Origin of the sequence: Flavisolibacter ginsengisoli DSM 18119 (assembly GCF_900129295.1) — a bacterium.
Taxonomy (GTDB): domain Bacteria; phylum Bacteroidota; class Bacteroidia; order Chitinophagales; family Chitinophagaceae; genus Flavisolibacter; species Flavisolibacter ginsengisoli.
Map to the genome: position 1 here is coordinate 10,488 of NZ_FQUU01000002.1, position 230,686 is coordinate 241,173.

Below are 230,686 nucleotides of genomic sequence, written 5' to 3' on the forward strand. Positions count from 1 at the left end.
GGGAGGACACCAACATCGCGATGTACATTTCCTTCAAAATATTAAATCTTAAATATTACTTATTAAATAATAATACAGCTCTCCAAATATTAAATCTTAAATACTAAATATTACATAGTAATCGTTTTCTTTGCTCATCCATGTCTTTATTTATTTCAGCGCTGGCGTCAGGAAGTAATGGCAACTGCTATTATGTGGGCAATCAACACGAAGCTGTTCTCGTTGATGCAGGTATCTCCTGCAAGGAAATTGAAATGCGCATGTCCCGCCTGCAGCTAAGCCTGCAAAAGGTTAAAGCATTATTCATATCACATGAGCATACGGACCACATAAAGGGCGTGGCTAACCTGTCGAAAAAATACAGGATCCCTGTTTACATTACCCCCGACACCTTAAGAAACGGCCGCCTGTTCCTGGAGAAGGAACTGATAAAAGACTTCCGTCCTTCGGGTGTTACTTCCATTGGAAACCTGACCATAACTGCCTTCCCCAAATGGCATGATGCAGCAGACCCCTGTAGCTTCATGGTAAGCACCAATGGAGTGAATGTGGGCGTATTCACTGATATTGGTACCACTTGCCCTCAACTGATCCACCATTTCAGGCAATGCCATGCAGCATTCCTGGAGGCTAATTATGATGATCACATGCTGGACACAGGAGGTTATCCTTATTACCTGAAACACCGTATCAGGGGAGAAAAAGGTCATTTATCGAATAAACAGGCGCTGGAATTGTTTACAACCTATCGACCTGCGTACATGAGCCACCTGGTGCTTTCCCATATTTCTAAAAACAACAATTGTCCAAAACTGGTCAATGAACTGTTTAGCACACATGCTGCCGGGGTAAAGATCATTGTGGCCTCCCGTTATGAAGAAACAAAAGTGTATGCCATTCAGCATGAAGTGCTGAGGGAAAAAACAAGTTTACCAAAAGGGATACAATTTCCTCAACTGGAGTTTGCTTTTGCCTGATGCTAATTTGTGTATTTCTTAGCTGGTTGCGGATCTACCACTAAAAATTCGGGAGGTGTTCCTGATTCGCGAATGAGGTCTGCATGCTTTTCTTTCAGCACCCGTTTAAACCTGCCCAGGTACCCGGGCAATGACAATTGATTCATTTGAACCGGTACTGAATCAATCATGTCGTTTCCTAAAAACATCATTAATTGCATAAGATAGGATATGGAAGAACAAATAAAATGTATTTCCGGCTATTATACAATAGGTAAATCCCTGTATGAAATCCGGGTTAGATCTATATCAATAAACAGTTAAGATCTACACCGGGTCTTCACTTCCGAAGGGATTATCCGTTTATTGTCTACCTATGAGGAAAATACCAGGGAATTTACAGCTAAGAAAATGTCGCCCCGATGGGGCTTTGTGATGCTTCCAGGATGCCTTCTTCTACCATAATACCGCCCCTACAGGGCTCTCGAATTATTCCAGGAATGATAGCAATTGTAAAAATTCTTGCTCTTATCTCTCTGCGATCCTCTGCAAAAATCCTGGCGTCCTCTGCGATACTAATTACGCATAGATGCATAGGTATGTTGCCATTGTTCGCTGAATTCGCAAGCCTCAGAGAGGCGATATTTTGGTAGCAGCAACATTGTATTTTTAAGAAACAAAGCCCTGTAAGGGCGACATTTTTTATAATCATGCGAACACAATTCACAGGTTTCTCTTTCATAGTTATGAGGAAAACACCCGGGAATTTACAGCTAAGAAAATGTCGCCCCGATGGGGCTTTGTGATGCTTCCAGGATGCCTTCTTCTACCATAATACCGCCCCTACAGGGCTCTCGAATTATTCCAGGAATAATGGCAATTGTAAAAATTCTTGCTCTTATCTCTCTGCGAACCTCTGCGAAATTCAATGCCTTTTCGAAACTCATTACGCATAGAATAGATATGTTCCCTTTAATATGGAAGTCGTTTTTATTTATTTAAGGAATTGGTTAGAATTGAGCGTGTTTCTATTTTTTATGATTTGTGCCTTCGGCGAGTCACTTTCTTTTGCTGCCCAAAAGAAAGTAACCCCGAGTTCCGCTGCGCTCGTCGGGGCAGGCGAAAAGGGCACCTTGCCGCTATTGCTCTCCCGCCATGGCGGGACAAGGAGGCCAGCGCACAATGGTCTTTACAATATATAGTTTGATACATTTGGATTACAGTCTTTTCTTGAAAGTGTTTACTTAACCTCATATAATTAGACACAGAAAGTTCGATCACGTGCTATGCGAAGAGATTGAAGGTGCTGAATTGCGGAGGGTGGTCTTCAGCCTAATTAACTTTCAGTAATCGAATTTCCGCAATTAGGCACTGGACGAGGCTGAAATTTTGAAGTGTTTTTGTATTTCGTCAGATTAATGCTAGACACAGTTCTTATAATTGTAAAGAGTCTTGCCCTCATCTCTATGCGAACATCTGCGAAATTCTTCGCATATTCTGCGATACTAATTACAGGATGTATAAGTTAGGCTGCCATTGGCCACTTAACATGCAAGCCTCAGAGAGGCGATATTTTGGTAGCAAAAACATTTTATATTGAAGAAAGAAGCCCTGTAGGGGCGACATTTTAGTTAACCATGTGAACACAATTCATAGGGTTGAATTCTATATATAATGAGATTATCCCTGGAAATTTACAGCTTAGCAAATGTCGCCCCTATGGGGCTTTGTGATCCCTTTATAATGCCTTCTCTACCATAATATCACCCCTACAGGGTTCGCCAAATGTTTTTGAATGATGGCAATTATAAAGATTCTTGACTTTTTCTCTTTGCGCACCTCTGCGAAATTCTTCGCGTGCTCTGCGTTACTAATTACGCAGGGTAATCATAGGCAGGCTGCCATTAATAGTAAAGAAAATGTCTAAGATACTTTTATCTACCAAAATACAGTTCCTACAGGGTTAGCTAATTGTTACAGGAATGATAGCAATTGTAAATACTATTGCTCTCATCTCTCTGCGATCCTCTGCAAAAATCCTGGCGTCCTCTGCGATACTGATTACGCATTGAGATGCATGAGTAGGCTGCCATTAGCCACTGAATTTGCAAGCCTCAGAGAGGCGATATTTTGGTAGCAAAAACATTGTATAATTAAAGAAACAAAGCCCTGTAAGGGCGACATTTTATTAAAGAATTATCGCCAACAAGTATTCGAAAAATCTCTCTTGAAACCATTAGGTTGAAAATTATATTCCCGAGTTTTATGGGTAAGAAAATGTCGCACCGCAGGAGCTTTAGGATTTTCTTCGTGTGAAATAAATTACCTATTTCCTGGCTTAATGGAATGGTTCAATTCATTCAGCAGGCCGATGATCTGCCTGGTGGTTAAAATTTTATCAGCAGCGTTTTTCTCTATAGCCTGTTGCGGCATATAGGACACGGAAGCTTCATCAGGATCCTGCACAATCGTAAGGCCTCCTGCCTGTTTGATTTGAAGCAGTCCCTCTGCACCATCGGCATTGGCGCCAGAGAGTAATACACCTGCCAATAAAGGGCCATAGGCCTCTGCTGCTGTTTCGAAACTGGCATCAATAGCAGGGCGGCTGTAATGGATCTTCTCCGAATAATCCAGTGAGAAGGTTTTATCATTCTCTATTAATAAATGGTAATCAGCGGGGGCAATATAAATTACGCCGGGCCTGATGGCTTCTTTTTCTTCAGCTTCTTTGACGGCAAGTTTTGTTTTATCTGAAAGTAATCCTGTAAGCAGTGAATCCCCTCCTCTTCTATGCATAACCAGTACAACTGCATAATCCAGGTCAGTTCTTAGTTGAGGTAACACTTCCAATAAAACCTCAAGGCCTCCTGCCGAGCCACCAATGATCAGCAATTCATATTTATTCATGAAGATTTCTTTCTCCATATCTTTTCCTTATCCTGTTGAATGTAATGGTTAGAAATAGTAGAAAAACGTAGAGTTTCTTTTGATCCCAAAGCCAGGAAACCCAATGCGTCGAGACTTTGATCAAAAAGCGTTAAAACGCGGTCCTGCAAGTCCTTGTCAAAATAGATAAGCACATTGCGGCATAGGATCAATTGAAATTCGTTAAAGGAACGATCAGAAACAAGGTTATGGGTGGCAAAGATCATTTTACCTGATAATTCCTTATTGAAAATAGCATGATCATATTTGGCAGTATAATAATCTGAAAACTCGTGTGTGCCACCTGATAGGATGTAATTTTCGGAATATTGTTTCATATTGACAAGAGGGAAAATGCCTTTTCGTGCTTTTTCCAACACATCGGGATTCAAATCAGTGGCATACAACAGTGATTTGTGCAAGAGGTTGGCTTCCTGCAGCAGGATGGCCATGGAATAAACTTCCTCACCTGTGGAGCAGCCAGCATGCCAGATACGGATCAGGGGATAAGTTGCCAGCACCTTCAACACCTTTTCCCTTACATAACGGTAAAAGGAAGGGTCCCTGAACATCTCTGTTACATTAACGGTGATCTCCTCCACAAATCGTTTGAGGTAGTCTTCATCCGTTTTGACACGGAAACGAAGTTCTGCAAAAGATGGAAACTTATCCAGCAGCAGCAGCCGGTTGATCCTTCTTTTCAAAGAAGCTTTGGAATAATCGGTAAAGTCATACCCATAGAGATCCATAAGATCGGTTAGCAACAGGTCAACTTCTGCATCTTTAATCATCATGTGCAGTTTAATATTTGGCTAAAAGTGCCAGCAATGCATCTACATCAATGGGCTTGGAAATGTAGTCATCAGCCCCGGCCTCCAAAGACTTCTCCCTATCTCCCACCATTGCCTGGGCGGTAACCGCTATGATAGGAATTTTTGAAATCTGCTCTGATGAACGGATGGCAGCAATAGCCTGGTAGCCATCCATATCTGGCATCATGATATCCAGCAATACAACAGAGATATTCTTATTATTCTTTAACCGCGTAATACCTTCGATTGCAGATAGTGCAGATACCACCTGGTATCCTTTTGCTTTAAGCACAGCCGATAAAGCAAATATGTTCCGGCTATCATCATCTATGATCAGGATCGTTTTAGTGTCACTCATACTTACATACTTTTATCATACAACCAAACCCGCAATAAGGATAATAACTGGTCAACATCCACAGGTTTTGATATATAATCAGAGGCGCCAGCCTTTATACATTTTTCCCGGTCGCCTGTCATTGCCTTGGCTGTTACTGCTATTATGGGCAAATTCCTGAACTTGTTATTCTTACGTATTTCCTGTATAGCGGTATATCCATCCATCTCTGGCATCATGATGTCCATCAGCACCACATCCATGTCAGGATTTTCCTTCAACATTTGCAGGGCTTCCTTTCCATCCACTGCCGAAAACACCTTCATTTGCTGCAACTCAAGGGCTTTCGTTAATGAAAATATATTTCTCACATCATCATCTACCACCAATACTTTCTTATTGGAAAGAACTTCATTAAGTGCACCCAACCTCCTGTATTTTCCAGGCATGTTTGCATTCAGGTTATTCTCCTCTACCAGGTGCAGAAATAAGGACACTTCATCAAGGATACGTTGATAAGAATGCGCTGTTTTCACAACAATAGAATCTGCATATTGCCTGATCTTACCTTCTTCGGATTTTGAAAGATTTTTACCGGTAAAAATTATGACAGGCAAATTGTCCATGCCAGCATTCTTCTTTAGCGTTTCAAGTGTTTCATAGGCTCTTTGGTCTGGTATGCCCATGTCGAGTATGACGCAGTCAACTTCCTTTTTTTGCAGGTCTTCTACTCCCTGGTCTATTGATTCAGATATTTGCGCATTGACATTGAAGGTTTCCAGGAAATAGGCCAGCGCTTTGGCATGCCTGGGGTTTTCTTCCACAATGAGCACCTTTTTATTATCCTTCACCACTACCTGTTCTATCTTCCTGAAAACTTCCTGCATTTGTTCAAAGGCAACCGGTTTATTAATGAAGTCAACTGCTCCTTTCATCAGGCTTTCCTTTTTGGCTTCCAGTGAAGACATTATGTGGACTGGTATGTGCCGGGTCAATGCATTAGATTTCAATTCCTCCATTACTTCCCAGCCATCTTTCACCGGTAGCTGAATATCCAGCAATACACCTGCAGGTCTGAATTGTCTTGCCAACTCAATTCCCTCATCACCTCTTACGGCTATCAGACCCTTGTAACCTTTGCTACGGGCAAAATCGAGGAGAGCTTTTGCAAAGGCTGTATCATCTTCAATGATAAGTATGACCTTGTCGTTTGACTGGACCAGGCTTCTGTCATCGGGAACAGGTTCTGGTATATGCTCTGTTTTGTAAACAGGCGTTGTCTTAACAGGTTTGCTGGTGGCCTCTTCGTAATTACCAGCATGTTCAAACGATGGTTGTTCTTGTGCCGGTAGCTCTTTTGCTGTCAATTTATACTTGGGAATGTAAACTGTAAACTCACTGCCTTTGCCAGGTTCACTTGTAAGTTTGATTTCACCGCCGAGGAGCTTTGCCAGTTCCCTGCTTATAGAAAGGCCAAGGCCTGTTCCTCCATATTTCCTCCTGGTGGAACCGTCTGCCTGTTGAAACGCTTCAAAAATGAGGTGTTGCTTTTCCAACGGGATACCAATACCGGTATCCTTCACAGAAAAAGCCAGGAAAGAAGCATTTTCGGGCAGAGAACGTATACTTAGTGTAACACTTCCTTTTGAAGTAAACTTCAGCGCATTGGATAACAGGTTTTTCAACACCTGCTCCAGCCGCATTTTATCAGTTTCAACCTGTGAAGGTGTGTTTTCTTCAACCTCCATTTTTAACTCCACGCCCCTGTCTTTGGCAACAGGTTCGAACAAGACCTGCATATCATGGACCACCTCCCTGATAGAAACAGGCATATATTCAAGTTCCATCTTCCCGGCTTCAATTTTAGAAAGATCAAGGATCTCGTCTATGAGTGATAAAAGGCCCTGGCCAGAGCTTTGAATAACATGCGCATATTCTACCTGGTCGCCTGACAGGTTCTTTTCGCCATTCTCTGATAAAAGTCTTGAAAGCAACAATATAGAATTCAAAGGCGTCCTTAGCTCATGCGACATGTTGGCCAGGAATTCCGATTTATAGCGTGTGCTTAAAGATAATTCCTCGGCTTTCTTTTGAATTTCAAGGTTACGTTCAACGATTACCTGGTTTCTTTCTTCCAATAACCTTGAACGTTCTTCCAACTCCTGGTTAGCCTGCATCAACTCCTCCTGCTGCACTTTCAGTTCTTCCTCTGAAGCCTGCAACTTTTCAGTTTGTGCTTCCAGTTCAGCATTGATGTTTTCCATTTCAGCATGCTGCGCCTGCAACTCCTCCGATTGGGCCTGGGTTTCTTCAAATAGCTCCTGCAGTCTTTCACGACTTTTGGCTGATTGCAATGCTACGGCTATAGCAGGAGCTACCTGCTCTATAAATGATATTGTAGAGGGATTCCACTCCTGTATGGACCCAATTTCGGCTATACCTTCCAGTTGACCATCATGGATAAAAGGAATAAGCAATAAATGGCGGGGCTTTGTTTCGCCCGAAGCTGAAGTTATTTTGATGAACTCCTCCGGCACATCATTTAATAGCATGATCTTGCCTTTTTCTGCTGCCTGTCCAAGAAGAGTTTCTCCAAATTGGAGTTCTTCGCGAATATTTTCTTTACCTGAAATGGCAAAGCCTCCCGCAAAGCGCAGGAAATGGTCTTTGGATATATAAATAAGGCCCACCTCCCCTTTCACATACGTGGTTAAGGCCTCAAGCGCATCTTCTGCAAGGGTGTTTACCTCTTTGTTTCCTCTCAGGCTATCATTGACCAGTTCAACACCTCCCAACACCCAAAGCTTTTCTTCATTTTCCTTATTGAATTGCTGAAGATCATTCTTCATACGAAGAATGGCATTGCCCAGGATATCTTCATCACTCCGGGGCACTACAGGCACCTCGAAGCGTCCGCTTCCAATAGCATCTGCAGCTATTGCCAGTGCTTTATTGTTGGAATCAATGCGCAACATGGATTGTGCAAGATTGCCTATAACATCATCCGACTCTTTCCGTATGCCTAAACCTGTTGCTCCCATGGAAATTTTCTCTGCAGCCGTATTCAGCGAAGTCAAAGAACGGGTGATCAGGGATATAATATAACTGACAAAAACAATGACAATTATGATACTTAATAATAAGTAAACAACGGTAGCTACTCTTTTTGACCTTTCCTTCTCATAAATAGTATTGATACCTGCCTGTACATCTTTTAGCAAGCCTTCCTGGAGGGCTTTCATTTCATCAACTGCAGTGGCAGACACAGACCACCATTTTTCTGCATTAAAACTACTGTCAATCTTATTATACTTAAATAAGGCATCCACCACCTGCATAACCGGTTTTAAAGAACCATTGCTGGCCATTTGCCGGTATGCTGCAATAGAAGCCGGTGTAGATTTCAGGTAGAATTCGGTCTCATAACTTTTATAGATATCGTAAAAATTTTTAGTGTTCTCCATGAATGATTCTACAACGCTATGGGTATATAACTGGTAATAAATATTGGCCCTGACCCTTCCAATGTCGGTTATCATCTCAGATAATAACTTCTGCCCTGCCAGTTCCTTGCTTATAGGCTGTAAAAAAACTATGTTCCCGGTGGAAATGCCATTTAGTGTATTTAACCTGAATATGGCATTATTGTAAAAGTTTATAGCTTCTGCAGGTGTAAGATATCTGTTGTCCAACTTCTCTCTTATTGCATGCAGGCTATCAAGGAAGGTGTATGATTCTGCATGTACATATTGTGTATCCTTTTCGTTATGAAGCTTTGTTATAGCAGCATCAGTTCGCGGACGCTGTACTACCAATTCGCTACGCCATTGTTGTGTAAGCGCATATCCATAACTGTATCTACGCTCTGATTGTAATTCGCTGATAAGGTTGTTGATATTACTTACCTGCTCAACCCTTGAAAGGTAATTTTCCAGGATAGCGATCTTGTCGGACTTTTCATGATAGATCTGTAAAGCAAAATAAATCAGTAATGCTAAAGGCAACAAGCCTACCAGCATTAATTTGGCATATAAAGGCAGCCTTTTAAAGAATGAATTCATAAAGAATTAAGAATGTTGGGCTATAAGATTTTGATCAATGTTTGAGGTGCTATCCGCGGGTTGCCTGGTGGGCAAAATAATATAAAAACTAGCGCCTTCTCCCTGGCGGCTCCTGGCATCAATGAGTCCATTATGTTTGTCAACGATCTTTTTGGCGATGGCGAGTCCAATACCTGTTCCTTCATACTCTACCTGCGCATTCAATCTTTGAAAGATGGTAAATATTTTATCCCTGTACTGTTCATCAAATCCAATTCCATTGTCAGCTATGGTGATCCTGCAGAACGCACCTGCTGAAGCAGCCTTGCTATCCAGTGTGGGGTCTTTTACCAATTCAGCAGTGATATTTATTACTGGTGGCACATCAGGTCGGGAAAACTTCAGGGCATTACTTAATATATTTTGAAAAAGCTGGTGCATCAATCCGGGAACAACTTCCAGCCTTGGAATGGGTTCAACATTAATGGTGGCCCCTTTTTCCTTTATGGTGAGTTCCAGGTCGTTTAAAATTTCATCAATGATGCGGTTCAGGTCACATATTTCAAAAATATCGGCTGCCGAGAGACGGGTGAAGTTCAGGAGGTCACCAATAAGATTACTCATCCGTTCAGATGACCTTAATATTTTATTGAGGTAGTTGCCAATAGTTTCATCAAATTGGGCCCTGTCTTTTATCAAATTACCAAAAAATAGGATCTTCCTGAGGGGTTCTTTCAGGTCGTGTGAAGCAACGGAAGCAAATTGCTGCAGGTCATGGTTAATGATCTCCAGTTCCCTGTTCATTTCCAAAAGTTCTCTTGTTCTTTCGGCGACCTTATGTTCCAGGACCTCGTTCAATGATTTTTGATGCTGAATGTCAGTCAGCGTGCCCACCCACTTCACCAACTGATCTCCTACTCTTACGGGTGTTACCCTTAGCAGGTGGTAACAATATGCCCCCGTATGGAGGTCTTTCAGGCGTATCTCTGTTTCAATGGGCTTTCCTTCCTGTATCCATTCTTTCCATCGTTGCCCAAGGTTTCCATCCTCCGGATGTACTTCCGGAAATGTATTCATTGTGGAAGCAAATTGAAACCAGTTATTATTTACAAACTCCACTTTTCCCTGTGCATTTGCCGTAAAGGCCACCTGTGGAAGTGATTCAAGGGTAGTATGCAGTTCATTCACTGTAGCTGTCAATGCTTTCTCCGCCTTTTTCAGCGCATCTGTTTTTTCATATAACCTGTGAAGGTTGCGCACCTTTAATATAAGGATGTCGGGATCTACAGGTTTGGTAATATAATCTACAGCGCCTGATTCAAATCCTTTGGTAACAAATCGCTTATGCGTATTCACCGCCGAAAGAAATATGATAGGGATATCCTTTGTTTTATTCAGGCTGGTGATGGATTCAGCAACCTCAAACCCATCCATTCCGGGCATTTGTACGTCAAGAAGGATGAGCGCATAATTATTCTTTAATACTTTTTTCAGAGCTTCTTCACCTGATTGTGCAGTATCTGTTTTGAAGGAATTAACCTCCAGTATCTGTTTAAGTGAATAGAGATTCTCGGGCTTATCATCAACTATCAGAATCATTGATCAGGGTGTTTGTGACTTGTATATAACTGTGGCTGGTCAATTGACCCGAAAGCCGAATTTAGAGCATTTTACCAAACTATACCTGCCTGCTGTAAGAAAACAATAATTTCTAAGATGTGATGGATCAGCAGCCTGCTATTTCCTGTATGCATAAATTATGGAAATACTACAAGTAATTGCTTAGCCGAATCAAAAACCAGGCAAACTGCACTCAGCGCTTTAACAGTTAAAATTTGTTGTAATAAGCCATGGGCAAAGGTTTAAACCCTTGCACCTGATCAAAAACATTTAAAAATTTGACTTTCATCATATAATACCAACTGAAACAAATGTCCCTTTATCAAAGAGTTCTTTATCTCAATTACAAAAATTCTATTGTATGGCAATCAAAATTACCGAAGACTGCATCAACTGCGGTGCATGCGAACCTGAATGTCCGAATAATGCAATTTATGAAGGTGGTATGGGCTGGTCAATTGGAGACCGCACCACTGTAAAAGGAAATTATGTGTTATCCGATGGCACCATTGTAGGAGCGGCACAGCGTTTTGAGCCTTTAAGTGTTGACACCTATTATGTAGCACCTGAAAAATGCACTGAATGCCAGGGATTTCATGAATCACCTCAATGTTCAAGTGTATGCCCTGTAGATTGTTGTGTTCCCGATGAAGCACACGTTGAAACAATTGAAACATTACTGGCCAGGAAAGAGGCATTACATTCCTAAACAGGAAAAACAATGGAAACCATAGAACAAATAAAAGGGAAACAACCGGAGATAAAAGAAGTGGACAAAATCGTTGTCCGCTTCTCCGGCGATTCCGGTGATGGCATGCAACTAACAGGCATGCAGTTTTCTGATACTGCGGCCTTATTTGGCAATGACCTGAGCACTTTCCCGGATTACCCTTCTGAGATCAGGGCCCCGATAGGAACAGTGGCAGGCGTGTCGGGGTTCCAGATCCATTTTGGAAGCACAGAGATCTACACGCCAGGCGACAGCTTTGATGTAATAGTAGCCATGAATGCAGCAGCCCTGAAGGTTGACCTTCCCAGGCTGAAGCAGGGAGGTATTATCATAGCCAACACACAAGGCTTTGACAGGAAGAACCTGGGCCTTGCCAAATACCCGGAAGAAATAAACCCTTTGGAAGATGGTTCCCTTCAGAATTATACTGTTCATAAAGTAGATATAACCAAACATACACGGGAGTGTTTGTCAGGTACAGGCCTGGGGATGAAAGAAATAGAAAGGTCGAAGAATATGTTTGTATTGGGCCTGCTGTTCTGGATGTTTGATAAGCCCCTGGACCATACATTGAAATTCATCAATGAAAAATTTGCTAACAAACCAGATATAGCCGAAGCCAATACAAAGGCTTTGAATGCGGGTTGGAACTTTGGTGAAAACACAGAAGTATTTACTACCCAGTTTAAAGTGGCCCCGGCTAAATTACCACCCGGTGTTTACAGGAATATTACAGGGAATACAGCAACAGCTATTGGCTTGCTGGCAGCGGCACAAAAGGCGTCCCTTCCTTTATTTATCGGATCCTATCCCATTACACCAGCCACTGATATCCTGCAGGAGCTTTCGAAATACAAAACAAATGGTGTAAAGACCTTCCAGGCTGAGGATGAAATTGCTGGTATATGCTCCGCTATCGGTGCTTCCTATACCGGTAACCTCGCGGTAACAACCACCTCAGGTCCAGGTATGGCGTTGAAGACCGAGGCACTGGGATTGGCAACCATGCTGGAACTGCCCCTGGTGGTAGTAAATGTACAGCGTGGTGGTCCTTCTACCGGTCTGCCTACCAAAACCGAACAGGCCGACCTGTTAATGGCCATGTATGGCCGGCACGGTGAAGCACCATTGCCCATACTGGCTGCCAATTCACCATCCGATTGCTTTGCCACTGTGTTTGAAGCTTGTAAAATAGCTATAGAGCATATGACACCAGTGATCTTTTTGAGTGACGGATATATAGCTAACGGTTCAGAGCCCTGGCGATTTCCGACAGAAGAGCAACTGGAAAAGATAACAACCAAATTCCTTACACAAAAAGACCTTGACGCCTCTGGATTATTACCTTATAAAAGAAATGAATTCCTTGTACGTCCATGGATTAAGCCTGGTACTGAAGGAATGGAACATCGTATTGGCGGCCTGGAAAAGCAGGACGAAACAGGTAATGTTTCCTATGATCCAATGAATCATGAAAAGATGGTAAACCTGCGCGCAGCCAAAGTAAAAGCTATTGAAGACTTTATTCCTTTAGCCAGACCTGATTCAGGGAATAACTCGGGCAAATTGCTGGTGTTGGGATGGGGTTCTACCTATGGCTCCATAAAATCTGCAGTAACCGAATTATTGACGGAGGGATACGATGTTTCGCATATACAATTGCGTCATATCAATCCTTTCCCTAAAAACCTGGGCGAGCTGCTGCACAGTTATGACCATGTGTTGATACCGGAAATGAATAGCGGGCAATTGCTTCAATTGATCAGGGCAAAATACCTGGCACCCGCTGCCGGATATTCCAAAGTGCAGGGTATGCCATTTACAACTACAGAGCTGAAAGATAAAATGCTCGAACTGCTTAAAGCCTAATATTATGGAAACGATCACCAAAAACACAGGTAAGTTAACCGCAAAAGATTTTGCATCAGAAATGGATGTGAAATGGTGCCCCGGTTGTGGAGACTACTCCATATTAAAGCAGGTGCAAACTGTATTTCCGGACCTGGGCATTCCCAAAGAGAACTTTGTATTTATATCAGGCATTGGTTGTTCTTCAAGGTTTACCTATTATATGGATACGTTTGGCATGCATAGCATTCACGGACGTGCAGCCGCTATTGCATCAGGCGTAAAAGCTTCTAATCCTGATCTGAGTGTATGGATCATTTCAGGTGACGGAGATTCATTATCCATAGGCGGTAATCATTTCATTCACCTGATGAGGAAGAATTTCGATGTCAACTACCTGTTGTTTAACAACCAGATTTATAGCCTGACCAAAGGTCAGTACTCCCCTACTTCAGAAAAAGGAAAGATTACCAAAACGTCTCCATTTGGCTCTATTGAGGAGCCATTTAATCCATCTGAATTAGCACTGGGAGCCAAAGCTTCTTTTGTAGCCCGTACGCAGGACAGGGATCCTAAGCACATGCAGGAAATATTAAGAAGAGCACACCAGCATAAGGGAACTTCTTTTGTAGAGGTTTACCAGAATTGCCCGGTTTTTAATGACGGTGCTTTCTTTGCCTTTTCTGATAAGGAAACCAAAAAAGAGGAAGCTATTTATCTTGAACATGGCAAGCCCCTGATCTTTGGGCAGAACAACGAAAAAGGCATTCACCTGGATGGTTTAACTCCGGTTATTGTAGACATGACCCAGGAATGCAACAATGACCTATGGGTGCATGATGAAAAAGACAAAACAAAGGCTAACCTGATCTCCAGGTTCTTCGATACAAGGTCCAATGGTGATCATTTTCCGAGACCTTTCGGGGTGATCTTCGCAGAAGAGCGTCCTACTTACGATGATATACTGGAGCAGCAAATGGAAACCTTATACATACGCAAGGGAAAAGTTCCTTTAAACAAGATATTATCGGGCAATAAAACCTGGACCATAGGCTAATACAGAAAGTGGATGTGTATGTCTTTTTTGTGACAGGAATTGAATAACTTACTTGTGGAATCCTAACCATATTAACGAAACCTGCTTAAAAATTTTATATGGGCCCTATCTCTCTCATAGCACTTACATTAGCTGCCCTACTGTTTTCGGCTGGGGGCATTTTAGTCGGTAAATTATTTAATAAAGGAAGTAAGAACCTTCAAAAAGGTGAAGCCTACGAATGTGGCATTCCTACCAAGACCTCACCATGGCATCAATTCAATGTGGGTTATTACCTGTTTGCCTTGCTGTTCCTGATCTTCGACGTGGAGCTGGTATTTCTTTATCCCTGGGCTGTAGTAGTTAAGAAGGTGGGGGTTACAGCACTGGTAGAAATAATGGTATTTATTTTCATTCTATTCATGGGGTTTTTATATGCCCATAAAAAAGGAGCATTGAAATGGATGTAAGAGAAGAAATAAGAGAAAAGAATAAAGACTTTCCCGGGCAGATCATTGAAGCACCTGGTGGAGGGATCATTGCAGGGACTTTCCAGGATATTGTAAACTGGGCACGATCCAATTCTCTCTGGCCGCTTACGTTTGCCACCAGTTGCTGCGGTATAGAGATGATGAGTGTAGCTTCTTCAAAATACGATTTTTCCCGATTTGGCTTTGAGGTTGCAAGGGCTACTCCCAGGCAGGCAGATGTGATCATTATTGCCGGCACTATCGTAAATAAAATGGCACCTGTTTTAAAACGGTTATATGACCAGATGGCCGATCCCAAATACGTGATAGCCATGGGAGCTTGTGCCATTAGCGGCGGACCATTTTTTTACAATACTTATTCCGTAGTGAAAGGAGCTGACCATGTAATACCCGTAGATGTGTATATACCCGGTTGCCCTCCCAGGCCCGAAGCCTTATTACACGCCCTCATCTCATTGCAGGAAAAGATAAAAAGCGGGTTGACAAGGGAACAAGGTATCAATGAAAAATTGCTGTATGACAAAGGATGAATTAAAAGAATCAATAATCATTGCATTGCCAACAGCGGTGTTTGATGAAACAGGCGAATGGCTGAACGTGCAGGTGGAAGCCACGGAATGGAAAGCAATGGCTCAATGGCTTCGCAACTCTATGCTCCAGATGGATTACCTGTTCTGCCTTACCTGCATTGACTGGAAGACACATTTGACGGTGGTGTATCATCTTACCTCCACTTCACATCGCATACCTATAGTTATTAAAATAAAACTTGACAGGCAACAACCGCAGGTAGAAACTGTTTCGGATATATGGAGGACAGCAGAATTTCATGAAAGAGAGGTGTTTGAATTATTTGGTGTTCAATTCCTTCATCATCCTGACCTGAGGAGATTGATATTAACGGATGATTTTGAAGGCTTTCCATTGCGTAAAGATTTTGAAGACCCTGTAAACATGGTAAAACTATAATGATGCAAGTAGAACCCAATGCTTATCATTTTATAACCGAAGCCCTATAATAAGATCTTATGTATACCGAAACGCAAATAATAAAAGATACTACTCAATTTTCTTCCAATGGGCATGAAGGAGAACTGGTGATCAATGTGGGTCCTCAGCATCCTGCCACCCACGGGGTCTTACACCTGGTAATTACACTGAATGGAGAGACCATTAAAAAAGTGGAGCCCCACCTGGGTTATATCCACCGCTCCATTGAAAAAATGTGTGAAAGCCTGACCTACAGGCAATTTATATATGTTACCAGCCGCATGGATTATTTATCAGCTCATATGAATAACCATGCCTGCGCAATGACCGTAGAAAAAGGATTGCAAATTGAAGTTCCCCCAAGAGCTCAATACATCCGCGTGATCATGGACGAGCTGACCAGGATAGCTTCACATGAATTGTGGTGGGGAGCAATGGCTATGGACCTGGGTGCTTTCACTCCTTTCTTTTACGCCTTCCGCGAAAGGGAGACCATCAATGACATCATGGAAGAAACCTGCGGGGCACGACTGACGATGAACTATATGGTTCCCGGCGGTGTGATGGCAGATATACATCCACTCTTTCAGCAAAAGGTAAAAGACTTCATTAAACTATTTAAGTCGAAGATTGACGAATATGATGAACTGGTAACTGGTAACATCATTTTCCAAAACAGGATGAAAGGTGTTGGATTGCTATCTAAAGAAGATGCTATTTCTTATGGCTGCAGTGGACCGGTGGCACGTGGAAGCGGCGTATCCTGCGACATCAGGAAACTCTATCCATATGAAGTTTATGATAAGGTAGCTTTTGATGAGGTATTGGAGAATGAAGGTGATTCTTTTGCCCGCTACATGGTTAGGGTCAGGGAAATGCACCAATCCATACGAATCATCGAACAGCTTATTGATAATATACCTGAAGGAGATTTCCAGGCCAAGACCAAGGCAGTATTAAAATTACCTAAAGGTGAATTCTATACAAGAGTGGAAACTGCCAGGGGTGAATTAGGTGTATATATAGTAAGTGAAGGTGGCACTACCCCTTATCGTATTAAATTCAGGTCACCCGGATTCTCAAATCTTTCCGCCCTTGATCATATGGCAAGGGGAAGCAAGATAGGTGACTTGATGGCTATGATGGGAACACTGGATTTGGTAATCCCGGATATTGACAGGTAGTTGGGAGGTTGAAGATGGTTGAAGATGGTTGAAAATGGTGGAAGATGGTTGAAGGTTGAAAAGTTGAAGGGTTGAATGGTTGAAGGGTTGAAAGGTTGAGAGGTTGAGCAGTTTAAAGAAAATGAAATAACTATTTATGTTTAGTTTGGAAGGCATAACAAAATCATTACAGGATTGGTTGTATTTGAACTTCAATCCTACCTGGGCATTGGTCATTGAATGCCTTATTGTTATAGTATTAGCGATTGCCCTATTTGCATTCCTTGGTCTTGTATTGGTGCTTATGGAAAGAAAGGTGGCTGCTCATATGCAGATCCGCCTTGGCCCTAACCGTGTAGGTCCTAAAGGGATGTTCCAGACTGCCGCCGATACCCTTAAGCTGATCATGAAAGAAGGGCTTACACCAGATGGAGCGGATAAGTTCTTATTCAACCTGGCCCCTTTTGTAGTAATGATCGTAGCCATGCTGATTCTGGCACCTATTGCATTTGCCAAAGGATTCCAGATCTGGGATATTAATATTGGTGTGTTATATGTATCCGCTATTTCCTCTTTGTCAGTAATTGGAATATTAATGGCTGGTTGGGCCAGCAACAACAAATACTCACTTTTAGGAGCCATGAGAAGTGGTGCGCAGATAGTGAGCTATGAATTGTCAGCAGGTATATCCATTCTATGTATCGTTGTTTTATCGGGAAGCCTCTCTATCAATGAGATTATTGCCAGCCAGCAAAATGGCTGGTGGTTGTTCAAAGGTCATATACCCGTGATCATTGCCTTTGTCATTTTCATGATAGCGGTAACTGCAGAAACCAACCGTGCGCCATTTGACCTGGCAGAAGCCGAGTCAGAATTGACTGCTGGCTTCCACACAGAATATTCAGGGATGAAGTTTGCCTTGTTCTTCCTGGCAGAATACATCAACATATTTATAGTGTGCGCTATAGGGGCAACATTGTTCCTGGGAGGGTGGATGCCTTTTCATATTGGAAACTGGCAAGACTTTAACCATATCATGGATTATATCCCTTCCTCAATCTGGTTCTTTGGAAAAACTTTCTTCCTGATCTTTTTGATCATGTGGTTCAGGTGGACATTCCCCAGGTTAAGGGTTGACCAGTTGCTGAACCTGGAGTGGAAATATTTATTACCTATAAGCCTGTTCAATTTATTGCTGGTGACAGTAATAGCAATTTTTGGATGGCATTTTTAAGAATGACAACTGGTGAATACCGGTTAATAAATAATAACGATTGAAACAATAACCATGTTTATTAAAGAATACCTAACGGATATCTATAAAGGCACCAAATCATTGCTTACGGGCATGAAGCGTACCGGTTATTATTTTGTACGTCCCCGCGAGATCATCACCGAGCAATATCCTGATAACAGGGAAACCCTGGTGATGGCAGAACGTTTCAGGGGTGAAGTGGTGATGCCACATGATGCCAATAATGAACATGCCTGCACGGGTTGCACTGCCTGCGAACTGGCCTGCCCCAATGCCACCATTAAGATCATTACCAAATTTGATATCACTCCTGAAGGCAAAAAGAAAAAAGCATTAGACACATTTGTTTATCACCTTGAGTTGTGCACTATGTGTGGCCTATGCGTAGAAGCCTGTCCCACAGCTGCCATTAAAATGGGACAGAACTTTGAACATAGTGTGTATGACAGGAGCCAGTTAACAAAGAAATTAAATAACCCAGGATCTAAAATCAGGGAGGGAGTTGAATAATGAATGCATCCGCCATTATATTTTATGCTATATCGGCATTCCTGTTAGGATCAGGTCTGCTTGCCGTTACTTCACGCAAGATCTTCCGGTCGGCCATCTGGCTACTGTTTACACTTGTAGGTGTAGCAGCACTTTATTTCTGGATGGATGTGAACTTTATCGGAGCCATACAGATCATTGTCTATGTAGGCGGTATAGTGGTATTGATCATATTCTCCATCTTCCTGACACAGCAATCAGGAAAAGAAATGCCCAGGCCAATGATGAAGCGCACTGTATTTTCCATACTGGCTGCTCTTTTCGGTTTAGGGTTCAGCTATAACCTGATCAGCAATTATGGATTTACTGCAAATGCAACTACTCCTTTCAATGTAAGTGTTTCTGAAATAGGCACACAAATGCTGAGTACTACATCTCATGGCTTCGTACTGCCGTTTGAAGTAGTAAGCATGTTGTTGTTGGCTGCCATGGTAGGATGTATAGTTATAGCCATGAAAACACCCGAACAAAAACAATCAGCTATCAGGCCAGTGCCTGTTCAACCTGAAATGCCAGTGAATATTGAAGAGTTGATCATAACTACCATCACCAAAAAAGAAACCCCGGAGGAAGTGTAAAATGGAAACGGTACCACTGACACATATATTATTCGTAAGCACTGCGCTTTTTTGTATTGGGATGTATGGTTTGTTTACGCGACGCAACCTGATCACGATGCTAATGGCCATTGAACTGATATTGAACAGTGTCAATATCAATTTCGTAGCCTTTAATAAATACCTCTACCCCTACAAATTAGATGGTATTTTCTTCGTGATCTTCATCATTACCATTGCTGCCGCCGAAGCTGCTGTAGCCATAGCCATTATCATTAATCAATACAGAACACATCAATCAATAGATGTGGAAGATGCAACCGAACTGAAATTTTAAGACATGTCGAACTATTCTTACATAGCGCTGATCCCATTATTACCACTGGCCAGTTTTATTTTGCTGGGATTATGGGGACGAAAATATTTTAAAACAAGTGCCGGGATAATAGGAACTGCTTCCCTGCTGGCATCCACCCTACTTTCACTTTATGCTGCCTACTCCTATTTCTTTGTAGATGGAAAGATCAATGGAGCTTATGGCAAGGTAGAAGTATTGAAGTACACCTGGTTGCAATTCTCACCAGGTTTATCCATTGATATGGGTTTTCTACTGGATCCTATTTCTATTATGATGATCGTGGTGGTCAGCTTTGTTTCCCTCATGGTACACTTGTTCAGCATTGGATATATGAAGGGAGAAGAACGGTTTGCCACCTATTATTCCTTCCTGGGACTTTTCACATTCTCTATGCTGGGACTGGTGCTTTCAACTAATATTTTCCAGATCTATATTTTCTGGGAGCTTGTAGGTGTGTCCTCCTACCTGTTGATCGGTTTCTATTACGACAGGCCATCTGCAGTTGCTGCCGCTAAAAAAGCGTTTATTGTTACCAGGTTTGCCGATTTTGGCTTTTTGATAGGTATCCTTATACTTGGATTTTATGGAGGCACTCTTGATTTCGGTACATTATTGCAACGATTGACATCTATTCAATCCAGCGAATTTATAAGTATCACAAGGGCTTCATTCCTCGGTGTGTCTATGCTTACATGGGGATTGTTATTAGTATTTATGGGTGGCGCAGGCAAATCTGCCTTATTCCCACTCCATATCTGGTTACCGGATGCGATGGAAGGACCTACTCCTGTTTCTGCTCTCATACATGCTGCTACCATGGTAGTAGCAGGCGTTTACCTTGTAGCGAGGCTCTTTCCTCTTTTTGCCATGGATGATGCAGCCTTACAGGTGGTTGCTTACGCTGGCATTCTCTCTGCGCTGCTGGCAGCCATTATCGCCTGTACTCAAACAGATATCAAAAGAGTACTGGCCTATTCAACCATGTCACAGATTGGATTCATGATGTTTGCACTTGGTGTTTCAGGGTATGGAGAATCAAAAGGATTAGGATATACTGCCTCCATGTTCCATTTATTCACACATGCCTTTTTTAAATCGCTTTTATTTCTTTGTGCCGGTTCTATTATTCACCTGGTGCACAGTAATGACATGAAGAATATGGGCGGCCTGAGAAAGCTTATGCCGGTAACGCATTTTGGCTTTTTGATCGCCTGCCTGGCCATCTCGGGCATACCTCCATTTGCCGGATTTTTCAGCAAAGAAGGCATCCTGATGGCTACCTATGAATCTAATAAGTTCATTTTCTTTATTGCGCTCTTCACATCCGCCCTTACAGCATTTTATATGTTCAGGCTTTACTTCTCAATTTTCTGGAATAAAGAAGCTTCAACTGAAAAGACACATCATGGAGAAGGTTCGCTGTCCATGAAGGTTCCATTGATCATACTAACAGCATGTTCAATACTGGCTGGGTTTGTTCCTTTCTCAAAATTGATCACCACTGATGGTATACCGCTGGAAGAGCATATGAACCTATTATTTTCAATTGCCCCTGTAGGCCTGGCCCTGTTAGCCATATTGTTAGCTGCCAACCTTTACAAAAAAGCAAACACAAGGCCACAAAAGCTGTCACAATCCTTAGGAACATTATATATAGCAGCAAAAAGGAAATTTTACATTGACGAAGTTTACCTGTTCATCACGCAAAAAGTTGTATTCAATTTAATTGGCCGTCCTGCAGCATGGATAGACCGCAATATTATTGATGGATCTGTTAACCTGTTGGCCACCGTTACCGGCAAAACATCTCAGGGGATCAAAGGCCTCCAGTCAGGCAGCGTTCAAAACTATGCACTGTATTTTTTTAGTGGGATAGCTGCTTTGGCAGTCATCTTTATTTACTTATGGAAATAATGTTTGTATGAATTTATCATTGCTCATAATAGTGCCCTTTTTGACAGCCATCGCTATTTTATTTTCAAAGGAGGCGAAAACAACTAGGATCATTTCTTTGTTGGGCGCTGTCGTGCAACTGGCTTTAGCACTATTCTTGCTTACTGCTTATTTACAGGAACGTTCTGCAGGAAATACGGCACCCATGCTGTTTGAATACAATTATGTTTGGTTTGCTCCTTTACATATTAACTATCATGTGGGTGTGGATGGCATTTCCATTGCCATGATCCTATTAACGGCTTTCGTGGTCCTGGCCGGCATCCTGGTATCATGGAAAATTGATAAATGGAACAGGGAATATTTCTTTTTATTGCTCTTTTTAAGCATGGGCGCTTATGGCTTCTTTATATCACTTGACCTGTTTACCTTATTCTTCTTCCTGGAAGTGGCTGTGATACCAAAATTTTTACTGATAGGTATCTGGGGAAGTGGAAAAAAAGAATACAGTGCCATGAAACTCGCATTGATGTTGATGGGAGGATCAGCCCTGGTATTTGTGGGACTAGCTGGCATTTTCTTTAATACTAATACGTTTGATATTTTGCAGATAGCCCAACTGCATATTCCTGTTGCAACGCAAAAGTTTTTCTTTCCTTTTGCCTTTATAGGATTCGGAGTATTTACGGCCCTCTTTCCTTTTCACACATGGGTACCAGATGGCCACTCTTCTGCTCCTACGGCAGCTTCCATGTTCCTGGCGGGCATCTCCATGAAGCTGGGTGGTTATGGATGTCTCAGGGTAGCTACGTATCTTATGCCAGATGCAGCGCATGCTTATTCAGGGGTAATTATTGCCCTTGCAACCATAGCAATTATATACGGTGCTTTCGCTACCATGATGCAGAAAGACCTGAAATACATCAATGCATATTCTTCTGTAAGCCACTGCGGATTTGTATTACTGGGTATTGGCATGCTTACCAAAACATCCATCAATGGTGCTGTACTGCAAATGGTGTCACATGGATTGATGACAGCCCTTTTCTTCGCCGCCATTGGAATGATCTATGGCAGGACACATACCAGGATGGTGGCACAATTAGGCGGACTGTTAAAGGTCACCCCTTTTATATCCACTGTTTTTGTTATTGCTGGTTTATGTTCCTTAGGACTACCCGGACTAAGTGGATTTGTAGCCGAAATGACTGTGTTTATGGGTTCATGGCAAAACCCGGATAACCTTTACAGGCTCGCAACCATACTGGCGTGTGCTTCCATAGTAGTAACAGCAGTATACATCTTAAGAGCAACGGGAAAAACGATCATGGGTCCTATAAACCAAACTTACCTGCGACTGAATGATGCCACGTGGAATGAGAAACTGGCCGCAGGGGTTTTGATAACAGGTATAGTAATCATAGGTATTGCTCCATTTTTGATCAACGGACTGATTGCAGGTGGCACTGAAACCATCATGAAGCAAATAGGAAAAACCATCATTTCTAAATGACCACCGTATGTTGAACGACTTTTTTATATTGATGAAGCAGGAACTGACAATCGCAGTCATCATATTTATACTGTTATTTTTAAAACTGGGTAAAGATCGGAGTAATGAGACCATTATGCACGTGGTAAACGCATTACTCCTCTTCAATGTAATATTTGGTTTTATTGGCAACAGCCAGGGCATACTCTTCAACGAGATGTACAGGACCAATCCCTTAATGGTATTGGAAAAAAATATCTTAAGCCTGGCCATGCTGATCATATCCATGCAATCATGGTCATGGCTGAAAACACATAAGCATGTGATTGAGTTTTACCTGCTTTTGTTATCTACATTACTGGGAATGTTCTTTATGATCTCAGGTGGCACTTTGCTCATGTTCTACCTTGGTCTTGAACTTTCAACAATTCCATTGGCCGCCGCAGCTAACTTCAACCTAACAAAAAGACAATCGTCCGAAGCAGCTATGAAGCTGATCATCTCTTCAGCTTTCTCTTCAGGACTTTTATTGTTTGGCATTTCGATGATCTATGGCACTACCGGTACGCTGGTATTTTCCCAATTGCCACAATTGTTGACTAACACACCTTTGCAAATATTTGCTTTTATACTGTTACTGGCTGGCTTCGCATTTAAAATATCTGTAGCACCTTTTCATCTGTGGACAGCTGATGTGTACGAAGGAGCCCCGGTAGCTGTTACTTCCTATTTGTCAGTAGTATCTAAGGGAGCAGTACTTTTTGTATTTGTATCAGTATTATATACTGTATTTAAACCCCTGGCAACAGCATGGTACAATATGTTATTCATCCTTTCATTATTGACCATTATTACAGGCAATCTTTTCGCCATTAGACAGGACAATTTTAAACGCTTCCTTGCCTTTTCATCCATTGCCCAGGTAGGATTTATATTGATAGGTATAACAGGCAGCTCACAAACAGGTTCAACCTCCGTTATTTATTTTGTACTGATCTATGTATTCTCTAACCTGGCAGCTTTTGGAGTAGTGTCATTGGTGAGTGCCCTGACAGGAAAAGAGAAGATCAGTGATTATAAATCATTTTACAAAACCAATCCTGTACTTTCCTGGATACTTACCATAGCATTATTTTCATTGGCAGGTGTACCGCCTACTGCCGGATTCTTTGGAAAGTTTTTCTTACTGCTGGCCGGGGCTTCCAAAGGAAATTATCTCCTGATCACTATTGCTTCACTTAATATGATCATATCGTTCTACTACTATTTAAGAATAGTGAAAGCAATATTCATGGATCCAAACGAACAGCCTATAGCCAAAATAACCATCCCGGTTTTTCCAAGAATAGCTTTATATGCTTGCGTGATCGGGGTATTATTTATTGGATTGTTCAGTTATGTTTATGAATATATTCATTCACTCAATAGTCCTTTTTAAAACTGTTTTATGGCTATCAATAAAAATCATGAATTTGAGGATTTGAATGGGGTTAAATGTGCCATTGTGGAACGAAATGCATCCCAGGAAAGGGTGGATTTTTTAAAAGATATCCTGGAAGTCAATAACTATACTGTAGTAGTGGTTGCCAGTCCTCCGCCAAAAGCTGCTCCTGCACCACCTCCTGTGGGGACAACAGAAAATCAACCTGTTGTTGTAGAACCAGCGCCTGCTCCCTCCACATTCACGATAGGGGTTACTGATGTAACTTTTAACCCTACTAATGCCATCTTTGGCAGGCTGTTAAAAACGCGTGATAAACATATTGTAACACTGGCTTACTGGAAACAGAAAGAACCCGTTCCCCTGGATGAAGTGCCCTATTTTGAAGACAAGAATTCCTAAGCTTCTTTTCTTGCAAACAATAAAAAGAACCGGCCTTCCGGTTCTTTATTTTTTTACTCAATTACTAATCTCTATCCAGGTTATGATTATCTGTAACTATCATATTTACTGCAGGCCACTATTGTTTTAAATCACAGGCTGTGATAATGTAATTTATCATTGGCTGTAAATAAAAAGAACCGGTTTCCCGGTTCTTTGCTTTTTAATAGTTGTAAACTTATAAAGCTTTTAACGTAGATAGCCTGTGCCACCTTTCGGATTTAGCTGCTTCTGCCTGCTCCAGGAATTCAGCTGCCAGCTCTGGATTCTTCGCTTTGATCACTTTAAAGCGATTCTCCTGGTACATGAAATCGGAAAGTGGTAATGCCGGATCTTTGGAATCGATCACGAAGCGCTGACCCTGTGGTTTTAAAGGATTGTAATGGAACAATGGCCAGTAACCTGATTTCACTGCCATATCCTGTTCATAGGCACCCCTGTTCATTTCAATTCCATGAGCTATACAATGTGCGTATGCAATGATCAGTGATGGTCCAGGATAAGCTTCTGCTTCCAAAATGGTCCTGATGGTATGGGCATCGTTAGCACCCATAGCAATTTGGGCAACATAAGCCGTACCGTGAGCAATGGCCTGCAAAGCCAGGTCTTTCTTTCCGGTTGTTTTACCATTGACAGAGAATTTGGCACTTGCCCCTATTGGTGTGGATTTTGATTTTTGTCCGCCAGTATTGGAATACACTTCTGTATCCATTACAAGGATGTTCACATTTTCACCTGTAGACAGCACATGGTCTAATCCACCATAACCAATATCATAAGCCCAACCATCTCCACCAATGATCCACATGGATTTGGCTGCCAGGAAATCGGCAAGATGCAAAAGGTTCCTGGCTGCATAAGTATTTATGTTGCGCAATTCATCCTTTAAAGCCTTGATCATCTCATGCTTTGTCTTGATCTCCCCTTCTGTTGTTTCAGGCGCATTGATAATGGCATCCACCAATTCATCTCCTACCTGGGCCCTGAATTGGTCCAGTAATGAGATAGCTGATTCACGCTTATTATCATTTGCCAGCTTAATGCCCAATCCAAATTCAGCATTGTCTTCAAACAATGAGTTGGCCCATGCTGGTCCTACTCCTTGTTTGTTTTTCGTCCATGGCGTAGTAGGAAGGTTGCCACCAAATATGGAAGAACAACCCGTAGCATTGGCCACGATCATTCTTTCTCCAAATAATTGTGTCAATAATTTCAGGTAGGGTGTTTCACCGCATCCTGAGCAGGCACCTGAGAATTCAAATAAGGGCTGGAAGAACTGTGAACCTTTTACGGTATTCTTATTGATCCTTTCTCTGCCCACTTCAGGAAGATCCAGGAAGAAATCCCAGTTGGTTTTTTCCACTTCCTGTATGCCGGTCTTATCATACATATTTACTGCCTTATGGCCAGGATCCGTCTTACTTGTTATAGGACAGAATTCCACGCAAAGATTACATCCTGTGCAATCTTCGGTAGAAACCTGCAGTGTATAAGCTTCAGTGGTTTTATCCCATTCCTTACCAATAGGATCCATTGATTTAAAGCCTGAAGGAGCTGTCTCCAATAAACTCTTATTATATACCTTGGCCCTGATTGCGGCATGAGGACAGATCAGCACACATTTATTACATTGCGTACAAAGGCTGGTATCCCAGACTGGTACCGCATCGGCAATATTCCTTTTCTCCCATTGTGTAGTGCCTGATGGGAATGTGCCATCTGCAGGAAATGCACTAACCGGCAACTCGTCTCCCTCGCCTGCTATGATCTTTCCAAGAACTTCTTTTACAAAGTCTGGAGCAGATGCAGGTAAAAGATCGCCCAACGGCCTGTTGCCTAACTCGTATTTTGAATAATCAACCTCGTACAAATTAGCCAGTGTTTGATCTACGGCTTCATAGTTTTTATTAACAACGGCCTCTCCTTTTTTCCAGTAGGTTTCATATATAGCTTCTTTGATCTTTGCAATAGCTTCTTCACGTGGAAGGATATTGCTAATGGCAAAAAAGCACGTTTGCAGAACAGTGTTGATCCTGGAACCCATACCAGCTTCCTTAGCAACAGCGTGTGCATTAATAGCAAAGAATTTCAATTTCTTATGAACGATCTCCTCCTGTATTTTGCGTGGAAGCTTTTCCCATATTTCCTCTTTATCATACGGAGCATTCAAAAGGAATACAGCACCAGGTTTGGCATCTTTCAATATGTCGTACTTGGTAAGGTAATTGAAGTGATGACAGGCAACAAAATTGGCAGCACTCACCAGGTAGGTCGACTGGATAGGCTTTTTACCAAAGCGCAAATGGGATACCGTCAATGAACCTGATTTCTTGGAATCATAAACAAAATACCCCTGTATATAATTATCTGTCTTCTTACCTATGATCTTAATTGAATTCTTATTGGCACTTACTGTACCATCAGCTCCCAATCCGAAGAACAATCCATTAAAAAGATGTTGATCATCAAGCGAAAAATTCTTTTCATATGGAATACTGAGATTCGTCACATCATCTTCAATTCCTATTGTAAACTGGCGCGGGGCACTAGATTTTTGTAGCGTTTCAAAGATGGCTTTCACCATGGATGGTGTGAACTCTTTGGAGGATAATCCATACCGTCCACCAATAACATATGGCCTGAAATTTTCCTCCTGGCTCAATGCATTGACAACATCCATATACAAAGGCTCCCCATTACTATTAGGCTCCTTGCAGCGATCAAGTACAGCAATAGTTTTTACTGTTTTAGGTATGGCATCAATGCAATCGGCTACTGAGAAAGGACGGAAAAGACGAACTACCAATACTCCAGTTTTAGCACCTCTTTCATTCAGGTAATTCACTGTTTCTTTTACAGTACCAGCGGCTGAGCCCATGATAACAATCAGTTGTTCTGCCTTTTCATGGCCATAATATTCAAACAGTTTGTAGTTTCTTCCGGTTAGTTCTCCCAGCTGCTTCATTTTTTCTTTCATGATAGCTGCTACACCGGAATAATATTTATTCCCGGCTTCCCTGTTTTGAAAGAATACGTCAGGATTCTGTGCCGTTCCACGTATAAAAGGATTGTCAGGTGATAATGACCTTGACCTGTGTTCGTTTATAGCATCCAGGTTGATCATGGCATGTATTACATCGTCAGGTATCACCTTCACTTCTGTTAACTCGTGCGATGTTCTGAACCCATCAAAAATATTCATTACAGGCACCCTGCTGTCCAGGGTGGCAGACTGGGCTATTAATGCCATGTCCATCACCTCCTGCGAATTATTGCCAAACAGCATGGAAAAGCCTACCGAGCGTACGGCCATCACATCACTATGGTCACCGAAAATAGAAAGCGCATGCGTTGCCAATGCACGGGCTGCAATATGGAATACCGCAGGGGTAAATTCACCCGCAATCTTATACATGTTGGGGATCATTAATAATAAGCCCTGCGAAGCAGTAAAGGTTGTCGCCAGGGTTCCGCCCTGAAGTGCACCATGCACAGCACCGGCAGCTCCGGCTTCGCTTTGCATTTCCATCACCCGGGGCACCTGGCCAAAAATATTCTTGATTCCCTGTGCACTCCACTCATCAGCCCATTCACCCATTGTGGATGATGGTGTGATAGGATAAATGGCGCAAACCTCGTTAGTTTTGTAGGCAATATAGGCGGCAGCCTCATTGCCATCCATTATGGCGAGATCATCTTTTTTTATTTCCGTAGTACCTGCGGAAATGGGTTCCAAAGCTGTTTGCATTATTGAGATTTTGGTAGTAAAATAAAGTGGAAAGCTACCCAATGCCACAGCCAGAACATATGATAAGGATCAGAAAGAAAACTGATAAAAACTGCTTTTCGTCAGTAGTCTTTAAATGAAGCAATAAGCGATTTTTCTTGAATCCCAATCAACTTCAATAATTTGAATAGAGAGACTTATGCCAGGAGTTGCCCATAAAAGGCAGGCAACTATTTCTTTTTTAATGCCTGTACTCTACTTTCCGCTTCCTTTGCTGCCAGTAAATAAATCAGGGAAGCTGTGCCATCCATTGTGGGTTCATTGGTGCTGTAATCACCATAATCATCATGATACACAGCCAAATCACTTTGAAATAGCTCATATTCATCAGGATCATGAAGGCTGATCCCGATCAGGCCTTTATAAATTGAAGTATAAACTGGTCCATCTACCAATCCACCATCGATAGGATAATGGCCAATATGGGTAAATGCTGAATGTGGATCTGATGGCGTGTCGCCTTTTGCAGGCAATCCATAAATCATGGAAGTTCCCCATGGATTGCATCCAAAAAGCCAGTCAATATTGGCTTGTTCCAATTGTTGAAAATGTAAATCTCCTGTCAATTGCCTGTACCAATGACATTGAATGGCAAAGGAAGTTGTAAGGTTATTGCTGCACCAGATAAAAGGTATGCCCCTGTAAAATGCATTGGAAGCTGCCAACTCCCATACAGCTTCAATACCTTTTTTATAATACCCTGTAATGGTATCTCTTTCCGGCCCCTTTAGCCTTTTCCCCAGTTCATAATGACCCAGGTTGATAAAAGGATACCATTGATAATGCCGTGCTGTATCCTTTCCCAGCCATGGCGTAACGGGTTCCTGGCGGGCATAGCTCAATGCTTCTTTAGTATTATTTTGAAAAGCTGCGGCCAGTTCCATATCATCCACCCAATTATCCTCCGCATAGATATAGGGTGATCGCACAGAAACCGTCTGGGTCACTCCCGGTTTTTGCAAAGCGTATTGGTAAGCTGTATTTGCCTTTATGGCCAATAACTTACTAAATGGCTTATCCTTATAAAACAATTGAGCACCCAGCGAAAAAGCACTTGAAAACTTGGCAGCAGTGGAAGATGTGCCAGTGGTGTTGTTCAGGAATTTACCCCTCTGTTGGGGCTCCCCGTTTATAAAGTATACAGGACGCTGTAAGCCTCTTCCATATTGACTATCCTGGGCAGGCATACGCATGGAAATATGATCGCGGTCATCAGCAATTTGATTGAACATCCAGCCTTCTTTAGGGTGCATTTTTAACAACCAGTCCAATCCCCATTTTGCTTCATCTAAAATATCAGCCTTTCCATTCTTCCCTTTCAACCCATTGGCATGCAGCGTATCTTTAAAAATACCTGGAAAATCCCTGTAAGCAGCCAGCAAATGCCAGGTAGCATTTGCCGATGTAGTAGAATATTGCAGATAATCACTGGCATCATGCCACCCACCTACTACATCAATAAACGTACTGTCCTGTATACCCGCCTTTGCACCATAAAGCACGTATCCATCTTGTGTATGGCAACTATCCTTTAAATAAGGATTAAAGCCTGTGCGTTGCTGCCGCATATAGCGCAAGCAAAAATCAGCCGCACCCTTGTATACATCATCACCGATCTCAAATTCCGGCGACCTTGCTTCCTTTGCCTGTATGTAATAACGACCTTTTTTCCGGAAAGTAGAGAAATCCAGTCTGTACGTTTCTTGGAATGGCCCATAGGCTCCAAATGGCTTCCCTGCTGAAGCAGCAAAAACAACCTTCCTGTCCAGGACATTAACCAGTTGGAATCCTGTAACCTGATCTTTTTGTTTTGAACACCATACGGCTACTTTCACGCCTCCAGTTGGATAGCCCAATTGGTTTATCCTGATCCAGGCCCCTGGTTGTTCTGTAGCAAAACCGGCTATGACCGGGATAAGAAAAATTAAGATGAGTAGCCAGTTCTTGTTCATGCAATAGATCTTATGTAGATTTTAATTCCACAATGTAAAATAATGTAAAGAAATAAAGGTTAGCAATATAGTGGGGCTTAATACTATAATGAAGTTCATTAAACTCAATGACCAGTGTCATAAGCAGAGGTAAGTAATTAGTTTAAGTTTAAAACATGAAATACCTGGTTCCTGCATACCTGGTAATGTTATTCTTTTCCTGCAAGAATAAAACAGAATCAACCTTTCCCGTTTTCCAAAGCATCACTGAATCTGTTTATGCCCCGGGCAATATTAAAAGCAAGGATCAATACCAGGTTTTTTCCTCTGCCAACGGAATTATCCGCCATATTAATGTTACAGAAGGCGACCGTGTGAAAAAAGGTGACATACTCTTAAGTATAGATAACGAAACATCAAGACTTTCCAGGGACAATGCACAACTCGCAGCACATTACTCCTCTGTTGACCTGAATAGAGACAAACTTGCAGAATTGGAATCCAACATCACGTTGGCAAAAACCAGGATGCAACTTGATTCATCATTATTGGAAAGACAGGAAAACCTGTGGAAACAGGACATTGGCAGCCGCAACGAATTAGAACAAAGGCAACTGGCCCTAAAGAATTCCCGCACCAATTACATCTCAACCCTACTACGATATAGCCAGCTCAAAAAACAAATTGCATTTGCTGCTCTTCAATCAAAAAAGAACCTTGACATAAGTTCCAGTACTAATGATGATTATAACGTTAGAGCTAAAAAAGATGGTAAAGTTTATACGATTTTAAAAGAAGAGGGTGAAATGGTGAACACTCAAATGCCTGTTGCCATTATAGGTGATGCAAAAGACTTTTTAATGGATTTGCAGGTAGATGAATATGATATATCAAAGGTTCGTATAGGACAAAAGGTGATTGTGGGAATGGATAGTTATAAAGGCCAGGTATATGAAGCGATTGTCACCAAAATAGATCCTATTATGAATGACAAGACCAGGTCATTTAAGGTTGAAGCCTGTTTTATTCAGCAGCCACCAGGTCTATATCCCAATCTAACTGTTGAAGGAAATATTGTTATTTCTTCAAAAGAAAGAGCATTGACAATTCCGGCTGATTACCTGGTGAATGGGGATTATGTAACACTCAGCAATGGTAAAAAGAAGAAAGTTGATATTGGCCTAAAGGATTACCAGCGGGCAGAGATCTTAAAGGGATTAACCATCCATGATGCCATCAGAAAACCTCTAAAATGAAGCTCAGTGCAGATATTGCAAGGTCCCTGTTAATGGCCAGGTGGAAACAATCACTTGTTGCTGCCATAGGAGTTACTTTCAGTATTACCATGTTTATTGGTTTGCTAAGCTTTATGACTGGCTTAAATAAATTGCTGGATGGTCTTATTTTGAACCGTACAGCACATGTACGTCTTTACAATGAATTACAACCCAATCCTGTTCAGCCTATATCCATGGCGCCTGCCTATAAAAACTACTATCATTTTATTTCTTCTGTAAAAACCATTGCTTCAGATAAAAGAGTGGAAGGCATTGCATTAAAGATCAATACCCCTGTCTTTTTTAATGAAGGTAGTGTTCAGATTGCAGGCAGTATCAGTGGCATCGATGTGCAGGCTGAAAACAGTTTGTTTCATTTTAATGATTATATAAGCCAGGGATCAGGCAATGACCTGGCCCTTATTCCCAATAGCATTATCCTGGGTAAACCCCTTGCAGAAAAATTGGTTGCCAATATTGGTGACCAGGTTTTTATAACCACTACCCGGGGGGATATTTTTCCACTAAAGCTGGTAGGGTATTTTGCAACAGGCATCAGGGACTTTGACAAGGTCCTGGGATTTACATCCATAAAAACGGCACAGAAGCTGATTAATAAACCTTCCAGTTATATTACCGATATCCAGGTAAAACTATTTGATATTAATAAGGCTCCTTTGGTAGCTAAAGAATACAGCCAGTTATTTAATACACATGCTGAAGATATCCAGGCTGCCAATGCGCAGTTTGAGACAGGCAGCTTCATTCGAACTCTTATTTCCTATATGGTGGGAATTACCTTATTGATTGTGGCAGGCTTTGGAATTTATAATATCCTAAACATGATGATTTACGAAAAAATGGATGCCATTGCAATACTAAAAGCTACAGGTTTTTCATCTACAGACGTAAAAACCATCTTCCTCATGATAGCCCTAAGCATTGGAACATTTGGAGGGCTACTTGGGTTACTGGGAGGTTTCCTGGTTTCATTGTTGATAGATGGAGTTCCATTCCATGCCGTCTCCTTACCTGGTATCTCAACCTATCCTGTCAATTACAATCCAGTCTTTTATGGAATAGGAATTTTGTTTTCATTAGTTACCACTTTTCTTGCAGGCTGGCTTCCTGCCCTTAAAGCAAGTAAGGTAGACCCGGTAGTGATCATAAGGGGGAAATAATATGAACGATATAATACTACAGGCCGTACACATAGATAAATCTTTCAGAGAACAGCCAGGCATTCCTATTCTTAGTGATATTAATGTAGACATTCAAAAAGGAGAATACGTTTCTCTCATGGGAAGATCAGGATGTGGAAAGTCCACCTTGTTATATATCCTTTCGACGATGGATACAGACTACAAAGGTGAATTATATATTGACAATGAACTTATGACAGGCCAAAAGTCAAATCACCTGGCAGAAGTGCGTAATGAAAAAATAGGATTTGTTTTCCAGTTTCACTACCTGCTCAATGAATTTACAGTACTTAAAAATGTAATGCTGCCAGCATTGAAAATGGCCAGGCTGCCATTGTTGGATATCGAAACAAAAGCAATGGAATGGCTCAATATGCTCGGCATACACCAATTAGCTCCAAAATATCCTAATCAATTATCAGGTGGAGAAAAACAAAGAGTAGCCATAGCAAGGGCGCTGATCAATAGTCCCTGTATTATTTTGGCTGATGAACCTACGGGCAACCTGGATAAAAAGAACTCCGACCTCATCTTTGATATCTTTCAACAATTATCAGACAATTTTGGTCAAACTTTATTAATTGTAACACATGATCCCGGATTCGCTAATCGTACCAAAAGAATCATTCAAATGGAAGATGGAAGGATTGTATAATTGCTATGGATATTTTATATAAGGTCCTCACTATAAACCCAATAGAAACTTATATCTTCAGTTCCCTTTCTTTTTCTTATTTACTATGGCGCAATATTAGTAGTAAAAATGGCTGAAACAGTAAGTAGAGTATGGAAATACATCATCCGAATTACGGCCTTTCGAAAACAAAAGAAGAAAGCTTTGCAGAAGATACATCCATTAATCTTTTACCCCGTGCAGTACTCCGGCCAAATTCCTATATCCTGCTTGATGGAGAATGGAAATTCAAACTGGACCTGGAAGATAAAGGATTAACCGAAAGCTGGCATCTGGGACATGCCTATGAATATACGGGAATGTGGCCGGGCTCCATAGAAGAACACATGAAAAATGCAAGGATTGAGCCCACCCAAAAGTCATGGAGGGATAAGGTCATTGCCTGGTATGAAAGAGAATTTCCCCTACCTCACTTGTCTACCAATAACGGCGATCCTCACTCCTTGCTGCAACTGACTTTCGGAGCCTGTGGATATGAGACCATGGTATGGCTGAACGGCATTTTACTAAAAACAATTGAAGGAGAAGAAGTCCATACAGGAGAATACACATCATTTTCATATGAATTAGATCCTAAAACTTTAAAAGAAATAAACAGGCTAACAGTTCGGATAGCTGACTCCATGGATGCTGACATCCCAAGGGGGAAACAGGAATCTCATGTTTACAAGAGAGGTGGGATTTGGTACCAGACGTATACAGGAGCTGTTCGCAGCGTATGGCTGGAACCTGTGGAACGCAACAGGCTTCGTTCGAGGGTTGGGGTTTTTAGTATTGTTGAAGACAATATGGTGCGGTTCAACCTGACCACCCGTATACACGACCCGGGAAATTATACATTAAGGTTACAGGTTTATAAAAGAAAACAGGATACCCCTGAACCGTTGGCCGAAGACTCTTATCCTCTCAAACTGGAATCCGGTGAGAAGAGACAAAGAGTGGTGATTGAAATTCCCACAGCAGAATTGTGGACACCTGAAAACCCTGTATTGTACCGGCTGGTAGCTCAATTGATTGATGAAAAAGGCTATGCTGCCGAAATAGAGACACATTTTGGATTGCGTAAAATAGAAGCCAGGGGCTGCTGTGTTTATTTAAACAACAAATCGGTGTACCTGGATGGCATTCTTTACCAGCCCGGCACGGCTACCTATGAAGAGATCAAGGCACATATGGTGGCAATGAAAAAACTGGGATGTAATCTTGTTCGCATACACATTGCCGGTGTAGATCCCCGTATTTATAACCTTGCCGATAAGATCGGTATGATGTTATGGGTGGAAGTGCCAAGCCCCCACCATTCCTCGGCTAAAAGCCGTAAGGCACACCGGGAAGAATTATTGCGCATGCTTTCACTGATAGGCACACATCCTTCTGTGGTCATCTGGAGTTTATATAATGAAGATTGGGGAGCCCAGGACATTGCCACTAACCCGGAAACACGGCAATACATAACCGAAATGTATCATTATATGCAACTGGCCTATCCACAGTTTTTAATTGTTGATAATGATGGCTGGCACCATATATCTTACGAAGGAAGATTAAAGTCAGACCTGCTCACGGCTCACCTGTATACTCCTGACCTTCAAAGATGGAAGGAATTACTGGATGCCATTGTCAGTGGACAAATGACTGGAGTGGCAGCCTTTCCACTTGTGGTGGGTGATCCTTTCTTTTACAGGAACCATATTCCTTTAATTGTAAGCGAATGGGGCGGGTTTGGCTTCTCGGATTATGGAGGTCCCAAAGAAAATGAAGGAAGGTCAGAATTGATCAAAGCATACAAAAAAGAGTTAAGAAGCAGGCCAATTGCTGGTGATGTCTATACACAGGCCACTAATATAGAAGATGAAAAGAATGGATTGATAGATGAACATTCAGCGGCTTTAAAAGTGCCGGAAGGATTATTGAATTCAAGGGATGAGGAATTGTAAATGGTGCAGGGTTGTTGCTTTCAATCTTCATTGAATCGCCTTGGAAAAGAGCATGATTTTTAATTACATTAGTTTAATAGAAATTTTTTCTGATGAAAATAGCTACGTATAATGTTAATGGAGTAAATGGACGGCTACCTGTATTAATCAAATGGCTTAATGAAGCACAGCCAGATGTTGTATGCCTGCAGGAACTCAAGGCACCACAGGAAAAGTTTCCATTATCAGCTATTGAAGATGCAGGCTATAAGGCCATCTGGCATGGACAAAAAAGTTGGAATGGAGTAGCTATCCTTTCCCGTGGAGACCAGCCAGAAGAAGTGCGGAGGGCCTTACCCGGAGATCCTGAAGATGTTCACAGCCGCTACCTGGAAGCGGAAATAAATGGCATCACAATAGGTTGCCTTTATCTTCCCAATGGCAACCCTGCCCCGGGACCTAAATTCGATTATAAATTAGGCTGGTTTGACAGGCTGATCACCCATGGAAAACAATTGCTGAAAGCCGGAAAGCCCACAATATTGACAGGAGATTATAATGTGATGCCAACAGAACAGGATGTGTACAAGCCTGAGCGGTGGCTTGATGATGCATTATTTCGTCCGGAGGTACGTTCTGCTTTTAAGAAGCTCATTGACCAGGGATGGACAGATGCAATTAGAAAGCTGTATCCTGATGAAACCATATATACTTTCTGGGATTACTTCCGCAATGCCTATGGTCGTAATGCAGGCTTACGTATAGATCATTTTTTATTAAGCCCTGATATTGACAGGCGCCTCAAAGCTGCAGGTGTTGACAAGCATGTACGTGGCTGGGAAAAGACCAGCGACCACGCACCAGTGTGGATTGAGTTGAAGGAAAAATAATTGAATATATGGTAAAGAGTAATTGTTAATTGACTGGGATAACTTATTACCCTTCGTATTACTTAGGAAGATCGTTATTTAGCCTACAAAGATTGAAATGTTTTAGTATGCCGCAGGTAGGTTTCATGGTCTGAACCATTTGCAGACCAGGCATGAATTAATAATAAATTATCCTTCCCGCATAAAATTTATGGAATCTGATGGAGGTAATAGTAATTAAATTTCTACCACCTAATAACTATTACCATTAACCCACAAGGCGTACCTACGGCACGCTAATCACGTTTATCTTTCTTTCTACCCACCAGATGTCCCTACGGGACATGATAAGGAGTTGCTGTTTACTGGAGCACATGGCAAAAAAAGAGAGTTCTCTTCATTTCCCGTAGTGACATATCGTCGGTAGCAGATTATAGTTCATTAAGAAACAGAGTGCCGTAGGTACGCCTGGTGGGTCAGGATTCTTTAATCAAAAATACACAAGAGCACATTAGATTTCTAATTGCGCTATAAACCTAAAAAGTGTTCCTACGGCACGCTATTCGTCCTACTTATTTTTGATTCACCAACCAAATGTCCCTATAGGACATGATAAGGGTTGCTGCTCATTGAAATACTTGGAAAAAAGCGAGCGTTCACTTCATGTCCCATAGGGACATCTCGTCGGTAGCTATGAATAATGGATGATGGAACAGCGTGCCGTAGGTACGCCTGGTGGGTCAGGATTCTTTAATCAAAAATACACAAGAGCACATTTGATTTCTAATTGCGCTATAAACCTAAAAAGTGTTCCTACGGCACGCTATTCGTTCTTCTTATTTTTGATCCACCAACCAAATGTCCCTATAGGACATGATAAGGGTTGCTGCTCATTGAAATACATGGTAAAAGGCGAGCGTTCACTTCATGTCCCGTAGGGACATCTCGTTGGTAGGTATGGATAATGGATGATGGAACAGCGTGCCGTAGGTACGCCTGGTGGGTTATTTTTTTTGCTCTAAAATCAGATTACATCCTATTAAAACATAATTGAATTAATTATTTTGTGAAAAAACATATATGGCTAACACCTATACACAGGTGCACATTCAATTTGTTTTTGCAGTAAAATACCGGACTGGCCTTATTCAATCGCAATGGAAAGAAGATTTGCATCAATACATCACCGGCATTTGCCAGTCCAACAACCACAAAATGCTTCGCATCAATAGCATGCCTGATCATCTCCATATGTTTATTGGGATGCGGCCACACCAATCCATGTCTTCATTGATCCAAAATGTAAAGGGAGAAAGTTCTAAATGGATCAAAACAGAAGGCTTATGTTCAAATTTTGCATGGCAGGAAGGCTATGGTGCTTTCTCTTATTCAAAAAGTCATGTACCCGATGTAATCAGTTACATAGAAAACCAGGAAGCACACCATAAAAAACAAAGTTTCCTCACAGAGTACCAGCATATGTTGAAAGCATTTGCTATTGAATATGATCAACAATATATTTTTAAAGAGTTGTTGTAATTAATGAAGGTTCAATATTCATTTCATTATAATGGAATGCGATTTCTCTTTTAAATAGAAAATTAACCCACGAGGCGTACCTACGGCACGCTAATCATCGTTTCTATTTCTCATCTACCCACCAAATGTCCCTACGGGACATGATAAGGGTTGCTGCTTATTCGTTGGAATATATGGCAAAACGAGTAAGTTCTCTTCATGTCCCATAGGGACATCTCGTCGGTAGCAGATTATAGTTCATTAAGAAACAGCGTGCCATAGGTACGCCTGGTGGGTGACATTCTAGTAATGGCAGGAAAGAACCATCAAAGATGGCTTAATGGTTAATGGTAAAGCATGCCAGATTCATTTTGCCTCTCTTTACTGCCCCGACTTATTAAATCATTTGCATCAAACCTTATAATTTTTACAATCAATCAAGGTGGTGTATCAACAGTATCCTTTTGATAGGTTATATTTCTTATCTACCTACCAAATGCGTTAAGGGATATGACTAGGATTGAAAACATTTCCGATTCCAGCTATTGATTCAATGGGGTTGCTCTTAAATGTAAAACCTTGCAATAAAAAAAGAGGCTATCTCAACCTGAGATAACCTCTTTTTTATAAACAACAATTGATATTAATTACCATTCCAAACAGGCACCCTTCCAGGTGTGTAAGGAGCACCTGATCTTTCCATCAGATCATCCAGCTTTTTGACATCTGCACCAATGGCTTTCAATTCTGATAAAACCGAAACAAAATCTTTCACCGCCAATTCATAAGATTGCAGGTACGTATTGGATGGAGCTGATGTTGTTCCCCACAATCCCCCAATAATATTATTGATACGACCATTCAAAGATGGCAATGTTTCGAACTCTCTTTTGGAGAGCACATCATCCCCGTTGAGCTGGTCATTGACTTCTGTTAATCTCTTTTCAAGGTCATATATATTTTTAGAAACTGTAAGAGGTAATGCAGGCGTTTGAATTACAGCTTCCTTCATGTACTTTATTTTGTTGGCCAATTCTTCGCGGTATTGGTCTGCAGCGGCCGCCACTCTTCTCAATTCCGCTACCTTTTTACTAAATACATCAACCTGTTTCCTGTCGGCTACCGGCAAGGCACCTGTGTGTAATGCCACTGCCTTGAATGGCTGTGCAGGCACCAATTCTGTATAACTGCCATCTTCAAACTTACTAAGAGACACCTTATAATTTCCAGGCATGGCCAGGTATCCTTTTTCTTTATCGCTAAATACAAAGGATTCATCAAAAAGTGTAAGGTCAATTGGTCCATAAGGTGCATAGCGAAGGTCCCAAACAATTCGGTTGAATCCTTTTTTACCTGGTGCCTTTATCCTTCTCACTACATTGCCATTTTCGTCTGATACAATGAACAGCAAATGAGGTGCCGGCTGGCGGTCTTCTAATCGCAGGCTATCGGTTGAAGGATAGTAAGGGGCATCCCCTCTCTTTATCTTATCTGCTTCCACTTCCTTTCTTTTCTCCTTTAATGTTTTCAGATCTTCTTTCAGGTAATAATTAAAAACAGCACCAACCTGTGGATTAGGCGCTGTGTAAAAACTTTCACCCTGGAAGCCCTTGCCCCTCACGCCCAATGGTGTTGAAGGCACATACATCAATGCGTCTTTTACCGGGAAGATCATGGCTGCCTTTTCCAGGTTTTCCTTCTTAAGGTTTCTTAAGGAAGAATAATCATCCAAAACATAAAAGCCTCTTCCAAATGTTGCCAGTACAAGGTCATTTTCTCTTTTCTGAATTTCCATATCACGCACGGCAATGGTTGGCAAGCCTCCTTTTAATTGAGTCCAGCTTTGCCCCCCGTTATTGCTGAAGTACACACCAAACTCAGTACCTACAAATAACAGATCGGGATCAACATGATCTTCCGCTATTGTATAGGCAGTGCCCCTGGCAGGTAAATTATTTTGAATAGCTACCCATGTTTTGCCCCCATCCCTGCTGCGGTAAACATAAGGATGAAAATCGCCATACCGGTGATGGTTGAATGTAGCGTAAACAGTATTCCTGTCATGCTGCGAAGCGATCAATTGGTTCACATAGGTCTTTTCAGGAACACCAGGAATCTTATCGGCATCAACTTTTGTCCATGTTGCTCCACCATCCGAAGTAATATGTATCAGGCCATCATCTGTGCCTGCATATAAAATGTTTTGATCAAGCTTTGATTCTGCCAGGGTGGTTACATTACCATAGACATCAGTTGATTGGTTTTTCGCCACCGCATCTACGCTCCAAACCTTTCCCATTATTTTCAGCTTATTGCGATCAAGTTGGCGGGACAGGTCAGGGCTGATTACTTTCCATGAATTGCCTCGGTCATCTGTGCGGTACACTTTGTTGGCAGCAAAATAAAGGCGTTTGTTATCAAATTGTGAGATCAGCAGCGGAGCATCCCAATTCCACCTGTTAGCAGCTTCACCGTTCATTTCAATAGGCTTGATGTCAAAGAACTCTCCGCTCTTGCGGTCGTATCTTACCAGGCCTCCGTATTGCGACTGGGCATAAACGATATTTGGATCTGATTGGTCCACCTGTGTTTCAAAACCATCGCCAATGCTGGTGAAATACCATTCAGAACTAAAGATGCCGTTGTTACTCAACGTTCTTGAGGGACCACCTATACTGAAGTTATCCTGCGTTCCGCCATGTATATGGTAAAAAGGCTCACCATTATCTGTGGTCACCTTATAAAACTGTGTGACGGGAAGATTGGGTTTGAATTGCCAGTTGGCTGCCCCATCAAAGCTTTCATATAATCCCCCATCACAGCCTTCCAGTAAATGGTCTGTATTGGAGGGATCTATCCAAAGCACATGGTTGTCGATATGCTTACTTTTTTCTCCCACCATCTTAAAGCTTTTACCACCATCAAGACTCACTCCTGCATATACATTCATGGCATAGAGCTTATTGACATTCTTTGGATCCGCAAAAAGCCTTTGATAGTAATTACCTGCAGTTGAATACGTGCTTTGCTTTTCCCAACTGGATCCCCGGTCATTGCTTCTATACAATCCTGCACCATCCGAGGCTTCCACAATAGCATAAATTACATCCGGGTTGGCAGGAGAAATAGATAATCCTATCCTGCCAATATCACCTTTAGGCATGCCACTCATGATCTTATTCCAGGTAGCGCCGGCATCGGTGCTTTTATATAATGCCGATTCAGGACCTCCACCTACATACATATATACTTTCCGCTGTCTTTGGTGAGCGGCGGAATACAAAACATTAGGATCCCTGGGATCCATATGGATCTCGTTGAAGCCTGTATTCTCACTAACGGATAAAATGTTCTTCCAGGTTTTTCCACCATCTGTGGTTTTATATATGCCCCTTTCACCACCTGAAGACCATAAAGGGCCATAAGCTGCCACGTAAACAATATTGGAATTAGTTGGATCAATGACGATCCTGCCAATATGTTCTGAACTTTTAAGACCAACATTTTTCCAGCTTTTGCCACCATCATCCGACCTGTATACACCATCACCATAATCCACACTGCGCTGGTTATTGCTTTCACCAGTACCCACCCAAACAATATTTGGATTAGAAGGATCGATGACAACACAACCTATAGAATAAGAACCCTCATTGTCAAACACAGGCGTATAGGTAATACCTGCATTGGTAGTTTTCCATACACCTCCTGCTGCAGCAGCCACATAATATTCATTGTGATTCTGTGGATTTACCGCCAGGTCGGCAATTCTTCCGGATGTGATAGCTGGGCCTACATTCCTGAATTTGAGGCCATTCAATGTAGCTGAACTCAAAACCTCCTGTCCCTGGGACTTTTGGGAGGGGTTTGATTGTTTTTTTTGAGCGTAGACACTAAGAGAAGTAAACGAAATTACGAGGAAACTGAAGCCAGTTAAAGCAGATCGCATATGCAAGGTTTATTATAAAATTGAGTCAGGAAGATACAGCAGAAACCTTGACCAGTAATCAATTTAATGACGCCTCTAAATTAATGCCCCCTCTCCTTCATAAATAGTCAAAGTATAGGGGGCCATTTATATTAACCCTGTGAGTAGAATGATTATGTTATGATAAGACCGAGGGCTGCTTTTCTATTAATTCAAAGCATTGCTCAACGATCTCTAATTCTTCGTTGGTAGGCACCACCAATATCTTTACAGGAGAATCATCTGTATTGATCTCTCTAAGGCTTGCTGAACGGACCTTGTTTTTCTCTTCATCTAGTTTAATGCCCAGGAAATCCATCTCAGCACAGATCATCTGACGAATAGCGCAATCATTTTCACCTACACCTGCAGTAAACACTATGGCATCAAGCCCGTTGAGCACAGCTGCATAGGAACCTATATATTTTTTGATGCGGTAAGCATACATGTCATAGGCCAACTCTGCCTGTTCATTACCCGCTGCAATTCCTTTCAATATATCTCTCATATCGCTAAACCCGGTGAGGCCCATCATCCCGCTTTGTTTGTTCAGCAAGTTGTTTACCTGGTCAAGGCTGTAACCCAACTGGTTTACCAAATGAAAAATAATTGACGGATCTATATCACCCGAACGGGTACCCATGATCAAACCATTCAGCGGACCAAACCCCATACTGGTGTCTATTGACACGCCTGCATTAACAGCCGTCATGCTACAGCCATTACCAAGGTGGATGGTAATGATCTTTGCTTTATCATTTTTTAAATATTGCAGGGTCTTTGCTGTTACATATTTATGGCTGGTACCATGGAAGCCATAGGCCCTTATGCCCCTCTCACTATAAAAAGATTGCGGGATAGCATAACGATAGGCCACCGGAGGCATTGTCTGGTGGAAGGCAGTATCAAAGACTGCTATTTGCTTGGCAAGGGTAAATATCTTTTCCGCCACTTCTATGCCCAGGTAATTGGCGGGGTTATGCAAAGGCGCTAATGAGAAAAGTTTTTTGATCTCGGCCTTTACTTCTTTTGTGATCATAGTAGTAGAAGCGAAGCTTTCACCACCATGCACTACCCTATGCCCCACTGCTTCAATTTCGCGTGGATCCTTTATTACGCCCACTTCTTTATCTGTAAGTAGCTCTGCCACCTGTTGCAGGCCAGCTTCATGATCCACCAGGTCCATTGTTTTGCGAATGATCTTTTCCTCGTCACCCTTTAAAAGCTTGTGTGTGATGATGGAATTTTCCAGGCCTATGCGCTCCACCAATCCTGTGCAAATAGGTTTGGTATTGGGCATCTTGAATAACTGGTATTTGATTGAACTACTGCCTGAGTTAATGATAAATATGTTCATTGCTTTTTGCGTTCAGTTATTGTTATATGGGTCTTTCATTAAGCAGTTTACTAAAAGCTGCTTAAGCCAACACCGTTGTTTCAACTGGCTTTTTGGATCCAGGCAATTCAGTGGCACTGTTTTCCTGGCTTTGAATGGCAGTGATGATCACGGTATTGAATATATCATCTACCGTACATCCGCGGCTAAGGTCATTTACCGGTTTGTTTAACCCTTGCAGCATTGGCCCAATGGCCAATGCACTTGTTTCTCTTTGCACGGCCTTGTAGGTATTGTTGCCGGTATTCAGGTCAGGGAAGATGAACACATTTGCCTTGCCTGCCACTTCAGAATTGGGTAGCTTTTGTTTGCCTACCACGGGGTCTACAGCGGCATCATATTGAATGGGACCTTCTACCTTAAGATCTGGTCTCTTTTCCTTCACCAGCCTGGTAGCCTGTCTTACCTTCTCCACATAACTGCCTTCTCCGGATGTGCCGGAAGAATAAGACAACATGGCTATGCGGGGTTCTATACCAAAACGGCGACTGCTCTCTGCAGAGGATATAGCTATTTCTGCAAGTTCTTCCGCTGTAGGATCCGGATTCACGGCGCAATCTCCAAAAACAGCCACACGGTCCGGAAGGCACATGAAGAATATGGAAGAAACTATTGATATACCAGGTTTTGTTTTTACAAACTGTAAGGCGGGGCGAATGGTATGCTGCGTGGTATGATTAGCACCGGAAACCATACCATCCGCATGGCCTTTATAAACCATCATGGTACCAAAATAAGAGACGTCCGTCATCAGGTCACGGGCGGTTTCAAGCGATACGTTCTTGCTTTTGCGAAGCTCATACAAGGTCTGAACATAATCATTGTATAACGGTGACTCTACGGGGTTCACAATATCCAGGCGTGTATGTTCGAAGTTTAATCCAAGCCGTTTTATGGAGGCAGCTATCTGGTGGGCATCACCCAGGATGGTAAGATTTACAATTTGCTGGTTCAATAAGCGTGCAGCGGCTTTCAATATCCTGTCATCATCTCCTTCAGGTAAAACAATATGTTTGCGGAAAGCCTTTGCTTTTTTGGTGATCTGGTATTGAAACATATGTGGCGTCAATAACTCGGAATGGTAGGTGACCAGTTTTTCTTCCAGGGATTTGACGTCTACATATTTATCAAAAGTATCAATAGCCAGGAGCACCTTTTTAGTATTGTCTGCAGTGATGCGTGAATGGATGGTTCCTAACCGTGCAGTGGTTTCAAAGGTTCCGCTTTTCACGGAAATGATAGGTATCACAGATGACAGTCCATCGACAAGACGCTGAACTGGTTTGTCAAGCTTACCCCCCACCGTTAGAACTATACCAGCCACTTTAGGATAATTCATGGAAAGGTTGGCCTGTATAGCACTGATAACAATATCTCCCCGGTCAGCAGGCGTTACGATCACCACGTTTTCCTTTATATGGTTCAGGAACTGGGGCACCTGCATGGCACCAGTTATAAAATTATCTACCTGGTTAGTAAGCTGGTCTTCCCCACACACCACCTTAGCACCCAGTTGCTCATAAATTTCTTTCATTGTGGGGGCTGATAGGTTTTTATCTTCAGGTATCACTGAAAGAATGATCTCTTTATTCAACTGTAAAGGCAGCAGGTCTTTTACATCTTTAAGCTGATCTTGTTTTACTTTATTGACAATAACACCAATTACCTGCACTTCCCTCATTTCAAAATTGCGCAGTACTGTCAAAACAGAATTGATCACATCTGAGGTAGTCTTTTTTTCCCCGGAAACAACAATGATAGCTGGCGAACCAAGGTTTTTGGCAATGTTGATATTGGCCTCAAATTCAAAAGCGGTTCCTTCACCCACAAAGTCACTACCATCAATTATCGTAAAGTCGTGTGCCTCCTCCAGCTTTTTCACCTTATGTATGATGGTGTCAATCATTTCACTCTGGCTTTCCTTTTCCAGCAGCTTTAAAGCTTGTTGCCTTGTAAAAGCAAAAGTCTCATCATATTGCAAAGGCAATTTAAAATATTCAAGAACGGTGTCTATATGCACATCCCTTCTTGTCTTTAAATCAGGATTGATAATTGGTTTAAAATAAGCTACTTTTTGTGCTTTCCCCAGCAGCATATTCAATAGCCCCAATGCTACAATGGATTTCCCACTATAGGGCTCAGTAGAAGCAATAAAAACATTTTTGGTCATAACAATGAATTTATATCGGGCGCAAAATTGAGAAAGAAAATGGCTTCACAGGATGATGCAAGTTAACAGAAACATGATTAAAGTCATGGTTCTCACCGGGTTGCTCCATTTAAAGCACAAAGGACGCAAGGGAATTCCTATAGGATTGCAAAGCAATGTTAAAACACTATAAGGCCTTGAGGTACACCATTGGATTGACGAAAACTTCCAACCTTTCCTGCCATACCAATAAGCAATTAAAAATGCACATCCGGTCCACTTATCAAATAGCATCAGGGAATTGAAAATAACTCCTCATCACATGTTATATCCAAAATAACCTGGCCTTAAATTGGGTTTGCACCAGCTATGTGCCGCCTCTTTAAAGAGCCGTTACAAAGGCGGCACATAGCCGTTACATAGGCGGCACATAGGCGTTGCACAATAATGGTAGCTTTTCCTTTGAAATGAAATTTTCACGATTCAGGTTAGCTGTGGATAAATTTTTCAGAGTACAAGCTTTCAAGCTACTAATATTTTTAGTATTTTGTTGCTCTATCGTATCAATTTATGAAAACCCTGTTAACTGCTATTGCATTACTAATTTCAACGCTTTCCATCTCACAGGAGGTCCTGACATTTCCGGTTGTTAGCGCTGCCCTACTTCAATGGAAAGAAGTTGAAAAACAAATGCCAAAACCTATTATTGACAAGTTCATAAAAGACACACCAAAAGAGTTCCAGGCTTACAAACGAAAAGATGCAGAAGTTGCTTTCCTGAATTTAGATAGCCTTCAAAAAGTTCTTCATTTCCTTGACTTGAATGGTGATGGAAAAGAAGATGTGATTTTTGAGGGGCAAAGTGATGGTGAGGCAAATGAAGTGGCTATTTTCATTAAAACCCGGCAGGGTTATAAAAAAGTATTTTTCACTTTCCAGGGAGTTGTGAAAATGGATTGGGAAAACAAAGCACTGTCAAGGCTGTATATTGATGACTGGGGATGTTGTGACGATTATATAGAACGCCACATGATTTATGACGTTAACTACAGCCAACTAGGCATTCCAAAATTCAAAAAAGTATACCAGGCACTTTCAATTTACAATGGTATTAAGCCTGACAGTTTACTTGAAAAGAAGTTTGCCTTTGAAGTGCTAAATGAAGGATATAAAATGCGAAGCGCTCCTAAAATTGATGACGTTTCTGTGCAACCCTGGGATAACGACCAAATGAAAAAAACCGGCAGTGGTAACATAATAGGAAGATTGATAAAAGGTGCTACAGGAACAGCTTTAGCAAAACGCATGGACAATACAGGAAGAGAATGGTTATTTGTTCAAATTGATGCAGCATACTTTACAAAGAATGATATCTTTTATGTAGAAAATAACTTCCCAACTAAATATATTGGATGGATTAGCAGCCGTTTTGTTAAGGCATTATAAAGAAGGAAGTAAGCATGAATGCTTTCAGAAAATGTGCAAAAAAATTTGTTGGCTGCTCTACTGGTAAAAATTAATGCAAGCATATTGTAATGCTGAATGAATCATTGCTGCTAAAAGCAAAATAAAAGCCCTTTAAATTGACAAAACCTGAGGTCTTGAAATTTAAAGGACTTTATAAAACATTTGTGGAGGTGACCGGAATCGAACCGGTGTCCAAACATGATTTTCGAAAGCCTTCTACATGCTTATTTCTGAATTAATTGTCGGAAAAGAACCGGAACAGAACAAACCAATTCTCCTCTTAGCTGGATGATCTTAAGCAAACAGTCACAGCCTTCTGTTGCAGCAGCCTGTATTTGTTTAATGTCGGCGGCGGCGCTTGGTTACAAGCCAACCTGCGCGGCGGCCCTAATGACTACTTAATCACTGATTAGGCAGCCATGGCATACTGAGTATTGCCATTTATTGTTTTGAATATTCAGATTAAAGTGCTAATTATCCAACGCACTGCATGCTTATACTTTCAAAGACCTATGCTGTCAAAACCAAACACCCCCGTGATTGAGTTTATAGTTTATGGTTTGTAGTTTGTAGTTGTCGTAAATGTTGACAGCTTACTCCTTCATTCCATCTGAACTCTTAACAGTTTTTAATTGATACTATTAGTTTGAACAGCTTACAAATTTACTGAAAAGAATGAGGATGGGTGATAATAGAATTGCTAATAATTATTACCTACTTAAATAATCGCCATATATCCAAACCAAAAGCATAGAGCATCAAGCCCAGCAATAAGACCATACCTACCATCTGGGCATACTCCATGAACTTATCACTTGGCTTACGCCCGGTTATCATTTCATAGATTGTAAATAAAGCGTGTCCACCATCAAGTGCAGGAATAGGCAAAATATTCATGAATGCCAGTATAATGGAGAACAGGGCTGTCATGGTCCAGAACCGGTACCAATCCCAGGTGCCACCAAATGTTTTTCCTATTGAAATGACACTGCCAAGGTTATCAGATACCTTATGTTCCTTGGAAGTAAATAATAAACGGATACCCGTGATATAATCACTTAAACGATCGACACCATAACTGATTCCGGCTGGTATAGCAGCAAAAAAGGTATAACCCTTTTTTTCAATTCCTAATATCTTAAGAGGATCCTTTGGAAAAAAGCCAACGCTTCCATCTTCAGTAAGTTTGACCGCAACAAGTGCAGTATCAGCATTACGCAGCGCTTTTAAAGTCACTACCTCATTTTTATGCTGTTTTTTTAAGGAATCAAATTCCTGGTAATAGGAGAAAGTATCATTATTCAATCCAACCAAAACATCGCCCTTCTTTAATTCACCTGATTTATATTCAATCTTAGGCGATATACTATCTACAATTACCGGAAACCTTGGAGATACAAAACCCCTTAATTGATTTTTTGTGAGTTTGCGCACAAATCCTTCAGGCATTACTATGGTAGTATCCTTCCCTTGCCTGTCTACTTTTAAAACCACTTTTTCTGCCAGCATCAATTCTTTTGGCAGATCATTCATATACACCAAAGGCTTGTTGTTAATACCTGTGATGATATCTCCACCTTTTAAGCCTGCTGATGTGGCCAGCGAATCAACGCTTAAGCCATATTTCAAGTTTTGGACAGGTAATTTTTCTTCTCCCCATACAAAAAGTATCATGGCAAATAATACCAACGCCAAAACAAAGTTGACAATAACACCTCCCAGCATAATGATCAATCGTTGCCAGGCCGGCTTGCTCCTGAATTCCCATGGCTGTGCAGGCAATTGCATTTGCTCCTTGTCCATGCTCTCGTCAATCATACCAGCAATCTTTACATATCCGCCAAGAGGGATCCAGCCGAGGCCATATTCAGTTTCTCCCACTTTCTTTTTCCATAAAGAAAACCATGGATTAAAAAATAGATAGAATTTATCAACCCGGCAACCGAACCATTTTGCAGGAAGAAAGTGTCCCATTTCGTGCAAGACCACCAATATAGAAAATGCCAGGATAAATTGTCCAACGTTGGCAAAGAAAGCAGACCAGTTTGTAGCTAATAAATACATATATCTATTTCAATTCCCACCAAAGAATGCCTGGCGGTCGTTTATAATAAGAATGAAAGGCAACCATCGCATGATCCGGAAAATCCTTTCATTTTTACTTAATTATTTACAATAAAGCGGTGCAATATAATGATAGCAATGTAATAATGTAAGTAAGCTACCCGTAAGCCAAAGGGTTTAACGCCCTTTTAGGGAGATGATTACAGCTTTATAATGTCCGCTGCATAACTTCTTGCCTCCCCATCACTTTCAAAATATTCATCAAGAGTTGGAGATTCTATGAAAGCAACCTTATTCATGGTTCGCTCAATAACATCCGTCATATCAAGGAAACCAATCCTGTTTCGGAGAAAAGCATACACTGCGATCTCGTTCGCAGCATTCATTATACACGCCAAATTACCGCCTTTATTCAAGGCTTCCATTGCCAGGGTAAGGTTCTTAAAGGTTTTAAGATCCGGCTCTTCAAAGGAAAGTTCTTTTAGTTTTTTGAAATCTGTCCTCGGGTAATTGTTCTTAATCCTCCTGGGAAATCCTAAAGCATATTGAATAGGCAATTTCATGTCGGGAAGTCCCATTTGGGCTTTTATACTTCCATCTTCAAATTGAACCATGGAATGAATAATACTTTGTGGGTGGATCAATACCTCGATCTGGTCAGGGCTCAAATTGAAAAGCCATTTAGCTTCTATCATTTCCAGGCCTTTGTTCATTAAGGTGGCCGAATCTATGCTGATCTTGGCACCCATTGTCCAATTGGGATGCTGCAAAGCATGTTCTCTTTTTACATTGACCAGGTAATTAGGCTTACGTCCAAGAAAAGGTCCCCCGGAAGCTGTTAATATCACCTTTTCAACAGGGTTACGCATCTCCCCGATCAGGCACTGAAAGATGGCAGAATGCTCGGAATCAACCGGGATCACAGGCACTCTTTTTTCAACAGCCGTACGCATGATGATATCCCCGGCTACTACCAGTGTTTCTTTATTGGCAAGGGCTATTGCCTTCCCTGCATTAATAGCATTGAGTGTAGGCTTGAGACCAGCATAACCCACTATGGCAGCCAGCATAATATCGTAGCAATCCATAGAAGCCACTTCCTCCAATGCTTTTTCTCCAACAAATACCTTTACATCAGTATTGGCTAGTGCTTCTTTTACCTTAGTGTACTTCTGATCTTCAGCTACCACTACAATATTGGGACGAAACTTCAGTGCCTGGTCAATGACCAATTCATCATTACCATTACAGGTAAGTATCTCCACTGAAAACTTATCGGGATGTTGGGCAATTACTTCAAGGGCCTGGGTACCTATGGATCCTGTGGAACCAAATATGGCAATACGTTTTATATGTGGAGTTTGACTCATTGGCTTTGTGCGATCGGTTTATTAAAATTTAGTTTTCCCCGGGATTCTGGTAAAAGGGTAATTATAATTGATGCGAACCTGCTGTCTGGGAAGTCCAGTTATTTAAAATATCTGCTACCCTTCTGTCATTACTTAAGCGAGGAACTTTATTCTGGCCTCCTAACTTCCCTAAGGATTTCATATAATCTATAAATCCATTCTTTTTTATGACCCTAATTTTAAGAGGCTGCAAAATATTACCAGAAATCAAATCATTGTAATAAATATTCTTTCGCCTCAGGTTGTCATCTACCTTCATGGCAAAGTCATGCAAGTTGTTTGGTTCATTTTCAAATTCAATGAACCACTCGTGGTAACTCTTTCCATCTGCCTGGCCTATTGCGGGTGCCACGGTGAATTCTGTAATATGCACATTTTCTTCATGCGCGGCTTTTAACAAACTTTGTTCCACTTCTTCTGCAATAACATGTTCACCAAAAGCTGAAATGAAATGCCTGGTTCGGCCGGTGACTACTAACTTGTACGGATCCACACTAATAAACTTTACAGTATCTCCAATATTATAACCCCATAAACCCGCATTATTATTGATGACCAGTGCATAGTTTTCTCCGGCTTTGACATCTTTCAGGGATAAACGCGTGGGGTTTTCATTAAAGATCTCAGCTGCGGGCACAAATTCATAAAATATCCCGCTATCCGTATTTAGTAATAGCCCTTCCTCTTTCTGTGTGTTTTGGAAGGCAAAAAAACCTTCTGAAGCAGGAAAGGTTTCTATGGTATCTATTTTTTTGCCTATGCTTTCAAATAACCTTGCCTTATAGGGCTCAAAATTAACCCCACCGTGTACAAGCACTGAGAATTCGGGAAACAAGTCCTTTATTTTTTTGCCACTACGTTCCTGGAGCCTGTCAAAATACATTTGCACCCAGGGTGGTATGCCACTGATCAGGGTCATATTCTGCGAAATGGTCTCTTCGACTATTTTATCCAATTTAGTTTCCCAGTCTTCGATGCAATTGGTTTCATAGGAAGGCAACTGATTTGACCGGAGGTATTTGGGTATGTGGTGATTAACAATGCCACTAAGTCTGCCTGTAGGAATATCTCCCAGACGCTCCAATTCAGGGGATCCGGATAGAAAGATGAGCTTTCCATCTGAAAATGCTGAGTTCCCTGTTTCGGCCATATAACAAAGAAGAGCATTCCTGGCTGTATTGATATGGTTAGGAATGGACTCCTTGCTTATTGGAATGTATTTAACTCCGCTGGTGGTACCAGAGGTCTTGGCAAAATAGATAGGCTTTCCTTTCCAAAGCACGTTGTGCCTGCCCGTTTTGATCTTTTCTATATATGGCTTAAATTCTTCATAGTCCCTGATAGGAACAGCTTTTTTGAATTCTTCGTAAGAATTAACCCCTTCCAGCTTATGTTCTTTACCGAACTCCGTGGTTTTTCCAACCTTTAAGAGTTCTTTAAGAATATTTTCCTGGTCCGCCAGGGCAGAATTCATTCCCTTGTTTATTTTGCTATATATATAGGAAGCAAATGGCTTCGCAAGAAAGGATTTGATCTTCATGGCAATCTTAAAGCGGCACGAATATACAGAAATGGGTTAAGGGCATCCTAAATTGGCTAATCCGTGCTATATTTTTTAAGTTACCGGGTGCAATATTGTTGGCTACAAGAATTTTTACCCTTACCTTTGCCCACCTAATTTTTGAACCGATATGTTCGCAGTAATTAAAATAGCCGGTAAGCAATTCAAGGTTGAAAAAGACCAGACTTTGTATGTACCAAACGTTGGTGGCAAAACCGGCGATAAAGTAGAATTTTCTGATGTTATCCTTGCTGATGACAATGGCAACCTGAAATTCAGTAATGCCGGAGTAAAGATCAAGGCAGAAATTCTTGACCAGGTAAAAGGTGATAAAGTGATTGCTTATAAGCAAAAACGCAGAAAAGGTTTCCGCAAAAAGCTTGGTCACCGTACGCACTATACGAAAATTAAAATCAACGAGATCGCTTAATGAAGGTCAAAACCTTTCATGTAAGCAAGTAAATAAAATCTTCAAGTACTAAAATCAAAGTACCATGGCACATAAAAAAGGTGAAGGCAGTGTAAAAAATGGTCGTGACTCAAACAGCAAACGTTTGGGTGTAAAAATATATGGTGGCCAACCTGCTATTGCTGGAAACATTATTATTCGTCAACGCGGAACAGTATACCATCCAGGCAAAAATGTTGGTGTTGGTAAAGACTATACACTGTTTGCATTGACAGATGGAGTAGTTGAATTCCGCAAAGGAAGACAAAACAGAACCTTTGTTTCTGTAAGTGATACCGAGCCATCGGCATAATGTTTGAATTAATTGGTTAGGAAAAAACTTTGATAGTTAAAAATTCCTTTATAATTTTACTATTGTAATTTTTTTTTATTACTAACCATTAAAATTCAAAAACATGGCAACAGCAAAAAAAGGCGCAGCAAAAAAAGCGGCTCCTAAAAAAGCAGCAGCAAAGAAAGCAGCTCCTAAAAAAGCAACTGCAGCAAAGAAAGCGGCTCCTAAAAAAGCAGCAGCAAAGAAAGCAGCTCCTAAAAAGGCAACTGCAGCTAAGAAAGCAGCTCCTAAGAAAGCAGCAGCTAAGAAGAAATAAGAATAACCTAAAGCGTTATAGAAAGTCCCGGTTCACCGGGACTTTTCTTTTATACTTACTACCTGGTCAAGACCTGAGATCCATCTTCCCTCTTTATATATAACTTCAGTACATAGCTTTGCCTTTAAAATATTCAATCTATTCCCTTGTGGAAGGACATGCAAGACAAGGAATTTGAAACTCATTAATTACTATGGATAATTATTTTATTGCCGATCAACTGTCGCTCCTTTCCAAACTTATGGACATTCACGGGGAGAATGCTTTTAAATCAAAAAGCTATTCCTCCGCAGCATTTACCTTGGAAAAGCTTCCTCAGCAAGTGGCAGAGTTGTCCAAAGAAAAGATATTCAGTATCAGGGGTATTGGCGAAAGTGTGGGTAATAAGATCGTAGAAGTGCTTGAATCCGGAGAACTGGTACAACTAAAGGAATACATTGCCAGGACGCCCGCAGGGGTTTTGGAAATGATGAATATAAAAGGATTGGGTCCTAAAAAGATCCATACGCTATGGAAAGAAATGGATATAGACTCTATAGAAGAATTAAAGAAGGCCTGTGAAGAAGATCGTATATCAGAGAAAAAAGGTTTTGGCCAAAAGACCCAACTAAATATTTTACGTTCCATAGAATTCCAGGAGCAAAGCTCAGGAAAGTATCTATATGCAAAAGTTGAAGCTTTTGCAGAAGCCCTAACTGCGAAATTGAAAGACAAGTTTGCAGGAAAGCTTCTTGAGATAACGGGAGCATTTCGCAGGCAACTGGAAATCATCGAATCACTGGATTGGGTAACCACTATTCCAGGCAAAGACCTGAAGAATTTTTTAATCAATGAACATATAGAACTGGTCAGCGATAGGGATAATATGCTGATTTTAAATGCTGACAATACCCTTTTGATCAGGTTTTTTATCACTGAAGAAAAAGAGTTTTATAAAAAATTGTTTGAGACAACTGGCAGTATTGAGTTTCTTGAAGCCTGGAAACCCATAAAAGACGCAGCTACTGAAGATGAAATTTTTACCAACGCCGGGGTGAATTACATACCACCTTTTTTAAGAGAAACTGCAGGCATTATAGAAAAAGCTAAAGATCAAAGATTTGATGGACTTGTTCAAACCAATGAAATTAAGGGATTGATCCACTCTCATAGTAACTGGAGTGATGGAGCTTACACTATTGAGGAGATGGCTAAGGAGCTAATCGATTTGGGGTTTGAATACCTTGTCATCTCGGACCATTCCAAGGCAGCGTATTATGCCAATGGTCTTTCAGAACAAAAAATCAAGGAACAACATAAGTATATAGATGAACTGAATAAAAAGTTTGCTCCGTTTAAGATCTTTAAAAGTATTGAATGTGATATTCTAACAGATGGATCACTTGATTATTCTAATGAAGTGCTGTCTACCTTTGACCTTGTAATCACTTCTGTGCATAGTAACCTGGATATGGATGAAGAAAAGGCAATGAAACGATTATTAGGAGCTATTACAAACCCTTATACAACTATAATGGGTCATATGACAGGAAGGCTATTATTAAGGAGAAAAGGATATCCTGTAGACCATAAAACGATCATTGACGCCTGTGTTGAAAACCATGTGGCCATAGAGATAAATGCCAACCCCAACAGGTTGGATATTGATTGGCGATGGATTGAGTATGCTTTAGAAAAAGGCTTAATGCTTTCTATCAATCCAGATGCTCATACCACTGAGGAATTTCATAACATTAAGTATGGAGTTTTTATGGGCCAGAAAGGAGGACTTACGAGCCATAGCAACTTAAGTAGCTTTTCTTTAGTAGAATTTGAAGCATACCTTGCTAAAATGAGAAAAGTAAAAGGTCTTAACTGATTATTGGGAGCTGAACAAAAAAAGACGAGCCGCTACCCTCTTCTGTTTCAAACCAGATATTACCCTTGGCCTGTTCAACAATACTTTTACACATTGCTAACCCGAGACCTGTACCGGATGTTTTTGTAGTGAAGTTTGGTGTAAATATCTTGGGTTGCGTTTCCTGTGGTATCCCTTCACCATTATCGGTTATTGTTATAATGATGCTATGTCCTCTTCTTTCTTCTTTGATTTGTATGGAACAGTTGTCTTTCTCCTCGCAGGCATCAACAGCATTAGCCATCAGGTTGGTGAATAACCTATTCATATGTGTCTTGTCAGCTTTCAAAATGATGCTGCCTTCCACCCTATCCCAAATAATATTGATCCTTGGGTTTGCGTGGTATAGATCTACCAGTGAGCCAAGTATGTGATGCAGGTCAACTAATTCAATTTTCTTATTTCCAATGTTTGCAAATTGAGAAAAATCAGCTGCTATTTTAGAAAGGTGATCGATCTGTTCAATTAATGTATTGGCAACATTAGTTGTAAGCTCTTTTACATTAGTATTGTTTCCATTGATAGCCTTCTGAAGATATTGAATGCTTAGTTTCATTGGCGTCAACGGGTTTTTAATTTCATGTGCCACCTGTCTGGCCATTTCCCTCCAGGCACCTTCCCGCTCACTTTTAGCAAGGGCATCAGCACTTTTGCCTAATTCATGAACCATTATATTATACTGCTTCACTAATTCCCCTATTTCATCATTTCGCTTCCAAACAATTTCTTCATTCATTTTTCCCAGCGTGATATCTCTCATTTTATCACCAATAACCGAGAAAGATTGGGTGATCTTGTTGGTAATGAATAGGGCTATTACCCCTGCTATAAGGAAAATGAAAGCATTCAGGTTAATAATAGTGACCAGGAAATTAGAAATTTCCTGTTTCAGATCCAGTTGTGATGAAAAATACGGGATGTTTAAATATTTCGTTACATAACCGCTATCGTTCCTTACAGCAGTATAAATGCTCAGGTAACTTAAGGAGCTTACTTTTTCTTCCTGTACCCGTAAAACCTCGCGTAATCTATTCAAATGGAAATAAGCCAGGGGATGCATTTTATTGCTTAGAATTCCCTTTTTATAAACCTCCTCATCAGAAGTAACCTCAAGATTACCATCAAGATCGTAAATATTTACATCTACATTATGAATGTCAGCCACCTCATTTACCAGTTTTTGTAAACTCGCCCGGGCAGAAGAATCACTCACACGAATTGTATCAATAGTATTGGTTTTTTTGATTGGTTTTTGCATCTCTTTTACCATGATGCCTGCTGTACGACTCAGTTTATCTTCATTATTCCTGTTGTACCGTGTGATAAAAAATGAAATGGTAGCCGCTCCAATGATCAAAAAAGATAGTACACTAATAAAAATTACAGTGCCATGAATTTGGGTGCGAATGTTTACCTGGAATACATTATTAAAACTTTTAGAATCTTTTGCTACCCTCAATAACAAAGAAACGAACTGTAGAAAACCCACCATGAATAGGAAAGCACAAAAAAGGTAAGAGAAAAGGGTGATGCTTTCCAGCAACGAATCCTTCTTTTTGGCTATGACAATTACCTTGCTATTATTAACCCTGTACCATAATTCATCAAAGCCATTATTATCTCTTTGTACAAATTCTATGCTTGGTACTTGCGCACTGGTTAGGGAGGTCTGAAATGGATATTTGCTTGACGAGGTAATCAGCAAATTGTTGATATAAACAGCATAGGAATATATGGGTGAGTTCTCAGGATCATTCCTGTTGACAGACCTAAATAGGATTGGATACAATGCATCAGAATTTCCATATTGTCTTGGAGTAGATGCCATGAAAAAATAACCAATAACTTTTGAACTGTCTTTTATCTGTCTTTTAGCCAGGTAAGTAAAATGATCAAAAGATGTTTCATGATAATAAAGATCAGGAATATCAGTTGGCTTGCTTTGAAGGGTGAAAATAGTATTCAGATCAGCATAGGTAGTAGGATCATTATTATTTATAGCCCTGAATGAAGAATCAAAGACATAGATTTTAGTATCATATCTATTACTGTACCCGGTAAAATTAGAACTGATGATACTATCCCTTATATAATCGTTTTCGTTTTGATCTTTGAAGCGATGGAAATTGTTTTTCAAATACCTGTTATCGAGGTAAGTAATTGCCAAGCTCATTAACCTCTCACTGGATTTGTCAGAAAGCTGGTCATATTTTTCGGCGATACCTTTTCTTATTCTGAGCTCATTTACTTTGTTTCCCTGCAAGATTATTACAGCAAGAGAAACTGAAAAAACAAAGATCCAGAAGAGTACGCCGGCGACTGTTGCACTGAATCTGTTGATAAGAAACTTCTCCTGGCTTACAAGCCAGGTGTAGATGATCAACCATAATAATACAGGCAAATGAAACAGTACGATCTCATTGCCAGAGCGAAAAGTTAAGAACAATAAACCTACAAGGGCAATAAAGAAATATATATAAACCTGGCGATCTTTAAAAGCCGGATAAATGATCCTGAAAAGCAAACGGCTTAAATAATAGTAAGATAGACATAGCAGGGCCAGAACAATTAATCCTACAACAGTATAAATATCAAGGCTGAAAAAATCGGTTACATTAAAAGATATCTTAGAATTAGCCACAAGGCCCTGAACAACATTTGCTAATTGGAAGGTTGAAAATATTAAAATAAATACAGCCAGAGTTCCCGCTACATAAATACGTTTTCCTTTTAAAAAGGACGGAAAGTTTTCACCTGGACCTATATTAAACCAGGCAAACAATATGATCCAGCAAAGTATAATAGCATTGATCAATAGATCGCCAAGAGAGCGGTTGATCCAATTGCTGGCATAAATAAGTGGATTGAATAACTCAAACTGGCGTAAGGATAGCAACCAGGGGAAAATATAGAGTAAGGATCGAAATAGAATCAAAACAATAAAAAGAAAGAGTATTCCTTTATACGCCCGGCTTCGCTTTACAATAGTTTCAGCTACGAGGTGTAGATAGAGCAATAGAAATAATAAGGCGGAGATACGTAATAAAAGAGTTATCGTATCGGTGATGGAAACATTGGTATGTGCAACTCTTTTAATATAGAACAGCACTTTTTTATTGACAGAAGTTATGGGATAGGATGTTTTTGTTTCTGATAAAGAGATCTTTTTAATTGCTTCTTCATCATGCACAAATCGTTTCATTAAATAATCGGTTTCCAGGTAATACTGGTTTAAAACCGGTATTAATACATAGGCAACCACATTATTAGTCATTCCTTCCAGGTGAAGTGTGGTTTTCTTAATTACATAATATCCATTGGTAAGGTGTTGGAAATAAGTTCCATCCTTAAGATTAAAATCTGTTTCAGGAGGTAATATTTTCTGACTGTTCCAAAATAGCAAATTCTGACTACCTGATATGGTTTCAGCTAAAAGAAAGAAGCCGAACTTTTTTTCTTCAACGAGTTTAAATTGATCTAAGGATTCAGTTTGAAGTACCAACCTGCGCATGAGTGCAGAATCGGCTATCAAATCTCTTGCTTCACGTTCCTGTTGCTGAATATAACGTTCAAGCTTTTTTTGTTGATAATTAATAGAAGGCTGAATTTGGAAATAAAAGGCAGTAATAAAAGACAGCAGTAACAATCCTAATGCGAGCAATAACAATGTTCGTTTAGGAAGCAAAGTATTTAATTGAGAAACCTTCAATCTTTTTGTTGTTTGATCTCATTCCAAATAGAATCCATCTCATCAAGTGTCATGTGCTGAAGATCTTTACCTGCTGATTTAGCTCTTTCTTCCATACTGGTAAATCTATAGATAAACTTCTTGTTTGTAACCTCTAACGCGTTTTCAGCATCAATTTCCAGGAATCGAGCAAAGTTTACCATTGAAAACATAAGGTCCCCGAACTCCTCTTCCATTTTTGCCTGATCTCCAGATTGTATAGCTTCATGCAATTCATCAGTTTCTTCCTTCACTTTTTCCCAAACCTGGTCTTTATTTTCCCATTCAAAGCCCACCTGTTTGGCTTTTTCCTGCAACCGCATTGCTTTAATTAAAGCGGGCAGGGATTTAGGAACTCCGGAAAGTACCGAGGTCTTACCTTCCTTTAACTTAAGCTTTTCCCAGTTTCGTTTTACATCATCATCGTTTTCCACCTTAACATCACCATAAATATGTGGATGCCTGTCAATTAATTTCTTTGAAATTCCTTTTATCACATCTTCTATAGTAAATTTTTGTTCTTCAGAACCTATCCTTGAATAGAATAATATATGAAGCAAAAGGTCTCCTAATTCTTCCTTAATTGAATTCCAGTCATTTGCAGTGATAGCTTCTGTAAGTTCATAGGTTTCCTCTAAGGTCATCTGTCTTAAGGTATGGATGGTTTGCTTTTTATCCCAGGGGCATTTTTCTCTAAGCTCATCCATTATTTTAACCAAATCATTAAAACCGTAGTTGGAGGTATCCATTAATTACAATTGAATGAAAGAAAAAATGATAAACACAAACATAAGTAAGCAAAATATTAAAAACCCGAAGAGATTCAAGATCACAAATTTACCTATCGTTTTTTTCCATGATTGCTGATAAAACCTCTTCATAGCTATCAATAAATATATTCCACCGCATAAAAACAACAATATATCGATTGTACTCAAAAAACTCCAGCCAGATAAAGTTTCAATTTTATTGATAATAAAAAATAAGAGTAAGATTAAAAAGCTGAATATATAATGGTATAATGTAAATACAGCGTGGTCACTGTAATAGAAGTTTTTCCTTCTTAAGTATAGCAATTTTAACAATAATGCAAAAAAAGGTAGTGAAACAAATAAAATATACGGCATTTTATGCAGGAATGAACGGATCAATTCCTTAACAATGGCATTTTGATCATCGCCATATTTCTCTTTATATCTTTGCCATTTTTCCACCGCTTTTTTGCCTAACCAACCAGAACTCGATGTAAAAGTACTTCGCTCTTTCTTAGCTCTGAACAGGTAACTCTGACCATGATAAATTACAGGAAAAGTAGTATCAGTAATAGTTCCAATGCTGTCCTTTAAAAGATAAATGCTATAGGAGGAATCTAATACCAAATCAATTTGATTGCGCAGCAAACTATCTGAAGGGTGCCTGCTTAGTTGTTTATTTGCGGAAGTTGCGAAATTGTATCTTTCTATTTTGCTCAACTGTTGCTGACTCGAGATATTAATCGCTTCCCCAGGATCAGCTACAGAAAAAAATACAAGGAAAAACAGGGCCGAAGTAAATAAATACATCCGGATAGGATCAAGATAATTTTGCCTTTTACCTTTTGTATATTCCAGGGGAACAAAACCGGGTTTAAACAAAAGGAACTTAAGGGTATCGAAAAACTTGCCATCGAAATGAAAAACGTCATAAATAAAATGTGTGAACAGGCTCCAGAAGTTCTGTTTAGTTTCTATATTTTCCTGGCCGCAGATAGAGCAAAATCGATCATTAACAATGGCTCCGCAGTTTAAGCAATTATTTTCCTTACGCAGTTGTTGGTGGGACACGCAAAATTTTTCTTAAAAATAGCTACAAAAACTACACTTGAACAATTCTTTGTATGAATCCTAAATCCATTGGTTATTTTTGAATACAAACCATATCCGGGTAAGAGAAATACTTTTCTTACCTAATTGGAAAAACAATCTATCAGTCATGAAAACCTTATTGGTATCAATTTGCCTGCTTTATAGCTTAACAGGATTCACTCAACATTATTATATTGATATAATTGGTACCAGAGAAACAGCTGGTATAATGCAGGCATATTTAAAAAATAAGGTTAGCCACGTAATCCTTTCAAGTTTTGATGAAACCAATGCACCAATAAAGGATTTTTATGTAGAGCAAAACTTTGATGCTGCAAAAAGGATTTTACAAACAATCACTCGTTCGGATGAGGCGCATGCATCTGTTCTATTATCATATTTGGATGACAATAATCTTGTGGTGAAAACAACAGATAGTAGTGATTTTATGGTTAGTAACTCAATATATAATTATGATCCATCAGGAAAACTGTTGTCAATTGTGAATTCTTCTCTTGATTCTTCCGGAAAATCTTCCGAAACTGAACAACACATATGGAACTATAACAATAACAGAATAGCAACTATGTTGCGCATTAAAAACAGAAGGGACACCAGCTATGTTAATTTCAAACTGGATGAAAATGGAAATGTTATTGAAGAACAAGAAACCAGGAAGGGCGTAAAATCGGATCCGGTTTATTATTATTATGATGCCAATAATAGATTAACCGATATAGTGCGCTTTAATAAAAAAGCTAACAGGCTTTTACCAGAATATATGTTTGAATATTCTCCATCAGGCCAGCTTGTTCAAAAAATAACAGTTCCCGCCAATAGTGATAATTACTTAATCTGGCGATTTCAATACAGCAACCAGGGTCTTAAAACGAAAGAGATAATATATAATAAGCTAAAAAAGCTAACTGGAAAAATAGAATATCAATATTCGTTCTCCTCCTGATGGAATATAAATATCTCGGAGACAGGCATACTGATCCCGGAATGAAAAATATTATTTGCACAGCAATCAGAAGAAATGATGGTAAATGTGTCAGAGGCAGAAATGGCTCTATGCTGGTTCAATCTTCTAACGGAAAGAAATTGGTTGTGGTTGGAAGGCTATTAAGAAAAATGAATAAATAATCTTGACCTTTTCGAATTATAGTTTTTGTTTCCTTATTTAGAGAATCTAATTTAAAAAGAGGAACATCTTACGTGCACCAGTATAATACTTGAACCTATACGATATTCACTTATAGTTCTATAAATAAGATATTTCAATATAAGGAGTATTCAGCCAGGTATATTCTATAAGGAGAGATGATATAAAAAAAGCGACTTTCGTCGCTTTTGTGCCCCGGATCGGACTTGAACCGATACGACCGTTGCGGGTCACAGGATTTTAAGTCCTGCGTGTCTACCAATTCCACCACCAGGGCTCCAAAAAAAATCTCCCGGTTAAACGGGAGAAGTTCTGAGCGGAAGACCGGGCTCGAACCGGCCACCCCGACCTTGGCAAGGTCGTGCTCTACCAAATGAGCTACTTCCGCTTTTGCAACAACTTAAACTATAATATTCCTTAAGTATTAGGAAACCATATTTTAATTGTCTACATGTAAAGAACTTTACGGGGTTGCAAAAATAAGTATTGTAACTATTGCAGCAAAAAAATTCTGCTATTTTGGAGCACTATATTTTGGAGTATACAATGTACTTTCCTGAACGACTACATTTTGAGGCTTACTGTTCTCATAACGGATGTTGTATAGCTTATAACAACTTCCAAAGAAAAAAGCAAGAATACAAAAAACAGAAAGGTAAAAGATAAAGGCAGAAGAAGAGACCCAACTATGAGTAAAGTCCCTGTCTTGTACTTTCTCCAGTTCCTCCCGATATTCTTCCTGTTGGTAATCCATATTCAAAATTTGTGGTGCAAAAATAATGGATGAAAGCAAATTGTTAAAAGAATTAGACTTCTTTTTGATCTTCTTTTTGAATTATCTGGTTGAAGAGCTTTCTTTTTTGAATGAAATAAGCCCAAATAATGTTGCCATTATAGACTCCACTTAGTTCTTTCAAACTTTTTTTAATGGCAGGCTTTTGATTTTTAATAAAGAGGCACCAATAAAAATAGGCCATGTGTGCTTTTATTACGGCTTTAAAATAACCGCCATCACCTGTAATTAAGGCTTTCAAAGCTGAAACCTGGTCAAGAGCCAACCTGAAAGGGATCTTCCACCATTTTTCCTTTAATGAAAGGTTTTTGGCTAGCATTATTTGATTGTTGCGGTAATTTAAAAAAGTTTTCCTGGAATCTCCTATTGGGAGCGTTCCACCTCCCACATGGTAAACAACTGACTCTGGGCAGCAATATATTTTATAACCGGCTAATTGCAATCTCCAGCAAAGGTCAATCTCCTCCATGTGAGCAAAGAAATATTCATCAAAACCGTTTAATTGGTGAAATAACTCACTCTTTATCACTAATGCAGCACCAGTAGCCCAGAAAATTTGTTCAATTGAATCATATTGACCCAGATCACGCTCACAATGATCAAAAACCCTTCCCCTCGCAAACGGGTAGCCATATTTATCTATCCATCCTCCGGAAGCTCCTGCATATTCAAACGAATCTTTATTGGTATAAGAAAGTATTTTAGGTTGGCAAGCACCAATTTTACTATCAGATTCAAACAGCTTTATGATAGGTTCTAACCAACCAGATGTTACCTCGACATCTGAATTCAACAGTACGTAATATTCAGCTTTTACAAACTTCAACGCTTCGTTATATCCTTTTGCAAAGCCGTAATTCTTTTTTAGTTTTATCAATTCAACTTCGGGAAACTTATTTTCTAAAACTATAATTGAATCATCTGTTGAGGCATTATCTGCTACAATCACTTTTATTGGATAAGAAGTAGAAAGCACAGAAGGCAGAAATCTTTCAAGAAATGATCTGCCATTCCAATTTAGAATAACAATAGCTACTGAATAAACTGTCAATAGAATAATAATTCAGTCAAAAATAAGCGAAGCTGGCAAATTAGAAACTTTATGAATAAAAGGTATAACGGAGAGGTTTTAGTCTTTGAATAGTGATCACACTTCTTGCTTCATTTTTCATTACTTATTTTTAAGGAATGTTTCGTCAATTAATTAACTGGCGCACTTTATTGGCTATCATAGCAATTTTGATTGTAAGTGGTACCATTTCCTATTCCTCCTACCTTGGGAAGAAAATAGAAAAAGAAGAACGTCAAAAGGTTGAAGAATGGGTTGAAGCCAGCACTTCTTTATTAAATCCCAATAATACCGGTGATACTCGTCTTCATTTGAAGATCATACAGGACAATAATGACATACCTATCATATGGACTAATGAAAAGGATAGCATTTTTGAATTTATTAATCTGGACTCTACAAAGATTCATGAAGACAAGAACTATCTAAATAACATGCTTCAAAAATTCAAATCACAGGTTACTCCAATTACCTGGATAGATCCATTAGATTCAAGCAGGATTAATAAATACTACTATGGCCACAGTCGCCTGTTAGATGAAGTCCGGTATTATCCATTAGTGCAACTTCTGATAGTTGGTTTATTCATTCTTATTACTGTTGGCGCTATACGAAGCAGTTACCGATCCACTCAGAACCAGGTATGGGCTGGCATGGCTAAAGAAACAGCGCACCAGCTTGGAACTCCAGTCTCGTCCCTGGAAGGATGGGTAGAAATATTAAAAGAAACACATGGCCATGAAAGTTTTGTACCTGAGATAGAAAAAGATGTGAGCCGTTTACGCCTAGTATCTGACCGGTTTGGTAAAATTGGAAGCACCCCACAATTAGAGCTTTTAGATATTATTGAGCAGGTAGAAAATATGGTTGAATATATTCGAAAAAGGGCTGGAGGAAGAGTGTCTTTTTCTATCAACACAAATGGAGCGGAAAGCATTCCTGTACATATATCGGCTCCCTTATTTGATTGGGTCATAGAAAACCTTTTAAAAAATGGTTTAGATGCTATGGAAGGAAAAGGCTCAATTATAGTAGATATAAAAGAACAACCAGATAGTGTTTTTATTGACATCACTGACAGTGGAAAAGGGATAAGCAAACAAAATATTCAAAGAATCTTTAAACCGGGTTTTACTACTAAAAAGAGAGGATGGGGCTTGGGTTTAAGTCTGTCAAAAAGAATAGTTGAACAATATCATAAAGGAAGTTTGACTGTAAAGAACTCAGAAATTGGAAAAGGAACAACTTTTCGGATTGTTTTAGTAAAATAAATAGATTTGCCCACTAATGAGAAGAGAAAGGTTAAAGATTGAACATTTACCCTTAAACTTGCACCTCCAAATGCCCGGGTGGCGAAATTGGTAGACGCACCACCTTGAGGTGGTGGCGCTGGAAACGGCGTGCTGGTTCGAATCCAGTCTCGGGCACTTACGCTAAAACCCTTTCAGAAATAGGGTTTTAGCTTTTTTTATGTATTTGCTGTTGATAATTAGGTATTATAAATCTAAAGGAAAGTCTATACTACTTAAATGTTATAAATAAGTTGCCATCGATGAAGAACTCCGAAAATGAATATTTCATTAGTATATCTGATTACCTATTAAGGTGATTATCTTAATAACAATGATTACCTGAAATTGCAGCTTACCCCACTCCACATTGCATCAATAGTAGCATCATCCCCAATACCGGAAAGCAGACCGTAAAAGCCGGATTTTACAGCAAACTCCTGCCCCAATGTAGTTTTTGAAACCGAAATTTCGTAAGCACTTTTTAACTCTGCGAGTGTGGAACCAACACCAACTCCTGCCATCGTACTAAGTTTAGTTTCTTTATGTTGGGGTTTACTGGCAAACCAACCTGCAAAAAGCCACTCTCCATTATCTCGCTTTGTTTCTTTAAATACCAAGGTTAGTCCATTTGACCAGGAGGCCATCTTAAGGGGGCCTGCACCGCATTCTGTATTAACGCCAACCTTTGCTGGCTCTCTTTCCAATATGTTACGAACAATTGTAACGATCTGTTTATAAGGCACACCGTAAATTATCTCTTTTGTAGAACCTGTTATGGCATCCACCAATTGCAGCGCATTAGAAGTAAGGGCCAGCTTTTGCTTATTCCCTATTACTGCGGCAGTCATAGTAGTATCCTTTGTTTCAATTTTGGATTTGACTGAAGTGGTTACTTGATTTGAAACTATCTTGTCAGGACTTCCTGATTTATTGTTTCTGCAGTTGGTAAATAGTAGGACAGTGAGTAATAAATGAATAAGTATGCGCATACAAAGATTTATAGATGTCGTTTAAAGGGAACTCTAACTAACATCTTAAATGCCTTTGTTGTTCAATTTTAGTGCCTGCAGGCTTCTTATTAACAGGATTTAATGCTGGTAATATAAAAAATGCTGCAATAAGAAGAATCAATATAAAACACTGTATTCAGGTAGCAAATATTTAAGTGTTTTAAGAGCCTTGCCAATGTGTTTTTCAACTGTGCTGATAGAGATTTTCAGATCCTGGGAAATATCTTTATTTGTTTTATTCCCATGTCTGCTCATAATGAATACACGCCTGCATTTCTCGGGTAAAGAAGCCAGGATATTATCTATTTTCTTCCCGAGATCCTTTGCTTCTATTTCATTTGCAAAATCGTTTTTGCAAACGTCCTTAAAAAAAAGGTGCTGCTGAAAGGTATTGCGGGTATTTTCTGAACGAAACTCATTCAGGATTTTATACTTTAATGCCTGGTATAAATATGCTTGAACAGAAACTGTGATTTCTAAAAAATCTCTTTTTTGATAAAAACTGATAAAAATATCCTGAACTATATCCTCTGCTTTTTCGCGGGATTGTAACCTACGATAGGCTGTATCTATTAATGAGGACCAATGGCGCTTGTACAATGCCTCAAAAGCTTTTGTATCATCCTGCCGGGTCAATTGAAACAACTCAATATCTGGCAGTTGCTCATAAAATACATTTGGTGGGAGCATGCAAATCGTATTTAGAGGTTGAATTTAATGAAAATATCTAAGTTCGGGTTGAACTTATAGCAATCTTTATTTTTAATCAGTAAAAACACTTATTCCTTATTCAGATTTAACTTTTGAAGTAAGGTTGCAAAACCCTTTGTTTGCAGGCCACAAATAATTTCCTGGCTTAACTCTGATGTCAATCCTTCGTTCGATTCAAACGAATCATACCAGGTATCTACGAGTTTTCTTTCAGACTCAGATGCCTGCCCGTTCAAATACTTCTCTATTAATACCTGTATTTCACTATCATTCATAGTAAATATTCATCTGGGTCAAAAGGTAATCAAAAACATGTTTTTATTATAACAGGGCATTTAAATAAGTTAAGTACTCATTGATCTTTGCTAAAAAAATGCATTAATAAGCTTTTTATTATTCCTTGCATTCAATCTGCCATCATGTTGATGATCTTATTACTAATTCCGGCTTCTTGTATACATGTGATTCAGCAGTAACAGTATAATTGTTTTCCAATAAACTAATGAGCATCTCAATAGCACTCCTTGCAATTTCTTCAATAGGTTGCCTGATAATGGTTATGGCAGGAGTAAATAGTCTGAATATATCATGGTCATCAAAACAGATCACTCCTATTTCTTCTGGTATCTTTAATCCGGCCTTTTTAATGCTTTCCAATCCATACATACCCAGGTAGTTGGTAGCAAAAAAGATGGCATCAATATCAGGATTGGATTTAATAAATTCAGACACTTGTTTAATAGCATCTTCAGGACGGGATTTGAATGGAATTTTTTCAATAAGCTCATTCCTTACTTCGATGCCATGCCTTTTCAAAGTTTCTTTATAACCCTTCTCACGTTGTAACATTTGGATCTGTTGGGTATCAAGCGTAACAAATGCAATATTCTTATAACCTTTCCCTAACAGGTGCTCCATGCCTAATTTTACACCAGCATAGTTATCAACAAGGGTAAACGGTACATCCAGTCCGGGTAAAAACCGGTCCATTAATACAACTGGCTTATTATTTTTGATGAGGTTATTGATATCATTTTCCATGCCCGGTGTAGGTGTAATGAGGTAACCATCCACCTGCTGATGTGTAAGCATCCTGATCAATTCTTTTCCTTTTTCCGGATCATTTTCTGTACTGCAATAAACTATTCTGTAACCAAGAGAATAGGCAGCATCTTCTATTGACTTAGCCAAGGAAGCAAAGAACACATTTGATATATCCTCCACGATCAATCCAAGGATCTTTGTTTTGCCAGTCCTTAAGCTTACCGCGGTATGGTGTGGTTGATAGCCGGCAGCCTCAATCAATGCCCTGATCTTTTCTGCCAGTTCATCACTGATCCTCATTTGCTTGGCTTTTCCATTCAATACAAATGAAACTGTGGACGGAACCACACCGGCTTGTTTTGCAATATCCTTTAACGATACTCTTTTCATAAGGATCTCATGAATGATCAGATCATTGTTTATAATTCTTTAGTGATAACAATGTGAAATTTAAAACTATTGCCCGAATTTCTTTGTAAACTCTTAAACTACTTATTGTCAATTTTTTTAATTGCGAAAGTTTAATAATACGAATCCCATTATCAAAATCTAAAAATCCTGCACTGGATATTCAGAGCTTGTCTTTTAAAAAACATTATTCTTCTTTAAAACTGCTGCAGCTTCTATTAACATCGATCCGCTTAGCTGAGTAGTAAGATCGGTTGATGCTCCTGGCTGTGTTTTCCAATAAGAACCGTAAAGTAAGTAGGATTTATCAGTACCAACATTCCACAATGTTTCAGCATTATTTTTTATAAAATTAGCATAACGTTGCTTGTCAGTACTGAGCATTCCGGGTGCTAACGTTAGTTGGGTAAAATACCTGACAAAAACACCCTTAAATAATCCGCCATCGCCCCCTCCCTCGTCTTTTAAAAGGTTGTCATTTAAATTGGTCAGCGCATTATCTGACAAAGTAAAATTAGCTGCGGCCAATGCATCTGTAAGGTATACATTGTCGTTAGTGATCTTATATAATTCCAGTGCGGCACCAATAAAAGTTCCCTGGTTATAAGTAAACTTCCATGTAGTATTCCTCTTGCCATCATTGTCACTATTCATCCCATCATAAACCCATCCTGAAGATTTATTATACAAACTGTCCTTTAACCATGTATAGATTTTCTTAGACCACTCAAGATCTGCAGCATTATTAAACCGCTGGTACAACCTGGCCGACAATATGGCTGCTGGTGCATTAGCGGGAGTATTCTTGTAATAAGGCATGCTTTTTCTCCAGGCTATACCTCCACCCATTGTAGTGTTCCAACCAGTCTTGATATCTGTCCAAACCTGGTCAACCGCGGTTTTGAATTTAACATCGCCAGTGGCATCATAGGCTCTTAACATAGCTAATGCATTCCACTCCATATCGTCATAGAATTCATTAAGAAACGTATTACCATTCTTTGCATTTACACCAACATACCATTTATCCATGTAATCTTTATACATTGAATTACCGGTCCTGGTATAGGCATCAACCAAAACATCCAGCCCGTGAGCCTGTGGCCAGTAATTGAAATTGGTATTGGTATTTTTCTCATTGAAATAATTTCCGGAAGCATTCCAGAACTTATTCAGCAGGTTTAATGTGCTGCTATCCGCAGCTTTTGCCCAGTCAATTACAGGTTTACCACCATTAATAGGCGGTGTTACGGTTCCCTGGTCATAATCTTTTTTACAACCTGTTCCAATGATGAGCACACTGGTTACAAAAAGTATTTTATTTATCAGTTGTCGAAGCATCATTTTACTATTTTATTTCCATCTGCCAGCTATCTATTCAACTACATATGGAAATCCAAATTATCAATAAACAAAAGAACCGCCATACTTATACACGCTGAATAGGTGTCAAGCTATGGCGGTATCCTTTACGTAGGAAAACTTATTTAATTACCAATACATGGTTATAAGGCGCATCTGGCTTAAAGTTCAGTATCAGGTCAACATTTTTCATATCAGCTTCTGTAGGAAATTTAAAGCAATAATCCCACTGATTTACTTCATGCTTGAATAAGTTATACCAGGCTGCGGGAGTAGTAGCAGTTGGTCTGTTATTATCCCTGTTCGCACTTCCCCAATCTTCCATAAATTCAGTGCCACTGGCATCCTTCAATGTCATGCGGAATTTATAACGCTCATCCCTTCCCCATCCTTCTTGTTTAAATTCAATTGGAACATTCAATGCCTGGAATACACCACCGCCTGCATAAGTCAATTCAGCATCAATACTATTATGAGGTGCAAACCAATAACCAACCTTTGTGATCTCTGTCAATTTCACTGCGGCATTATTGAAATCAAGCTCGATTCTATATACCTGTGTTCCTGTTGCCGGGCTGGCCACTCCGCCGCCTTCTTTGAGAAATGTTCCCTGCACCTGGTAAGAAGTTGACGCGCCGGTAGTCTTGTTTACAAAATTATAAGTACCTGGTTTCAGAGATGTATAGATCTCAAAAGTTCCTGGACCGGTAGATTTCAACTTAATAGCATTTGCCACGTTAGCACCTGCTTCTGTTGCGTCACCTGTTAAATACACCTCAGTAGGGATCTCTGCAAATCCTGCGGGTCTTTCCACTTCTATTGTTCTTACCAATGCTGATTTTTTTACATTGGTACCTTTCGATGCTAAGACAGTCCATTTTAACTTGCCGGTTTCCAAAGATTTAATGCCTGCAAAATTCGCTATCCTATTCAGGTCTTTATGGCTTAAGGTTAATTTGTTCTGTACACCATTTCCGTCAGAAGCCATCTTATATACTGGATTAGAAAAGTCACCAGTAACCTTATCGAAAGCCACTTCATACATTACAAGAGATCCATCTTCAGCTTTAGCCTGGTCCCACTCAAAACCAACACTGGCAGAAGTTGCTGGTTCTAATTTTACAAACAGGTTATCATTAGGCGCATAGAATTGAGTAACTTCTGAAATATTCATGTTAATGTCTCTGCCTTCTTTCTTGCATCCCAACATGCCAAGAGTAAAGAGAAGAACAATCATGCCTGTGGCATTTATAAGCAATCTTTTCATATAAATAAATTATAAGTTTAAGGTTTTGATGTATTAATAATTAGGGTTTTGTGTAAGGTTTGGATCTTTCCCAATTTCTGCAGCAGGAATTGGCCACAGGTAATGCTTGCTGGCTTCAAAAGTTCTTAATTGAGCTCTTATATATCCATTATCAATGGAAGGATCTTCAAATTTTGCTCCATGCGCCCAACCATTCAACACGCTTTCAGCTATCTTCCATCTCCTGATATCATAAATACGTGAATCTTCAAGAACCAGTTCACTTCTTCTTTCATTACGTATGATTGCTGTCATATCTCCCGTGGTAGGATAAGATAATGCAGCAGGATCAGTGAAGCCGGCACGCTGGCGGATAGGCCTGATGGTCTTATCCCACACTTCCTGTGTCATTTGACCTAAAGCATTCTTTGCTTCAGCATACATTAATAATACATCTGCATAACGGATCAGTATTAGGTTTAATCCGGAATTAAATCCGCCCGTTGCTGTTGGATCATAATATTTCTTCCAGTAATACCCAGTAGCTGTTCCCTGTCCTGATGGCTTATATTCATTTTTCCTTGCAGGGTCAGGATCTGTTCCAGGCTTAATGTAGATCGTTTGTGTACTTCCATTTGGGTTTTTCCATGTAGCACCATGGTAAATGATGGTTGAGGTAAGACGTGGGTCTCTTCCTGCATAAGGGTTAGACTCATCATAACCGGAACCTGGTTCATTGATCTTCTTGCCATTTAACATTACATAACTGTCCACAAGCTCCTGGGTTGGCGCCAGGTTGTTTCCACGAGCACCAGCAGATATTGGCGCAAAGTCTATATACTCGCCCCATGTACGCAGGTTAGGCACATATTGCAGATCGAGTATCACTTCGCTGTTATACTCATTAGTTGGACTGAAGATGTCATCATATTTCGACACTAAACTATAGCTTCCATTGGCAGCCTGGTTATTGATTAAATCTTCGCAAATTGCAGCCACTTCAGCCATCCTGTTTCCTTCATAAAGTAGCACTCTGGCTTTTAATGCCTTGGCCGCTCCTTTAGTAATTCTTCCCCTATCGGCATTGCTATACTGATCACGAGTGGGAAGGGCTGTGGCAGCGGCATCCAGTTCTGAAAGAATGAATTCCAGAACTTCGGCACGTGGAGTCCGTGCAATGTTCTTTGCCTCCTCGATGGAAACATCCTTTTTAAGTAAAGGAATATCGCCCCACCATGTCATTAATTTAAAATTGTGAAACGCCCGGATAAAACGAACTTCAGCCTTCATCCTTTCCTTAACAGCTGGTGCCAGTGTTGTATTCTTATCCACGTTGTCAAGGAAAATATTAGCCGCTTTAATGCCCGTATAATAATAATCCCATTCATTAATAAAACGAGCAAGTGTAGGAGTAAAATTTCCACTTGCTATGGCATCCGGAAACCCGGCACTTATTCCTAATCTTGTATAGGCATTATCGCTTAAAGCTTCATTATAGAAGTAAAGCTGGCTGTTATACATCCTGTTGTATACATTATTTAATGCGTTGTTCACATTTTCATCCGATGTCCAGAAGTTTAGCTCTGTAAACCGGTCTGTAGGGGCAAGATCCATTTTCTTACATCCGGCAGATAGTACCACCAGGAATAAGAAAGTGAAGGATCTATTGAAATATTTAAAAAACATACCTAGAATATTTTAAAATTAAAATGTTATATCTAAACCAACACCATAGAATACCGGCAATGGATAAGCGCGGCCACTGTTAGCACCAGAACCCATGCTTGTATTATTACCAAACTCTGTATTTTCCGGATCAATGAATGTAAGTCCACTCAAAGTATAAATGTTTTGTGCTGTCACATATAGCCTTGCATTTTGAATATGCGCTTTGCCTGCAAGATCTTTTGGCAAAGAATAACCTAATTGAACGTTTTTCACACGGGCATAGGCTGCATTGAACAGGTATATATCAGAACCGGTCCTGTAATTGTTTTGATTAGAAGGGCTACCTGCTTCTGCCAGGCGTGGCCATTTTGCGTCCGGATTGGTAGGAGTCCAGTAATCAGTCTGATGTGTATATAAAGTTCCGGAGTATCCTACGTGGAAAGGCTCCACCAATTCACCCCTGATCATCAGGTCTCTTCTGCCAACTCCCTGAATGAATACCTGAGCGTCAAAACCTTTAACTGCAACTGAATAGGTAAATCCAAACGTATACCTCGGGAAAGGATTACCAAGAATGTACTTATCCTGGTCATCTATTACACCGTCACCATTCTTATCCTTGAATTTGATATCTCCCGGAACAACAGTAGCATTCGCTGGCTTTGCAAAATTCTTAATATCATCAATCGTTTGAAAATAACCGTCTCTTTTATAGCCCTGATATACCGTTATAGGTAAGCCTACCCTACGCACAAATTCAAATTCTTCCTTACGTAGAACCTGTTCTTTTGCACCAAATGTGTAGTCTACAAGTTCATTTAGATTATCAGCCAGGTTGGCGCTGAAAGTATGGGTAAACAGTTTACCCTGCAGTTTGTAAGAAGCTGCAATCTCCCATCCTTTGTTTCTGACCTTTGCAGCATTGTAATCAGGAAACCCTGCACCAAAAATTTCTGGCACATCGTCTCTGCCCACAAGAATGTCAGATGTTGTTTTATCAAAATAATCAAGTGAAAGGTTCAATTTTCTATTCAACAGGTTTGCATCCACTCCGACATTGAATGTTGCGGCCTTTTCCCATGTGATCTCTGGATTACCTAAAGAAAAACCTGAACCACCAACTATGACGTTATCAAAACCATAAGCATTGGAATAGTTGAAATAGGAAGTCTGGTATTGGTAAGCACCAACATTTTGATTACCGAGAATACCATAGGAAGCCCTTAGTTTCAGATCACCTATATTGTTTTTAAAATTCTCAAGGAAACCCTCTTCCGTCATTCTCCAGGCTGCACTGGCAGAAGGGAAAAAGCCCCATCTTCCTGCTTTTGGAAAATTAGATGATCCGTCATACCTAAAGGAGAATTCAGCAAAGTACTTATCCTGGAAAGAATAGCCCAACCGACCCAGCAATGAATTGAGGCTGGACTCTGAAGTTCTTTGATTGGAATTACTTGAATTAGGATCCACCACAGTTCCGGTAGTCGGGATTCCCCAAACAGGGTCAGTTAATGTTTTCCGGATATTATTACCTTCTCCTTTATAAGATTCATTAGTTCCACCCACCAACAGGTTCAAGCTATGCTGATTAAATTTCTTTTTGTATTCAGCAATCAGTTGTGTATTTGTCAGTAAGGATTTGCTATTATCATCAAATACTTCCCTATCCTGTCCATAACTGCCACCAGGGAAAAAAGACAATTGCTTTCTCCTGCCAAAAGCATGGTCAGTTCTCATGGTACCACCAAATACACCCCTTAACTTCAGATCAGGAGTAAAGGAATATTCGCCGGTAAAACTTCCAAACACTTCATCATTATCATACTTTCTATAACCACCATTTTCCAAAACAGCTTTCGGATTGAATTCTGCGGATACCGCATTAGTAAGGTATCGACCTAGGCTATCCTGGAAACTATATAACAAAGGCACCCTTGAAGCATCAATGATCAAGGTAGAAGCATTGGAGGAATGGTCTTTGCCATCTGATTTCACATAACTTAATATGGTACTAAGCCTGAATTTACCAATGTCAGTTGTCTGATTCAACCTGAAATTGTATCGTTTCCATCCATAATCAGGACCAATAAAATTATTCTCCTGGTCCATGTATCCAAAACTTACCAGGTAAGTGTTAAACTCCCCACCGCCTTTGATACTTAGGTTATGAGTTTGCTGAGCAGCATTTTGCAAAATGGTAGACAGCCTCCAATCGCCATCACCTGCTGCAGCAATTTTCTGAATATCAGAGGGGGAGTAAACCGGTTGACGCCCTGAATTTACAAGTGATTCATTTTTATAATAAGCATTCTCCCAGGCATGCACCGGTTGTGCTGCTATTTTAGGAGAAGTAATGCCATAAATTCCATTATAGGAAAGAGATGGCTTTTCGTTCTTCCTTCCTTTTTTAGTAGTAATCAACAAAACCCCATTAGCAGCCCTTGACCCATAAATAGCGGCAGAGCCTGCATCTTTCAAAACAGAAACACTTTCTATATCGTTCGGGTTTAAAAGGTTGATATCACCTCCTACTATTCCATCTATAACAATCAATGGGTCATTATTACCCAAAGTACCCAAACCCCGAATATTAATATTCAAACCCTGGCCTGGTTCAAAATTGCGTTGCTGGATAATAAGGTTTGGCGATACCCCCTGTAAGGCCTGGCTTACATTAGCCACCGGTTTACCTTCCAGGACATCGGCACTTATCTTATCAACAGCGCCTGTTAAGGACACTTTTCTTTGAGTGGCATAACCTACCACTACAACCTCGTTGAGGCTGTTACTTGCTGGCTGCAATTGCACATCAACCCGTGTACCTGTTATACCCACCTCTTTTGGAGCATACCCTACAAAGGTGAAAACCAGGACACCTTTTGTTGTTGGTACAGAAAGGGAAAAGTTTCCCGATTCATCTGTAACAGTAGCGTTTGCGGCATTCTTTAATTGCACCGTTACACCAGCAACTGGTTTGCTGTTCTCATCCCTTACCTGGCCATTTATAACAGCCTGGGCAAAAGCTGAATTAGTAAAAAATTGAAATAATAAGAATAGCCCCAATACCCGTAACGGGATAATGGACATCCTGTAAAAACCGGGAAGTTTGCCGCCATGCGGCTTGTCAATATTCATATGCGTGCTTGTTTTAGTTCTTTAGTGGTTGAAGCCAACCTCATACTTTCTTAAGACAATACTTATTAGTACAAGACCTGCTTATTGTAATGTCACCTTAAAAAGGTGTGACTGCTATACTTTATTAAAAAATTTTACAGTAAATAGTGAATACCGTACGTAAAGCCTGGTAAATGGTTTATGTATCTCTTTAGTTTAGATAAACACTTGAATTATCCACGAGATATTTTGTGAACAAATGCAGGCTGAATGGATTCATGCTCTTGCTGGCAAAAGCTGGCAGCTCCCATCAAGGCAGCGCTTTCACCAAGTACTGAATGCCTCACTTGAACTTGTATATTTTCTGAAGTCAATAATTTTTCTAATTCCCCTATAAATAGATCATAAGCTTTAGCAATGCTGCCACCCAGGATCAATACATTCCTGCTTTCTGCGACCATAAAAGGTTTTATAAACGTTGCAAGGTTATTACCAAATTCTTTAAATATGGCTTGAACACAGCCTTCAGTATCTTTCAATTGAACCAGTTCTTTTACATTTTCCAACTTCCTGCCGCTATATTCAAAAAAACGCTTCATAAACCACCTGCTTGACAGGTAATCCTCAGCAATTCCATCTTTAAAAGAGTAGCACCATAAATCTGCATCTTCAGACGTCATATTTACTGCCCTGGCAGCACCTAGACCTGTCCCTAATGTCAACCCCATTACCCTGTCATTACTACCGGCAACTCCATGAAAAATTTCGCCCTGAAGGAAACATGCAGCATCATTGGCAATACTTATATCTCCCGCATTTATTTGAAGCCTGCTTGCCATTTGAACTTTTACATTTATTCCATACAGATTATCAAACTTGTCCTGGTTCTTTAATAATGCCACTCCTTTCTTATAATCAAAAGGACCTGGCATAGCCATTCCTATTTTAGCAGGTTTCATATTGAAAGACTGAAAGCAATCCCTTATCACATTGCACCAGGTAGTGAAAATATTGGCTGCACTATCTTTTGAATTTACAGCCACTCTTTGTAATGAATTATTAAGTATAACTCTTCGTTGAACATCAACAAGGGCTGCTGTTATATGTGTACCTCCTATATCGACGCCTGCTATAATTGAATCCATCATCACTAGTTTTTATTTCCTTGCAGCAACTATTGTTGTTAATAATTGGCCACCAGGGTACATATTATTAGTCACATTACGACCTTGTAACCACCATATTAAACTCAACATCTCTTCCTGATATTAATCAGGTAAATAAAAAGCCTCCTGTGAAAACAGGAGGCGACACTGCTTATGAGAAACGATTGCTATACTATATTTGAACAATTAGTTCATCTACTTTACTTTGTCACTTAGCACAATTCAAACCGCTACTTTTAGCAAAATAATTATTTCATTTTTACTAGCCTGGCTACAAATCCTCCACCCTTAGCCAGGAGAATGGGAAGTATGGAATTCCTGGTTACATTCATTTCTTCAAATGTATAATCCTTAGCATTTTGATTGGCATTTGGACCATCCTTCCAAAGTTTCATTTTCCACTTCCCTTTGGGTAGAAATTTCAGGTTAATATCAGATGTATACCCTGACCAGTCAGCCATGGCTCCAATATACCAATCCCCGTTTTTTGCTTCTCTGGCAATTGCCAGATAATCCCCGATTTTGCCTTCCAGGGGAACAGTAGATTTCCATTCAACAGGCACAGATTTTAGAAATTCCATGCACTCAGGTTCTTTATTATAATGTGTTGGAATATCACATAACATTTGCAGAGGGCTTTCAAAAACTACATACATGGCCATTTGATTACACCTGGTACCAAGGGTCATTGGTTCCGAGGGTATAACTGCAAAATCATTTTTCTGAGCATTATACATTCCTCCCGGCGTAAAATCCATCGGACCGGCAGCCATCCTTATAAAAGGAATAGTTAGTGTGTGATCAGGATCTACCAGGTTGCTGAATTTGCTCATTTCATTCCCCAGCACACCTTCTGATGTCAGCACATTAGGATATGTGCGTAAAAATCCAGTGGGTTTACAGGCACCATGAAAATCGACCAGGAGTTTCCTTGCTGATGCAGACCTGGCAACCTTTTCGTAATATTCCATCATCTGCTGGTCATCACGTTGCATAAAGTCAACCTTAATCCCTTTAATCCCCCATTTGGAAAACATATCTAAAGCAGTATCTAATTGCCTGTCCAGCACCAGCCAGCTTGTCCAAAGTAATAAGCCAACATTTTTACTCCTTGCATAATCTGCCAACACAGCTACATCTATGCCGGGTGATTGAGCCATCAGGTCTTTGGTATCACACCAGCCTTCATCCAAAAGCACATATTCTATTCCATTTTTTGACGCAAAATCTATATAATACTTATAGGTATCGTTGTTGATGCCCGCCTTAAAATTCACACCATATACATTATTGTAATGCCACCAGTCCCATTGCACTTTACCAGGCTTCACCCAACTATAATCTCCAGTAGAAGGTCGGGCCAGTTGGTACACGAGCTGGTTTGTCAGCAGTTCCTGGTCTTTCCTTTCTATCATCAGTATTCTCCATGGTAATGATCCGTTTACTGAACGTTTAGCAATGAAATCTTCTCTTGAGATGACCTTCTCGTCCCTGTCACCCGAAATCATTTTTTCCTTTGGGTAATGAGGAAATACGGCATGCACGCCACCGGAGATATTTCCATTTAACCACATGCCTGCATAATTAAACAAGCCTGCTTCATTGATCAACAATTTGCTGCCATTTATATCAAATAATGCTGGCAGGCTTGCCAATTTCTGATCAATGCTGTCTGTTGAATAATTATGGTATTTGCGTTCATTGTGTGAATAAAATCCATCTTCCTCAGGATAAAAGGCCCTTGAACCCTTTGGAAAGTTAAAACCTGCTTCTTCTGCAATCACTTTATACCCCCCGGCTTTATTTACAGACCATTGCCAGGCAACTCCATTATCAAATGCCCGCCATTCCAATGACAATCCGTTTGTAAATACAATACGTAAAGCATTATAACGATTGCGTATCCTATCAGTCTTTTGAAATACAACCGGTACAAGTGTTTCCTCCTTTTCGTAACGTGAAACCTTAGCTACTTTCCAGCCTGTTTTTTTCATTTGGTCAGTTACGAAAGAAACCCTCGAAATATTTACCAAAGGTTTATTATCCAGCTCCACGCTATAACTTACCGAGTCATTAATTCCTAAATGAACTACAATGGACTTATCAGGAGATGTAAGTTCAAATGAGTGTTGCGCTTGTAATTGAGTGACCAATAACAGCGCTATGACAGTTTTTAGTACTTTCTGCAAACCAATAAAGTTTTTATATTAGGCCATGCCATTAAGCAAGCAAATGCTTTTTCTGATGATAAGTTTTTAGTAATAATTCACCAAACAAAGTATTCGCCCAGGCAAACCAGGTTCTTGTGAATTTCTTCGGATCGTCCTTATGGAAAGATTCATGCATAAAGCCCGTACCGCCATGTGTCTTCCGTAAAGTTTCAATACAGTCCCTTATCTCTTTTTCATTACTGCTGGTAAGTGCCCGCATGGTGATACCCAATGGCCAGATCATATCCTGGCCTACGTGTGGACCTCCAATTCCTTCCGCAGCAGTTCCCTTAAAAAAGAATGGGTTGCTTTGGGAAAGTACCAGTTTCCTTGTATTTTGATAAATGGGGTCAGTGCTTTTTACGGCATCCAGGTATGGAAGTGACAATAAACTTGGCACATTGGCATCATCCATCAGGTTATAACTTCCAAATCCATTGATTTCGTAAGCATATACCTTTCCATATATTTTATGCTGCACAATGGCATGGTCATGTATAGCTTTCTCCACTTCAGTTGCAAGCGCTCTCAATTGTTGTGCAGAGGCCGCATCTTTAGATATACTGTTCAACATTTCCGCAGCTTGCCTCAGGCTTACTACCGCAAAAAAGTTGGAGGGTATTAAGAAAGAAAACACTGTGGCATCATCACTGGGCCTGAATGCGGAACAAATTAAACCTACAGGTTTTACCGGGTATCCATAACCATTCATTGGCAAAGTATCTGTAGCAAATTGGGTGGTCCGCTGGAAATGGTATGAGCCGTGATTCTCTTTTCGTTGCTGATCTTTGAAAACCTTATAGGTAGTCAAAACGGCTTCCTTCCAATCATTGTTAAAAGGCGAACTATCACCTGTTTCCTTCCAGTAATGATAGGCCAGGCGTATAGGATAGCATAAAGAATCTATTTCCCATTTGCGTTCATGCACCCCCGGCTTCATATCTGTATGGTCCGAGGTCCATTCACCCTTCTTATTTTCATCATGATAAAAAGCGTTGGCATAGGGATCTTTTAATACATATTTAGTTTGCCTGTTGATCACGCCTGCTATCAATTGTTGCAAAGGTTTATCTTCCTTAATGAGTTGCAGGTAAGGAAATACCTGGGCACTGCTGTCCCTGAGCCACATGGCATCAATATCACCCGTGATCACATACGTATCAGGCCTGCCATCTTTTATTTCATGAAAAACCGTTGTATCTAGCGTATTAGGAAATGCATTTTCAAACAGCCAACCCAACTCTTTGTTTTTCACACCAGCTTTAAAATTGACAATAGCTTTTTCCACTGCCTTGCTGTTGAATTTCCTGTTAGCAAGTGGAGTTCTTACAACCGGGAATTCCATCCCCGCACCAAAAGCAGAAAATTTAGAAAACATCAACCCGGTGCCAGCCAGGCCCGTAGTTTTTATAAAGGAACGTCTTTGCATAATGGAGTATGTTTTATCAAATAGCCCAAATTATTAAAAAGAAAGCAGTATAGCCAACTATTCACTCACCGGGCATACTGAGTATAGTCACTTCAGTAAGGCTATACCCTACCTGGTCCAGAACATTTCCTAAAAACTTTCTCTCACCTTTTAAATGGCAATTATTTTGTTTCAATGACTATCTCTGCGCCATTTTTGATGGCATCATGGTCTATAAAATACCCCTGTAGATCTGTTTTGTTAATGGTAATTGATTTCAAATTCCTGCCCGGGCCCACCTTTTTTATATGGAGGACTTTACCATTATCCAGCGTCCATTTAATATCGTCAAATAAAGGAACCGTTACAATATAATGAGCGTCTGCAGGAGAAAATGGATACAGCCCCAATGCACTGAATACATACCAGGAGGACATTTCTCCGGCATCATCCATACCGCAAAGAGCAAGGCCTTCAGGACCTATACCATATAAACTATCCAAAATATAATCTATGATCTTTTGAGATTTTTCAGGTTTGCCAATAAAATGATAGGCAAAGGGTGCTTCATGATCCGGCTGGTTGCCATGGCAATATTGACCTATCATGGTTTCTACATTTCGGGCTATGTAATTTGGATTCCATGGAACAGAGTATAAAGAATCCAGCTTTGACTCAAAACCCCTTTCACCACCATACAGATTGATCAGTCCTTTCATATCATGCGGAGCAAAGAAGGATACCTGCCAGGCATTTGCTTCGCGATACATGTATTCATAATAAGGATATTGCGGATTAAAGTTTTTTATCCAGTCTCCATTTTCCAGCCTTCCCCTCATAAACCTGGTGGAAGGATCAAACATATTCTTATAGTAAGTTGACCTGGCCATAAGTTTCCTGTAGTTGGCAGTATCCCCCAATTTCCTGGCCAGTTGTGCCAGGGCATAATCATCATATGCATATTCTAGTGTTTTTGAAACGCCAGCCCTGGCTTTGGTCTCAACATTTGGATTAGCCACATCAGGATCTGAAATAAAGCCTTTAGCCATGTATTCCTCCAGGTATGGACGACTTGGTCCCGGTACATAAGCATTACGAAGCAACAATTCATAGGCACCCTTTACATCAAAATTGTGAATGCCCCGGAGGTAAGACCCCGCAATAAAAGAAGCTGCATGATCACCATGAAAGAAGGTGGGAATAAACCCTGTTTTATCTCCCATGTCTTTTAATGACTGGATAACATCTGCTGTAACCTTGGGAGAAATTATGGCCAGTAACACCAGTTTATTCCTGTACGTATCCCAAAGAGAAGGAACTGTATAATAATTAAAGCTTGCTTTAACAACCTGCTTTTTTTCATCGAGGTACTCCCCATTAACATCACTTCTCAAGGCAGGCCATAAAAAAGATCTGTAAAAGGATGAATAAAATAATTGCCTCTGCCTTTCATTGCCACCCTGCACCTGCACTTTTGACAACTGGTTTTCCCATATCCTGTTGGCTTCAGATCTAACTTCTTCAAAAGTTTTATTCGCGATCTCTGCCCCAAGGTTCTGCCTGGCATTGGCAACACTTACAAAGGATAATGCAATTTTCACTTCCACCGGATCTGTACTACCATCTTTTAAGTATAAAATAGCCTTCCCTTTTTTCGAACCTTCCTCCTGTTTATCCAGCCTATCAATGGCATTGTTAAGTGTCGCATAAAAAAAGATCTTTTCTCCCCTGGTTTCCTGGAACCCTTGCACAGCTGTTGGTCCATCCTGGTCTATCTTCCAGTAAATGACACCATTATTGGCATGGGCCAGATCGAACAAAATGCGCCTATTGGATTTATTTTTAAAGTTATACTGGTGGTATCCGCAACGTAATGAAGAAGTCAGTCTCACATCAACATCAAAGTCCGCCAGGTACACCTCGTAATATCCCGGAGAGGCCTTTTCCCTGGCATGTGAAAAAGCAGACGCATACCTGGATGTTGTATCTGAAACTCCCGATATAGGCAATAAGGGTATGTTACAAAGGTTCCAGTGCCCTTTATTGGTATGCGTAAAACCATAAATAAGCGAATCTTCATATTCATACCCTGCACCGGATCCATATTCAGTAATGGGACTTAATTGCACCATTGCATTTGGAAGTGAACTTCCAGGGAAAACCAATCCTGCCCATGACCTCCAGCCATCAGGAAGTGTATATCCCAAAATCCTTGGGTCTGTCATAGGGGCTGTACCAATTAATGGATTTACATATTGTGTATAAGATGAAGTACTACTACTTCCCCGCGGTGTTACTGATTTACAGGAAGTAAATGCAATGGCGAGCAGTAAAGGAGATAATGCCTTTATAATATTCATTGTCTGGTATGATTAGATAAAAAGTTCATTAACTGTATAGTCACCCGGCAGAGACCAAACCGCATATCATACCCCAACTTTATTTAAGAAAAGGCTAAAAACAGAGAAGCCTATTCTTCTTATCACCGGGGGCATGAAAATGCGCTTAAATTTGACAATATTTTCTAATTCCTTTATTGGTTGCTGTTACATGAATAGGATCGCCCTGCCACAGGGGTTGTACTTTTAATATAAGATATGGCAGCTATCCCTTCTTCTCAAAAATTAAACAGGTCATTCCGGTTGGCTGTTGGATGTCTGTTTTTCCTCCAGGGGCTTTGCTTTGCCACATGGGCATCACGCATACCAAGCATACAGCAACATCTGGATCTTTCTGATGCTTTACTTGGAATGGTATTATTTGCACTTCCTGCCGGATCCATGATAGCATTGCCATTGTCCGGATGGTTGGTTACAAGGTATGGCAGCAAAAGAATAGCCTCTATAGCGTTGTTATTATATACATCAAGCCTGGTCCTATTGGGTTTTGCTGACAGTACAGGTTTTTTAATTGGAGATCTCCTTCTTTTTGGAATGGCGGGCAACATTTCTAATATAGCCATTAATACTCAGGCTGTAGGCGTTGAAGTAAGGTATGGCCGAAGTATCATGGCTTCTTTTCATGGTTTCTGGAGCTTTGCAGGATTCACTGCTGCAGGCATTGGAACGGTTATGATAGGTAATGGGATCTTGCCATTGCAGCATTTTACCATTATTATGGTTGTTATCATAGCAGGCATAGCAATTTGTTCCAGGTACCTGCTGCCAAACGAAACCAGTCCTGGTCAAACCCCACGGCTTTTCGCAAAGCCAGACAAAACTCTTTGGAAGCTAGGAATCATAGCCTTCTGCTGTATGATCTGCGAAGGCGCCATGTTTGACTGGAGCGGGATCTATTTTAGAAAAGTAGTTATGGCTGATAAAAACTGGATAGGCGCTGGTTATACTGCCTTTATGTGCACGATGGCAACGGGAAGATTCCTTGCTGATAAATTGGTAAGCAGGTTAGGTTTTAATAAAACCATACAGCTAAGCGGTCTCCTGATAGCTACCGGCCTTTCAGTAGCCATTCTTTTTCCATATGTGCCCACCGCTATCATTGGATTTTTTATTGTTGGCTTTGGTGTCTCTTCGGTAGTTCCGCTGGTTTATAGCCAGGCTGGCAGATCCACCACCATTTCTCCAGGTATGGCATTAGCTGCAGTATCCAGCATTGGTTTTTTTGGATTCTTAATTGGGCCCCCAATGATTGGTTTAGTGGCAGGATTATCCAGCCTGCGCATATCTTTTCTAATTATCGCCGTTATTGGAATCATCGTAGTGCTGATAGCAGACAATTCCTTATATAAACGCATAAGGGTAAAATTCCAAAGGAAAAAACAAGAGGTTTATAATTGAGACTGTATAATAAGCAGCGAAAAATTCTATTGGGATTTTAGTCCTGTTTTACAGTGTCTGTGTTTTGCTCCAGGATGTCAATTAAGACTTTAGCAGAATCCTTTTCAGCGTTTACAAGATCCTGGAGACTGATTTTATCCAAAACCTGGTCAATACTGAATTGAACCATTTGCCAGAGTGAACGGGCGGAGCAATCAATGGAGTGAGTACAGATCTTAAGCGTACCCGCATGTGATGAGCAAAATGTAGGATCAAAAAGCGACCCACCCAGTGCTTTAAGCACTTTATTGATATTTATCTCGCTGGCAGGTACAGCAAGAATATAGCCTCCTTTATAACCTGGAGTACTATTAATAAAACCTTCCATACGCAATATACGCGTGAGCTTGGCAACGTATGGAGGGGTCAGCCCTTCAGCTTCACTCAATTGCGGAATACTCATGCCTGTATCATCCTTGCAACAGGCAATGCGTATCAGCAAGCGCAAACCATATTCTTCCTGAGCTGTTATTTTCATTGATAAATGATTCTTCTGTTTGAATAATTCTTGTATCCCTTCTGTTATAAAAATCCAAGTTCTAATTGTGCTGCTTCCGACATCATGCTTTTGTCCCATGGCGGATCCCATGTTACGGCCACATGAACATCATTTATTCCTTCAATTTGCCTCACCTTCTGATCTACTTCCACTGGAAGTGATTGAGCAGCAGGGCAGCCGGGTGCTGTTAATGTCATCACGATCTGCACATTATTTATGGGCAACACCGAGACTTCATAGATCAGGCCCAGCTCATATATATTAACAGGTATCTCCGGATCATAGATCGTTTGAATACACTCAATTACTTTTTCTTTTAATTCTTCAGTGTTCATCATCATTTACTATTGCGGCGTTTTGATCTTAAAGGCCAATGCATAATTCTTCATTTGTTTCACCATTGAAAGCAAACCATTGGATCTTGTCTGCGCCAAATGAGACATCATACCAATCTCCCTGATAAAATCAAGCTTAGCCTCCACTATTTCATCAGGTGTGTGACCTGACAATACTCTTATCAACATACTGATCAAACCTTTCACTATTACAGCATCACTATCTGCCCTGAACCAAATTTTTCCCTCCTTATAATCTGCTACCAGGTAAACTGTAGACTGGCATCCTCTTACCTTATTCTCATCAACTTTATATTCAGCTTCTAAGGGCTCCAACTTTTTTCCCAGATCTATTATATACTCATACTTTTCATCCCAGGAATCAAATAATGAAAACTCTTCCACAATTTCCGATTCTACCTCTTCTATGTTTTTTACCTCACTCATGCTTATGACAACATTTTGATGGCTTTATGCAAACCCTTTACCAGTATATCAATTTCTTCCTTTGTATTATATACTGCAAATGAAGCCCTGATAGTTCCGGGGATCCCGAAGATATTCATACACGGTTGTGTGCAATGATGACCAGTGCGTACCGCTATACCAGAATTATCCAGGAGAATACCGGCATCCTGCGGATGAATATTGTCAAGGACAAATGAGATCACGCTTACCTTTTCTTTTGCCTGTCCAATGATCTTCAGCTGGGGTATCATTTCCAGTTGCTTTGTGGCGTAAATCAACAATGCATTTTCATGTTCACGTATCTTTTGCTTTCCTACTCCATTAATAAATTCAAAAGCAGTTTTTAAAGCAACTACATCCGCTATGTTGGGCGTGCCCGCTTCAAATTTGTAGGGCAGATCATTATAGGTGGTCTTTTCAAAACTCACTTCTTTTATCATTTCCCCTCCACCTAAAAAAGGTGGCATTGATTCTAAAAGATGTTGCTTGCCATAAAGTACACCAGTTCCCGTTGGACCATATAATTTATGCCCCGAAAAAACAAAGAAATCACAATCCATGGCCTGCACGTCAATATCCAGGTGAACAGTGGACTGAGCTCCATCCACCACAACTATTGCACCTGCCTGGTGCGCCTTTTCAATAATATCTTTTACAGGGTTTACAGTACCCAGTGAATTGGAAACATGAACAATTGAAACCAGCTTTGTTTTTGGGCTGATCAATTCTTCAAATACATCCATCCTTAATTCTCCTGCTCCGTTAAAAGGAATCACCTTTAATACAGCGCCCTTTTCTTCACATAACATTTGCCAGGGAACAATATTAGAATGGTGTTCCATAGCAGAAATAATAATTTCATCCCCGGCTTTTATATTTTGCCTTCCCCAGGTATAGGCAACCAGGTTGATGCTTTCTGTGGCACCCCTTGTAAAAATGATCTGTTCTCTTGAAGGTGCATTAATAAACCTGGTTACAGCATCCCTTGTACTTTCAAAGGATGCCGTAGCCTCCTCTGCCAGTGTATGAATACCCCTGTGAATATTTGCATTGTAATTAGAATAATAATCCACCAGGGCATCGATAACAACCTGGGGCTTTTGCGTAGTAGCAGCATTATCCAGGTAAACCAATGGTTTACCTTTTACTTCACGGCTAAGTACAGGAAATTGTTTCCGGATACTATAAACGTCCAATTCTTCACGCAGGGCTACTGTGGTTATCATGCTATTAACTTTCTAATCTTTCGGAAATCAAATGATCTACATATGAGCGTATAGCGGCGGGCTTAATATGTTCCAGCACATCCATTGCAAAAGCATGGACAAGTAATGCTCTAGCCTTTTCTTCTCTTATGCCTCTTGAACGCAGGTAAAACATACCTTCTTCATCGAGTTGTCCAACAGTACAACCATGAGAGCACTTCACATCATCTGCAAATATTTCCAGCTGTGGCTTTGTGTTCACACTCGCGCCGTCTGAGAGCAGGATATTCTTGTTAGATTGGTAGGCATTTGTTTTTTGAGCTAAACGCTGCACCATTATCTTTCCATTGAAGATACCTGTTGCATTATCATCAATGATGCCTTTATAAAATTCATTACTAAAGCTGTGTGGGGTAACGTTATCTACCAGGGTATGGTTATCCACGTGTGTGTCCCCTCCTATAAAGTACAAACCATACAAATGAGTTTCACAATGTTCTGCTTCCAGTACCACATTAAGATTGTTCCTAACAATTCCTCCATTTAATGATATAGTTACTGTATGAACATAACTCTTACCGATTTGCCTTATATGCGTGGTGCTTACCTGGTTGGCATGAGAAGCGTCGTTCTGGATTTTATAATGCTCCAGCATGGCATCCTGCTCAACCACAATTTCCATCACTCCATTGGTAAAACTTTCACCGGTGCCAATAGTGTTAAACGTTTCAACTATTTGTGCGTTGGCATTACCTGCCAGGTATACCAGGCTACGTGGTTGCGAGAATATATTACCAGTTCTGGCATCTGTGATGTTATACAGGTATATAGGATGCTCCAATGTCTTTCCCTTACCCAAATAAATAAAAACACCACCATGTACAAAAGCTGTATTCAATGCATTGATACCATCTTTGAGGTAGTCGCTGCTATGTCCAAGATGCTCGGAAACAATATTGCTAAATTCTCCACGTGCAGCTACTTCCAGTGGTTGCACCTGCAAAGAGGCAGAACGTATGTTAGATAGTACTTCAGAAAACAAACCGTTCACAAATACCAGCTCGTTTGCTGCTTCATGGCCAGGCAGACGCAGTTCTTTGAGATCCTGTTCTGAAATGGAAGTAAGCTGAAGAGGAAAAGTATATTGTTTATTGAAAAGATTGCTGATACGGGTATATTTCCATTCCTCATTACGACCTAAAGGAATTCCTTTTTCATTGAAAGAATGAAATGCCTTTTGACGAAGCTCCTGCAGGTTACCATTACCTACCTGTGACTGCAGCTTATTAAAATGTTCTGTAAAAAAGTTATTAGTGTCCATTCCATTTATTAATTAAGTTCTTCCATGGCAGGAAATTCACTTTTGATAAAATCATACCCTCTTTCTTCCAGCTCATAGGCCAGTTCCTTAGGTCCTGATTTTACTATTTGTCCATTGTAGAGTACATGCACAAAATCTGGTACGATATAATCTAATAACCGCTGGTAGTGCGTTACAAGCAAAACAGCATTGTCTTTAGACCGTAAGGCATTTACACCATTTGATACAATGCGGATAGCATCGATATCAAGGCCGGAATCTGTTTCATCTAAAATTGCAAGCCGGGGTTCCAGCATTGCCATTTGGAAGATCTCGTTACGTTTCTTTTCTCCACCGGAAAAGCCTTCATTCAGCGAACGGCTTAATAATGTTTTTTCAATATTCACCAGGGCCATTTTTTCCTTCATCATCTTCAGGAAAGAAACAGCATCCAATGGCTGCTGTCCCCTGTATTTACGTACTTCATTCACCGAAGTTTTGATAAAGTGGGTAGTGCTCAATCCTGCTATTTCAATAGGATATTGAAAGGCAAGGAACAAACCTTCTCCGGCTCTTTTTTCAGGAGACAACTCTAAAAGATCCTTTCCTAAAAATTCAACTTTTCCCTGGGTTACTTCATATTCCGGGCGTCCCGCCAATACAGAAGCCAAAGTGCTTTTACCGGAACCATTTGGTCCCATAATAGCATGAACTTCTCCTGGCTTTATCTCCAGGTTAATGCCCTTTAATATCTTTTTGCCTTCTATACCTGCGTGCAAATTTTCAATGCTTAACATGTCTGTATTTTTAAAGATCAATTCAGATTAACCTACACTTCCTTCAAGGCTAATCGCTAATAATTTTTGTGCTTCTACTGCAAACTCCATGGGCAACTGGTTCATAACTTCCTTGGCAAAACCGTTCACGATCAATGCCACTGCAGTTTCCGTATCTATACCACGCTGGTTGCAGTAAAAGATCTGGTCTTCTCCAATTTTGGAAGTGGTAGCTTCATGCTCCACCACGGATGATTTATTCTTCACTTCTATATAAGGGAAAGTATGCGCACCGCATTTATCACCTAATAACAGGGAATCACACTGTGAAAAGTTCCGGGCATTGATAGCACCTTTACCCACATGTACAAGACCCCTGTAACTATTATTACTAAAACCAGCTGATATACCTTTTGAAACAATACGGCTTTTTGTATTCTTGCCCAGGTGTTGCATTTTGGTGCCCGTATCAGCTTGCTGGTGATTGTTGGTTACGGCTATAGAATAAAACTCACCTGTTGAATTATCTCCTTTCAATATTACACTGGGATACTTCCATGTAATAGCAGACCCCGTTTCCACCTGTGTCCAGGATATCTTGGAGTTATCACCCTTGCAAATACCTCTTTTGGTTACAAAATTGTAAATGCCACCATTACCTTCTTTATCACCAGGATACCAGTTTTGTACGGTAGAATATTTGATCTCTGCATTTTCCATGGCTATCAGTTCTACCACGGCAGCGTGCAACTGGTTCTCATCACGCATAGGAGCTGTACACCCTTCCAGGTAACTCACATAGCTACCTTCTTCTGCCACAATGAGTGTTCTTTCAAACTGCCCGGTATTTTCAGCATTGATCCTGAAATAGGTTGACAGTTCCATTGGACAACGCACACCTTTTGGAATATAACAAAACGAACCATCGCTGAATACAGCGGCGTTCAACGCAGAGAAATAATTATCTGTAATAGGAACTACAGAGCTTAAATATTTTTTAATAAGGTCAGGGTGATTCTGGATAGCATCACTCATAGAGCAGAAAATAATTCCCAACTCTCCCAGTTGTTCTTTAAAAGAAGTTCCGATGGAAACACTATCAATAACAGCATCAACTGCTACTCCACTCAGTCGCTTTTGCTCGTCAAGGGAGATACCTAATTTTTCAAACGTGCGTCTTAACTCCGGATCGATCTCATCAAGACTTTTTGGATTGATCTTTTGCTTAGGTGCAGAATAGTAAATAATATCCTGGTAATCGATAGCGGGATATTTTATATTAGCCCATGTAGGCTCCTTCATCTTCAGCCATTGACTGAACGCTTTTAAACGCCAGTCAAGCATCCATTGCGGCTCATTCTTCTTCGCTGAAATAAAGCGCACAATGTCCTCGTTCAGGCCTTTAGGAGCTTCATCTGCCTCCAAATCGCTTACAAAACCATATTTATATTCAGAGAGAACGGTCTTCTCCAGGATAGAAAGCTCATCATTCATATCTTTCATGTATTTCTGATCCAATAATTAAAATGCAAAGTTAGGCCTATTTGTACTAAAAAGTATAAACAAGTCTATAAGATTAAAGTTTAAAGAAAATTTTAAATGGAAATTGCTTTGGGGCTTGAGGTCAGAAACTATTAAAAAATTGTAATAGCGACCTTAGCAGCTGCAATTTAGTCCAGACGGGGTTAATGATGGCTGATTTTTCTCACCCTTTCTATAATAAATTTAGCCAGGCAGGATAACTAAACTGGAATTAAGGCGCCAATTAACAGGCAAAGCCCAGTTATTATGACCCATCCAAATAAAAACCAGGATAAAAACAACCTTGGTGATATTGTCCAACAAGCATTTTCAAACTCCTGCCCATCTATATGGTCTTGTTCATCGGCCTGTGATTCTTTTAAAATGCGGTAATATTTCATATACATTGCAATTCCGGTTCAAGGTACTAGCAACAGTTTTGCTTTCCTTGTCACTCATGTATTTTAACAAGGTGATAAGTAGAAAAGTCAAATTTCCAGGGTAGTGATATAAATAAGAGAATGGCAGAAATGGGGAAATGCTCACCCCCATTTAGATAATTTCTATATTCAAGCTTTTATATACGCCTCAAAGTCAGTAAAATAAACATGCGGATTTCCTGTATTATTCATTGAAGATTTATTCTATTCTTATATAGCTCTGTTGTCAATATCTAAACATCCTCATTTCCATTAGAACAGAAAGCATATAGAAAGATTGATTTTAGATACTGACTCATAGCCTTTGCCATAGCTATCAAGGGTGTTTCTAACGCCTATGTAACGCCTCTTTAAAGAGCCGTTGCAGAGGCGGCACAAAGGCGGTACATAAATACACTAACTTTTAAGCTGATCAGTTCTAAATAAGGTTGCCAATTTTTATTGTTTTAACCAGCAAACCTCCCAGGTTGCTATCCTAATTTTCCTGGAACAGTATTTAAACTCAAGGTTTCATTATTATATGAGGAAATTGGTAAGAAGATAATAGGATCTCAATTCATGAATGAAATACCATAGAAATACATTAATCTAATTGCTTATATAATGATGCCGGAATTAAGGTCTTAATGTATTTAACCTATTCCCCCGACCATCTTATTTTTTGAAGTGAGACTTTGGTGATACCACAATTTTTCATCCCATTCCAGTCAATCAAAGTTCTTTATAGTGTCTTTTTTATGTTTCCGTTCTTTGTCCAACTCATCTTCTTCCCTTTTTTCAACAAACCAGGAAGCCACGTAAGCCGTGAAGGTGCCAAAAAGACCCATGCCTACAGTTATTAACGCCACCGCAATAATGCGTCCTTCAGTAGTTACCGGAAATTTATCACCATATCCCACAGTAGTTATGGTAACATAGGCCCACCAGAGCGCATCTTCTGCCGTTTTAATATTGCTATGCGGCGCATCCTTTTCAACATTTAATATACCAATGGCGGAAAATATGACCATTAATATGGCAATGATGCCAATAGATGTAAAAGCACCTTTTACCCTGTTGCTGAAATAATATTTCAATACCATGCGCATAGAACGAAAAGCTCTCAATACCCTCAACAGCTGTACTACCCGGAAAAGCCGGGCCGCTACAAAAACATCAAATACGGGAATGCTCGAAATAAGGTCTATCCACCCCCATTTCATATATTCCAGCTTATTTTTTGCCGAGGTGAACCTGACAATAAAATCTATAAGAAAGAAGAAACAGATGGCATGATCGATATCCCGTAACAGTTTTGATGTTTCTGGTGGAAGGTGCGCAAAAGTATTGATCAGCAAGGCAATGATCACATACACAGACAATACCATTATGAGGATATTGAATGGATGCAGGGCCTGCCTTTGCTGAATGGTTATACGCATGATAAGCAGTTCTTGTTATGACACGTTGAATGAAACCAATACATTACTGCATTTTCTGTTTGTCAAATTTTTCATTAAGGATGCGGAGTCGCTTACAGAGCATTCTTAAAAAACCTTTAGCTATCTCCGGGCGTGAATCGAGCAATTCAAAAAAAGGCTCCTGGTCAATTTTAAAGAGGTAGCAATCGGTATGGGCACGCACAGATGCACTCCTGCTTTCAGAATCGATCAGTGACAATTCCCCAAACACTTCTTTTTCCTTTAATATGGCCAGGGTAGTATTGGATTTATAGATCTCCACTTCGCCCTGGTAAATAATATACATGCTGTCTCCAAAATCTCCCTCTTTAAATATTACAGCATCCTCTGGTAGTTCCATATCCTGCATAAGCGGGGCAAGATCTGCAAGAACATTTTCAGGTGTATCTGAAAAGATGTTGAGTGATTTAAGCAGGAGTACTTTTTCAATGAGTAACAGGCGTTCTGTTTTTGAAATAGACATAGTGCGAATTTTTGATTATCCTATACAGCGTATTGGGCCAGTTCACTTAGTAATGGATGTTCGGCTCCAATGTAACGACTGATAAGATTATGATTAATTGAATGATGCTGTTTTTTGGATGTATAAATGGAACAGGCCTTTGTCCAGTTGTTGTATTTAAATTCATCTGTGCCCAAAATAGAGCTGAGGATATTTTCTATTGTTGTAAAGAAACTGGAAGGATACAATTTTCGAAGTGCATAGGTCTTATGACCAATGTCTGCATTTTCAAAAATGAGATTGAAATGATAGGCAATATCTTTTTTCACAGACATTTCAATTATTTCCATGGCATTGGCAATAGCTTCCTTCTGTTCTGATTTAAATGCAGATCGAACGTCCTTTATCTTTTCACGATCGTATGAAATGGCAAAAATGTATAGTAATGTGTCCCTTAATCCGGCCAGTTCTAATTCGAGCGAATGGGAAAGTAAATGATACTTATGTTGGTATGGCAGGAGCAATTGCTGCATGTATAATATCCTTGCACAATTGCTCAGGCATATACGTGCCTGGGTCTCAAAGAAAGACAGTTGTTCATCCTGGGCTTTATAATTTGATAAGTACAATGTTTTGATAATGATGTGAAGAAATCCAGGCAACCTGCTTGTAAGATCAAGTAATACTTTTTGGGAACGCTTGCCTCCTATCCTGCCTAATAATCGAATCAACTTTTCTGTTTGCCTGTATGTACCCTTGCGGTTGATGATAAAATCTTCCAGAACAGGCAGGGCATTTTCGCCGGATGCATTTAAACAGTTCATTACCATTTTTTCATTGGTATTGAAGCGGTTCAATACAATATGTAAAAGTTCAACTTCGGCATTAAGGCCGGCAGCCAGGAAAGCTTCATGTTGCACCTTTTCATCAGGGTCATCCATAAGCTTTTTGATATCCTCTTTATAGATGCCCTCTTTGAGGTCCTGTAAAATGGCGGCCCCTCTTCTCCTGTTCTCAGGATCGCCGGAATGTAGCAGGCTCACTAAAAAGTTGCGGGCATCCATTTTATTTTGCCTGTCGCCATAGGTAATAATGCCTACTATAGCAGCTCGTTGTATAGTGCTATCTTCATTGGCCATGTAAGGCAGAATTTCATCCTCACGGATATTAACCCTGCTTAGTGCAGTAATGATCTCTGCTTTTAATACCGGGTCTGTGGCAGTGAGTAGCATTTCCCGAAGCTTATCATTCAACCTCGACACATTCCTGGGCTGTATAAGCCTGATGGCTTCCGTTCTGATTCTTTCAGAAGGGTGCTCCAATGCAGCTACCACTATTTCATTGTGAAACATATTAGGATGGGAAGCTAATAGTTTCAAAACATTGGATGCCTCGGCCTCAGTTCCTTTGCCCAGTCTTTCTTTCATCCAGCCAACCGTAGAAGCATCATTAACAGAAAATTCAGTGTTATAAAAAAAGCGGTTTCCTATTGTTTTTAAAAGTGTTTTTAAATATTGCTGGTGTATACGATAGATGCCAATGATCCAGGCAATGCCAAGTGCCAGTAATACATAATTCAAACTTTCCAGGTGTTTGCCTGGATCAAACTTCAGGATCACTATCAGCAATATCCCGGTAAGTAATGATGCAAACGGATCCATGATACCTTTGGTGATGGTATGCGCCCTCAGGCGTTCATGAGTGCTAAGCGGTTGCATGAGGGTCAGGAATACCGGGGTATTGATTGAACTCCGAAGGATATCTACGAAGATGGCCATGGCACCAAAGAGATAGATGGATAAGGATCGTGGCTGAATGATCCTGTCCGAGATTAGCACAATTGATACCAGCAGGATCAATAACAAGGGGGTTATAAGCAAAGATTTGATAATGCCAAGCCTATTGATCAATCGCCCGGTAAAGATCATTTTAATAATAAGCGCCAGTATGCGCACGGTAGCAAAGAAAAATGCAATGAATTGTGCCAAAGCCACATCACTATGCAATGCGCCCTTTACTTTAGCATAGAAGGCAAAATTGACTATGATAAATGTAGCTGAAGCAATTATTGTCATAATAGCAATTCTGCGTATAAGCACATTTGCTGAAAAGTTTTTAACCAGGTGCGTGATGGGGTACGCGGCCTGCTTTACATCATGATGATGCTCATGCTTGCTCAACAATCCAAGTCTTTCTATTATTATGATGCATGGTAAAGAGGCCAGCATACAGAAAAAGCCAACCCATAACAGGTTTGCAGTGCCAATATAGCTAACCAGTAAAAGAGCCATAGTATAGCCTACAAACTTGGCAGGAATATCGCCTGAACTAATCAGTCCAAACAAGCGTTTACTCTGGCGCACATCAAAAAGAAGTGAAGTAATTCCCCAAAATTCCAGGTTGTTGAGCAGGTACAGCATATTGAACCAGGCAATCATTAAAAAAAGGAATCCCGGGGGCATGGCACTTAAAGCAAAACGGAATGCCAGAAAACTTAAAGCCATGAAAATGGTGACACCCTTAGCAAGATCAGTTATAGTAAACCTGGCCTCTAATTTTGAATAAATAAATCCAGCTACCCACAATAAAAAAGCGGAGTAAATAAAAACCTTGGGAAACTCAGAAATATCAAACTTATTAAGAAACAAGGCGAATGCGGAAGTGAAGAAAAAGGCAATAGCTGCCCCCTGGAAAAACTCCATTAGAAAAAGAACCTTAACCAATTTCCATTCATTAGTCCGCACATTTAATATGCGTAATAATAAGCTGGTAGGTTTCATATTTATTGATTAGTAGTGAATTCTTGTTTTTTCGCTTTCAGGTTTTCAAGGTGTTTCAATTTCTTTGGATTTCGATTTCTTTGGGAGGATTTGGTAAAATAGTGATGAGACTCGATAAATTTCAACTGAACAGACATCCATTCAGCTTCTGTAGTAACAATGCCCTGTTGAAGGTATTCAAGCATTAGCTTATTACTCAGGATTTCAAAATCATCCCGGCCCAGGTAATCAAGGTCTGCATCACAAATAATCTGTTCAAGGTGGTTTGTTGGGGTTTGAGGAACCCTGGTAGCCATAATGATGGAACAAATGGTGTCTAGCTCTTCTTTTGAAAATGTTCCATTTGCCAGGTCATGACGGGCCATCTGGCAGCTCACTTCTTCATGTCCTTTATTAATAACTAAAAACCCCATATCATGATATAGGGCCGCAATTTTTAATAAGAGCAGGCTTCTGTCATCTGTGATACCTTCTTCCTTTGCAATTCGTTCAACATTAGAGAGCACTTCTGCAGTATGCTGCACATTATGATAGGTAAATCCGGGAGCTATACATGCAGCAAGTGTATGAAGAACTTTATCCTTAATTATTTGGAAATCCGGAACCATTAGACAGGAAGTGTGGTTTAATTAAATATAACTATTTTCTAAAACTCCTTGATTGTTTTTGTCAGCCATAGCCCATATTCAACAGGAAGATGAAGACTCAGGCATCCTGTTACTTCTTTATACCAAGTAAAGTAATCCAGGGTCTTTATCCATAAAGTGTATCCAGGTCAAACTTTTGCATTTCAGTATCGGGATTGTTCACATTTATTTCCCTGGGTTGTTCTACCAGCGATTCTGTTGATTCATCTACTGTTCCATCAATGAAATACATATCAACTTCACCCACATTTTTTGCATAAATCTTACCCCGGTATTTGCAACGGAACCTGTCTTTGATCAATTCGTAGGTAGCTGAAGAAATATTTACAAGGCCTGGCTCTCCATTACTTTCCATACGGCTGGCAATATTCACTGTGCTGCCCCAAATGTCATAAGCATATTTCTTCTTCCCCACTACCCCTGCTACCAATGGACCCACATGTATGCCCACCCTTATTTCCCATGGTGGCAAACCTTTTTCCATACGGCGGAGGTTATTTTGAATAACATATTCCTGAATTTCCAGGCCGGCCTTTACAATCTTGTAGGGATGTTCATTATCTGGTGTAGGTATGCCCCCAGCGCACATATAAGAATCTCCAATCGTTTTGATCTTTTCCAGCTTGTTTCTTTCAATGATATCATCAAAAGCCATGAAACAATGATTCAGTTCATCCACCAATTCGGCAGGAGACATTTTATCTGCAAGTGATGTAAATCCTTTAAAATCTGTAAATAATACTGATACACGCTCATAATCTCTTGGTGTGGCACGGCCGCTTTCCTGCAATTCTTTGGCAACTTCCTGTGGCAGTATGTTCAGCAACAGGTGTTCGATCTGCTCCTTTTGATGGTCAAGTATCTTGTTGATCCTAACCTTGGCCTTATAGTTTCTGAAAATAATAAAAGCAATGATGAAGATGAATATAAGACCAGCCATAAATGCATTCTTGGCTAGTCGCTGACGCTTTAGTTCCACCTCCTGTAATTGTTTATCCTTTGTCAGGAGGTCAACTTCACCCTGTTTCTTTTGCAGATCAAAATCCATCTGCAGTAAACCTATCTTTTTGCCTGTTTGCTCATTATAAATCGTATCCTTTATATCTGAATACTTACTCTGATAGGCAAAGGCTTTACCAAAATTCCCCGTCATGGAATAAGCGTTGGCAATTTCTTTATAAAGATCAACGAGAATGCTATTGGCTTTAATTTCCACAGCCGGCGCTTCTGCCTTATTGAAATAATTTAGGGCAGCATTGTAATTACCAAGCTTCGCTTCAATGTTGCCAAGGCCACGGTAAGCCTGAACTATATTGAAAGTGACATTGAATTTTTGGGCCACTGCCAGGGCTTGTGTATGGCTTTTTAATGCCAGGTCATATTTGCCCTGTTTTGCTCTTAGCTCGCCAATCTCATTATATACATCTGAACTACCCTCAGATTTTCCGTAAGCTGCCAGTGATTTGTTATAGAGCGCAAGGGCTTTGTCTAATGCATTCTTTTTGGCGTAAAGCTTGCCTATGTTCACATACATGGAACCCAGGGCATTTGCATTACCCAACTGTTCGCAAATGGGCAAAGCCTTCTCGTAATAATATAGAGCTTTATCAAAAGTTGCGTCCTTTAAGCTGTAGATATTACCAATATTATTCAGGGTCATCATTATCTTTTCCTTGTTGCCAATATGCTCAGCTATCTTCAATGACTTCAAATAATACTCCAGGGCCTTGACATTATCCCCCTGGTTAAAATAAATGGCTCCAAGGTTGTTCAGCAAATTGGCAATTCCCTCATCATCTTTTATTGCTTCATAAATACTCAATGATTGCTTCCAGTAATTAAGCGTTTCAACGTATTTGCCCTGGAAATAATAGGCTAGTCCCACATTCTTTAGCGCCAGGGCTTCCCCTTTGGGATAATCCACTTTGGCTGCTAATTCTTTTGCTTCAGTGGCAAGGTTAATGGCCCCTGCGGGATCAGTATTAAAAAGCTCCTTGCTACTTTGAATCAATTTATTGATCCTGGAAGTATCACGTGTAAAATTTCCATCCCTGCCTTCCTGTGCATAAACAGGAAAGACCAAAAAAAAGGAAGCGACAAACAATAAACCTTTACAGTGCATAACATTGGTTTAGGTAAAAGCAATGGTGTTTTCACAGGAAGAATTCAAATGCTTTAATAGGCTTTACCAGATATGATCAGCTTCTTGTTGATCACTTTATCTTTCTCCTGGTATTGAACTATATATACCCCCGATGGTATGTTAGTAATTGAAACATCCTTTCGTATCAACTTACCAGCCTCTGTATACCCGTTTACAATTGTTTTTACAAGCTCTCCCTGCATATTATATATTCGGATCACTGATGCTCCGGACGTGTTAGCCCTGAAAGCTATAGTGAAACCGGAAACAGCAGGATTAGGGTACAATTTCAATATTTCTTGTTCCTCTGCATCCGGGAGTTGTGAACTGTTTAAAATAATCCTTTGCGTGGCATTTGATACAACAACCGGATCAATTAACATGCAGGCTGTAAACTTATCAAAGGAGCTGGAACTACCAGTATAGTTATTACCACCACCTCCGCTTCCACCATTAACCAGGTAGTTTATTATTGGTGTAGGTGTCCCTGCCCTGTAATTGCCGTTGATAGAAGTGACTTTGCCTGAATCTGCTAAAATTGTATAGTTAAACTGTGGTTGGTACGCTGCCATGCCATAAGTCCATTGATCAGTAAACGGTTTATCGGAATAAAAAATTCCCTTTACCACAGAGTTGGCCCCATTCTTTTTAGTAAAGCCATTGGAAGAATTGATGATAACTCCAGCAATGAATATATCTGAAGTGCTGCTGAAACCAATTGGAACTTTTGTGATCCACATGTTTTTCCCTATATCATAAATAGTATAAGGCACCACGGCATTTCTATCTGCAATGATCTTACCTACCGGCATTGAAAGATTAGATATAAGAGGGGACGATGTGATATTATTGAATGTAACAGAACCACCTGTAAACAATAGAAAATCTCCATGTGCTGCTAACTGTCCGCTAACCTTGGTAGTTATATTCAACCAAAGAGATGTTGGCGCTTTAGTTGTGCTTCCAAAATTGGTAAAGGAATTATGTGTTAACAGGCAAGGATTTGGGTTTACTGTTAGGGTGCCATTTACATAAGTAATAGCATAATTGGAAAGATTGGTGCCTTCTGTACCCACAGCAGTTGTAGGTACTATGGGATAGGATGATCCGGTTGCGCTTGCAGAAGTCCCGTTTGAAGTGGACCGGACATACGAAATGGCATCATCATACATCATTTTTCCCGAAGTAATAGTAAAGGCAGTACTATCCAGTTGTATTTCTAATCCGTACAATTTAGATGTATCCTTTACTTTGATAGTTATGGGTGCCGGAAGAATATTAAGGTTACCCAATTCATAATGCACCTGGAGGTTATCGTTTAATAAGGCTCCTGGAACAATGTTCTGGACACCAGCAGTGATTCCAGTTATCAGGTTGATGGATTTAAAACTGCTCGGCCCTGTATCACCCAGGTCTGATGAATCAATTATAACTGGTAATTTATTTGAATCTGCCAGACTGTTCACAATGGCAACGGGCACTCCACCCACAATGGCCACCGGAACACCATTTACCATAGCTACAGGTACTCCACTTACTATGGCTACGGGCACTCCACCCACAATGGCTACAGGCACACCATTGATCAATTGGTAGGCATCCAGCAATCCCCTGAGATTGACGGAAGGAATTGAATTGATCATTGAAGTGGTGGTAGTATCAGGATTGATATTATAATTCAAAACGGATTCCTGGGTGAGGTCAACCACTTTGGTTGTTTGGGTAACAGGTATGCCTCCCGGGGGAGCATACTGATTGGTAATGATTCTTGCATTATGAATGGATGCAGAATCTGCCATAAAGCTTTCATTAGTCACAACACTATCAGCCAGGCTGTTCACCATGGCTACGGGAACACCGTTCACTATTGCTACCGGGACACCATTAACTACAGAACTTACCATAGCAACCGGCACTCCACCTACTATAGCTACAGGAACGCCACCAACAATAGCCACAGGAACACCATTGGCTAACGTGGTGCTGACAACTACCGGGAAACCGTTTATAACCTGGATAGCCTGGTAATTCACTATTGCAACGGGTACACCGCTTACAATAGCAACTGGCACACCACCTACAATAGCCACCGGTACTCCGCCTACCATGGCAACCGGAACACCATTCACCATATAATTTTTCACTTCAACCAATTGCCCACCAATTACTGCCACAGGCCTGTTATTGGCAAAAGCAATGACATCATTGGCCAGTTGGCTTTGGTGTGACTGCTGTATGAATGCCATCGTCGAAGAAGGATCAGCAAGCGTGACAGAAGGATCAACCTGGTAATTGAAATGAATATTGCCAATAGCCTGTCCATATACAAGAGTCGTATCTCTTGGCGTAACAGTAACACTCAATCTATCTATGGTAAGCACTCCGGGCAGTGAATCATAGTTATATTTTTCCAGGAGGGCTGCATCGGTGGCGTTGGTGGGATCAAAGGTTCGGGATGCCATGATCCTGTACAATCCAACATTGTCATTTACACCGGCATTAACAGAAAAATTAAGGTTGGTAAGACCAAGATCCTGCAAACTAAGGTTGGTATGTTGCAACGAATCATTATCTACAAGGATGGTAGCAGTAAATGAAGGGAAAACTTCACCATATTTTTTCGATTTATTATCAGCCTTTATGGTTATGTTCTTTTTAATAACACCGGTTATGGCAATGCTATTGGATAATCCGCCATCCAATCCGGAAGGAGTTTTAGAAGCGGTATAGGATGTTAACAATTGCTGTCCATTAAACATTGGCAATGTGGCAATGGCAGTATTGTTATTAATTATAGTTGTCGGGAGTGTATCGGACCCCAGGAGTATTTTAGTACCTGAGCTCAGGTAATTACCTAAAACTGTCACTTCCATAGTCTGTGCACCAGGAACAAGATTTGGATCTGTGAATTGGAGGCCAATAAGTTCAGGTGTTGGATTGGCGATGGTACGTGCTGCAGAATCTACCTGCACAAAACCATAACCTGTTTTATAATCGAACCCCGGCATATCCATTGATAATGTTGTGGCGGTCAATAAGGTTTTTAGTGATGAAGGTGTAGGTACCTGGCTGTAAAACTTCTGACGTGCCTGAATAAGCAATGCGGCTGCAGCTGCGACATGAGGAGCAGCAGCCGAAGTTCCAAAGAAATTTGGCAGCCCATCATTTTCGTAATCAATACTTCCGAAAGCAACAGTGGTATTGCCTCCATTGGGGCCCATGAGGTCAGGTTTAGGCGAAGGCGCCCCTAAATAAGTTGTTCCACCAATGGAAGAAAAATTAGAACGGGTTGGTGTGGGAACGCCAAATGCAGGGGTGTTTCCATAAAATGTTGCCCCTACTGTAATGACCTCAGGTGTATTACCATGACCTACAATTGTTGAATTGCCCTGTATAAACTCATTGATCTTAAGCTCTCCGCGGAATACCACATATTTAAAACGGACGTTACTGGTAGTGGCGGTAGCATCAAGCGAAGAATTTACAATGAGCAAATCAATAATAGAGTTCTCAGTGACCGTTAGTGTCAGCACCTCAATTGGGTCGCCACCAACATTGTACCTATTAAAACCAATAACATTACCTAGTTGATCGATGGAATAAGCATCCAGGTCGGAAACTGTTCCTGTATTTCCACCAAGTGAATAAACATTTTCATCCCATTGAAGCACGATGGTATAGGTCTGGGGATGATCAGGGGAACCTTTTACAGAGTCTCTTTGGAAAATATCGCCGCCACCAAAATTATGGGCACGCCCGGGAAGTCCAAATGGCGCACTTCCAGGTGCAGGATTAAAAATGCCTTCATATGATTTGTCTGCAAAATTGCCCGCTGCAGTTACACATGTCACTCCGTTGGCGGTGGCTGACTGGTAAGCCCTTGACACGACACCAGGCTTGAAAAAAGGTTCTGTTATAAAACTAATATCATCAACGATCACCTTGCAGTTAGCTAATGTTAATGCACTTATTCCATCAGCAAAATCGCCCGGGCTAATAAATCCTGTCCTGTAAGCGAGAGATGCTTTGGGTGCCACATCATGAACTATCTGCAGCATGGCCCTTCCTTCATCGGATCTTGGTCCATAAGGATAGTCCTGCAAGACCTGCACTGGTGTAGGATTTACAGGATTGCCAATCCCCGGCAGGTCGCCATTATTGATGTCATTTTGTGCCGGGTTTCCGGGTATTGTATTATAACTATCCGATAAAACACCAATCTTAACGCCTTCCCCTGAAAGATTAAACCCATTCCTTACAAAGTTGGTGCGCATGGCACTATCCCCTGCTGTTTGAGCAATGCCGGCATTTCCTACAGGAGGAAATACGGGCATAACGAAGTTGATCAGGCTTCGCATTGGTTCCAGGTCAAATTTATTCAGGTTGGCAATGGGATAAAACCCTGTGATCTTTAATGTATCAGGTCCATTGTTTAAAAAACCAGTCATGCCATATCCCGAACCCTGTAACATTGATTGAACTATTGCGCGGTTACCAGCATAAACTACTACATCTATCAATACTTTGTCATTGACAATAAGGAACATGGCCTTCCCGCTATCTAACACATTCCCATAGTTGAGGTATAAAGAAGTTAACTCGGCACCTATTTTAGAATAGTCTTTACCGGTAGGCGGAGGTGGATAGTAGGGAAGCACACAACGTACACCTGTAACCAATACTGTATCCGATGCCGGAAATATACAATCTGCGCTGGACACTGAAAGTACATACTGACCGACTGCTCCGACTGTGATGGTTGAGGACGTACCTATAAAAGTACCATCCAGTTTACTCCAGCTGTATTGTGGGTTCGGACTTGAACTTGATCCTATTAACTGGGTAGTGGGATGTAAACAATCTATTGATTTATCTATCCCAGCATTTGCATTAGGATTACAATCATTCAACCTGGCAAAACTTATTCCGACTCCTGTTTGAATAGAAACTTTCTTGCCACTCCATAAAGCCCCGATAATCTTGCTTTCGCTTGACCCTGAACCTACAGTAATAGAACCATTAGGAGCATACACAGTGCCGTACCAGGTTGACCTTTTGCTACCAGAAGCCCCGTTGCTGATAGTCCATGTAGTAACGCCATCGGGTGCAGTTGCACCATTTCCCATTACCTGCATATAAACCCGTGAGGCATCTCCACCCCGAGGAAAGGACACAGTTAACTTATACAGATCTACATCACCGGCCACATATATACGCATTACTGCTGTGGGATCATTCTTAAAATCAAGTACGAAACTGTTGAAGTTTCCATAGTTCTTGATAGCATTGAAATAATAATTACCAGCACCTGAAAAGGTCACCGTTTTATTGCCGGGTAAAGACAAATTCCGGTATCCGCCAGGTGTTATAGTCTGCGTAGAAATTATATCACTGGTACCAGTGGAAAAAGAAGATACAAATGGCAAAATCGGCAAAGAAGGGAAATTGAGCGTATGAGAAACTGCTCCACCTGAAGGTTGGCTTCCTGAGTAAGATCCTTCATAGTTTACGGTACCATTAATAAATCCACCCCCGAGTAATACACTGCCTTTGATATTTAGATTACCGGTAATGGCCGCATTTGATCCCGTTTGAAAAATATATCCTGAAGCCCCACTGATATTTTGAGCGGAAATATTTCCATTAATAGTATTACTATTAGACAGATCTACACGCCCACCACTATAAATATTGGCACTAATAGTAGTATTTCCTATAGTACGGAATAGACTATTGCTCCCAATCGAACCTCCGGCTATGGTTGTAGAAGTATTTAATTCAACAATGTTTTTCCCATACAAGCTAAAATCCTTAATGTTCAATTGCTGACCATTAATGTGGTTATAACAAACAACAATTAATAGCAGTAAGAAAAGTTTACGGCATCTAAAAAAAGCAGCAGCAGCAAAGTGTCGCATATAAGGGTATTAAACAGTTATTTTCTTTGGTCTAAAGCCGAAACATTAGTGTTTAATCACAAATACGGAAGCAGGTAATATTTTCAAGGAGGTATAAGGAATAAGGCAGAAAAGGTCCTGCAAAATCTGACAACAAAATAAATAGCTGAAGGATAAGGATTGAAAGTATAGAATGTTCAGGGATCCGGAAGTATATAAAAAATATTGACCTATTAAATATAGCCTGAAACTGCCTAATTACCAAGACAATAATTAAAACCTGTTGGTTAACTGGTAAATAAATTATTAATTACTCCCATCATTTTGAAAGCTAAGGTCAACTGCTTAACAAGTATTTGCAATGAAAAATGGCTCAGGTAGTTAAAGTAACAAGCGCATCCATAATTTTCTGTCCTGCGGAAGTACTAATGAACCATTGAAATATCACTATGCCAAATAAAGCGCAGGAAATTCCTGCAAGTACGTCCAGTATATAATGGTGACCGGTATATACAGCAGCAAACCATATACCTACCATAATAACTGCAAAGAGAAAATTGAACCATTTCATCTTTGCCTTAATGCCATAATATAAAACGATAAGTATATAGGCTGCATGTAAGGAAGGCATGGCAGCAAATACATTGGAACTTTTGCTATAGATGCCAGCAAAGACATTAGTGCCAAAATAGGCATCAAACCTTCCTAAACCAGCAGTATTGCCGGGGGTGGACGCAATAAAATGAAATCCTTTCTGAGCGATGTACCAGGGTGGTGCGGCAGGATAAATATAATACCCTACAAAACCAACCAGGTTTACCAGGAAAAAGGTTAACGAGAATTGAAAAAATAAATTTCTATTGCGAAAAAATAGAATACCTGCAAAAATTAAAGGCAGGGGAACCCAACATAAATAAAAAATACCACATAGAATATCCAGGATAGTATTATGCGCATGGGCAAAATATTCATTAGGTGTAATAAGAACACCATTGATATCAATTCCAAACAAGGATTTTTCCCAATTATATAAGGAGTGAATATGAACTGCATTGTAATGATAGTTTGGAAATGCCTTCATATAATCAAATATGACCCAATAGATTATAAAAATGGAAAAGCCGAGAATAAACTTCCGGGTAGTTTTGCTGGCGAAATAGAATGAGTTGAATATCAAAAGCAGAACAAGCTGGTCAGTTTTGAAGCCTATAAGTATGTAGGATAAGGCTAAATATATTGAAGAAACAAGTAGAGAAAACCTGATACTTTTAGCTGATAATAAGACAGAGCCAGACGGGCGCAGTTGAAACTCCGATATTAATTCTTCCTGCACTTCACTTCCCGTTGGATACATTTGGTAGCATTGGTTTAGTCTGGCAAATTTAAAGCTATCCTGTATAAGAAATAGTTAGGAAATCGCAAATACACCTTACGCTACTTTACGAGAGAAGTCTTTTTGATCAAGTGCTCTTTTAGCATCCATCAGCCTTTTATAGGCTGTTATATTGGTGAGCACAGCAAGAATAGTGATGGGTATAGTAAATACAGACATCGTTTCAAATACATGATACCTGATACCTTTCAGATACAATTTATAATCACCTCCAATATATTGAGCTAATATTCCGCAGGCCAATGCAGATGTTCCGATCAAAATAATTCGTTCAGGTCTTTGCATCAATCCCCCTTTGCAATCAATCCCCAGTCCTTCTGCCCTGGCCCTTGTATAGCTAACCATCATAGATCCTATTAAACCAATGAAGGCAAATAATGAAGAAATGAAATAATGGTGGGATATAAGGTAATAACAAATGCCCAGGAACATGAATAACTCACTGTAACGGTCAAGTACTGAATCCAGAAGGGCGCCAAAGGAAGAACCCATTCTCCCAAGACGAGCAACTTGGCCATCCAACATATCGAATAGGCCGGCAAAAAGTATCAATGCCCCTGCCCAACCCACATAAGAAAGATCGCCACGGTTGGTTTTTTCCGCACCCAAAATAAAAACAGCAGCAACACCTATATTGAGAATGAACCCAATAACACTTACAGTATTAGGTGTAAAACCCAGCTTGATAAGCAATTTGACAAAAGGATCGATTATCCTGTAAATTCCGAACTGTAGCCTTATTCTCAGGGGCTTGGTTTCCATAGACATGGTTTTAAGGGTTCAACAACATATGAAGTTGTAGGCAGAAAACTTCTTTCTTGTTTCATAAATTGGAATAAGCTTACCTGAATACAAATTTCTTTTGAAGAGGATAGTTATATGAAATGGCCATAAGCAAGGAAACAGTTGCTTTAGAATATATATAGTTGACGTGAGCAAAATGGGTTAAAAGAAAAACACCAAAAGTGGTAAGTATCAAATAACCTGTCCAAACCATAGTGTACCTGAACAACTGAACCTGCCTTGCTTTTTCCTTGTTGCGAAATACCCAGTTTCTGCCTAATGAAAAATTGGTGATACCACCTATCATTGTTCCTATAGCGCTAGCCCATACATACCATATACCAAATATTTCTACGGCTATGATGGTACACCAATAGTCTATAATCGAGGCAATTAAAGAAGCTAATTGAGCTTTGGCGAATGTTTTCATTATAATTAAAAACTCATTTTCACCACTATATGAAGCAGGATATTACTGTAAATTCCTGCCAGGACATCATCAGCCATAACACCCCAACCTCCCGGAAGTACTTCGGCTTTCCTGATATATAGAGGTTTAACAATATCAAAAAAACGAAAAAAAACAAATGCAAGAGCAATATATTTCAGTTCTGCTGGTATTAAAAAGAGACTGATACACATGCCCAGCAATTCATCAATTACTACCCTGTTACTATCCTTACCCCACTCTATCTCTACAACAGATGCTGACCATATTCCAAAAATGGTGATAACAAGGATGGTAATAAGATCGAATAAAGCATTTACTCCACGAACCTGGATAAAGTACCAGGCAATACAACCAATAAAAGCTGCAACGGTTCCTGCGCCTTTCCTAATATAACCAATACCCAGGCACGTGGAGATCAACTTTGCTATTATCATGACAACACTTCAACGAGGTCCTGGTAGTAATCCAGACCTAAATGGGTAATGAGGTCTTCACCCATCATATGGCGGAGCGTGTTTTGTAATTTGATCAATTGCTTGAAAATATCATGTTCCGGACGCAACCCTGGAGCTGTTTGTGGCGATTTAAAATAAAAAGATAGCCACTCCTGGATGCCTGACATTCCTGCCCTTTTAGAAAGGTCAGCAAATAAGGCAAGATCCAGAACAATAGGAGCTGCAAGTATTGAATCCCTGCAAAGGAAGTTGATCTTGATCTGCATAGGATATCCTAACCAGCCAAAAATGTCAATATTATCCCAGCTCTCCTTATTATCACCATGAGGAGGATAATAATTGATCCTTACCTTATGATAGAGTTCTCCGTAAAGCTCAGGATTAATATCGGGTTGCAAAATGTCTTCAAGAACTGAAAGCTTGGAAACTTCTTTTGTTTTAAAATTATCAGGATGATCCAAAACATAACCATCACGGTTACCGAGTATATTAGAGGAGAACCAACCTTTGATTCCCAAAGCTCTTGCATGAAGTCCCGGAGCAAGGATGGTCTTCATTAAGGTTTGACCAGTTTTAAAATCCTTACCACCTATTGGTGTATTGGTTTCTTTTGCGAGGTCAATCAATGCGGGTATGTCAACAGTAAGGTTTGGCGCTCCATTCATGAAAGGAACACCCAATTTTAAAGCTGCATAGGCATAGATCATGGAAGGAGAAATTGCCGGGTTATTGGCTTTTAGTCCTTCTTCAAAGCTTTCAATTGTTTCATGTACAGCAGAAACCTCAATATATTTTTCTGTAGAGCCACACCAAACCATTACCAGCCTGGCGCAGTCATTTGCTTCTTTAAAATTTTCAATGTCATCCATAGCCATCTTGGCAAGGTCCCATTTCGTAGCAGCCTCTTTAACATGCTGACCATCAAGGTTAGAAACATAGGTCTTGTCAAATACCGCTTTCATTGGCTTTATAGCTTCCAACTCAGCCTTCACAGCATGAAGCAACATGGGCTCCAGCACTTTGGCATGGCTGGCGGCTTCAAAAACATTATCACTGTAAACATCCCATCCGCCAAAAACGATATTGTTCAGATCTGTTAAGGGAACAAAATCTTTGATCTTTGGAAAACGATTCTCTGTTCTTTTACCTAAACGGATATTTCCCATTTGCGTTAAAGAACCTACTGGCTGAGCCAGGCCTTTTTTAACAGCTTCCACCCCCGCTATAACAGTTGTGGCTACAGCACCTAAACCAGGGATAAGAACCCCAAGTTTCCCATCAGCTTTTTCGATTGTATTATGCATGTGGCTTGTTTTGATATAAAATAAAAGTCAAAATTATACTATCGGATAAAACCCTCAAAAATAGCCAAGTCTTGCACCATAAGTATTGATAATCAACTAAAGGCCTGCATTTATCCTTATTTTGGAAGTTCCTGTCTTTACCTGATAAATGGCTATAAATTAGGGGTAAGAACGCGCGGCAAGGTAAATATTTTAATCGGTTTTTGACCGTCAATTTTTAGAGTCCACCTGTTTGTCCTTTCCTCCAAAGAGCTTATCCAGGAACTTTCTCAGACCGGATTTGGGCTTTTGTTCCTCCTGAGGCGGTTTGGCAATTGTTGAATCGCGTCTTACAACTGGTTTCGGCGGAAGACTATTAATAGAATCAGATTGAAATTTTTCCTTGATGTCTGCAGGTGAAGAATAAAGGTTAGCACTATAAATTAACCTATCCTCTGCATTGTTTTTCCATACCGGGGAAGGCGGATTTTCAATTACTGCTTTTTCTCCCAGGGAAAGTTTTTGTTCTTCGCTAAAGTTCTTGGTTAGCTTCCAGGCCTTGCCTTCTTCATCAAAAAATATGTATTTACCTGTACCAACCTGGTAGTAAACATTAGCCTTTGGATAGAAGTATACGGTTTTAACTTTATTTGTTTCATCGCTCTTTCCAGGTATAGTTCTATAAAGAATGTAGCCAATTAAGCAAACAACCAGGAAAGCAAAAAATATCTTCATTAATATCTTGTATTCAAAGAATGTTCCAATAACCAAACCCTGCTATTTATTGGGCCACCTGGACTTCCGTACTGTCCTTTTTGCGTATATTAAGCTCATCCAAAAGCCTTTTGGCAGTTGTATCGCCTGAAAACATAGCTTCAGTTAGTAGCTTGGTCCCTTTAAAAACATTTCTTTCATACTGGCAGTTATCATAATCATTGATCTTCAGGATCTCATCACTGTCAGCAAACAAATATAAAAAGCCAAGTGTTCTTTTGGCAGGCACATAACCTTTGTCACTGGCTTTTTGGACCCAGTTCCAGCCTTCTTTGCAATCAATAGCATCATTTTTCCGTTGCAAGGCCATATTCCCCCATTGATACATGGCTTCAGGAACATCCTGTTGTGCCAGGTAATCATATATATATAATGCTTCTTTTATTTCATTATTCGCTAAAAAAGTGCGGGCATCCTGCAATTGGGAGTTGATATCTTCCTGTTTTAAACGGACAGCTTGTTGGGCAGAATCCTGCCGGTGCCATTCGTCAAGTGTTACCAGGTCTGTCTTCTGAACCCAGCCTTTAGAGGTTTGTCCCTTGTTATTGGTAAACTCTGTATAGATGAAGCCATTTTTTTCATCCAGTGCAGTAATAACGTCATTAGATGGTATCAAATAAGCACCTCTACGGGAAGAGGGGTCAGGTTCATTATGAAAGTATGCCCTCGGCACCTGAACTTTGTACTGGCCTATAATGGTTCGCGGTTTAACTGGTTGGGATGCTGTGGCCTGGGTTTCCTGAACCGGTTTATTATTTTCTACAGGCTCAGAACTTATAAAAGTATAAGCTATGAATGCCAGTGCCACGACTATTACTAAGAGCCATAACCATTTACCTGCACCTCTCTTTTTATGCTGGCCAGGAATGTTGTTTCCAACATGCTGAACTGGTATTTTAGACTGCTGGAATTTGAACAGGGATCTTTGCAGTTCTTCATTTTCCTTTCGAAGCCTTGCCGTTTCTTTCTCTAAAGTTTTTAGTGCTTCAGTAGCCACCTGGTTATAATTAGCGGGGGAAGTACTGTGGTAGACTACGAAATTGTGTAGTTCTGTGCCATTTACAAACCGGTTATCAGGTTTTTTTTCAAGACATTTATCTATCATGCGAAGAAGCCACTCGGGTACCTGCATTTCCCTTTCTTTTTTATCATTGGCCCAGGTAGCGGGCAAATGTTGCCTACGCAATGCAAGTATATCAGGAACAGGGCTTTCCATGTGGGCCACCATCACTTTGTTTCGGGAGGTTTCGCCCCGGTCAGCCAAAGGAAAAGGAACAATGCCTGCAACAAGTTCATATAATATAATTCCGAAACTATAAATATCTGTCTGAAACAACATTTTACCATCATTTTGCTCGGGAGCCATAAATTCTATGGCCCCGGCCTGCCTAAGACTGGTACGTCTTTGCTCATCAGACATCATAGCCATTCCAAAATCGAGTAGTATATAATTTCCGGAATGAATATTAAATTTTACATTATTGCTTTTTACATCACCATGTTTTACATCTGCTTTATGACAATGAGAAAGGGCATTAGATAAATGTTCAGCAACCTTGATGATCTCTTTAATGGTAAATACAGGGTCGTGGGGTGATTTCAAAAGCTCTTCCAGGTCAGGTCCTTCTATGAACTCCATTTCTATGAAAGGGAAATTACCTGTATCAGTGATACCAGAGCTAATGATCTTTACCACATTTGGGTTGGGATCCTGGTTAACTTTTTTAAGCTTATTTACCTCGTTTTGAAAATCCGTAAAATGTTTGTCATCTATTGTCTCACTATAAATGGGTGTTGGTAACAACTTAACAGCCGATATAATTTCACCTATTCTGCGTGCCTTATATACCGAACCCTGTCCGCCGGTTTTCAAGGCACCCATATTTTCCAGGCCTTCAGTAATTGTAAAAACCCTTGCCATTTCTATAATTCGTTTTCATCTGGTGAATAGCTGAATTCCAGCAATGCAGATTGACCTAAAAGTATCTGGTCGCCTTCCCTCAATTCATAGCCCACCTTGGTAGAATATAATTTTACTGGTTCCCCTTCATTATTTGACCTCACTTTGACCTTATTTCTTGGAGGCACCCCTCCTTCATCTGCAAATAATAGAAAATGGCCTGTTTCCTGGTCAAATTCTATATGTGCATGCTGACGGCTTATGTAACGATTGCTATCGCTATCGCTTTTTTCCGGAAAGGCTATGTTATTTTCACGGTAAAAACCATCTGCGGTTTGCACTCTTTTTTCCCGGCCAATAAATATCTTACCACTTCCAGAGGTAATGATATAAGTTTTCTTTTCAGCTTCTCCCAATCTTATTTTAATAAATGCTGATGCGGTTTTAGGCAATGCATTTTTACGGGTCAATACAAATAAAGAAGCATCAAGTCCCGGTACCTGTTTTGATTCCGGGGGAGCGCTTTCAGTAAAACTGATTTTTAATTCCCAGTTATCCGGAAGGTCAATGGCATAATCATCTGCAATTTTTTGCACTTCTTCATTTCTGAACCTGCCAGGTTCATCAAGGTAAACAGCTGCTTCATACATTTGTTTTTCTTCATCTGGACAGGTAATAAAAAGCTGGATGCCTTTAATATTTGACCCTTCGCCCCCTTCAGCTTTTTTCAACTGTTCCTTTATAAAATGCAGCAAAGCTTCCCTTACAGTTTTCACATCCTTGCTGCTATTTTCAGTGTTCTTTTTAAAAAAATCAAACATGGGCATGATTTAAAGTTTCCCCCTGGTTTATAATAAAGATTATTGAGACTTCGAATTTTGCATTTTAAAAGATAAAGACCTCATTGAATTCATTTCATTCCTTCAATATATCCCGCCTGCAGCAACTTAGGTATAATATGCTTTCCTGCCAACTTTACCGCCTCGCTTGATCCTTTAGCCTTTTCAATACGGGTGCAAACAACTATATGACCAGGACCCTTTGCTTTAGGTACAAAAAATACATACCACCCATCATTTATGCGTTCACCTTTCCATATTCTTTCAGGAGTACCTGTTTTACCTGCAACCACCAAATGTAGGTCCTTGACCTTATTGGCACTTTGCTCCAGCATATAACTTTTTATAGTGGCAGCATATTGTGAATCATTAGCTATAGATATTCCCTGCATTGTTTTAATCAGTGAGTCGCTAATTTTCAATACAAACCTGTGAGGAATAAGAACCCCATGGTTGGAAACAGAAGCTGCAAGCCTTGCAATTGCCGCCGGGGTTGCAATTAATTCCCCTTGTCCCCAGGCCATTCCTGAAACACCTCTTCCCCTTGTCTTTCGAATATCATTCTTGTCATAGCTTTTCAGGCTGGAGAATTCTGTTTTTCTCCAGAAGGTGCGCCATTTTTCTTCCTGTTGTTGATTTCTGGGATTCATTTCATAATAATATCCTCCCACTCCGTGTAGAAACATTCCTGTTTGCATATAAATGGTAGCCATTTCTTCCTGCAAACGTTCTTCATTGGCCAATTTGATAAAATAGGAATTATTTGATTTTACCAATGCTCTTTCCAATGAAATATTTCCAGCTTCATCGGGCTCCGCACTTTTTATCCTGATCAAATCCTGTGGTTTTATCAATATAGTTTTATTGGCTGCTGCCATTCCCAGTTTATTGAATGCAGCAAGAGTGGTTGCAATTTTAGCTGTAGATCCGGGTTGAGTGGCATAAGTAAACCCCAGGTCTGTATTAGTACTCCAGGAGGATAACTTATTTTGTTCCAATAAAGAAAGGTTCAACTGGTCCCAGTTATTCACAGGCGGAAGAGGATACATGGCAGACGCTAAAACATCCCCGGTGGAATCATCTAATATCACTGTTGATATCCTGTTATCCTGTAAGGAATCATCCATGGAAAATGATTGTTGTATGCTTGTTTGTAATGCAGCATCCATAGATAACTGAACATCCCTGTTTCTTTTTTTAAAAGCTTCTACCTTTTCACTATTGATGCCCGCCAATAACAAAGGTGCAAGTACAGTATAATCTTTTTGAGAAACTGTCATTTCAGTTATTCTTCTAGGTAAAAAACGATTCTCCCTGAAACGGGTAGCAGAAACTGTAAATGTTTTTACAGGAGTTTCAAATCCTCTTAGCTCGGCATCAAGCGCATATTCTGCAAAAAAACCATTATTGCCTCCATAAAAGATATTTGTATTGGCATCTCCAATCCAAAAGAACATTTCTTCGGCAAAAGGATAATACCTGTCGGAACGTTTGTGTGAAAGGGATTCAAGACTGCGTGGATCAAGACCTGCCTTTATCAAAGAATCCTTTTGAGAAGCGATCATTTCAGGTTTACTGGTAGCCAACAGCTTTCCATTTCTGTCAAATAAACTTCCAGCCTGCAATTTGTTGATAAGAATAGCTATCCGGGGGTTATAGCTGAACATGCGTGCACCACTCCTGTCTGCTACAAGTGCAGGCTGAACTACCCATTGCTTGTTATTGAACAGGTACCTCGACACATTGATCGTTAAAAGAATCACACCAATACATGCAGCTACCAATGCAGGGAGCATGTTTTTATCCTGTTGCTTTGATATATAATTCATCTGTACAGCAGTTCCCCTGACCATAGATACAGACAAAAGAAACCCGGCAGCGAGCATATTGCAAATAAGTGATGTTCCCCCGTAACTCACAAAAGGCAGTGATACCCCTGAAAGTGGTAAAGCCCCTATTGACCCTCCTGCAATCAATAAGAATTGAACAAAGGTGCAGATACCAATGCCTGTACATAAATAAAACAGAAAGGGCCTTCCCGTTTGCCTTCCAATCAATATAGACCGGTGCAGGTAAATCAGAAATAATATAAAAACGGAAATAATGCCAGCCCAGCCGAAATCTTCCCCTAAGGAAGGAAGTATCATATCGGTATGCGCTTCAGGTATGGTCTTGGCAAAGCCTTCACCCACTCCCTGGCCTTGTATGCCCCCACTTGACATGGCCCAGATACCATTGGCTATCTGGTCACCACCGAAGACTTCATTATCCCATTTATTCAGCCATATAGCTTTGCGGTCTGTTAATCGTTGAACAGGTCCCGGAAATATATTATGAAGTAGTGGCACCTGGTCGATCAACATAAAACCCGACACCACAACCAGGGCCATTATAGCTGACTCACTTAATTGCTTCCTTATAAAAAGCATAACAAGTAACATAATGAGAATGGTAACCCCTGTAGATATCCAGATGTTCTTTAATATCCAATTCGCCAGCACATATAAAACAACAGAAGCCACCATAAAGGCAAAATCACCTCTTGAAAAAGAGAACAGGATGATAAAGGTGAAGCAAACAACGATTGCAGGGCCAAGATCGCCTAACATCAGGAATAAAAGAATTGAAGCCAGGATGGCACCCAATGCCATCCAGAAAAACGACCATCGTTTTTTCATGGTGACATATTCGGCAAGGAACCTTTCATTGGCAGCAAAAAAGCCCGCAAGGAAAATGATAATTAGAAATTTTACCATCTCGCTTGGCTGAAAACCAAAAAGGTTGACCTTAACTCCACTTCCTTCAGGCCCTGTTCCCAGAAGGATGGTTAATAATAACAATAGCATCGCCAGTCCAGCCCATTGTATACCCTTAGAGCCCCTGTTGTCTCTAAAAGCAAACATCCTGTACAATCCTGAATCTGCTGTAAAACGTCGTAGATCAAATAATAATAGCAAAATAATACCGGTAAACCCTCCTGCTAAATACCATAAAGTACTCCTGGCAAGAAAACGGTCTCTAAGAGGATCCTGCAAGCTTAATAATGTTAATAAAGAGAGGCCGGTGAGCAACATAACTATAGGGAGGATATATTGGTCTGTTGCTGAAAATCTGATGCTTAAAATCACATGCAGCAGGAAAAACCCGACAATGAAAACAATAACAATGATCCAATACCATTTAGTTACCTGGTCAGGCGTACGTACTATTAACGAACCTTCCTTTTTAAGATCAGTAAAGTCTTTTGTTGATAAAAGTTTAATAGTATGCGGCAATTGAATAAAAGTAAAAGCAGCATCTTCTTTAAGTTCCTGAACCCCTTTTGAAGGACCAAACTGAAAGCCAGGCTGCATGGGCAACAGCTCATAGGATTTTCCTTCAGGAAGCCCCGAGAAAGCAAACTTTCCATCAGCATCTGTTCTTGTATATGCTATTAAAGAAATCAATTGACTCCTGTTAAAAGAATCAGTAGCATATATCTTTTGAAGACCTGGAGCCTTTTGAATTCGTTGACCTGTGGCATCAGTAACTTCAGTACTATAAATACTATCCTGAGGAATGACCATGGTAAGCCTGACAAGAACCCCATTAACTTTAGTTTCATTCCTGTTCCTTATGCTTCCTGAAATAGTGTGTGCACCCAGGCCTACATTTAAGTTAGACGCAAGGGATGGAGGTGAGGTTCTTTCCTGGTTGAAACGTAAAGAATCGGCCCCTGTAAATCCAAGTAGTTTTCTTGAAACTTCTACTCTTTTTCTAAACGATGCACCACCTGTAGCATAAGCTTCGTCGGCGTTTACATTATACTTTGATTTATTTAATTCACCTATATTATCAATAATATCATTCTCAGAATTCAGCTTTTGGCTTACTATGGAACTAATTAATTGAATATCCTTTGGATCTTCAAAATAAAAGCCCTTTTCCAGCATCTGTTTTAAACGCTGTCCCGGACTCTCGTCATTTAAATTCACAATAGTCCCTTGCTCTACCCTGGAAGGAACTTCGGTAAAATCTCTTTTTAATACTGTAAACAATGAATTGAAAAGCAGTAATAAGATGACTGCAATGCCAATCAAGCCTATTCGTTCTTTTATTCTTGAGGTATGATGCTGCAAACCATTTGTCATTCTAGTGTATAGAGTTTTGAGCTGTAGTATCTTTTGATAGAGTTGCATTCCGGAAAACTGTTTTCAGGTCGCCTGTACCTGAAAACCTAAATGCAACATTTATGGGACAATTTTTAAACTTAACCCCCTTGAGTTGCAGACTTTCCTTTCCGGTCATGGATATTCCAATATCAAAACCATCAATTGTAAGGCTATCAATAACAAGTGACCTGCATTCTGGGGAAACCATTATGGCAACCCGGTTGGATGAACTGCTGTCCCTTAACAGTATTGTATTTTTCCCTTTCAGGTAAAGCGAAGGCCTGTTCACCCATAAAGTGTCAGTCAAATAAAGTATATGATCTTTGCTCCCCGTCTCCAATTCAACGGTGTCACCTGGAGAGGCATTGATAAACGTCTGTAGCCTGATTTCCTGTACATTCTTTTCCTTTTTTACCACTTCGCCGGGAGTTCCCGAGAAATGATTTTTACTCCACCACATCCAGATAAAACCACTAAGGAATAAAAGGCAAAGTATGGATAGTATCCAAAGAATATTATTATGCCTTTTGCCAGGGTTAGATACCTGTGATGCTACTGTTTGATGTTTAGTTGTGGCCACTGGCTCAACACTTTCATCCATATCATTCCTGGAAATTACAGGCTCAACTTTTTTCTTCTTTACCAGGACCGGCTTCGATGCGGGTTGCTTTAATGGCTTTTTATTATTTTGAACCAGGACCACCGTTATATTATCCTTACCACCAGCCTCATTAGCTGCCTCTATTAATTCCGCAGCTTTTTGTTCCAGCGAACTTTTCTTTTCCAGCACTTGTGAAATCCGTGCAGAACTGATCATATCTGACAGACCATCGCTGCAGATCAATAGAGCATCCCCCGGCAGGAATGGAGATTCACCGGTTTCGATATAGTCTTCTGCTAAAATAGATTGGTTATCGAAACCCAGTGCCTTATTGATCTCGTTGCGCTTTGGATGCCTCATAGCCTCTTCTTCAGATATACGGCCGCTATCTTCAAGGTAACCTACAAATGACTGATCCCTGGTTACTTTTATTAAAGAATGGTCACGATACAGGTAAAGCCTTGTATCTCCTACATGCGCATAATAAAATTTATTGTTCTTAACATCAACCAGTGCAAGGGTAACTACACAAGCCATACTGGAATTCTTTCCACTTTCCAGTTTTTCCTTGTATATCCTTTCATTTGAAGAAATGATAGCCTCTTTCATTTTCCGTATAGGATCGGAAGGAAGCGTAGTAAAAGAATTTAAAAATTCTTCCTTGGTAATTTCAGCCGCAACTTCACCGCCTTCATACCCACCCACCCCGTCAATAACCGAAGCAAGAATCCATTGTTTATTAAACACTTGACGAGCTACAAAAGCATCCTCATTATTATCTCTTATCCTTCCTGTGTCTGTAAGTCCAAAGAAGTTATCAGCCATTCCTTTGATGTGATTTTTTGATATCTATAAAATGAGATATGAGCATGAGAATGCAAATCAGTAAAACAACAAGTGAAAGCACAGATGTTAACATATGCATCAGGATTTAAAGATGTTAATACCTACTATACCGTTTAAAACCACTTTTGAATTAATGGGAAGTTCAGTCCAGGTGGGGTTGTTCTCAAAGCTCTTTGCCACCTGCTTTTCATTTACAATCGTCTTTTCTCCAAAGGAAGCAACATAAAGCTTCCCTTCTGCCTTATTATACCGTATGCGAAGATGTGGAGTATTCACCCATTCTGAAGGAATGCGAAAGACATTTGAATTGGCATGTACTTCCTCTTTTCCCGATACAATTACCTCTTCATCCCTCATAACATATTCTATCTTTCTCCCCGCATACTCTTTTTCTGGAATGATGGCTTCAAACCTGGCGAAGAAGGATGGCTTTGAAACAGCATGTTCATGATAAACAAGGTTTTCCTGGTAGGGAACTTCATAATATCCTTCACTATAGAAAGTAAACCCATTTAAGATTTCCGGGCTGATATCTGCAGTCTGAGCAATACCTGTTTGCCTCGGAATAAAGGTTATTCGTAGATTCTCCTCCTTTTGCATGTTTCCGGGCAACAATTTTCCTATAAAACTTTTATCACCTCTTTCATAATCAGGATGAGAAACAAATCTGAAAACCCATTTGGAACTTGAAGGCTCCACAGTTTTATTCTGAGCACGATATGCCTTCAAGGCTTCATAAAACTGTTTTACAGATTCCTGTACAATAAGCCCAAAGATTCCCTTTTTGTTATCTGTAAAATCCCTGTAATCATCCGTATTAAAGCAGATGATATATTCATGGTAAAAAACTATCCTGTTGGCAAAAGATAAATGTCCGATCGACTCTTTGAATTTGTCGATAATATATTTATATACTTCATTAGGAGTTATCCCTTCCCTTGATGCTTCAGCAATATCTTCTTTTTTAAGAAACCATTCATGCATTCCAATTCGTTGCCAGAAAGAAGGTTTTGTTTTCATGTTATAAACGATGTTACAGTAAATTTAGGCTAATTGAAACCGCTATAATGTAAAAGGAATAAACAAAATAAGTCGAAAAGTATTGTGCTGAGCAGAAAGGATATACTTTAATTTGGGATTGTTTTATCAAATGATTGAAAAATACTGCTGTTCCAGATAACTACCTGAGAAATTACCAGGTAATTAAAAAGACATACACAACTGGCCAATAACTTATTGCATCAGTTATATCCAGGCTGGTAAAATCTGATCCCGCTACAGAAAAAACATTTAGTAATTATCAAAATTGGGTTTAACATCATCCAGCCGATGATCATTCCTGCCAATAGATCCTAGCCCTGAAGCATGTGCATTCTTTACTTCTGTCTTGTTTACTTTCTGATCACTTTCATTTTCTTCAATTTTTTTGGATTCCTCAGCTTGTGAATCTTTTCCTCTTTCAATATCTTCCAGGGGGGCGTCAATATCCTTTTTTGCCATGATTAAAAGATTTATATACCTCCTATAAAGTTAGGCCAAAGACTGAAACCTTGGCAATACCATTTAAAGCATTTTCACATTCCGAGAATGTCGTAACACCTCTTGCTGCTTCATACTATTATGATAAGCCCGGGCACTCCTGTCCCTCTACATTCTTCAAAGGGTATTCCACTTAAAGGAATAATCATTAATTATACATAACTGGAAGTTCTACCAGCATTAGCATCCGCCGCCTGGTGCTCAGGAACTTGTCTCAAAGGAATTACTATAATGAAGGAAGCACCTTCGCCTTCCTTACTTTTGGCTGTAATGATGCCATTATGCCTCTCGATAATCTTTTTAGTTATCGCAAGTCCTATTCCTGTTCCATCATATTTATCCCAGGCATGGAGACGTTGAAAAATTATAAATATTTTTTCTGCAAACTGGTTATTGAAGCCTATTCCATTATCTTCTATGGTTATACGGCAATATGCACCATTGACATCAAATGAGTCAACAAAAGATAGTTCGCTCACCCTGGTAGCATTTACTTTTATTACAGGTGAAATACCAGGCCGGTTGAACTTTAAAGAGTTACTAATAATATTTTGAAATACCTGCCTCATCTGGGCGCTGATAATTTCTGCTTCAGGCAAATTACCAACTTCTATTGTTGCGTTTTTTTCCAAAATAGAAAGCTCAAGGTCACTTAATACCTCTTCCAATAAATTATTTAACCCCGTCAATTCAAACTTACTTTCACCAGACAGTCTTGTAAATGCTAAAAGGTCATTAATCAATTTTGTCATTCTTGAGGAAGCCTTGATGATCCTGTTCATATAATCCATAGCCTCGCTGGCAGAATTGGAAAGATATCGGTCTCTTACCAGGTTACTGAACATATGTATCTTACGCAAGGGCTCTTTTAAATCGTGAGAAGCAATTGAAGCAAATTGAAGCAGTTCACCATTACTGGCCTCCAATTCCATATTTATCTTTTGAAGTTCTTCCGTTCTTTCTATAACCTTTTGTTCCAAAATATCATTCATCAATTTATGGTCATTGATATTGGTACATGTACCAAACCATTTTACTATAATACCATTCTCATTCCTTAATGGAACTGCACGGGCAAGGAACCAATTGTATACCCCATCGTATCGTTTCAATCTATACTCAATTTCATAAGATGTTCCTGTTTGAAGGCTATGCTCCCATAACTTCATTGACCTGTCAAAATCATCGGGATGTAACACTGCTGGCCAACCTTTTTCTATTGTATCTTCCTGTGTCAGGCCCGTGTAATCATACCAACCCTTATTAAAAAAGTCATAATGACCATCTGGTTGCGTTGACCAGACAACCTGGGGCATGAAGTCTGTTACAAAGCGAAACTCCTCTATAAGGTCTTGTAGTTCATTATTCGTATCCTTCAATTTTTGTTCAGCTAATTCCGCCTCAGTAATATCTACCATGGAACCTAGCATCCGGTAAGGCGTTCCTTCATTATTGACAAGCACAGCACCCTTATCCTGGATAATAGCATAAGTTCCGTCCTTCTTTTCAAACCGGAACCGTTCAGACCAGTTATTGGAACCATTATTAATAGCTGTATAAATACTATTGGTGACTCTATCCCTGTCATCAGGGTGAATTTGGTTGATCCAAAAAGTACTGGTCAATTTGTGTTCAAGTTTTTCAAAACCAAAACGGCTGTAGAAACTCTCACTCCACCAAATCCGGTTGTTTACCAGGTCCCAATCCCAGATAGCATCATTAGTAACATTAGTAATCAACCTGAAACGCTCTTCACTTTTAGTCAATTCAAACGTTCTTTCCTTTACTTTATCCTCCAGGGCTATATTCAGGTTGCGGTAATTTTCCTTAACCTTCATTAATTCAAAATAATTACTCCTGAACTTTTCCTCAGCCTTCTTCTTATCATTTATATTGGTAAGACTTACAACAATTCCATCCATCATTTGCGACACTATCAGGTCAAACCAATGGTTTTCACCGGAAATAGATAATGCAACTTCAGTCTGTAAAGGAACTGCTGTGTTGACAACAGAAACAAATTTTTCAAATAATTCATCTTTGATTAATTCCGGGAAATTAGCCTTAAGAGATTTCCCTAAATAATCAGGCGCCGATCGTTGTAATAATTCATCAGTGGCATAGTTGGCAGTTATCCAGTTGAAATCAACTATTTCATCCTTGTCATTACGTTTAGCTTTTAATGCCATGATCGCACTAATGGAAGAATTGAACACTGCCTGAACTATATTATTCAGCTCCTTAACATTGCTGATATCAATAAAAGTGATGACTACGCCATCTACCTTTTTATCCTGCCTGATGTAAGGCAGTATCTTCATCAGGTTGGTATTTCCATTACTTAATACAACTTCTTTCTGAATAATCACCTGGTCTTTCAACACTTTCTGAATATCCTCAATGAAATTCTTGTTTTCCCGGATGTTGGTAGAAATATGTTCTATTGGCCTGCCTATGTCTGATTCGATCAGGTTAATCATTTTGACAGCAACTGGATTGAACTTCCGAATGCGAAGATTACTATCTACAAATACCTGGGCAATTTCAGTGCTTCTGAAATAGTTATTCAGATCATCATTTAATTCTATCAATTCCCTGATACGAAGCTGGTGTTCGGTATTCAATGTATGCAACTCTTCATTCAGGGATTGCAATTCTTCATTACTTGATTGTAGTTCTTCATTTGCAGATAACAATTCCTCGTTACTGGATTGCAGTTCTTCATTGGCAGTTTCAAGGCTTTCGATAGCCATCTGGAGGTGTGACCTTGTTTCTTTCAATTCATCCTCTAGTTCTGCTATATAATTGAGTGATTCAGTATGGTTGCCGGAAGTGAATTCAGGAAGGGGTTTTACAGCCTGGGCCTCATGATTCTCACCAAGAACGATCATGGTATGTCCATCTTTATTGGCAGGCCGCACAAAAATATTAATGTTGCTATCCCTGTTCTGAACCCTTATATTATTTAAGCTAACAGTGACCTTTTCTCTTAAGGCCTTACGAATAGCGGCATTTAAAGCAACCGCCAATTCGCCATTAACCATTCTAAGAATATTTAAAGAAATGATCTTATCCGGCAAAGACAAATACTTTTTGAAATCGCCTATTGCTTCCCTGATCTCAAAATTCTTATCAATATAAATAGCCGCAAAACCATATTCTGCAACCAACACATTTCTAAAATCATCTGCGAGTTCTTTCTCAAGTGTATCTTCCTTTCTGGGGGCAATAGTCCTTATTTCCCGAGGGGTTTTGAACATTTGCGCAGAGGGTAATCTTTCAGGGTTATATTTTACATCACTGATAATTTTTCTGAAGATCTTCCATTTTCCATTTACTTCTTCAAACCCATCTTTCACTGTTGCAGGTGTTTCACTCGGGCCCAGGAATAAATAACCACCTGCATTTAAAGAGAATTGCAGGGTGGACAATACCTTTCGCTGCAGAATATTGTTCATATAAATGAGCATATTCCTGCAGGTCACCATATCATTTTTTATAAATGGTGGATCTTTTAACACATTATGACGGGCAAAGACAATCTGCTTACGCAACCTGGGTTGAACAACAACATGACTTCCATCCTTGATAAAATACCGGTTAACCAATGCAGGTGATATTTCTACCACACTTGAAGCAGGATAGGTTGCTTTTGAAGCGAATTCAATGGCATCAATATCAAGGTCACTGGCAAATATTTTTACTTCAAGCTTCTTCCCCATGCTTTGCAAAAGATCATCAATCAGGATTGCCAGTGAATACGCTTCCTCACCAGTGCTGCAGGCGGTGACCCATATCTTTAATATCTCGTTATCATTTTTTGAATTGATAATATCCGGCAAAACTTCCCCGCGCAATATTTGGAAGGCTGCACTATCTCTAAAGAATTTGGTAACTCCTATCAAAAACTCTTTTCCAAGCGAACGGCATTCTTCTGGCGATATACGCAAAAATTCAAGGTAGTCCGTGAACTTTTTATATCCCATCAGTCCCATTCTTCTTGTAATGCGTCTTAAAATGGTAGGGGTCTTATAATTATGAAAATCATAACTGCAATGTTTTTCAATAAGCTTTAAAACCTCGGGCAGCAGGGTTTCATCTGGCTTATCTTCAGTTACAATATGAATAGGCCGTTCATTAATATAATTGAATACCTCCTCCGGCATTAACTCAGGTGCCAGTATTAGATCCGCAAAACCGGTAGCTATAGCTGTATTCGGCATACCATCAAACTTGGCGGATAAAGGATCCTGCACCAGTACCATACCCCCTGCCTGTTTGATACTTTGTATACCTTTTGATCCATCAGAACCTGTACCTGAAAGAATGATGGCAATTGCTTTTTCTGCCTGGTCTTCAGCCAAAGAATGAAGAAAAGTATCTATAGCTGTGTTGGGAACCTTATCAAAATTCTTTACACCCAATTGCAGGTGCCCATTCTTAATGGTAAGCAACTTGTTATTAGGGATCACGTAAACACAATTACTCTCCGCCTTTGCACCATGGGTGGCCTCATACACCTGCATATGTGTATGCTTGGATATAAGTTCAACCAGTAAGCTTTTATAATCAGGTGAAAGGTGTTGAATAATAATAAAAGACAGGTTGCCATTAGAAGGCATATTATCAAAGAATTCGTGGATGGCTTCCAATCCACCTGCAGAGGCACCAATAGCAACAATAAAATGCCCCTGGCCCTCAATATTTTTTTTCGAACCGTTCATTAATCAGAGTCTATTACCAATGTTTTGCCAAAAAATATAACGATATGAACTTTACATTTTGTTTAAAGCATAGTCCATAACAAAATTTCTAAATGTTTCCGCTACTTCCAGTTCCTGTTCCTGCCATGGAAGTGCCTTCTTATCAACGTTTTGTTGCCAAATATTAAAAGACGCCCGGGGATGGTATTTTTTTCCGCCAGGTTCGAAATTTATGGCTTCATTAGGATTTCCACCCCAGTTCACCTTCCTTTTTTCCTCTGGCCTGAATGCAAGAATATAATTTCCTTTTTCCGCCTGGATAGGCAATACAAGCAAACCGCTTGCCTTGTCAGAATAGGCTAATGCCGGTTCAAATTCAAAGGAAAGGCCCTGTTGATGATAGGTCTTATCCACTTTTTTCGATTGTAACCAATAGACCAATTCATTGACCTCTTCCTGTGAAGGAACCCTGCCATATGAGATCTGGTTTCTATTCAAAATAATACTCACTCCTTCAGCACCTAATACACTCAATATATTCTTTTCATTTTTTTTCAACGCCTTAAATATATCAGCCTCTTTATATACATCTTCTACTATCTCCAGTTGTTTTGCCTGCATTCCTGATTTATAATTAAAGGTATCCTGGGCACTTAAAGATTGAAGTTTCGCTGAAAGAACATTTGACACTAATTCAAATAAGGCACAAAACTCAAAGGAAAGATAAAGTGGTTCGCGGTTATGACAGGCGATCAATCCCCAAAGTTTTCCGTTTTCCATTATGCGTGTAGACATGGATGCCTTGACCTTCATATTGGCCAGGTATTCCAGGTGAACACCTGCCACACTTCTTAAATTAGAGTCAGAAAGATTTGTAAATCCATTTACTGCCGGGTTGATTACAGGATACAGTTTTACCGGGACATAATCGATATTGGGAATCAGCCGATAAGGCATTTTTAGATAAAGTGCCCTGGCCTGCTGCGGCACATCGGAAGCGGGAAACTTAAGTCCCAGATAACTATCCATTCCGGCTTCCATAACCTCTGCTATAACATCACCATTCCAATCTTCGTCAAAACTGTAAACCATTATTTTATCAAATCCTGACACACGTTTTAGTTCCTTAATGGCAATTAAGCAGGCTTCATTTATGGAATCAGCCCGCTCAATAGCAGCCATAACAAACTTCAATTCCTGGTATATGGGAATAAAAGAGGTTGCTTTCTGTAGTGATCGAATTTCCAGGTCCACTTCCAGGATAAAATAGGACTCTTGAAACTTTATAACTGCCAATCTTTCCCCGGTATGAAAGGAGAAAACAAAGGGTATGCCTTCTCCTCCTGAATAATGAAACCTATTTTTTACATCCTTCAGATCACTATCCGTTATATACGTTTCAAGCGAAGTATTGATAACATCATTAGCTGGTTTTCCCAGCAGATCTTCCACATTTTCACTAACCTGTAGTATGGTAAAATCTCTTTTGTCAATGACTAGCAGATATCCGTGGGGTTGTATAAGATTTGTTTGATGCAAGGGAACTTTGCCACAAAATTCCGCATCCGTTCTATTAAGAGCATTCATTCGATGTCGTTGTAATCCAGTTTTGAAATAAGGTAAACGTTGCATTAGCAGCATCAATCACTGCATGTACATCCTGCTGTTCATTGAGGGCATCCAGGAAGGTTTTCCATTTGGCGCCCGTTTGCTCCTTATAGCCACTAAAAAAATGCAATTGCTCTTCCTGCAAAGAGATAAATGTATTTGATTGCAGCCATTTACTGATAATACGTCCACCAAGAGTAGACCCTTCCATTACATACATGCAACCAAATGCCTCTGCTTTATTAGAAATGGCAGGAATATCCCGGCAGATGGGAATATCAGTAACAGGATATCCTAATGAAAGAAGGTCTTCCAGGGCCAGGGAAGCAAGCTTTCTTTCACTTATATCTGCAAGGTCTGAATCAGTTAATATCCTGGAAATTTTGTTTTGAAGAGGGAAATAAAAACCATAAAAGGTATTTAATAACGAAGCATAATCTTCTACCGACCGGATATTACCGATCCTTGGATTCATGGTTTTTTCTACGTCAATATGACGGGCTGCAGTTTCTTTTTTAAGCATAACTGCAGCAGGCTCAAGGGTTAAGGGCATCCGTAAAAATAGGGAAGAAATTAATTGAATCTTCGTGAAAATTGAACATTGCCTGATTTTTCAACTCCTATCTTTGTTTCTATGAGCACTAACGATATGCCCACTGCCACCAACTCTATGTTGAACCTTCTTGAAAAAAGAAAACATCGATTATCAAAGATCTATGAAGGAGGAGGCTTGAAAGCTGTTGCAAAACAAAAAGAAAAAGGTAAACTCACTGCACGTGAACGTATAGAATACCTCACTGATAAGGGATCTCCATTTGTTGAGATCGGTTCATTTGCGGGGTATGAAATGTATGAAGAATACGGAGGCTGTCCTGCAGCAGGAACAGTCGCAGGCATAGGCTATGTCAGTGGTAAACAATGCATCATTGTGGCCAACGATCAGACGGTAAAAGCAGGTGCCTGGTTCCCGATCACAGGGAAAAAAAACCTGCGGATGCAGGAAATAGCATTGCAGAATAATCTGCCCATTATTTACCTGGTTGACAGTGCAGGTGTATTCCTTCCCATGCAGGATGAAATATTTCCGGATAAGGAACATTTTGGCCGTGTATTTTACAACAATGCACAAATGAGCGCCAAAGGAATTATCCAGATAGCAGCCGTTATGGGCGCCTGTGTGGCTGGAGGGGCTTACCTGCCCATTATGAGTGATGAAGTACTGATGGTGGAAGGAGCAGGATCTATCTTTCTGGCAGGACCCTACCTGGTAAAAGCGGCTATAGGCGAAGAAGTGGATACTGAAACCCTTGGCGGCGCAGTTACACATACTGAAATTTCAGGCATAGCCGACTATAAATTTGATACAGAAGAAGAATGTCTTGACCAGGTGAAAAGGATCATTGATAAAATCGGAGAAGTGGGCAAGGCAGGTTTTGATCGTGCAAAACCTAAAAAACCGAAAAAAGATGCTGGAGATATCTATTCATTATTTCCTGCAGATAATACCCGCCCTTATGACATGGTGGAGATCATTGAAAGAATTGTTGATGAATCCGTTTTTGACCAATACAAGGAAGATTATGGTAAAACAATTCTATGTGGTTATGCACGTATTGACGGTTGGGCAGTTGGTATTGTAGCTAATCAAAGAAAAATTGTAAAGACAAAAAAGGGTGAGATGCAAATGGGTGGTGTTATTTATAATGACAGTGCTGATAAAGCTGCCCGCTTTATTATGAATTGCAACCAGAAAAAGATCCCACTGGTCTTTTTACAGGATGTTACCGGTTTTATGGTAGGCAGCCGCAGCGAACATGCAGGTATTATAAAGGATGGAGCGAAACTGGTAAATGCAGTTGCCAATTCAGTGGTACCCAAGATCACTATTATCATGGGTAATTCATATGGTGCCGGCAACTATGCCATGTGCGGGAAAGCTTATGATCCCAGGTTTATATATGCCTGGCCTACTGCAAGGATCGCCGTAATGGGTGGTGAACAGGCCGCAAAAACCTTATTACAAATACAGGTTGCATCCCTGAAAGCAAAGGGAGAAACTATCACACCTGAAAAAGAAAATGCCCTGTTGGATGAGATCAAAAACAGGTATGAAAAACAAACCAGCCCTTATTATGCTGCAGCAAGGCTTTGGGTGGATGATATCATTGATCCGGCGCAAACCAGGATGGTCATCTCTGAAGGAATCAATGCAGCTAATCACCAGCCGCATATGAGTGAATTTAAAACCGGCGTTTTCCAGGTATAGCCTTAGGATAATGTTTATTAAAATCTAATAACAAACTACTCCGGGAATACAATATATAAGATTGAATTTCCCCTTACTTTCTATTATGCAGGATATAATTATGTACACGGACGGATCTTCCAGGGGCAATCCCGGGCCCGGAGGCTATGGAACTATTTTGATGGCAGGACAAAAAACAAAAGAGTTGTCTCATGGTTTCCGCAAAACCACTAACAACCGCATGGAACTTATGGCTGTTATTGCCGGATTGGAAGCCATGAAAAAAACTGGTTTGAATATTACTATTTACTCCGATAGCCAATACGTTGTAAAAGCAGTAAAGGAAGGATGGCTGAATAAATGGCTGGCTACCAATTTCGCTAAAGGGAAAAAGAATAAGGACCTCTGGGTGAAGTTTTACAACCTATCTACCAAACACCACCTCAAATTTGTATGGGTAAAAGGTCATGCTGATAATCCATACAATAACCGGTGCGATGAATTAGCCACATCTGCGGCAGACGGGAAAAACCTGGATATAGATGAAGGATATGAAATGGATCCCGAAAGACTGATACTTTAAATAAAAAACCCCGCCGATGCGGGGTTATATTTTTAAGCTAGTAGATGTTTAGGTGTCAAAATCGTTCGGTGTATAAGGTAATACGTCCCAAATAAAACACCACAGAAGAAAAGGTCCCCAATGAACAGGTTTCCATAAAAACCTTTCACCAGTCCATAATCCCTGAAGAAAGCAATACCATCATAATAACACATCATCAGGCCATCAAATGTTTTGGGTCTGCCCAAACCACCACCTCCAAACCAAACCATGAAGTTGGATGCAAGGAAAAACAATACAGAACCTGCCAATGAAAAACCGGCAACTCTTAACACTGTAATCTTCTTAAGCAGAAATCCAAATAACACCACGCCGCCGATAAGCAGGTAGTTTACCCACTGACCAGTATAAAAGCCTTGTATATCAGTTAACCCATTTATAAAGAGAACCTGGTATAATGCATCTGAAAGAAACATGGATAATAACGGCAGAACAAAGGCCCATCTTTTATCCTTGATCATAGCCCCTGCAAATAATGCCATAGCCATTTGGGGAGCAAAACCGAAAGGACGGCCAGGCCAGGTACGGTATAAAGAAGCAGAAAGTATCAATAAGCCGAAAGCTATCAACACAGATTTATTCAATTTCATTTTTTATCATTTAGAGAGGAACAAAAATAAAGGAAGAATTTGTACTCTGATTTAGTTTTTTACACCCAAAGGAACCAGGCAACGAAATAATTCACCCTTACCCGAACTTATATGCATCTCGGATCCCGGGCATAGAAAAACAGCTTCTCCCTTATTTAATTCAATTGTTACATCCTCAACTTTTACAGTTGCCGTGCCTGATAACAAGAACCATATCTCTGGCGATTGCGAAACGACCATCTCCTGCTGTCCATTAAATTGATAAGAATGTAATTCAAACTCCTGGGCAGGGCTCAGGTAGGTAACAGCAAAATCATTTCCTGAAGGTAATACTGCAGGAACAGTGGCTTTGAAATCCACATGCTTGAGCAGTTCCTTCACATCAATATGTTTATCTGTAAGGCCCGCCCTTAGTACATTATCTGAATTAGCCATTACTTCTACGTTCTGTCCTTCCAGGTAGGCATGCGGCATGCCCTGTGGTTGAAATATCCCCTCTCCTTTTTTCAAATGAACCAGGTTAAAAAAATAAATGGAAAAAATACCGCGGTCATAATGCCCATCCTTGCAAAATGTAGATACTGCTCTTGCGGCCCAAAAATCTTCTGACTCCTTTTTTAACTGTCCTTTTTCGTACATGGAGATAAGCGGCTGAAGTAGTGTGCCCAATACCTGGTCTACCTCTTCCTGTTCAATGGTCATAACAGATTCATATAAAGCCCTGTAATTACCTTCACCAAATACGTTAAGGAGAAAATTGAACGCTGGCTTGTCCCGAAGTACCTCTTTTAACCTGGCTTCATCTTTAAACCCATGAAGCAACCAGAAATCGCCAAGGGCCACCATCAATTCTGGCTTATGATTCTCGTCTTTATAATTACGGTGCGGAGCATTTACAGGAATTCCCTTTTCATTTTCTAAGGCAAATTCCTTGATAGCCGACTCTTTACTGGGATGCACCTGGATGGAAAGCATCTGTCGTACATCAAGTATTTTAAATAAAAAAGGAAGCGAGGAAAAATTCTTACTAACACCAGGCCCTAATAGCTTTCCTGGTGCCTCCTTTATCATTGCTGAAAGTGTGAGTTCGCTATCTACTATGGTAGAAGGATGATTGGGATGAGCGCCCAGCCAATACTCCGCAAATGGTTTTTGCTCTGCATTTTCAATTCCCAATAAAGCCGGTATAAAATTGTAGCCACCCCAGGAATAATGCTGCACTATTCCTTTGATCTTAAATAAACTATGAATCAATTTGAAATATTTTTATTTTGATAAAGATATGGCACAGCATATTGAATTAGGCAAACAGGGAGAACAATTGGCAGTGAACTGGCTGGTTGATAAAGGATACGCCATCCTCCACCGCAACTGGCGATTTGGTAAATATGAATTGGATATCATTGCCATTAAAGATGGATTACTTCACATAGTGGAAGTCAAGGTGCGCTCCTCTACTCAATTCGGATTTCCGGAAGAAAACGTCTCAAAGAAAAAATTCAACTCGATCAAACTGGGTGCAGAAGAATTTCTTTTTCAACACCCTGAATTCCATAACATACAATTTGATATTCTATCTATAAACATTGTCAACGGAACAGAAAATGAATTCTTCTTTATAGAAGATGTGTTTTTGTAATTTCCCATTTTGATTAGGTAGATTCCTATTGATTCATAAAGAAACCTTCCTTATGCATTGAATAATGGAATGTGACGGTATCTGGCTTACATTTGTTCTAATACTTAATTATGAAATTAGTTTTGCTCCTCTGCGCCTCTGTTTTATTTATAGCTTGTAATAATTCAGGTAAATCAGTCAAAACATTTTGCGATACCACCTGTAAAACAGACTCATTTAATTTCAAAGGAGCCGACCGCTTTGAGTCCAGGGTAAACATTTCATTAAAGAATTGCAAACCAGATTCCATTACCTGGACACATGGAGGCATGACCATCACCAGGCAACTTCCCTTTAATGACCTCACCAACCAGGACGTACGGTTAAATCCCACCGCTATCAGTTGCATCATCAAAGACACCAGCTATGCCTGGCTCACGTTCAACGATTGCATGACAGGTCGCGGCTTCCTTGTGAAACTTCCTTTTAATAAAGCTAATAATATCAACAAGTTTACTGGTGCGCTTAATAGCTTTGATCCTAAATTTTCATTAGAGCCAGATCTTAGGGCATATACAGACAGGGGATCTATCTACGTTACCGATATTAACTCCGGTAACCAGGAAGTGATGACCTTCAAGGAAACGTACGATATCGATTTTAATAATCTACACCAGGTAGTAGATTCCATAAATATCACCCATAAAAGAATTTATGTAAAACTGCTGAAAAATGGCCAGGAAGTACCTATTGAAAAAGCCATTGACCTGAAGTAAGAATAAATGAATACTCATTTCAAAGAAAAATTGAAACTCATTGTGGGAACCATATAAAAAAGGATTCAAAGCTTACCTGCAGTTAGAGCGTTCCCTGGCGGGTAATTCTATAGAAGCCTACCTGGCTGATATTGAAAAGCTCACGACTTTTTTACTCCTGAAAAATATAAAAAAGAACCCTTCGGAATTAGACCTGGGCGATTTGCAACAATTCGTAAAATGGATAGCTGAATTGGGCATGACCCAAAGTTCCCAGGCAAGGATCATATCCGGGTTAAGAACATTCTATAAATATTGTTTACTGGAGGATATAACTAAAACAGACCCTACTGCTTTACTGGAAGCTCCCAAACTAAAACGCACGCTCCCTGATGTTCTGAGCTTTGGCGAAATAGAAAACATCATTGCGAGTATTGACCTTAGCAGCCCGGAAGGAACACGCAATAAGGCCATAGTGGAAACCATGTATAGCTGTGGTCTCAGGGTGAGCGAAGTTGTAAACCTGAAGCTTTCACAACTCTACCTGGATGTTGGTTTTATAAGAGTAATTGGTAAAGGTGATAAGGAAAGGCTGGTACCTATTGGCAGCAGCGCCATAAAATACATTACTATTTACCTGGCCACACGCAAGCATGTGGTTATTCAAAGAGGAGAAGAGGACATACTGTTCCTGAACCGGCGAGGCAAAAGACTGACAAGGGTGATGATATTTTTGATCATCAAAGACCTTGTAAAAAAAGCTGGCATCACGAAAAATATATCACCGCACACTTTCCGTCATTCCTTTGCCACTCATTTAGTGGAAGGAGGCGCTGACCTTCGGGCAGTGCAGGAAATGCTGGGACATGAAAGTATCACCACTACCGAGATCTATACCCACCTGGATAGGGAATTTTTAAGGAAAACCCTTGAACAGTTTCATCCCGGCTTTAAATAATTATAGTAATGTAGGTACCCTTCTATTTCAAGGGAATTAGTTTTAACGTCATAACACTTACTCTAAAGATAAAATCTTCTTATTTTAGGACATTGGCCTCCTTAAAAAACATATTATCGGGCAAAACTGACAAGGAACTGGTTTCTGAGTTCTCTTCTACGCTGGATATTCAATTTGCAGGAGAGCTTTACAATCGCTATGCTGATCTGATTTATGGTGTATGCCTGAAATATTTAAAACATCCCGAAAACGCACAGGACAGCGCCGTTGCCGTCTTCGAAGAGCTGGTGGCTAAAATACCTAAACACAGCATTGAGAACTTTAAGGGATGGCTTTATATGCTGACAAAGAACCACTGCCTGATGCGCATTCGTTCCGGCAAAAAGGCACATACTGTTAATATTGATGCAGAACTTATGCAATCAGAAGATCCCACGCATCTGGATGGTGTATTGGAAAAAGAAGAGAACCTGGTACAACTGGAATATTGCATGGGTGAACTGGCCATTGAACAACGCCAGGCTGTTGCACTGTTCTATATAGAAGGTAAATGTTATAATGAAATAAGTGCTCTTACAGGAATAGAATGGAATAAAGTGCGCAGCTACATCCAGAATGGCCGGAGAAACCTGAAACTGTGTATTGAAAAACAAAAAGCTAAATCAATGATAAGGGAATGAGTGATTCACCAGGACATAAAAGCTATTCAGCTACCGATATTGAGCGTTACCACAATGGCCAGATGACGGCCAGGGAAAGACATGCGCTGGAGAAGGCAGCACTGGAAGATCCATTCCTGGCAGATGCCCTGGAAGGGTATTCATTTACCACCACTCCGCAGAAAGATCTTGAAGAAATAAACCGAAGGATCTTTCAAAAAACGCAGGCAAAAAAGACCGTTCCTTTCATCAAAAGATACAGCTGGATCAAAATTGCAGCTCTATTCCTTATAGTTGCTGGTGGTGGATGGCTGATTTTGAATTCAGTAAATAATAAAAAAGACATTTCGCAGGCAGTTCCTGCTGTAACAAAATCGACACCTTCCAACCAACCTGCAGCTCTACCTGATTCCATAAGTTCAAAAGAACTTACCATTTCATCCCCTGCTGAGGTAAGTGCACAGGCATCAAAAACCATTATACCTGCAAAAACTAATGCCAGTAAAATCAGAACGGGTAAAACTTACAAAAACGCTAATAAGCCGGAATCGACTTCCCTGGCAAATCAATCAAATCCGATAACTAATGCTCCACCCACAGAATTGAATGAGCAAGCACCGGTAGCGGCCATGACGGCTAAAAGAAAAGAAACCTTTACTGCTTCTTCTGCAGCAAGGTCAAGAAGCTTTAATGCAGGCGACTCCAACCCCGGATATGTAAATAGCCCCGTAAAAGATTCGGATGTTTCACATGGAGACACCATCAGGAACGTAAATGTTGTATTGCAGCCTGATAAGGCAAATAATGACATTGAGATCGTAGAACTCAAATCGAAGCGCCCGGTAATTGCAAGGCCCTCACCTCGTTTTGAAACCCTTGAACCTGCCGAAGGATGGTCCCAGTTCAACGATTACATTGCTGATAATATTAAGGAACCAAAAACTTATAAAGAAAAGCCAATTACAGGTGATGTTGAATTAGCTTTTGACATTAACCAGGTTGGGATGCCTGTAAACATCCGGGTAGTAAGATCCCTCTGCTCCGCTTGTGATAAAAAAGCAATAGAACTGCTCGAGCAGGGCCCTGCATGGAAAAACACAAAGGATAAAAAAGGAAAGATAACTTTCCATTTCTGACAGCCAATTGCTTCCAGCCTTTCAACCCCTTTTATATACATTTGTAAAAAACCACTAATCATGCTTACGAAACTTTTTTTGAGTGCAGGTATCACATTACTTTCTCTTGGTATAAATGCACAATCTCTTAAAACTCCTCAACCCAGTACCACCCAAACAATCAAGCAGGACCTTGGTATTGGATCTGTGGAATTATCTTATTCACGCCCCGGCATGAAAGGTCGCAAGATCTTTGGAGACCTCGTTCCTTTTGGCAAAGTTTGGCGCACGGGTGCTAATAGTGCCACCACCTTGCAATTCAGCGATAGTGTAACGATTGGCGGCACCAGGATCGCCCCGGGAAAATATGGCTTGCTGACCATTCCTGATAAAGACCAGTGGACTGTCATCATCAGCCAGCAAACAGATGTTACCAGCCCCGCTGCCTACCAGCAGGACAAGGATCTTGCACGTTTAACTGTTAAACCGGTAAACAATACTTCCCCTGTTGAAACATTTACCATGCAATTTGCCAATGTCAAATCCAATAGTGCTGACCTGCAGATCATGTGGGACAATACAACGGTCAATGTACCTATTACCACAGATGTGGAAAGTAAAGTGATGGCCCAGATCGATAACCTGATGAATAAGGATAACAAACCTTATTTCCAGTCAGCCATGTATTATATGGAAACCGGCAAGGACCTGAACCAGGCACTTGCATGGCTTGATAAAGCTATCGAGCAAAACCCCACAGCTTTTTGGGTGTACCATCAAAAAGCAAATGCTTTGGCAAAACTTGGCAGAAAAGAAGAAGCCAAAACCACTGCATTAAAATCCATGAATCTTGCTAAGGAAGCTAAAAATGATGATTATGTTGAACTGAATAAAAAGTTGATCAGTAACTTAAAATAAAAGATCTTCTTCCAGATAGATAGTCAGTTCATAGATATATAAAAGCCCCGGTACAGTAAAGAGTGTACCGGGGCTTTTCTTTTGAGCTTCGTGTACTGATCTAATGGTGGCAACAATTAATCAACGATTTCTTTTGCTTTCAGGATCTTGCCTAATGAAACATCGTTTTCGATCCTATCCAAAAGCCACTTCTCCTCCCGTCGAAGGAAATAATAAAGGTCAACAAAGTCTCTTTATGCGATGAGTTACCGCAGCACTAACTAGCTCTCTTCAGAATCTCACGCGGGACTCATCGGTTTTATTTTTCCTCTCTATCCCTCGAACTCCAGCAATATGCCCATGAACACAGAATAAGCACGAAAACAGTGCAGGCAATCATATATGTTTAGATTAGAAAAGTACTAGTAGAACATATCATAGGCATTCATGTTGCCGATCACGTGCACCCACCTGAAATAAGTAAAGGTGAAATAAAATGTCTGCTCTTGCAATGGATTTATACACAGCTAATAAGTTAATAAAGGCGAAGAAAAGGTGCAAGTAATGTGATTCAGCTGAAGAGTCCCGCCTTGAAACTCTTAAATTTTAGTTTTTGCTGCGGTGATTCATCGGTAAAGAAAGTAATGACGCTTACTGTCAGCCAATATACCAGCAAACTGTTAATTGTAGGCTTGCGAAGTCAACTTGCAACAAAGTTCTTTCCGTTAAAAGTATATGTCTTGTATTTTCCTGAGAATCCTTGTTTTGCCCCTTCAATTGGAACCCGAATTGTTCGACCACAATCTTTGATTTTAATACTTGGGACTCTTTGCTCTTCATTAAAGGCATGCAGATCAAATTCTACATAAACCTTTGACATCTTATCTGGAAATATTTTCGGTTCAATTAACTGCCCATTTACAATAGAAAATGCTCTTAGCTCTTGCCATGGAAGTGCTGTTGAGCCTTGTCCGTTGCCCCAGGCTAAATAAATGCTTCTTCCATTTGTCGCCTTAATTGTGTTTACAGAATTGTAGTGCATGTAAGAGTACGGCATACTTTCGTCAGTCGTGTCTACAAGCATTCTTGTTGCTACACCTTGGGGCGTTTTAAATATTGCCATAGTTGTAAAGGCAATCAAAGTCCCGCCAGTTCTTGTATCCCAAGAAACAAGAACAAGGTTTTTGTCCGCAGATTTGGCTAAATAAATAAAGTCGTAGTTAAGCGTGTCGGGAAAGTTGAACAAATGTGTTCTATACTGATTCAATATGCTTATAACTTTTTCATTTTCGCTTTCCAAAGAATCATAGCCACCAGATTGCTGCAGGCTGTCAATTCGTGCAAACTGCTTTGTAATTTTCTGGTATATATTTTTAAAGGGAAATGTCTTGACATAGTCACCCTTTCTAACTTGTCCGTGACATACAACAGACCAAAGAGTAAGCATTATTAACAGGATTCTCATAGCTTGCTACAACATGTAAATTTATCATATAAGTTGTAGCTCATCAAGAAAAATAGTTACTGACTTCCCCCAGCTAACCGTAGAATCTATTTTACTTTGAAATTAGCTTAAGGTTGAAATTTCTTTTTTCTGACATTTTCAACGTCTTCCAAATATGAAGTCTTGGAAAAATATTCAAGCCAAAATTAAAAAGTTCTAGGTGCGCACTTGGAGTATTGAATTCTAATAAGTTCGGATTTTCAATTTTTTCCCAAGTTTCGCCCTTTAATAAAGGAGAAGCAGTTAATACGGTTTCATCATTACCTGTAATATAATTTTTCAAAAGTTTGAATTCAAAAAGGGGGATAAACCTTAAACCGAAAATTCTTTTTAGGGTAAAACTTAATTCAAAATCTGAAAGCTCATATCTTTTTTGATCATACTCTAGTACACCACCCTCAAAAGAAAAACTATATTTTTCCTTATCTGTACATCCTTTGTTAACATCCCATTGTTGAAAAAATTGCTTTAAAAGTGTTTTCTTTTCTAAGTTCTTGGTGATTAGTGGCAAAGCCAAAAATGTTCTTAACATCTCTTCTGAAAGTTTAACTTTATCATCTTCTCCCTTTCCAATTTCTTTGATATCTATACGAAATTCAAAGTCTACATCAATAGATTCTAGGACCGTAGGAAATTTATGATTAACAATAATATTATCAGAAATTACTTCATGAGCAGATAATAAATCAATTTTTAAATTTTTTGCTTGAGTAATAGCTGCCTTTGTAAAACCAGACTTACAAATCAGAATTCCCTTTTGAGCTCCGACATCTTTAATTACTGAACTAAATTCTCCTACAATTTTGACATCTGCAGGAATTACATGATCTTTTACTTGAATTATCATTAAGATTTCGTGGCCTGCAATTTTATCTCTGACTGAAACATCAATTTGTCTTTCGATCCCAGTATCTTTTCCAAATATTTTGTCATTTATACGGACATCCGACTTAGGTGCCAACCAATTATATATCCGATGGATAGTTTCTTCATAGTAACGGCCATTATTTTTTTTGCTTTTCTTCATACCATTCTATATGTAAGGTTTTCGATTATTAGGGAAATTAGAGTTACAAAAAAGGTGTACAGCCGGTGAGATACAATACTAAATGTAGGTTCTTCCAAAGCCGCTAATAAAGTGTCATGTAACGGTTCGGGTATTTCTGCAGTAGCGGAAGTCCGAATTCCGCCAGCTTAAATTTATTGATAAAGATGAATAATGTTCATTTGTTCAGCACTCATTCTTCAGCCGCTATTGCAGAAATACCATGTTAGCGGCTTTGCTTTCTTTTTGTAACTGAATATTCCATTCAAAACGCTTATTAGACAAAATAGTTCTTTCAAGTTGTTCGATTTCTTCAGAAGACTTCTCACTCATTTCGTGTATACCTAAAAAGATTTCACTCGCAGTAGAGTTAATTATTGAATTTAAATGGCAATTAGTTGCTTGCCCATCCAAAAGACAATTGTACGAAGTAATACTTCCGTAATCACCATTTATCCTACTTTTGAAACTCGTTTTGCAACGACCTACATACTTAACTTGACCTTCTGAATAGTAGCAGTATAAACCTTTGTCTTTAAGATATGAGTTGATACAGTAAGAACAATACTTTTCGTCTCCATATTTGTTTAAGTATAATTTATAATCTAGATTGCCTTGTTCTTTTAGGTGTTTGATAAAATGACCTAATGGTTGCTTAAAAAACTTACTGTACTTATCCCCATGTTTTTTTAAAACTGAGTTGTAGCAATAAGTCGGCTTTTTACGTGCCTTTTCGTAAGTTTCTTCTAAAGTGCGACGGGAATAATGTGCAAAAACATTATCTACATTTCTCTTTGATATTTCTATTGGAACTAAAATAAAATTAACGGAGCAGTTGGAAGCTGTTATATTAATCATAGTCTTCATAGTGCGTAAACATAATAATTGCCATCATCATGCTTTCTTGCAGCAAAATAAAACTGGTAATCATAGCCCCGGCATCTCATTATAATGTGGCATTTGTCGCCTTTAAACTTAGTTCTCAAATATTCGGCTTCTTCCCATAAAAAATTTCTATTGTGTCGTTCCATAGCATTTCTTTCATCGGAAAAAAAGGCATGGCTACTTTCAGACTTTCTATAAATTTTATTCCAACCGTCGCTATCATTCTCTTTAAGGATTGTAAACAATGTTTTTCCTATGCTCTCAGGACTATCTTGCTTGATTTGATTGCAAGAAAAGAAGATGAATAAGAATAAGGTAAAAAAGAGCATGGCTGTAGACGTCTTCATACGTTTTGGTTTGTCTAATTTAGAAAATTTTCAAAAATTTGGTCTTTGCAAATTATGAAGTGTGGCGCTTAGCATTGCCGCCAACACGTAAATTTATGTTTCCAGAGGCAGCTCTTCAATAAAAAACAGCTATTGATTTCCAATTCTTTATTAATATAGTTTTTGTATTGTCGTTAGGACAATCCACCACATTATACTTTTTGTATTGTCGCTTCCTGCCAGCTAAACTTTTTTATAATTCTTAAAGGCTTTACTCCATCGGCACCCATTCATCCCTTATCTTTTCCCTGGGCCTTTTCAACACTGTTTTAAGTCCCCTGAATTCATCTATTATACGGCCGGCAAAACATATGGGTATCTCGTAGTCCTTCGGAAACTCACCTGCAAACACAACCTGCCAGTCAAAATCATCCGATTCATTCATAAACAATTCCTTGTCCTCCTCTGTGGGTGGCTCACTGATGATGAAGGTGATCTTTTCATTTTTCTTCTTTTTGCGCCTGGCCTGCTTGTCTTGTTCCCTGGCCTCAGCCTCCCTCAGCAAGGCAGGTAGGCACTGTTCAAAATCTTCCGCACTGATAGCCAGGCAATGCAGCGAGTCTAAAAAGCTATGAAGCCTGCGCAGCACTTCTTCATCACTTATACCTTCATTTACCAGTGCAAAACTTTTCTTCATGCAAAGACTGGAGAGCGTGCCACTCTTGCAGCCAGGCATTACATAACGGTATACCAATGAATTTAAGATACTGCTCCATCCAAAGCGCCCGGAACTGGCCCTGGTGTTGGCAAAGGCAGCATCGTTGAGATAACGTTCAGTATCCACGCCTGTTTTTGCCCGTGCCCGGTATTCACCTTTTTCTTTATAAAAGTTCAGTTTCTCAACAGTTCCCACTGCTTTGATAGAACTGGTTTGCTTTGCCATAGGGTCGGTTTGAACTATAAATATTAAAAATATTCTCCATTTAGTCAAGGGTTTAAGGCCTGTTTTCTCCTAACAATAGCCATGGGCTTACATAAAAGCTTGATAGCTAACCCCTACCCAAGCTATACTTACGCCCTACCAACGGTATGGATACACCGTGCTGGCACGGAGTATCCATACCGTTACTATGCCCTTGATAGGGCGTAAGTATACTATTGGCATGCCTATGCTATACTTTCTTCCCCGATGAGTTCCCGCGGTAAAGTCTCTCGTCTTCAGACTTTGAGAAAAACTTCATCTCCTCTTTTACGCCCAACCCAGGCCAAGGCAAAGAGCAGGATATCCCGAAGATATCCCGAGGATATCCCGAGGATAAGCCGACGATAAGCCGACTCTTATAGAGTCGGGATATCCCCGGGATATCCATGGCATATGTATGGGAGAATAGTGGGATATCTATTACCTTTTCATGGCTTTGGTATTTAGCTACCTTCTTGAGATATTATTATGGCCTTGAAGGAGCTTCTGATTTCCAGGGAAAATAAAATAGCAACTCCCTTTTTCAGTACGAAGGGTTTTATGAGGAAAATAAGGCCAGGGACAGTTTTTACTCTTCCAAACTGCTTAAGCTGGGTTGGAGAGTGCTAACAGGTTTTAATTTTTGAGGAAATATCATTTCGGCTATTGCAGCCACAAATACAACGCCTATGGCGCCAATCACATTCATCCACAGGAAACTAATATCAGGCAGCCAGTTCATAAAGCTTATCTGCTCATTAAAGAAAAGGACCACTACACAACATTCTACAATTACAGCTGCAATGAATACTGCTGTTCCATTGATCTTTTTGAAATAGAAAGCTACCAGGAATATCCCAAGAATAACCCCATAAAACAGCGAGCCCAGTACATTCACTGCCTCTATCAGGCTTTGTCCAAGGGCACTGGAAGATTGCGCGATCAGGATGGAAAACACACCCCAGGCCAATGTGTACCATTTGGAGATCCTGTACTCATCAACCGGCTTACCCCTGCCAACAATCTGCTGGTGAAAATCGCAAACGGTACTGGCAGCCAGTGAATTTAAAGCGGCAGCAATGGAACCCCAGGCTGCCAGGAATATTACAGCTATCAGCAGCCCTTTTAACCCCGCAGGTAGATGGTGTTTGACAAAGGAAAGAAATACATAGTTGGTATCATTTGTATCCTTTCCGGTTGCTTTCCTTGACATCTTTTTGAACGCCTCTCTATAACCTTCAGAGGCTTTATTTAACTGGCGGATAACATCGGTATTGGTTTGAGTGCCATTGGTGTAGGCAAGCAATGCTTTTGATTTCAGTGCATTGACCGAATCAAACCCCGCTTGCAGGGTAGTTAAACTATCCTTATAGGATGTTTGCTGTACTTCATTTACCAGCGAATCATTAAATGACAAGGGGGCATTATTGAACTGGTAAAATGCAAATACCAATACCCCTATCAGCAATATGGAGAATTGCATGGGGATCTTGATGAGCCCATTCATTAATAATCCCAGCCTGCTTTCCGTATTATTTTGTGCTGTCAGGTACCTGCCCACCTGCGACTGGTCGGTGCCAAAATAAGATAGTGCAAGAAAAAAGCCGCCAATGATACCACTCCAGATATTATAGCGGTCGTTCCAGTTAAAGCCGTTTTCATTTCTTCCGGAAGTTATCACATTGAGTTTACCTAGTTTGCCACTCACTTCCAGGGCTTCAGAAAAACCCATATTACCTGGCAATAGCTTCACCACCATATAACCGGCCATCGCCATGGCAAAAAAGATGATGACCAGCTGTATCTTTTGAGTATAGGCTACTGCCCTGGCACCACCTGCCACCGTATAGATGATCAGCAGGCCACCCATAATGATATTGGTCCAGTAAATATCCCATCCGAACAAGGAAGACAGGATGATGGAAGGTGCGTATATGCTGATGCCCGTAGATAATCCCCTCTGTAATAAAAATAGAAACGAGGTCAGTGTCCTGGTTTTCCCATCAAAACGCTTTTCCAGGAACTCATAGGCTGTGTAAACCTTAAGCCCGTTGAACATGGGTACGAAGGTGATGCATATGACCACCATGGCCAGGGGAAGTCCGAAATAATACTGAACGAAACGCATGCCATCGGCAAAGGCCTGCCCGGGGCCTGAAAGAAATGTAATGGCACTTGCCTGTGTACCCATGATGCTTAACAGGACCAGGTACCAGGGCATGCTCCTGTTGGATAAAAAATATCCATCAAGATTTCTTGTTGTACGGCTTTTGTATAATCCATACACAACGATGCCCGTCAATACCAGGAAGATGATGATCCAGTCAAGCTTTGTCATGAATACATATTCGTCAATAAGGTAAACAAAACAATTAGCAGGATAAGGAAGCCTATGACGACCATGTACCAGGCTGTCCAGGTTTTAAAAATGGGTACTTTCTCCTTATGCCCTTTCATATAGTCTATTTTAATTTCAAGACAACTAAGCAAACTATTAATGATAATCAATCTCGACGCACCATTATCGTCTTTTTAGCATACTTGATCCCAATAGTCCAAGCGCTAATCCTATGATCAATCCAAGCTGCACTCTTTTTATAAATATCCCTATAACTAATCCCAACAGGATCACAAAGAAAAATCCTATGGTTCCCCTCGTCTGGTCCGGTTTCCTCTCTGGCATCAAAACTCCTTTTTTCTATTCAATGCAATAATATTGGCTAATAACCTGTATGCACCCGGAACACCTGCAGGCAATTCCCTGAAAAATACCAGGCCTGTGTATGTAAAATAGCCTTTACCATATTTACTTATCATCAGGCTGCCATCATCAGGCGCTTCACCAGGATCATTCATGCGCAAGATGTACCTGAAAGCAGTATCCTTACTTGTGCCATGATAGATACTTCTTTCCTGGACCCAGTCTTTAAAATCATTGGCAGTGATCTCATTGGGAAAATGCAATACCGGATGATTGGGATCGATAAAACTTACGGCCGCATTTTCATCGGTTATGCGGTTACGCGTGATAGTGAGGTCATAGGGTGCTATTTTAGCCCTTACAGGTCCAATATTATTACTGGTATTGTATTGTACAATGAGGTTGCCGCCATTCTGAACGTACTTCATCAGCTTATCATAATGGTTGTTCATCCAGTCATTGGTATTATAGGCCCTAATTCCTGTAATGATAGCATCATACTGGTCCAGATGATTCCGTGATAATTCCTTATCTCCAAGCAAGGTTACTTCATACCCCATTTGCTCAAGACCTGCAGGCACCTTGTCACCCGCTCCTACAATGTAACCCACCTTCTTTCCAGAGGTCTTAAGGTCTATGTTCAATAGCTTCACACCGTCGGAATAAAAATACCTGATGGTAGGAATATGGTCATAGTTGATGCTGGTCATTGCCAGGTAGGCATATTTATCCTGGCCATTTTCTGTGAAATCAGCAAATGGCTGTACGTAATCAGTTTCTTTATTTAGTTTTTCATTGGAAAGCATGAAAGAATATTCACTGGTATTATTCTTACTAATACTGACAGCTCCCTGTTTTTGGGAAATATCAAAATTAGCCGACCTTATTCTTGGCACCATGCTGCTGGCCACAATGTTTTTGTTGGCAGCTGCCACCAGGGTGATCTCCTTTGATTGCAATTTTCCTTTCTGAAATAATACAACATCAGGAGAAGAATATACGGTCATGGGTGGAATAACAAATACAGGCTCGTACAACTCACCTTTTACAGGATCGGTATGTTTGTATTGAACTGGCTTTGCAACTGAAAGCGTATCCTTTCCAAATAGTAAATTGAACCTTGCCACATAAGCAGGGGTTATGTCCGGTTGACCAATCAATAATTGATCATTTACCTGGAAGATGCCTTCTTCCATTTTTTCCTTCAACCAATAAGGCTGGCTCAACGATTTTGTATTACTTACCAATAATGATTTTGATATAGACAGGTTTTGATTGGGAGCTAATGGTGAATGAACAATGGTATCAACATTTTCAACAGTTATCTCTGCAAGTGAAACCGGGATACCGCTCCTGTTATTCAATAAGAAGTTCACTTTGAGTGAATCCCCCTGCACAGCATTCTGAACATCAGATGTAGCCTCTATAAACAATCCGCCTGCCTGCTCCACCAGTTTTTCTATCTCTGCCAGTTTCCTGTTTCTCCAATACCCTTCCGGCATGGACAATAAACTATTCCGAATATCTAAAAGTGCTGCTACAGACTTTTGTGGGGTTACGAAATCAAAATTCGCAATAAGGCCGCTGATCTTTTTTTCAACCTGGGCACTTCCGGGCACTCTTTGCCAACTGGTATTCACATCATCCATCAAATCGTTTGAAGGCTCACTGCCACCCGTAGTTTTAAAAAACTCAAAGGCTTCTCCCCTGCTGGCCGGGACACCAAATCCCTGGCTTTTATGCTGGCTACGGCCAAGTGCCGCTATTTCGCCATAACTCTTACCCAGAACTGCATTGTAGCCTCCCACATCAAAATGGAACTGGCTGTTGTTAGTGGTATTGGTACTTCCGAAGTTGAATGTGTTCCAAAGTATACGTTTCGCCTGCCAGGGTTGAACATATTTCAATTGTTCAGGAAAGCGTTTAGGATCTGCTGCTGCGGTAAATGCTTCATTAGCAAGAATAGCAGAAGCGGTATGGTGACCGTGACCCCCTTCACCGGTGGTTGGAAACCTTGTAATGATGACATCCGGTTGAAACTTGCGAATGACCCAGACCACATCAGATAAAATCTTTTCCCTGTTCCATTTGGTAAAAGTCTCCTCGGGGGTTTTGGAATAACCAAAGTCATAGGCCCTGGTAAAGAATTGTTCGGCACCATCAATTCTCCTGGCGGCGAGCAATTCCTGTGTACGCACCAGGCCAAGCGAAATACCCTGTTCATCACCTATAAGGTTTTGCCCGCCATCGCCCCTGGTAAGTGATAGATATCCCGTTCGGTACAATTTTTCCTTAGAGAGGTACGCCAAAAGTCTTGTATTCTCATCATCGGGATGTGCGGCAATATACAATACACTCCCCAGCACATTCAGCTTTTTCAGGCCTAAATAAATATCAGCAGATGTATAATTGGTTTGGGCAATGGATGGAAGTAAATAACAAAAACAAACTATGGCAAGGAGTGCTTTCTTCATGCAGAGTGATTCAAATTGAGCGTGAAATAAATAAAAAGGGTGGTATTACCTGCACCCTTTCCAATAATTATATAAATTTTATTGTCCTACAAGGAATACGGCATTAGAAAAAAGAAGTTTCCCGTTTTCCCAAAAGCTTCTGAATAAAACATCATCAGCAAGATAGGTAATAGTGCCCTGGCCTATATCCTGCACCCCAAATAGTAAACCGTCCTGGAGATGACTTTGCAATTTAGCACCTACAAATCCAGCCACCTGCTTTTCTTTTTTGATAACCCCTACGTTCCAGCCACCTTCCTTGATGAATTCATATATAGCATCATCCTGTTTTAATGTATAATAGTAATCAGGAAAGCCAAAGGCTAGTGGGTGCGTATTATCAAGGTCTACCTTGTAAATGGATCCTGGCGTTGTATTAGGAATATAATCCCTTTCCCGGTCCTCGTATTTTTTTAATGAAGCATAAATATCCTTTGTTTCGGGCTCCTCTTCCTTTTTTTGTTTAATGGTCCAATCCAGGTGGGCGAGTTGAGCAACTGCAGACTCCAGGGCTATTACATGTCCTCCCCCTTGTATCCATGTCTTCAGCAGATCTGTTTGTGGTTTGTCTGAAAGAAAACGATAATTGCCATTGGGAAGTATCAAAACGTCATAGTTGCTCCAATTGATGCGATTGACGTCATTGGCATTGATCAATGTAATAGGATAATGTAATTGCTGGTCAAAGAAATGCCATACTTCTCCTGTGCTTAAAGTGCTGACACCATCGCCTGTTAGCATAGCAATTCTCCTTTTAGCCAGTGGACGTATATAAGGGCTTCCCAGGTCATTACCCTTGTCTACAAATCCTGAAGAAACAGGCGTAAGCTGTATTTTAAATTGTGTGGCAATATGTTGAATGGAATCCCATAGTTTAGGATAAAACTGGTTACTTGTTTTTAATATTAATACAGTGCCTCTCTGGAATTGCTGGCTACCTATTGAAAAGGGGTGTTCACTGAAACGAAGCTTTACACCCCTTTGCAGAAGGTCAGTAACAAGCTTAACACTTTGCACTCCATTCCAGGGTATGGCATAACCATAACTTTGACCCGCATTATTAATTATGGAGGTATCAAATTTTGCTCCAGGAGAAATGAATTGCTTAGTGGCGAATGCTTTTACTCCGTACACATAGGGCAAAGCCCAGGCTGTAATATCATAGGTAACACTATCGGACAGGCGGGTGGAAGGTTCAAAAAGTACTTTTACAAGAGTACCTTTTGGCTGGGCAGATTGAACTATTATATCAGAGCTTTCAAGGTTGAAAGTTCCTTCTTTCCCTGTATCATAATTATACCCTTTATAAGTGGCTGCCTTACCGGTATTGTATTCAATTTTATTTTTATCAAGCAATTCAAGAAGTGCCTTTATGCGTCCTGCATCCCGGGGATCGTTTTTAATGACATATGATTTGTATTCTCCAATTCCTTTCATGGAATTCTTGTAATATTCCTGGAATTGAGCCACCAATCTGGAAGCGTTTTGTGAAGCGACTTCCACGGTACTCAATCCTGTTGTATAATGATGTGTTACCCTGTCCAGCAAGGTGAGCGTATCACTGCTACTATTAATGACCATCAAACCACCTGCATTACCGCCACCCTGCTCATATGTCATTCCTATTGCGCCATTATACAGCGGGTAGGTATCCCCGTAAGAAGGATATAACAAGTCGAATCTTTCTTTGGTAAAGTATAGCCATCCCTTTTCATCAAAATAGCGTGCATGATTCAGGCCAATGGTCTTTTGAAAATCTCTTTGCCATGGGGTGATCACTTCATGAAATGGTTCTGCAGCGGGGGCAAAATAATAGGGATCATCAATACCCTGCTCATGAAAATCTACGTGTACCTGTGGCAGCCATTCATTATACAAATGCAGACGTTCCTGCGTCTCCAGTTGCGTTTGCCAAACCCAGTCCCTGTTCAGATCAAAATAATAATGATTGCTTCTGCCGCCGGGCCATGGTTCGCGATGCTCTCTTGCATCAAGTGAGGCATTGGGTTGTGCACCAACAACAGAATTAAACCAATTGACGTACCGGTCGCGGCCGTCAGGGTTTAAGCATGGATCCAAGATTACCAGGGTATTTTGCAACCATTGTTTAGTCTTGTTATTAGATGAATCAACCAATGCAAACAGTGTCAGCAAAGAAGCTTCTGAAGAGGATGTCTCGTTACCATGTACATTATAACTTAACCAAACAACCGCAGGAGCATTGCTTACCTCCCCCCCGGGTGCCATTTGTGCCAGGGCCTGGTTGTTGTGCCTCACAGATTCAAGGTTGGTTATTGTTGAAGCATTAGACACATAGGCTACCAGCAGTTCCCTACCCTCATAAGTGCGGCCATAACTTTGGAGCTTTACCAGGGAAGGAACCTTTGAAGCCACATATTTATAATACTCCACTATGCGCCAGTGTGGTGTAAACCTGGTTCCTATTTTATATCCTAAAAACTCTTCCGGAGATTGCAGTTGTGCAAAGGAGAGTACACAAAGGAAAATACCAGTTAGTAAAGCACACAACTTTTTCATGGCAGGAAAATAACAACCAAAAAATGAATTAGACAAAAAAGGTTCGGGAAGCAGATCCCGAACCTTATAAAATAAACAAGCAATAGCTTATAATGATAATTCTATTCTTCCAAAAATATAACGGCCGTTATAACCAAATTGTGTTGCCCTGCGGGAATAAATGAACTGGTTAGAGGTGCGTGTGGCAGGATCAAGTGTTTCATCAGGGTAAACATCCAGCAGGTTGTTAGCGCCAACAGAAAGTCGCAGGTTATCGGTGAACTTATAACCTATTGATGCATCGGTAACAACTTTGGAACCATATACCTGTTGTGCAGCCACTACATTGGTAGCTTCTGTTACTTCGCCAAACCATACATTGCGCACAAAGAAATTGAATTTGCTGATTCCATAAGTAAGGGTGAGCCCTACTTTCTCCCTTGGCACTGAACGCTCGAGAAACAGCCTGTTTGATTCACTGAAATAAATGTTCTCTTTACCTTTTAAAAGCTCCGACGCCTTGATGTCACCAACTCGTTGGGTCTCTGTAATATTTCCTGACAGGTCAGCACGAAAATTCCCGCCGCCCAACCGTATGCCATATGAAACTACCAGGTCAACACCCTTTGTTTCCGTATTAATGGCATTGGCAAAGAATTGTGCCCTGTTGGCATTGGCCAGCGCCAGCAAGCGATAGATCTCCTGGTCGGTAGGAGAAGCTGTAGGAGAATTACTACCCTGGAACAAATCAGTATAAACGATCCTGTCATTGATGCGGATATAATAACCATCCAGTGTTATTTTAAAATCACCCACATTTCCTGTAAATCCTGCACTGACGTTCTTAGATTTCTCGGGACGCAAACTGGGTATGCCCAGTAATTGGGCAGGCCTGCTGTCATTGGGAAAGGTTCCCACTTCATAAGGTATACCCGCTACAAATAAGGTAGACGTAGTTGACAAATAGCGCTGGTGTAAGGAAGGTGCCCGGAATCCTGTGCTAACGGAAGCCCTTACGGCAAAATTCTCTCCTACTTTATACCGCATGGCCAGCTTGCCGTTCACTGTTGATCCAAAATCATTGTAATTTTCAAACCGGCCTGCCACATCTACCAGGAATGCCCGGGAGAAATTAAACTCTATATCCCCATAGGCTGCTATGGCACTTCGTGTAGCATTGACCGCATTTTCCGGGCGGAAACCTGGGAAGGCCTGTGCACCGCCACCACGGGCAGAACTGTCAGCACCGCCAAAGCGCGTGCTTATGGGTCCTTTTGGATCAGGCACCAGGATTGGTTTACCATTGGCATCAACACCAACCTGTCTTGCATTGCCATAATTGGTATAAGAGGCTTCTTCCCCTGCAAGCAACTGGTATCTTTCAAATCGATGCTCCGCACCAAAACCAATATTGATACCGCTTAATAGATCAAACCTTTTGGAAAAATCAAGATTGGTTGTATTCTGGGTGAAAATAGGTCCACCGGAATTAAACCTTGTCGGCGAAGTTTTTTCCATGGAAGCATTGATGGTATTAACTACCCTGAAAATAAACTGGTTCTGCCCAAATGTGTTGCTGAAATCAACATCCCACCCTCTTAATTTGCTCCTGATACCCAGCGATAAAGACTTGTCATATATGTCTGAATGTATCTCAGGCAAAAAACCAAGGGGATAGATCTCAATTACGTTATTGGCAATAGAGGGAAGCCTGCGGTTGGCAGCCGCCTGGCCATTCCTGTATCCAATACCTCCAAAAACATAAAACTCAGTTCCATTATCATCCATTGGAATAGCTCCATTCAACATAAACTGCCCGCTTCTTAACAATGATTGTCCTACTCTTTGTTTAAAATCACCACGTGTTAATTTGTTAGCAGTAAGGAATGAATCCGTAGCATCAACCGTTTGAACAGCACCTGAAGCATTCCGGCCATTATATCTTGAAAAGATTACACCGGTTCTGTCTCCAGCCCTGTTGGTATAATTTCGATAGTCATATGAACCTGAAAAGTTCATAAAACCACCACGCTGACCCATGGGTATTCCAAAATTGACGGCTGTTTGCACTGTTTCACCATCTGTTACTGACTTCCCCTGGAATTTGGTAACATTTTCACCACCTGTCAGGGAAGCTGTCACCTTGTTCACGTTGCTTTTTAAAATTATATTAATGACACCGGCAATGGCATCACTGCCATATTGGGCTGAAGCACCGTCTCTTAATATCTCCACCCGATCTATAGAAGATACAGGGATTGAGTTAAGGTCCGTGCCTACAGATCCACGGCCAAATGTTCCATTCAGGTTGACCAATGCAGTGTTGTATCTTCTCTTACCATTGATCAGCACCAATACCTGGTCAGGTCCTAATCCACGAAGTGAAGCAGGATCTATATGATCGGTTCCATCGGCAACAGTTTGGGTTCCGGAATTAAAAGAAGGTGCTGCATAAGTAAGTATCTGGTTGATATAAACCTGGGGAGCATCACCAGCCAGTTTTTTTATGTCTATCACATCTACAGGTGCCGGGGTTTCCAATTGTGTCCGGGGCAGGGAACGTGAACCCAGTACTACTACTGCCTGTTCCTGTCCTCTTTCCTCCAGGACGAAATCAACAGTAACCGTTGACTCACTTGTTACGGTAACTGTTTTTTTAGCACTGGAAAATCCTACATAACTGGCATTGATAGTTTGGGTACCCGTGGGAACCAACAGGCTAAAACTGCCATCACTCGTAGTGCTTGTTCCCCTGGTGCGCCCCTGGATGGTAACCGATGCACCACTAAGAGGATTACCACTGGCATCTTTGACAGTACCCTTGATGGTACCTGTTTGGGCATTAACACCCATCGCAGTTAACAGGAATAATAGAAAAAGGGAACCGTACTTTCTAAGAAATAATTGTTTGCTCATAGCAGAATATTTAGTGAATAAGTAATTCTTGTATAGCAGTGCAATTCGTAGTGCCTTGAAAGAGAGGGGTACTTACTCTAATTTAAGAATTTAACCAGTTATGAGCAAATAAGGATTCATAAAATGGCAACTGAATTAACGGGGCTTCCTTAACTTAACAGCTTTAAATCCCCGGCATGAAAAAACTGGCACCCCTGCTGTTATTGATATTATTTTCCTGCAGCAGCACAAAAAATGTTATAGATAAAAATAATGTTGACCCCTGGAATTATTCCATTACAAAAAACCTGGTTGCACAGAAAGGCGCTGTTGTTTCTGCTCATCCCCTGGCCAGTGCAGTGGGCGTAGCCATTTTAAAAAAAGGCGGCAATGCAGTTGATGCTGCCATTGCAACCCAACTGGCATTAGCGGTAGTATACCCCGGAGCTGGAAATATTGGTGGAGGTGGCTTTATGGTGGCAAGGCTGGCAAACGGTGAGACCCTGGCACTGGATTACAGGGAAATGGCACCGTCTTCCTCAAGCAGGGATATGTATCTTGATGCTAATGGCAATGTGGTTCAGGGAAAAAGTATCAATGGACATTTATCCAGCGGAGTACCGGGATCCATTGCGGGCATGTTCGCCAGCATGAAATATGCAAAGCTTTCATTTAAAGAATTGATACAACCTGCCATTGACCTTGCTGAAAAAGGTTTTGCCATTTCGGAAAGAGAGGCAAGTTCTTTAAATAGCATTCAGCAGGATCTTCAAAAATACAATACGCAACCATCAGCCTTTCTTAACTCAAAGGGATGGAAAGCCGGTGATACCCTGGTACAAAAAGACCTTGCCAATACATTGAAACTTATCAGGGATAATGGTGAAGCGGGTTTTTACAAGGGAAAGACTGCGGAACTGATAGTGGAAGAAATGAAAAGAGGCGGAGGTATCATCACATTGGATGACCTAAAAAACTACCAGGTGAAATGGCGTACTCCACACAGCTTTGATTACCATGGCTATACCATTGTATCCATGCCAATGCCAAGCAGTGGTGGTATATTATTACACCAGATGCTAAAAATGCTGGAAGACAAGCCCCTTTCTTCTTATGGCTTTTTATCTCCCCAGGCAGTTCAATTAATGACAGAAGTGGAACGACGGGCATTTGCAGACAGGGCAGAATACATGGGAGATGCTGACTTTTATAAAGTGCCGGAAGCGCAACTCACTAATGAATCCTATTTAAAGAAAAGGATGAATGATTACCAGCCAGGCATAGCCGGGAACAGCACACAAATAAAGCCTGGTGTATTGCCCATGAAAGAAAGTGAGCAAACCACGCATCTTTCTGTATTGGATGCTGAGGGCAACGCCGTATCTGTTACAACCACATTAAATAATTCCTACGGTAGTAAAACAGTCATTGGTGGTGCAGGTTTTTTTATCAATGATGAAATGGATGATTTTAGTGTGAAACCCGGAGTACCTAACCTGTATGGTGCAGTTGGAGGCGAGGCTAACGCCATTGCACCTGGAAAAAGAATGCTAAGCTCTATGACCCCCACCCTGGTACTGAAAGATGGAAAACCCTTTATTGTTGTAGGAACACCAGGGGGAACAACCATTCCTACCTCTGTTTTTCAAACCATAGTTAATATCATTGACTTTGGAATGAGTGCTGATGATGCAGTGAATAAACCTAAATTTCACCACCAGTGGTTGCCAGATCAAATTGATGTGGAAAGATCATTTCCTGAAGCCACGCGTATTGCACTTCAGAAAATGGGATATACTATTAAAGAACGTGGTTCCATTGGCAGAACAGAAGTGATCAAAAAAATCCCGGGAGATGGAATGGAGGCCGTTGCAGACAAAAGAGGTGATGATGCTGCTGCAGGTTATTGACCATACTTTATAAAAAATTATAGCTATACTCATGGATATAGGCACAGTATACCTTGGAAGTGTTATCAAACGTTTTAATGAATATAAAACTCTTGGAGATAAAACATTTGCTCAATTGTCGGAAAACGATTTCTTTTTCCAGCCCAATGAAGCATCAAACAGTATCGCTGTCATTATTCAACACATGCATGGAAACATGCTAAGTCGCTGGACAAATTTCCTTACTGAGGACGGAGAAAAAGATTGGCGGCAAAGAGATGAAGAATTTGAAATAAAGGATCTATCCCGGGAGCAGTTGATTCAAAGATGGGAAGAAGGCTGGAATCTCCTATTCGATACATTGGATTCTTTAACCACTGGAGATTTACTAAAACAAATTACTATCCGTCAGCAACCATTAATAGTAGTTGACGCTATCAACCGTCAACTGGCTCACTACAGTTCACATGTTGGCCAGGTCGTTTACCTGGGAAAATGGATCAGGGGGAACCAGTGGACTTCATTGTCCATTCCCAAAAAAAATCCAGCACAATAATTTAATTGAAGTTTTTTATTACTGTTTTAACCCACTAGTATTTTTATACAGGAGAGTAATATTATAGTCGCCCGCCTCAACCAGCTTAAAAGGTGACCTGGCTTCAATTGGAAGTTTATCCCAGAGCTCTGCTGATTTTCCTTTAAAGGAAATGTCGAGCATGGCAGCCGATTGCTTGTATTGCATGTTCACAGCCTTTACGCCTTTTACTTTTTTGAGATCATCTTTCAATATAACCAGGTTATTATCGTCATACTCGATATTTGAGATATAGATAGAAATTGTATCTCTTTTATTTCCAAAAAGGGAATTGAATGAGCTCTTAAGATCATTCATAGCCATCTTTAATGAATCAGTTTTAACAGTTAAAGATTGATTCCCGGAGGGACCTGCAGACTGGGATGTTTTGGAGTTGGAAGAAGGCCTGGCTCTTGCCGTTTGGTTTTGCGCTCTTGAGGAAAAAGAAATGATAAGAAAACAGGCAAAGTACAGGCAATAGCATTTCATAACCAGGTTTTTTAGCTGTGATGAAATTTCCTGTACAGATGAAGGGGGTACGTCTGACCAGTATAAAGTTAAATTGTTTTCCAGTTAAGCTAAGAGAGATATTTTCTATTGAACAGTTGTGGATTCGTCATGAGATCTTTTTCAATTCCCTTACTGTTCCATCATTATTCCCGCTAATTACTATATCAACCCAGCTATAGGGAAATAGTCCACATTCTACCACACCGGGAATAGCATGGATGGCTCCTTCCAAAGCTTCAAGATCTGTTATGGTTTGGAACTGGCAATCAATGATCCAGTTGCCATTATCTGTTTTATAAAAATTATCTCCTGATTGACGCACAGTTGCTTTACATCCCAGTGCTTCCAGGTGCGGAATGGCAAAATTATAACCAAATGGTATTGTTTCCACTGCCACCGGAAAACGGCCAAGCTTTGCAGATAATTTAGAATCATCAATAATAACAATAAATAGCTGGCTATTGAAGGCGAGGATCTTCTCACGGGTCAGTGCTCCTCCTCCCCCTTTAATAAGGTTGAATTGGTCATCCACCTCATCTGCACCATCAATATAAATATCAACACTAGTTATTTCGGTCATACCTGCCAGTGGTATCCCGGACTCTATTGCCTGCTTTGCGGAGGCCAGGGAACTGCACACAGCTCTTACGCGCATTCCCTCCTTCACCATCTCTCCTAATTTTTGAATAGCATAAAAAGCCGTGGTGCCTGTACCGAGGCCAACGATCGTATCCTCTTTAATGTATTCAACAGCTTTTAAAGCTGCAAGTTGTTTGGGATTCATGGCAACACCTTATAAATATTGTAAGCCTTCTCAATCAGGGATATTGTTCCAGAATGGTTTTCATTTGTTCAAAACCCGTATGTTGAAAAGATGGAATATTTGCACGCCTTGCAGCTTCCACCAGGTAGTTCCGGTCATCAAAATACAGGCATTCCTGCGTGCTCACCTGGGCAATGCCTAATGCCAATTTAAATATACCCGGATCGGGTTTTCTCATGGCAACCTCACAGGAAGATACAAAGGCATCAAAACAGCGATGCAAACCAAATTTTTTAATACGGTAGTCATTTAATTCGCGTCCTTCATTATTGATGGAAATGACCTTTACTTCTTCCCGCTTGCTTTGCTTCCAATCTATCAGCCATTCAAGGGTTTGGGGAAGTTGTTGTGATTCGGAGAACATGAAAGATTTAAAATCCTCCCTTGTAAAATTACGGGGTTTATAAAATAAGGTGGTATCGAGGTATTCGTCCAGGGTGAGCTTGCCAATTTCGTAAATATTGAAAATGAATTCATGCAATGCATTCACTTCTTCATAATCAAAACCAAAGACCTCCGCAGCTTTCTGCCTTGACTGGTGTCCCCAACCATTTGTCAACAGAACGCCTCCTATATCCAGGAACAATACCTTTAGTACAGGTGGTTGCATACTCTTTTACCATAAATATACTGGAAGCCTTGCAGAATTAAATGGAAACGGTAAAAGAGCAATAACAAAAGCATTTACTTATGCTATGATCCTAAACTCTTTGGGCTGAGGGGCTTTGGAACGGATATGACGGCGTAATTGCCATACCTGCTTTACATCTTCCAATTTCAGGGGTACTTGCGGGTATTGCTCATCGTTATCAGAGATCAGTACCCATTCAACAGGTGATTTTTTATAAATACGTTTTACCAGGAGTTTATCAGAAGTATGAATAATATAAACGCTGAAATTTTTCACATCAGCCCAATCTTCAGGATGAACCATTGTAGCCAGGATCACATCTCCTGCACTTAATGTAGGCTCCATACTATCCCCATCTACTTCAAAGTACCGCCAGATGGCCCCCAACGAATTAACACCCGGAGGCAATGAATACTTTTCTAAAGTATCCATATAATCTACCTGTTCATATGCTTTCACATAACCTGCCTGGGCTTTAATGCCTACAAGAGGAACAAGTTGAGAAACAGGATCATTCTTATGTTCCCGCCTGCTTTCCAGGTAAGTATGCCTTAATTCGGAATGAAAATGTGAAGGCATTCCCAATATATTCACATCTTGTGAATTTTTAGTCAGGGGATTATCTTGTAAAAACCGCTGAACCTTTTTCCATGTTGGCTTTTTCATCTCCACTTTGCCATTTTCAATTTTGCTCACTAATTCCCTGCTCATATTGGCCTTACGCGCAAAATCTGTTTGATTGAGCCCGTATAATTGCCTGATATCCATTAAGTTATAGCTATTTTCCATAATGTTAACCTATTGTGAATATAATTGTGAATAATGTGTGGATATTATACTAATTCGTATCTTTATTATTCACAAATTTAACTCAAATAATCACAATTCCAAATTATGAGGAAGACAAAAAAAGAATTTGCTTTCCACTTCCCATTAAAGCATAAAGTGGTTCGTGAACTGAAAATTGTAACTGAACATATTGGGGACCTGGAAATTGAGGGAGTTGGGTATTTTAATTCCAATGCCTCCTTACTTGACATTTTTGACAGGTTTGACGTGGATATAGATTTTGTTAAGTGGAATGGAACTGATATAAAACCTGTTTTGGAAGTAACAGGTGCCATGGATGAGATCACCGAAGCAGCCATAAGGTACTTTGCTCAAACATTTGAGAACGGATTTAAGAAAGCTGCCTAACTCCAGGTCAATTCAATTATTAAAGCAAGAACAATCAGCAATATCATGCAACTAAGAAAAGCAACAAGAAAAAAAGCAAAGATCCGCCTGGGACTGTCGGCAGTATCAGGAGGAGGTAAAACATATAGCGCTATACTCATTGCAAAAGGACTTTGTGGCGATCTTTCCAAGGTAGCCATTATAGACACAGAAAATGGAAGTGCCGACCTCTATGCTCACCTTGGAGACTACAATGTTTTGAGCCTGGCACCACCATTTTCACCAGAACGGTACATTGAGGCTATCCGTTCATGCGAAAAGGAAGGTATGGAAGTGATCATTATCGACTCTATATCGCAGGAATGGGATGGCAAAGGGGGTTGTTTGGAAATTGTAGAAAGCCTTGGTGGTAAATACCAGGACTGGGCTAAGGTTACACCTCGTCACCAGGCCTTCCTGGAATCTATCCTTCATAGCCCTTCTCACATCATAACTACAGTCCGTCGCAAACAGGACTATGAAATGATAAAAGATGGGAATAAGGTTAAGATTGAAAAAGCCGGACTTCGCGAGATCACAAGGGAAGGATTTGAATACGAATTGACTATTAATCTTGAAATGGATATTCAACACAATGCTTCCGCATCAAAGGACCGCACTAATCTTTTCATGGGAAAACCATCGTTTGTACCAACAGAAGAAACCGGAAGATTGATTGCCAGCTGGTGCGAACAAGGCGAAGAAGATTTCACAGTGTTACGTCCGGGTAACGAATGGTATAATAAGGTTGACACCTGCAGTTCTCAACGCGAACTGGTGGACCTGTACCAAAAGAATAAGCCGGAAGTGGATGCAAATCCATTATTGCAACAATTAATAGCTAACCGTAGAAACCAGATCAATGGAAAAACACTTAACGCAGCCTAACCAATCTACTCTTCCTTCTATCCGTGAAGGATTAACAAAGAAAGAGATTGAATTGTTGGCCCGGCAATCGGTGGCCACCCTTCTTGAAGAAGGAAATGTATTCCAGGTAGCAGAGGCCCTGGCTGCAATGGAAGAATTTGCTAAGACTGTAAGAAAGAATGAAGATTATATAGAATTTTTAAGAGAAGAATTATCCAAGAACAATGGCAGGTTATCTACTCCTTCGGGAGCAAGGATCGAAATCTGTGAAGCAGGCATTAGTTATGACTATTCGCAAAATGCAGAATGGAATCAGATCAATGAACAGGTGAATTATTGGCAGGCAAGAAAAAAACAGTTGGAAGAAAAACTGCGCAGAATAGCACCCGGTAAAATAACTGTTGACCCCGAAACCGGGGAAGTAATGGAAGGCGTTAATAAAACTTCCCGGTCAACTTATCGTATCACATTGGCAAGGTAAGCAAGACATTCCTGCCGCAAAATGATCGTTATGACAAAATCAATTTTAAACGAATGCGTTGAAATAATCAAGGACCTGGTTGGTAATGATTACCTGTATTTCAACAATGCAGTGGAAGTGAAAACCACTCCTCATAGTTTTCCTTTCAATGCCTGGGCTGTGTGTGTAAGTCCTAAGAATGAATTGTACGTAATGGATAGCGACGAGCAATGGCATAAAACCGAATTAAATGACTCTAGTGCAGCATTGGTTATCGGAAGCCTGTACCAGCGCCTGAAACTGATGCGTGTTAGCTATGCCAAAGCGAGCTGAGAATACTTTCAAGAATTATTAAATGTTTAACCAGTAAGGACCATGAAGTACAGTACAAATGCACTGACTTTACAGGAAAAGGTAAAAGAAGAACTGCCCAAAGCTACCCAAAGAACTAAGAAGCAATTCGTGCATTCCCTGGAATATGAATTAATAGCAGGTCTGGCATTACAGCAATATATAAAGGATGAAGAGGCAGATTTTCAACTACTATTATCTATTCCTCTTTCAGAAAGAATCCCAGGCTTTATCAGGGAATATGGGCTTAAGAGAATTCACCAGTTAATAAAATTGTTGGTAAAAGAGTTTTATTCTACTCCCCCGCTGCATAAGATTAAGAAACCCAATGAAACAAAGCTAGCCTTTTGTGCATGTGAGATCATGCTGGCAGCTATGGAAGACCAGTTAAGTATTGAGGACCTCATCATTTTCCTGGAATTAACTCAAAAAGGAAAATATGGAAGTTTTAAAGGTATTGTGCCTCATTCAATAGTGACTGAAAAACTTGAAGATTACCGCCAGGAACGTTTTGAGGCCTATATATCACTAAAAGGTCAAATGCACCAGCACCAAAAGAACCTGGGGCCCTCCGAAAGAATCAATGGTGGTCCTGTTTCCATGCAGCAGCTTCTTAATGAGCAGGACTGGTCAATTATCCCTTTAAAGAAGATCAGCTAGGAAAAAGAGATTTTTAAAAAGATCATACTTTGTTTTGGGTGGAATTATTTTCTCTCCTATTTTTGCACCCCCAACGAATAAGGATCGGTAGTTCAGTTGGTTAGAATGCCGCCCTGTCACGGCGGAGGTCGCGGGTTCGAGTCCCGTCCGGTCCGCAAAAAGGGACAAATCATCACAAGTATGGTTTGTCCCTTTTGCATTTCTGCTGATCCTAGCTCAAGCCAGCACGAGTTGAAAATGAAAATTACTTTAGGTTCGGGACGAGCTTTTCTTGATTTGCCATCAGGATAAATAATCACGATGGTCACATGACTTTGAAAAACGTCGGGGCTAATACTTTATTCAACGCATTAGTGGAAGAACAAATCAAAACACAACTTGCCTTTACTGCCTCACCCAACAGCGTTGTGTGGCGATGTTCCCTTGCGGTAGTCAGATGGAGAGATGCCCACTTGTTTTTTGAAAAACTTTCTAAACGAATATTGATCGGGAAAGCTGAGTTCATTGGCCACTGCTGCACGGATAAGTCCGGGTCATGCAGCAACGCTTGCGCTTGTACCGCCACCACTGCATCTATCCACTCACAGGTCGAGCGGCCTGTTACGTCTTTCACATTCTAAGACCGGTATTTGGGTGTCACAAAAAGTTTATCCGCATAAAACCGCACGCCGTGCTATTGCCTGAAAAGCTGGAACAAAAGCTCGTGAATTTGATATTCAGTTCCTCTTTGCGGCTCATTTTTTTTGAACCTGTTGAAAATGCTTTTGATAGGCAGCTTCGAAATCATACAGCAATGCCATCATCAGGTTTCCGGTGATTTCTTTGCGGAAGGGATGGCCTGCTTCGCGGAACTGCTGCCAGATGTACACAAACTGCGCCTGCAACTGTTCGGCTTCTGCCTGGCGCAGATGCACCACCGGTATGGCCCCTGCCGAGCAAAACTGGAACCTGTCCAGCACGTGCGGGTTGATGTAATTAGCCTTGAGAAAACGCCGGGAGAAAACAATAAAACGGCACCGGAAATTTTTGCTCGTTTCCAGCACCTTAAGCACCGGGTATGGCGTGGTAATGATCATGGAATGAATGCCGCCTTCATAAACTGCCAGGTTAATTTCCATCTTAATCATTCCCTGCGTGCAGATCCCGATCAGGTAGCCACGCCTTTGTCTGCCAGAGAATAATAATGTGCTGCAAATTCTTCTACCCAAAAACCGGTCTTTTTGCCGGTGTTGTCCAACTCGCTATGGGATGTTAGTACAAATAATACTTTCATGATCTTGTTTTATCAGTGAATAATAAATAAAGTTGAAGTAGATTTTTGTTTGGTTGGTATCAAGCCTCCACAATCATCTTACCGGTATTGTCCCCTTTGAACAAGCCCAGTAATGCCTTCGGTAAATTTTGAAAACCATGTTCAATGGTTTCGGTTCCTTTTAATTTGCCTTCTTTCACCCACTGGGCCAGGTGTTTTATGCCTTCCGGAAACCGGTCTTTGAAATCACCCACGATAAAACCCTGCATCAACACACTCCGGGTGAGTAACATTGGCTGCAACCTTGGCCCCATGGGTGTTTCTGTAGTGTTGTATAAAGAGATTTGACCGCACAAGGGGATCCTTGCATGAAAATTTATGTTCTTAATAACCGCATCTGAAATTTCTCCTCCCACATTATCAAAATAAATATCAACTCCTTTTGGACAAGCCGCTGCAATAGCTTTGTTCATATCGGGAGTAGTTTTGTAATTGATGGCCTCATCAAATCCAAATTCCGATTTCAGCAACTTCACTTTCTCGTCTGAGCCGGCAATTCCCACCACATAGCATCCCTGTATTTTGGCGATCTGTCCAACCACGATACCGACTGCTCCGGCGGCTCCGGAAACTACAACCGTTTCCCCGGCCTTTGGCTTACCAATATGTATTAATCCGAAATAAGCCGTTAATCCGGTCATGCCCAGCACGCCGAGGTAATAGCTGGGAGGAGCCAGACTGGTATCGATCTTTCTTGCTTCTTTTTCAGTTGCGATAAAGTCTTTTTGCCAGGGAAAATTGCCCACCACCATATCACCGGGTCTAAAGTGCTCCGAAAGACTTTCCATTACTTTTCCTATAACGCCGCCATAGATAGGTTTGTCAATTTCAAAAGGTGGAGCATAAGATTTTGCGTCGTTCATCCGGCCGCGCATGTAGGGGTCAACTGAATAATACAGACCCTTCAGTAATATCTCCCCAGGCTTTATTACCGGAAGTTCAACTTGCATCATTCGAAAGTCATCACTGACCGGTAAACCTTTTGGTCTGGATGCCAATACAATTTGTTCAGTTGTCATTTTTTTAGATTTAGTGTGGTAAACAATTCGGGTAATCAGCCGGGGATACTGGTACATAAATTTCGGCTAATTGTTTGTCAGTTATATATAATGAAAGCAGTTATTTGTCAGATGTTTGAAATAGTTATAAACTAAATAACAGCGTTTTGGAAAAATAGTTGAACGAAGAAGTGATCCGTTGGAAAGTTTTAGACGGGGTAGATTTCTCCTTGCTACCTGAGTTTGGCCGAAACGCGTGGTAGCACAATAATAATGGGTGACCTTATGATATACTATAAGGTAATAATGCCTATCATTTTAAAAAAAATCAATGGCAATATTGAAATTTGAAACTATATTTTTAATAATAGAAAATAATAAAGCAGTATTTATTGTTTAGTCTTGCTCTCCTATGTCTTTGAAATGACATGCATCCAACACTAAGTTTTCTTTTTATATTCTATTTCATTTCACATCAACCTAAGAAAAGTCCAGTAGACACCTATGAAAGCAATCAGCATTGAAATAGGGTAAACAACACCCTTTTTATACCATATCTTATTGCAAAGAGGAAAAATAATGAGCAAATAAACAAATAGAATAACAAGTATTTGCCCAATTTCTACACCCGCATTAAATGAAATAATTGATGTGAAAAATTTATTGCGTGGCAGCCCTATTTCATTTAAAGCTGCCGCAAACCCCAATCCATGGATTAGCCCAAACAGAAAAACAATCAATATACGCCAAACCTTTAGCTCACTTATTAGAATATTTTCAACTGCTACAAACACAATTGAAAGGGCAATTAATGGTTCAACAATATCTGAAGGAAGTGTAACAATGCTCTTCATGCTTAGTGCCAGTGTTATGGAATGCGCTACTGTAAAAGCGGTTGCCTGCCAAAGAATTGTTTTAAGTTTATTATTTAAAAGACAGAGCGCAATGACAAATAAGATGTGATCAATACCCATTGGTACTATATGGGCAATACCTAGTTTCAAATAAAACAAAACAACATCATGTGTGGGGGCCTTTTCCAGTGCCAAATTCACTGTATGAGCAAACACAAGATATGGTGCAGATAATACAATACTAAGTAGTATACAATATCTTATCAGTGAGGACTGTATAATTAGCTTGAAAGATTTTATTTGATTTCGATTTCTGATGTGATAATTATTTATTGCCCTCATATTCTTGCTATTAGAAGAAAACAGCCAGTTTGATCCGTGCATAAAAAGGTGCGGGTGAAAATTTAACTCTGTTCAAATGCTGTCTCATTTATCAATCGCGAAGTGGTACCAAATTGAGCTTTATTCCTGGTTGTATTCAATATATTTTCCATTGTATTGGCCTGCTTCATATTTTGGTTGGGTGTAATTAATAGCACCGGCATGAATGTAATATCCTTTTGCAACGATGGGATTATCCTCATTAGCGCTCTGGTCATGAATATACTGGCAGGAAGTGCATACCATCCTGTTTTTGCTTGGTAATTTAATCCACCCACCCAAGTTATTGCAGTGCTTGAGGAATAAAATCTTGCCCTTTTGCCACATTTATGATCCAGGATTTAATTAAATTCAATTTGCATTAATCAATTTAGAGCTTATAATTATTTTGTTTGGAGGCTGAATTGCAATCAGTTTATCAACATAATCAAACTGCAGGTTGTCAGCACGAATGCCAGCATTATCCCGCTATTTGAACTTTGAAATTGTTGTTGAGCAAAAACAGAAACCATTCAACTCCTTGATTTAACCCTAGTTGATAGTCCCAAAGATCTCTTGTTGCCTTGAATGTTCAAGGCGGCTATCTCAATTCCATCATATCTCATACCCGTTCCATAAAGTAATAAAATATGATAACTGTGGCCGATGTTTACTGCATTTTAAGCGCCTCTATTGCTTCCTTCTTTAACAGTGGATCCAGGTTGGGATTATTTTGTAAACCTTGTTTTAAGAAATTTGCAGATTTGACACGATCACCTGCTTTAGCATAAATAATCCCGGCACGAAGCAATAAAACAGGATTTCTGCAATTGGTCCGTAATGCAGTGGATAAAAAAGATAAAGCGTTTTGAATATCCCCATTTTTATAGTACGCCCAGGCCACCGCTTCGTTGACATCAATATTATCTGGCCGTCGGCTATATTCTTTCATTGCATGTTCAATTGCTTTTGCTGGTTCGTTTTTTAATAAATAAACATAAGCCAGCTCTTTATCTGCATGATGATTGACGCTTGCCTGACCTTCTTTTGCCCCCAGGTTTAATTGTTCAATTATGGCATTGATCATGTACTTGGCCTTACCCGGCTGCGAAGTCAAGCTGTATAGCTCGGCAAGTTGCTCTTTTAATGCAATATCATTCAAAGTAGAGTCAGCAGATTCATAATACCTGATTGCTTTAACATAATTCTTTGATGCCATAGCTATATGACCTAAACCAGCAATTGCATATCCATATCCCGGACGTTCATTCAATGCAATATCATATTGCATTTCAGCGCTTCTTATCTCACCAGTATTTTCATACAACCGTGCTAACTGAATACGACTCCATTCTGTTCCTTCATCTCCATATCCTCCCGCTTCCACAGCCATCTTCATAGCTTCTATTGCACCTGGGTTATCTCCATGAATTTCACGTAAATAAGAAACCCTGGCATAAGATCGTATGTCGGGCCTGATTGACATCATCTTATCAGAATATTCAACAGCAGCAGGGTAATTACCCATCTCCACATTGCCATCCACCATGATGCCATAAACATAAGCGTTGTAGGGATTAATTTTTTGTGCCTGACTTGCAGTTTCCAAAGCATCGCTGAAATGATGTTGTGAAAGCTGCAGTATGGCTTTTAGGACCAATGCCTGGAAGTTTCGTGGATCCATAGTCAGGACATCACCAATATATTTTGTAGCGGCACCATCATAATAAGTATAGTTGCCTGTTACCCTTGCTTCCTGGATGTAAAGTGCTGCCAGTGCCAGTGTTGATTTAATATCAGTTGGTGTTTCCCTCACAATGCGTATGAGCTTATCACCATTGGTTTTTGTAGTTGCCCATTCCGGAAGCAATGCAGCGCTACCTTTTCTTTCCTGTAAAGGATAAAAGGCAACTTCATTATCTTTTAATCTTAAATGATACCTAATGACAATAAAAGACGTCATCCCGCCAAAAAATAAAAGCAATAAAATATAGGTAAACTTTTTATGCATAAGAAGATTTTTAAGATTCGATTATCCGCGGTTGTATAAGGTTTGCTTGAAATGATCTGTCAATTAAAAAAAGAATAAGGCCCGTTATTTCTAACGGACCTATTCGTTTTAATTCCTAATGTTTAATGACACGGATGGATTCCTTAACCTGTCCATTACTGATGGCTTTTACAAAATAGACGCCTTTAGACAACTCGTGAGAATCGAATATGGCACTATAGGTTCCGGTTTCCTGATGCTGGTTAACCAGGGTTTTCACAAGGTTCCCTGCAGCATCATAAACCTGTATGATCACATTTGATGGAGTTTCCAACCGGTAACGAATGGAAGTGCTATTGGTAAAAGGGTTAGGCGATGACGCCATGAATACCTCTGGAGTGGCCAGGCGCATCACACTGCTGGGTTCCAGTACTTGCGGTTGTTCATATCCGGTAGGTAGCCCTGCGCAATTACAGGTGCCCGGCCAGGGCGTTTGCTCATAAGGAAATGAAGCCATCAATGTAGTATCATTTTTTTCTACTCCTGTGGAATAATTCAATACCATTCCCAGTCTTGTTGGTTCTTCATATGGCAAACCAATTGCTGCCAGCACCACACCGCTTACAGCCTGTAATTCAATACGTGTAACATCATCCTCCAGTCTTCTGCCATTAGGAAATCCATCCATATTAGGTATGAATTCCAATTTGGTGTTGGTGTTAAACCTGGCATCAGTTAAACCCAATACCGCTGCAGCAAGTAAACCTTCTGAACTGAAATCGGGGCTATTTCTTGGCGTTGGCGGAACTGCCATATTCAATCGCAGCATATCACCTCCATTGGGTAAGAAATTGTTGATAAATGGTTTCCCTTCAGCCAGGGGGTTTCCGTTTTTCCCTGTAGCTAACTGGTAGGGCCGGATATTGGGCACTCCCAGCCGGAATATGGGATAAAGGTCAACAGAACGTGGTTTTTTAGGCCCAGGCAGTAATACACTTCCAAAAGCTGCTTCATCGAAGGCTGTTCCTGAAACGGCTGCGGAGTGGCGTAAAGAAAAAAGCCCGTTCTTGCCATTTCTGAAATCAAATTTTCCCAGCGAATTCGTTTGAATTCGCAACGGAGATAAAGCAGGTACAGCCGTTCCAAACTGGCTGTCATCCATATAGAGGGCTAACTCGGGATTGTAAAGGTTATCATCAAAGACCTCGTTCTTACTGAATTTACCATCATTCAAACTTGCCTCCTGGTAAGGAGTCAAAGAATTCCACAGATCTTTTTCTCCTATTGGATTTACCACTTCGTTAGTAAGTGGCATTCCCAACCTTGACACCTGCACCCATGCTCCCTGGTAATTTTCCGTTCCATTTGTATTGAGTGTTCTGATCTTTCGCCTGCTGGCGGAAGCCCAAACACCAATTACAAAATTCGGATCCAGGATAGAGGAAGCTTTGTCAACAGATTTATGGTCTTTTTGCAAGGTCGAGATATCAATCTGCAAGGCAATGGTGGATACATTTTTGCATTTCAATCCGTCTGCTGACTTTCCACCTGCAGTCCGGGGAATATCACCCAGGTCAAATGCGCCTGCCAGGTCTACAAAGAAGGGATCATCTACAGGGCCGCAAAATACTTTCTCTCCCGAACTTGCGGTCATGATGGCCTTGTTCATCAGGCTATTGTAATCAGGCGCATTCAGGCCTACAGGGCTACTTATAGAGCGGGGGCCAATATTGGGTGGCGGAACGATTCCATTGCTTACTATGGTTTGAAAATTTACCCCTCCATCCATACTTCTTTCAACAGTATAGGTTGTTTTAAGATTCTCCTTACCCAACCTGATATCAAAAAAAGTTGAGGGATCTTCATTGGTCCTTTGGAAACTGAAACGATACACAATATCATCTCCGGATGAATAAGTGTTATTGCCGGCATTGTTATCAATATGTATCTCGTAGCGCACATTATCACTAAAATGATAGTAATAAGGCCCACCCTGTGGCAACTGGAATGGTATGTAATTGGCCAGGATAGTGATCCTTTCCGGGTTGTCAGGGCTTCTGAAGGCGTATAGGTCTGTATTATCAGCAGTCGGATCACCCAGGAGCAGGGGTGCCTCGCGATGACTGGATGACATCAAAATTGCTGCAATACTAAAAACGCCTGCAAGCAATAATGAACTAAGTATCTTTCTTTTCATAATTAATTTCTTAATAGATTATTATTGATTGGTTACCACTGTACCTCTCCATGGAGCTTGTACATAAGGGAATGCATTCTGGAAAGAAGTATCGTTCTTTTCCACTCCGGTTGAATACTGTAGTGTATTCACTAAACGGTTAGTAACAGGTGATTGGGATGTATTTGCAGGATTGTAATCATCGTACCATAAACCTATTGCTGCTAATACCACACCTCCTACTGTTTGCAATTCAATTCTTGTAACATCATCCTCCAATCTTCTTCCATTGGGGAAGCCATCCATATTGGGAATAAATTCCAAATTTGTATTGGTGTTAAACCTTGGATCGGTTAATCCAAGAACAGCTGCCTGCACCAATCCCTCAGAACTAAAATCAGGGCTATTTCTTGGAGTAGGCGGAACAGCCATATTCAACCTGATCATATCACCACCATTGGGAAGAAAATTATTAATGAATGGCTTTCCAGCAGCTAATGGGTTGCCTTTCTTACCTGTGGCCAACTGGTAGGGACGAAGGTTGGGCACTCCCGTATGAAATATAGGCCAGATATCAACAGAACGTGGCTTACCGGGACCAGGCAGTAACAATGTTCCTGCAATGGCATCATCCAGAGCAGTGCCCGAAACAGCAGATGTTCCTTTTAGTGGATACAAACCCATCATAGTGTTTCTAAAGTCAAACGTGTGCAAAGAATTGCTCTGAACTCTTAATGCCCTGAAGGCAGGTACGGCACCACCAAACTTGCTGTCATCCATATAGAGAGCCAGTTCAGGATTATAATAGTTATTTCCAAATGTGCTTATATAGGCCAGGTCCTGGTAAGGTGTGAGGTGATTCCAAAGATCTTTAACCCCCACATTGCTCAGCACTTCGTTATTCAAGGGCATAGCTACTCGCGATACCTGCACCCAATTGCCTTCTTCAACAGAAGTACCTCCATTGGTTGGATTAAATGGCGAACCACCATTCGGAGTCCTAAGAGTTTTAGTTGCCTGCCTGCTTGCTGAAGCCCATACGCCGATTACAAAATCTCCATCGAGGATGTTGGCAGCCTGGTTCACATTTTTATGATCTTTTTGCAAAGTAGAGATGTCAATCTGCAAGGCAATTGTGTGAACGTTATATCGGGCCAGTCCATCTCTTGAACCTGTTGTTTGACGTGGCAAATCGCCAAGATCAAAAGCGCCAGCAACATCTACAAAAAAAGGATCATCTACAGGCCCGGCAAAAACAGTTTCTCCTGTACTGGCCATTGTAATGGCATTATGCATTAATACATTATAATTACTGTTTAGACCAACGGGAGATTCAATACTTCTTGGTCCTATGTTATTTGGTGGAACAATTCCATTGGTAACAATAGTTTCAAAAGCCGCACCTCCATTTATACTGCGCTCAAGTGTATAAGTGGTTTTTTGATTCTGCTTACCCAGCCTGATATTAAAAAATGTTGTGGGATCCTCGTTGGTGTTTTGAAATGTGAAACGGTAAATAATGTCATCGCCTGTGGTTGCTATGTTATTATCTATATGAATTTCATAGCGGATATTTGTTCCAAAATTGTAATAATTAGGGCCACCTTGTGGTAATTCAAGTGGTATATAATCTGCGATGATGTTCACCTTTTCAGGCTTGTCCGGGCTGCGGAAAACATAGAGGTCCGTATTGTCCGCCAGTGGATCGTCTGCAATTAATGGCGCCTCCCGGTGGCTGGAAGACATAAGTACGAAGGTAATAATGGCCCCTAATGGTAGCAACAGGTACCAAAGCCTTCCTTTCCTGGTAAAACTTTTCTGCATGGTTAAATTTTTTTTAAATGAAAAATTGGCTCTACAGGATAGAAGATTTGATTACTGGATAACCGAAGCTTGCTTACAAAGGGGTGATTAAGGTCTTTACAGACGTTATGAATACAATAAAGGCCTATTGTTGATATACGGCTTTAGATATAATTTGGATTTCTAAAAAAGAAAAATAAAAAAAGAATAACTACTTCATGATTACAATTAACGGTGATATTGAAGCATCCATTCATAAATATTCATCCCATCGCTTTTGAAGGATGGATCGAGTGCCCTGGTCCAGGCATCATGCCCTCCGGTAGGCCAAAGAGTTAATTTGGGCATTACTGTTGGGTGAAATGATGCTATCGAAGCAATGAAACCCTTAGCATAAGAAACGTTGATGGTTTGATCATCTTCTGAATGGAATGCCCATAATGGAAGATTTCCCTCAGCTATTCTTTTACATTTATCTGAAATGGCATAATCTGCAGGTATCCCAGCCATCGGAATTATAGCAGCTATATTATTTGTATTGGTGGCGGCAAAATTGCAAATAGCCTCACTCCCGCTACTTAATCCGGAAAGATAGATTCTGCTACTGTCAACCCTGTATGTTTGTTTGGCAAATTCAATACAGGCAGCTATGTCTGCATTTCCTGCAAAGGATCTTGTTTGAGGCATGAGAATAATAAAGGAATAATCATTTTCATGAACCTTAAAGACTCCGGGTAAACGCTTTTCGTCCAACAGCTGCGCCGGGCCATCATTCAGAAGCAATGGAAGATCAAGCGATCCATTTCCAAACTGACCAGCACCATGAAGGAATACCAATAATGGATAGGATGAATGAGTTTGCTTATAATTAGATGGTATAGCTATATAATAACCACCAATATTACCCGTAATTGTATGAGTTACCGGCTGTAAAACGGATGTTATATCCAAAGCTTCCTTAATGACAGGATTAGCATTTGGTTGGTCCTGCCTGGGCTTTTTACAACTGGTCGATAAAATTGAAATCAAAATTATGATGCACAGCATTTTCAAACTTTTGAAACTGCATGCAAAATAAAAATTGATCAAGGCTATTATTTAAAATGGTAATTAAAACAGTTCTCTGAAACTGGTTTGGCTTGTTCCTGGCTTTAAAGCAACAAAATATATGCCCCTTGCTGTACATTAATTTTGTTTATAGAGTTATATTAAATATTGAAATTATATTGAACAAAATGCAAAGAGAAATAAAAAAGAGTGCAATAAAGACCCTTGTATACCCCATATTGAGTAATAAAATAATATTCCGTAACTAGTTTTCACCCAATGGATGAAAGGAAGGAACTATGGAAGTGAAGTCAAAGGATAGGGGAAGTCGAGGAGATGGAACATAGAACGACTCCCGTCCGGTCCGCAAAAAGGCAAAACAAAAAAGATTAAAGCCGCTTAAAATACATGTTTTAAGCGACTTTTTTCATTTCAGCTACTCAATAAACTTAGGCAGCCCTGAAGCTGCCTTGTCACTGCTTAATGGAATAATTGCTTAGGATTAAACTTGTTTTAAAAAACCTTTGTTACTGGCCATAGAAGCTCATAAATTGTCCTTTTACTCTACTTCCAAAGACAATTGATAACCCCTCCTAGAGTTTTTAGAGAAGTCCGCACATCCTTCAATAATTCTTTCATTTGCCTCCAGCAAAACAATAGTAGATATTCGCTTCTTATCCTTCCTAACGTTCATGCTATTGTTACAGGGGTTCATATTGAAAATTATAGGCAAGCCGGGTTTTTGTATTATATTAAACAAATAAGATTTATGCAGGAAAAAGAATTTCCATTGTATGCAAAGGTTACGATCATCCTGTTTGGACTCGTGCTAGCCACCTACATCTTAAAAAACCTTGGCGATATTCTCACGCCTTTAGCCTTCGCTATTATCATCGCCATCTTGCTGAATCCACTGGTCAATAAATTGGGCACTTTCAAGCTTGGAAAAATTCCCTCCATTCTTATCGCCATGCTTTTAACCATTTTGGTTATGACGGGGATATTTTATTTTTTATCCTCTCAAATAATGGGTTTTGGGGAGAATCTCCCGGCCCTGAAAGCAAAATTCAGCAGCCTGTTGGCAAGCCTTCAAAGCTGGCTGCAACTAAAATTTGGTTTCTCCATCCAGAAACAAATGCAAATGATCAACGAAGCGGCCAACAGCAGCAAGGCACTTATAGGTGGCACCCTGAATACCGTTATTGGTACCTTGGGCGTGCTGTTACTCTTGCCGGTGTATGTGTTTCTTTTTCTGTACTACAAAATCCTGATATTGAATTTTCTGTTCAGGGTCTTTGCCAGTGAAAATGCAGGTAAAGTATCCGAGATATTGGGGCAAACAAAACTCGCCATTCAAAGCTACATGGTAGGTTTGCTGCTGGAGGCAGCCATTGTTGCAGCACTCAACTCTACGGCCTTGCTTATCATAGGTGTAAAGTATGCCTTATTGTTTGGCGTGATGGGCGCCATCCTGAACATGCTTCCGTACATCGGTGGCATCATTGCCATCGCCCTTCCTGTCTTGATGGCAACTATCACCAGCGAAGGATTTTCAAAACAATTATGGATCATAGTTGCATATCTCATTATCCAGTTTATAGATAATAATTTCCTGGTACCTCGTATTGTTTCCTCTAAAGTCAAGATCAACGCCCTGATCTCTATCCTCGCTGTCTTGCTTGGCGGTGCATTATGGGGAGTAGCTGGCATGTTCCTTTCCATTCCTTTTGTAGGCATATTAAAAATCATCTTCGACCGGGTAGATGGCCTGCAGCCCTGGGGCGAATTGCTGGGCGATGTAGTACCCACTAATTATAAAAGATTTGCCTACAGGAAAAATAAAAAACCTTCCCTGGCTGAGAAAGTAATAAGAAAGTCAACAGAAAAATGAACCTATCTATCTTTAAATTTTCTTCTACCTCAGGCATCGAAGGACTGTACATACTGTCCTTGTGAATAAAATGATTACTCCCATGTTTGGCGTCATTGTAGAAGGATTTCAAACCTATTGCTATTACAAAGGAATGATAACCTGCGTGCCTGGATTGGCATACCCCTGAGTATGGACATATATGACCGTATGGCGGGTACACTTGATGCGCTGTGACTGACGGCGAAAATGATACGGTACTGAGTTTTTTTACATTCAATAAGCAAACCGCCGTTTCTTAGGAGATCACTTACCATACCCTGTAGATGCTTATCCGGAAGGTAGCCAGCACTTTTCCATTATCGTTTGATAACTTTTGCGCTGTATCGCTCTGAATGGTCTATAACATCAATAAGATAACTGCCTTTGGCAACAAGGCATTCAACTGGTAATGTAAACCTGTTGACACCTTCCATGCAATTGAAATTATTACTGTAGATAATAGATCCCATAGAATTGTATAGGATAATATTAATTACAGTTCGCTGCCTGGCCCTGAAACTAAAACTCAACTCATTGTAAACCGGGTTATCAAATACAACTAACGGGTTTTGCTCATGACTAACTTCTTCCTGCAACAACAATACATTGGAATACTGTTTCAGTCCATCCTTATTGATTATTTTTAAACGGTAATAATGAGCAGGAGTAGTTTGTATTTTAGAGAAATAGTACTTTCCCTTTCCATTCTTATTCCTTATTGCAATAGTATCTAAAAGAACAAAATTATTACCATCTATACTCTGTTCCACTTCAAATCGTTTTGCTGTCTCATTTCCATCTACATCCCATGTAAGATGTATAGTTTTATTTTTAACCCTCCCTGAAAACTGAATCAGTTTCACACCCAAAGGAATATAGGTAAGAATGGGACAGTTGGTATTGGAAGGTGTCAAAAAAGCATTCATGTACATGCGCATTCCATTGATACCGGCAAGACCGGTAGCAGCAAAAGAGTGATTCCCTAAGTAAAACACCAGGCTTCCTTTTCCATATAAATACTTGGAAACACTGGCACCGATTGAACTTGTGTTAGAACCTGTACCCGTAGCAAAATCATGCTCATTATTAACAGTAGCTCCAATGATCTTCCAGTTTTTTAAGCTCCCACCCAGGCTGGCATTATAATCACCTTCAAACTGGCAAAAGCTTAAATCAGGATTGGGGTATAAAAGAGTAGTACCGATATTGGCATTGCTGATCGTTATGCCTGAATTGGTTTGAAAGCGTCCCGAACTATTATTTTCATAATTGTTAATAGCCTCACACTGCGCAAGGAAGTTGCCACCCTTGGAAACAAAATCTTTAATAGCACTGATAGCGTTATTAACAGCCGCTCCGGATTTTGTATTGTGAGGTTCGGATGCAAACGTGAAACAATTTGACAACAGATCAGTTCCTGTAGAAGTTGCATAGCTTGCCGATGGAATGGCACATTCAGTCATATAGGTAAGATGAATGTTTTGATTGCCTCCATCTGTAAGTACAGCAGCCTTTGGCCGAAACCCGGTTAGATCATAACGGATATCGACATTGGCTGCATTGCCTGTTAAAACGATACAACTGGGGGCGGTTGGCACCTGTTAGTCCATTAGAGCTGCCCGAAGGAATTGTCTGCAGGTTAGCAGAGGGGCCAGGAAGATCTGTATTCTGTGCTTGAATAAGTACAGGAAAACAGATCAACAATAAAGCAATCAGTTTTTTCATTTCATAGGGATTGGTCGCTTAGGCTTTCACAGGTATGGACAGACTACAAAAATAATATTATTTTTTCAGAATTACTAATGACCCTCCTTACATCTATCGAAAGGCAAAACTTTATAAATTGATAGTATGAAAATTGAAATTTGCGTACAAATCCGATCGGCAATACTCTTAAAGGAAATACCAACCCCCTTCTTTCAAAATAGATGCACACTCTATAAAATCCTGCCTTCATCAGTCTTGAATAAATAAAAGCACAAAATGAAATCAATATCTCCCCGGTGTAACATGAACATGAATTAAGCTGTTACTGTGCACTGATTTTAGACCTCTGAAAGTAAAGGACTCTTCCTGACATTCGCTTCATCTTTTTCAATCGGGAATTTAGTATGCCAGATTAAAACTCATTTGCCTGCTCAATCTATATCTCCTTCCTGGCTGGGGACAACCCTCGGCATACCTGGTGTATGGGGCGGTGGATGAAATCCGTAGTTCTACTTAATGCATAGAATTTATACCTATTGTTTTCAACCCAGGTCAATAAAGAGAACAACCTTTATGACTTCATAAAACAGGCTCAACGGTTAAAAGAAAAACTCATTTGAATGTGCATTAATATGTTCATAATTGGTGAAACTCTTTTTAGGCCCCTGTTAAACAAAGGGAACGGCCTTTGAACTAATAAAGGGATTATAATCTAAAAATGCCAGAATTACCCGATATAGAAGTCTTTACCAGGAACCTTAAAAAAATGTTTGGCGGAAAGACCTTATCCAGGATCAAACTGGTCAATAACAAAAACATTAAGGATTCACAAAAGGACCTTTCCAAAGCCCTGGAAGGACAAAAGCTAAAAGACGTATACAGGTCCGGGAAAGAAATGCGTTTTCTATTTTCTAATGGCAAGGTCCTTGGACTTCACCTTATGCTTACAGGTGATCTGATACCTTTCCAGGAACAAAATGAAAGAAAATCAACTAAGGTGGAATTTTATTTTAATGGGGGAACTAACCTGGCCCTCACCGATCGTTTCAAAGCGGCATTCATAAAGCTCGATCCTGAAGATAAGGAAGGGATAGACGCACTTGATCCAAAATTGAATTACAGTTTTTTAAAAAAAGCATTGAACAGGAAGGCTGCTATTAAAAATGTTTTACTTGATCAGAATGTTATACGTGGAATCGGCAATGCTTATTCGGACGAAATACTCTGGCAAACCGGTATTTCTCCTTTTTCAAAAGCTGAGGCTATCCCAGATGAAAAGATTAATGAGCTCGCAAAGAATATTAAAAAGGTGTTGAAAAAAGCAACCACCAAAATTTATAATAGCCATCCGGATTTGATCCATGGAGAAGTAAGAGACTTCCTCGATATTCATACAAAGAAAAAAGAAAAAAGTCCCACAGGTGCTAAAATAAGGGTGGCTGATAGAGGAATGCTAAATACTTACTACACCGATGAACAGGTACTGTATTAAACAATTTAGGCCTGGAGGTGCAAACAACGTACGAATACTAACATTGCTCAGGTATTGTAGACCAGGTGCTTTCAACTACCCTCGGATCCTCTCATCATCATTTTCCCTATATCTGTTTGCGCATCATCTACCCTCATCTATTATCCATTTTTTCAGCTTGTATCAATTTTAGTTTTACAGCAAACGGTCACTTAACCAATAAAATCAGGGATCATGAGAAAGTATACCTTCATATTAGTTTGCACCTCCATGTTAATTGCCTTTTCAATGAACTGTGCTGCACAGGAAGAGAAAATATTCACTCCTAAATGGATTTCTCCTAATGGCTACTGGGTGGTAGAATCCAATATCAAAACACCCTTGAATTCTATTATCTATTTCTACAATAATGACAACCAGGTTATCTATAAAGAAAAACTGGTTGGCATCAGGATCAATATTAAAAAAAGAAAGACACTAATGGGCCTAAGAAAGATCCTGGAGGCATCTGTTGCGGCATGGAATACCAAGCAATCACCTGGTGAAAACAGGTTACTGGTTGCCAACGCATTCAAAAGCCATTGATCATTCCAAATAATGCCTGCTTCTATTTGATGAATGGCGGCATTGTCAATCGTCGAAAAAGCTCTTTAGTCGACAAAACCTGTTAATACCTCTATTATTACACCTACGGTTGTAACTTATCCATACAGTAATGGTAACTTTAAAGGAGTGGATCATTATGACTGAGCATCCTTTTATCTTTTCCAATGAACCGAAATACAGGATACAAAGGCACCTAAGCTTTTGGGCGGCCTGGTGCATATTTCAAACCATTATATATAGCTTCGTTCATATGCCGGAGGTCAGTTTCCTGAAAAGAATACCAACCTCATTTATTGATTCGATCCTCTTCATGCCGGCTCATATTTTTCTATCCTACTCATTAATGTATTTCGTAATTCCTTTTTACATAGTTCGCCATAAATATATTTTGTCGGCCATTTGGATAATCATTCTCGGTTTTGCTACAGCCGCATTGTCTGGGATTACCGCCATTTATATTATTGATCCCGTACGCATCTTTTTCTTATCCCAATCTGCTATAGTTCCATCACATCCCCTGCCTGGTTCCAATATATTTTTCTATTCCTTAATGGCAGGATTGCGTGGTGGCATTTCAATCGGGGGAATGGCGGCAGCTATCAAATTAATGAAACACTGGTATACAGAAGGACAACGAAACCTGCAATTGCAAAAAGAAAACATTCAATCGCAACTGCAAGTGCTGAAAGCACAAGTGCATCCACACTTTCTTTTCAATACACTCAATAACATTTACTCTTATACTCAGGATACTTCTGCCATTGCTTCCAGGCTGGTTATGGGTTTATCCGATATCATCCGCTATATGTTGTATGAATGCAATCAACCCCTTGTGCCACTCAGTAAAGAACTGATTATGATCAGGGAATATATCAACCTGGAACGTATTCGCTATGGCAACCAACTGGACCTGCATATAGAATTGCCAGGCGATGAAACGCGCAACACATTTATATCACCGCTATTGATCATTCCCTTTGTTGAAAATTGTTTCAAACATGGCCTCAGCAATATGCTGGAGCATCCATGGCTTAGCTTTACTGTGCTTTTAGATGAAAATCATATGACAATGCATCTTTTGAACAGCAAGCCTGCAACAACCAATGTATTACACGCCACTGGCATTGGAATAGATAATGTCCGCAGGAGGCTCGAACTTTTGTACCCCGGCAAATATGAATTAGTGATCAACAATGAAGAAGAAGTATTTATAGTGAACCTTAAACTGGAACTAGAAAAAAGAAAAGATCTTAACATCCTTTCGCAGGAACCAATATTAATGGCAGCGAATGCCTGATAAAACCATGGCTATTAAATGTTTAATTATTGATGATGAACCACCAGCCCGTGAAGTGCTGAAGCGATATGTAGAACAGCTACCCATGCTGCAGCTAACCGGGGAATGCAGTAATGCCATACAGGCAATAGGAATGCTGCAGCAGCAGGACATAGACTTGCTATTCCTGGATATCAGGATGCCCCAGCTCAATGGGATTGATTTTCTAAGAACATTAAACACTCCTCCCAAAATAATATTTACTACGGCCTTTGCAGAATATGCCGTGGAAGGGTATGAACTTGACATTGCAGATTACCTCATGAAACCTATCCGGTTTGACAGGTTTATCAAAGCGGTCAACAAGGCCTTTCCTAAACAACCCACCATAGATACCGAAGAAAAATTTCAACCTTTGGAAGAAAAAAGAACTGAATCTTTCGTGTACTTCCGTGCCGACCGGAAAATGGTAAAGGTTTTACTTAATGATATATTATACATTGAAAGCATGAAAGACTATGTAAAAGTGTATACAACCAACACCACCATTATCACCAAACAATCACTGTCATCTGTAGAAACTATGTTACCTGAGAAAAGATTCATCCGCACCCACCGCTCCTTCATCGTTGCTATTCACCATATCAGCACCTTCACCAATGAGATCATTGAGATCAACAAAACAGAAATTCCTATCGGAAAATTGTATAGGAATACTGTACTGAAACTATTATAAAATTTCCTGGGTTTCGAATGGCAAATCAAAAAACTATTCTCATTAAACCTCAATCTGCCCCTCTTAATCCTGCACCAGGTCTTTGGGAATATTTTTTGCACTTGGCTTTATGTCACCAGTAAGACTACTTAAAAATGCTATGATACTATTTACCTCCTCAGTTTTGAGCTGTTTATTTAACTGAACTTTCCCCATGATCTTTACCGCAGAATCCAGTTGCACAATGCTGCCATCATGAAAATAGGGATAAGTTCCAATGACATTTCTTAATCCCGGCACCTTGAATACGTCTTTATCGGAAACCTTATGGGTAACAGCCATTCTGCCTTCGTCATTTACCTTGCTTCCGGTAAGTGTCCGGTAATCGGTTACCAGGCCAAAGCGTTGCATTTGTGCCCCTCCTATCCCTACACCGTTATGACAGTTGGTACACCCTGACTTAATAAAAGTAACAAGCCCTGCTTTTTCCTCCATTGTAAGGGCTGCAGTTTCACCTTGCATATACTTATCAAACCTGGAAGGGGTGAGAAGTGTACGCTCAAAAGCTGCTATAGCTTTTTCTAAATTGGTATAGTTCAACGGTGCTTTTTCTCCCGGAAAGGCAGTAGCAAACAGCTCTTTATACCTGTCTACTTTAGCAAGTCGTTGCACCAACATTCCTTTATGAGGAATGCCCATTTCAATCGAATTCAAAATAGGCATACCAGCCTGCTCCTCAACATTTTTAGCCCTGCCATCCCAGAACTGCATGTTATGCAATGCTGCATTGAAAACAGTTGGTGAATTCCTATTGCCTTTTTTACCATTATCTCCAATAGAGGTGCGCTGGTTATCCACTCCAAAGCTTTGCAGGTCGTGGCATGAGTTGCAGCTTTTATTGCCTTTGGCTGAAAGCCGCGTATCATAATAAAGCATCTTTCCCAGTTGTACTTTATCGTCAGTTACTGCGTTGTCCTGGTTGTCAGCCACAGCCGGTATTGGTTGAAAAAAGGCATGTGCCAGCTTCTTGATTGAATCTTCAGTGAAGTTGCCATAAGCAGTGGCTATCTTATTTTTGTTGCCCTGGGTGCAAGCCAAAATAGCTATTACAACCAGCAGGCAGCTTATTAAAACTAACTTTTTCATGAACAGGTTTTGGATTAAAAGTAAATTCTGTTAACTGTCAAAACCCTGACCACGAACATTGAAAACCATGATTGTGAATAGTGAAAATACTTTCCGGCAAAGCTGATCATTTTATACCTGCTTACTATAATAGCAGCAAGCTTAACTGCCAAACATGAGCTTTTTTAATTAAATTTATTCCATGACACTATTTGGCTTCCTTATTTTACTGATCATAGCCGCCGTTTGTGGCGCTATTGGACAATCTTTAGCTGGCTACGACCTTGGTGGTTGCCTTGTTTCTATTGTGGTTGGTTTTATAGGTGCTTATATCGGTCTTTGGATTGCCGCCAAATTTGCCTTACCCAAAATATGGGAAATATCCATAGAAGGAAGACCATTCCCCATTGTATGGGCCATAATAGGTTCTGCCTTGTTTACACTTGTCATGGCCTTGTTGCGAAGAGCCTTCGTGGGTCGCAATGATTACTAAAATTGTATCCAATACTTCTATAGGACAGACAATATTAAAACATATTGTCATAACCATTGTGCTTACGTAATGAGACTTTGTCAATGCCTACCAATCCTCAAAACTTTTCAATAAAAAGGCAAAATACCAGGAATCATCCCTGGTTACTATTCCATTTTACGTTAAAATGATGATGTTGATTAATATACCTGTAGTCTATAGTTATACCTGAAACTTCAGCTATTTGCTTAATAATGGATAGTCCAAGGCCATTATGATGGTTATCAAAAGAAGGCCTATAAAATCGTTGAAATAGTTTTTTAGGATCAAGCATTGCTTCTTTGCTGGTATTGCTGATAGTTAATGATCCGGGAGCAAGGTTCACACTGATGTTTCCCCCATTGTAATTATGTCCCGTCGCATTGCTGAATAAATTATTTAGTAAAATATCTGCCAGTTCCGGGTTCATTTGAACAATGCTTTCTTTCAAAGAAATATCAACAGTAATAGACCTGGATTGCCACAATTCCTTGAAATCAAGAATTTTTTCTTTCACTTTATCATACAGTAATACTTCCCCCCTGTTATCAAATTGGTGGTTTTCTATTTTGGCCAATAATAACAGAGAACGGTTCAAACGGCTAAGTTTATCTATCGCATTGTAGGCACTTTGCACCAGGGTACCCTGACCCTGCGTGAGTTGCTCGTCCTGTATCAGCAAGTCCAGTTTTGAACGTATCACGGCAATGGGCGTTTGTATTTCGTGGGAAGCATTTTCACTAAACGTTTTTAGTGATAAATATTCAACACGGGAACTCTGGGTAACTTCTTTAAGGGTTTCATTCATAAGCTGAAACTCTTCAATATATGTCGATGGCAGCATCATGAGATCTCCCTTTCCGATATGAAAATTTCTCACGGCTTCAAGTGTGACATAAAATGGTTTCCAAAGCTTCTTTAATAAATAGCGGTTAAGAATAACAGATACGATTAAAATGACAAAAATAGCGCTCACCGTAATGAATAATATGGAACGCATTAGGCTATTGGACCCCTCAAAGGACTTGGAAATCTCAGCCTTATAACTTTTACCCCCTGCTTTTACTTGAAACAAGAATCGCCTGAATTCTTCAGGTTCTTCCTCATTCTTTTGTTGTAGAGCAGCCCAGGAATACCCCGGATGTACTTCCTGTTTAACAGGGGTAAATAAAATTACCTGGTCTGAAACAGAAAAACTTTCAGGTAACTGATCATGTTTTTGTACATACTCTACAATTTCATCATGTTCAATTTCAAGATCCTCATCGATCTGTTTGATAAGTATAAAACGGAGTGCAAAGTAAAAGGCCACGCTGGCGATCAGGAAAATAATAATATTCGCGATCAAATTGGCGCGGTTATATCGTGTAAACAGCTTCACGACATTGAAAATTTATATCCCATGCCATAGACTGACTTTATATAATCCAAAGCACCTGACTGAACAAGCTTTCTCCGTAGGTTTTTAATATGAGTATAGATGAAATCATAGTTATCTGAAATATCAAAACTATCACCCCACAAATGAATAGCTATAGCATTTTTAGCAACTACCCGGTTTTTATTGCTTATAAAATATAATAGGAGTTCATATTCTTTTTTTGTAAGTTCCACTGGTATATTATTGACTTTCAAAACCTTCTCATGCAGGTCAAGTTCAATGTTATCAAAACGCACGAGGTTTTTACCATCAAAAGATTTACGACGAATAATGGCTGAAACCCGTGCAGCCAATTCTGGCAAGTGAAAAGGCTTAGTCAGGTAATCATCCGCTCCTGCCAACAAGCCCTTTACCTTGTCATCAATTGAATTTCGCGCTGATACAATGATCACTCCATCCATTTTATCTATAGACCGCAGTTGCTTTAATAAATCCATTCCATTACCTCCGGGAAGAGAGATATCCAGTATCACGCAGGCATAATCATAAAGCAGAATCTTTTCAAGGGCCGCATGATAATCATAAGCCGATTCACAAAAATATTGCTCATTATTCAGGTAAGCACAGATGCTCTGTGATAATTCCTTTTCATCCTCAACGATCAAGATTTTCATTTCAAGGATTTATAATGATTTTGGCATGCCTCAGCACCGCACGATTCCTTTATTCAGCAATGATTTCATTTACAATTCTAGCAAAACAATAATCTATAATCACTGGTTTTGACCAATATTGAAATGTAAAGAAATCTTCGAGTAATTATACATGAATTGATCAACACCTGTTTCCAAAGCTGCAAAATATCCCGCATTTTTTCTGACAAGTGCAGATATTTTACAAGACCACAGGCTATGCGGTCCGTAAAAATATGCAATGAACCGGGTGCTTAATCTTCCGCTTTAATAAAATTACCTTGCTCATCAAATACCAGGTCTTTCCTCTTCACCTCAGCCTCGTAGGATATCTTGCCTTTTGCATCTGTAATTTTACCCGCTTCTGATATCCGGGCACCCTTATAATGCGATTTAATATAACTAACTGCATTCTTAGGCAAATGGCTTACGGGAATGGCATTTACAATTTCAATGAATTCTCCGGCAGCGTTGAACTGAACAGAATTATCTTCTCCTCCTTTTCCGCCCCAATTCGCTTCATAATTTCCTTTTTCTTTTTCCCAACTTACTTTAGTTGCATTCGGGTATTTATGTAGAAGAGCACTTTTTACAACTACCGGCACTTCAGAGCTCTTTACATCCTGGGCATGTAAAGCACAGGAAAATCCTACAACTGAACCTAACAATAAAATGATTTTTGCTTTCATAAAATTTATTTACCTGCTAATCTCTGTTAGCAATCTGGTGAAATCCTGAAGATTTCCACTTTACTTCAGCAAACTTTCTAATCTTAACTAAATATCTATGTTAAATAATCATTTATTTGATTTAGCAACCAATTTTGACTTTTCAATCAAATACAAGGTATTGGGAACATCCTTTGATTTTTCGCAGGACAGATAAAAACTATGCGCATTCTTGTAGTGCAAGCCTTCAATTTGCCATTCCTGTTTTTTTCCATTATTCATTTTATAGTGCGACTGATTACCGGAAATGAAATCACTATCTTAAAACCCCGATAGTATCCAGATATTAGGTTTTATATGTCCTTCTTCATACCCCGAAAGAGCTATTTCATTTTGTTATTCATTAATGGCGGCATCTGTTTCAAACCTTTTGTATCATGCAAGAAAATAACACGAGCGGTATAGCTATCTGGAACCCCGTCGATAGCACAGCGACCATATGATAATAATTAAAAACTCACTTTTATAAAAAATATGAATATTTTCTTCCCCACTTCAGATTTCCTCCAGATTTGAGCTATTGATCCCTATTAACACTTAGTGGGTATGTCTTTTGAATAGGTAGAGAGAAATTAATGCCTGTATTTACTCCCTACCCTGTTAATGCCTTCAGCATGCTGAAGGCATTTTAGTTATCTGTGATGATAAAATGCGGTTGCGACAAAACTTTTGCCTCATCAGATTTCGCACAGAATTGACTACTAATTTTGGCCCTTTTAAATAAGAATTGTGAAAAGACCCTTTATACTGTTTTTTTTGATTTTATTGTTTTTGCACCCAGTTTACGCTCAGTCTAAAAAAGCTGGCAATGCTATACTTTCAGGAAAGATCATAGATTCAGCGTCGCATTTACCGCTTGAATATGCTACTATTACTATTTATACTTCTGCAAGCCAATTGCCTTTTTCGGGTTCCACTTCTGACAACGCGGGATTATTTACCCTTAACGATATTCCTGCGGGTAATTATCGATTAATGGTAGAATCCATAGGATATAATTCTTTTAATATTCCTACAATCGAAATAACAAAAAACAGTATCATCGATCTTAAAAATATTTCCTTAACCAAAAAATCCGTCTCACTTCAGAATATCACCGTAGTGGCCCACGGAAGATTGGTAGAGAACAAGATCGACAAAATGGTCTATAATGCAGAGAAGGATATTACCTCCCAATCGGGTGTCGCAACGGATATTTTAAGAAAAGTTCCCATGGTTTCCGTAGATGTGAATGGCAATGTAGAGCTATCCGGCAGCTCAGGCATTCGTTTCCTGATCAACGGCAAGCCATCTTCAATGTTTGGCAGTAACATAGCTGACGTGTTGCAAAGCATACCGGCCAGCCAGATAAAAAGCATTGAGGTCATTACAAATCCTGGCGCCCGGTATGATGCACAAGGGTTAGGAGGTATAATTAATATTATTTTAAAAAAGAATACGGCCCATGGCACAAATAGTACTATTTCACTAGCCAGTGGCTCCCGCACTGATAATGGGTCTTTTAATTTCAATGCCCGCAAAAACGACTTTGGATTTCATGCGTATGTAAGTGGAAATATCAGGCCTTATGCAACCACCCCTTATACATCCAACCGCAATTCATCGGATTCAATTCAACATACATCGACCTTATACCAACAAGATGGTTCAAGCCGTTTTAGAAGGCAGGCAATTCAAACTGGATTGGGCTTCGATTGGACGGTAAAAGAGAAAAATAATTATTCTGGTTCTGTTAGCTATAACCAATTTGGCTATACTGGTAATGGCACTGTTTTCCAACATCAAAAGAACTGGTCTGCTGACCAGTCATTGCTTTCTGATGTAAATTCTTTAAGCAATACCTCAAACTTTTATAAAGCCCATAATATAGATGCTGGTTTCAATTATAAAAGAACGTTTGACAAAGAGGACCAGGAATTAGAAGTTTCCATCACATCCAGCCTTAATAACAGCACATCAACAGCTGGAAACAATCAATTGCTTTTGCCTATGGATTCTTTATATTATGGCATTAACAATAGAAACCCTGGAAAGGAAACTGAAACTGAGTTGGAAGTGAATTATACACAACCATTACAAAAGGAAATTCAATTGGGACTGGGAGGCAAATTCAGTTTATTGGATATTTCCAGCCAGGCCGATATTTGGAGCCTGGTTCCAAACTTAAAATCCTATACTCGAAACAAGGCTTTATCGAACAACCTTGATTACCATCAAAAAGTTTATGCATTCTACTCTGAAATAAAATTACCCGTTGGATCGCTATTCGATGCCAAGATGGGAGCCCGTTATGAAAGGACGGAAATCAACTCATTTTATTCTAATGCACAACGGCAAATCCCAACTCCTGGATACAACACACTGGTTCCATCCATATACTTTTCTAAAAAAATAGGTGATAGGCACACATTAAAACTCAGTTATTCAAAAAGAATAGAAAGACCTGATTATGGTGACCTCAACCCTTTTATCAATACGGCTGATCCAAAAAACATTACTGCAGGCAACCCATATTTAAAACCTGAGATCGGCAACCGGTATGAGTTGGGATATGCCCTTGACCTTGGATCTGTAGGATCTTTCATGGCCAATTTGTTTTACAGGGCCAATAATCATGATATACAGCCTTATATTATGTATTATCCTGTCCTGGTTATTGGAGATTCCACTTTTTCCAATGTCTCTGTCAGTTCAAGAGAGAACATTGGTATGGAAAAAAATACAGGACTTAATTTGTTTGGGGACATTCATTACTCCAATAAATTCACATTCAGGAGCAACCTGTTCTTTTTTCACAGACATATTATTAATGTACTTCAGCCAGGTTTTGATGCATACAGCTTTAATTACCGGATGAATATCAACCTAACTTACCAGTTCAATACCAGATGGGTGGGAGAGTTTTTTGGAAATTTCAATTCCCCCCGCAATGAGGTGCAGGGCCGTTATCCTTCTTTTGTTACTTATAGTTTTGCATTTCGCAAACAATTCTGGAATAAAAAAGGTAGCCTGGCTCTTACAGCTACTAATCCTTTTAATGAATATGTTAATCAACAAACTGAAGTAAAAGGGCCCAATTTTTCATTAAACAGTAATCGGAAGATTCCCTTCAGGTCTTTTGGTGTCAATTTCACATGGAAATTTGGAAAACTGGAATTTAAAAAAGAAAAAGATGAAATTCCCGGGGGTATAAATGGTCCTACAGATTAATGGCTGGTAACATAAAGCGGTCACTTTAGAATATATTAGGGTTCCGTGGCTAAGTTTATAGAATCCCGGTGCCTTAGATTAATAGAGGATGTAAAATGAATTGGTGTAAAGCATGAATCCATGGAATAATAATTGAATTATCAAATGATGGAATAACAATGGGTCGCGAAAGAATTAATTGTGCAGGCTGTTTAAAATGATCAATAGATAATTTTAAACTAGAAAATTTATAACTATTACAGAACAGGGATTGCCTTATAATTAACGAAAGAAAGAATGAGGTTTTGTTGTATTTTACTATTGATCATACTTTTCAAGGCAGGCTATGCACAGACCCATACGCTGGATTATTTCCTGCAAAATGCCAAACAAAACAGCCCTGGGCTGAAAGATTTTCAAAACCAGGTACTTTCATTACAAATTGACAGCCAGTTATTAAAAGCCTCCCTTGGGCCACAAGTCAATTTCCTGAGCAACAACAGTTATGCTCCCATCATTAATGGCTGGGGGTATGATGAAGCCATTACCAACAGGGCCAACATCTCCGGCCTGATACAGGCCAGCCGCAATTATTTATCCCGCGGACAGATCAGCGCACAATACAGGACCATTGCCCTGCAGCGCAGATCCCTGTTGGATACCATTGCCTTATCGCAACAGGACCTCGCAAGAACCATTACAGAGCAATATATTGCTGCCTATGGAGACCTCTTAGCCATGGATTTTAACCGGGAAGTGTATGACCTGATGCAGAGAGAAGAACAGGCACTAAAGAAACTGACCCAGGCAAACGTTTACAAACAAACGGATTACCTGACATTCTATGTAACCATGCAGCAACAGGAACTGACCTGGCTGCAGGCACAAATTCAATACAACAATGATTTCCTTACCCTGAATTACCTGTCAGGACTGGTAGATACAACCATAGAAAGAATTGAAAAGCCGGCCTTGACGGACTCATTGGGAATGGATTTTTACAACACAGTTTTTTATAGCCGTTTTATTACAGATAGCCTTCGATTGGCTAATGAAAAAGACCTGGTCAATTTTGAGTACAAGCCCAGGATAGGTGCCTATACAGATGCCGGATACAATTCAAGCTTACAAAACACACCCTATAAAAACTTCGGTTTGAGTGCCGGTGTAAGTGTTACTATTCCCATTTATGATGGACGACAAAAGCAAATGAAGCTGGCACGCATTGATATACAGGAAAGAACAAGGCAAAGTAACAGGGAGTTCTATGTGAACCAGCACAATATGCAGTTACTGCAATTAAAACAGCAATTGCTTTCCATTGATCTTATGGTTGAAAAAATAAATAAGCAGATCGGCTATGCACATACGCTTATTGTAGCCAATGGAAAACTTTTGCAAACAGGAGATATCACAATGAAAGATTATGTAACGGCCATAAATAATTACCTGCAGGCGCAAAACCTGCTGACACAAAATAATATCAACCGCCTGAAGATCCTGAACCAGGTCAATTACTGGAATGTGAAACCTTAAATTGATAGTATGCAAAGAATAAATATATACCTGGCTACCATTCTTCTGTTTTTTGTTTCCTGTAAGGATAAAGCAGATACTAGCGATGAAGCAGTGGCGCCTGAAACTGTGCAGATACCTGTTACAGTTACCACCATTCATATGCAAACACTCAATGACTACGTTGACCTCAATGCCACTTCCTCCTTCCTTCAAAGCAATTTTATTAAAGCATCTGCCAATGGGTACCTGAAATCTGTGAAAGTTCATTTGGGGGAAATGGTACATGCCGGGCAACAGGCTTTTACCTTGCAAACCAAAGAATCCAAAGCATTGGGGAATACCATTAATGACCTCGACCCCTCTTTCCATTTTAATGGCCTGATCAGCATTAAAGCTGCTGCAAGCGGGTACATACAGGAATTGAATCATCAGCCAGGAGATTATGTCCAGGACGGCGAACAACTGGCTGTACTGACGGATTCCAGGAGCTTTGGATTTGTTTTAAACCTGCCCTATGAACTGAGACAATATGTGACCAAAGGCAAACAACTGGAACTGAACCTACCCGATGGGACACATGTGAATGGTGTTGTCAACTCCATCCTTCCCAATGTGGATTCAGCATCTCAAACACAACAGGTGTTAATAAGAGTAAACCAGTCAAAGCCCTTGCCGCAAAACCTTATAGCCAAAGTGCGCATTATAAAGGCACAAAAGAACAATACTCCTTCCCTGCCAAAACAGGCTGTGCTCACCGATGAAGCCCAATCAAATTTTTGGGTAATGAAAATGATCGACTCTGTAACAGCCGTAAAGGTTCCCATCATTAAAGGAATGGAAACTGCTGACAGGGTGGAGATCCTGAGGCCACAGTTTCAAACCGGAGATAAGATATTACTCACAGGGAATTATGGATTGGCAGATACTGCCAGGGTTAAAATCGTTAAAAGCCAGGAATGAGAAACTTTTTTATATCCTACAAGAACCCCCTTACTGTCATAATTGTACTCATTATTATGGGTGGTGCTTTCGTTTATGGCAAACTGCAAACCTCCCTCTTTCCTGAAATAACCTTTCCCAAGATCAAGATCATTGTAGATGCAGGACTCCAGCCGGTAAACAAGATGATGGTTACCGTTACACAGCCACTGGAAAATGCCATCAAGCAGGTGCCGGAACTGGAAGATGTGCGCAGCACTACCAGCCGTGGAAGTTGCGAGATATCTGCATTCATGAGCTGGAATGCCAATGTGGACCTCGGCCAGCAACGTATCGAATCAAGGATTGCCCAGATCCGGAACAGTCTTCCACCCGATGTACAGATCACGGTGGAAAAAATGAACCCTTCTATCCTGCCTGTGATCGGGTACACCCTGGAAACAAACAGCAATAGCCATACGCCCATAGATATGCGGCAACTGGCATTGTACACCATCAAACCATTTTTATCCCAGGTTCCCGGTGTGGCCGAGGTACGCATCAGTGGTGGAAAACAAAAAGAATACTGGTTGATGCTTGATGCGCAAAAAATGAGCACCCTGGGCATAACGCCGGAAGCTTTAACCAATACGCTTACACAAACCAATTTCATTCAGTCAAATGGATACCTGACGGATTACCGCCTGCTCTACCTGACGGTTACAGATGCCACGGTGCATTCTTTGGAAGAACTGCAAAAACTGGTAGTATCAAACAATGGCAAACGAATTGTTTTGCTGCAGGACATTGCAACTGTAAAGATCTCGGAAGGGGTGGAATACACCAAGATCAACGCCAATGGAAAACCTGGCGTGTTGGTAGCGGTGATCAAACAGCCCAATACCAATCTCATAGATATTTCACGTGAGATGGACCAGAAAGTGGAGGAATTGAAAAAGATCCTTCCCAATGGTGTAACCATCAAACCATACTATGTACAGGCAGACTTTGTGCATGATTCCGTGAAAAGTGTTACCGACAGTCTTTGGATTGGCCTGGTGCTGGCCATTATTGTTGCCATCATCTTCCTTCGTTCTTTGAAGGCAAGTGCCACTATTTTAATTACCATACCTGTAACCATTTGTCTTTCACTGATTGTGATCTATGCTGTAGGCTATACGCTGAATATTATGACCCTGGGCGCCATTGCCGCAGCTATTGGACTGATTATAGATGATGCCATTGTGGTGGTAGAGCAGATACACCGTTCACATGAAGAACACCCCGACGAACCCTCCACAAGTGTAGTGCAAAAGGCCATTCATTATTTGCTGCCAGCTATGATCGGATCTTCATTAAGCACTATTGTGATCTTTATTCCTTTCGAATTAATGAGCGGTGTGGCTGGTGCTTATTTCAAGGTAATGACCAATACCATGATCATTGCATTGGTCTGTTCCTTTTTTGTCACCTGGATCTGCCTGCCGGTGATATACCTTTTTCTGACAAAGGAAAAGCCAAAGGATGTTACAAACGCTAAAGATGTAAAAACCCATGAGGTCAAACAACAAAAATGGGTGGGCTTTTTTATTCATAAGCCTTATGTTAGCTTAGTGATCATTGCGGTCCTGGCATTTTCCATCTGGTTTGTTTTGCCACGCCTGGAAACAGGTTTCCTGCCCGAAATGGACGAGGGAAGTATTGTTCTGGACTACAAATCACCACCAGGCACGTCGCTGGAAGAAACAGACCGCATGTTACTCCAGGTGGAGAAAACTATCAATAAAGTGCCGGAGGTGGAAGCCTTTTCACGAAGAACAGGCACCCAGATGGGTTTTTTTATCACAGAGCCCAATGATGGCGATTACCTGATACAGTTAAAAAAGAAAAGAAGCCGTTCTTCAGAAGAAGTGATCGCTGATATCCGCAAACAAATAGAAAGCTCCCAACCTGCCCTGCAGATTGACTTCGGGCAGGTAATTGGTGATATGCTTGGCGACCTTATGGAATCTGTTCAGCCCATTGAAATAAAAATATATGGAGACAATGTAAAACAACTGCAACAATATTCAGAACAGGTAGGCAGCCTGGTGGAAAAAGTGGATGGTGCTGCCGATGTATTCAACGGCATCGTGATCTCCGGACCTTCGGTAAGTATTATTCCCAACACTGCAGTGTTGGCCCAGTATGGGCTAACTCCCCAGGCACTGCAGACACAGGTGCAATTGGGATTGCAGGGAACACAGGCAGGCGCCATACTGGAAAGGCAACAACTCTCCCCGGTAAGATTGGTGTACCCTGGAACACATACGCAAAGCGTGGAAGGTATCAAACACCTGCAGGTATTTCTACCCTCAGGCAGGCTCATGCCCATTACATCGCTGGCAACTGTTCAGGTGAATAGTGGTGATGCAGAGATACAAAGAGAAAACCTGCAATCCATGGGGGTGGTTACCGGCCGTTTGGAAAACCGTGACCTGGGAAGCACCATGAAAGAGATCAAGGCCAAAGTATCTGCCAATATGGTATTGCCCCAGGGTTATCATATAGAGTATGGTGGTGCCTATGCGCAACAACAGCAATCCTTTCATGAATTACTCTTGATCCTGGTCACTTCCAGCCTGCTCGTCTTTGGCGTGATCTTATTCCTGTTCAAGGATTTCTTCGTTGCCATCCTGATATTGTTGCTTGCAGTTTTTGGTATTTCAGGTAGTTACCTGGCATTATACTTTACCAACACGCCACTAAACGTCGGAAGTTATACTGGTTTGATCATGATCGTTGGAATCATTGGAGAGAATGCCATTTTTACCTTCCTGCAATTCAGGGAATCACTAATGGAAAGCAACAATGTAGATGATTCCGTGGTTTATGCGATTTCTACCCGGCTACGGCCCAAGTTGATGACAGCATTAGGAGCCATCATTGCCCTCATGCCTTTGGCATTAGGCATTGGCACCGGGGCAGAATTGCATCAGCCATTGGCTATAGCAGTGATTGGAGGTTTTATTACGGCGCTTCCATTGCTTTTGATCGTATTACCTTCCTTTTTAAGGATCCTTTATAGAAAACGTGCAAAGAGTAAGTTTCAACATCTTAAGGTTTAACATTATACAAATTACCATGCTAACTGCCGGGCTTAGCTGCCTGTCAAAAAAGTCTGCCTGTTTTCATTTCTGCTTAAGATTAAGCAGAAGGTCAGAACTTCTTATGGCAGCATACTGAGTCTTCCAGGTAGTAGCCTATTCATTTTTAAACAGAAAATGAATGGGCTAACTTCCATTTTTCCGAAACTGGAATAATTATTGTCATACCTTCAATACTTTGTCCCCTTCTCACTCCCTTTCCTACTTCAATCAGTAATTCGAAATCATGACAGATACTAAGGAACAAGCAAGAATAAAAGCACTATATAGGTATAATTTGCTTGATACACCAGCAGATGGTTCCCTGGACAAACTGACCCAACTGGCAGCAAATCAATTTAACCTGCCCATCGCCATCGTAACGCTTGTTGATACGGATCGTATCTGGTTTAAGTCAAAATATGGGCTGGAAGTGAACGAGATAGGAAGAGATCCAGGCCTTTGTGCATCGGCCATTTTGAGTGATGATATTTACCTGGTGGAAGACGCCCGTAATGATCCCAGGACACTGGCCAACCCTTTGGTTGCCGGTTCTTTCGGACTCCAGTTTTATGCGGCTGTCCCTTTGCGCACACGCGATGGCTTTAACCTGGGAACCTTTTGTCTAATAGATAAGAACAAGAGATACTTCAACACAGATCAACAGAAATCTTTGAAGCTCTTTGGCGAAGTAATCATGGAATTCCTGGAGCTTAGAATGGAAGCACACAATAATCTAAACGAAATGAAAGCAAAACTGGATTTTTACGAAAGACAAAGAATTTCCTGATTCAATCTTATACATTAGAATACAACAGCAAAATACTAAGAAAGAAAGACCGGAATTATTTCTTTAACATTGAAAACTGATCCAGTACACTTTTCATTACATTAAGATAATTTTTATGGATTGTTCAGAAGGGGGTAAAGAATCAAAAGGATAGGAATTGTAAGCATGTTAATGATAAATATAACTGGTCCCTCTTTAGTTATAATTTCCAGGAACACTTCTTATATAACAACAGATTGGGATCTCCCTGCGATCCGGAAAATTCCCAATAAAGTTGTACGCCATTAATTATATCTAAAGGCATAAACTATGTTTTAAAAGAACGCATGAAATTACTGAATACCATACAGAATTTGGAGTTTAGGAAATAGATTTCCCAGCCAATTGATGCCAGGTTTTTGTAAGCAGCCATGCACTAAAGCAAATGCATTGCAGCAGTTTAGTAAGAGATAGGTGGTAAATGAAATTACTGTTGCTGTTGCTGCTCAACAGTGACACTTCCGACCGGGCTGAGTTTACATTATAAACTTAACAACTAAATTGCCTGAGATGATGATCGATGTGCTTATAAGCAATACGTCCTGCCTGATCCGCCGTCAGTTGGCCAAAAAAAGGGTGGACCATTCCTTTACATTCCTGTTGCTGATGTTGATTAATGAGCCTGATCCATTCGGCCTTCGCATCGGCTACGTCACCATTGCCGCTCATCTTAAAAGATGGCACTGTAGGCAAATTGGGTTTCATAGGCTCGTCTTTCAGCAAATTTCTCAAGGCTACTTTTCCAAACAAACGCCCTAAAAGAGATTGCCGGTATTGCTTTATACCAAGTAACATTTCTTCCCATAACGAGCAATGTTTCACCATTTGATAAACGTTCATTTTCCCCCATTGAGCCTTGCTTTCTTCATTGAGCTGATTGATCCTGGAAATTAACTCTTCTCTCGTGGTTTTATCGAATACTGATTTCATACTTAAAATTGTTTAATCTACATAAACTTGCATTAGCAGGCGATTTGCTTATTTCAATGCAGGCTATCACAATCTGCAGCTACCCGGGCAATACTGGTTTCGGGTAGCACCGCTAGTAAATAACATCCTAATACAGGAAACGTAGCTATGCAAATTATTCCTTGAAAGATAGATAACTTAAATTGATAAAATAAATAGAACCATGGACAACGAAATCAAATTGTGTATTTATTGCCAATATAATATTGTAAAGACCAGGAGAATTGCAAACGGGTTTAATGTACGGAGCTAATTGACCCTTCGGCGGCCATTATCAGCGAAATAGCTACAATATAACTGTCATGCTTTAAGGCATGCTTTTCTTCAATGATTTTCTGGAGGTTATGAACATGCACTAACAAATCAGATTTTGATACAGTGCGTGGAATGGTAAAAGGCTTATGGATCTCAAAATCATCGTTTAGTAAATCAGTGATTGGCACTTCAAGGATCTTAGAAAGTTCCTTTACGTGATGGACTGTAAGTTGTGTGATGTTGTTTTCTATCTTACTGTATGCATTTTGCGACATGCCAATCTTACTGGCCACATACTTCTGCGAATAATTTCGCATTTCCCTGTATTTTTTAATGACGTGTCCTGGCATTTTTAGCCAAACAACCGGATTTGTTTTCAAAATCAGAAATCTGTTGAATAAACGCCTGGTTATTAAGCAAATGTTAAGACAGGAACTACTCAACAACCTATAGCTATAATCATACAACTTCCTGCTATAGGCAATAAAAGCATTCAGCAAGCTGTTGCATTTTGCAGGCACATTGAAAAAGCTGATAACTATAGTCTTCCTATTAATAATGGTCGCGCAGACATCAGTGTGCCTGTATTCCAAAACGAATGCTGTAGGTTTTACAAAGGAACTCACAGAAAAAAATGAAATAAGCTGGGAAGATATGGATCAAACTGAGTTCATACAATTCACTACTTCAGGGGAAATGAAATCCTCCAATCCAGGCATAAAATATTTTTCTTCCAACAATCCTGGTCTTTCTCCTATCCTGGACCATTTCACACCACCTCCGGATATCAATTAGCATATCCCACAATTTCCAACTCATCATTATTTATTGATTTAAAACTGATTATGGCACAAACAATGAGTCCTGTGGCAAGATTGTGGAATCTTGTCCGGGAAGAAAAATCAGAGATATCCGCAATTTACTTTTTCGCTATTTGTAATGGGCTGATCCAATTAACACTACCTGTAGGCATCCAGACTTTTATAGGCTTCGTTGTTAGCGGTACCCTGTCAGCTTCAATTACTGTATTGATAACTGTATTGGTACTGGCAGTTCTTCTTGCAGGAATTATCCGGGTCAATCAAATGAAAGTTATAGAAAAAATCCAGCAGAGGATTTTTGTGCACTATGCTTACGCCTTCGCTGACAGAATTCCGCGCCTTGATCTAAAAAAAGTGGATGGCACCTATTTACCAGAGCTGGTTAACCGCTTTTTCGATACAATGTCTTTGCAAAAAAGTTTTTCAAAATTGTTATTAGACTTGCCATTGGCCAGCATATCAATATTGTTCGGGTTGATCCTGCTTTCATTTTATCATCCTTTCTTTATTCTCTTTGGCATATTAATCCTCTTTTTATTGTGGATTATTTTGCGATATACAGGACCGGGCGGCTTACAAAGTAGTCTTGCTGAAAGTAGCTTTAAATATGGATTAGTTGGCTGGTTAGAAGAAATGGCAAGGTTGGTTAAGTCATTTAAATTCTCCAGTGGGGATTTACACATCAGGAAAGCAGATGCCAAAACCTCGAATTACCTGGAGGCAAGAACCAGGCACTTTTCAGTACTTGAATTTCAATACAAAGTATTGGTGGCTTTTAAAGTAATTATCACTGCGGCTATGCTCATTGTAGGTACGCTTCTCTTACTTGACCAACAGATTAATATAGGACAATTTGTTGCTGCCGAAATCATTATTATAACCATTATCGCTTCAACAGAAAAGATCATTTCAAACCTTGATAGTGTTTATGATATTATGACAGCTGTCGAAAAAATTGCTAAGCTTACAGATAAGCCAATTGAAAATGGGGGGACCTATAGCCTGGAAGAATCAGAAATGATAGCCATTACTGCTAAGAATTTAAGTTTTGGCTACGATGATAACCCAATTTTCAAAGATTTGAACTTTGATATCCAGCCCGGCGAAAAAGTTTGTATAAAAGGAAGGGATGGATCAGGAAAATCTACACTGCTAAAGTTGCTATCAGGCGTTTACAAAGATTTTAAAGGACAGTTACTTGTCAATAATGTGCCCATAGCTAACTATGAGCTATTACCCCTGAGGAAAAAGATGGGAATATTATTTCAACATGAGAATATTTTTCATGGTTCGTTATGGGAAAATTTAACGATGGATACGCCTGGCATAACGAGGGGCTTTATTAATGAGTTATGCCAAAAGACAGGCTTGCAATCATTCCTTTCCGGGTTGCCCCATGGCTATGACACTCAACTTGACCCGGCCGGCAAACAATTACCACGCAGTGTAGTACAAAAAATCATGTTGGTAAGAGCATTGGCGCATAGACCGTCATTATTGATCCTGGAGGAACCTTTCCATGGAATTGAGGAATCATTCCGCCATAGCATAGAAAAATTGATACTGGGCATTGAAAATACAACTGTAATTGTAGCCACAGCTGATGAGCAATTTGCTAATAAATGCAACCTGGTTATTCACCTAAAAGACACAAGCCAATAACATATGTCAAACAAGTTTTTATCATATCAACACATATACCGGCATAATAAAAAAAGCGGTATAAAAAAATGGTTCTATATCCTTTTAGGTATAGGAGTTCTGCTGATGTTTTTGCCCTGGACACAGAATATTCGGGCAAAAGGAAAAGTAACAACGCTCCGGCAGGAACAAAGACCACAACAAATTAATACAATCATTGGTGGCAAGGTGGAAAGGTGGTTCGTAAAAGAAGGGGATTTTGTGAAAAAAGGTGATACACTTATACAGCTATCAGAAACCAAAGCCGATTACCTTGATCCCAAACTGCTGGAACGAACCGGCAAACAAATAGAAGCAAAAGAATATTCAGTTCTATACTACCAGGGCAAAATTACTGCTACTGAAAACCAGATTGGTGCTTTACAGTCTTCACTTAAATCTAAACTAAGTCAACTTCAAAGCAAGCTGCTCCAGGCCCGGATCAAGATCAAATCAGATAGCGCTGAAATGAAAGCGGCTGAAAATGATTGGAAGATCGCATCCTTACAATATAACCGCCAGAAAGCCATGCACGATAGCGGGTTGGTTTCCCTTACGCAACTCGAAAGTAGAAACCAGGTATATCAAACATCGCTTGCCAGGAAAATAAGTGCAGAGAATAAATATTTTGCTTCTCAACAGGAAATATCAATTATACAATTTGAATTAAACGCCGTTCAACAGGAATATGCTGAGAAGATTTCCAAAGCTGAAGGTGATAAATATGGTTCACTATCAATGGTCGCCACAAGTCAGGGCGATTTAGCGAAGTTGCAAAACCAATATGCCTCCTATTCCATTCGCAATGGCATGTATTATGTAATGGCACCACAAAGCGGGCAAATCATTAAAGCAGGCACCTCTGGTATTGGAGAAGTAGTTAAAGAAGGTGAAATGCTGGTGCATATAGTTCCTGATCAAATTAGGTATGCTGTAGAGTTATATGTAAAACCTGTCGATCTTCCTCTGGTCTCTCCAGGGCAGGAAGTACGGTTTCTTTTTGATGGGTTTCCTGCTATTGTTTTCAGTGGATGGCCTGACGCCTCCTATGGAACATATGCAGGTATTGTATCAGCAATAGAAAGCGAAGTAAGCGAAAATGGGAAGTTCAGGGTGCTTATAAAAGAAGACAGTTCTTTTCGGAAATGGCCTCCAGAATTAAGAATGGGAACAGGGGCTAATGGAATAGCACTATTGAAAAACGTGCCCATTTGGTATGAGTTATGGCGTAACATCAATTCCTTTCCACCGGATTATTACCATATTGTAAAAACAAAGGAGAAAAAGTGAAATTTATTTGCCTGTTATTACTGTTAACTTCATTGGCTAACGCTAAGGCACAGCCAAATATTTTGACAGAGGATGCGTTGATTGCTATAGTTAAAAAATATCACCCCGTAGCCAAACAGGCTGCATTGAATATAAAGATAGCAAAGACTGAAGTACTGTCAGCCAGGGGTGAATTCGATCCTATGGTGATTGGTGATGCCTCACGAAAGGAATTTGGAGCTATCACTTATTATGATCAGCAGGTAAGCGAATTAAGAATTCCCACATGGTATGGCATTGACCTGTTTGCGGGGACTGAGAAAATATCCGGTAATCGTATAAATCCCGAAGAAACCAATGGCTCCATAACTTACGTAGGCTTTTCCATGCAGCCTATCCAGAATCTGCTGATGGATAAGCGCAGGGCCACATTATTGAAAGCTAAAAACTACCACCAGTTATCAGAAGTACAAAGAAACGTAATGCTGAATGATATATTCAAGGATGCCCTTTACAGTTATTGGGATTGGTGGGAGAAATATTATATTCAACAGGCTGTCAAGGCAGCCTTATCAAATGCAGAAAAAAGGCTCTCCCTGGTCAGGACTGCATTCCAGCTAGGCGATCGCCCGGCTATTGATACACTGGAAGCTTATACACAAGTACAGGCATTTCAGATCAGGTTATCGGAGGCCTTTCAAAATTTAATGAAAGCAAACCTGGAATTGTCATCCTTTTTCTGGACGGAGAATGGCGGACAGGCAGATCTGCCTGATGATGTAATTCCTCAGGATTATAATCTTAAAAAATTTATTACCCTGGAAGATGTATTAAGCCAGTTAAACTATCATCCGGAATTAACGCAATATGATTTTAAAATTAAAGGGTTGCAAATTAATAAGCAGCTTGCTTTCCAGTCCTTGCTTCCACAGCTAAAAATCAAGTATAATCAGATGGGTTATAACTTTTCGAAAACGATGAATGCTCCATGGTTCAACGCTAACTACCGTTATGGCTTTAGCTTCTCAGTACCACTGCGTCTTTCCGAAGGACGGGGTAATTATGCAAAGGCCAGGCTTGAGATCAGGAGTATGCAACTTGAAATGGCAAACAAACAGGTGCAGCTCTATACAAAACTGAAGCAATATTATACAGAGTGGTCACAAACAGAAAAGCAGCTTTACCTGCAAAACCAACTTCTCGAGAACATACACGCTTTACAAAAAGGCGAAGAAATAAGGTTTGCGAACGGTGAAAGCTCACTGTTCCTGGTCAATGCCAGGGAACAAAAGACAATTGAAGCAGAACAAAAAACAATAGAGTTAAAGGCAAAAACACAAAAAGCCTCCGTTGCAGTGACATGGTCAGCAGGAATACTTGGATTAAGATGATCAAGTTTAACTATAAACAAAAGGGAAATCCAAATTGAAAAAATCTTAATTGATTCATTATGGCTATGGAAAATCGCGTCATTATGAAAATTCTATTAAATAAGAATGCATGGTCGGAATAACAACTCCAACGGTAAGGTTTACCCAAGGTTATAACGGGTTTGTTCTTACAAAATTTTCAATTAGTGCAACCCACTATTTCATTACTCCATCGGCACCCATTCATCAATGATCTTTTCCTTTGCCCTGGTCAATATGGTTTGCACTCCCAATGATCTATTACCTGCTATTAGGCGGCCTGCAAAGCAAATAGGGATCTTGTAATCTTTTGGAAACTTCCCATTAAACACAGCCTTCCAGTTATAGTCATCCATTTCATTCATAAAAAACTCTTCGGCTTCTTCATCAATAGGTTCATCAATGAGCACCAGGAATTCTTCTTTCCCAGGTTTTGGTGGCTTTTCCTTCTTTTGTGCCTTGCGGGCATCTGCTTCTCTTATCATACCGGGCAGGTACAACTCCAGGTCTTCAGCAGATATGGGTATGCAATGGAGGGAAGCCAAAAATTCATACAATGATCTGAGTACCTCCTCGTCTTCTATTCCCAGGTTTTTAAAGGCTATGGCTTTTTTCTTACAAAGATTATACAGTGCGTTACACCTGCGGTTGGTATAAACATAGCGGTAGATAAGGGAAGCCAGGGTATTGGCCCTTCCAAAAAAACCTGAAGCTCTCCTTAACCCAAACCTAAAATCGATCAGTGTCCACACCGGGTTTGGTGCGTACCCAGTACTCTCCTTCAGAGCGGTAGAAGTTTAAATTGCCATCAATGGTGCCAATGCCCCTGATAGGACCTACTTGTTTTGGCATAGGATAGGATTTTGTTTTATTGGCTTGCAAAATACTAAATATTTTAGTATTCTCAAATCCTATTTTCCCTTTTATTTATCCACAGGAGGGTAAACAATTATGCGTAACAGTGAGTTGGGACATAGCTTCTCCCAGGCTACCTTATAGCTACTCCCTGGCTACGGTATAGATATTCCGTGCGAACACGGAGTATCATGGGCGTTGGTAGGGAGTTGATAGGACGTTGGTAGTGAGTAGGATAGTCGGAAGTCACAAGTCAGGTGAAAGCAACAGGAGAACTAAGATTTATAAAATTTAAAGGATTATTGAGGAGGAGAGAGAATTTCGAATGGTCGAGCAGGGGATTATGAATGATGAAGTATTAAGGTCCCGGGTGCCTCTTTTTCTAGCATTACTTCTTTTGTTAGTTTAAATGTTCAATTCAATATACAACGACCAATTCGCAAAATAGAGAAGAGAGAGAAGAGAGAAATAAGGGTTATGCATAATAGAGCCTATGCCAATGTACCAGAATAAATTAAACGATTTAAGTGCTGTCGTTATAGGTTTCCAATCCCTTTCCTTTTCATTTCAATCCAGGTATTCCTTATAAACAGGTTTGTAGCCCGCCAGGTGGGCCAGCGGTGATAAAATAATGGTCAAGATCCTTTGGAGGCTATAGGATGGCTTCGCCAGCCTGTACACATCTTTATAATGTTTTAAAATAAGTATGGATTGAAGGAAGCCGGGAGCACCCTTCTTTCCCACCCTGCCATTGACAGCCAGGCCCATGCCCGTTTCCAATAAATATTCGGTATTCATTGCCGGTTGAACCTTCCAGGTCAGTTTTGCTTTTTTGGTATAGGGGTTCCACATGGAGTGAATTGTATTGGGTGCTATTTCCAGCTTTTCACCCTTCACCAGTTCTTTAACGGTTCCATTGATGCGGATATGTATCCTGCCCTCCTGCACCATAAATAATTCAGTTTGATAAGGGTGGTAATGTGAAAGAGGTTCTTTTGAGAAGGGGTAAAATATAGATTCCATCTCAAGTAATGCTCCATGGGTATCCCTTGATGTTTTTTGAAACCGGATGGTTTCCCCGGTAATTGGATTGTGGATCACCTTATTTGCTATAGCCATGGTTTTTGATCTCAAATTGATCTATTATAAGCAACAGGACAATAGCTTTCTGGTTGAATTGGATATCCTGCTGCATGTATTGATGTAATTTATAGAATTGCCTGCAGAGTTATATGTAGCTATTTCCTGTAAAAAAATTGATAGATTTAAAGTTTATGACTTAGTAATACTGTCAGCAGGCAGTAATATATGGAATGTAGACCCAACGCCCGGTTGTGAGCTTGCCCAAATATGCCCGTTATGATTCTCTATAACTTTACGAACAATGGAAAGTCCAATACCAGTGCCCTTGTATTCGGCATTACCGTGAAGCCTTGTAAAAACATTGAAAATGCGTTCAGCCTCTGCCTGTTCAAAGCCAATACCATTATCATTGATACTGACGGAATAAAAAACCTTTTGTTGCTCTTCCTGGGTAAGTTTCAAACCTGATTCTTTACCAATGATCTGTTGATAACTTATATTGATAAGGGGGACTATCCCTGGCCTACTATATTTCAATGCATTACCAATCAAATTTTGAAAGGCTTGCTGCAATTGCCGCTGGTGACCTTGCATAGTGAATAATTTATCAACCCTTATTACTGCAGCTTTATCTTCTATTTCCAGGTCCAGGTCTTCCAAAACCAGCCCAATTAACTGATTCATATCTACGAGCTCGTAAACCCTTGGCCGCAGGCTAACTTCAGAGTAGGTAAGCAGGTCATCTATGAGGCTAGCCATTCTTTTGGAAGCACTTTCCATGCGGTCAAAATATCGGATCTCCTCGGAGTTCATTCTGTCGCCTAATGAATGCTTCAATCTTTCACTAAAGAAATGGATCTTACGTATGGGTTCTTTCAGATCATGAGAGGCTGCATAGGCAAATTCTTCCAGGTTAGTGTTGGATCGCCTGAGTTCACCAACGGTTTTTTCCAGCTCTGAAGTTCGCTCAGCTACTTTTTGCTGCAACTGTATTTCACTTTGCCTCAATGCTTCCTGTGCCAGTTTTTGGTCGTGGATATCAAGGCCAACACCTACAAAACCATTGAAGGCACCATTGGCCAGGTACCTGGGGTTGCCTTTAAAAGCATGCCACCGAAAGATGCCGTCATGCCTTTTCACTCTGATCGCGGGAATATAATATGCCTGCTGACTTTGGTAGGCAGGTAGATAGTGCGACATTACCTCTTCTATATCATCGGGATGAATAATACCATTCCAGGCCCTTCCCTTTGCTTCTTCAAGGGCAAGCCCGGTGTATTGCAACCAGGTTTTGTTCCAATAACTTACCGGGGCCTCCGGGCTATCATCAATGATAAAAACAAACATCGGGCTGTCATCAGCAAGGTTGCGAAAACGTTCATCACTCTCTCTTAATGAAAGTTCTGCAAGTTTAAGCTCCGTTATATCTCTCGTTGTTCCAGCCACAGATTCCACTTCCCCGTTTTCACCAAATACCGGAACAAATATATAATCATATACCCTCCTGCCATAAATGGCGTGAGGAAAGGATACTTCTCCTCTGATAGAACTCCGGGTAGCTACTACCTGGTCTATTTCCCTTTCATGCATCTCAGCATGCCAGGGTTCATAACCATTTTCCAAAAGCCCTTTACCAACAGATTGTTCCCAGGTGCTACCCCACATATTGAGCAGGGCTTTATTGGCATAGGTAAACTTGTATTCAAGGTCAAAAACATATATAAGATCGGGTGTATTGCCATTGATGGTTTCATAGAGCCTTTTTTGACGCTCCGCTTCCTTTTTGGCTTCTTCTGCATACTTCTTGGCTTCCACTTTTTCAGTCACATCATGCGACATTATAAAGATGCCGGAGGGTTTATTATTGTTAAGTTCATAATAAGGCAAAAAGGTCCTGTCAAAATAACGCACCTCTCTTGTGCCTTTTCTGAAAGTTGTAACTATAACATCATTGTCGAAATGAGGTTCACCGGAAAGCAGCACTTCATTGAATAATTCAATTATCCCCTGCCCCTCCAGTTCTGGTATGGATTCCAATATAGGTTTACCCAGGATATCTTTGTTTTTACCCCACAAATTCAGGGCAGATGCATTAGCCAATTCCAATACATGGTTACTTCCTTTAACTATGCCAATGGCTGCAGGTAATTGCAAGATGATGTTTTGTAGTATTTCCAGGCCCTTCAACTTTTCCTTCAGTTCTCCAGTCTTGATTAACTCAGTGATTTCCGATACAGTATGAATAATATAATTTACTTCGCCTTTCTCTAAAATAACAGGTGTGTTAACGACATTCCAATATCTTTTTCTGAATGTACCTTCTTCATTTTCTGTATCATAACGCTGAACGGGTAATTCATGAGTCTCCTTGCTTTGCAAAACATAGTCAAGCGAATCCCTTAAGTTACTTTCACCTGTATCATTATGGTCATGAGGATTTGAAGGGAAGACATCAAAAATGCACTTATCAATTATGTCCACTTCTTTTACGCCTGATATTTTTAGATACCCCCTTGTGCAGGCAAGTATCTTATAGCAGCCTTTATCTGCTTGAAGGAGGATGCTATTTCCAGGAAGGGCTTTGAAAATTTCTATATATGCCGCCTCTTTAGTAGAGGCATTAGCCTGGGTTTTGTATGTCATAAAGGATGAAATTTGAAGATAAGATTTATCCTCAAATGGTAAAACTTGACTTTATAAAATATTCTCACAAATGTAGCTATACCAGCTACTTATGTAAATAATTCATATCAGAAACCTTGAAGATGGCCTGTTTGTTTAAGTTTAATTACCGGTAGGAAATATTGTCCTCAACAGGATTCAATCAGATGTACTGCAAGTGCCATGATAATAAGAATGTAATGTTTTGACATCTTTTAAACTACTGCAGGATCACATTTTTCCTACAGATCTTTTATCAGCAGCCTTCGTAAGTTTTTTGCCGGGATAAATGAATGTGAACAGTATGTATACCATTAAAAACAAGGGTAAAAGAAAAGAAAGAATGGCAGTTACTCTATGATATATACTGGCATGGGGCGCCAGGGTCTCATTTGTCTTTCCATACTTAATAACTGAAAATGTATAATCAGCCTGTATGGGGGAGAGCTTTCCTTTGTAACCTTCATATAATTCATGGGCAGCTTTCAATTCAGCGAGTGATTTTCTGCCATTAGGAAACTGGGGCTCCATGTTGGCATCAAAGAGGTACCATTTGTTATTGATATAAGCTTCTAAAACAAAGTGGTTTCTCAGTCCTACTTTACGGTAAGGAACCCCAATCCTTTTTAATGCCTCCGCCAAAACAATGGATACCTGGGAACAGGCTGCCTGCGGATGTTTTAAAATATCATCAGGTAAAACAATAGCCGACAAATGGCTCCAGATGATCTTCCCAGAGAGGTAAGCTATCCAGTTATCCTGGAAGCTATAATGACTATACCCGTGGTAAAATCTATCAGAAAACGTTCTGCTTAAAAAACGTACGTAATCTAAAGATTGTTTTGACTGGCCGGCACAGCTGGAATCGGTGTACTTTAAAACATCATTGATACTTCTTAGCCTGGGTACCAGGTCAGGATCGAATGCCTCCCATTTATATCCATTATTAACTGTATCAGGAAGAACAGGTGATTTAATTAGGTAATACCCAGCCAATAGAAATACAAGGAAAATCAAAGCTAATAACCTGTTCTTGTGCATCAGCCATGGATTGTACCACAATATAATAAGAATGCCCTACAAAACCTTCCATGGGCAAAGATTACAATGTGTATAACCATCTGCATAACTGGTGTGAATAACTGGACATGTCAAATTGGGGAAAGGAACGGGCTTTGTACCTGTTAAAGGTGGAATCTATAATGTGATTCCCAGTTTGAATACCAGAACTAATGGTATGACTGCCTGAGTTAAGAACTTTAAACTATCAAAATATGAGACCTATTTGGAAAGGCTCAATAGGCTTCGGCCTGGTAAATATTTCAGTAAAAATGTATAGTGCTACAGAAGAAAGCACGATGGCCTTTGTGCAACTGGATAAGAACAACCATGCCCGTATACGGTATAAAAAGATCAATGAAACAACAGGCAATGAAATAAAAGAAGGCGATATTATCAAAGGTTATAAATATGGTGCTGATTATGTGATCATGGAGGAGCAGGATTTTCAGAAAGCAACGCCAGAAAAGCAGGACTTCCTTGAAATTGTACAGTTTATCAATGAAAAGGAAATTGATGCCGTATATTTTGAAAAGCCTTATTACCTGGAACCAGAAAAGAATGCGGCCAAGGCTTATGGACTTTTAAGAGATGCCCTGAAGAAAGAAGGAAAGGCAGCGCTTGGCCCATTGGTGTATAATAAAAGAGAGTGGATATGCCTTGTAAAACCTTTAGGTGAATTCCTGGTATTGCACCGACTTCGTTTTGCAGAGGAGATCAGGTCAACAGAAGGACTTGTAGTTCCGAAAGCAGATCTTAAAGCAGATGAATTGAAAATGGCTTCTATGCTCATAGCTCAACTCACCAAACCATTCAAACCCGAAATGTTCAAAGATGAATACACAGAGAAGTTGTTAAAGGTGATCGAAGCAAAGGCCAAAGGAAAAGCAGCGACAGCTAAGCCATTGAAAGTAGTGCATTCTGCTACTACAGAAGACCTGATGGCAAAACTGAAAGCCAGTCTGAAAGCTCCAAGCAAAAAGGCATCATAAAACTCTTGAACCTTACATATGAGATCACTAAAGTATATAGCTACCCATGAAAGGCACCATTATATGAAATGCGAATGCGGGCATTTCTTTGACATGCGCGACCTGAATGATGTGATTAAACACCTGCACAAAATGCAAAGCAGTATGCCTGGAAACAATTACTCCCATTCTGTAAAGATCGGCGAGCCCATGGCCTATACCCGGAGTAAGAAGAAACTGGACCTCAATTAATTTACCGTCTATTCTTTGTTTATAGCAATAGCATGGCTACTCTATGTTTATAGCAATAGCATGGCTACAGGTTGATATAAACATCTTATGAGCAACATAGTGTAGCATTCCTATGAAACTTATAGAACACCTTTTTTTCACTTGCATTCATTATGTTTAAAGTGCACTAAAAATAGCACTGTCTCTATTCCATGTATATATGTCAATTTAAGTAATAGGGTATATATATCTCTGTCCCTACATTACTGTATAATGAAAAGTATGGTTTAAAAATACCGGTAATAACTTTATTACCTTTTTATACTTGAAAAAAGTCTTATATTTAGTTTACAAGACCAGGTTATACATTAATTCAATAATTCTCTGCTTTTCTTAGACTGCTCCCTGATTGCATGAACAACGCATTGGAAGATAAAACCCTTATTACCAGGTTTCAAAATGGAGACAAGGATGCCTTTACTCAATTGTACGCTACGTACAGCAGGCAATTATACCTCAACCTGGTAAGACTGGTCAAATCGGAAGAATTAGCTGCTGAGCTGTTGCAAGATGTATTCATTGCCATATGGGAAAAGCGTGATTCGATAGAAATCCAGCAAAGTTTTCGGGCATACCTTTTTCGCATAGGTGAAAACAAGGTTACAGATCTTTTTCGCAGAGCAAGAAGGGATAAAATCCTGCTTTCCAAAATAAAGAAGATAGCATCGGAACACTATAGTTATATAGAGGAAGATATGATAGCAAGGGAGGATGCTGCCATTTTGAAAAAAGCTATTGAAACACTACCTCCACAAAGGCGACAAATATTTGAGCTCTGTAAATTGCAGGGCAAAACCTATTCAGAAGTAAGTTCGCAATTGGGTATTTCAACCTCCACCATTAATGACCATATTGTCAAGGGCACAAAGGCAGTACGGGAGTTCCTGTATAGCAATAAACAGTATTCTACATCTCTCCTTTTATTTATTCTTTTAAAGGATATCTAAGCTTCTTTCCTAAAAACACGGATTTTTTTTCGCCAGGAGCAGATGATATTTCACGCTCGTTCGTCTTAGTATAAATATCCATTTGCCACAGAAGCATACCATCATTCAACTTTTCAGGAAATACCTGGATAACCAATGTTCTGCAGAAGAGGTGGAAGTACTCTTTATGCTATTGGATAAGGAAGAAAATAAAGCTCTCAGGGAGGAGTTGATCAATACCCAATTACAGAACAATAATCATGGTATAGCCGTAGCAGATCCATTGCTTTACCAAAAATTGGATGATAGCCTGAAGCAGGTACTGGCCCGCATAGATATGCCAAAAAAACAACGAGGTATCCCAGGTGTAATTATAATGAAATGGGCTGCAGTCGCAGCGGTTTTACTGCTGCTGCTTACAGGCACTTACTATTTCACTGCCAATAACCGTTCAAAAGAAGTTGAAGTGGTAAAAGCTACACCAGTTATAGATGTACCTGCCCCTACATCAACAAAAGCAACCCTCAGGCTGGCAGACGGAACAGAAGTAAACCTGGATAATGCAAAATATGGCTCATTGGCAAGACAGGGCCAGGTACAGATCATTAAAACAGCGGATGGTCAAATAGCCTATCAAGGTAAGGGTAATGAAATATTGTATAATACGCTGATCAACCCCAGGGGAAGCAAGGTAGTTGCTGTTAGCTTATCTGATGGAACGAAGGTTTGGCTCAATGCGGAGAGCACATTGCGCTATCCTACAGCTTTTGCAGGCAATGAGCGAAAAGTCGAGATCTCCGGTGAAGCTTATTTTGAGGTAGCGCATAATGCACAAAAACCTTTTTATGTCACAAAAGGTGGAATGGAAATAAAAGTACTGGGAACCCATTTTAATGTGAATACATACGATGATGGATCACCTGCCAGTGTCACACTGCTGGAAGGGTCAGTTAAGGTTTCAAATGGTGGGAAACAATCCATGCTTATTCCTGGTCAGCAGGCCAGGATGAACGGTGGTATCATCAGCATTGTAGACAATGTGGACATGGACCAGGTGCTGGCGTGGAAGAATGGCAAATTCCAGTTTGGAGAAAACACCAGCATAGAAACAATCATGAACCAGGTAGCCCGCTGGTATAATGTACAGGTGGAGTATAAGGGAACTGTAACCCAGCATTTCTGGGGTTCAATTTCGCGGGATGTAAATGTATCTCAAGTACTGCATAAAATAGAAAGCACTGGTGGTGTGAAGTTCAGGATACAAGGCAATAAAGTATTGGTAATGCCCTAAGGACCAGGATATCATATAAGGAAAACAGGCTTTGATAAAAGGAATACGCAACTGTAACCTATTTAAACCTTTAGTTCAATATCATTGATCTGACTGCTATTATTCACAAGACTAAAATGATGCTATGCTATTCTCGCCAATTTTAAAGTCGTCCCATCAAGGAGAGGTATCATCTGCTAAATACCTGCTTCCTGGTGTTTTATTGATCACACTGTTCCTGTATGGCATGCAGGTAAGCGGGAAAAATACAGGTATCCCAATCAACTTATCTGAAAAAAATGTTCCACTTCAAAAAGTATTCAAGGAAATTCAAAAACAAACAGGCTACGATTTCCTCTGCACCTACGAGCTTTTAGAAAAAGCAGGCAAGGTAACAGTACAAGTTAAAAACGCTACACTGGAGCAGGCGCTGGAGATATGCCTGAAAGGGACTGATCTCACCTACCTTATATTGGACAAAACTGTAGTGATCAAACAGAGGGTAAAAAGCCCAAACGTAGTAGCGGCAGTGGATGAAAACCTGCCACCGCCCATTGATATTTCAGGGAAGGTTACAGATGACCAGGGCAACCCCCTGGCGGGTGCTTCTGTGAAAGTAAAGGGAACGAACATAGGCACCACTACAGATGCCAATGGCCTGTTCACTTTAAAAAATGTCAATGAAAATGCAGCCATTGAAATTTCCTTTGTCGGGTTCCAGCCACAGACTGTCACTGCAAAAGAAAATGGCCTGATGAATATCATCCTGGTGAAGAGTGAAAACAAACTGGATGATGTGCAAATCGTATTGGTGGGCTACCAGGCCCGCAGGCGCTCCGACCTTTCAGGAGCTGTATCTGTGGTGAATGTTGGAGGAATGGCCAAACTACCTGTACTGAGTGTAGACCAGGCTTTACAAGGAAAGGCACCAGGTGTACGCATCACTCAAAACACAGGTCAGCCTGGGGATGGTGTTGTGGTAAGGATTAGAGGTGTGGGAACCATCAATGATAACAATCCTTTGTTTATTATAGATGGCGTGCCCACTAAAGATGGTATCAATTTCCTTTCACCAAATGATATAGAATCCCTGGTCGTATTAAAAGATGCTTCCTCTGCTGCTATTTATGGTGCAAGGGCATCTAATGGAGTGATACTGGTAACTACCAAGGCTGGTAAAAGAGGTACGCCACAGTTTAATTATTCAGGGTATGCCGGGGTGCAGATGCACGGCGACCTGCCAAAGATGCTGAACACAAAGCAATACGTAGAGATCTATAATGAAGCAGTGAATAATGATAATGCAGAAATTACAAATCCTGCTTTAAAAAGAAAACTGATTCCAGCCGATATGCCTATGGCCAATACGGATTGGCTGGATGAAATCTTTAGAACAGCTCCCATACAAAACCACCAGTTATCAGTTAGCGGTGGAAACGAAAAAGCACTTTATTACATTTCGGGCAATTACTCAAAACAGAATGGTATCATCCTGAATTCCTGGTACGAACGGTATTCTTTGCTTTCCAAATTAAATTTAAATCTTACTGACAGGTTAACGCTTTCCAACAGCATCAACCTTTCCTACTCCGATAAAAACAGGATAGGCAGCTCAGGTGATGGATACGGAGGCAATGGAGGCAGTGTGGTCAGGTATGCCCTGTTTCGCACCCCAGCCATTCCAGTATATGATAGTGCTGGCGTATATTCTGACCTACCCATCTATCCCAATTTTTTTGGCGATGGATACAACCCAGTAGCCCTGGCTAATAAAACTGATAATAAAGAGAAACAATACAGGGTATTTACCAACCTGAATGCAGAATATAAGATCACCAATAATATCAGGTTCAGAACAGATGCCGGCCTTGATGCCATCATCACCAATAACAAACGGTTTGATGAAAATTACGGAACCAACCTGCGCGTAAACAGCCCTAACAGGTTATCCCAAAGCACTGCTACCAACTTCAACCTGGTGTGGAATAATACCATCCGTTATAACAAGGTTTACAATGCTGTACACAATGTCAATTTCGTTGTAGGTACAGAAGCTATTGCCAATAAAACGAACATACATGGTGGTTCTGACAATACTTTTCCAGACCAGATACCAAGCCTGAGGTATTTGAATAATGGCCTTAGCCTGTCAAAGACGGTATTTGAAGGCCAGCAGGAATGGTCGCTCTTTTCTTTGTTTGGAAACATCAACTACAGCTATAAAAATAAATACCTCTTTTCAGTAAATGCACGCAGGGACGGTTCGTCAAGGTTTGGCGCTGACAACAAATACGGAAACTTCTATTCAGGATCTTTTGGATGGAATATTCATAATGAAGCCTGGGCGCAGAACCTGTTGCCCGTGTTTTCGAAGATCAAATTGAGAGGCAGCTATGGACAGCTAGGTAACCAGGATATTGGGAACTATGCTTTTGCTTCTATTATCGGTCGTGGGTACAATGCTGTCTTTGGAGAAACGCCTACCAGCAACCCTGGATATACCGTATCTACAAGAGGAAATGACAAAGTAAAATGGGAGTCATCAACACAAGCGGATGCAGGGCTGGACCTTAGCATCTGGCAGGATAAGCTAAGCCTGATTGTTGACTATTTTGTAAAAAGAACTTCTGATATGTTGATCCCTATTCCACTGCCATTGATAGGTGGCAGCGCCTCCACTCCTTTTGTGAATGCAGGAGAAGTAGAGAACCGGGGCCTGGAAGTGGAGGTGAACTATGCCAATAACAGCAATAAATTAAAATACAATATTAATATCAATGCAGCCACGCTTTCCAATAAGGTGCTTTCATTGAGCAATGGTGAGCCTATACCAGGAGGAAGGATTGACAATGGAATCTATGCCACGCTGACCACGGTAGGACAACCAATAGGTTCATTTTACCTGTACCAGATGGATGGCATCTTCCAGGACCAGGCAGAGATCATATCGAGCGCTTACCAGGGAAATAATATAAGGCCTGGTGATGTGAAGTTCAAAGATGTCAATGGTGATGGTTTTATTAATGAGAAGGACAGGACATTCCTGGGGAGTGCCATTCCCAAATACACTTATGGCTTTACAGGTAACCTTCAATATTCCAATTTTGATCTTTCGGTTTTCTTCCAGGGTGCTTATGGCAATAAGCTGTATTTGCAAGTGAACCAGGATATCGAAGGATTTTACAGGGCTTTTAATGTAACACAAAGAGTATATGATGAACGCTGGACAGGCCAGGGGTCCAGCAATACTATGCCACGTGTGTCATGGTTAGGATCTGCCAATAATAAAACGCCTTCGAGCCGATTTCTGGAGGATGGATCCTACCTGCGTCTCAAGAACCTGCAAATAGGATATAACATTCCTCAAAAGCTGGTGAATAGATGGAGGATTAAAAATTTAAGGATCTATGTAACAGGGCAAAACCTCTGGACACTTACAAAATATACAGGACTGGATCCGGAGATGAATACCAGTGACAATCTGAATGCGGAGAAATACAGGGGCGATGTAGCCGCTGGTATTGACTGGGGTACGTATCCCAGTGCCAGGAGTTTTATTGCAGGTATCAACCTGAATTTTTAAAGCCCAGGAGAGCTTATGTATTTTCTAAATAATTAAATCGAATTGCTGTATATGAAAAAATATATTCTTCCGGTTGTTCTGATCTTTCTATTGTTTCTATCAAACACCGGCTGTAAAAAATTCATCACCAAAGAAATCGTTGGCGATTATCCTGAGAGCCAGTTTTATAAGACCCAAGCCCAGGCAATTCTTGCCATTAATGCGGCCTACCAGCCCCTGGCATTTACCAATGCCAATAACAACCGTTTGTGGGTGTTTGGAGATGTGGCCTCAGATGATGCAGTGAAGGGCGGTATTGCAGGTGACCAGTCTGATATTGAGTTAATAGACAAATTTAATGTGACGCCTATCAATGGAAACCTGGAAGCCATGTGGGGATTGCTGTATGAAGGTATAACCAGGTGCAATATTGTATTGGCTAAGGTGCCATCAATCAGTATGGACCAGGCGTTGCAGTCAAGGATATTGGGAGAAGCTAAATTCTTAAGGGCCTGGTATTACTTTACACTGGTCAATATATTCGGGGATGTACCTGTGATATTAGAGCCTAAAAATGCCGCTGACCTGCAAATAACGCAATCGCCTGTTGCAGATATTTTTCATAACGTAATTGAACCAGATCTAACGGATGCCGCCACTAAGCTTCCTGAAAAATATAGTGGTGCAGATGTTGGTCGTGTTACAAATGGCGCAGCTACGGCCTTACTGGCTAAGGCTTATTTATTTCAGGGGCAATGGGAACTTGCCGCAGTAACAGCAGCAAAAGTGATCAACAGTAACCGGTATAGCCTTAACCAAATTTACAGCCGCAACTTTGACGCAAAATATAAGAACAATGCCAACCCTGAATCTATTTTCGAGGTACAGCATCTTACAGGCCAGGATCCTCAGACAGGCAACCAGTTAAATCAATATTTCGCTCCCCAGGTAGACGGTGGTTATTTCTTTAATGCACCCACCCAAAATTTTGTCAATGAGTTTGAAGTCACCGGCAATGGCGTTTATGACCCAAGGCTTGATTATACGGTTGGCAGAGATACTATGCCCTGGTACAATGGCGAGATCTTTAATAAGGATTGGTCGCCTGAAACAGGGTACCTGACCAAAAAGCACCAGCAACCTTTATCTGAGATACCTAAAGCGTTAAAAGGAGATGCCAGTATTGACTACATCGCTATACGGTATGCAGATGTGTTGCTTTGGTATGCCGAAGCCCTGAACGAATCCGGCCGACCTGCTGAGGCACTGGTACCACTGAACCAGGTACGAAAAAGAGCAAGGGAAAGTTATCTCTATGATAATACATTGCCTGGCTACCCAAATATTCCGGCCAACCTGCTGCCTGACATCCAATATACCAACCAGTCAGATGTGCGAAAAGCAATTCAGCATGAAAGACGTGTAGAATTAGGATTTGAATTCCATCGCTATTTTGACCTGATCAGGTGGGGAGAAGATTATGCCAAACAGGCACTCCAGGACAAGCCAAATTTTAATTATGCCATTAACAAACACTTCCCTATTCCACAAAGCGAGAGGGACAGAAACAAAGCGCTTCATTATTAATAATAAACAGCTTCATTATTTCACAACAAAAATTAGATACATTATGCTATTACCAAAAATCAATAATGCCTTTTTTACAAAATTGGTATTATTAAGCTTATCATTTATGCTGGTACTTGCCTCCTGCAAAAAAGACTCCTCTACACCGGCTCCTACCCCTGCAGATAAAACTGCACTCCAGGCAAAAGTAACAGAAGCCCAAACTTTATATGATGGCTCGGTGGAAGGCACTAAGCCCGGGCAGTATGAAGCCGGGGCAAAAGCTAGTTTTCAGACAGTGCTTGCAGCAGCCAAAGCAGTATTGGCAGATAACAATGCTACTCAGACGGCCGTTACTAACGCACTGGCTCAACTAACAGCTGCCATGGACACTTTTAAAACACATTTGATCAAAGAAATAGCATCGGCTAACCTGATAGGATTCTGGAAAATGAATGGTAATCCTGCGGACTCCTCCGGCAAGGGAAACAATGGTGTATTGACAGCAGGACATGCCTATTTTGGCGCAGGCATGCCAACACCTGCAGCTGACAGGTTTGGTCGTGCTAATATGGCTTACCATTTTGATAAAGGAGGTAATATAGAAGTGCCTTATAATACCTCTTTAAATCCTCAACAGTTCAGCATCTCCATATGGCTCAGGAAAACTGTAGATGGCAGGACCCTGAATACTGATACTTACACAATGACCTCATTAAATCGTTGGAATGGGTATAAGTTTCAATTACAGTCTGCCAATAAACTATTCCTGACAGTGAAGGGGGTGAATGGCACAGACACAGCCTATTATGACAGGGATGATGAAACAGCTGTATTGGATGTTAATACCTGGTACCATGCTGTGGTAACATTCAAACCAGGAGAAATGGATTTCTATGTGAATGGCGACCTTGTAAAATCATGGACTAATACGCCTAATCCCGCGATAACACTGGCAACACCTATCAATTTTGTGATAGGCCAGGATCTGCCTACCAGCAAGTATACAACTGTTGACGGCGATTTCCAGGTAGCATGGGGCGGATTTTGGACAGGAGAACTGGATGATGTGATGTTTTACAATGTAGCATTAGATGCAACACAGGTAAAATCTATTTACAACAACCAGAAAACGCTGTAAGCAGCCTGTTGGTTTGAATGTAATGTAATAGCTTAGAGAAACCTCGCAGTGCTGCTGCGGGGTTTTTTAAAAACTTTCCTGTTTTATGTACCGGGTGTATTAATGATGAAATTCAAAACATATTGCTCTTTTCTATTGCTTGCTATATGGTCATTCTCCTGCAGGAACAATGCTGTACAACACAGTGACATGCTGTTCTGGTGTTCCAATAATAACCAGGAGATCAAATTATGCAATGCCATTACTGGAAAATGGAATACTAAGCACGCAGGCACTCCTGTGCATATGCAGCCAATACCAGAAGGTCAATCCAGCGAGGAGGTGATACTTGCTGCTGTAGTGGGAAAATCTACCCCTGATATTTACGCCAATATGTGGCAGGGCAATGTGGAGATGTATGCGCATGCAGGTGTATTGATACCACTTGATACCATACAGGGATTTATGGATTTTATCAAAGAAAGGTGCGACAGCAGTGTAATAAAAGAGATCACCTCATCAAACGGTCATATTTACCAGGTGCCCTGGAAGGTAAATCCAATCATGACCATTTACAATAAAAATGCATTCAAAGAAAACGGCATCGATCAACTTCCTTTAACCTATTCTACCTACATTAATGCAGCAGCCTTATACAAAAAGCATAATGTAAATAATGATAAACGATTTGGATACACTGCCGTAAAGGCCATATGGTATGAGCGCCTGTTTAATTATTACCCACTCTATCTTGCAGCCTCAGGTGGAAAACCGTTAATAGAAAATAATAAAGCCGCATTTGATAACAAGTATTCCGTTGAAGTATTTCGGTTTTTACAAACCCTTTATACCAATAATTATTTTTCAAGGGAAAACACTGCCGCATCAAGCGATCCATTTGTAATACAAACCATAGCTACTAAATGGACAGGTCCATGGGAGATACCATACCTGAATAATATTCCCAACCGGGGATTTGAGTTTGATTATTTTCCACCCATTGTACCTGATGATCATTCAGGTCCGGTATATACTTACGCTGATCCAAAGAACATTGTCATATTTAATACCTGTAAAAACCCAAGGGCGGCGTGGGAGTTTATCAAGACGCTTATTGACAAGGAGGGCGACCTTCAACTATTGGAAGTTACGGGACAGTTACCCCGCCGAAAAGCCCTGGATGCTGATAACTTTTATGCGGGTTATTTCAATCAAAACCCCCGCATGCGGTTATTTGCCAAACAGGTGCCTTATGTAAAAGGAATTGATAACTGTGAAGTGATCGTGGAAGTACTGGATATTATTTCGCAGGAATATGAGGCATGTGTGATCTATGGAAGAAAGACCCCTGAGAAGGCTATCAGTGATGCAGCAGCCGCAGTGAACATTTTATTAAGTAAAGAAGTACACAATAACTAAGTTTTGAAAAAGGTACTGAATATAGGTATAGTTGGCGCCGGTAGCTTCGCCGCATTTGCTTCGCAGGCATTCCTTGAAGTTGAAGGCGTTCGGGTATTGGCTGTTTCGGATATATCAAAAGAGGCGGGCAATCAATTGGCCAATAAATTAGAGGCCGAATTTCATGAAGATTATATTAACCTGGTAACCGATAAAAGAATAGACCTGGTATATATTGCTTCACCACCGTTCCTTCATTATAAAATTTCAAGGGAAGCGTTAAGATCAGGCAAGCATGTTATTTGCGAAAAGCCAGCAGCTTTATACCTGGAAGAAGCAGAAGAGTTGCAGGCGTTAGCCAGGGACTCTGGATTACTCTATGTTGTCAACCTGATGCAGCGCTACAATCCTTTGTACAGTAAGATAAAGACCATCATAAATGAAGGAATATTGGGTGCTTTCCTGCATGGATATTTTGAAAATTATGCAAGCGATGAGTATTTAGCAAGAGATCATTGGTTCTGGAAGGATTCCATGAGCGGGGGCATCTTTATTGAACATGGTGTTCACTTCTTTGACATGTTCTCTGGTTGGTTGGGGCAGGGCAAAGTTATCAATGCAATACAGCTAACCAGGCCAGGAGCCGGGCATGTCATTATAGACAGGGTGCAGGCAACATTGCTTTACCCACAAGGCATAGTAAACTTTTACCACGGGTTTGACCAGCCCAAGGTACTCGACAGGCAGGAAATGAAACTTCAATTTGAAAGAGGCGACCTTACCCTTTATGAATGGGTGCCTGTTTCTATGAAACTTCACGGGATATTGAAGCAGGATGACAAGACCAGGTTGATGGAATTGTTAGAGCCAGCTGCTATAAGTCTTGATAGCCATTACGTGGACCCCCAACATGCAACAGGAAGGTTTAATGCCATAAGCTATGATGACATGGTGACAATACAATACCAAAACAAGAATGGTAAGGAAGCATTGTACCAACAATTGCTAAGTGATATGCTAACAGATCAGTGGCAATGGATCATGGATAGAACTCATACCCGGGTGATCGATGATAATAATGCCGTGGAATCATTGCGTGTGGCAACAGAAGCAAAGCAGAAAGCAATAGTTTTTTAATATTGAGTTTATGTCAACAGCATTAGCGATGAACAAGAAAAAAGCAGGAAAGCTATCTAAGGCAAAGCTATTGCCTTACCTGATGGTCTCTCCCTACCTGCTATTTGTTCTCGTTTTCGTCGTATTCCCTGTGCTGTTTTGTTTGTTCCTGACGTTTCATAAATGGAATATTATTGCCCCCATGCAATTTGCAGGCATGGATAATTATTCACGGCTTTTCCAGGACCGTCTTTTCTGGAAGGCTATTGGTAATACATTGAAGTTCCTGCTGCTCCATATTCCACTACAATTGATAGTATCCCTACTACTTGCCTGGTTATTAAACCAGAAGATCAGGGCAGTTTCATTTTTCAGGGCGTCATTTTTTATGCCTGTTATTGTATCAGGGGTAGTGGTAACTATATTATGGCAGCAATTGCTGGGATATGATACCGGATTGATCAATAAGCTGCTAATGAGCATTGGTTTGAATAAGGTTGGCTGGCTGGTAGACCCTGACATGGCTATTTATTCCATAGCGGTAATGGCAACCTGGAAAAATGTAGGCCTGTATGTGATACTGTTCCTCGTAGGCCTGCAAACGGTGCCGCCACAGTATTACGAAGCATCAGAACTCGATGGTGCCTCCCGGTGGCAACAATTTTATCACATCACCCTGCCCATGATCAATCCTACTATTTTCATGGTAGTGATATTGTCCACTATTGGTGGGTTCTCTCTTTTTATTGAACCTTATATTATGACTGGAGGGGGACCCCTAAATACTACGCTATCCGCTGTACTTTATATATATAAACAGGCCTTTCAATATTACAACATGGGGTACTCTGCTACGCTGGGTTTCTTCTATGCTATAATGATCATGACTGTGGTGGTGTTGCAAAAGAAATTCATTGAAAAAGAAGTATAACATGAATGGAAGCTTCAACATAAAAAGAATTATTACTTATGCAGCCTTAAGCCTTGCAGCCCTCACTTTTATATACCCGTTTATCTGGATGATTGGAGCTTCCCTGGCACCGCTTCACGAGGTGGGGAATATGAAGTTCTGGCCTGCCCACCCTACAATCAATAATTTCCAGTTGATGATCGGAAAGATACCAATTGGCCGATCCCTGTTTAACAGTTTGCTTGTGGCCTTGCTGACCACCTCATTGGTATTGCTTACTGGATCCACGGTAGGCTATGCTCTGGCCAAACTGCAATTCAGGGGAAGACAACTGATATTTTATATCATTGTCTTTACCATGTCCCTCCCCTTCCAGATCACGTTGATACCCAACTATATTACCATGGTAAACCTGCGCCTGGTTGATACTTACATGGCATTGGTGGTACCGTTTGCAGTTAGTGCCTTCGCTATATTGATGTTCAGGCAGGCTTTCCAGGGATTGCCACAGGCTTTAATAGATGCTGCGCGGCTGGATGGTTGTTCAGAGCTAGGTCTCATTTTCAGGATACTCTGGCCCAATATCAAACCAACCATCATCACCGTAGCGATACTTACATTTATTGGTTCATGGAACGAAGTGCTATGGCCTTTGATAGTGATACGAAATGAACAATTAATGACCATGCCCCAACTGGTAACCCTGTTTGCAGTAGGTGGCAGGGCAGACAGCCAGTTGGGTGTGAAAATAGCAGCAGCAGTATTGTTGGCACTTCCTGTAATGATAGCCTTCCTGTTTTTTCAAAAGCATTTTATACAAAGTATGGCATCCACAGGACTGAAAGATTAATATAACAATAGGATCAATAAATGAAAATCAACCGAAGTTCAATAAGATTATACGCATCTGCCGAAGCAGTGATCAATCAATACCTTCATCTGCCAGGGCCAGGACGTATAGAAAACATTGTTAGCCGCGTGAAGCTCCTGTCTGAAGACGAGGTAGAAAACTATATGATAGAAGTACAAAAGGATTTTTCTGCAAGGCATAGAAACCTGGAGGAAGTATTGTTAGATAATTATGGTAGGGTATGTAAAGAATATAAGGAAGACATTTCCTGGTTCTCTAATGCAAGGAAGTTATTGCTGGGGTCTTTTTTCACAAAAGAGTATTCCATCCAGTCAGCCGCCCTGTTTAACCCTTCTATTGTTCCCCACCCAGACCAATCGGGCCTGGAAAACGGGGAACAACGGTTCATAATGAGCCTTCGGGCCACTGGTGAAGGACATATTTCTTCAGTGATCTTTAAAACAGGGACCATTGATAATATTGGCCGTATATCTCTTGATGCAGGATCAGGATATTTTACCAGCCTTAAAAAAAACACTCAAAAGACCTACAGTATTGATTTTATAAAGGAACGTGTAACCCTCATCCCCAACTTTAAAAAGGAAATATTGGATGCCCTTCCTGAATCTTTTACAGCCAATGAGGCATTATCAGCCATCGGGAAAGAATATCCGAAAGATGACAGTGAAGCCATTTCAGTGAAGATAATTGAACAAGTTTTTGATACCAATTATGAACTGCAATCATCTGCAGCCCTTCCCTTGACAGAAAAAGTAATCTTTCCTAATGCCAGGGCTGAATCAATGGGTATGGAAGATGTACGGCTGGTGAAATTTACCCACGACAATGGGGAGACCTGTTATTATGGAACCTACACAGCCTACGATGGCCATCATATCAAAACACAATTGATAGAAACAAAAGACTTTGATGTCTTTGACATCCGTACGTTATCAGGAAATGCTATTTCAGATAAAGGAATGGCATTATTCCCCGAAAAAATCAAGGGGAAATATGTAATGATATCCAGGCAGGGAGGTGAAAAGATGCAAATCATGTTCTCAGAAAACTTATACAGATGGGATGACTACCAGTTGTTGATGGAACCTGAATATCCATGGGAAATGGTGCAATTAGGCAATTGCGGTTCACCATTCAAAACAGAAAAAGGATGGGTGCTGCTTACGCATGGCGTAGGCCCAATGAGAACCTATGTTATCAGTGCTATACTCCTGGACCTGGAGGACCCATCAAAAATCATAGGTAGGCTGGACCACCCGCTCATCAAAGCAGATGAGAAGGAAAGGGAAGGGTATGTTCCCAATGTAGTATACACCTGTGGTTATCTGCCTCATGGCTCATTGCTACTTATCCCCTATGCTGTTTCAGATTCAGCTACGGGTTTTGTTACACTTGATCTGAACGAATTACTGAATGAGATGATCTAATCAACTTAATATGAAAAAAGAATTACAGTTTTTAATATGTCTTTTTGCAATAAGTTGCATGGCGGCTACCTGTAAAAAGCAAAGCAATAATACACCGGTCACACCGGTGGACTCTTCTTTGGTGAATCTGCGCCACCTTGATTATTTATATACGCCATTCCAATTGGCTGCAGCCAATGTAGCCGGCATTTATATCTATTCAGAAGCACCTGATTACCACGTGGTAGCAGATGCTGATGAAGGATTTACCTGTGTTGATGATGTAGCAAGAGCGCTTCAGGTATACTGCAGGAGCAAGAGTTTTGATGTGGATACAGCTATTCAAAATAAGGCATTCAACCTGGCGCGGTTCATTGTAGGTATGCAATCTTCCAATGGGTATTTTTACAATTTTGTATTTCCCAACCTCACTATCAATACCAGTGGATCAACAAGTGTCAACATACCTAACTGGTGGTCATGGCGGGCTTTATATGCCTTATCGGAAACAGCCCCAAAGATCAGAACCAGGGATGCGGCCCTTGCAGGCACTATGGAGCTTTCCATTGAAAAGCTGGTGACCCGTATCAAAGCTGACCTGGTGAATATTCCCAAGGACCCTGAAATAGTGAATGGGATCATCATTCCAAAATGGTTGCCCGCAGGCAGCGGCACAGACCAGGCAGCCATTATGATACTTGGTTTGATACCATATGCCTTAGCCAACAATGATGCAGTGATCAGGAATTATATACAAAAGCTCGCAGATGGCATTGGTATGATGCAGCAAGGTGATGCCCTTCATTTTCCCTATTCGTGCATCCTAAGCTGGGCTAATACATGGCATGCCTATGGAGGTGACCAGGCTTATGCGCTGATGAAGGCAGGACAATTTTTAGGCGACCCTACTTACTCGGCAAAAGGAATGGCGGAAGTGGACAATTTTTATCCCTGGCTGTTGAAGAATGGAATGAAATCTTCGTTTGTGGTGGAAAGCAATGGCACAGAAATAAGGCTTTCCAGTGAAAAAACATACGAGCAGATAGCTTATGGTATAAGGCCCATGGTTACTGCCGCCACTGAAGCTTACAGGGTAACCAAGGATGATAAATACGCGGACATGGCAGGTCATCTTGCCGCATGGTTCTTTGGAGCCAATGATGCACAGGCCACTATGTATTCAACTGCTACCGGCAGAGGTTTTGACGGCATCCAATCTTCCAGTTCCATCAATAGAAACTCTGGTGCTGAATCTACCATAGAGGCCTTGATTGCCATGCAACATGTGGAAGCGTATCCTTCAATCAAAACTGCTTTACTGAAATACAAAAAATAATGACTCCAATTGTTTCCGATAAGATCATATTAGCACCATCAGACATAGACCTGTCTTATTCGCCCTTGCGCAAAGGATTGGATGCTCCAACCTATGTATTGGGTGCTTTTAATCCGGGAATGTGCAGACTGGCGAATGGAAACCTGCTGATAATGGTACGCGTTGCTGAAGCCCTTTCTAATGCTGTAGTAGAAGATAAAGTGCATTGTATACGCTGGGCAAATGGCACGTACACCATGGATGCCTGGAACCTGGCGGATGTAAGTATGAGTGATCCCCGGAAGTTCAGGATCAATGGCTATAACTTCCCTGTGTATGCCCTTACCTCCTTATCCTGGCTTTTACCCGTAGAATTGAACCAGGATGGATCTTCAATTGAACATATGCACTATGACAAGATCATTGCTCCCACATTCACCAGCCAGGAGTATGGAATTGAGGATGCAAGGATATCGTTTATTGATGGCCGTTATTATATGACCACCTGTTGCGTTAGTTCGGAAAGACATTCAACCATGTTGTATGTTTCGGATGATGGATTAAATTATAAAAGTCTTGGAATTGTGCTGGATCACCAGAATAAAGACATGCTTTTATTTGAAGGCAAAATATCCAACCAGTATTATGCCTTGACAAGGCCCCTGGGCGAATGTTATTTTGCCACAGCACCTGGTTCAATGTACCATCCCGGAGCTGGCATTCACCAGGCCTCATCCCCGGATCTTTTACACTGGAAGCCCTCAGACGAGCCCTTTTTAAGGGCACGAAAGTCTTCTTTATCCAATGTAAAAATTGGCGGAGGGACACCACCGGTTTTGACACAGGAGGGCTGGCTAATGCTTTACCATGGGGTAGAAAACGCTTCTGAGGTAGGTACCTATCGTACCTTCTGGGCTTTGCTGGACAAAACAAATCCCACTGCAATACTACACCTTGCTGATTCAAAGCCTTTGCTGGAAGCTAATCCGGCATTAACCATTAACATGCAAAGCCAGGTGTACTTAAATGATGTTGTATTTACCACCGGCATAGCACCTTACGGAGATGATTATATATTGGCTTCAGGAGAATTGGACCTGGCCTGCAGGATCACCCGTGTAAAAAAAGAATATTTTTCAGTTTCACATCACAACTAAGCTTATGGCAGAAGTCATTTTACAAAACATATCCAAGATTTATAGTGATGTTGATAAGCACATGGGCAGGCATAAAGCAGTAGATGATATTTCATTTACAGTGTATGATAAGGAGTTTATGGTGCTGGTAGGCCCGTCCGGTTGTGGAAAATCTACATTATTAAGGATGATTGCCGGGCTGGAAGAGATCAGTGAAGGCAACTTGCTGATAGATGGTAAAAGAATGAATGAAATGACTCCCCGGCAAAGGGACATTGCCATGGTCTTTCAAAACTATGCCTTGTACCCTCATATGACGGTCTATGATAACATGGCCTTTGGGTTAAAACTGCAAAACTTTAGCAAGGCAGACATAAAGAGTCGCGTTATGGAGACAGCCCAGTTACTTGAAATAGAAGATGAGCTCTATAAAAAGCCAAAAACACTGTCTGGTGGGCAACGACAACGTGTGGCCATTGGGAGAGCTATAATACGTCGCCCTAAAGTATTTTTATTTGATGAACCATTAAGTAACCTGGATGCTAAACTAAGAAGCCAGATGCGGATAGAATTGCAAAGGCTTCACCGGGAGATCAATGCTACCATGATCTATGTGACGCATGACCAGACAGAAGCAATGACCCTTGGTCATAGAATAGCTGTATTAAACAAAGGGAAGCTGATGCAACTGGATACCCCAATGAATTTATATGAGCATCCCAACAATAAATTTGTGGCTGGTTTTATTGGTTCTCCTTCCATGAACTTTTTGAAGGGACGTATTATCAATGAAACAGGTTTGTATTTTGAAAACGAGTCTAAGCAATGCCGTTTTTCGTTAGGAAAAGATTTAGAAGCTTCATTAGGTAGCTATGTAAATACTGAAGTGATTCTTGGAATAAGGCCTGAAAATATTTTCCTTAAGGATGATGGCAGTCTTTCAGATTGTAGTTTGGAGGTCCTGGCTTTTGAGAACATGGGTAATGAACAGTTGATCTATTTATCAATTGGAAGCCAAACCATTATTGTTCGAAGACCACAAACGCATGAAATTGAAATAGGAGATAAAGTTGCCCTTTCTTTCTCCAGGAAGAACATGCTTTTTATGGTTGATAGCACGGGGCAGGTAATTGACACCACCGTACTTTCTAATGCTGGTTCAGGAAAGTTATAGATTAGAACCAATCAAAATAATAATTGGACAGGTAAGCTATATAGATGCATTACTCAACCAATGATGCAGGTAATAATATATTAAACCTCGCCCCTTTGCCTGGTTCACTTTCTGCCCAGATATGACCTTTATGATTTTCAACGACTTTCTGTACTATGGCTAATCCTACTCCGGTACCAGCATATTCTGATCTACCGTGAAGGCGTTGAAAGAGTTGAAAGATCCGGGAAGCATCTTCATTTTTAAACCCAATACCATTATCGGCGATTTGTATCTTATAAAAGGAATCATTACTATTATCTAACTGGACATTTTGTATTTCAGTGCTTTTTACTACACTAACCCCTATATGCACTCTTGAACCTTCATCCATTTTATGATATTTCAATGCATTGCTCAAAAGGTTTTGAAACATTTGACGCAATTGCCTGGCATCACCATTTATCCTGGGAAGGTCTTCATATACAACAGAAGCGCCATTCTCAATAATAGTTGCTTCCATATCATCCAGCACATCCTGTACAACTGCAGAAAGGTCAACTTCCTGGAAACCCGTTATGCCAAGAGATGTATTGGAATAAGCAAGCAGGTCATCTATCAAAACGCGCATTCTTTCTGTTGTTTTACTTATCCGCTCAGTAATCCTCTTATCTTCTTCATCAAGGTTAGGACCAATCTTTGCCATCAGACGATCCATGAAATAAGTTATTTTTCGCAAAGGTTCCTGAAGATCGTGGGAGGCTGCGTAAGTAAACTGTTTCAATTGTTCATTTAACTGTGTCAATTCCTTTGTACGTTCCTCTATTTTTTGTTCAAGAATTTCTGCAGCTTTTCTTTCACTGGTAATGTCCATTACTGTACCTACAAGCGATACAGGTTGCTCTTTTTCGAAAATGTATTTCCCATTTAACCTGATCCACCGGAGAGTGTTATCAGGAAGAATTATACGTGCCTCGTAAAAAAGTTCGCCAGTTTTTAAAGCAAGCTCATGTGCTTTGGCCCTTATATTAATATCATCAGGATGAACTCCTTCAATAAGTACCCTGTGCGTAATGGCATTCTCGTCTTCAATGCCGAATATTTCTTTTAGTCGGGAAGAATAAATTATTTCCTGGTGCACCAGATCAATATCATAAGTGCCGAGATGAGCAGCTGCAGCTGCCAACCTGGTACGGGCTTCACTTTCTTCCACTTTCCTCCTGGCCATTACCTGCTCTGTAACATCAGTTGCCACTGCTAATATCCCGGAAATGGAGCCATCGCCTTCGCGAAAAGGCTCATACACAAAATTTAAATAAACGGTGTCAACACCGCCTTTACGGGGTAAAGGAACAGGGCGTTCATTGGCAACAAACTTTTCACCGGTTTTATATACTTGTAGCAATATTTCCTCTAAACCCTGGTGCCTTGCTTCTGGTAATCCTTCAAAAATAGGACGATGTAATAGTTTTTCGGCTCCGCGTCCCCATAACTCATACATTCTATCATTCGCAATTTCTACCATAAAACTAGGACCTTTCAATATGCTCATAGCTACAGGCGATTGCAAAATCGTATTTCGAAGATTACATTCACTTTCAATAATCTTCCTATTAGCCATAACCTTCTCCGTAGTTTCAATACAGGCACAGAACAACCCTCCCACTTTACCTGACTCATCCATAACAGGGCTGTAAGAAAATGTAAAGTAAGTTTCTTCAACATAGCCATGCCTGTTCATATACAATACCTGGTCATCGGACCAGGTGGAGGTACCCTGGAAAACCCTGTCTACCAATGGCCCAAGATCATCCCATATCTCAAACCATCCCTTTTTCCCGGATTTACCTAATAGATCGGGATGCTTTTCTCCGGCAATTATAATGTAAGCATCGTTATAGATGGTTGTCAGTTCCTCACCCCACCATACAAACATGGGAAATTTAGAATTCAAAAGAAGATTGACTGTAGTACGAAGACTTTGAGGCCAGGCTTCTGGCAACCCTAACGGGGTGGAACTCCAATCTTTTTGACGAATTAATTCACCCATTAAGCCCCCATTATTTAAAAATGCCGGAGACTGCGCTTCCTGGATTATCATGTAGTTATTAAATCATTAAGGGTTGAACTTCAAAAATATTGTTTTTTACAACTAAATGCTATAACAGCTAATAGTAATAAGAATATGCCAACAGGGGTAAACAAGGCACTATTATACAATTCTTAACAAGCTATTATTTCGAACATACAAATATTCAGGTGAATATGTTCCTCAGAATAGCAACAGGAATTTAAAGCAATGAAATCTATGCCTGCTCAACGATGGTTAATGTAGATTCGGCGAAGCAGTATACTTTATCCATATAAATCAAATTAAATTTGTTTTCCTCGCTCATTTAGTGGGATACTTACACTGCAGCTAATCTTAAATACCATGGAAATTCTGACACAACAACCAACTGTACTTTGGGTAGATGATGATGTTGATGATCTTATGATGATAGGTCATGTATTGAATGAAATGGGTCACCGTGTCAATCTGGTTGAAGCCGGAAATGGAAAAGAAGCACTTGACCTATTAAAGGAAATGTATGAGCATGAGCAATCGCCCTGTCTTATTGTGTTGGATTTGAATATGCCTGGCATGGATGGTAAGCAGACCCTGCAATACATACGCAGCCAAACTGATTTCAAATTAATTCCAATTGTTGTATTTACCACTTCTGACCGCGCTGCAGATGTTGCATTCTGTAAACAATACAATGTGCCTTTATTTACAAAGCCGATTGATTATAAATCTTTGAAGAATACCATGGGGCATATATTGGGATTTTGCAAAGCCGGTGATGCAATAAAAATGGAAAATACCAAGTATAAATAGATTTATTTAGAAATCTTGGGCTTCTACTTTGAAACAAACCTCCGGTACTACAATACCACCTTTGCCTGTCAACTAACTATAATGTACAGATCAAACAATTGCTCAACTATGGTCCGATGTCAATATGTTTATTAGATTAATAGTACCCCAAGAAATGGAATAATGAATTGATAGGTGGAATTGTTTACACAATTCAAAGGTTACTTTATGGATTGATATACGTTTCACCCTTAAATTTTTTGAGCACAACAATTGATGGTAAACAATGTCAGCTAACCTAGTAAATAAAAAGTGATATGGATGCCATAGTGAGGATGGGAGATGCTTATATGCATTATAATATATCCAGGGAAGGCCCGGGAATATACCAGGCGCGGTTGATCAGGTATGAAGGATGTCCGACCGAGGAACCACCTCGGGATGTTGTTTTGACGCGGGGATATCGTTGTTGGGCGGGTAGTGCCAATCATCCATTACTATTAAATGAATTAGGCAAAATGATTGACTCGCTGTCTTCTTCTTATGATCCGGATATTGATGCCCATATAGGCAGACCTGCTCCACTGTAGTATTACCGGGGGCAATTTGTAACTTGAATTTTATTAACGTACAGGCAAAAGAATGCTAAAGGTAGCTCCTTTACCAGGCTCACTTACAGCCTTAATATAACCATTGTGATTCTCTACTACCTTCTTCACAATTGATAACCCAACCCCTGTTCCTGAATATTCATATTTGCCATGAAGCCGGGTAAACATATTAAATATGCGATCTGCATCATTTTGATCAAAGCCAATACCATTATCCGAAACTTCTATCAGGTAAAATTGATCATTCCATAACCCCGAAGGAACGTTCAATCCTGAATCTACTCCCGAAACCTGCCTGGAAGAAATTGAAATTACCGGGACTTCACCAGGTTTATTGTATTTAAGTGCATTACTTATAAGGTTTTGAAACATTTGTTGTAATTGTCTTCTATACCCATTTACCGTTGGTAACGCTCCAACCTTTATTTGTGCATGCTTTTCCTGAACCTGAACTTCAAGATCTTCCTGAACTAAAGTTAATTTACGATTCAGATCAACCTCTTCAATTTCCGCATGTCTGTGATTCACAAGAGAATATTGCAAGAGATCATCTATCAGTAAACGCATGCGCTCAGTTGATTTTTCTATACGGGATAATACGTCAATTTCTTCCTCATTTAGCCTATCCGATATTTTAAATTTTAAGCGCTCTGTAAAGAACTGAATTTTTCGAACCGGCTCCTTAAGGTCATGGGAAGCTGCATGGGCGAATTCCTCAAGGTTATTATTCGACCTTTTTAATTCCTCTACCAATGCCTCCATTTCCAATTGCATTTTTTTAACATCCGTATAGTCTGTAAAGGTTATCAAAACTCCGTCGTTGAAAGGAGTACACATTATATCTATCCAGGCATCCTTACTTTCAGATCTGTAATGAAATTCAACCCTGTTTACCTGCTTTTTTTCTATTGAATCACAAAAAAGCTCGAACAAGCCGTTTCGTTTATATTCAGGAAAATAATCACTTCCTAAAGCACCTACAAGTTCATTGGGTTCTTTTCTAACATAAGCAGCAAGGGTCCTGTTGACTATAAGGAATTTAAAATCCGTAATTACATTTTGAGTATTGATTACAGGAACAATTGTGAAGATCCCCGATTGAGTATGATTAATTATTGTTTGCAATTGTTCAGCAGATTGCTCTATGGCCAGTTGAGCTTCCCTTGTAGAAGTGATATCCGCAAAAATCGTAATTAAATGATTTGCATCCATCCTCGAAATGGATATCTCCAGCCAATGACCTGTGGATTCTAAAAGATATTGAGTTTGAACGGGCTCACCAGTTTCAAGTGTATGAACACACATTTTAAAATAAGCCGAATCCCTGATGTTAGGTTCCAGTTCAACAGCAGTCTTGGTAAGATAAAGTTCCTTGGGAATACCAGTGAAAGTAATCGCAGCATCATTAGCCAAAATAGTTCTTCCATCTATAACATTAGCATCCTTGTCTTTAATTATTTGGGTAACAGATATCCCATTTGCTGAGTGTTTGAGAATGTTATCGAGTAAAGTATTTTTTTCCTGTAATTCTGCAAGTGCGTTTTTATACTCCGAGATATCTGCAAAGTTTACATAAATTTCCTTGTCATGAAGCTTAGTTATAATTACATCATACCAGGAGTCTAAACCATCTCCCTTGTAGTACATTTCATGCCGAATGGATTTGCCCGTGAATAATACCTGGCAATTAAGATCAAAGGTTCCATTTTCTTTAGATGCGGGAAATAAATGGAGGTAACTTTTCCCAACTACTGCCTCAGGAGAAAGGCCTACTATTCTATTGAATTCTTGATTAACCCCCGTAATAAGAAAATCAATAATCTCGCCTTTTTCATTTTCTAGAGCCCTGCAAGAGAACCAACCATTCAGGGAATTATTTAAAATGAGATTTGCTAAGTCAGCCTGGCGTTGCTTTTCCTCGCGTTCTTTTACTTCAGTAGTAATATTTACGGCCACTGTAAGAACTCCGTTTTCTACAGGCAATCTCTTTATCTTAAAATGTTTATCCAGAACTTTATTATAATAAGTACCCTCAAATTGAACTCCAGATCTATAAACCTGGCTGAGCTGGGCAAAAAGCATTGACCTTACAGTATCATCAGCACCGATTATTGAGCGTGCTTTTTGGCCTATCAGTTGGGCTCCTTGCAAACTGGCCGCAATTTCAGCCTCTTTATTACAATAGATTACTTCAAAATCTTCCAGGCTTTTTTGGGTACCATCCCCAAAAACGGGTACAAAATAAACTACAGCATCAGGCAAATTATCCATAATGGCTGTTATGAGGACCTGGCTAATAGGTAAACTGATCATATAGGGTATGTACTGAAATTATTTAAGTACTGGTTTTAATAGTTTATTTGAAAAGTTAAGGCAGAATTCTCTTTTTCAGAATCACATTTATTAATAATGGAATTATTATACCAAAGAGTTAAGGGTTCCATAAGCAAAATACCAGAAAAGGAATAAGAAATGCCCCTAACCTTATTTTATCCAGGGAATAGCATAACCAAATAGGGAATGAATTTATATCAATAATCATATATAATATTAGTGAATACCGAAACCTTAATGCAAAAACTCCTTAGTCAATGAGGCTAAGTACTCCCCTGGCCCGGTCCCAGTTTTGATTAGGATAATCTCAATAAACATAAAGTGCGGTAATATGTCAAGAAAAGAACAACTTATTTGTGGAAAAAGTAAATGGACAGACATTACTGATCCTTCTATGAATGAAATGGAGGAATTAAGTAAGGAATATGGTCTTAATCAACATATTGTCAGGGATTGCATGCAACCTGAACACCTGCCAAAATACGAATTTACGGATGGAGTACATTTCCTCATACTTCGCTTTTATTCACATACCCCCGATAAAAGATTAGTAACGATTCAGGATCTAACCAATAAGATTGCCATATTTTATAATGATGATTTTTTGATTACTATTCACAAATCAGAAACGCCATTCCTGGATAAACTCAGGAAAAAGTATGTACCTACTGAAAGGTGTTCCTCGACCAGCAACTTGTTAACACAAATAGCATGGCATTCCCTGGAGACCTATGATGAACCAGCTAACAGGCTATCGGAACAAGTTGATTTCTTCGAAAACCAGATCATGCTAAAAAATTCTGGCCACGACCATATTGAGTCACTCTATATTCTTAAAAGGGAAGCTTCCATTGGCCATAAAGTATTAATGTTAATGCTTGAACCAATAAACCATATATATATTAAAAAAGGAGAAGAAGCTGCCCTGCAGGATGCAAGGGACCAACATTTAAAAATGCAGACGCTTTATACACAGGTATTAGAGGAATTAAACAACCTTCTAAATCTTTCAATGTCTTTCTCCTCACAAAAAACAAATGAGGTGATGAAGGTTTTGACTATATTCTCAGCATTTTTCCTGCCACTTACTTTTATAGCCGGAATTTATGGAATGAATTTTCATTATATGCCGGAACTTGCACAAAGATGGGGATATCCTGTCTGCTTAGTTATTATGGCATTTATTACCATCAGCATTTATTCCTGGTTCAAACGAAAGCATTGGCTGTGATAAACCATTAATTATTCATTATACTGAGATCTGACAATTTAGATTTTTATCTTCTTATACAGAATAATAGATTTTATTTCCTTATCCCAAAACAGGTATTGTTTGTTTAGTAAGACCAATTAGCCCAGGCTTCCTTATCCTTTACCGTAGGATGATATTGACCGTAATATTTTCCATCAGCTTCTGAAGCTATACTGGTAAGCTCCGTTAAGAATGCTACCGCTTCAGAGATCTTTTGAAGCGAATGCTCCTTTTTATCCAGGTAATCACTGATGACTTGAATTTTGGCTTCTATAAGGCTTGTCACAACCGAGTCACTGGATTGAGCCTTAGTATTGAAGCTTGCCATACATATTAAGGCAAGAAGGACAGTTTTCATATAAAGAGGATTTTAAGATGTTCCCTGGCAATTCCATGAAACTCTACCGCTAATATCAACATTTCATTTTTAAAATAGAAATATCCGTTGTGTATTTTCATTTATAATCTAACGAATAAATACATAACGATTTTGCCTAACAAGGATCATTCTTATTCTGTTGCTTTAATCAGAACTTTAGAATTATTTATGTTGTAACTTTTAATTGTAGAACAAGCAGCGGAGGGTTACATGAAAACCATCGTAAAATATGCAGGCCAGGCAAAAACCATCATGGTAAACTCAATTACGCTTTACCGGTTGCTCGCCTCATTATTGTTGCTTTATTTCATTGTGCTAAATGATCTTTTTACTTTTAAATGGTTACTCCTGGTGAGCTTTTTTACAGATGCTATTGATGGCTTTCTTGCAAGGAAATTCAAAGTAACAACCGTTATGGGCTCTAAATTTGATTCTATTGCTGATGACCTCACAGTATTGATGGCAGTAATTGGAATTTTTAAATTTAAACCTGGCTTTATCAGCCATGAAAAGCTTCTGGTAACTATTCTCCTTGCACTTTACCTGGCCCAAACCTTAATAGCATTAATAAAATACAGGAAAATCACCAGCTTTCATACTTACCTCGCCAAATTTGCAGCAATAGCCCAGGGAGCGTTTCTTATCCTTCTATTCTTTTTACCTGAATGGCCTATTGGGTTGTTCCGCATAGCAGCAATAGTGACAATATTGGACCTTTTCGAAGAAATTATGATAGCTGGCATACTTGATAAATGGCAAACGGATGTAAAAGGACTGTTTTGGATATTTAAAAACAAACATCCAAACATTTATAAATTATCCTTATTATTTCTTATTCTATTCTATTCTATTCTTAAGGATGAGAAGTGGAATAGTTAATTCAAAGCTAAGTTGATCCGTATGTATATCACCTGTAATCCTTTCAAATATATTATGGTGGTGAGCCATCATAACAAGAAGATCAGTAGGATGATTTTCAATGAATGTAAGAATTCCTTTTTCTACATCATCAGACTCTACTCTTTCATATATATAACTTGCCTTAGATAAAGCTAATCCCAATTGCAATTTTTCGGGTACTTCTGATACTTTCAACTCCTTGTTTTTCTTATCGATATGCAATACACGTAAACTTGCATCAAACTGCTCAATAAATTGAAATAATGGTTTAAAGCTATAACCAGTAACCATCTCTGTAAAATCAACCGCTAAAACAATGTTTTTAATTGCAGTAAATGAAAAATATTCAGGAATTACCAATACAGGTACTTCAGTTTTGCGAATTGTTTTTATTGTTGCACTTCCCCATACCTTATTTTTACTCTCTCCCTTCATCCCCATTATAATAAGGTCAGCATGTAATTGTTTTGCAATTGAAGAAATTGTGTCACCTGTATACCCTATTTCTATTTCGCCATGCACCTCAACCCCATAGTTTTCTTGTATAAACCTAACCTCCCTGGCGACCCGCTCACGATTCTTTTCATGTTGTTCAGTTTCTGTATACATCCAAGGCTCAGGTCCAATGGCTGCAGGTATGAATTCAAGGTAAACATGCAATAAGTATATTTCGGCACCTGATATTTTGGCTAATGAACCAGCATACTCTTCTGCAGTACGGGAGGATGCCGAAAAATCAATAGGAACCAATATCTTTTTCATTTTATTATGTTTTGATGTCAGGCCATCATAAAGTTGATTAAATAAAACATTTTAGATAATGACAATGGTTGGTAAAAT

The 230,686-nt window shown here is 40.3% G+C and carries 180 protein-coding genes, 4 tRNA genes and 1 other RNA gene; 81 read left to right on the forward strand and 104 right to left on the reverse strand.

Annotated elements, in window-relative coordinates:
- The first annotated feature begins 140 nt into the window (after window positions 1-140).
- Window positions 141-977 (forward strand): MBL fold metallo-hydrolase, encoded by an 837-nt coding sequence (locus BUA53_RS02180; protein ID WP_072833625.1) that lies wholly within the window; start codon window positions 141-143, stop codon window positions 975-977.
- A gap of 2 nt (window positions 978-979) precedes the next feature.
- Here BUA53_RS02180 and BUA53_RS02185 read toward each other — a convergent pair whose 3' ends face one another.
- From BUA53_RS02185 to BUA53_RS02220, 6 genes are all read right to left on the reverse strand, one after another.
- The gene (locus BUA53_RS02185) at window positions 980-1,147 is read right to left on the reverse strand and encodes a hypothetical protein (RefSeq protein ID WP_217652916.1); all 168 of its coding nucleotides are present in this window, start codon (window positions 1,145-1,147) and stop codon (window positions 980-982) included.
- A 2,131-nt stretch (window positions 1,148-3,278) separates the two neighbouring features.
- Window positions 3,279-3,881 carry a chemotaxis protein CheB gene (locus BUA53_RS02200; RefSeq protein ID WP_072833629.1) on the reverse strand — a complete coding sequence of 201 codons (603 nt, stop codon included), beginning with the start codon at window positions 3,879-3,881 and terminating at the stop codon, window positions 3,279-3,281.
- Window positions 3,860-4,675, reverse strand: a complete 816-nt coding sequence (locus BUA53_RS02205) for a CheR family methyltransferase (RefSeq protein WP_245792994.1) — start codon at window positions 4,673-4,675, stop codon at window positions 3,860-3,862. Before BUA53_RS02205 ends, BUA53_RS02200 begins: the two co-directional genes overlap by 22 nt.
- A 7-nt stretch (window positions 4,676-4,682) precedes the next feature.
- The gene (locus tag BUA53_RS02210) at window positions 4,683-5,051 is read right to left on the reverse strand and encodes a response regulator (RefSeq protein WP_072833631.1); all 369 of its coding nucleotides are present in this window, start codon (window positions 5,049-5,051) and stop codon (window positions 4,683-4,685) included.
- Window positions 5,052-5,053: 2 nt separating this feature from the next.
- On the reverse strand, window positions 5,054-9,091 hold the full coding sequence (locus tag BUA53_RS02215) for a response regulator (RefSeq protein ID WP_072833632.1): 4,038 nt from the start codon (window positions 9,089-9,091) through the stop codon (window positions 5,054-5,056).
- A 6-nt stretch (window positions 9,092-9,097) separates the two neighbouring features.
- Window positions 9,098-10,669: a response regulator gene (locus tag BUA53_RS02220; protein ID WP_072833633.1), complete on the reverse strand. Its 1,572-nt coding sequence runs from the start codon at window positions 10,667-10,669 to the stop codon at window positions 9,098-9,100.
- Window positions 10,670-11,051: 382 nt separating this feature from the next.
- On the opposite strand from BUA53_RS02220, the gene BUA53_RS02225 reads away from it, so the two are divergent.
- From BUA53_RS02225 to BUA53_RS02295, 15 genes are all read left to right on the forward strand, one after another.
- Window positions 11,052-11,399, forward strand: a complete 348-nt coding sequence (locus tag BUA53_RS02225; protein ID WP_072833634.1) for a 4Fe-4S dicluster domain-containing protein — start codon at window positions 11,052-11,054, stop codon at window positions 11,397-11,399.
- Window positions 11,400-11,411: 12 nt separating this feature from the next.
- A complete protein-coding gene (locus BUA53_RS02230) occupies window positions 11,412-13,289 on the forward strand; it encodes a 2-oxoacid:acceptor oxidoreductase subunit alpha (protein WP_072833635.1) in 1,878 nt (625 codons plus the stop codon).
- A gap of 4 nt (window positions 13,290-13,293) precedes the next feature.
- Window positions 13,294-14,325, forward strand: coding sequence for a 2-oxoacid:ferredoxin oxidoreductase subunit beta (locus tag BUA53_RS02235; protein ID WP_072833636.1), 1,032 nt, complete (start codon window positions 13,294-13,296; stop codon window positions 14,323-14,325).
- A 98-nt stretch (window positions 14,326-14,423) separates the two neighbouring features.
- Window positions 14,424-14,774, forward strand: coding sequence for an NADH-quinone oxidoreductase subunit A (locus BUA53_RS02240; RefSeq protein ID WP_072833637.1), 351 nt, complete (start codon window positions 14,424-14,426; stop codon window positions 14,772-14,774).
- The gene (locus BUA53_RS02245) at window positions 14,765-15,325 is read left to right on the forward strand and encodes an NADH-quinone oxidoreductase subunit B (protein WP_072833638.1); all 561 of its coding nucleotides are present in this window, start codon (window positions 14,765-14,767) and stop codon (window positions 15,323-15,325) included. The genes BUA53_RS02240 and BUA53_RS02245 overlap by 10 nt, the downstream gene beginning before the upstream one ends.
- On the forward strand, window positions 15,312-15,764 hold the full coding sequence (locus BUA53_RS02250) for an NADH-quinone oxidoreductase subunit C (RefSeq protein WP_072833639.1): 453 nt from the start codon (window positions 15,312-15,314) through the stop codon (window positions 15,762-15,764). The genes BUA53_RS02245 and BUA53_RS02250 overlap by 14 nt, the downstream gene beginning before the upstream one ends.
- A gap of 59 nt (window positions 15,765-15,823) precedes the next feature.
- Window positions 15,824-16,969 (forward strand): NADH-quinone oxidoreductase subunit D, encoded by a 1,146-nt coding sequence (locus BUA53_RS02255; protein ID WP_084079761.1) that lies wholly within the window; start codon window positions 15,824-15,826, stop codon window positions 16,967-16,969.
- 136 nt (window positions 16,970-17,105) lie between these two features.
- Window positions 17,106-18,182, forward strand: coding sequence for an NADH-quinone oxidoreductase subunit NuoH (gene nuoH / locus BUA53_RS02260; protein ID WP_072833640.1), 1,077 nt, complete (start codon window positions 17,106-17,108; stop codon window positions 18,180-18,182).
- Between the two features lie 54 nt (window positions 18,183-18,236).
- The gene (locus BUA53_RS02265) at window positions 18,237-18,713 is read left to right on the forward strand and encodes a 4Fe-4S binding protein (protein WP_072833641.1); all 477 of its coding nucleotides are present in this window, start codon (window positions 18,237-18,239) and stop codon (window positions 18,711-18,713) included.
- Window positions 18,713-19,330, forward strand: coding sequence for an NADH-quinone oxidoreductase subunit J family protein (locus BUA53_RS02270; RefSeq protein WP_072833642.1), 618 nt, complete (start codon window positions 18,713-18,715; stop codon window positions 19,328-19,330). Before BUA53_RS02265 ends, BUA53_RS02270 begins: the two co-directional genes overlap by 1 nt.
- A 1-nt stretch (window position 19,331) precedes the next feature.
- Window positions 19,332-19,646, forward strand: coding sequence for an NADH-quinone oxidoreductase subunit NuoK (gene nuoK / locus BUA53_RS02275; RefSeq protein ID WP_072833643.1), 315 nt, complete (start codon window positions 19,332-19,334; stop codon window positions 19,644-19,646).
- A 3-nt stretch (window positions 19,647-19,649) separates the two neighbouring features.
- Window positions 19,650-21,581: an NADH-quinone oxidoreductase subunit L gene (gene nuoL, locus BUA53_RS02280; protein ID WP_072833644.1), complete on the forward strand. Its 1,932-nt coding sequence runs from the start codon at window positions 19,650-19,652 to the stop codon at window positions 21,579-21,581.
- A 7-nt stretch (window positions 21,582-21,588) separates the two neighbouring features.
- On the forward strand, window positions 21,589-23,073 hold the full coding sequence (locus BUA53_RS02285; protein WP_072833645.1) for a complex I subunit 4 family protein: 1,485 nt from the start codon (window positions 21,589-21,591) through the stop codon (window positions 23,071-23,073).
- 7 nt (window positions 23,074-23,080) lie between these two features.
- On the forward strand, window positions 23,081-24,490 hold the full coding sequence (locus BUA53_RS02290; protein ID WP_072833646.1) for an NADH-quinone oxidoreductase subunit N: 1,410 nt from the start codon (window positions 23,081-23,083) through the stop codon (window positions 24,488-24,490).
- A gap of 9 nt (window positions 24,491-24,499) precedes the next feature.
- On the forward strand, window positions 24,500-24,895 hold the full coding sequence (locus BUA53_RS02295) for a hypothetical protein (protein WP_072833647.1): 396 nt from the start codon (window positions 24,500-24,502) through the stop codon (window positions 24,893-24,895).
- 217 nt (window positions 24,896-25,112) lie between these two features.
- On the opposite strand, the gene nifJ is transcribed toward BUA53_RS02295, so the two are convergent.
- Both nifJ and BUA53_RS02305 read right to left on the reverse strand, forming a co-directional pair.
- Window positions 25,113-28,682 carry a pyruvate:ferredoxin (flavodoxin) oxidoreductase gene (nifJ, locus tag BUA53_RS02300; protein WP_084079762.1) on the reverse strand — a complete coding sequence of 1,190 codons (3,570 nt, stop codon included), beginning with the start codon at window positions 28,680-28,682 and terminating at the stop codon, window positions 25,113-25,115.
- A 209-nt stretch (window positions 28,683-28,891) separates the two neighbouring features.
- Window positions 28,892-30,673 (reverse strand): glycoside hydrolase family 9 protein, encoded by a 1,782-nt coding sequence (locus BUA53_RS02305; RefSeq protein WP_084079763.1) that lies wholly within the window; start codon window positions 30,671-30,673, stop codon window positions 28,892-28,894.
- Window positions 30,674-30,828: 155 nt separating this feature from the next.
- Between BUA53_RS02305 and BUA53_RS02310 the strand changes: the two genes are divergently transcribed.
- The 6 genes from BUA53_RS02310 to tnpA all read left to right on the forward strand — a co-directional run bounded on the left by BUA53_RS02310 (window position 30,829) and on the right by tnpA (window position 38,149).
- The gene (locus BUA53_RS02310) at window positions 30,829-31,908 is read left to right on the forward strand and encodes an efflux RND transporter periplasmic adaptor subunit (protein ID WP_072833648.1); all 1,080 of its coding nucleotides are present in this window, start codon (window positions 30,829-30,831) and stop codon (window positions 31,906-31,908) included.
- Window positions 31,905-33,110, forward strand: coding sequence for an ABC transporter permease (locus BUA53_RS02315; RefSeq protein WP_072833649.1), 1,206 nt, complete (start codon window positions 31,905-31,907; stop codon window positions 33,108-33,110). Before BUA53_RS02310 ends, BUA53_RS02315 begins: the two co-directional genes overlap by 4 nt.
- Before the next feature lies 1 nt (window position 33,111).
- On the forward strand, window positions 33,112-33,786 hold the full coding sequence (locus tag BUA53_RS02320) for an ABC transporter ATP-binding protein (protein ID WP_072833650.1): 675 nt from the start codon (window positions 33,112-33,114) through the stop codon (window positions 33,784-33,786).
- A gap of 131 nt (window positions 33,787-33,917) precedes the next feature.
- Window positions 33,918-35,762 (forward strand): glycoside hydrolase family 2, encoded by a 1,845-nt coding sequence (locus BUA53_RS02325; protein ID WP_072833651.1) that lies wholly within the window; start codon window positions 33,918-33,920, stop codon window positions 35,760-35,762.
- Between the two features lie 92 nt (window positions 35,763-35,854).
- Complete coding sequence (xth, locus tag BUA53_RS02330; protein WP_072833652.1) at window positions 35,855-36,631, forward strand: exodeoxyribonuclease III; 777 nt, start codon at window positions 35,855-35,857, stop codon at window positions 36,629-36,631.
- Window positions 36,632-37,690: 1,059 nt separating this feature from the next.
- Window positions 37,691-38,149: an IS200/IS605 family transposase gene (gene tnpA, locus BUA53_RS02335; protein WP_072833653.1), complete on the forward strand. Its 459-nt coding sequence runs from the start codon at window positions 37,691-37,693 to the stop codon at window positions 38,147-38,149.
- A gap of 622 nt (window positions 38,150-38,771) precedes the next feature.
- Here tnpA and BUA53_RS02340 read toward each other — a convergent pair.
- The 3 genes from BUA53_RS02340 to pta all read right to left on the reverse strand — a co-directional run bounded on the left by BUA53_RS02340 (window position 38,772) and on the right by pta (window position 45,661).
- Window positions 38,772-42,077 (reverse strand): WD40/YVTN/BNR-like repeat-containing protein, encoded by a 3,306-nt coding sequence (locus tag BUA53_RS02340; RefSeq protein WP_072833654.1) that lies wholly within the window; start codon window positions 42,075-42,077, stop codon window positions 38,772-38,774.
- Window positions 42,078-42,234: 157 nt separating this feature from the next.
- Window positions 42,235-43,452: an acetate/propionate family kinase gene (locus tag BUA53_RS02345; protein WP_072833655.1), complete on the reverse strand. Its 1,218-nt coding sequence runs from the start codon at window positions 43,450-43,452 to the stop codon at window positions 42,235-42,237.
- A 61-nt stretch (window positions 43,453-43,513) separates the two neighbouring features.
- Window positions 43,514-45,661: a phosphate acetyltransferase gene (gene pta / locus BUA53_RS02350; RefSeq protein ID WP_072833656.1), complete on the reverse strand. Its 2,148-nt coding sequence runs from the start codon at window positions 45,659-45,661 to the stop codon at window positions 43,514-43,516.
- 549 nt (window positions 45,662-46,210) lie between these two features.
- Between pta and BUA53_RS02355 the strand changes: the two genes are divergently transcribed.
- Window positions 46,211-47,086, forward strand: coding sequence for a hypothetical protein (locus tag BUA53_RS02355; protein WP_072833657.1), 876 nt, complete (start codon window positions 46,211-46,213; stop codon window positions 47,084-47,086).
- 183 nt (window positions 47,087-47,269) lie between these two features.
- On the opposite strand, the gene ssrA is transcribed toward BUA53_RS02355, so the two are convergent.
- The 4 genes from ssrA to BUA53_RS02375 all read right to left on the reverse strand — a co-directional run bounded on the left by ssrA (window position 47,270) and on the right by BUA53_RS02375 (window position 52,120).
- Window positions 47,270-47,643: a transfer-messenger RNA gene (ssrA, locus tag BUA53_RS02360) on the reverse strand.
- 178 nt (window positions 47,644-47,821) lie between these two features.
- Window positions 47,822-49,171: an RIP metalloprotease RseP gene (gene rseP, locus BUA53_RS02365; RefSeq protein WP_072833658.1), complete on the reverse strand. Its 1,350-nt coding sequence runs from the start codon at window positions 49,169-49,171 to the stop codon at window positions 47,822-47,824.
- A gap of 200 nt (window positions 49,172-49,371) precedes the next feature.
- On the reverse strand, window positions 49,372-50,541 hold the full coding sequence (locus BUA53_RS02370) for a 1-deoxy-D-xylulose-5-phosphate reductoisomerase (protein WP_072833659.1): 1,170 nt from the start codon (window positions 50,539-50,541) through the stop codon (window positions 49,372-49,374).
- A gap of 61 nt (window positions 50,542-50,602) precedes the next feature.
- Window positions 50,603-52,120: a GH3 auxin-responsive promoter family protein gene (locus tag BUA53_RS02375; RefSeq protein ID WP_072833660.1), complete on the reverse strand. Its 1,518-nt coding sequence runs from the start codon at window positions 52,118-52,120 to the stop codon at window positions 50,603-50,605.
- A gap of 151 nt (window positions 52,121-52,271) precedes the next feature.
- Between BUA53_RS02375 and rplU the strand changes: the two genes are divergently transcribed.
- The 4 genes from rplU to BUA53_RS02395 all read left to right on the forward strand — a co-directional run bounded on the left by rplU (window position 52,272) and on the right by BUA53_RS02395 (window position 55,058).
- The gene (gene rplU, locus BUA53_RS02380) at window positions 52,272-52,571 is read left to right on the forward strand and encodes a 50S ribosomal protein L21 (protein WP_072833661.1); all 300 of its coding nucleotides are present in this window, start codon (window positions 52,272-52,274) and stop codon (window positions 52,569-52,571) included.
- A gap of 64 nt (window positions 52,572-52,635) precedes the next feature.
- Window positions 52,636-52,902 (forward strand): 50S ribosomal protein L27, encoded by a 267-nt coding sequence (gene rpmA, locus BUA53_RS02385; RefSeq protein ID WP_072833662.1) that lies wholly within the window; start codon window positions 52,636-52,638, stop codon window positions 52,900-52,902.
- 103 nt (window positions 52,903-53,005) lie between these two features.
- Window positions 53,006-53,200 carry a hypothetical protein gene (locus BUA53_RS02390; protein WP_072833663.1) on the forward strand — a complete coding sequence of 65 codons (195 nt, stop codon included), beginning with the start codon at window positions 53,006-53,008 and terminating at the stop codon, window positions 53,198-53,200.
- Between the two features lie 193 nt (window positions 53,201-53,393).
- Window positions 53,394-55,058 (forward strand): helix-hairpin-helix domain-containing protein, encoded by a 1,665-nt coding sequence (locus BUA53_RS02395; RefSeq protein WP_072833664.1) that lies wholly within the window; start codon window positions 53,394-53,396, stop codon window positions 55,056-55,058.
- On the opposite strand, the gene BUA53_RS02400 is transcribed toward BUA53_RS02395, so the two are convergent.
- The 3 genes from BUA53_RS02400 to BUA53_RS02410 are packed head-to-tail and all read right to left on the reverse strand — an operon-like array spanning window position 55,051 to window position 60,647.
- Window positions 55,051-58,806, reverse strand: a complete 3,756-nt coding sequence (locus tag BUA53_RS02400) for a sensor histidine kinase (RefSeq protein WP_084079764.1) — start codon at window positions 58,804-58,806, stop codon at window positions 55,051-55,053. The genes BUA53_RS02395 and BUA53_RS02400 overlap by 8 nt on opposite strands.
- Window positions 58,803-59,573, reverse strand: coding sequence for a nucleoside triphosphate pyrophosphohydrolase (gene mazG / locus BUA53_RS02405; protein WP_072833665.1), 771 nt, complete (start codon window positions 59,571-59,573; stop codon window positions 58,803-58,805). The genes BUA53_RS02400 and mazG overlap by 4 nt, the downstream gene beginning before the upstream one ends.
- 3 nt (window positions 59,574-59,576) lie before the next feature.
- Window positions 59,577-60,647 (reverse strand): DUF3667 domain-containing protein, encoded by a 1,071-nt coding sequence (locus BUA53_RS02410; protein ID WP_072833666.1) that lies wholly within the window; start codon window positions 60,645-60,647, stop codon window positions 59,577-59,579.
- Between the two features lie 148 nt (window positions 60,648-60,795).
- Here BUA53_RS02410 and BUA53_RS02415 point away from each other — a divergent pair, with 148 nt between their 5' ends.
- The gene (locus BUA53_RS02415) at window positions 60,796-61,632 is read left to right on the forward strand and encodes a hypothetical protein (RefSeq protein WP_072833667.1); all 837 of its coding nucleotides are present in this window, start codon (window positions 60,796-60,798) and stop codon (window positions 61,630-61,632) included.
- A 392-nt stretch (window positions 61,633-62,024) separates the two neighbouring features.
- Here the strand turns inward: BUA53_RS02415 and BUA53_RS02425 are convergent.
- The 4 genes from BUA53_RS02425 to BUA53_RS02440 form a co-directional block, all read right to left on the reverse strand.
- Window positions 62,025-62,110: transfer RNA gene (locus tag BUA53_RS02425), tRNA-Leu, on the reverse strand.
- Between the two features lie 38 nt (window positions 62,111-62,148).
- Window positions 62,149-62,221, reverse strand: a tRNA-Gly gene (locus BUA53_RS02430).
- A gap of 126 nt (window positions 62,222-62,347) precedes the next feature.
- A complete protein-coding gene (locus tag BUA53_RS02435; protein ID WP_072833927.1) occupies window positions 62,348-62,587 on the reverse strand; it encodes a hypothetical protein in 240 nt (79 codons plus the stop codon).
- Between the two features lie 52 nt (window positions 62,588-62,639).
- A complete protein-coding gene (locus BUA53_RS02440; RefSeq protein WP_072833669.1) occupies window positions 62,640-63,677 on the reverse strand; it encodes a glycosyltransferase family 2 protein in 1,038 nt (345 codons plus the stop codon).
- A 137-nt stretch (window positions 63,678-63,814) separates the two neighbouring features.
- Between BUA53_RS02440 and BUA53_RS02445 the strand changes: the two genes are divergently transcribed.
- Both BUA53_RS02445 and BUA53_RS02450 read left to right on the forward strand, forming a co-directional pair.
- Entirely contained in the window at window positions 63,815-64,966 is a 1,152-nt protein-coding gene (locus BUA53_RS02445) for a sensor histidine kinase (protein WP_072833670.1), read from the forward strand.
- 72 nt (window positions 64,967-65,038) lie between these two features.
- Window positions 65,039-65,122: transfer RNA gene (locus BUA53_RS02450), tRNA-Leu, on the forward strand.
- Between the two features lie 200 nt (window positions 65,123-65,322).
- On the opposite strand, the gene BUA53_RS02455 is transcribed toward BUA53_RS02450, so the two are convergent.
- From BUA53_RS02455 to BUA53_RS02510, 12 genes are all read right to left on the reverse strand, one after another.
- Entirely contained in the window at window positions 65,323-65,976 is a 654-nt protein-coding gene (locus tag BUA53_RS02455) for a hypothetical protein (RefSeq protein WP_072833671.1), read from the reverse strand.
- Window positions 65,977-66,114: 138 nt separating this feature from the next.
- Window positions 66,115-66,687: an RNA polymerase sigma-70 factor gene (locus BUA53_RS02460; RefSeq protein ID WP_072833672.1), complete on the reverse strand. Its 573-nt coding sequence runs from the start codon at window positions 66,685-66,687 to the stop codon at window positions 66,115-66,117.
- 89 nt (window positions 66,688-66,776) lie between these two features.
- Window positions 66,777-66,983, reverse strand: a complete 207-nt coding sequence (locus tag BUA53_RS02465; protein ID WP_072833673.1) for a hypothetical protein — start codon at window positions 66,981-66,983, stop codon at window positions 66,777-66,779.
- Window positions 66,984-67,125: 142 nt separating this feature from the next.
- Window positions 67,126-68,142, reverse strand: coding sequence for a substrate-binding domain-containing protein (locus tag BUA53_RS02470; protein WP_072833674.1), 1,017 nt, complete (start codon window positions 68,140-68,142; stop codon window positions 67,126-67,128).
- Between the two features lie 195 nt (window positions 68,143-68,337).
- Complete coding sequence (locus BUA53_RS02475; protein WP_139256317.1) at window positions 68,338-69,504, reverse strand: glycoside hydrolase family 76 protein; 1,167 nt, start codon at window positions 69,502-69,504, stop codon at window positions 68,338-68,340.
- A 139-nt stretch (window positions 69,505-69,643) separates the two neighbouring features.
- Window positions 69,644-70,789 (reverse strand): SusE domain-containing protein, encoded by a 1,146-nt coding sequence (locus BUA53_RS02480; protein WP_072833675.1) that lies wholly within the window; start codon window positions 70,787-70,789, stop codon window positions 69,644-69,646.
- A 33-nt stretch (window positions 70,790-70,822) separates the two neighbouring features.
- Complete coding sequence (locus BUA53_RS02485) at window positions 70,823-72,454, reverse strand: RagB/SusD family nutrient uptake outer membrane protein (RefSeq protein ID WP_072833676.1); 1,632 nt, start codon at window positions 72,452-72,454, stop codon at window positions 70,823-70,825.
- An 18-nt stretch (window positions 72,455-72,472) separates the two neighbouring features.
- Window positions 72,473-75,571, reverse strand: a complete 3,099-nt coding sequence (locus BUA53_RS02490; protein WP_072833677.1) for a SusC/RagA family TonB-linked outer membrane protein — start codon at window positions 75,569-75,571, stop codon at window positions 72,473-72,475.
- A gap of 212 nt (window positions 75,572-75,783) precedes the next feature.
- Window positions 75,784-76,698, reverse strand: coding sequence for an ROK family protein (locus tag BUA53_RS02495; RefSeq protein ID WP_072833678.1), 915 nt, complete (start codon window positions 76,696-76,698; stop codon window positions 75,784-75,786).
- A gap of 266 nt (window positions 76,699-76,964) precedes the next feature.
- Complete coding sequence (locus BUA53_RS02500) at window positions 76,965-78,905, reverse strand: glycoside hydrolase family 97 protein (RefSeq protein ID WP_245792995.1); 1,941 nt, start codon at window positions 78,903-78,905, stop codon at window positions 76,965-76,967.
- Window positions 78,906-78,936: 31 nt separating this feature from the next.
- Window positions 78,937-80,355 (reverse strand): glycoside hydrolase family 125 protein, encoded by a 1,419-nt coding sequence (locus tag BUA53_RS02505; protein ID WP_072833680.1) that lies wholly within the window; start codon window positions 80,353-80,355, stop codon window positions 78,937-78,939.
- A gap of 161 nt (window positions 80,356-80,516) precedes the next feature.
- Complete coding sequence (locus tag BUA53_RS02510; RefSeq protein WP_072833681.1) at window positions 80,517-82,694, reverse strand: GH92 family glycosyl hydrolase; 2,178 nt, start codon at window positions 82,692-82,694, stop codon at window positions 80,517-80,519.
- Between the two features lie 237 nt (window positions 82,695-82,931).
- Here BUA53_RS02510 and BUA53_RS02515 point away from each other — a divergent pair, with 237 nt between their 5' ends.
- Entirely contained in the window at window positions 82,932-84,131 is a 1,200-nt protein-coding gene (locus BUA53_RS02515) for an MFS transporter (RefSeq protein ID WP_084079765.1), read from the forward strand.
- A gap of 37 nt (window positions 84,132-84,168) precedes the next feature.
- Here the strand turns inward: BUA53_RS02515 and BUA53_RS02520 are convergent, their stop codons facing one another.
- The 28 genes from BUA53_RS02520 to BUA53_RS02660 all read right to left on the reverse strand — a co-directional run bounded on the left by BUA53_RS02520 (window position 84,169) and on the right by BUA53_RS02660 (window position 125,962).
- Window positions 84,169-84,648 carry an RrF2 family transcriptional regulator gene (locus BUA53_RS02520; RefSeq protein WP_072833682.1) on the reverse strand — a complete coding sequence of 160 codons (480 nt, stop codon included), beginning with the start codon at window positions 84,646-84,648 and terminating at the stop codon, window positions 84,169-84,171.
- A gap of 44 nt (window positions 84,649-84,692) precedes the next feature.
- On the reverse strand, window positions 84,693-85,010 hold the full coding sequence (locus BUA53_RS02525) for an SUF system Fe-S cluster assembly protein (protein WP_245792996.1): 318 nt from the start codon (window positions 85,008-85,010) through the stop codon (window positions 84,693-84,695).
- Between the two features lie 3 nt (window positions 85,011-85,013).
- Window positions 85,014-85,451 (reverse strand): SufE family protein, encoded by a 438-nt coding sequence (locus BUA53_RS02530; protein ID WP_072833683.1) that lies wholly within the window; start codon window positions 85,449-85,451, stop codon window positions 85,014-85,016.
- A 2-nt stretch (window positions 85,452-85,453) separates the two neighbouring features.
- Window positions 85,454-86,698 (reverse strand): cysteine desulfurase, encoded by a 1,245-nt coding sequence (locus tag BUA53_RS02535; RefSeq protein WP_072833684.1) that lies wholly within the window; start codon window positions 86,696-86,698, stop codon window positions 85,454-85,456.
- A gap of 4 nt (window positions 86,699-86,702) precedes the next feature.
- A complete protein-coding gene (gene sufD, locus BUA53_RS02540) occupies window positions 86,703-87,998 on the reverse strand; it encodes a Fe-S cluster assembly protein SufD (protein WP_072833685.1) in 1,296 nt (431 codons plus the stop codon).
- Window positions 87,999-88,006: 8 nt separating this feature from the next.
- Window positions 88,007-88,774 carry a Fe-S cluster assembly ATPase SufC gene (sufC, locus tag BUA53_RS02545; protein WP_072833686.1) on the reverse strand — a complete coding sequence of 256 codons (768 nt, stop codon included), beginning with the start codon at window positions 88,772-88,774 and terminating at the stop codon, window positions 88,007-88,009.
- Between the two features lie 27 nt (window positions 88,775-88,801).
- Window positions 88,802-90,247 (reverse strand): Fe-S cluster assembly protein SufB, encoded by a 1,446-nt coding sequence (sufB, locus tag BUA53_RS02550; protein ID WP_072833931.1) that lies wholly within the window; start codon window positions 90,245-90,247, stop codon window positions 88,802-88,804.
- A gap of 1,174 nt (window positions 90,248-91,421) precedes the next feature.
- The gene (locus tag BUA53_RS02560; RefSeq protein ID WP_072833688.1) at window positions 91,422-92,135 is read right to left on the reverse strand and encodes an ion transporter; all 714 of its coding nucleotides are present in this window, start codon (window positions 92,133-92,135) and stop codon (window positions 91,422-91,424) included.
- 43 nt (window positions 92,136-92,178) lie between these two features.
- Window positions 92,179-92,637: a Crp/Fnr family transcriptional regulator gene (locus BUA53_RS02565; RefSeq protein WP_072833689.1), complete on the reverse strand. Its 459-nt coding sequence runs from the start codon at window positions 92,635-92,637 to the stop codon at window positions 92,179-92,181.
- A 20-nt stretch (window positions 92,638-92,657) separates the two neighbouring features.
- Window positions 92,658-95,396, reverse strand: a complete 2,739-nt coding sequence (locus tag BUA53_RS02570) for an MFS transporter (protein ID WP_072833690.1) — start codon at window positions 95,394-95,396, stop codon at window positions 92,658-92,660.
- Between the two features lie 2 nt (window positions 95,397-95,398).
- On the reverse strand, window positions 95,399-96,004 hold the full coding sequence (locus BUA53_RS02575; protein ID WP_072833691.1) for an HD domain-containing protein: 606 nt from the start codon (window positions 96,002-96,004) through the stop codon (window positions 95,399-95,401).
- A 145-nt stretch (window positions 96,005-96,149) separates the two neighbouring features.
- Window positions 96,150-98,165 (reverse strand): adenylate/guanylate cyclase domain-containing protein, encoded by a 2,016-nt coding sequence (locus BUA53_RS02580; RefSeq protein WP_084079766.1) that lies wholly within the window; start codon window positions 98,163-98,165, stop codon window positions 96,150-96,152.
- A 53-nt stretch (window positions 98,166-98,218) separates the two neighbouring features.
- Complete coding sequence (locus BUA53_RS02585) at window positions 98,219-104,104, reverse strand: S8 family serine peptidase (protein ID WP_072833692.1); 5,886 nt, start codon at window positions 104,102-104,104, stop codon at window positions 98,219-98,221.
- Between the two features lie 352 nt (window positions 104,105-104,456).
- Window positions 104,457-105,437 carry a phosphatase PAP2 family protein gene (locus BUA53_RS02590; RefSeq protein WP_072833693.1) on the reverse strand — a complete coding sequence of 327 codons (981 nt, stop codon included), beginning with the start codon at window positions 105,435-105,437 and terminating at the stop codon, window positions 104,457-104,459.
- A 75-nt stretch (window positions 105,438-105,512) separates the two neighbouring features.
- Window positions 105,513-106,238 (reverse strand): CDP-alcohol phosphatidyltransferase family protein, encoded by a 726-nt coding sequence (locus BUA53_RS02595; RefSeq protein WP_072833694.1) that lies wholly within the window; start codon window positions 106,236-106,238, stop codon window positions 105,513-105,515.
- A 79-nt stretch (window positions 106,239-106,317) separates the two neighbouring features.
- On the reverse strand, window positions 106,318-106,689 hold the full coding sequence (locus tag BUA53_RS02600; protein ID WP_072833695.1) for a GtrA family protein: 372 nt from the start codon (window positions 106,687-106,689) through the stop codon (window positions 106,318-106,320).
- A 5-nt stretch (window positions 106,690-106,694) separates the two neighbouring features.
- Window positions 106,695-107,144, reverse strand: a complete 450-nt coding sequence (locus BUA53_RS02605; protein WP_072833696.1) for a phosphatidylglycerophosphatase A family protein — start codon at window positions 107,142-107,144, stop codon at window positions 106,695-106,697.
- Window positions 107,141-108,469: an inositol-3-phosphate synthase gene (locus tag BUA53_RS02610; protein ID WP_072833697.1), complete on the reverse strand. Its 1,329-nt coding sequence runs from the start codon at window positions 108,467-108,469 to the stop codon at window positions 107,141-107,143. The genes BUA53_RS02605 and BUA53_RS02610 overlap by 4 nt, the downstream gene beginning before the upstream one ends.
- A gap of 210 nt (window positions 108,470-108,679) precedes the next feature.
- Window positions 108,680-109,183, reverse strand: a complete 504-nt coding sequence (locus tag BUA53_RS02615) for a hypothetical protein (RefSeq protein ID WP_139256318.1) — start codon at window positions 109,181-109,183, stop codon at window positions 108,680-108,682.
- 46 nt (window positions 109,184-109,229) lie between these two features.
- Window positions 109,230-111,143: a protein kinase domain-containing protein gene (locus BUA53_RS02620; protein WP_072833699.1), complete on the reverse strand. Its 1,914-nt coding sequence runs from the start codon at window positions 111,141-111,143 to the stop codon at window positions 109,230-109,232.
- A 2-nt stretch (window positions 111,144-111,145) separates the two neighbouring features.
- Window positions 111,146-111,949, reverse strand: a complete 804-nt coding sequence (locus BUA53_RS02625) for an FHA domain-containing protein (RefSeq protein WP_245792997.1) — start codon at window positions 111,947-111,949, stop codon at window positions 111,146-111,148.
- A gap of 83 nt (window positions 111,950-112,032) precedes the next feature.
- Window positions 112,033-116,091: an FtsW/RodA/SpoVE family cell cycle protein gene (locus BUA53_RS02630; protein WP_072833701.1), complete on the reverse strand. Its 4,059-nt coding sequence runs from the start codon at window positions 116,089-116,091 to the stop codon at window positions 112,033-112,035.
- Between the two features lies 1 nt (window position 116,092).
- Window positions 116,093-117,538, reverse strand: a complete 1,446-nt coding sequence (locus tag BUA53_RS02635; protein ID WP_072833702.1) for a PP2C family protein-serine/threonine phosphatase — start codon at window positions 117,536-117,538, stop codon at window positions 116,093-116,095.
- 99 nt (window positions 117,539-117,637) lie between these two features.
- Entirely contained in the window at window positions 117,638-118,579 is a 942-nt protein-coding gene (locus BUA53_RS02640) for a hypothetical protein (protein WP_072833703.1), read from the reverse strand.
- Window positions 118,580-118,849: 270 nt separating this feature from the next.
- Complete coding sequence (locus BUA53_RS02645; RefSeq protein WP_072833704.1) at window positions 118,850-119,059, reverse strand: hypothetical protein; 210 nt, start codon at window positions 119,057-119,059, stop codon at window positions 118,850-118,852.
- 191 nt (window positions 119,060-119,250) lie between these two features.
- Window positions 119,251-123,822 carry a chemotaxis protein CheB gene (locus tag BUA53_RS02650; protein ID WP_072833705.1) on the reverse strand — a complete coding sequence of 1,524 codons (4,572 nt, stop codon included), beginning with the start codon at window positions 123,820-123,822 and terminating at the stop codon, window positions 119,251-119,253.
- Between the two features lie 51 nt (window positions 123,823-123,873).
- The gene (locus tag BUA53_RS02655) at window positions 123,874-125,388 is read right to left on the reverse strand and encodes a GAF domain-containing protein (RefSeq protein WP_072833706.1); all 1,515 of its coding nucleotides are present in this window, start codon (window positions 125,386-125,388) and stop codon (window positions 123,874-123,876) included.
- Window positions 125,375-125,962 carry a biliverdin-producing heme oxygenase gene (locus BUA53_RS02660; protein ID WP_072833707.1) on the reverse strand — a complete coding sequence of 196 codons (588 nt, stop codon included), beginning with the start codon at window positions 125,960-125,962 and terminating at the stop codon, window positions 125,375-125,377. Before BUA53_RS02660 ends, BUA53_RS02655 begins: the two co-directional genes overlap by 14 nt.
- An 81-nt stretch (window positions 125,963-126,043) precedes the next feature.
- Here BUA53_RS02660 and BUA53_RS02665 point away from each other — a divergent pair, with 81 nt between their 5' ends.
- Both BUA53_RS02665 and rnhA read left to right on the forward strand, forming a co-directional pair.
- Entirely contained in the window at window positions 126,044-127,675 is a 1,632-nt protein-coding gene (locus BUA53_RS02665) for an acyl-CoA carboxylase subunit beta (protein WP_084079768.1), read from the forward strand.
- 85 nt (window positions 127,676-127,760) lie between these two features.
- Window positions 127,761-128,237 carry a ribonuclease HI gene (gene rnhA, locus BUA53_RS02670; protein WP_072833708.1) on the forward strand — a complete coding sequence of 159 codons (477 nt, stop codon included), beginning with the start codon at window positions 127,761-127,763 and terminating at the stop codon, window positions 128,235-128,237.
- Between the two features lie 32 nt (window positions 128,238-128,269).
- Here the strand turns inward: rnhA and BUA53_RS02675 are convergent, their stop codons facing one another.
- Both BUA53_RS02675 and manA read right to left on the reverse strand, forming a co-directional pair.
- Window positions 128,270-128,866 carry a DUF6580 family putative transport protein gene (locus BUA53_RS02675; protein WP_072833709.1) on the reverse strand — a complete coding sequence of 199 codons (597 nt, stop codon included), beginning with the start codon at window positions 128,864-128,866 and terminating at the stop codon, window positions 128,270-128,272.
- Between the two features lie 51 nt (window positions 128,867-128,917).
- Complete coding sequence (gene manA, locus BUA53_RS02680) at window positions 128,918-130,120, reverse strand: mannose-6-phosphate isomerase, class I (RefSeq protein ID WP_084079769.1); 1,203 nt, start codon at window positions 130,118-130,120, stop codon at window positions 128,918-128,920.
- Between the two features lie 28 nt (window positions 130,121-130,148).
- Here manA and BUA53_RS02685 point away from each other — a divergent pair, with 28 nt between their 5' ends.
- The 6 genes from BUA53_RS02685 (at window position 130,149) to BUA53_RS02710 (ending at window position 134,889) form a co-directional block, all read left to right on the forward strand.
- On the forward strand, window positions 130,149-130,505 hold the full coding sequence (locus BUA53_RS02685; protein WP_072833935.1) for a YraN family protein: 357 nt from the start codon (window positions 130,149-130,151) through the stop codon (window positions 130,503-130,505).
- Window positions 130,506-130,615: 110 nt separating this feature from the next.
- Window positions 130,616-131,260 (forward strand): hypothetical protein, encoded by a 645-nt coding sequence (locus BUA53_RS02690; RefSeq protein ID WP_072833710.1) that lies wholly within the window; start codon window positions 130,616-130,618, stop codon window positions 131,258-131,260.
- Window positions 131,261-131,300: 40 nt separating this feature from the next.
- Window positions 131,301-132,197 (forward strand): site-specific tyrosine recombinase XerD, encoded by an 897-nt coding sequence (gene xerD, locus BUA53_RS02695; RefSeq protein ID WP_072833711.1) that lies wholly within the window; start codon window positions 131,301-131,303, stop codon window positions 132,195-132,197.
- 92 nt (window positions 132,198-132,289) lie between these two features.
- The gene (locus tag BUA53_RS02700; RefSeq protein ID WP_072833712.1) at window positions 132,290-132,877 is read left to right on the forward strand and encodes an RNA polymerase sigma factor; all 588 of its coding nucleotides are present in this window, start codon (window positions 132,290-132,292) and stop codon (window positions 132,875-132,877) included.
- The gene (locus BUA53_RS02705) at window positions 132,874-133,992 is read left to right on the forward strand and encodes an energy transducer TonB (protein ID WP_072833713.1); all 1,119 of its coding nucleotides are present in this window, start codon (window positions 132,874-132,876) and stop codon (window positions 133,990-133,992) included. The genes BUA53_RS02700 and BUA53_RS02705 overlap by 4 nt, the downstream gene beginning before the upstream one ends.
- 60 nt (window positions 133,993-134,052) lie before the next feature.
- Entirely contained in the window at window positions 134,053-134,889 is an 837-nt protein-coding gene (locus BUA53_RS02710) for a DUF2911 domain-containing protein (protein ID WP_072833714.1), read from the forward strand.
- Between the two features lie 679 nt (window positions 134,890-135,568).
- Here the strand turns inward: BUA53_RS02710 and BUA53_RS02715 are convergent.
- The 10 genes from BUA53_RS02715 to BUA53_RS02755 all read right to left on the reverse strand — a co-directional run bounded on the left by BUA53_RS02715 (window position 135,569) and on the right by BUA53_RS02755 (window position 150,236).
- A complete protein-coding gene (locus BUA53_RS02715; protein WP_217652917.1) occupies window positions 135,569-136,333 on the reverse strand; it encodes a hypothetical protein in 765 nt (254 codons plus the stop codon).
- 91 nt (window positions 136,334-136,424) lie between these two features.
- Window positions 136,425-137,399: a restriction endonuclease gene (locus BUA53_RS02720; protein ID WP_072833716.1), complete on the reverse strand. Its 975-nt coding sequence runs from the start codon at window positions 137,397-137,399 to the stop codon at window positions 136,425-136,427.
- 225 nt (window positions 137,400-137,624) lie between these two features.
- Complete coding sequence (locus tag BUA53_RS02725; RefSeq protein WP_217652918.1) at window positions 137,625-138,275, reverse strand: GIY-YIG nuclease family protein; 651 nt, start codon at window positions 138,273-138,275, stop codon at window positions 137,625-137,627.
- Between the two features lie 5 nt (window positions 138,276-138,280).
- Window positions 138,281-138,649 (reverse strand): hypothetical protein, encoded by a 369-nt coding sequence (locus BUA53_RS02730; RefSeq protein ID WP_072833718.1) that lies wholly within the window; start codon window positions 138,647-138,649, stop codon window positions 138,281-138,283.
- A gap of 250 nt (window positions 138,650-138,899) precedes the next feature.
- On the reverse strand, window positions 138,900-139,571 hold the full coding sequence (locus BUA53_RS02735; RefSeq protein ID WP_072833719.1) for a hypothetical protein: 672 nt from the start codon (window positions 139,569-139,571) through the stop codon (window positions 138,900-138,902).
- A gap of 607 nt (window positions 139,572-140,178) precedes the next feature.
- Complete coding sequence (locus BUA53_RS02740) at window positions 140,179-141,927, reverse strand: sodium:solute symporter family protein (RefSeq protein ID WP_072833720.1); 1,749 nt, start codon at window positions 141,925-141,927, stop codon at window positions 140,179-140,181.
- Window positions 141,928-142,110: 183 nt separating this feature from the next.
- Complete coding sequence (locus BUA53_RS21140) at window positions 142,111-142,272, reverse strand: hypothetical protein (protein WP_175546002.1); 162 nt, start codon at window positions 142,270-142,272, stop codon at window positions 142,111-142,113.
- Window positions 142,272-144,764, reverse strand: coding sequence for a PIG-L family deacetylase (locus tag BUA53_RS02745; protein WP_072833721.1), 2,493 nt, complete (start codon window positions 144,762-144,764; stop codon window positions 142,272-142,274). Before BUA53_RS02745 ends, BUA53_RS21140 begins: the two co-directional genes overlap by 1 nt.
- Before the next feature lie 78 nt (window positions 144,765-144,842).
- Window positions 144,843-147,341: a M14 family metallopeptidase gene (locus BUA53_RS02750; RefSeq protein WP_072833722.1), complete on the reverse strand. Its 2,499-nt coding sequence runs from the start codon at window positions 147,339-147,341 to the stop codon at window positions 144,843-144,845.
- Between the two features lie 87 nt (window positions 147,342-147,428).
- Window positions 147,429-150,236 carry a TonB-dependent receptor gene (locus tag BUA53_RS02755; RefSeq protein WP_072833723.1) on the reverse strand — a complete coding sequence of 936 codons (2,808 nt, stop codon included), beginning with the start codon at window positions 150,234-150,236 and terminating at the stop codon, window positions 147,429-147,431.
- 176 nt (window positions 150,237-150,412) lie between these two features.
- Between BUA53_RS02755 and ggt the strand changes: the two genes are divergently transcribed.
- Both ggt and BUA53_RS02765 read left to right on the forward strand, forming a co-directional pair.
- Entirely contained in the window at window positions 150,413-152,125 is a 1,713-nt protein-coding gene (ggt, locus tag BUA53_RS02760) for a gamma-glutamyltransferase (RefSeq protein WP_072833724.1), read from the forward strand.
- A gap of 31 nt (window positions 152,126-152,156) precedes the next feature.
- Window positions 152,157-152,660: a DUF1572 family protein gene (locus BUA53_RS02765; protein ID WP_072833725.1), complete on the forward strand. Its 504-nt coding sequence runs from the start codon at window positions 152,157-152,159 to the stop codon at window positions 152,658-152,660.
- Window positions 152,661-152,678: 18 nt separating this feature from the next.
- Here the strand turns inward: BUA53_RS02765 and BUA53_RS02770 are convergent, their stop codons facing one another.
- The 4 genes from BUA53_RS02770 to BUA53_RS02785 all read right to left on the reverse strand — a co-directional run bounded on the left by BUA53_RS02770 (window position 152,679) and on the right by BUA53_RS02785 (window position 155,431).
- Window positions 152,679-153,167 (reverse strand): hypothetical protein, encoded by a 489-nt coding sequence (locus BUA53_RS02770; protein ID WP_072833726.1) that lies wholly within the window; start codon window positions 153,165-153,167, stop codon window positions 152,679-152,681.
- A gap of 127 nt (window positions 153,168-153,294) precedes the next feature.
- On the reverse strand, window positions 153,295-153,972 hold the full coding sequence (rpiA, locus tag BUA53_RS02775) for a ribose-5-phosphate isomerase RpiA (protein WP_072833727.1): 678 nt from the start codon (window positions 153,970-153,972) through the stop codon (window positions 153,295-153,297).
- A gap of 34 nt (window positions 153,973-154,006) precedes the next feature.
- Complete coding sequence (locus tag BUA53_RS02780) at window positions 154,007-154,621, reverse strand: HAD family hydrolase (protein ID WP_072833728.1); 615 nt, start codon at window positions 154,619-154,621, stop codon at window positions 154,007-154,009.
- A 78-nt stretch (window positions 154,622-154,699) separates the two neighbouring features.
- A complete protein-coding gene (locus BUA53_RS02785) occupies window positions 154,700-155,431 on the reverse strand; it encodes a LexA family transcriptional regulator (RefSeq protein ID WP_084079770.1) in 732 nt (243 codons plus the stop codon).
- A 105-nt stretch (window positions 155,432-155,536) separates the two neighbouring features.
- Here BUA53_RS02785 and BUA53_RS02790 point away from each other — a divergent pair, with 105 nt between their 5' ends.
- The 6 genes from BUA53_RS02790 to BUA53_RS02815 all read left to right on the forward strand — a co-directional run bounded on the left by BUA53_RS02790 (window position 155,537) and on the right by BUA53_RS02815 (window position 158,350).
- Complete coding sequence (locus BUA53_RS02790; protein WP_072833730.1) at window positions 155,537-155,839, forward strand: hypothetical protein; 303 nt, start codon at window positions 155,537-155,539, stop codon at window positions 155,837-155,839.
- Between the two features lie 45 nt (window positions 155,840-155,884).
- Window positions 155,885-156,745 (forward strand): AAA family ATPase, encoded by an 861-nt coding sequence (locus BUA53_RS02795; protein ID WP_072833731.1) that lies wholly within the window; start codon window positions 155,885-155,887, stop codon window positions 156,743-156,745.
- Window positions 156,720-157,205 (forward strand): hypothetical protein, encoded by a 486-nt coding sequence (locus tag BUA53_RS02800; protein ID WP_072833732.1) that lies wholly within the window; start codon window positions 156,720-156,722, stop codon window positions 157,203-157,205. The genes BUA53_RS02795 and BUA53_RS02800 overlap by 26 nt, the downstream gene beginning before the upstream one ends.
- A gap of 30 nt (window positions 157,206-157,235) precedes the next feature.
- Window positions 157,236-157,517 (forward strand): hypothetical protein, encoded by a 282-nt coding sequence (locus tag BUA53_RS02805; RefSeq protein WP_072833733.1) that lies wholly within the window; start codon window positions 157,236-157,238, stop codon window positions 157,515-157,517.
- A 42-nt stretch (window positions 157,518-157,559) separates the two neighbouring features.
- A complete protein-coding gene (locus BUA53_RS02810) occupies window positions 157,560-158,195 on the forward strand; it encodes a hypothetical protein (protein ID WP_072833734.1) in 636 nt (211 codons plus the stop codon).
- Between the two features lie 81 nt (window positions 158,196-158,276).
- A tRNA-Asp gene (locus BUA53_RS02815) sits at window positions 158,277-158,350 on the forward strand.
- Between the two features lie 149 nt (window positions 158,351-158,499).
- Here the strand turns inward: BUA53_RS02815 and BUA53_RS21760 are convergent.
- The 10 genes from BUA53_RS21760 to BUA53_RS02865 form a co-directional block, all read right to left on the reverse strand.
- Window positions 158,500-158,808 carry a hypothetical protein gene (locus BUA53_RS21760; protein WP_245792998.1) on the reverse strand — a complete coding sequence of 103 codons (309 nt, stop codon included), beginning with the start codon at window positions 158,806-158,808 and terminating at the stop codon, window positions 158,500-158,502.
- A gap of 121 nt (window positions 158,809-158,929) precedes the next feature.
- The gene (locus BUA53_RS02825; protein ID WP_072833735.1) at window positions 158,930-159,322 is read right to left on the reverse strand and encodes a hypothetical protein; all 393 of its coding nucleotides are present in this window, start codon (window positions 159,320-159,322) and stop codon (window positions 158,930-158,932) included.
- A gap of 20 nt (window positions 159,323-159,342) precedes the next feature.
- Window positions 159,343-159,468, reverse strand: coding sequence for a hypothetical protein (locus BUA53_RS21625; RefSeq protein ID WP_262494383.1), 126 nt, complete (start codon window positions 159,466-159,468; stop codon window positions 159,343-159,345).
- A 59-nt stretch (window positions 159,469-159,527) separates the two neighbouring features.
- Window positions 159,528-160,526: an NADP-dependent oxidoreductase gene (locus tag BUA53_RS02835; protein WP_072833936.1), complete on the reverse strand. Its 999-nt coding sequence runs from the start codon at window positions 160,524-160,526 to the stop codon at window positions 159,528-159,530.
- Between the two features lie 449 nt (window positions 160,527-160,975).
- Window positions 160,976-161,701: a HupE/UreJ family protein gene (locus BUA53_RS02840; protein WP_084079773.1), complete on the reverse strand. Its 726-nt coding sequence runs from the start codon at window positions 161,699-161,701 to the stop codon at window positions 160,976-160,978.
- A 120-nt stretch (window positions 161,702-161,821) separates the two neighbouring features.
- Entirely contained in the window at window positions 161,822-161,986 is a 165-nt protein-coding gene (locus tag BUA53_RS21145; protein WP_175546004.1) for a hypothetical protein, read from the reverse strand.
- Window positions 161,987-162,389: 403 nt separating this feature from the next.
- Window positions 162,390-163,730, reverse strand: coding sequence for a tetratricopeptide repeat protein (locus tag BUA53_RS02850; RefSeq protein ID WP_072833737.1), 1,341 nt, complete (start codon window positions 163,728-163,730; stop codon window positions 162,390-162,392).
- A gap of 115 nt (window positions 163,731-163,845) precedes the next feature.
- Window positions 163,846-165,906, reverse strand: a complete 2,061-nt coding sequence (locus tag BUA53_RS02855; RefSeq protein WP_072833738.1) for a DUF4331 family protein — start codon at window positions 165,904-165,906, stop codon at window positions 163,846-163,848.
- Between the two features lie 21 nt (window positions 165,907-165,927).
- Complete coding sequence (locus tag BUA53_RS02860) at window positions 165,928-167,709, reverse strand: DUF4331 domain-containing protein (RefSeq protein WP_072833739.1); 1,782 nt, start codon at window positions 167,707-167,709, stop codon at window positions 165,928-165,930.
- A 207-nt stretch (window positions 167,710-167,916) separates the two neighbouring features.
- On the reverse strand, window positions 167,917-168,735 hold the full coding sequence (locus BUA53_RS02865) for a carboxylesterase family protein (RefSeq protein ID WP_139256320.1): 819 nt from the start codon (window positions 168,733-168,735) through the stop codon (window positions 167,917-167,919).
- Window positions 168,736-169,504: 769 nt separating this feature from the next.
- On the opposite strand from BUA53_RS02865, the gene BUA53_RS02875 reads away from it, so the two are divergent.
- Complete coding sequence (locus BUA53_RS02875; protein WP_072833742.1) at window positions 169,505-170,626, forward strand: AI-2E family transporter; 1,122 nt, start codon at window positions 169,505-169,507, stop codon at window positions 170,624-170,626.
- A 338-nt stretch (window positions 170,627-170,964) separates the two neighbouring features.
- On the opposite strand, the gene BUA53_RS02880 is transcribed toward BUA53_RS02875, so the two are convergent.
- Entirely contained in the window at window positions 170,965-172,245 is a 1,281-nt protein-coding gene (locus BUA53_RS02880) for a T9SS type A sorting domain-containing protein (RefSeq protein WP_139256321.1), read from the reverse strand.
- An 827-nt stretch (window positions 172,246-173,072) separates the two neighbouring features.
- Here BUA53_RS02880 and BUA53_RS02890 point away from each other — a divergent pair.
- The 4 genes from BUA53_RS02890 to BUA53_RS02905 all read left to right on the forward strand — a co-directional run bounded on the left by BUA53_RS02890 (window position 173,073) and on the right by BUA53_RS02905 (window position 176,443).
- Complete coding sequence (locus BUA53_RS02890; protein ID WP_072833745.1) at window positions 173,073-173,846, forward strand: DNA-formamidopyrimidine glycosylase family protein; 774 nt, start codon at window positions 173,073-173,075, stop codon at window positions 173,844-173,846.
- A gap of 213 nt (window positions 173,847-174,059) precedes the next feature.
- On the forward strand, window positions 174,060-174,410 hold the full coding sequence (locus tag BUA53_RS02895; RefSeq protein ID WP_072833746.1) for a hypothetical protein: 351 nt from the start codon (window positions 174,060-174,062) through the stop codon (window positions 174,408-174,410).
- 130 nt (window positions 174,411-174,540) lie between these two features.
- Complete coding sequence (locus BUA53_RS21410; RefSeq protein ID WP_217652919.1) at window positions 174,541-175,728, forward strand: sensor histidine kinase; 1,188 nt, start codon at window positions 174,541-174,543, stop codon at window positions 175,726-175,728.
- A 7-nt stretch (window positions 175,729-175,735) separates the two neighbouring features.
- Window positions 175,736-176,443 (forward strand): LytR/AlgR family response regulator transcription factor, encoded by a 708-nt coding sequence (locus tag BUA53_RS02905; protein ID WP_072833939.1) that lies wholly within the window; start codon window positions 175,736-175,738, stop codon window positions 176,441-176,443.
- 63 nt (window positions 176,444-176,506) lie between these two features.
- Here the strand turns inward: BUA53_RS02905 and BUA53_RS02910 are convergent, their stop codons facing one another.
- On the reverse strand, window positions 176,507-177,568 hold the full coding sequence (locus BUA53_RS02910; protein WP_072833747.1) for a cytochrome-c peroxidase: 1,062 nt from the start codon (window positions 177,566-177,568) through the stop codon (window positions 176,507-176,509).
- Window positions 177,569-177,749: 181 nt separating this feature from the next.
- On the opposite strand from BUA53_RS02910, the gene BUA53_RS02915 reads away from it, so the two are divergent.
- Complete coding sequence (locus tag BUA53_RS02915) at window positions 177,750-178,040, forward strand: GlsB/YeaQ/YmgE family stress response membrane protein (RefSeq protein ID WP_072833748.1); 291 nt, start codon at window positions 177,750-177,752, stop codon at window positions 178,038-178,040.
- Window positions 178,041-178,173: 133 nt separating this feature from the next.
- Here BUA53_RS02915 and BUA53_RS02920 read toward each other — a convergent pair whose 3' ends face one another.
- From BUA53_RS02920 to BUA53_RS02930, 3 genes are all read right to left on the reverse strand, one after another.
- Window positions 178,174-179,439: a sensor histidine kinase gene (locus BUA53_RS02920; protein ID WP_072833749.1), complete on the reverse strand. Its 1,266-nt coding sequence runs from the start codon at window positions 179,437-179,439 to the stop codon at window positions 178,174-178,176.
- Window positions 179,436-180,113, reverse strand: a complete 678-nt coding sequence (locus tag BUA53_RS02925) for a response regulator transcription factor (protein WP_072833750.1) — start codon at window positions 180,111-180,113, stop codon at window positions 179,436-179,438. The genes BUA53_RS02920 and BUA53_RS02925 overlap by 4 nt, the downstream gene beginning before the upstream one ends.
- A gap of 272 nt (window positions 180,114-180,385) precedes the next feature.
- On the reverse strand, window positions 180,386-180,820 hold the full coding sequence (locus BUA53_RS02930; protein ID WP_072833751.1) for a PepSY-like domain-containing protein: 435 nt from the start codon (window positions 180,818-180,820) through the stop codon (window positions 180,386-180,388).
- Between the two features lie 768 nt (window positions 180,821-181,588).
- Here BUA53_RS02930 and BUA53_RS02935 point away from each other — a divergent pair.
- The 5 genes from BUA53_RS02935 (at window position 181,589) to BUA53_RS02955 (ending at window position 190,399) form a co-directional block, all read left to right on the forward strand.
- Entirely contained in the window at window positions 181,589-184,069 is a 2,481-nt protein-coding gene (locus BUA53_RS02935) for a TonB-dependent receptor (protein WP_072833752.1), read from the forward strand.
- Between the two features lie 276 nt (window positions 184,070-184,345).
- On the forward strand, window positions 184,346-185,584 hold the full coding sequence (locus tag BUA53_RS02940) for a TolC family protein (protein WP_072833753.1): 1,239 nt from the start codon (window positions 184,346-184,348) through the stop codon (window positions 185,582-185,584).
- Between the two features lie 9 nt (window positions 185,585-185,593).
- A complete protein-coding gene (locus tag BUA53_RS02945; RefSeq protein ID WP_072833754.1) occupies window positions 185,594-186,526 on the forward strand; it encodes an efflux RND transporter periplasmic adaptor subunit in 933 nt (310 codons plus the stop codon).
- Window positions 186,523-189,591: an efflux RND transporter permease subunit gene (locus BUA53_RS02950; RefSeq protein WP_072833755.1), complete on the forward strand. Its 3,069-nt coding sequence runs from the start codon at window positions 186,523-186,525 to the stop codon at window positions 189,589-189,591. Before BUA53_RS02945 ends, BUA53_RS02950 begins: the two co-directional genes overlap by 4 nt.
- 265 nt (window positions 189,592-189,856) lie before the next feature.
- A complete protein-coding gene (locus BUA53_RS02955) occupies window positions 189,857-190,399 on the forward strand; it encodes a GAF domain-containing protein (protein ID WP_072833756.1) in 543 nt (180 codons plus the stop codon).
- Between the two features lie 528 nt (window positions 190,400-190,927).
- Here the strand turns inward: BUA53_RS02955 and BUA53_RS02960 are convergent.
- Window positions 190,928-191,368: a DUF1569 domain-containing protein gene (locus tag BUA53_RS02960; protein ID WP_072833757.1), complete on the reverse strand. Its 441-nt coding sequence runs from the start codon at window positions 191,366-191,368 to the stop codon at window positions 190,928-190,930.
- Between the two features lie 275 nt (window positions 191,369-191,643).
- Window positions 191,644-192,012: a helix-turn-helix domain-containing protein gene (locus tag BUA53_RS02965; RefSeq protein ID WP_072833758.1), complete on the reverse strand. Its 369-nt coding sequence runs from the start codon at window positions 192,010-192,012 to the stop codon at window positions 191,644-191,646.
- A 208-nt stretch (window positions 192,013-192,220) separates the two neighbouring features.
- On the opposite strand from BUA53_RS02965, the gene BUA53_RS02970 reads away from it, so the two are divergent.
- The 4 genes from BUA53_RS02970 to BUA53_RS02985 are packed head-to-tail and all read left to right on the forward strand — an operon-like array spanning window position 192,221 to window position 196,823.
- Window positions 192,221-192,457, forward strand: coding sequence for a hypothetical protein (locus BUA53_RS02970; RefSeq protein WP_072833759.1), 237 nt, complete (start codon window positions 192,221-192,223; stop codon window positions 192,455-192,457).
- A 50-nt stretch (window positions 192,458-192,507) separates the two neighbouring features.
- A complete protein-coding gene (locus BUA53_RS02975; protein WP_072833760.1) occupies window positions 192,508-194,145 on the forward strand; it encodes a peptidase domain-containing ABC transporter in 1,638 nt (545 codons plus the stop codon).
- Between the two features lie 3 nt (window positions 194,146-194,148).
- The gene (locus tag BUA53_RS02980) at window positions 194,149-195,453 is read left to right on the forward strand and encodes an HlyD family secretion protein (protein ID WP_072833761.1); all 1,305 of its coding nucleotides are present in this window, start codon (window positions 194,149-194,151) and stop codon (window positions 195,451-195,453) included.
- The gene (locus BUA53_RS02985; protein ID WP_084079774.1) at window positions 195,450-196,823 is read left to right on the forward strand and encodes a TolC family protein; all 1,374 of its coding nucleotides are present in this window, start codon (window positions 195,450-195,452) and stop codon (window positions 196,821-196,823) included. The genes BUA53_RS02980 and BUA53_RS02985 overlap by 4 nt, the downstream gene beginning before the upstream one ends.
- Before the next feature lie 203 nt (window positions 196,824-197,026).
- On the opposite strand, the gene BUA53_RS02990 is transcribed toward BUA53_RS02985, so the two are convergent.
- The 5 genes from BUA53_RS02990 to BUA53_RS03005 all read right to left on the reverse strand — a co-directional run bounded on the left by BUA53_RS02990 (window position 197,027) and on the right by BUA53_RS03005 (window position 202,481).
- Window positions 197,027-197,593 (reverse strand): hypothetical protein, encoded by a 567-nt coding sequence (locus BUA53_RS02990; RefSeq protein ID WP_072833762.1) that lies wholly within the window; start codon window positions 197,591-197,593, stop codon window positions 197,027-197,029.
- The gene (locus BUA53_RS21630; RefSeq protein ID WP_262494384.1) at window positions 197,571-197,693 is read right to left on the reverse strand and encodes a hypothetical protein; all 123 of its coding nucleotides are present in this window, start codon (window positions 197,691-197,693) and stop codon (window positions 197,571-197,573) included. The genes BUA53_RS02990 and BUA53_RS21630 overlap by 23 nt, the downstream gene beginning before the upstream one ends.
- Window positions 197,694-198,263: 570 nt before the next feature.
- Entirely contained in the window at window positions 198,264-198,815 is a 552-nt protein-coding gene (locus tag BUA53_RS02995) for a cupin domain-containing protein (protein ID WP_072833763.1), read from the reverse strand.
- 153 nt (window positions 198,816-198,968) lie between these two features.
- Window positions 198,969-201,422: a PAS domain S-box protein gene (locus BUA53_RS03000; protein WP_072833764.1), complete on the reverse strand. Its 2,454-nt coding sequence runs from the start codon at window positions 201,420-201,422 to the stop codon at window positions 198,969-198,971.
- A 249-nt stretch (window positions 201,423-201,671) separates the two neighbouring features.
- Entirely contained in the window at window positions 201,672-202,481 is an 810-nt protein-coding gene (locus BUA53_RS03005) for a hypothetical protein (RefSeq protein ID WP_072833765.1), read from the reverse strand.
- A 233-nt stretch (window positions 202,482-202,714) separates the two neighbouring features.
- Here BUA53_RS03005 and ku point away from each other — a divergent pair, with 233 nt between their 5' ends.
- The 15 genes from ku (at window position 202,715) to BUA53_RS03080 (ending at window position 221,531) form a co-directional block, all read left to right on the forward strand.
- Window positions 202,715-203,491 carry a non-homologous end joining protein Ku gene (gene ku / locus BUA53_RS03010; protein ID WP_072833766.1) on the forward strand — a complete coding sequence of 259 codons (777 nt, stop codon included), beginning with the start codon at window positions 202,715-202,717 and terminating at the stop codon, window positions 203,489-203,491.
- Between the two features lie 18 nt (window positions 203,492-203,509).
- On the forward strand, window positions 203,510-203,722 hold the full coding sequence (locus BUA53_RS03015) for a hypothetical protein (RefSeq protein WP_072833767.1): 213 nt from the start codon (window positions 203,510-203,512) through the stop codon (window positions 203,720-203,722).
- 392 nt (window positions 203,723-204,114) lie between these two features.
- Window positions 204,115-204,708 carry an RNA polymerase sigma factor gene (locus BUA53_RS03020; protein WP_072833768.1) on the forward strand — a complete coding sequence of 198 codons (594 nt, stop codon included), beginning with the start codon at window positions 204,115-204,117 and terminating at the stop codon, window positions 204,706-204,708.
- A gap of 82 nt (window positions 204,709-204,790) precedes the next feature.
- Complete coding sequence (locus BUA53_RS03025; protein ID WP_084079775.1) at window positions 204,791-205,978, forward strand: FecR family protein; 1,188 nt, start codon at window positions 204,791-204,793, stop codon at window positions 205,976-205,978.
- A 124-nt stretch (window positions 205,979-206,102) separates the two neighbouring features.
- Complete coding sequence (locus tag BUA53_RS03030; protein ID WP_072833769.1) at window positions 206,103-209,540, forward strand: TonB-dependent receptor; 3,438 nt, start codon at window positions 206,103-206,105, stop codon at window positions 209,538-209,540.
- 51 nt (window positions 209,541-209,591) lie between these two features.
- On the forward strand, window positions 209,592-211,106 hold the full coding sequence (locus BUA53_RS03035; protein ID WP_072833770.1) for a RagB/SusD family nutrient uptake outer membrane protein: 1,515 nt from the start codon (window positions 209,592-209,594) through the stop codon (window positions 211,104-211,106).
- Window positions 211,107-211,149: 43 nt separating this feature from the next.
- Window positions 211,150-212,226: a LamG domain-containing protein gene (locus tag BUA53_RS03040; protein ID WP_072833771.1), complete on the forward strand. Its 1,077-nt coding sequence runs from the start codon at window positions 211,150-211,152 to the stop codon at window positions 212,224-212,226.
- Window positions 212,227-212,328: 102 nt separating this feature from the next.
- Window positions 212,329-213,624: an extracellular solute-binding protein gene (locus BUA53_RS03045; protein WP_072833942.1), complete on the forward strand. Its 1,296-nt coding sequence runs from the start codon at window positions 212,329-212,331 to the stop codon at window positions 213,622-213,624.
- 3 nt (window positions 213,625-213,627) lie between these two features.
- Window positions 213,628-214,740, forward strand: coding sequence for a Gfo/Idh/MocA family protein (locus BUA53_RS03050; RefSeq protein WP_072833772.1), 1,113 nt, complete (start codon window positions 213,628-213,630; stop codon window positions 214,738-214,740).
- A 10-nt stretch (window positions 214,741-214,750) separates the two neighbouring features.
- Window positions 214,751-215,650 (forward strand): carbohydrate ABC transporter permease, encoded by a 900-nt coding sequence (locus tag BUA53_RS03055; protein ID WP_072833773.1) that lies wholly within the window; start codon window positions 214,751-214,753, stop codon window positions 215,648-215,650.
- A 1-nt stretch (window position 215,651) separates the two neighbouring features.
- Window positions 215,652-216,479 (forward strand): carbohydrate ABC transporter permease, encoded by an 828-nt coding sequence (locus BUA53_RS03060; protein WP_217652921.1) that lies wholly within the window; start codon window positions 215,652-215,654, stop codon window positions 216,477-216,479.
- 20 nt (window positions 216,480-216,499) lie between these two features.
- Window positions 216,500-217,927, forward strand: coding sequence for a glycoside hydrolase family 130 protein (locus BUA53_RS03065; RefSeq protein ID WP_072833774.1), 1,428 nt, complete (start codon window positions 216,500-216,502; stop codon window positions 217,925-217,927).
- 10 nt (window positions 217,928-217,937) lie between these two features.
- Complete coding sequence (locus BUA53_RS20915; protein ID WP_084079777.1) at window positions 217,938-219,242, forward strand: hypothetical protein; 1,305 nt, start codon at window positions 217,938-217,940, stop codon at window positions 219,240-219,242.
- Window positions 219,242-220,378 carry a glycoside hydrolase family 130 protein gene (locus BUA53_RS03075; protein ID WP_072833775.1) on the forward strand — a complete coding sequence of 379 codons (1,137 nt, stop codon included), beginning with the start codon at window positions 219,242-219,244 and terminating at the stop codon, window positions 220,376-220,378. Before BUA53_RS20915 ends, BUA53_RS03075 begins: the two co-directional genes overlap by 1 nt.
- A 4-nt stretch (window positions 220,379-220,382) precedes the next feature.
- The gene (locus tag BUA53_RS03080; RefSeq protein ID WP_072833776.1) at window positions 220,383-221,531 is read left to right on the forward strand and encodes an ABC transporter ATP-binding protein; all 1,149 of its coding nucleotides are present in this window, start codon (window positions 220,383-220,385) and stop codon (window positions 221,529-221,531) included.
- Window positions 221,532-221,580: 49 nt separating this feature from the next.
- Here BUA53_RS03080 and BUA53_RS03085 read toward each other — a convergent pair whose 3' ends face one another.
- The gene (locus tag BUA53_RS03085; protein WP_072833777.1) at window positions 221,581-223,611 is read right to left on the reverse strand and encodes a PAS domain-containing sensor histidine kinase; all 2,031 of its coding nucleotides are present in this window, start codon (window positions 223,609-223,611) and stop codon (window positions 221,581-221,583) included.
- 333 nt (window positions 223,612-223,944) lie between these two features.
- On the opposite strand from BUA53_RS03085, the gene BUA53_RS03090 reads away from it, so the two are divergent.
- Together BUA53_RS03090 and BUA53_RS03095 are read left to right on the forward strand one after the other, a co-directional pair.
- Window positions 223,945-224,391: a response regulator gene (locus BUA53_RS03090; RefSeq protein ID WP_072833778.1), complete on the forward strand. Its 447-nt coding sequence runs from the start codon at window positions 223,945-223,947 to the stop codon at window positions 224,389-224,391.
- 296 nt (window positions 224,392-224,687) lie between these two features.
- On the forward strand, window positions 224,688-224,960 hold the full coding sequence (locus BUA53_RS03095) for a hypothetical protein (RefSeq protein ID WP_072833779.1): 273 nt from the start codon (window positions 224,688-224,690) through the stop codon (window positions 224,958-224,960).
- 33 nt (window positions 224,961-224,993) lie between these two features.
- Here the strand turns inward: BUA53_RS03095 and BUA53_RS03100 are convergent, their stop codons facing one another.
- The gene (locus tag BUA53_RS03100) at window positions 224,994-227,252 is read right to left on the reverse strand and encodes a PAS domain-containing sensor histidine kinase (RefSeq protein ID WP_175546006.1); all 2,259 of its coding nucleotides are present in this window, start codon (window positions 227,250-227,252) and stop codon (window positions 224,994-224,996) included.
- Window positions 227,253-227,646: 394 nt separating this feature from the next.
- On the opposite strand from BUA53_RS03100, the gene BUA53_RS03105 reads away from it, so the two are divergent.
- On the forward strand, window positions 227,647-228,546 hold the full coding sequence (locus BUA53_RS03105; protein WP_072833781.1) for a CorA family divalent cation transporter: 900 nt from the start codon (window positions 227,647-227,649) through the stop codon (window positions 228,544-228,546).
- A 106-nt stretch (window positions 228,547-228,652) separates the two neighbouring features.
- Here BUA53_RS03105 and BUA53_RS03110 read toward each other — a convergent pair whose 3' ends face one another.
- Window positions 228,653-228,925 carry a hypothetical protein gene (locus BUA53_RS03110; protein ID WP_072833782.1) on the reverse strand — a complete coding sequence of 91 codons (273 nt, stop codon included), beginning with the start codon at window positions 228,923-228,925 and terminating at the stop codon, window positions 228,653-228,655.
- A gap of 231 nt (window positions 228,926-229,156) precedes the next feature.
- Here BUA53_RS03110 and BUA53_RS03115 point away from each other — a divergent pair, with 231 nt between their 5' ends.
- Window positions 229,157-229,825 (forward strand): CDP-alcohol phosphatidyltransferase family protein, encoded by a 669-nt coding sequence (locus BUA53_RS03115; protein ID WP_072833783.1) that lies wholly within the window; start codon window positions 229,157-229,159, stop codon window positions 229,823-229,825.
- Here BUA53_RS03115 and BUA53_RS03120 read toward each other — a convergent pair.
- Window positions 229,784-230,608 carry a universal stress protein gene (locus BUA53_RS03120; protein WP_072833784.1) on the reverse strand — a complete coding sequence of 275 codons (825 nt, stop codon included), beginning with the start codon at window positions 230,606-230,608 and terminating at the stop codon, window positions 229,784-229,786. The genes BUA53_RS03115 and BUA53_RS03120 overlap by 42 nt on opposite strands.
- Window positions 230,609-230,686 lie beyond the last annotated feature (78 nt).

Excerpts from the sequence above, each read along its gene's own strand:
- BUA53_RS02180 (WP_072833625.1), top strand. The coding sequence starts at position 141 with ATGTCTTTATTTATTTCAGCGCTGGCGTCAGGAAGTAATGGCAACTGC.
- BUA53_RS02185 (WP_217652916.1), bottom strand. The coding sequence starts at position 1,147 with ATGATTGATTCAGTACCGGTTCAAATGAATCAATTGTCATTGCCCGGG.
- BUA53_RS02200 (WP_072833629.1), bottom strand. The coding sequence starts at position 3,881 with ATGGAGAAAGAAATCTTCATGAATAAATATGAATTGCTGATCATTGGT.
- BUA53_RS02205 (WP_245792994.1), bottom strand. The coding sequence starts at position 4,675 with ATGATGATTAAAGATGCAGAAGTTGACCTGTTGCTAACCGATCTTATG.
- BUA53_RS02210 (WP_072833631.1), bottom strand. The coding sequence starts at position 5,051 with ATGAGTGACACTAAAACGATCCTGATCATAGATGATGATAGCCGGAAC.
- BUA53_RS02215 (WP_072833632.1), bottom strand. The coding sequence starts at position 9,091 with ATGAATTCATTCTTTAAAAGGCTGCCTTTATATGCCAAATTAATGCTG.
- BUA53_RS02220 (WP_072833633.1), bottom strand. The coding sequence starts at position 10,669 with ATGATTCTGATAGTTGATGATAAGCCCGAGAATCTCTATTCACTTAAA.
- BUA53_RS02225 (WP_072833634.1), top strand. The coding sequence starts at position 11,052 with ATGGCAATCAAAATTACCGAAGACTGCATCAACTGCGGTGCATGCGAA.
- BUA53_RS02230 (WP_072833635.1), top strand. The coding sequence starts at position 11,412 with ATGGAAACCATAGAACAAATAAAAGGGAAACAACCGGAGATAAAAGAA.
- BUA53_RS02235 (WP_072833636.1), top strand. The coding sequence starts at position 13,294 with ATGGAAACGATCACCAAAAACACAGGTAAGTTAACCGCAAAAGATTTT.
- BUA53_RS02240 (WP_072833637.1), top strand. The coding sequence starts at position 14,424 with ATGGGCCCTATCTCTCTCATAGCACTTACATTAGCTGCCCTACTGTTT.
- BUA53_RS02245 (WP_072833638.1), top strand. The coding sequence starts at position 14,765 with ATGGATGTAAGAGAAGAAATAAGAGAAAAGAATAAAGACTTTCCCGGG.
- BUA53_RS02250 (WP_072833639.1), top strand. The coding sequence starts at position 15,312 with ATGACAAAGGATGAATTAAAAGAATCAATAATCATTGCATTGCCAACA.
- BUA53_RS02255 (WP_084079761.1), top strand. The coding sequence starts at position 15,824 with ATGTATACCGAAACGCAAATAATAAAAGATACTACTCAATTTTCTTCC.
- nuoH (WP_072833640.1), top strand. The coding sequence starts at position 17,106 with ATGTTTAGTTTGGAAGGCATAACAAAATCATTACAGGATTGGTTGTAT.
- BUA53_RS02265 (WP_072833641.1), top strand. The coding sequence starts at position 18,237 with ATGTTTATTAAAGAATACCTAACGGATATCTATAAAGGCACCAAATCA.
- BUA53_RS02270 (WP_072833642.1), top strand. The coding sequence starts at position 18,713 with ATGAATGCATCCGCCATTATATTTTATGCTATATCGGCATTCCTGTTA.
- nuoK (WP_072833643.1), top strand. The coding sequence starts at position 19,332 with ATGGAAACGGTACCACTGACACATATATTATTCGTAAGCACTGCGCTT.
- nuoL (WP_072833644.1), top strand. The coding sequence starts at position 19,650 with ATGTCGAACTATTCTTACATAGCGCTGATCCCATTATTACCACTGGCC.
- BUA53_RS02285 (WP_072833645.1), top strand. The coding sequence starts at position 21,589 with ATGAATTTATCATTGCTCATAATAGTGCCCTTTTTGACAGCCATCGCT.
- BUA53_RS02290 (WP_072833646.1), top strand. The coding sequence starts at position 23,081 with ATGTTGAACGACTTTTTTATATTGATGAAGCAGGAACTGACAATCGCA.
- BUA53_RS02295 (WP_072833647.1), top strand. The coding sequence starts at position 24,500 with ATGGCTATCAATAAAAATCATGAATTTGAGGATTTGAATGGGGTTAAA.
- nifJ (WP_084079762.1), bottom strand. The coding sequence starts at position 28,682 with ATGCAAACAGCTTTGGAACCCATTTCCGCAGGTACTACGGAAATAAAA.
- BUA53_RS02305 (WP_084079763.1), bottom strand. The coding sequence starts at position 30,673 with ATGAACAAGAACTGGCTACTCATCTTAATTTTTCTTATCCCGGTCATA.
- BUA53_RS02310 (WP_072833648.1), top strand. The coding sequence starts at position 30,829 with ATGAAATACCTGGTTCCTGCATACCTGGTAATGTTATTCTTTTCCTGC.
- BUA53_RS02315 (WP_072833649.1), top strand. The coding sequence starts at position 31,905 with ATGAAGCTCAGTGCAGATATTGCAAGGTCCCTGTTAATGGCCAGGTGG.
- BUA53_RS02320 (WP_072833650.1), top strand. The coding sequence starts at position 33,112 with ATGAACGATATAATACTACAGGCCGTACACATAGATAAATCTTTCAGA.
- BUA53_RS02325 (WP_072833651.1), top strand. The coding sequence starts at position 33,918 with ATGGAAATACATCATCCGAATTACGGCCTTTCGAAAACAAAAGAAGAA.
- xth (WP_072833652.1), top strand. The coding sequence starts at position 35,855 with ATGAAAATAGCTACGTATAATGTTAATGGAGTAAATGGACGGCTACCT.
- tnpA (WP_072833653.1), top strand. The coding sequence starts at position 37,691 with ATGGCTAACACCTATACACAGGTGCACATTCAATTTGTTTTTGCAGTA.
- BUA53_RS02340 (WP_072833654.1), bottom strand. The coding sequence starts at position 42,077 with ATGCGATCTGCTTTAACTGGCTTCAGTTTCCTCGTAATTTCGTTTACT.
- BUA53_RS02345 (WP_072833655.1), bottom strand. The coding sequence starts at position 43,452 with ATGAACATATTTATCATTAACTCAGGCAGTAGTTCAATCAAATACCAG.
- pta (WP_072833656.1), bottom strand. The coding sequence starts at position 45,661 with ATGACCAAAAATGTTTTTATTGCTTCTACTGAGCCCTATAGTGGGAAA.
- BUA53_RS02355 (WP_072833657.1), top strand. The coding sequence starts at position 46,211 with ATGAAAACCCTGTTAACTGCTATTGCATTACTAATTTCAACGCTTTCC.
- rseP (WP_072833658.1), bottom strand. The coding sequence starts at position 49,171 with ATGTATTTATTAGCTACAAACTGGTCTGCTTTCTTTGCCAACGTTGGA.
- BUA53_RS02370 (WP_072833659.1), bottom strand. The coding sequence starts at position 50,541 with ATGAGTCAAACTCCACATATAAAACGTATTGCCATATTTGGTTCCACA.
- BUA53_RS02375 (WP_072833660.1), bottom strand. The coding sequence starts at position 52,120 with ATGAAGATCAAATCCTTTCTTGCGAAGCCATTTGCTTCCTATATATAT.
- rplU (WP_072833661.1), top strand. The coding sequence starts at position 52,272 with ATGTTCGCAGTAATTAAAATAGCCGGTAAGCAATTCAAGGTTGAAAAA.
- rpmA (WP_072833662.1), top strand. The coding sequence starts at position 52,636 with ATGGCACATAAAAAAGGTGAAGGCAGTGTAAAAAATGGTCGTGACTCA.
- BUA53_RS02390 (WP_072833663.1), top strand. The coding sequence starts at position 53,006 with ATGGCAACAGCAAAAAAAGGCGCAGCAAAAAAAGCGGCTCCTAAAAAA.
- BUA53_RS02395 (WP_072833664.1), top strand. The coding sequence starts at position 53,394 with ATGGATAATTATTTTATTGCCGATCAACTGTCGCTCCTTTCCAAACTT.
- mazG (WP_072833665.1), bottom strand. The coding sequence starts at position 59,573 with ATGGATACCTCCAACTACGGTTTTAATGATTTGGTTAAAATAATGGAT.
- BUA53_RS02415 (WP_072833667.1), top strand. The coding sequence starts at position 60,796 with ATGAAAACCTTATTGGTATCAATTTGCCTGCTTTATAGCTTAACAGGA.
- BUA53_RS02435 (WP_072833927.1), bottom strand. The coding sequence starts at position 62,587 with ATGGATTACCAACAGGAAGAATATCGGGAGGAACTGGAGAAAGTACAA.
- BUA53_RS02445 (WP_072833670.1), top strand. The coding sequence starts at position 63,815 with ATGTTTCGTCAATTAATTAACTGGCGCACTTTATTGGCTATCATAGCA.
- BUA53_RS02455 (WP_072833671.1), bottom strand. The coding sequence starts at position 65,976 with ATGCGCATACTTATTCATTTATTACTCACTGTCCTACTATTTACCAAC.
- BUA53_RS02460 (WP_072833672.1), bottom strand. The coding sequence starts at position 66,687 with ATGCTCCCACCAAATGTATTTTATGAGCAACTGCCAGATATTGAGTTG.
- BUA53_RS02465 (WP_072833673.1), bottom strand. The coding sequence starts at position 66,983 with ATGAATGATAGTGAAATACAGGTATTAATAGAGAAGTATTTGAACGGG.
- BUA53_RS02470 (WP_072833674.1), bottom strand. The coding sequence starts at position 68,142 with ATGAAAAGAGTATCGTTAAAGGATATTGCAAAACAAGCCGGTGTGGTT.
- BUA53_RS02475 (WP_139256317.1), bottom strand. The coding sequence starts at position 69,504 with ATGATGCTTCGACAACTGATAAATAAAATACTTTTTGTAACCAGTGTG.
- BUA53_RS02480 (WP_072833675.1), bottom strand. The coding sequence starts at position 70,789 with ATGAAAAGATTGCTTATAAATGCCACAGGCATGATTGTTCTTCTCTTT.
- BUA53_RS02485 (WP_072833676.1), bottom strand. The coding sequence starts at position 72,454 with ATGTTTTTTAAATATTTCAATAGATCCTTCACTTTCTTATTCCTGGTG.
- BUA53_RS02490 (WP_072833677.1), bottom strand. The coding sequence starts at position 75,571 with ATGAATATTGACAAGCCGCATGGCGGCAAACTTCCCGGTTTTTACAGG.
- BUA53_RS02495 (WP_072833678.1), bottom strand. The coding sequence starts at position 76,698 with ATGATGGATTCAATTATAGCAGGCGTCGATATAGGAGGTACACATATA.
- BUA53_RS02505 (WP_072833680.1), bottom strand. The coding sequence starts at position 80,355 with ATGCAAAGACGTTCCTTTATAAAAACTACGGGCCTGGCTGGCACCGGG.
- BUA53_RS02510 (WP_072833681.1), bottom strand. The coding sequence starts at position 82,694 with ATGAATATTATAAAGGCATTATCTCCTTTACTGCTCGCCATTGCATTT.
- BUA53_RS02515 (WP_084079765.1), top strand. The coding sequence starts at position 82,932 with ATGGCAGCTATCCCTTCTTCTCAAAAATTAAACAGGTCATTCCGGTTG.
- BUA53_RS02520 (WP_072833682.1), bottom strand. The coding sequence starts at position 84,648 with ATGAAAATAACAGCTCAGGAAGAATATGGTTTGCGCTTGCTGATACGC.
- BUA53_RS02525 (WP_245792996.1), bottom strand. The coding sequence starts at position 85,010 with ATGATGATGAACACTGAAGAATTAAAAGAAAAAGTAATTGAGTGTATT.
- BUA53_RS02530 (WP_072833683.1), bottom strand. The coding sequence starts at position 85,451 with ATGAGTGAGGTAAAAAACATAGAAGAGGTAGAATCGGAAATTGTGGAA.
- BUA53_RS02535 (WP_072833684.1), bottom strand. The coding sequence starts at position 86,698 with ATGATAACCACAGTAGCCCTGCGTGAAGAATTGGACGTTTATAGTATC.
- sufD (WP_072833685.1), bottom strand. The coding sequence starts at position 87,998 with ATGGACACTAATAACTTTTTTACAGAACATTTTAATAAGCTGCAGTCA.
- sufC (WP_072833686.1), bottom strand. The coding sequence starts at position 88,774 with ATGTTAAGCATTGAAAATTTGCACGCAGGTATAGAAGGCAAAAAGATA.
- sufB (WP_072833931.1), bottom strand. The coding sequence starts at position 90,247 with ATGAATGATGAGCTTTCTATCCTGGAGAAGACCGTTCTCTCTGAATAT.
- BUA53_RS02560 (WP_072833688.1), bottom strand. The coding sequence starts at position 92,135 with ATGCGTATAACCATTCAGCAAAGGCAGGCCCTGCATCCATTCAATATC.
- BUA53_RS02565 (WP_072833689.1), bottom strand. The coding sequence starts at position 92,637 with ATGTCTATTTCAAAAACAGAACGCCTGTTACTCATTGAAAAAGTACTC.
- BUA53_RS02570 (WP_072833690.1), bottom strand. The coding sequence starts at position 95,396 with ATGAAACCTACCAGCTTATTATTACGCATATTAAATGTGCGGACTAAT.
- BUA53_RS02575 (WP_072833691.1), bottom strand. The coding sequence starts at position 96,004 with ATGGTTCCGGATTTCCAAATAATTAAGGATAAAGTTCTTCATACACTT.
- BUA53_RS02580 (WP_084079766.1), bottom strand. The coding sequence starts at position 98,165 with ATGCACTGTAAAGGTTTATTGTTTGTCGCTTCCTTTTTTTTGGTCTTT.
- BUA53_RS02585 (WP_072833692.1), bottom strand. The coding sequence starts at position 104,104 with ATGCGACACTTTGCTGCTGCTGCTTTTTTTAGATGCCGTAAACTTTTC.
- BUA53_RS02590 (WP_072833693.1), bottom strand. The coding sequence starts at position 105,437 with ATGTATCCAACGGGAAGTGAAGTGCAGGAAGAATTAATATCGGAGTTT.
- BUA53_RS02595 (WP_072833694.1), bottom strand. The coding sequence starts at position 106,238 with ATGGAAACCAAGCCCCTGAGAATAAGGCTACAGTTCGGAATTTACAGG.
- BUA53_RS02600 (WP_072833695.1), bottom strand. The coding sequence starts at position 106,689 with ATGAAAACATTCGCCAAAGCTCAATTAGCTTCTTTAATTGCCTCGATT.
- BUA53_RS02605 (WP_072833696.1), bottom strand. The coding sequence starts at position 107,144 with ATGATAATAGCAAAGTTGATCTCCACGTGCCTGGGTATTGGTTATATT.
- BUA53_RS02610 (WP_072833697.1), bottom strand. The coding sequence starts at position 108,469 with ATGCATAATACAATCGAAAAAGCTGATGGGAAACTTGGGGTTCTTATC.
- BUA53_RS02615 (WP_139256318.1), bottom strand. The coding sequence starts at position 109,183 with ATGAAGATATTTTTTGCTTTCCTGGTTGTTTGCTTAATTGGCTACATT.
- BUA53_RS02620 (WP_072833699.1), bottom strand. The coding sequence starts at position 111,143 with ATGGCAAGGGTTTTTACAATTACTGAAGGCCTGGAAAATATGGGTGCC.
- BUA53_RS02625 (WP_245792997.1), bottom strand. The coding sequence starts at position 111,949 with ATGCCCATGTTTGATTTTTTTAAAAAGAACACTGAAAATAGCAGCAAG.
- BUA53_RS02630 (WP_072833701.1), bottom strand. The coding sequence starts at position 116,091 with ATGACAAATGGTTTGCAGCATCATACCTCAAGAATAAAAGAACGAATA.
- BUA53_RS02635 (WP_072833702.1), bottom strand. The coding sequence starts at position 117,538 with ATGGCTGATAACTTCTTTGGACTTACAGACACAGGAAGGATAAGAGAT.
- BUA53_RS02640 (WP_072833703.1), bottom strand. The coding sequence starts at position 118,579 with ATGAAAACAAAACCTTCTTTCTGGCAACGAATTGGAATGCATGAATGG.
- BUA53_RS02645 (WP_072833704.1), bottom strand. The coding sequence starts at position 119,059 with ATGGCAAAAAAGGATATTGACGCCCCCCTGGAAGATATTGAAAGAGGA.
- BUA53_RS02650 (WP_072833705.1), bottom strand. The coding sequence starts at position 123,822 with ATGAACGGTTCGAAAAAAAATATTGAGGGCCAGGGGCATTTTATTGTT.
- BUA53_RS02655 (WP_072833706.1), bottom strand. The coding sequence starts at position 125,388 with ATGAATGCTCTTAATAGAACGGATGCGGAATTTTGTGGCAAAGTTCCC.
- BUA53_RS02660 (WP_072833707.1), bottom strand. The coding sequence starts at position 125,962 with ATGCCCTTAACCCTTGAGCCTGCTGCAGTTATGCTTAAAAAAGAAACT.
- BUA53_RS02665 (WP_084079768.1), top strand. The coding sequence starts at position 126,044 with ATGAGCACTAACGATATGCCCACTGCCACCAACTCTATGTTGAACCTT.
- rnhA (WP_072833708.1), top strand. The coding sequence starts at position 127,761 with ATGCAGGATATAATTATGTACACGGACGGATCTTCCAGGGGCAATCCC.
- BUA53_RS02675 (WP_072833709.1), bottom strand. The coding sequence starts at position 128,866 with ATGAAATTGAATAAATCTGTGTTGATAGCTTTCGGCTTATTGATACTT.
- BUA53_RS02685 (WP_072833935.1), top strand. The coding sequence starts at position 130,149 with ATGGCACAGCATATTGAATTAGGCAAACAGGGAGAACAATTGGCAGTG.
- BUA53_RS02690 (WP_072833710.1), top strand. The coding sequence starts at position 130,616 with ATGAAATTAGTTTTGCTCCTCTGCGCCTCTGTTTTATTTATAGCTTGT.
- BUA53_RS02705 (WP_072833713.1), top strand. The coding sequence starts at position 132,874 with ATGAGTGATTCACCAGGACATAAAAGCTATTCAGCTACCGATATTGAG.
- BUA53_RS02710 (WP_072833714.1), top strand. The coding sequence starts at position 134,053 with ATGCTTACGAAACTTTTTTTGAGTGCAGGTATCACATTACTTTCTCTT.
- BUA53_RS02715 (WP_217652917.1), bottom strand. The coding sequence starts at position 136,333 with ATGAGAATCCTGTTAATAATGCTTACTCTTTGGTCTGTTGTATGTCAC.
- BUA53_RS02720 (WP_072833716.1), bottom strand. The coding sequence starts at position 137,399 with ATGAAGAAAAGCAAAAAAAATAATGGCCGTTACTATGAAGAAACTATC.
- BUA53_RS02725 (WP_217652918.1), bottom strand. The coding sequence starts at position 138,275 with ATGATTAATATAACAGCTTCCAACTGCTCCGTTAATTTTATTTTAGTT.
- BUA53_RS02730 (WP_072833718.1), bottom strand. The coding sequence starts at position 138,649 with ATGAAGACGTCTACAGCCATGCTCTTTTTTACCTTATTCTTATTCATC.
- BUA53_RS02735 (WP_072833719.1), bottom strand. The coding sequence starts at position 139,571 with ATGGCAAAGCAAACCAGTTCTATCAAAGCAGTGGGAACTGTTGAGAAA.
- BUA53_RS02740 (WP_072833720.1), bottom strand. The coding sequence starts at position 141,927 with ATGACAAAGCTTGACTGGATCATCATCTTCCTGGTATTGACGGGCATC.
- BUA53_RS21140 (WP_175546002.1), bottom strand. The coding sequence starts at position 142,272 with ATGCCAGAGAGGAAACCGGACCAGACGAGGGGAACCATAGGATTTTTC.
- BUA53_RS02745 (WP_072833721.1), bottom strand. The coding sequence starts at position 144,764 with ATGAAGAAAGCACTCCTTGCCATAGTTTGTTTTTGTTATTTACTTCCA.
- BUA53_RS02750 (WP_072833722.1), bottom strand. The coding sequence starts at position 147,341 with ATGAAAAAGTTGTGTGCTTTACTAACTGGTATTTTCCTTTGTGTACTC.
- BUA53_RS02755 (WP_072833723.1), bottom strand. The coding sequence starts at position 150,236 with ATGAGCAAACAATTATTTCTTAGAAAGTACGGTTCCCTTTTTCTATTA.
- ggt (WP_072833724.1), top strand. The coding sequence starts at position 150,413 with ATGAAAAAACTGGCACCCCTGCTGTTATTGATATTATTTTCCTGCAGC.
- BUA53_RS02765 (WP_072833725.1), top strand. The coding sequence starts at position 152,157 with ATGGATATAGGCACAGTATACCTTGGAAGTGTTATCAAACGTTTTAAT.
- BUA53_RS02770 (WP_072833726.1), bottom strand. The coding sequence starts at position 153,167 with ATGAAATGCTATTGCCTGTACTTTGCCTGTTTTCTTATCATTTCTTTT.
- rpiA (WP_072833727.1), bottom strand. The coding sequence starts at position 153,972 with ATGAATCCCAAACAACTTGCAGCTTTAAAAGCTGTTGAATACATTAAA.
- BUA53_RS02780 (WP_072833728.1), bottom strand. The coding sequence starts at position 154,621 with ATGCAACCACCTGTACTAAAGGTATTGTTCCTGGATATAGGAGGCGTT.
- BUA53_RS02785 (WP_084079770.1), bottom strand. The coding sequence starts at position 155,431 with ATGGAAAATAGCTATAACTTAATGGATATCAGGCAATTATACGGGCTC.
- BUA53_RS02790 (WP_072833730.1), top strand. The coding sequence starts at position 155,537 with ATGAGGAAGACAAAAAAAGAATTTGCTTTCCACTTCCCATTAAAGCAT.
- BUA53_RS02795 (WP_072833731.1), top strand. The coding sequence starts at position 155,885 with ATGCAACTAAGAAAAGCAACAAGAAAAAAAGCAAAGATCCGCCTGGGA.
- BUA53_RS02800 (WP_072833732.1), top strand. The coding sequence starts at position 156,720 with ATGGAAAAACACTTAACGCAGCCTAACCAATCTACTCTTCCTTCTATC.
- BUA53_RS02805 (WP_072833733.1), top strand. The coding sequence starts at position 157,236 with ATGACAAAATCAATTTTAAACGAATGCGTTGAAATAATCAAGGACCTG.
- BUA53_RS02810 (WP_072833734.1), top strand. The coding sequence starts at position 157,560 with ATGAAGTACAGTACAAATGCACTGACTTTACAGGAAAAGGTAAAAGAA.
- BUA53_RS02825 (WP_072833735.1), bottom strand. The coding sequence starts at position 159,322 with ATGATTAAGATGGAAATTAACCTGGCAGTTTATGAAGGCGGCATTCAT.
- BUA53_RS21625 (WP_262494383.1), bottom strand. The coding sequence starts at position 159,468 with ATGAAAGTATTATTTGTACTAACATCCCATAGCGAGTTGGACAACACC.
- BUA53_RS02835 (WP_072833936.1), bottom strand. The coding sequence starts at position 160,526 with ATGACAACTGAACAAATTGTATTGGCATCCAGACCAAAAGGTTTACCG.
- BUA53_RS02840 (WP_084079773.1), bottom strand. The coding sequence starts at position 161,701 with ATGAGGGCAATAAATAATTATCACATCAGAAATCGAAATCAAATAAAA.
- BUA53_RS21145 (WP_175546004.1), bottom strand. The coding sequence starts at position 161,986 with ATGGTATGCACTTCCTGCCAGTATATTCATGACCAGAGCGCTAATGAG.
- BUA53_RS02850 (WP_072833737.1), bottom strand. The coding sequence starts at position 163,730 with ATGCATAAAAAGTTTACCTATATTTTATTGCTTTTATTTTTTGGCGGG.
- BUA53_RS02855 (WP_072833738.1), bottom strand. The coding sequence starts at position 165,906 with ATGAAAAGAAAGATACTTAGTTCATTATTGCTTGCAGGCGTTTTTAGT.
- BUA53_RS02860 (WP_072833739.1), bottom strand. The coding sequence starts at position 167,709 with ATGCAGAAAAGTTTTACCAGGAAAGGAAGGCTTTGGTACCTGTTGCTA.
- BUA53_RS02865 (WP_139256320.1), bottom strand. The coding sequence starts at position 168,735 with ATGCTGTGCATCATAATTTTGATTTCAATTTTATCGACCAGTTGTAAA.
- BUA53_RS02875 (WP_072833742.1), top strand. The coding sequence starts at position 169,505 with ATGCAGGAAAAAGAATTTCCATTGTATGCAAAGGTTACGATCATCCTG.
- BUA53_RS02890 (WP_072833745.1), top strand. The coding sequence starts at position 173,073 with ATGCCAGAATTACCCGATATAGAAGTCTTTACCAGGAACCTTAAAAAA.
- BUA53_RS02895 (WP_072833746.1), top strand. The coding sequence starts at position 174,060 with ATGAGAAAGTATACCTTCATATTAGTTTGCACCTCCATGTTAATTGCC.
- BUA53_RS21410 (WP_217652919.1), top strand. The coding sequence starts at position 174,541 with ATGGTAACTTTAAAGGAGTGGATCATTATGACTGAGCATCCTTTTATC.
- BUA53_RS02905 (WP_072833939.1), top strand. The coding sequence starts at position 175,736 with ATGGCTATTAAATGTTTAATTATTGATGATGAACCACCAGCCCGTGAA.
- BUA53_RS02910 (WP_072833747.1), bottom strand. The coding sequence starts at position 177,568 with ATGAAAAAGTTAGTTTTAATAAGCTGCCTGCTGGTTGTAATAGCTATT.
- BUA53_RS02915 (WP_072833748.1), top strand. The coding sequence starts at position 177,750 with ATGACACTATTTGGCTTCCTTATTTTACTGATCATAGCCGCCGTTTGT.
- BUA53_RS02925 (WP_072833750.1), bottom strand. The coding sequence starts at position 180,113 with ATGAAAATCTTGATCGTTGAGGATGAAAAGGAATTATCACAGAGCATC.
- BUA53_RS02930 (WP_072833751.1), bottom strand. The coding sequence starts at position 180,820 with ATGAAAGCAAAAATCATTTTATTGTTAGGTTCAGTTGTAGGATTTTCC.
- BUA53_RS02940 (WP_072833753.1), top strand. The coding sequence starts at position 184,346 with ATGAGGTTTTGTTGTATTTTACTATTGATCATACTTTTCAAGGCAGGC.
- BUA53_RS02945 (WP_072833754.1), top strand. The coding sequence starts at position 185,594 with ATGCAAAGAATAAATATATACCTGGCTACCATTCTTCTGTTTTTTGTT.
- BUA53_RS02950 (WP_072833755.1), top strand. The coding sequence starts at position 186,523 with ATGAGAAACTTTTTTATATCCTACAAGAACCCCCTTACTGTCATAATT.
- BUA53_RS02955 (WP_072833756.1), top strand. The coding sequence starts at position 189,857 with ATGACAGATACTAAGGAACAAGCAAGAATAAAAGCACTATATAGGTAT.
- BUA53_RS02960 (WP_072833757.1), bottom strand. The coding sequence starts at position 191,368 with ATGAAATCAGTATTCGATAAAACCACGAGAGAAGAGTTAATTTCCAGG.
- BUA53_RS02965 (WP_072833758.1), bottom strand. The coding sequence starts at position 192,012 with ATGCCAGGACACGTCATTAAAAAATACAGGGAAATGCGAAATTATTCG.
- BUA53_RS02970 (WP_072833759.1), top strand. The coding sequence starts at position 192,221 with ATGGTCGCGCAGACATCAGTGTGCCTGTATTCCAAAACGAATGCTGTA.
- BUA53_RS02975 (WP_072833760.1), top strand. The coding sequence starts at position 192,508 with ATGGCACAAACAATGAGTCCTGTGGCAAGATTGTGGAATCTTGTCCGG.
- BUA53_RS02980 (WP_072833761.1), top strand. The coding sequence starts at position 194,149 with ATGTCAAACAAGTTTTTATCATATCAACACATATACCGGCATAATAAA.
- BUA53_RS21630 (WP_262494384.1), bottom strand. The coding sequence starts at position 197,693 with ATGCCAAAACAAGTAGGTCCTATCAGGGGCATTGGCACCATTGATGGC.
- BUA53_RS02995 (WP_072833763.1), bottom strand. The coding sequence starts at position 198,815 with ATGGCTATAGCAAATAAGGTGATCCACAATCCAATTACCGGGGAAACC.
- BUA53_RS03000 (WP_072833764.1), bottom strand. The coding sequence starts at position 201,422 with ATGACATACAAAACCCAGGCTAATGCCTCTACTAAAGAGGCGGCATAT.
- BUA53_RS03005 (WP_072833765.1), bottom strand. The coding sequence starts at position 202,481 with ATGCACAAGAACAGGTTATTAGCTTTGATTTTCCTTGTATTTCTATTG.
- ku (WP_072833766.1), top strand. The coding sequence starts at position 202,715 with ATGAGACCTATTTGGAAAGGCTCAATAGGCTTCGGCCTGGTAAATATT.
- BUA53_RS03015 (WP_072833767.1), top strand. The coding sequence starts at position 203,510 with ATGAGATCACTAAAGTATATAGCTACCCATGAAAGGCACCATTATATG.
- BUA53_RS03020 (WP_072833768.1), top strand. The coding sequence starts at position 204,115 with ATGAACAACGCATTGGAAGATAAAACCCTTATTACCAGGTTTCAAAAT.
- BUA53_RS03030 (WP_072833769.1), top strand. The coding sequence starts at position 206,103 with ATGCTATTCTCGCCAATTTTAAAGTCGTCCCATCAAGGAGAGGTATCA.
- BUA53_RS03035 (WP_072833770.1), top strand. The coding sequence starts at position 209,592 with ATGAAAAAATATATTCTTCCGGTTGTTCTGATCTTTCTATTGTTTCTA.
- BUA53_RS03040 (WP_072833771.1), top strand. The coding sequence starts at position 211,150 with ATGCTATTACCAAAAATCAATAATGCCTTTTTTACAAAATTGGTATTA.
- BUA53_RS03045 (WP_072833942.1), top strand. The coding sequence starts at position 212,329 with ATGATGAAATTCAAAACATATTGCTCTTTTCTATTGCTTGCTATATGG.
- BUA53_RS03055 (WP_072833773.1), top strand. The coding sequence starts at position 214,751 with ATGTCAACAGCATTAGCGATGAACAAGAAAAAAGCAGGAAAGCTATCT.
- BUA53_RS03060 (WP_217652921.1), top strand. The coding sequence starts at position 215,652 with ATGAATGGAAGCTTCAACATAAAAAGAATTATTACTTATGCAGCCTTA.
- BUA53_RS03065 (WP_072833774.1), top strand. The coding sequence starts at position 216,500 with ATGAAAATCAACCGAAGTTCAATAAGATTATACGCATCTGCCGAAGCA.
- BUA53_RS20915 (WP_084079777.1), top strand. The coding sequence starts at position 217,938 with ATGAAAAAAGAATTACAGTTTTTAATATGTCTTTTTGCAATAAGTTGC.
- BUA53_RS03075 (WP_072833775.1), top strand. The coding sequence starts at position 219,242 with ATGACTCCAATTGTTTCCGATAAGATCATATTAGCACCATCAGACATA.
- BUA53_RS03080 (WP_072833776.1), top strand. The coding sequence starts at position 220,383 with ATGGCAGAAGTCATTTTACAAAACATATCCAAGATTTATAGTGATGTT.
- BUA53_RS03085 (WP_072833777.1), bottom strand. The coding sequence starts at position 223,611 with ATGATAATCCAGGAAGCGCAGTCTCCGGCATTTTTAAATAATGGGGGC.
- BUA53_RS03090 (WP_072833778.1), top strand. The coding sequence starts at position 223,945 with ATGGAAATTCTGACACAACAACCAACTGTACTTTGGGTAGATGATGAT.
- BUA53_RS03095 (WP_072833779.1), top strand. The coding sequence starts at position 224,688 with ATGGATGCCATAGTGAGGATGGGAGATGCTTATATGCATTATAATATA.
- BUA53_RS03100 (WP_175546006.1), bottom strand. The coding sequence starts at position 227,252 with ATGGATAATTTGCCTGATGCTGTAGTTTATTTTGTACCCGTTTTTGGG.
- BUA53_RS03105 (WP_072833781.1), top strand. The coding sequence starts at position 227,647 with ATGTCAAGAAAAGAACAACTTATTTGTGGAAAAAGTAAATGGACAGAC.
- BUA53_RS03110 (WP_072833782.1), bottom strand. The coding sequence starts at position 228,925 with ATGAAAACTGTCCTTCTTGCCTTAATATGTATGGCAAGCTTCAATACT.
- BUA53_RS03115 (WP_072833783.1), top strand. The coding sequence starts at position 229,157 with ATGAAAACCATCGTAAAATATGCAGGCCAGGCAAAAACCATCATGGTA.
- BUA53_RS03120 (WP_072833784.1), bottom strand. The coding sequence starts at position 230,608 with ATGAAAAAGATATTGGTTCCTATTGATTTTTCGGCATCCTCCCGTACT.